At 64.3% G+C, this 230,686-nt stretch carries 188 protein-coding genes, 2 tRNA genes, 1 other RNA gene and 3 pseudogenes (2 of these 194 only partly in view); 98 read left to right on the top strand and 96 right to left on the bottom strand.

Features of this window, described 5'->3' with window-relative positions; translation table 11 throughout:
- From ACEN9O_RS15110 to ACEN9O_RS15090, 5 genes are all read right to left on the bottom strand, one after another.
- Window positions 1-34: the 5' end (the start) of a DesA family fatty acid desaturase gene (locus tag ACEN9O_RS15110; RefSeq protein ID WP_495618331.1), read on the bottom strand. The gene continues 1,169 nt to the left of window position 1, outside the view; only the first 34 of its 1,203 coding nucleotides appear in the window; its start codon is at window positions 32-34; its stop codon lies beyond the left edge, outside the window.
- Window positions 35-145: 111 nt separating this feature from the next.
- Complete coding sequence (locus ACEN9O_RS15105) at window positions 146-1,525, bottom strand: mechanosensitive ion channel family protein (protein WP_495618330.1); 1,380 nt, start codon at window positions 1,523-1,525, stop codon at window positions 146-148.
- An 85-nt stretch (window positions 1,526-1,610) separates the two neighbouring features.
- Complete coding sequence (locus ACEN9O_RS15100) at window positions 1,611-2,915, bottom strand: RsmB/NOP family class I SAM-dependent RNA methyltransferase (RefSeq protein ID WP_495618329.1); 1,305 nt, start codon at window positions 2,913-2,915, stop codon at window positions 1,611-1,613.
- Between the two features lie 18 nt (window positions 2,916-2,933).
- On the bottom strand, window positions 2,934-3,545 hold the full coding sequence (purN, locus tag ACEN9O_RS15095; protein ID WP_020701515.1) for a phosphoribosylglycinamide formyltransferase: 612 nt from the start codon (window positions 3,543-3,545) through the stop codon (window positions 2,934-2,936).
- Window positions 3,546-3,669: 124 nt separating this feature from the next.
- A complete protein-coding gene (locus ACEN9O_RS15090; RefSeq protein WP_495618328.1) occupies window positions 3,670-4,068 on the bottom strand; it encodes a barstar family protein in 399 nt (132 codons plus the stop codon).
- A 437-nt stretch (window positions 4,069-4,505) separates the two neighbouring features.
- Between ACEN9O_RS15090 and ACEN9O_RS15085 the strand changes: the two genes are divergently transcribed.
- The 8 genes from ACEN9O_RS15085 (at window position 4,506) to ACEN9O_RS15050 (ending at window position 12,490) form a co-directional block, all read left to right on the top strand.
- Window positions 4,506-5,024 carry a glycine zipper 2TM domain-containing protein gene (locus tag ACEN9O_RS15085; RefSeq protein ID WP_495618327.1) on the top strand — a complete coding sequence of 173 codons (519 nt, stop codon included), beginning with the start codon at window positions 4,506-4,508 and terminating at the stop codon, window positions 5,022-5,024.
- A gap of 118 nt (window positions 5,025-5,142) precedes the next feature.
- Entirely contained in the window at window positions 5,143-5,931 is a 789-nt protein-coding gene (locus ACEN9O_RS15080) for a spermine/spermidine synthase domain-containing protein (protein ID WP_495618326.1), read from the top strand.
- A gap of 54 nt (window positions 5,932-5,985) precedes the next feature.
- Window positions 5,986-7,800 carry a type IV pilus assembly ATPase TfpB gene (gene tfpB / locus ACEN9O_RS15075; protein WP_495618325.1) on the top strand — a complete coding sequence of 605 codons (1,815 nt, stop codon included), beginning with the start codon at window positions 5,986-5,988 and terminating at the stop codon, window positions 7,798-7,800.
- Window positions 7,801-7,872: 72 nt separating this feature from the next.
- Window positions 7,873-7,948, top strand: a tRNA-Lys gene (locus ACEN9O_RS15070).
- A gap of 248 nt (window positions 7,949-8,196) precedes the next feature.
- Window positions 8,197-8,937: an endonuclease NucS domain-containing protein gene (locus ACEN9O_RS15065; protein ID WP_495618324.1), complete on the top strand. Its 741-nt coding sequence runs from the start codon at window positions 8,197-8,199 to the stop codon at window positions 8,935-8,937.
- A 72-nt stretch (window positions 8,938-9,009) separates the two neighbouring features.
- On the top strand, window positions 9,010-10,017 hold the full coding sequence (locus ACEN9O_RS15060) for a DUF4917 family protein (RefSeq protein WP_495618323.1): 1,008 nt from the start codon (window positions 9,010-9,012) through the stop codon (window positions 10,015-10,017).
- Entirely contained in the window at window positions 10,014-10,952 is a 939-nt protein-coding gene (locus ACEN9O_RS15055; protein WP_495618322.1) for an HNH endonuclease, read from the top strand. Before ACEN9O_RS15060 ends, ACEN9O_RS15055 begins: the two co-directional genes overlap by 4 nt.
- 167 nt (window positions 10,953-11,119) lie before the next feature.
- Window positions 11,120-12,490 (top strand): hypothetical protein, encoded by a 1,371-nt coding sequence (locus tag ACEN9O_RS15050; RefSeq protein WP_495618321.1) that lies wholly within the window; start codon window positions 11,120-11,122, stop codon window positions 12,488-12,490.
- A 444-nt stretch (window positions 12,491-12,934) separates the two neighbouring features.
- Here ACEN9O_RS15050 and ACEN9O_RS15045 read toward each other — a convergent pair whose 3' ends face one another.
- From ACEN9O_RS15045 to ACEN9O_RS15035, 3 genes are all read right to left on the bottom strand, one after another.
- The gene (locus tag ACEN9O_RS15045; RefSeq protein ID WP_495618320.1) at window positions 12,935-13,732 is read right to left on the bottom strand and encodes a substrate-binding periplasmic protein; all 798 of its coding nucleotides are present in this window, start codon (window positions 13,730-13,732) and stop codon (window positions 12,935-12,937) included.
- Window positions 13,733-13,855: 123 nt separating this feature from the next.
- Entirely contained in the window at window positions 13,856-16,909 is a 3,054-nt protein-coding gene (locus tag ACEN9O_RS15040) for a ligand-binding sensor domain-containing protein (RefSeq protein ID WP_495618319.1), read from the bottom strand.
- 218 nt (window positions 16,910-17,127) lie between these two features.
- Window positions 17,128-18,357 carry a citrate synthase family protein gene (locus ACEN9O_RS15035; protein ID WP_495618318.1) on the bottom strand — a complete coding sequence of 410 codons (1,230 nt, stop codon included), beginning with the start codon at window positions 18,355-18,357 and terminating at the stop codon, window positions 17,128-17,130.
- Window positions 18,358-18,427: 70 nt separating this feature from the next.
- On the opposite strand from ACEN9O_RS15035, the gene ACEN9O_RS15030 reads away from it, so the two are divergent.
- From ACEN9O_RS15030 to ACEN9O_RS15015, 4 genes are all read left to right on the top strand, one after another.
- Window positions 18,428-19,636 carry an MFS transporter gene (locus tag ACEN9O_RS15030; RefSeq protein WP_495618317.1) on the top strand — a complete coding sequence of 403 codons (1,209 nt, stop codon included), beginning with the start codon at window positions 18,428-18,430 and terminating at the stop codon, window positions 19,634-19,636.
- Window positions 19,633-20,151, top strand: a complete 519-nt coding sequence (locus ACEN9O_RS15025; protein ID WP_495618316.1) for a GNAT family N-acetyltransferase — start codon at window positions 19,633-19,635, stop codon at window positions 20,149-20,151. The genes ACEN9O_RS15030 and ACEN9O_RS15025 overlap by 4 nt, the downstream gene beginning before the upstream one ends.
- Before the next feature lie 67 nt (window positions 20,152-20,218).
- Window positions 20,219-20,998: a substrate-binding periplasmic protein gene (locus ACEN9O_RS15020; RefSeq protein WP_495618315.1), complete on the top strand. Its 780-nt coding sequence runs from the start codon at window positions 20,219-20,221 to the stop codon at window positions 20,996-20,998.
- 1 nt (window position 20,999) lies between these two features.
- Window positions 21,000-21,554, top strand: coding sequence for a hypothetical protein (locus ACEN9O_RS15015; RefSeq protein ID WP_495618314.1), 555 nt, complete (start codon window positions 21,000-21,002; stop codon window positions 21,552-21,554).
- Here the strand turns inward: ACEN9O_RS15015 and ACEN9O_RS15010 are convergent.
- The 4 genes from ACEN9O_RS15010 to ACEN9O_RS14995 all read right to left on the bottom strand — a co-directional run bounded on the left by ACEN9O_RS15010 (window position 21,492) and on the right by ACEN9O_RS14995 (window position 27,377).
- Window positions 21,492-22,097 carry a hypothetical protein gene (locus tag ACEN9O_RS15010; protein ID WP_495618313.1) on the bottom strand — a complete coding sequence of 202 codons (606 nt, stop codon included), beginning with the start codon at window positions 22,095-22,097 and terminating at the stop codon, window positions 21,492-21,494. The genes ACEN9O_RS15015 and ACEN9O_RS15010 overlap by 63 nt on opposite strands.
- Before the next feature lie 15 nt (window positions 22,098-22,112).
- On the bottom strand, window positions 22,113-24,800 hold the full coding sequence (locus ACEN9O_RS15005) for a hypothetical protein (RefSeq protein WP_495618312.1): 2,688 nt from the start codon (window positions 24,798-24,800) through the stop codon (window positions 22,113-22,115).
- A 161-nt stretch (window positions 24,801-24,961) separates the two neighbouring features.
- On the bottom strand, window positions 24,962-26,497 hold the full coding sequence (locus ACEN9O_RS15000; RefSeq protein ID WP_495618311.1) for a tetratricopeptide repeat protein: 1,536 nt from the start codon (window positions 26,495-26,497) through the stop codon (window positions 24,962-24,964).
- Between the two features lie 34 nt (window positions 26,498-26,531).
- Entirely contained in the window at window positions 26,532-27,377 is an 846-nt protein-coding gene (locus ACEN9O_RS14995) for a PhzF family phenazine biosynthesis protein (protein WP_495618310.1), read from the bottom strand.
- A gap of 99 nt (window positions 27,378-27,476) precedes the next feature.
- Between ACEN9O_RS14995 and ACEN9O_RS14990 the strand changes: the two genes are divergently transcribed.
- Window positions 27,477-29,588: a prolyl oligopeptidase family serine peptidase gene (locus ACEN9O_RS14990; RefSeq protein WP_495618309.1), complete on the top strand. Its 2,112-nt coding sequence runs from the start codon at window positions 27,477-27,479 to the stop codon at window positions 29,586-29,588.
- 93 nt (window positions 29,589-29,681) lie between these two features.
- Here ACEN9O_RS14990 and ACEN9O_RS14985 read toward each other — a convergent pair.
- From ACEN9O_RS14985 to ACEN9O_RS14950, 8 genes and pseudogenes are all read right to left on the bottom strand, one after another.
- A pseudogene (locus ACEN9O_RS14985) lies at window positions 29,682-29,780 on the bottom strand (FxDxF family PEP-CTERM protein); the annotation flags it as partial.
- A 450-nt stretch (window positions 29,781-30,230) separates the two neighbouring features.
- Window positions 30,231-30,683, bottom strand: a pseudogene (locus ACEN9O_RS14980) (trypsin-like serine protease); the annotation flags it as partial.
- A gap of 396 nt (window positions 30,684-31,079) precedes the next feature.
- Entirely contained in the window at window positions 31,080-32,384 is a 1,305-nt protein-coding gene (locus ACEN9O_RS14975; RefSeq protein WP_495618308.1) for an MFS transporter, read from the bottom strand.
- A gap of 136 nt (window positions 32,385-32,520) precedes the next feature.
- A complete protein-coding gene (locus tag ACEN9O_RS14970) occupies window positions 32,521-33,234 on the bottom strand; it encodes a BON domain-containing protein (RefSeq protein ID WP_495618307.1) in 714 nt (237 codons plus the stop codon).
- Between the two features lie 100 nt (window positions 33,235-33,334).
- Window positions 33,335-34,021 (bottom strand): hypothetical protein, encoded by a 687-nt coding sequence (locus ACEN9O_RS14965; protein WP_495618306.1) that lies wholly within the window; start codon window positions 34,019-34,021, stop codon window positions 33,335-33,337.
- A 199-nt stretch (window positions 34,022-34,220) separates the two neighbouring features.
- Window positions 34,221-35,921: a dipeptidyl-peptidase 3 family protein gene (locus tag ACEN9O_RS14960; protein WP_495618305.1), complete on the bottom strand. Its 1,701-nt coding sequence runs from the start codon at window positions 35,919-35,921 to the stop codon at window positions 34,221-34,223.
- A gap of 60 nt (window positions 35,922-35,981) precedes the next feature.
- Window positions 35,982-36,581 carry a short chain dehydrogenase gene (locus ACEN9O_RS14955; RefSeq protein ID WP_495618304.1) on the bottom strand — a complete coding sequence of 200 codons (600 nt, stop codon included), beginning with the start codon at window positions 36,579-36,581 and terminating at the stop codon, window positions 35,982-35,984.
- Window positions 36,578-37,189 carry a short chain dehydrogenase gene (locus ACEN9O_RS14950; RefSeq protein ID WP_495618303.1) on the bottom strand — a complete coding sequence of 204 codons (612 nt, stop codon included), beginning with the start codon at window positions 37,187-37,189 and terminating at the stop codon, window positions 36,578-36,580. Before ACEN9O_RS14950 ends, ACEN9O_RS14955 begins: the two co-directional genes overlap by 4 nt.
- A 100-nt stretch (window positions 37,190-37,289) precedes the next feature.
- Here ACEN9O_RS14950 and ACEN9O_RS14945 point away from each other — a divergent pair, with 100 nt between their 5' ends.
- Entirely contained in the window at window positions 37,290-38,219 is a 930-nt protein-coding gene (locus ACEN9O_RS14945; RefSeq protein ID WP_495618302.1) for a LysR family transcriptional regulator, read from the top strand.
- A gap of 132 nt (window positions 38,220-38,351) precedes the next feature.
- On the opposite strand, the gene ACEN9O_RS14940 is transcribed toward ACEN9O_RS14945, so the two are convergent.
- From ACEN9O_RS14940 to ACEN9O_RS14930, 3 genes are all read right to left on the bottom strand, one after another.
- Window positions 38,352-39,806, bottom strand: coding sequence for an efflux transporter outer membrane subunit (locus ACEN9O_RS14940; protein ID WP_495618301.1), 1,455 nt, complete (start codon window positions 39,804-39,806; stop codon window positions 38,352-38,354).
- Between the two features lie 119 nt (window positions 39,807-39,925).
- Window positions 39,926-41,548, bottom strand: coding sequence for a DHA2 family efflux MFS transporter permease subunit (locus tag ACEN9O_RS14935; protein WP_495618300.1), 1,623 nt, complete (start codon window positions 41,546-41,548; stop codon window positions 39,926-39,928).
- Between the two features lie 11 nt (window positions 41,549-41,559).
- Window positions 41,560-42,705: an HlyD family secretion protein gene (locus ACEN9O_RS14930; protein WP_495618299.1), complete on the bottom strand. Its 1,146-nt coding sequence runs from the start codon at window positions 42,703-42,705 to the stop codon at window positions 41,560-41,562.
- Between the two features lie 130 nt (window positions 42,706-42,835).
- Here ACEN9O_RS14930 and ACEN9O_RS14925 point away from each other — a divergent pair, with 130 nt between their 5' ends.
- Entirely contained in the window at window positions 42,836-43,549 is a 714-nt protein-coding gene (locus tag ACEN9O_RS14925; RefSeq protein WP_495618298.1) for a TetR/AcrR family transcriptional regulator, read from the top strand.
- Between the two features lie 55 nt (window positions 43,550-43,604).
- Window positions 43,605-43,787: a hypothetical protein gene (locus ACEN9O_RS14920; RefSeq protein ID WP_495618297.1), complete on the top strand. Its 183-nt coding sequence runs from the start codon at window positions 43,605-43,607 to the stop codon at window positions 43,785-43,787.
- A 31-nt stretch (window positions 43,788-43,818) separates the two neighbouring features.
- Here ACEN9O_RS14920 and ACEN9O_RS14915 read toward each other — a convergent pair whose 3' ends face one another.
- Window positions 43,819-44,145, bottom strand: coding sequence for a TfoX/Sxy family protein (locus ACEN9O_RS14915; protein WP_495618296.1), 327 nt, complete (start codon window positions 44,143-44,145; stop codon window positions 43,819-43,821).
- Window position 44,146: 1 nt separating this feature from the next.
- On the bottom strand, window positions 44,147-44,803 hold the full coding sequence (locus ACEN9O_RS14910; RefSeq protein ID WP_495618295.1) for a thiol:disulfide interchange protein DsbA/DsbL: 657 nt from the start codon (window positions 44,801-44,803) through the stop codon (window positions 44,147-44,149).
- Between the two features lie 159 nt (window positions 44,804-44,962).
- Here ACEN9O_RS14910 and ACEN9O_RS14905 point away from each other — a divergent pair, with 159 nt between their 5' ends.
- Window positions 44,963-46,261 carry a M20/M25/M40 family metallo-hydrolase gene (locus ACEN9O_RS14905; RefSeq protein WP_495618294.1) on the top strand — a complete coding sequence of 433 codons (1,299 nt, stop codon included), beginning with the start codon at window positions 44,963-44,965 and terminating at the stop codon, window positions 46,259-46,261.
- A gap of 138 nt (window positions 46,262-46,399) precedes the next feature.
- Window positions 46,400-46,741 (top strand): energy transducer TonB, encoded by a 342-nt coding sequence (locus ACEN9O_RS14900; protein WP_495618293.1) that lies wholly within the window; start codon window positions 46,400-46,402, stop codon window positions 46,739-46,741.
- 67 nt (window positions 46,742-46,808) lie between these two features.
- Here the strand turns inward: ACEN9O_RS14900 and ACEN9O_RS14895 are convergent, their stop codons facing one another.
- The 4 genes from ACEN9O_RS14895 to aceE all read right to left on the bottom strand — a co-directional run bounded on the left by ACEN9O_RS14895 (window position 46,809) and on the right by aceE (window position 55,573).
- A complete protein-coding gene (locus ACEN9O_RS14895; RefSeq protein ID WP_495618292.1) occupies window positions 46,809-49,136 on the bottom strand; it encodes a glycoside hydrolase family 31 protein in 2,328 nt (775 codons plus the stop codon).
- 136 nt (window positions 49,137-49,272) lie between these two features.
- Complete coding sequence (lpdA, locus tag ACEN9O_RS14890) at window positions 49,273-51,060, bottom strand: dihydrolipoyl dehydrogenase (protein WP_495618291.1); 1,788 nt, start codon at window positions 51,058-51,060, stop codon at window positions 49,273-49,275.
- Window positions 51,061-51,069: 9 nt separating this feature from the next.
- Window positions 51,070-52,737 carry a dihydrolipoyllysine-residue acetyltransferase gene (gene aceF / locus ACEN9O_RS14885; protein WP_495618290.1) on the bottom strand — a complete coding sequence of 556 codons (1,668 nt, stop codon included), beginning with the start codon at window positions 52,735-52,737 and terminating at the stop codon, window positions 51,070-51,072.
- A 145-nt stretch (window positions 52,738-52,882) separates the two neighbouring features.
- Window positions 52,883-55,573, bottom strand: coding sequence for a pyruvate dehydrogenase (acetyl-transferring), homodimeric type (gene aceE / locus ACEN9O_RS14880; RefSeq protein WP_495618289.1), 2,691 nt, complete (start codon window positions 55,571-55,573; stop codon window positions 52,883-52,885).
- 247 nt (window positions 55,574-55,820) lie between these two features.
- Between aceE and folD the strand changes: the two genes are divergently transcribed.
- The 6 genes from folD (at window position 55,821) to ACEN9O_RS14850 (ending at window position 61,776) form a co-directional block, all read left to right on the top strand.
- Window positions 55,821-56,666 carry a bifunctional methylenetetrahydrofolate dehydrogenase/methenyltetrahydrofolate cyclohydrolase FolD gene (gene folD, locus ACEN9O_RS14875; RefSeq protein WP_070269234.1) on the top strand — a complete coding sequence of 282 codons (846 nt, stop codon included), beginning with the start codon at window positions 55,821-55,823 and terminating at the stop codon, window positions 56,664-56,666.
- Window positions 56,667-56,766: 100 nt separating this feature from the next.
- Window positions 56,767-58,839: a M3 family metallopeptidase gene (locus ACEN9O_RS14870; RefSeq protein WP_495618288.1), complete on the top strand. Its 2,073-nt coding sequence runs from the start codon at window positions 56,767-56,769 to the stop codon at window positions 58,837-58,839.
- Window positions 58,840-58,841: 2 nt separating this feature from the next.
- Window positions 58,842-59,444, top strand: a complete 603-nt coding sequence (locus ACEN9O_RS14865) for a glutaredoxin family protein (RefSeq protein WP_495618287.1) — start codon at window positions 58,842-58,844, stop codon at window positions 59,442-59,444.
- Window positions 59,445-59,559: 115 nt separating this feature from the next.
- Complete coding sequence (locus tag ACEN9O_RS14860; protein WP_495618286.1) at window positions 59,560-59,985, top strand: DNA polymerase III subunit chi; 426 nt, start codon at window positions 59,560-59,562, stop codon at window positions 59,983-59,985.
- Window positions 59,982-60,395 (top strand): DUF2486 family protein, encoded by a 414-nt coding sequence (locus ACEN9O_RS14855; RefSeq protein WP_495618285.1) that lies wholly within the window; start codon window positions 59,982-59,984, stop codon window positions 60,393-60,395. Before ACEN9O_RS14860 ends, ACEN9O_RS14855 begins: the two co-directional genes overlap by 4 nt.
- Before the next feature lie 241 nt (window positions 60,396-60,636).
- Window positions 60,637-61,776: a branched-chain amino acid ABC transporter substrate-binding protein gene (locus tag ACEN9O_RS14850; RefSeq protein ID WP_117011778.1), complete on the top strand. Its 1,140-nt coding sequence runs from the start codon at window positions 60,637-60,639 to the stop codon at window positions 61,774-61,776.
- A gap of 92 nt (window positions 61,777-61,868) precedes the next feature.
- Here ACEN9O_RS14850 and ACEN9O_RS14845 read toward each other — a convergent pair whose 3' ends face one another.
- Entirely contained in the window at window positions 61,869-62,189 is a 321-nt protein-coding gene (locus tag ACEN9O_RS14845) for a c-type cytochrome (protein WP_444845699.1), read from the bottom strand.
- 162 nt (window positions 62,190-62,351) lie between these two features.
- Here ACEN9O_RS14845 and ACEN9O_RS14840 point away from each other — a divergent pair, with 162 nt between their 5' ends.
- A complete protein-coding gene (locus ACEN9O_RS14840) occupies window positions 62,352-62,573 on the top strand; it encodes a TIGR04438 family Trp-rich protein (protein WP_495618284.1) in 222 nt (73 codons plus the stop codon).
- Window positions 62,574-62,665: 92 nt separating this feature from the next.
- Here the strand turns inward: ACEN9O_RS14840 and ilvD are convergent, their stop codons facing one another.
- On the bottom strand, window positions 62,666-64,528 hold the full coding sequence (ilvD, locus tag ACEN9O_RS14835) for a dihydroxy-acid dehydratase (protein WP_495618283.1): 1,863 nt from the start codon (window positions 64,526-64,528) through the stop codon (window positions 62,666-62,668).
- Window positions 64,529-64,671: 143 nt separating this feature from the next.
- Here ilvD and ACEN9O_RS14830 point away from each other — a divergent pair, with 143 nt between their 5' ends.
- The gene (locus ACEN9O_RS14830; protein WP_495618282.1) at window positions 64,672-65,568 is read left to right on the top strand and encodes a LysR family transcriptional regulator; all 897 of its coding nucleotides are present in this window, start codon (window positions 64,672-64,674) and stop codon (window positions 65,566-65,568) included.
- Complete coding sequence (gene lgt / locus ACEN9O_RS14825) at window positions 65,562-66,407, top strand: prolipoprotein diacylglyceryl transferase (RefSeq protein ID WP_495618281.1); 846 nt, start codon at window positions 65,562-65,564, stop codon at window positions 66,405-66,407. Before ACEN9O_RS14830 ends, lgt begins: the two co-directional genes overlap by 7 nt.
- Window positions 66,408-66,482: 75 nt before the next feature.
- On the opposite strand, the gene ACEN9O_RS14820 is transcribed toward lgt, so the two are convergent.
- The 9 genes from ACEN9O_RS14820 to ACEN9O_RS14780 all read right to left on the bottom strand — a co-directional run bounded on the left by ACEN9O_RS14820 (window position 66,483) and on the right by ACEN9O_RS14780 (window position 76,348).
- Window positions 66,483-67,307 (bottom strand): sulfite exporter TauE/SafE family protein, encoded by an 825-nt coding sequence (locus ACEN9O_RS14820; protein WP_495618280.1) that lies wholly within the window; start codon window positions 67,305-67,307, stop codon window positions 66,483-66,485.
- Window positions 67,307-67,774, bottom strand: coding sequence for an EVE domain-containing protein (locus ACEN9O_RS14815; protein ID WP_495618279.1), 468 nt, complete (start codon window positions 67,772-67,774; stop codon window positions 67,307-67,309). Before ACEN9O_RS14815 ends, ACEN9O_RS14820 begins: the two co-directional genes overlap by 1 nt.
- A 75-nt stretch (window positions 67,775-67,849) precedes the next feature.
- Window positions 67,850-68,030, bottom strand: a non-coding RNA gene (gene ssrS / locus ACEN9O_RS14810) — 6S RNA.
- Window positions 68,031-68,076: 46 nt separating this feature from the next.
- Window positions 68,077-68,388, bottom strand: coding sequence for a cell division protein ZapA (locus ACEN9O_RS14805; protein ID WP_495618278.1), 312 nt, complete (start codon window positions 68,386-68,388; stop codon window positions 68,077-68,079).
- The gene (locus ACEN9O_RS14800; protein WP_495618277.1) at window positions 68,385-68,699 is read right to left on the bottom strand and encodes a hypothetical protein; all 315 of its coding nucleotides are present in this window, start codon (window positions 68,697-68,699) and stop codon (window positions 68,385-68,387) included. The genes ACEN9O_RS14805 and ACEN9O_RS14800 overlap by 4 nt, the downstream gene beginning before the upstream one ends.
- 44 nt (window positions 68,700-68,743) lie before the next feature.
- The gene (gene galA, locus ACEN9O_RS14795; RefSeq protein WP_495618276.1) at window positions 68,744-71,587 is read right to left on the bottom strand and encodes a beta-galactosidase GalA; all 2,844 of its coding nucleotides are present in this window, start codon (window positions 71,585-71,587) and stop codon (window positions 68,744-68,746) included.
- Window positions 71,588-71,659: 72 nt separating this feature from the next.
- Window positions 71,660-74,266, bottom strand: coding sequence for a TonB-dependent receptor (locus tag ACEN9O_RS14790; RefSeq protein ID WP_495618275.1), 2,607 nt, complete (start codon window positions 74,264-74,266; stop codon window positions 71,660-71,662).
- Window positions 74,267-74,407: 141 nt separating this feature from the next.
- On the bottom strand, window positions 74,408-75,370 hold the full coding sequence (locus ACEN9O_RS14785) for a LysR substrate-binding domain-containing protein (RefSeq protein WP_495618274.1): 963 nt from the start codon (window positions 75,368-75,370) through the stop codon (window positions 74,408-74,410).
- A gap of 48 nt (window positions 75,371-75,418) precedes the next feature.
- Complete coding sequence (locus ACEN9O_RS14780) at window positions 75,419-76,348, bottom strand: SMP-30/gluconolactonase/LRE family protein (RefSeq protein ID WP_495618273.1); 930 nt, start codon at window positions 76,346-76,348, stop codon at window positions 75,419-75,421.
- Window positions 76,349-76,571: 223 nt separating this feature from the next.
- Here ACEN9O_RS14780 and dgoD point away from each other — a divergent pair, with 223 nt between their 5' ends.
- From dgoD to groL, 5 genes are all read left to right on the top strand, one after another.
- Entirely contained in the window at window positions 76,572-77,720 is a 1,149-nt protein-coding gene (gene dgoD, locus ACEN9O_RS14775) for a galactonate dehydratase (protein WP_495618272.1), read from the top strand.
- Window positions 77,721-77,759: 39 nt separating this feature from the next.
- Window positions 77,760-80,306: a beta-galactosidase gene (locus tag ACEN9O_RS14770; protein ID WP_495618271.1), complete on the top strand. Its 2,547-nt coding sequence runs from the start codon at window positions 77,760-77,762 to the stop codon at window positions 80,304-80,306.
- A gap of 19 nt (window positions 80,307-80,325) precedes the next feature.
- A complete protein-coding gene (locus ACEN9O_RS14765; protein WP_495618270.1) occupies window positions 80,326-80,493 on the top strand; it encodes an ATP-binding protein in 168 nt (55 codons plus the stop codon).
- A 173-nt stretch (window positions 80,494-80,666) separates the two neighbouring features.
- Window positions 80,667-80,957, top strand: coding sequence for a co-chaperone GroES (gene groES, locus ACEN9O_RS14760; RefSeq protein ID WP_008451606.1), 291 nt, complete (start codon window positions 80,667-80,669; stop codon window positions 80,955-80,957).
- A gap of 48 nt (window positions 80,958-81,005) precedes the next feature.
- Complete coding sequence (groL, locus tag ACEN9O_RS14755; RefSeq protein WP_161099843.1) at window positions 81,006-82,652, top strand: chaperonin GroEL; 1,647 nt, start codon at window positions 81,006-81,008, stop codon at window positions 82,650-82,652.
- A 57-nt stretch (window positions 82,653-82,709) separates the two neighbouring features.
- Here groL and ACEN9O_RS14750 read toward each other — a convergent pair whose 3' ends face one another.
- Window positions 82,710-83,354 carry a hypothetical protein gene (locus ACEN9O_RS14750; protein ID WP_495618269.1) on the bottom strand — a complete coding sequence of 215 codons (645 nt, stop codon included), beginning with the start codon at window positions 83,352-83,354 and terminating at the stop codon, window positions 82,710-82,712.
- A 169-nt stretch (window positions 83,355-83,523) separates the two neighbouring features.
- Between ACEN9O_RS14750 and ACEN9O_RS14745 the strand changes: the two genes are divergently transcribed.
- The 3 genes from ACEN9O_RS14745 (at window position 83,524) to ACEN9O_RS14735 (ending at window position 86,402) form a co-directional block, all read left to right on the top strand.
- On the top strand, window positions 83,524-84,522 hold the full coding sequence (locus ACEN9O_RS14745) for an OmpA family protein (RefSeq protein ID WP_495618268.1): 999 nt from the start codon (window positions 83,524-83,526) through the stop codon (window positions 84,520-84,522).
- A 407-nt stretch (window positions 84,523-84,929) separates the two neighbouring features.
- The gene (locus ACEN9O_RS14740; RefSeq protein WP_495618267.1) at window positions 84,930-85,658 is read left to right on the top strand and encodes a hypothetical protein; all 729 of its coding nucleotides are present in this window, start codon (window positions 84,930-84,932) and stop codon (window positions 85,656-85,658) included.
- Window positions 85,659-85,724: 66 nt separating this feature from the next.
- Window positions 85,725-86,402: a hypothetical protein gene (locus tag ACEN9O_RS14735; protein WP_495618266.1), complete on the top strand. Its 678-nt coding sequence runs from the start codon at window positions 85,725-85,727 to the stop codon at window positions 86,400-86,402.
- Between the two features lie 6 nt (window positions 86,403-86,408).
- On the opposite strand, the gene ACEN9O_RS14730 is transcribed toward ACEN9O_RS14735, so the two are convergent.
- The 5 genes from ACEN9O_RS14730 to ACEN9O_RS14710 all read right to left on the bottom strand — a co-directional run bounded on the left by ACEN9O_RS14730 (window position 86,409) and on the right by ACEN9O_RS14710 (window position 89,566).
- Window positions 86,409-86,834 (bottom strand): DUF7684 family protein, encoded by a 426-nt coding sequence (locus tag ACEN9O_RS14730; protein ID WP_495618265.1) that lies wholly within the window; start codon window positions 86,832-86,834, stop codon window positions 86,409-86,411.
- 103 nt (window positions 86,835-86,937) lie between these two features.
- Window positions 86,938-87,105: a glycosyl hydrolase 53 family protein gene (locus tag ACEN9O_RS14725; RefSeq protein ID WP_495618479.1), complete on the bottom strand. Its 168-nt coding sequence runs from the start codon at window positions 87,103-87,105 to the stop codon at window positions 86,938-86,940.
- A gap of 18 nt (window positions 87,106-87,123) precedes the next feature.
- On the bottom strand, window positions 87,124-88,005 hold the full coding sequence (locus ACEN9O_RS14720; RefSeq protein WP_495618264.1) for an SMP-30/gluconolactonase/LRE family protein: 882 nt from the start codon (window positions 88,003-88,005) through the stop codon (window positions 87,124-87,126).
- A 29-nt stretch (window positions 88,006-88,034) separates the two neighbouring features.
- Window positions 88,035-88,655 (bottom strand): 2-dehydro-3-deoxy-6-phosphogalactonate aldolase, encoded by a 621-nt coding sequence (locus ACEN9O_RS14715; protein ID WP_495618263.1) that lies wholly within the window; start codon window positions 88,653-88,655, stop codon window positions 88,035-88,037.
- A gap of 2 nt (window positions 88,656-88,657) precedes the next feature.
- Window positions 88,658-89,566, bottom strand: a complete 909-nt coding sequence (locus ACEN9O_RS14710; protein ID WP_495618262.1) for a 2-dehydro-3-deoxygalactonokinase — start codon at window positions 89,564-89,566, stop codon at window positions 88,658-88,660.
- Window positions 89,567-89,748: 182 nt separating this feature from the next.
- On the opposite strand from ACEN9O_RS14710, the gene ACEN9O_RS14705 reads away from it, so the two are divergent.
- A complete protein-coding gene (locus ACEN9O_RS14705) occupies window positions 89,749-90,324 on the top strand; it encodes a hypothetical protein (RefSeq protein ID WP_495618261.1) in 576 nt (191 codons plus the stop codon).
- Here the strand turns inward: ACEN9O_RS14705 and ACEN9O_RS14700 are convergent.
- Both ACEN9O_RS14700 and ACEN9O_RS14695 read right to left on the bottom strand, forming a co-directional pair.
- A complete protein-coding gene (locus ACEN9O_RS14700) occupies window positions 90,321-91,577 on the bottom strand; it encodes an MFS transporter (protein ID WP_495618260.1) in 1,257 nt (418 codons plus the stop codon). The two genes, ACEN9O_RS14705 and ACEN9O_RS14700, sit on opposite strands and share 4 nt — an antisense overlap.
- A gap of 24 nt (window positions 91,578-91,601) precedes the next feature.
- The gene (locus ACEN9O_RS14695; RefSeq protein WP_495618259.1) at window positions 91,602-92,135 is read right to left on the bottom strand and encodes a PadR family transcriptional regulator; all 534 of its coding nucleotides are present in this window, start codon (window positions 92,133-92,135) and stop codon (window positions 91,602-91,604) included.
- 138 nt (window positions 92,136-92,273) lie between these two features.
- Between ACEN9O_RS14695 and ACEN9O_RS14690 the strand changes: the two genes are divergently transcribed.
- Entirely contained in the window at window positions 92,274-93,017 is a 744-nt protein-coding gene (locus ACEN9O_RS14690; RefSeq protein WP_495618258.1) for a MerR family transcriptional regulator, read from the top strand.
- A 76-nt stretch (window positions 93,018-93,093) separates the two neighbouring features.
- On the opposite strand, the gene ACEN9O_RS14685 is transcribed toward ACEN9O_RS14690, so the two are convergent.
- Both ACEN9O_RS14685 and ACEN9O_RS14680 read right to left on the bottom strand, forming a co-directional pair.
- Entirely contained in the window at window positions 93,094-94,908 is a 1,815-nt protein-coding gene (locus ACEN9O_RS14685) for a glucokinase (RefSeq protein ID WP_495618478.1), read from the bottom strand.
- A gap of 248 nt (window positions 94,909-95,156) precedes the next feature.
- On the bottom strand, window positions 95,157-96,794 hold the full coding sequence (locus tag ACEN9O_RS14680; RefSeq protein ID WP_495618257.1) for an alpha-amylase family glycosyl hydrolase: 1,638 nt from the start codon (window positions 96,792-96,794) through the stop codon (window positions 95,157-95,159).
- 216 nt (window positions 96,795-97,010) lie between these two features.
- On the opposite strand from ACEN9O_RS14680, the gene ACEN9O_RS14675 reads away from it, so the two are divergent.
- From ACEN9O_RS14675 to ACEN9O_RS14655, 5 genes are all read left to right on the top strand, one after another.
- Window positions 97,011-98,570 (top strand): POT-type proton-dependent oligopeptide transporter, encoded by a 1,560-nt coding sequence (locus ACEN9O_RS14675; RefSeq protein WP_495618477.1) that lies wholly within the window; start codon window positions 97,011-97,013, stop codon window positions 98,568-98,570.
- A 2-nt stretch (window positions 98,571-98,572) separates the two neighbouring features.
- Window positions 98,573-99,175 (top strand): ORF6N domain-containing protein, encoded by a 603-nt coding sequence (locus ACEN9O_RS14670; RefSeq protein WP_495618256.1) that lies wholly within the window; start codon window positions 98,573-98,575, stop codon window positions 99,173-99,175.
- Window positions 99,176-99,298: 123 nt separating this feature from the next.
- Window positions 99,299-102,082, top strand: coding sequence for a pullulanase-type alpha-1,6-glucosidase (gene pulA / locus ACEN9O_RS14665; RefSeq protein ID WP_495618255.1), 2,784 nt, complete (start codon window positions 99,299-99,301; stop codon window positions 102,080-102,082).
- Between the two features lie 48 nt (window positions 102,083-102,130).
- Complete coding sequence (locus tag ACEN9O_RS14660; protein ID WP_495618254.1) at window positions 102,131-102,496, top strand: PKD domain-containing protein; 366 nt, start codon at window positions 102,131-102,133, stop codon at window positions 102,494-102,496.
- A 115-nt stretch (window positions 102,497-102,611) separates the two neighbouring features.
- A complete protein-coding gene (locus tag ACEN9O_RS14655; protein WP_495618253.1) occupies window positions 102,612-104,894 on the top strand; it encodes a GH92 family glycosyl hydrolase in 2,283 nt (760 codons plus the stop codon).
- Between the two features lie 73 nt (window positions 104,895-104,967).
- On the opposite strand, the gene ACEN9O_RS14650 is transcribed toward ACEN9O_RS14655, so the two are convergent.
- From ACEN9O_RS14650 to ACEN9O_RS14640, 3 genes are all read right to left on the bottom strand, one after another.
- A complete protein-coding gene (locus ACEN9O_RS14650) occupies window positions 104,968-106,659 on the bottom strand; it encodes an alpha-amylase family glycosyl hydrolase (protein WP_495618252.1) in 1,692 nt (563 codons plus the stop codon).
- Window positions 106,660-106,681: 22 nt separating this feature from the next.
- Complete coding sequence (locus ACEN9O_RS14645) at window positions 106,682-108,313, bottom strand: alpha-D-glucose phosphate-specific phosphoglucomutase (RefSeq protein WP_495618251.1); 1,632 nt, start codon at window positions 108,311-108,313, stop codon at window positions 106,682-106,684.
- Window positions 108,314-108,414: 101 nt separating this feature from the next.
- Window positions 108,415-109,743: an MFS transporter gene (locus tag ACEN9O_RS14640; protein ID WP_495618250.1), complete on the bottom strand. Its 1,329-nt coding sequence runs from the start codon at window positions 109,741-109,743 to the stop codon at window positions 108,415-108,417.
- A gap of 177 nt (window positions 109,744-109,920) precedes the next feature.
- On the opposite strand from ACEN9O_RS14640, the gene ACEN9O_RS14635 reads away from it, so the two are divergent.
- Both ACEN9O_RS14635 and ACEN9O_RS14630 read left to right on the top strand, forming a co-directional pair.
- Window positions 109,921-112,368: a glycoside hydrolase family 31 protein gene (locus ACEN9O_RS14635; protein WP_495618249.1), complete on the top strand. Its 2,448-nt coding sequence runs from the start codon at window positions 109,921-109,923 to the stop codon at window positions 112,366-112,368.
- 70 nt (window positions 112,369-112,438) lie between these two features.
- Window positions 112,439-114,274, top strand: coding sequence for a M2 family metallopeptidase (locus ACEN9O_RS14630; protein ID WP_495618248.1), 1,836 nt, complete (start codon window positions 112,439-112,441; stop codon window positions 114,272-114,274).
- 75 nt (window positions 114,275-114,349) lie between these two features.
- Here the strand turns inward: ACEN9O_RS14630 and ACEN9O_RS14625 are convergent, their stop codons facing one another.
- Both ACEN9O_RS14625 and ACEN9O_RS14620 read right to left on the bottom strand, forming a co-directional pair.
- On the bottom strand, window positions 114,350-115,897 hold the full coding sequence (locus ACEN9O_RS14625; RefSeq protein WP_495618247.1) for a tryptophan halogenase family protein: 1,548 nt from the start codon (window positions 115,895-115,897) through the stop codon (window positions 114,350-114,352).
- Window positions 115,898-116,083: 186 nt separating this feature from the next.
- On the bottom strand, window positions 116,084-118,804 hold the full coding sequence (locus tag ACEN9O_RS14620) for a TonB-dependent receptor (protein ID WP_495618246.1): 2,721 nt from the start codon (window positions 118,802-118,804) through the stop codon (window positions 116,084-116,086).
- A 471-nt stretch (window positions 118,805-119,275) separates the two neighbouring features.
- On the opposite strand from ACEN9O_RS14620, the gene ACEN9O_RS14615 reads away from it, so the two are divergent.
- Both ACEN9O_RS14615 and ACEN9O_RS14610 read left to right on the top strand, forming a co-directional pair.
- A complete protein-coding gene (locus tag ACEN9O_RS14615; protein ID WP_495618245.1) occupies window positions 119,276-121,126 on the top strand; it encodes a glycoside hydrolase family 13 protein in 1,851 nt (616 codons plus the stop codon).
- Window positions 121,123-124,464: an alpha/beta hydrolase-fold protein gene (locus tag ACEN9O_RS14610; protein ID WP_495618244.1), complete on the top strand. Its 3,342-nt coding sequence runs from the start codon at window positions 121,123-121,125 to the stop codon at window positions 124,462-124,464. Before ACEN9O_RS14615 ends, ACEN9O_RS14610 begins: the two co-directional genes overlap by 4 nt.
- Here ACEN9O_RS14610 and ACEN9O_RS14605 read toward each other — a convergent pair.
- The 6 genes from ACEN9O_RS14605 to ACEN9O_RS14580 all read right to left on the bottom strand — a co-directional run bounded on the left by ACEN9O_RS14605 (window position 124,448) and on the right by ACEN9O_RS14580 (window position 130,572).
- The gene (locus ACEN9O_RS14605) at window positions 124,448-125,953 is read right to left on the bottom strand and encodes a putative bifunctional diguanylate cyclase/phosphodiesterase (RefSeq protein WP_495618243.1); all 1,506 of its coding nucleotides are present in this window, start codon (window positions 125,951-125,953) and stop codon (window positions 124,448-124,450) included. The two genes, ACEN9O_RS14610 and ACEN9O_RS14605, sit on opposite strands and share 17 nt — an antisense overlap.
- Window positions 125,954-126,046: 93 nt before the next feature.
- Window positions 126,047-127,693 carry a methyl-accepting chemotaxis protein gene (locus tag ACEN9O_RS14600; protein WP_495618242.1) on the bottom strand — a complete coding sequence of 549 codons (1,647 nt, stop codon included), beginning with the start codon at window positions 127,691-127,693 and terminating at the stop codon, window positions 126,047-126,049.
- Between the two features lie 208 nt (window positions 127,694-127,901).
- Complete coding sequence (locus ACEN9O_RS14595; protein ID WP_495618241.1) at window positions 127,902-128,420, bottom strand: GNAT family N-acetyltransferase; 519 nt, start codon at window positions 128,418-128,420, stop codon at window positions 127,902-127,904.
- Window positions 128,417-128,938, bottom strand: a complete 522-nt coding sequence (locus ACEN9O_RS14590) for a GNAT family N-acetyltransferase (protein WP_495618240.1) — start codon at window positions 128,936-128,938, stop codon at window positions 128,417-128,419. Before ACEN9O_RS14590 ends, ACEN9O_RS14595 begins: the two co-directional genes overlap by 4 nt.
- Window positions 128,939-129,023: 85 nt before the next feature.
- Window positions 129,024-130,298: an amidohydrolase family protein gene (locus ACEN9O_RS14585; protein ID WP_495618476.1), complete on the bottom strand. Its 1,275-nt coding sequence runs from the start codon at window positions 130,296-130,298 to the stop codon at window positions 129,024-129,026.
- A gap of 25 nt (window positions 130,299-130,323) precedes the next feature.
- Window positions 130,324-130,572 (bottom strand): DUF2164 domain-containing protein, encoded by a 249-nt coding sequence (locus tag ACEN9O_RS14580; protein WP_495618239.1) that lies wholly within the window; start codon window positions 130,570-130,572, stop codon window positions 130,324-130,326.
- Window positions 130,573-130,831: 259 nt separating this feature from the next.
- Between ACEN9O_RS14580 and ACEN9O_RS14575 the strand changes: the two genes are divergently transcribed.
- From ACEN9O_RS14575 to ACEN9O_RS14545, 7 genes are all read left to right on the top strand, one after another.
- Entirely contained in the window at window positions 130,832-131,581 is a 750-nt protein-coding gene (locus tag ACEN9O_RS14575) for a phasin family protein (RefSeq protein ID WP_495618238.1), read from the top strand.
- Window positions 131,582-131,736: 155 nt separating this feature from the next.
- Window positions 131,737-133,491 carry an ABC transporter ATP-binding protein gene (locus tag ACEN9O_RS14570; RefSeq protein WP_495618237.1) on the top strand — a complete coding sequence of 585 codons (1,755 nt, stop codon included), beginning with the start codon at window positions 131,737-131,739 and terminating at the stop codon, window positions 133,489-133,491.
- On the top strand, window positions 133,481-135,289 hold the full coding sequence (locus tag ACEN9O_RS14565) for an ABC transporter ATP-binding protein (protein WP_495618236.1): 1,809 nt from the start codon (window positions 133,481-133,483) through the stop codon (window positions 135,287-135,289). Before ACEN9O_RS14570 ends, ACEN9O_RS14565 begins: the two co-directional genes overlap by 11 nt.
- Before the next feature lie 158 nt (window positions 135,290-135,447).
- Entirely contained in the window at window positions 135,448-137,568 is a 2,121-nt protein-coding gene (locus ACEN9O_RS14560; RefSeq protein WP_495618235.1) for a tetratricopeptide repeat-containing diguanylate cyclase, read from the top strand.
- Between the two features lie 493 nt (window positions 137,569-138,061).
- Window positions 138,062-139,924, top strand: a complete 1,863-nt coding sequence (locus tag ACEN9O_RS14555) for a tetratricopeptide repeat-containing diguanylate cyclase (protein WP_495618475.1) — start codon at window positions 138,062-138,064, stop codon at window positions 139,922-139,924.
- Window positions 139,925-139,996: 72 nt separating this feature from the next.
- Complete coding sequence (locus ACEN9O_RS14550) at window positions 139,997-142,126, top strand: GGDEF domain-containing protein (RefSeq protein ID WP_495618234.1); 2,130 nt, start codon at window positions 139,997-139,999, stop codon at window positions 142,124-142,126.
- The gene (locus ACEN9O_RS14545) at window positions 142,126-144,249 is read left to right on the top strand and encodes a tetratricopeptide repeat-containing diguanylate cyclase (protein WP_495618233.1); all 2,124 of its coding nucleotides are present in this window, start codon (window positions 142,126-142,128) and stop codon (window positions 144,247-144,249) included. The genes ACEN9O_RS14550 and ACEN9O_RS14545 overlap by 1 nt, the downstream gene beginning before the upstream one ends.
- A gap of 46 nt (window positions 144,250-144,295) precedes the next feature.
- Here the strand turns inward: ACEN9O_RS14545 and ACEN9O_RS14540 are convergent, their stop codons facing one another.
- Both ACEN9O_RS14540 and ACEN9O_RS14535 read right to left on the bottom strand, forming a co-directional pair.
- Entirely contained in the window at window positions 144,296-144,649 is a 354-nt protein-coding gene (locus tag ACEN9O_RS14540; RefSeq protein ID WP_495618232.1) for a F0F1 ATP synthase subunit B family protein, read from the bottom strand.
- A gap of 79 nt (window positions 144,650-144,728) precedes the next feature.
- A complete protein-coding gene (locus ACEN9O_RS14535; RefSeq protein WP_495618231.1) occupies window positions 144,729-145,175 on the bottom strand; it encodes a hypothetical protein in 447 nt (148 codons plus the stop codon).
- Window positions 145,176-145,337: 162 nt separating this feature from the next.
- Here ACEN9O_RS14535 and ACEN9O_RS14530 point away from each other — a divergent pair, with 162 nt between their 5' ends.
- Window positions 145,338-146,411 carry a M29 family metallopeptidase gene (locus ACEN9O_RS14530; RefSeq protein ID WP_495618230.1) on the top strand — a complete coding sequence of 358 codons (1,074 nt, stop codon included), beginning with the start codon at window positions 145,338-145,340 and terminating at the stop codon, window positions 146,409-146,411.
- Here ACEN9O_RS14530 and ACEN9O_RS14525 read toward each other — a convergent pair.
- A complete protein-coding gene (locus ACEN9O_RS14525; RefSeq protein WP_495618229.1) occupies window positions 146,408-147,352 on the bottom strand; it encodes a LysR family transcriptional regulator in 945 nt (314 codons plus the stop codon). The genes ACEN9O_RS14530 and ACEN9O_RS14525 overlap by 4 nt on opposite strands.
- Before the next feature lie 107 nt (window positions 147,353-147,459).
- Between ACEN9O_RS14525 and ACEN9O_RS14520 the strand changes: the two genes are divergently transcribed.
- On the top strand, window positions 147,460-148,299 hold the full coding sequence (locus ACEN9O_RS14520; protein WP_495618228.1) for a phytanoyl-CoA dioxygenase family protein: 840 nt from the start codon (window positions 147,460-147,462) through the stop codon (window positions 148,297-148,299).
- A 65-nt stretch (window positions 148,300-148,364) separates the two neighbouring features.
- Window positions 148,365-149,180: a sugar phosphate isomerase/epimerase gene (locus tag ACEN9O_RS14515; protein WP_495618227.1), complete on the top strand. Its 816-nt coding sequence runs from the start codon at window positions 148,365-148,367 to the stop codon at window positions 149,178-149,180.
- Between the two features lie 11 nt (window positions 149,181-149,191).
- Here the strand turns inward: ACEN9O_RS14515 and ACEN9O_RS14510 are convergent, their stop codons facing one another.
- Both ACEN9O_RS14510 and ACEN9O_RS14505 read right to left on the bottom strand, forming a co-directional pair.
- Window positions 149,192-151,135: a CHASE domain-containing protein gene (locus tag ACEN9O_RS14510; RefSeq protein ID WP_495618226.1), complete on the bottom strand. Its 1,944-nt coding sequence runs from the start codon at window positions 151,133-151,135 to the stop codon at window positions 149,192-149,194.
- A gap of 12 nt (window positions 151,136-151,147) precedes the next feature.
- A complete protein-coding gene (locus ACEN9O_RS14505; protein ID WP_495618225.1) occupies window positions 151,148-152,269 on the bottom strand; it encodes an HD-GYP domain-containing protein in 1,122 nt (373 codons plus the stop codon).
- A 117-nt stretch (window positions 152,270-152,386) separates the two neighbouring features.
- On the opposite strand from ACEN9O_RS14505, the gene ACEN9O_RS14500 reads away from it, so the two are divergent.
- Genes ACEN9O_RS14500 through ACEN9O_RS14490 form a run of 3 tightly spaced genes read left to right on the top strand, consistent with a single transcriptional unit; the run spans window position 152,387 to window position 155,009 of the window.
- On the top strand, window positions 152,387-152,845 hold the full coding sequence (locus ACEN9O_RS14500) for a MarR family winged helix-turn-helix transcriptional regulator (protein WP_495618224.1): 459 nt from the start codon (window positions 152,387-152,389) through the stop codon (window positions 152,843-152,845).
- Between the two features lie 8 nt (window positions 152,846-152,853).
- Window positions 152,854-153,600 carry a 2OG-Fe dioxygenase family protein gene (locus tag ACEN9O_RS14495; protein WP_495618223.1) on the top strand — a complete coding sequence of 249 codons (747 nt, stop codon included), beginning with the start codon at window positions 152,854-152,856 and terminating at the stop codon, window positions 153,598-153,600.
- A gap of 56 nt (window positions 153,601-153,656) precedes the next feature.
- Window positions 153,657-155,009 (top strand): hybrid sensor histidine kinase/response regulator, encoded by a 1,353-nt coding sequence (locus tag ACEN9O_RS14490; protein ID WP_495618222.1) that lies wholly within the window; start codon window positions 153,657-153,659, stop codon window positions 155,007-155,009.
- Window positions 155,010-155,263: 254 nt separating this feature from the next.
- On the opposite strand, the gene ACEN9O_RS14485 is transcribed toward ACEN9O_RS14490, so the two are convergent.
- Window positions 155,264-156,547, bottom strand: a complete 1,284-nt coding sequence (locus tag ACEN9O_RS14485; protein ID WP_495618221.1) for a DUF1501 domain-containing protein — start codon at window positions 156,545-156,547, stop codon at window positions 155,264-155,266.
- A 19-nt stretch (window positions 156,548-156,566) separates the two neighbouring features.
- On the bottom strand, window positions 156,567-158,024 hold the full coding sequence (locus tag ACEN9O_RS14480; RefSeq protein ID WP_495618220.1) for a DUF1800 domain-containing protein: 1,458 nt from the start codon (window positions 158,022-158,024) through the stop codon (window positions 156,567-156,569).
- Window positions 158,025-158,191: 167 nt separating this feature from the next.
- On the opposite strand from ACEN9O_RS14480, the gene ACEN9O_RS14475 reads away from it, so the two are divergent.
- The 5 genes from ACEN9O_RS14475 to ACEN9O_RS14455 are packed head-to-tail and all read left to right on the top strand — an operon-like array spanning window position 158,192 to window position 165,137.
- Window positions 158,192-158,890 carry a CerR family C-terminal domain-containing protein gene (locus ACEN9O_RS14475; protein WP_495618219.1) on the top strand — a complete coding sequence of 233 codons (699 nt, stop codon included), beginning with the start codon at window positions 158,192-158,194 and terminating at the stop codon, window positions 158,888-158,890.
- Window positions 158,887-160,317, top strand: coding sequence for an efflux transporter outer membrane subunit (locus tag ACEN9O_RS14470; RefSeq protein ID WP_495618218.1), 1,431 nt, complete (start codon window positions 158,887-158,889; stop codon window positions 160,315-160,317). The genes ACEN9O_RS14475 and ACEN9O_RS14470 overlap by 4 nt, the downstream gene beginning before the upstream one ends.
- A 14-nt stretch (window positions 160,318-160,331) precedes the next feature.
- On the top strand, window positions 160,332-161,519 hold the full coding sequence (locus ACEN9O_RS14465; protein ID WP_495618217.1) for an efflux RND transporter periplasmic adaptor subunit: 1,188 nt from the start codon (window positions 160,332-160,334) through the stop codon (window positions 161,517-161,519).
- A 9-nt stretch (window positions 161,520-161,528) separates the two neighbouring features.
- Window positions 161,529-164,663 carry an efflux RND transporter permease subunit gene (locus ACEN9O_RS14460; protein ID WP_495618216.1) on the top strand — a complete coding sequence of 1,045 codons (3,135 nt, stop codon included), beginning with the start codon at window positions 161,529-161,531 and terminating at the stop codon, window positions 164,661-164,663.
- Between the two features lie 15 nt (window positions 164,664-164,678).
- Complete coding sequence (locus ACEN9O_RS14455) at window positions 164,679-165,137, top strand: AraC family transcriptional regulator (RefSeq protein ID WP_495618215.1); 459 nt, start codon at window positions 164,679-164,681, stop codon at window positions 165,135-165,137.
- Window positions 165,138-165,200: 63 nt separating this feature from the next.
- On the opposite strand, the gene ACEN9O_RS14450 is transcribed toward ACEN9O_RS14455, so the two are convergent.
- The 4 genes from ACEN9O_RS14450 to ACEN9O_RS14435 all read right to left on the bottom strand — a co-directional run bounded on the left by ACEN9O_RS14450 (window position 165,201) and on the right by ACEN9O_RS14435 (window position 170,020).
- Window positions 165,201-166,628: an efflux transporter outer membrane subunit gene (locus ACEN9O_RS14450; RefSeq protein ID WP_495618214.1), complete on the bottom strand. Its 1,428-nt coding sequence runs from the start codon at window positions 166,626-166,628 to the stop codon at window positions 165,201-165,203.
- Window positions 166,625-167,824, bottom strand: coding sequence for an HlyD family secretion protein (locus ACEN9O_RS14445; protein ID WP_495618213.1), 1,200 nt, complete (start codon window positions 167,822-167,824; stop codon window positions 166,625-166,627). The genes ACEN9O_RS14450 and ACEN9O_RS14445 overlap by 4 nt, the downstream gene beginning before the upstream one ends.
- Window positions 167,825-167,829: 5 nt before the next feature.
- The gene (locus tag ACEN9O_RS14440) at window positions 167,830-169,443 is read right to left on the bottom strand and encodes an MFS transporter (protein ID WP_495618212.1); all 1,614 of its coding nucleotides are present in this window, start codon (window positions 169,441-169,443) and stop codon (window positions 167,830-167,832) included.
- A gap of 202 nt (window positions 169,444-169,645) precedes the next feature.
- Entirely contained in the window at window positions 169,646-170,020 is a 375-nt protein-coding gene (locus ACEN9O_RS14435; RefSeq protein ID WP_495618211.1) for a hypothetical protein, read from the bottom strand.
- Window positions 170,021-170,218: 198 nt separating this feature from the next.
- Between ACEN9O_RS14435 and ACEN9O_RS14430 the strand changes: the two genes are divergently transcribed.
- The 3 genes from ACEN9O_RS14430 to ACEN9O_RS14420 all read left to right on the top strand — a co-directional run bounded on the left by ACEN9O_RS14430 (window position 170,219) and on the right by ACEN9O_RS14420 (window position 173,707).
- Entirely contained in the window at window positions 170,219-171,592 is a 1,374-nt protein-coding gene (locus tag ACEN9O_RS14430) for a hypothetical protein (protein ID WP_495618210.1), read from the top strand.
- A gap of 83 nt (window positions 171,593-171,675) precedes the next feature.
- Window positions 171,676-172,446: a substrate-binding periplasmic protein gene (locus tag ACEN9O_RS14425; protein WP_495618209.1), complete on the top strand. Its 771-nt coding sequence runs from the start codon at window positions 171,676-171,678 to the stop codon at window positions 172,444-172,446.
- A gap of 133 nt (window positions 172,447-172,579) precedes the next feature.
- Window positions 172,580-173,707: a branched-chain amino acid ABC transporter substrate-binding protein gene (locus tag ACEN9O_RS14420; protein WP_495618208.1), complete on the top strand. Its 1,128-nt coding sequence runs from the start codon at window positions 172,580-172,582 to the stop codon at window positions 173,705-173,707.
- A gap of 19 nt (window positions 173,708-173,726) precedes the next feature.
- Here the strand turns inward: ACEN9O_RS14420 and ACEN9O_RS14415 are convergent, their stop codons facing one another.
- From ACEN9O_RS14415 to msrA, 7 genes are all read right to left on the bottom strand, one after another.
- The gene (locus ACEN9O_RS14415) at window positions 173,727-174,212 is read right to left on the bottom strand and encodes an arsinothricin resistance N-acetyltransferase ArsN1 family B (protein WP_495618207.1); all 486 of its coding nucleotides are present in this window, start codon (window positions 174,210-174,212) and stop codon (window positions 173,727-173,729) included.
- Window positions 174,213-174,217: 5 nt separating this feature from the next.
- Window positions 174,218-174,619: a GFA family protein gene (locus tag ACEN9O_RS14410; RefSeq protein ID WP_495618206.1), complete on the bottom strand. Its 402-nt coding sequence runs from the start codon at window positions 174,617-174,619 to the stop codon at window positions 174,218-174,220.
- Between the two features lie 44 nt (window positions 174,620-174,663).
- On the bottom strand, window positions 174,664-175,398 hold the full coding sequence (locus tag ACEN9O_RS14405) for a YoaK family protein (protein ID WP_495618205.1): 735 nt from the start codon (window positions 175,396-175,398) through the stop codon (window positions 174,664-174,666).
- A 215-nt stretch (window positions 175,399-175,613) separates the two neighbouring features.
- Window positions 175,614-176,432 (bottom strand): glycoside hydrolase family 18 protein, encoded by an 819-nt coding sequence (locus ACEN9O_RS14400; protein ID WP_495618474.1) that lies wholly within the window; start codon window positions 176,430-176,432, stop codon window positions 175,614-175,616.
- Window positions 176,433-176,434: 2 nt separating this feature from the next.
- Entirely contained in the window at window positions 176,435-177,136 is a 702-nt protein-coding gene (locus ACEN9O_RS14395) for a carbohydrate-binding protein (RefSeq protein WP_495618204.1), read from the bottom strand.
- A gap of 293 nt (window positions 177,137-177,429) precedes the next feature.
- On the bottom strand, window positions 177,430-177,837 hold the full coding sequence (locus ACEN9O_RS14390; protein ID WP_495618203.1) for a DUF1842 domain-containing protein: 408 nt from the start codon (window positions 177,835-177,837) through the stop codon (window positions 177,430-177,432).
- Between the two features lie 119 nt (window positions 177,838-177,956).
- The gene (msrA, locus tag ACEN9O_RS14385; protein ID WP_495618202.1) at window positions 177,957-178,457 is read right to left on the bottom strand and encodes a peptide-methionine (S)-S-oxide reductase MsrA; all 501 of its coding nucleotides are present in this window, start codon (window positions 178,455-178,457) and stop codon (window positions 177,957-177,959) included.
- Between the two features lie 133 nt (window positions 178,458-178,590).
- Between msrA and ACEN9O_RS14380 the strand changes: the two genes are divergently transcribed.
- On the top strand, window positions 178,591-178,779 hold the full coding sequence (locus tag ACEN9O_RS14380; protein ID WP_495618201.1) for a hypothetical protein: 189 nt from the start codon (window positions 178,591-178,593) through the stop codon (window positions 178,777-178,779).
- 15 nt (window positions 178,780-178,794) lie between these two features.
- Here ACEN9O_RS14380 and ACEN9O_RS14375 read toward each other — a convergent pair whose 3' ends face one another.
- The 3 genes from ACEN9O_RS14375 to ACEN9O_RS14365 all read right to left on the bottom strand — a co-directional run bounded on the left by ACEN9O_RS14375 (window position 178,795) and on the right by ACEN9O_RS14365 (window position 183,420).
- Window positions 178,795-179,748: a glycoside hydrolase family 6 protein gene (locus ACEN9O_RS14375; RefSeq protein ID WP_495618200.1), complete on the bottom strand. Its 954-nt coding sequence runs from the start codon at window positions 179,746-179,748 to the stop codon at window positions 178,795-178,797.
- 91 nt (window positions 179,749-179,839) lie between these two features.
- Window positions 179,840-182,503 (bottom strand): TonB-dependent receptor, encoded by a 2,664-nt coding sequence (locus ACEN9O_RS14370; protein WP_495618199.1) that lies wholly within the window; start codon window positions 182,501-182,503, stop codon window positions 179,840-179,842.
- A 263-nt stretch (window positions 182,504-182,766) separates the two neighbouring features.
- The gene (locus tag ACEN9O_RS14365; protein ID WP_495618198.1) at window positions 182,767-183,420 is read right to left on the bottom strand and encodes an energy transducer TonB; all 654 of its coding nucleotides are present in this window, start codon (window positions 183,418-183,420) and stop codon (window positions 182,767-182,769) included.
- Between the two features lie 117 nt (window positions 183,421-183,537).
- Here ACEN9O_RS14365 and ACEN9O_RS14360 point away from each other — a divergent pair, with 117 nt between their 5' ends.
- The 6 genes from ACEN9O_RS14360 (at window position 183,538) to ACEN9O_RS14335 (ending at window position 191,487) form a co-directional block, all read left to right on the top strand.
- Window positions 183,538-184,893, top strand: a complete 1,356-nt coding sequence (locus ACEN9O_RS14360; RefSeq protein WP_495618197.1) for an SWIM zinc finger family protein — start codon at window positions 183,538-183,540, stop codon at window positions 184,891-184,893.
- On the top strand, window positions 184,890-186,488 hold the full coding sequence (locus ACEN9O_RS14355) for a DUF5691 domain-containing protein (RefSeq protein WP_495618196.1): 1,599 nt from the start codon (window positions 184,890-184,892) through the stop codon (window positions 186,486-186,488). Before ACEN9O_RS14360 ends, ACEN9O_RS14355 begins: the two co-directional genes overlap by 4 nt.
- On the top strand, window positions 186,485-187,570 hold the full coding sequence (locus ACEN9O_RS14350) for an ATP-binding protein (protein ID WP_495618195.1): 1,086 nt from the start codon (window positions 186,485-186,487) through the stop codon (window positions 187,568-187,570). Before ACEN9O_RS14355 ends, ACEN9O_RS14350 begins: the two co-directional genes overlap by 4 nt.
- Complete coding sequence (locus ACEN9O_RS14345; RefSeq protein ID WP_495618194.1) at window positions 187,531-189,789, top strand: DUF5682 family protein; 2,259 nt, start codon at window positions 187,531-187,533, stop codon at window positions 189,787-189,789. The genes ACEN9O_RS14350 and ACEN9O_RS14345 overlap by 40 nt, the downstream gene beginning before the upstream one ends.
- A complete protein-coding gene (locus tag ACEN9O_RS14340) occupies window positions 189,786-190,934 on the top strand; it encodes a VWA domain-containing protein (RefSeq protein ID WP_495618193.1) in 1,149 nt (382 codons plus the stop codon). Before ACEN9O_RS14345 ends, ACEN9O_RS14340 begins: the two co-directional genes overlap by 4 nt.
- A gap of 175 nt (window positions 190,935-191,109) precedes the next feature.
- Window positions 191,110-191,487 carry a YfeK family protein gene (locus ACEN9O_RS14335; RefSeq protein WP_495618192.1) on the top strand — a complete coding sequence of 126 codons (378 nt, stop codon included), beginning with the start codon at window positions 191,110-191,112 and terminating at the stop codon, window positions 191,485-191,487.
- An 88-nt stretch (window positions 191,488-191,575) separates the two neighbouring features.
- Here the strand turns inward: ACEN9O_RS14335 and ACEN9O_RS14330 are convergent, their stop codons facing one another.
- Both ACEN9O_RS14330 and ACEN9O_RS14325 read right to left on the bottom strand, forming a co-directional pair.
- Window positions 191,576-192,292, bottom strand: coding sequence for a glutathione S-transferase family protein (locus tag ACEN9O_RS14330; protein WP_495618191.1), 717 nt, complete (start codon window positions 192,290-192,292; stop codon window positions 191,576-191,578).
- 110 nt (window positions 192,293-192,402) lie between these two features.
- Window positions 192,403-194,745 carry a hybrid sensor histidine kinase/response regulator gene (locus tag ACEN9O_RS14325; protein WP_495618190.1) on the bottom strand — a complete coding sequence of 781 codons (2,343 nt, stop codon included), beginning with the start codon at window positions 194,743-194,745 and terminating at the stop codon, window positions 192,403-192,405.
- Between the two features lie 244 nt (window positions 194,746-194,989).
- Here ACEN9O_RS14325 and ACEN9O_RS14320 point away from each other — a divergent pair, with 244 nt between their 5' ends.
- From ACEN9O_RS14320 to ACEN9O_RS14275, 10 genes are all read left to right on the top strand, one after another.
- Window positions 194,990-196,321, top strand: a complete 1,332-nt coding sequence (locus ACEN9O_RS14320) for a sensor histidine kinase (protein ID WP_495618189.1) — start codon at window positions 194,990-194,992, stop codon at window positions 196,319-196,321.
- On the top strand, window positions 196,321-197,073 hold the full coding sequence (locus tag ACEN9O_RS14315; RefSeq protein WP_495618188.1) for a LytR/AlgR family response regulator transcription factor: 753 nt from the start codon (window positions 196,321-196,323) through the stop codon (window positions 197,071-197,073). Before ACEN9O_RS14320 ends, ACEN9O_RS14315 begins: the two co-directional genes overlap by 1 nt.
- A gap of 110 nt (window positions 197,074-197,183) precedes the next feature.
- Window positions 197,184-198,254, top strand: a complete 1,071-nt coding sequence (locus ACEN9O_RS14310) for a S41 family peptidase (RefSeq protein WP_495618187.1) — start codon at window positions 197,184-197,186, stop codon at window positions 198,252-198,254.
- 151 nt (window positions 198,255-198,405) lie between these two features.
- Window positions 198,406-199,524, top strand: coding sequence for a sensor histidine kinase (locus tag ACEN9O_RS14305; protein ID WP_495618186.1), 1,119 nt, complete (start codon window positions 198,406-198,408; stop codon window positions 199,522-199,524).
- 5 nt (window positions 199,525-199,529) lie between these two features.
- Window positions 199,530-200,267, top strand: coding sequence for a LytR/AlgR family response regulator transcription factor (locus ACEN9O_RS14300; protein ID WP_495618185.1), 738 nt, complete (start codon window positions 199,530-199,532; stop codon window positions 200,265-200,267).
- A gap of 120 nt (window positions 200,268-200,387) precedes the next feature.
- Window positions 200,388-201,362, top strand: a complete 975-nt coding sequence (locus ACEN9O_RS14295; RefSeq protein WP_495618184.1) for a hypothetical protein — start codon at window positions 200,388-200,390, stop codon at window positions 201,360-201,362.
- A gap of 47 nt (window positions 201,363-201,409) precedes the next feature.
- Entirely contained in the window at window positions 201,410-201,781 is a 372-nt protein-coding gene (locus ACEN9O_RS14290; protein ID WP_495618183.1) for a VOC family protein, read from the top strand.
- 19 nt (window positions 201,782-201,800) lie between these two features.
- Entirely contained in the window at window positions 201,801-202,376 is a 576-nt protein-coding gene (locus ACEN9O_RS14285) for a putative glycolipid-binding domain-containing protein (protein ID WP_495618182.1), read from the top strand.
- Window positions 202,373-203,041, top strand: a complete 669-nt coding sequence (locus ACEN9O_RS14280) for an alpha/beta fold hydrolase (protein ID WP_495618181.1) — start codon at window positions 202,373-202,375, stop codon at window positions 203,039-203,041. The genes ACEN9O_RS14285 and ACEN9O_RS14280 overlap by 4 nt, the downstream gene beginning before the upstream one ends.
- Window positions 203,038-203,379, top strand: coding sequence for a PaaI family thioesterase (locus tag ACEN9O_RS14275; RefSeq protein WP_495618180.1), 342 nt, complete (start codon window positions 203,038-203,040; stop codon window positions 203,377-203,379). The genes ACEN9O_RS14280 and ACEN9O_RS14275 overlap by 4 nt, the downstream gene beginning before the upstream one ends.
- A 5-nt stretch (window positions 203,380-203,384) precedes the next feature.
- On the opposite strand, the pseudogene ACEN9O_RS14270 reads toward ACEN9O_RS14275, so the two are convergent.
- The 5 genes and pseudogenes from ACEN9O_RS14270 to pepN all read right to left on the bottom strand — a co-directional run.
- Window positions 203,385-203,711: pseudogene (locus tag ACEN9O_RS14270) on the bottom strand (helix-turn-helix domain-containing protein); the annotation flags it as partial.
- Between the two features lie 83 nt (window positions 203,712-203,794).
- Entirely contained in the window at window positions 203,795-204,787 is a 993-nt protein-coding gene (locus tag ACEN9O_RS14265) for a tyrosine-type recombinase/integrase (RefSeq protein ID WP_495618179.1), read from the bottom strand.
- A gap of 179 nt (window positions 204,788-204,966) precedes the next feature.
- Window positions 204,967-205,042 (bottom strand) — tRNA-Thr (locus tag ACEN9O_RS14260).
- A gap of 106 nt (window positions 205,043-205,148) precedes the next feature.
- Window positions 205,149-206,150, bottom strand: a complete 1,002-nt coding sequence (locus ACEN9O_RS14255; protein WP_117011885.1) for a class 1 fructose-bisphosphatase — start codon at window positions 206,148-206,150, stop codon at window positions 205,149-205,151.
- A 128-nt stretch (window positions 206,151-206,278) separates the two neighbouring features.
- Window positions 206,279-208,966, bottom strand: coding sequence for an aminopeptidase N (gene pepN, locus ACEN9O_RS14250; RefSeq protein WP_495618178.1), 2,688 nt, complete (start codon window positions 208,964-208,966; stop codon window positions 206,279-206,281).
- A 208-nt stretch (window positions 208,967-209,174) separates the two neighbouring features.
- Between pepN and ACEN9O_RS14245 the strand changes: the two genes are divergently transcribed.
- Window positions 209,175-209,843: a DUF4136 domain-containing protein gene (locus ACEN9O_RS14245; RefSeq protein WP_495618177.1), complete on the top strand. Its 669-nt coding sequence runs from the start codon at window positions 209,175-209,177 to the stop codon at window positions 209,841-209,843.
- A 96-nt stretch (window positions 209,844-209,939) separates the two neighbouring features.
- Here the strand turns inward: ACEN9O_RS14245 and ACEN9O_RS14240 are convergent, their stop codons facing one another.
- The 4 genes from ACEN9O_RS14240 to ACEN9O_RS14225 form a co-directional block, all read right to left on the bottom strand.
- The gene (locus ACEN9O_RS14240; protein ID WP_495618176.1) at window positions 209,940-210,914 is read right to left on the bottom strand and encodes a quinone oxidoreductase family protein; all 975 of its coding nucleotides are present in this window, start codon (window positions 210,912-210,914) and stop codon (window positions 209,940-209,942) included.
- 42 nt (window positions 210,915-210,956) lie between these two features.
- Window positions 210,957-211,343, bottom strand: coding sequence for a methylglyoxal synthase (locus tag ACEN9O_RS14235; protein WP_495618175.1), 387 nt, complete (start codon window positions 211,341-211,343; stop codon window positions 210,957-210,959).
- Window positions 211,344-211,352: 9 nt separating this feature from the next.
- The gene (locus ACEN9O_RS14230) at window positions 211,353-212,261 is read right to left on the bottom strand and encodes a DMT family transporter (protein ID WP_495618174.1); all 909 of its coding nucleotides are present in this window, start codon (window positions 212,259-212,261) and stop codon (window positions 211,353-211,355) included.
- Between the two features lie 134 nt (window positions 212,262-212,395).
- Window positions 212,396-214,924, bottom strand: a complete 2,529-nt coding sequence (locus tag ACEN9O_RS14225; protein WP_495618173.1) for an alkaline phosphatase D family protein — start codon at window positions 214,922-214,924, stop codon at window positions 212,396-212,398.
- Between the two features lie 263 nt (window positions 214,925-215,187).
- Here ACEN9O_RS14225 and ACEN9O_RS14220 point away from each other — a divergent pair, with 263 nt between their 5' ends.
- The 10 genes from ACEN9O_RS14220 (at window position 215,188) to ACEN9O_RS14175 (ending at window position 224,307) form a co-directional block, all read left to right on the top strand.
- The gene (locus tag ACEN9O_RS14220; RefSeq protein WP_495618172.1) at window positions 215,188-216,297 is read left to right on the top strand and encodes a glycosyltransferase family 9 protein; all 1,110 of its coding nucleotides are present in this window, start codon (window positions 215,188-215,190) and stop codon (window positions 216,295-216,297) included.
- 51 nt (window positions 216,298-216,348) lie between these two features.
- On the top strand, window positions 216,349-217,074 hold the full coding sequence (locus ACEN9O_RS14215) for a YebC/PmpR family DNA-binding transcriptional regulator (protein ID WP_116991459.1): 726 nt from the start codon (window positions 216,349-216,351) through the stop codon (window positions 217,072-217,074).
- Window positions 217,075-217,080: 6 nt separating this feature from the next.
- Window positions 217,081-218,349 (top strand): phosphoribosylamine--glycine ligase, encoded by a 1,269-nt coding sequence (purD, locus tag ACEN9O_RS14210; protein WP_495618171.1) that lies wholly within the window; start codon window positions 217,081-217,083, stop codon window positions 218,347-218,349.
- Between the two features lie 143 nt (window positions 218,350-218,492).
- The gene (hemF, locus tag ACEN9O_RS14205) at window positions 218,493-219,407 is read left to right on the top strand and encodes an oxygen-dependent coproporphyrinogen oxidase (RefSeq protein WP_495618170.1); all 915 of its coding nucleotides are present in this window, start codon (window positions 218,493-218,495) and stop codon (window positions 219,405-219,407) included.
- Window positions 219,408-219,409: 2 nt separating this feature from the next.
- Window positions 219,410-220,069 (top strand): nicotinate-nucleotide adenylyltransferase, encoded by a 660-nt coding sequence (locus ACEN9O_RS14200; RefSeq protein ID WP_495618473.1) that lies wholly within the window; start codon window positions 219,410-219,412, stop codon window positions 220,067-220,069.
- Entirely contained in the window at window positions 220,070-220,756 is a 687-nt protein-coding gene (rsfS, locus tag ACEN9O_RS14195; protein ID WP_495618169.1) for a ribosome silencing factor, read from the top strand.
- 6 nt (window positions 220,757-220,762) lie between these two features.
- On the top strand, window positions 220,763-221,233 hold the full coding sequence (gene rlmH, locus ACEN9O_RS14190) for a 23S rRNA (pseudouridine(1915)-N(3))-methyltransferase RlmH (protein WP_008451768.1): 471 nt from the start codon (window positions 220,763-220,765) through the stop codon (window positions 221,231-221,233).
- 11 nt (window positions 221,234-221,244) lie between these two features.
- Window positions 221,245-221,865 carry a Maf family protein gene (locus ACEN9O_RS14185; RefSeq protein WP_495618168.1) on the top strand — a complete coding sequence of 207 codons (621 nt, stop codon included), beginning with the start codon at window positions 221,245-221,247 and terminating at the stop codon, window positions 221,863-221,865.
- A 134-nt stretch (window positions 221,866-221,999) separates the two neighbouring features.
- Window positions 222,000-223,466 (top strand): ribonuclease G, encoded by a 1,467-nt coding sequence (rng, locus tag ACEN9O_RS14180; protein ID WP_495618167.1) that lies wholly within the window; start codon window positions 222,000-222,002, stop codon window positions 223,464-223,466.
- Between the two features lie 67 nt (window positions 223,467-223,533).
- Entirely contained in the window at window positions 223,534-224,307 is a 774-nt protein-coding gene (locus ACEN9O_RS14175; RefSeq protein WP_495618166.1) for a hypothetical protein, read from the top strand.
- 20 nt (window positions 224,308-224,327) lie between these two features.
- On the opposite strand, the gene ACEN9O_RS14170 is transcribed toward ACEN9O_RS14175, so the two are convergent.
- A complete protein-coding gene (locus ACEN9O_RS14170) occupies window positions 224,328-224,810 on the bottom strand; it encodes a hypothetical protein (protein ID WP_495618165.1) in 483 nt (160 codons plus the stop codon).
- 62 nt (window positions 224,811-224,872) lie between these two features.
- On the opposite strand from ACEN9O_RS14170, the gene ACEN9O_RS14165 reads away from it, so the two are divergent.
- Both ACEN9O_RS14165 and ACEN9O_RS14160 read left to right on the top strand, forming a co-directional pair.
- On the top strand, window positions 224,873-225,526 hold the full coding sequence (locus tag ACEN9O_RS14165; protein ID WP_495618164.1) for a hypothetical protein: 654 nt from the start codon (window positions 224,873-224,875) through the stop codon (window positions 225,524-225,526).
- 16 nt (window positions 225,527-225,542) lie between these two features.
- Entirely contained in the window at window positions 225,543-226,253 is a 711-nt protein-coding gene (locus tag ACEN9O_RS14160) for an alpha/beta hydrolase (protein ID WP_495618163.1), read from the top strand.
- On the opposite strand, the gene ACEN9O_RS14155 is transcribed toward ACEN9O_RS14160, so the two are convergent.
- Both ACEN9O_RS14155 and waaF read right to left on the bottom strand, forming a co-directional pair.
- Entirely contained in the window at window positions 226,250-227,830 is a 1,581-nt protein-coding gene (locus tag ACEN9O_RS14155; RefSeq protein ID WP_495618162.1) for a sensor domain-containing diguanylate cyclase, read from the bottom strand. The genes ACEN9O_RS14160 and ACEN9O_RS14155 overlap by 4 nt on opposite strands.
- Before the next feature lie 13 nt (window positions 227,831-227,843).
- A complete protein-coding gene (gene waaF, locus ACEN9O_RS14150; protein ID WP_495618161.1) occupies window positions 227,844-228,923 on the bottom strand; it encodes a lipopolysaccharide heptosyltransferase II in 1,080 nt (359 codons plus the stop codon).
- A gap of 150 nt (window positions 228,924-229,073) precedes the next feature.
- On the opposite strand from waaF, the gene ACEN9O_RS14145 reads away from it, so the two are divergent.
- Window positions 229,074-230,686, top strand: the 5' portion of a protein-coding gene (locus ACEN9O_RS14145; RefSeq protein WP_495618160.1) for a glycosyltransferase family 9 protein. 649 nt of this gene lie beyond the right edge of the window; only the first 1,613 of its 2,262 coding nucleotides appear in the window; the start codon lies at window positions 229,074-229,076; the stop codon falls past the right edge of the window.

Genomic DNA, 230,686 nt, shown 5'->3' with positions numbered 1-230,686 from the left:
AAAAATCCAGTACAGCATTTAAACTAAAAATCATTACTACTCCATAGTGGGCGTGTCTCGCAGTGCGGTCGTTCCGCCAAGATTGCGTTTTTAACAGGCGCAGGAAGTCCGCTAGTCTTACTTTTGGACGTTATTGTACGCTGAATTAAACGTGATTAGCGGAAGGATTTCCTGCAGTCACTGACGAATTCTGTGGCACGGTCGTGCTTTCCTGGGCGGCCAATTGTTCCGGCACGGGGCCGAGGATGCGCATTTCCCGCTGCGGGAACGGCACGGAAATGTTGGCGGCCTTCAGCGCGCGCCAGATCGCGCGGTTGACATCCGAGGTCACGCCGCCGCGGCCGTTTTGCGGATCGTTGATCCAGAAATTCACCTGCAAATCCAGGCCGTCCGCGCCAAAGCTCAGCAACTGCGCCGACGGCAGCTTGTCTTCCTTCTGCACCCGCTCCACCGTCAAGGCGGCCTCTTCCAGCAGCTTGAGCACCATGTCGACATCGGTGTCGTACGCCACCGACACCTTGGTCGAGATGTTCAGCATGCTGCTCGACAGCGAGGAATTCTGCACCGCGCCCGACACCAGCATCTCGTTCGGCACGATGGACTCGACGCCGTCCAGGCCCTGCAGCACGGTGTAACGGGTGTTGATCTGCGTCACACGGCCGCTGTATTTATCGACCGTGATCATGTCGCCGATGGTCAGACTGCGGTCCAGCAGGATCACGAAGCCGGACACGTAGTTGCTGGCGATCTTCTGCAAGCCCAAGCCCAGGCCGACGCCCAGCGCGCCGCCGAACACCGACAGCACAGTCAGGTCGATCCCCACCAGCGACAGGCTCATCAGCACCGCCACCAGGATCAGCAAGGCCCGCGCCGTGCGCGCCACCACCACGCGCAGATTGGTGTGCATGCCCTGCACCTTCATCAGCTGCTCTTCCAGCGCGGCGCCGGCCCACATCGCCAGCATCAGCAGCAGGATCACCGACACGGTCGCCTGCAGAATGTCAGCCAGCGACACCTTGTATTTACCCAGCGGCAGGATGGTGTCGTCCATGAAGTCGAACACCTCCTGGTACAGGCCGGTGATGTACAGCACGAAGGCCAGCCACACCAGCAGCTGGAACACCTTCTCGAACGCCAGCATGGTGGCGCTGATCTGGCCGTGCCGCGCAAACACACGGCGCAGCAGGTAGACCGCGAAGCGGATCACCACCAGCGAACCGAAGATGGGCAGCGCCACCTTGATCAGGTTGACGTGGAATTGATACTTGGACAGCGCCACGCGCGACAGCGCCAGCAGGCAGACCACGGCCAGCGGTGCCATCACGCGGCCGAAACTTTCCACCCCGAAGCCAAGTACGCCGCTATGCACTTCCTGGCGGCCGAAGCGCTTCTTCAGCAGCCGCGCCAGGCCCCAGCCCAGGACCACGGAGCCGACGATGGCGGCAAGCTGCCACAGCCGGCTGGGATCTTGCAGGTCGCCGGTCAGGTCGTCGATCAGATTAAGCAGGGGCGGTTGTTGTGACATGGGTGGAGGGCGTAATGGCTGAGGTGTGTAGATTAACGTAAAAAAGGCCGGAAACCCGGCCTTTTGCGATGAGTCGTGCGGCCGATCACTCGTCGGCGGCTTCCTCTTCATCCTTGACGATGACTTTCTTGGCCATCGGCTTGCGCTCGAACACGGCGGCGAAGAAGCCGTCGGTCTGATGCTTGTGCGGCAGCAGCTTCAGATAGTCGCCCATCTCCAGCTCGATGCGCTGTTCGGCCAGCACCTTGTTCATCGGCACCAGCTCGAAGTCCGGATGCGTCTCCAGGAACTGCTTGGCGATGAAGTCGTTCTCGTCGTCCAGGAAGCTGCACGTGGCGTAGACCAGGCGGCCGCCGCCCTTCAACAGGCGCGCGGCGCCGGCCAGGATGGCGGCCTGCTTGACCTGCAGTTCGCCGATCGCGCTTGGCTGCTGGCGCCATTTGACGTCGGGATTGCGGCGCAGGGTGCCCAGGCCCGAGCAAGGCGCGTCGACCAGCACGCGGTCGATCTTGCCGGCCAGACGCTTGATCTTGGCGTCGCGCTCGTGCGCGATCTGCACCGGATGCACGTTGGACAGGCCGCTGCGCGCCAGGCGCGGCTTCAGCTTGGCCAGGCGCTTCTCGGAGACGTCGAAGGCGTACAGGCGGCCGGTGTTGCGCATGGTCGCGCCCAGTGCCAGCGTCTTGCCGCCGGCGCCGGCGCAGAAGTCCACCACCATCTCGCCACGCTTGGCGCCGACGATGGCCGACAGGATCTGGCTGCCTTCGTCCTGCACTTCGATATGGCCTTCCTTGAACAGCGGCAGGTTTTGCAGCGCAGGCTTTTGCGTCACGCGCAGGCCCAGCGGTGCGAACGGGGTCGGCGTGCTGCGGATCGGCGCTTCCAGCAGCTTGGCGGCGACCTCGTCGCGGGTGGCCTTCATGGCGTTGACGCGCAGGTCCAGCGGCGCGGGCGAGTTCATGCCGTCGGCCAGCGCCAGCGTTTCCTCTTCGCCCATCTGCTCGACCAGTTTGTCGAACAGCCACTTCGGCATGTTCGAGCGGCTCGACTTGTGCATCACCTTGCGGTCGATCTGCAGGATGCGCTCGACCCACGACACTTCCTCCTCGGTCAGGCCGCCCAGCGATTCGACGCCGACCGCGTCCGCCATGCCCAGCAAGGTCAGGCGGCGCATGGTGGCGCCGCCGCCCGCCTCGGAGAAATCGGTATAAAACGATTTGTTGCGCAGCACGTTGTAGATGCACTCGGCGATGGCGCCGCGCTCACGGCCGCCCAGGCGATGGTGGTCTTTGAAATAGCGCGACAGGGTGGTGTCGGCCGGCGCGGCAAAGCGCAAAATCTCGCGCAACACTTCTTCGGCGTTGGCGAGTATCGCTGGTGGCAATCTCATGGAATTCCTTGGTTAGTTTTACTTTGTATGGTCCACGTGGACCGCGCCCTGCGCTATCGTCAGCCTGCCTTCTACGAACCAGCGTATCGCCCGCGGGTAAATCACATGCTCCTGCTGCAGCACGCGGGCGGACAGGGTTTCAACCGTATCGTCGGGCAACACGGGCACGGCGGCTTGCGCCACCATCGGCCCGTGATCGAGTTCGGCTGTCACGAAATGCACCGTCGCGCCATGCTCTGCCACGCCGGCGGCCAGCGCCTGCGCATGGGTCGCCAGGCCGGGGAACAGCGGCAGCAGCGATGGATGGATGTTGAGCATGCGGCCGGCGTAATGCGCGACAAACTGCTCCGTCAAAATCCGCATGAAACCTGCCAGCACCACCAGATCGGGGGCGAAGCCGTCGATCACGGTTTGCAGGGCGGCGTCGAACTCGGCGCGGCTGGCGTAGTCTTTATTAGCAACGATGGCCGTCGGGATTCCATGTTCAGCAGCGAATACCAGCCCGGAGGCGTCGGCGCGGTTGCTGATGACGGCGGCAATCCGGGCGGGCCAGCGCTCGGCTTGCGCCGCGCGGACCACCGCTTCCATATTGCTGCCGCGACCGGAAATCAGGATGACGATGTTTTTCATAGGCCGACATTGTACCTTGTTCAGGCAGTCGGGACTACAACTGAACAAGAATTGTTGCAATGCAGCAGGACGCCACGGGGCGCAGAAGCGCCGCTCCAACGCAGGCGCGGGAGGGGATGCCGGCTTACTCGAAGGAGTAAAATACCCGGAACGGGACTTTCTTGTCGGCCCAGTAATCGGCAGCGTCGCGGAAGACATCCAGCAGGGTTTCCCGTGCTTCCTTGTCAAATTTCTGGGTATTGGGCAATTGCTCCAGCACCACCAGGAAACCACTCTGGGTGCCGGCGCCGGCCATGGTTTCGGTCAATGTCGTCCGCAAACCATCGAAATTCTTGCCTATACCCTTGGGGAACAGGAACGATTCCGCAATGATGCCCAGGACTTGCTGCTTGGTCGCGCCGGCGATGCAATGCGCGTACAGGAAGTGATGTCCCAGGCGGGCCGCTTCTTCCTGCAGTTCGACTACGCGGAAGGCGCGGATCGATTGCACGAGGTTGGGCGGCACGGTCATTAGCAAACTCATGTTTCCCTCAATTTGACCTGGTATGTACGGTGTGTCCACTTTACTGTCGAGCGTGCCTATTTTGTGAATTAAAGAGTAAATAATTTGAGCACCTGTCCACTTTACACGGCGAACTGGTCTGCGTTCGCCATGGCTGATTCAATATGTTTCTCGAATCCCATACGCATATTAGGGTAACGTGTTGTTCCTCTCAGATCAATACGAATGTGATGACCCACGCAATATTTGTTAAAAACAGAACATTTTGCGAGGATTTTAGGGGTCAAATCGGCACAATTCCCTCTTTTGGCCCCACGACGCCGTTTCGTGACCACTGTTACAATTTGTTGCCACAGATACCTGTTTAGCACTAGTTGCTGCCAGCTTACGGGATTACCATACAAACCATGCAATATCAGAATCCCTGATAAGACATCCAAACTGAAACGAGGTACCAAATGAACTTGCAAGCCAAACTGATCGCATCCGTACTTTGCGTAGGCGCCCTGCCCTTCGCCGCCCAAGCTGCCGATTTTGAAGATTTCGGCCGCGTCGTTCGTGTGACCCCGCAAGTGGAACAGATCAACCGTCCGCGCCAGGAATGCCGCACCGAATACGTCCAGGTCCAGCAGCCGGCGCCTCAGCGCGGCGTGGGCGGCGCCATCATCGGCGGCCTGATCGGCGGTCTGGCCGGTAACCAGGTTGGCGGCGGCACCGGCCGCTCGGTGGCGACCGCGGCAGGCGCCATCGCCGGCGCCGTTGCAGGCGACCGCATCGACAACGCCAACACCCCGTCCAGCGGCGGCACCCAGGAACAGCAAGTGAAACAGTGCCGCACCGTCGACCACTGGGAATCGCGCACCTCCGGCTATGAAGTCACCTACGACTATCGCGGCCGCAACTACACCAGCGTGATGTCCTACGATCCGGGCGAGCGCGTGCGCCTGCGCGTGGTCGTGGAACCGATGCAGCGTTAATCTCCCGCCTCTCCCCCAGCACTGCCGGTCCGATGACCGGCAGTGTCGTTTTCAGGCTTGCTTTGCTGCAAGGCATCGCGGGATAATGCTGCTTCACCCCTGTCGCCCGCCCCACGCCATGCTGATCAAACGAAAATCCATCGAACAAGTAGAATCCTCCCGTCCGGCCTCGCCGCCCGCCCGCAAGCCCAAGTACGCACCGGTGACGCTGTCGGAGCAGGACGGCGTGCGCTACCTGCACTTCGGCACGGAATGGGTGCAGGGCGCGATGCGCATCCGCAAGCCGAACTGGCCCGAGCTGGAATACGCGCAGCAGATGATGGCCTGGATGCTGTGGCTGGAAAAGCCGGCGCGGATCGCCCAGCTGGGCCTGGGCACGGCCACGCTGACCAAATACTGCTACACCACCTTCCCCGACGCCGCCGTCACGGCGGTCGAGCTGAACCCCTCGGTGATCGCCATCTGCGCCTCGATGTTCAAGCTGCCGGACAACGACGAGCGCCTGAACGTGGTGGAGATGGACGCCCTCGACTACGTCAACGACCCAGCCAACGCCGGCACGCTGGACGTGCTGCAGGCGGACCTGTACGACGCCACCGCGCGCGGCCCGGTGCTCGACAGCGCCGAGTTCTACCAGTCCGGCAACGCCTGCCTGACCGACGACGGCATCATGACAGTCAACCTGTTCGGCGACCATCCCAGCTATACGCGCAACATCAAGGCCATCAAGTTCGCGTTCGAGCAAGTCATTTGCCTGCCGCAGGTACATGATGGTAACGTGGTGGCGATCGCCTTCAAGCGCAAGCGCGCGATCGACCTGGAGGCGCTGGCCGCGCGTGCCGCGCAGATCACCGCCGACACCAAGCTGCCGGCCAAGACCTGGGTCAAGGGCATCGCAGCGAAGTAAACAGGGCTAATGCGGCAGCGGGCCGTTCCGCTGCCGACTTTTGAAAGTGGCACGATGTCCGCAACGTCCGCACCTAGCATCAGTCCCGCCGGCAAACCGGCGCCGCTCGATCTGCAACAGATCTACACCTGGCTGCTGGCCGACGGCATGATACGCAAGGCCGAAGTCAAGGAGCTCTACGCGCAGAGCCAGGGCATCCTGAAGAACGCCATCGGCCCCATGCATCCGCTGTGCGCGGTGGCGCATGGCAAGCTGCTGTCGGCGCAGCCGCCGCACAAGCTGCTGACCCTGGACGCGCTGTGCGAATGGCTGGCGGCGCGCACCGGCCTGGCCTTCACCCGCATCGATCCGCTGAAGATCGACTTCACCCGCGTGGCCGACGTCATGTCGGCCAGCTACGCGGCGCGCTTCAACATCCTGCCGCTGGAGCTGAACGGCGACACGCTGGTGGTGGCCACCGCCGATCCCTACGCCATCGAGTGGGAAGCGGAGATCGCCAAGATCTCGCGCCGCACGATACGCCGCGTGATCGCCAACCCGCTCGACATCGCGCAATACACCACGCAGTTCTTCAGCCTGGCCAAGTCGATCAAGAAGGCCAACAAGAACAACACCAACGATCTCGCGCTGCGCAACAACTTCGAGCAACTGGTCGAGATGGGCAAGACCAACAAGCAGGTCGACGCCAACGACCAGCACGTGATCAACATCGTCGACTGGCTGTGGCAGTACGCGTTCGAACAGCGCGCCTCGGACATCCACCTGGAACCCAAGCGCGACATGGCGGCGATCCGCTTCCGCATCGACGGCGTGCTGCACCAGGTGTACCAGGTGCCGGCGGTGGTGATGATCGCGATGACCGCGCGCATCAAGCTGCTGGGTCGCATGGACGTGATCGAAAAGCGCCGCCCCCAGGACGGCCGCATCAAGACCCGCACCGCCGGCGGCCAGGAAATCGAACTGCGCCTGTCGACCTTGCCGACCGCCTTCGGCGAAAAACTGGTGATGCGCATCTTCGATCCCGACGTGGTGGTCAAGACCCTGCCGGAGCTGGGCTTCCCCGCCGACGACGCGCAGCGCTGGGATGCGCTGACCGCGCGCCCGCACGGTATCATCCTGGTGACCGGGCCGACCGGCTCCGGCAAGACCACCACCTTGTACACCACGCTGAAGGCGCTGGCGACGTCGGAGGTCAACGTCTGCACGGTGGAAGACCCGATCGAGATGGTGGAGCCGGCCTTCAACCAGATGCAGGTGCAGCCGGGCATCGAGCTGTCGTTCGCCGACGGCGTGCGCGCGCTGATGCGGCAGGACCCGGACATCATCATGGTCGGCGAGATCCGCGACCTGGCCACCGCCGAGATGGCGATCCAGGCCGCGCTGACCGGCCACCTGGTGCTGTCCACGCTGCACACCAACGACGCGCCATCGGCCGTGATGCGCCTGCTGGAGCTGGGCGTGCCCTACTACCTGCTGGAGGCCACCCTGATCGGCATCATGGCGCAGCGCCTGGTGCGCACGCTGTGCACCGAGTGCAAGAAGGACGACGGCGAACTGACCGACGACATCTGGCAAAGCATAGGCGGGGCCTGGGACTTGCCCAAGCCGAGCAAGGTGTATCGGCCGGTGGGCTGTCCCGAATGCCGGCAGACCGGCTATCGCGGCCGCACCGGCATCTACGAGCTGCTGACGGTGACCGAGGGCTTCAGCGACATGGTGCGCGAGCAGACCGACATCCAGGCGCTGCGCCGCCAGAGCGTGGCCGACGGCATGAAGCCGCTGCGCATCGCCGGCGCGATGAAGGTGCAGGAAGGCGTGACCACGGCGGACGAGGTGCTGAAGGTGACGGCGGCGCTGGGGATGAAGTGAGAAGTGAATAAATTGTTTTCACAAAACCCTTTGCAGTTTGCGCAAGGCTGTATATAATACGGCCTCTTTCGGGGGTCGTTAGCTCAGCTGGTAGAGCAGCGGACTTTTAATCCGTTGGTCGCAGGTTCGAATCCCGCACGGCCTACCACGAATTTTAGCAGTACAGAACAGGGTTTCCCGCTTCGGCGCGAAGCCCTTTTTTGTGTCTGCATATGAAAAATATTCCTCAATTGGGGAATATTTTCTCACCCGACTCGTCCCAGCCCACCTCCCGATCAAGTTCAGTCGCTTCACCAGCTCAGGTCACTCAGGTACTAAAAAGTTCTCGGCCATACGCCTTCCCATCCCGAGATTGCGGTACATTGTCCCAACCAAAAATTGCTGAGGAGCTTTTCCATGCAAAAGGAAGTCTACCGCCAATGGCTAGAGGGGCAGAAGTACGAAACCAACACCATTAACGCTCAACTGTACCGTACAGCACGCGTCGAAGAGCACTACGGCAACCTAGACGAGCATTTCGCTATGGATCGCATGGAAAGCCTCCTGGCAGCTATGCGTTACTCGAAAGATGACGAGCGCAACAATCGCCCCAACCCCAGCAAAATTCCCATTGAGGGTGTCATTCTCAAGAACCTATCTTCATATCGAGATGCGATCAAAAGGTATTTGAAGTTCGGGGACTCTCCAGGCCTTCAGAAAGTGGCATCAGCGCTCCCAACTGCAAGAGTTGATAGCCCTTCAATCGCTGACGAAAAAAATGGCCAGCGGATCGGCTTGGAGCGCGATATGCAAGCCGCTTTGAGAGTAGAGATTCATCAGCTTGAGCAGGGTATCTCGATCATTGACGATGGAGCAGAGCGCTCAGTCGACTCTGGTTTCATCGATATCATGGCCCGTGATGCGGCAGGTGTAGCGGTCGTCATCGAACTTAAAGCCGGACGTGCGGGCCGTGAGGCAGTCGGACAGATTCTCAGCTACATGGGAGACATTGCGACAGAAGAGGATAGCGGAAAAGTGCGCGGCATCTTGGTGGCTTCGGACTTCGATGGAAAAGCAAGAGCGGCGGCCCGCATGGTGCCGAATCTCATTCTTCGCAAGTACAGCGTTAGATTTACGTTTTCGGACGGACACAACTAACCGGCACAGGCGGGCAACAAATAGCCGAAGTTGTAGCACCCCATTCTTAATCAAGCAAACGGGAGACGTTTCGTGCCAGATATTGTTCAGTGGGCAGATTTGCAAGCAGATTTTTCGGATGGGCTGCTACTAGGAAACGGGGCGAGCATAGCCGTTCACAATGGATTTCAATATGCGTCACTGTTCGAAGCTGCGCGAACACAAGGCCACCTTACTGCGGATGTTGCCGCAGTATTTGCAGCGTTCAACGAAAACGATTTTGAATTGGTATTGCGTCGCCTCTGGCAAGCCAAGCTTGTCAACCAAGCGCTAGGAATTCCGGGGGGCGAGGTTGAGGCCGCATACAGCCAAGTTCGTACCGCCTTAATTGCAACTGTCCGCAGCGTCCATGTGACCTACGACAACGCCCTGCCGCATCTGCGCCCAATCTTCGAGTTCATGAGCGGGTTTAAGACCGTGGTGTCACTAAACTATGATCTGGTCGTCTATTGGGCAGCGATGTATGGCCGTCACTGGAAACCAAATTGGTTCAAAGACTGCTTCAATGCAGGGTCATTTACAGAGGACTGGAAGCGTTTGCGTGCGCCCTGGGGAGCCGCAGGCGGATCCACACTCTACTTTTATCCGCACGGCAATCTAGCGCTTACAAGAACACGCGGCGAGATTGAGAGCAAGATCACCGCCGGAGGGGCGGCACTGCTAGAGACCATTTTAAATGAATGGGACAGTGGTGATACTGTGCCGCTCTTCGTTTGCGAAGGCACAGCAAGCCACAAGAAGGACGCCATCCAAAGCTCATCCTATCTACAGCGCGTCTATCGTGAAGTTCTACCCGATCTGGGCACTTCATTGGTCATATATGGATGGGGAATTGGCGAACAAGAAAGACATCTGCTGGAACAGATCAGACGCGCACGCTGTCAACGAGTTGCCGTTTCCGTTTGGGGCGCAGATCAAGCATACGCACAAAGGATCGAAGAACAACTTCATGCAATCGACATAGCGGACATCAGATTCTTCGATTCACGCAGCCCAGGATGTTGGAATAACGCCGCATTGCCGGAAGAGGAAATGAAATGAAAATAGATGCTCAGGAGGATTTTGAATTGGATGAGCCAGCCGCTAAGAGTCACACTCCACCAGGTTGGTCGATCCAAAGAATTGAAATTATTCCGGAAGGCAAGGCACCAAAGAAATATGGGCCGATGGTATATCGATTCGGCGCAGCGCTCACGCTTAGTGTCATTCTTCCGAGAAGAGGTTGGACACTTGTAAAGCAAACTAAAAATTACGCGTACCTAATTCCGCCTCCCGATCAAACTACGCAACCATTTCATATTTCCGTCGCAGTTCCGTCAGACCAAGAGTGTTTGGAGATCTCGCGCAGATGTTATGCAAAAGGCAAGTCTTGGATTTATCAATTGGGGGAGTGGCCGGCTGCGTATTTTCACGAACGAAATACTAACATCCGGGAAATGTGGCGAGATCCAGCAACTGGCGAGATGGCATCGCGCCTACATCGTTCCCCACCGAAGTCCACTCTTTCTATTGGCGAATGGGGCGTATGGAATGCCAACGTCACGGGAGTGGCCGGTGAGTTTGTGAATGGCATACTCCCGCCATCTTCGGTAACGCCACAACAAACAATTGGTTCAATAGAAAATATTCCCCTAACTGAGGGAGGCGCAAGGACTGTTGAGCTGACTACATACGAGCGAAATAGTACGGCCCGACGGCTATGCATCGAGCACTACGGGCCTACCTGCAACGCATGCGGTTTAAATTACGAGGACAAGTACGGCGCTATAGGTTCTGATCTTATCCATGTTCATCATATCACGCCACTTTCAACAATTGGCGAGGTATATGAAGTAGATCCACTACACGACTTGATACCATTGTGCGCTAGTTGTCACCATGTCGTTCATAGCAGAATACCCCCCTACTCTGTGGCTGAGATTAGCGGGGCAATCAATGCCCAAGTCGGCGATCTGCCTCCGCAAATCCATCCCTAATGTCCGGGAAACGCCACGCATCTGTCGCGATATAGGCATACCTGACAGGTGTTGTAAAGTTTTATCATAGCTTGCAAATTTAAAAATATTCGCTTGGGTTTTAGGGTTTTTTCGGTTAATATTTCCAGTAGCAAAAATACAATAACCCCACTTAAATGGAGTATCAATTGAAGCCTCTCAATAGTTCTCCCTCTACCCGAGTCATACCAACAACCCTGGCATTTTCCATAATCTTTTCAGCGCCAGTATTTGCTGCTCCTACTGTGCCGCAATTATCCACTTTTGAAAAATTGCTCGTTGAGTCCAAACCCGGTCGATTCGAAGCACAGATAAAATCCGCGTTTATCAACGATGAAGTTATGCCTAATTCTGGCAAAACTCTGCGCCAAGAGATTCAGGCGGTCTTCGCCAACAACGGGTGCCCTCTACCGGAAAAAATTAAGTCAAAGCTCAACAAAGATTATCCCGATGGTTACATACCAGAAGACTTGGACAACCTGCTCTTCCCTGATAAAAAAAATCTACCTACATTCAGAGCGATCAGGGAAACGTCAGCCGCCGCTGTGCTAAACACCGTATCCTTCGCGCACTCTGCCGGAGCCCCTCCGACTGCAGCACGTTTGAAAGGCTCAGCAAGCTACATTGGTACGAATCCTTTGGTGTTGGTTGACCAAGGAATTAACTCTACCGTCTATACGATGGACTGTTCTGGTTACTTTAGCGCAGCGTTGTCTCTAGGTGTGTCGGGGTTTGGCGGCCTCGGAGATTTCAAGGGTTCAGCCAATGAAGCTCTCAAGACTTCCAAAGCCATGCTCATTGCAAAAGCCACAGTTTTTTCTCCCGTAATTGCGGCGTTTTTTCCAAACAACACTTCGCAGGGAAACAAACTGAGCAATCGTGCGCGTCTGGATATTCTCTATTCCATTGCAAACGAGGTGGACATTGCTTATGCAACAGCACCTCTGACGTTGCCTATTATCGTTGCTCAAGAGTATAAATTGCTTTGGGCGTCCAATTCTGGAACATCTTCCATGCAGGGGCAAGCTACGACATCCGCCAACGCGACCGCAGGTCTTGGGGTCGTCACATTCCAAGGGTCAACGTCAGCCACTGGCACGCTTGCGCGTCAACTGACATTTTCTGGTTACAACACGTATGTCCTCGACGAGTCCAATGCTCAAGATAGTCCGGTTCGCTCATATGGGCAGGTTCTGCAGGACAGCATCGACCTGGTCAGAGGCGCTGCCACTAGCGACCCAGCGTCGCTAAATCCTGGCTGGGTTAGAGATCACTTTGAAGCATCATTTGCAGACTTCAACGAAAATATCTGCAACCTTCCATGGACTGCTTCCGTGGTCAACGGAGTAAACCCAGGCGCTGTCTCGGCTAAATGGATCGGAAACATCTGTACCTTCTCTTTTAAACCAACAGTCGGCACCAAGCCGGCTAGCCCTATTGAGGTAAAAGCATTTGGGCTAACGAACGCACCATCCAACCTTCCACTTTCAGTTCTCATGCCGATTCAAGGGCAGCCTTGATTCACGTGTTCTAAGGCATTGGGGGGCCTTTACCAATTTATCGGACTTTCCCTTGGTTTGACGTTGACCGGCGCGAACCGGAACACAGTCAAATCGCACGTCCAAAAGCCGGTGTAGGCAGGCCACCTCGCTCAGAATGGAGTCGGACGCGGAACTTGGCATGCGATCGTCGGACTGCCCTGGCAGGCCGGCCGAAACAACGATTTTTGGGGGAATATTCCGCGGCAACAAATGGAACTGCCGGGCCAAGAAAGAGGAAGAATAGGAGAAAATATTCCCCACGTTTTTTCGGAAATCCAGACTGTATATGGGTTACTTTCCGATAGCATCGAGGACTTTTAATCCGTTGGTCGCAGGTTCGAATCCCGCACGGCCTACCACCGAATTCAGCAGTACCAATTGAGGCTTACCCGCTCCGGCGCGTAGGCCTTTTTTGCGTGCCTTTCAGGGCCGTGCTGCGCCGATGTATTGGGCCATGATCGCATCATACGTACCGTTGGCGCGTATGATCTTCAGGCCGGCATTGAAGGCGTCGCGCACGCGCGCATCGCGAAACACTGCCTTGCGCGGGCTTTCCGGAAAGATCCTGTGGTAGGTCACCGCCTTCGTGCCATCGATCTGCGGATCGAGCTTGTTGCTGAAGTAGTGAAAGATCAAACGGTCCCCCACCACCACATCGACCCTGCCGGTAAAGAGCAGCTTGTTTTGCGTGATCTGGGATGGCACCTCCCGGTAATCCGCATGGCCGTTTACGGCCACGCTGAAACGCTCGCCCAGCACCATGCTGGCGTTCTGGAATGCCACCACCGAATAGCCGGACAAGTCCTCAATCTGCCGAAGCACCAGGTGCCGGCTGGTGAGCGTGGTCGCGACGTTTTGGTAAACAATGTAAGGGTCGGTGAAGAAATCCTGGCCACCGATCCCTTCTGTCGTCGACAGCATGCCGTCGAGCTGGCCGACACGCAGCATTGCCAATGCCCGCGTCTGTGGCAAACTCCGGCCCACCATCTTGTAGCCGCCGGCCTCCATGGCCCGCTTGGCAATGTCGTAATCGAGGCCCGCGGTAGCCGATTCCATGATGTAGGGTGGCTTGGGCAGCCCCATGCCGACAATCACTTCCGGCATTGCCGATGCCTGTGCGCGCGCATCAAAGCCCAGCGCGCCAGCGATGGCTAGCATGATCGGAAAGAACAGCCATTCGCCCAGTTGCGCTCGCAACTGTGGGGCACGATGGCATGACATGTGGCCTCCCCCAAAAAAAAGGACGGTGTAGGAATCAATTACCTTACACCAAGTAAAATGAAATTCATACTCCCCGGCCTGGTTTTGACGAAGCCGCCGCCGGGCTCTGTGATCAAGCCCTCTTCAGAGGCTTGCCGGTGTGCGCCAGGAGCGTTGAACGGCGGCGCCGCCCGACTCGTCCCATGCCGTCAAAGGCTGCTGCAGTAAACGGCGCAGCGCGTCCTCATCCGGGACGTCCAGCTCCATCACCCCGCACCAGCCATTGCGGCCGCTGTGCTTCACCAGATACAGCGCCGCATCCGCCACCTCCCTGACAGCCTGCCAGTCCAGCGCACGGGGGAGCCGGCTGGAGAGCGGGAAACACGCATAACCGACCGAGCAGGTATTCGGCAGCAGGCGGCCGTCCGGCAGCACGAAGGGCTCGTCGGCCACCGCCGCGCGCGCACGCTCCGCCAATTCCGCAGCGCGGTCGCGCCGGGTGCCGCGCGCCACCACCAGGAATTCCTCGCCGCCCCAGCGAATCACATAATCGCTCTCGCGGAAGATGCCGCGCAAGCGGTGGCGCATCTGGCTGAGCACAGCATCGCCCCCGCCGTGCCCGTAGCGGTCATTGACCTGTTTGAAATGATCGATATCGATCAGGAAGAAGATCAGATCGGCCTCCTCGCTTGAGGCCTTGGGCCGGCGCAGGCAGTCCTCATGGTGGCGGACAGACAGCGCGATGTCCGCGTCGATGCGCTCGTCAAGGAAGCGGCGGTTGTGCAAGCCGGTCAGCGGATCGGTCAAGCTCGCCATTTCCAGCGCCTGCGACTTGGCCGCCAGCGCGGCCGCCATTTCCTGCAGCTCCGCGGTGCGCTCGGCGATGCGCGATTCCAGTTCTTCCTTGCCGCGACGCAGGCGCAGCGTGCGCCACTGCACCACGCCCATCATCGCGGCGCCGGCCAGCGCCAGCATGCCCAGCCTGGCCCACCACGTTTCCCACCAGGCCGGCAACACCGTCACCGCCAGCGACGCCTGCGTATCGCTCCATACGCCGTTGCGGTTGCTGCCCTGCACCTGCAGCGTGTATGCGCCCGGCGGCAAGTTGTCGTAGCTGGCCACGCGCAGGTTGGCGTCCGTTTCGCGCCAGACGGGATCATATCCCTGCAGCCGGTAGCGATAGCGGTTGCGCTCGGGGGCGCTGTAGTCAAGCGCGGTGAACTCGGCGCGGAACGACCGCTGCGGCGGTGCCACGGTGATCCCGCCCGACGCGGGAAGCGCCACCTGCCGCGCGCCGACCGACAGCGCGGTCAGCAACACCGGCGGACGATACGACCAGACCGCGTATTTATCCGGCTCCACCACCAGCAAGCCGGACGAGCCGCCGAACAGCATGCGCCCGTCGCGCAGTTGGGCGTACGAGCGGAACCAGCCGGTGCCGATGTCGACCCCGTCGGCAAAGCTCAATTCGTCGTAACGCCCGGAGGCGGGATCGTACATGCCGCGCTGGGTCCATATCCGCCCGGCCCGGTCGCGCAGTAAATTGGCGCCGATGGGATGCCCGCCCGGCCCCTTGCTGTCGATGGCCAGTGTGTAGCGCGCCGTGTCGCCCTCAATCCGGTCGACGCGATAGCGCCCGCCGTCGGAGTCGATCCAGAGCCCGTCGGCGTCGGCCAGCAGGCCTTTCACGGCGTAGTGGCCATCGGCCGGTTGCGGCGCCGCCGCCAGCTGGTGCGCCGTGCCGCTGGCGGCGTCGACGCGGAACACGCCGGCGGCAGTACCGGCCCACACGCGCCCCGCGGGGTCCTGCGCCACGGCGTCGACGATGCCGCGCATGGCGCCGCCGCCCGCCAGCATCACCGGCGCCGGCGCGCTCGCGTCCGCGGCTTTGCGCAGCAATCCATTCGGGGTGGCGATCCATAACACGCCATCGCGGTCGGCCAGCATCCGCCGGATGCCGCCGGCGACGTCGAAACGCCGTATGAAGCGGTGGCCCTCGTCGAATTCGTACACGCCGGTGCCAGTGCCGGTCCAGACATGCCCGTCGCGCCCCTGCGCGAGGCTGAGCACCTGCTCGTCGGGCGCGCTGCCTCTTGCCGGCTGGGCGGGCAGTGTCAGGTTGCCGGTGCGCCGCAAGGTCTGGTCCAGCACGGAAACGCCGAACTCGGCGCGCCCCAGCCAGATTTCGCCGTTGCGCGTTTCAACGATGCCGCGCGTGACGATGCCGTCCGATGGATCGTCGAGCGCAGGCCGGTGCACGGCAATGCCCGGCAGCGGCGGCACATAGCGCTGCACGCCACCGCCGTAGGTGCCGACAAACAGCACACCCGAGCGGTCGCGCACGATGCCCTGCACGATCGGCGCCGCCAGCGCGCCGATCCGTCTGGCGATGTGCCGTATCCGCTGCTGCACCGCGCCGCTGTCGGCCGCCCGGATTTCTATCCCGTTGGTCCGCCCTATCCACATCTGGTTGCCATCGGTTTCCTCGATGGCGTGGACCGCGCTGCCCGGCGCGGCCTCGCCATCGGGCAGCCACGTGGCCCGTCCGGACGCCGGGTCCACAATCAACAGCTCGCCGCTCACGGTGCCGACCCACAGGCGGCCGGCGCGGTCCTCCCGCAGTTTGGACACCACCAGACGCGCCAGCCTTGCCTGATCCTGCGGATCGCGCAGCACCGGCAGGTAGCGGTCGGCCGCGCGCGCCTTGCGCACCAGTCCCTTCTCGCTGCCCACCCACAGGTCGCCGCGGCGGTCGAGCAGCAGGGCCGCGATGTTGTTGCCCGGCTGGGCGTCGTCGTCGGCGCGCACATGCGCGAACCGGCCCGTGGACGGGTCGAAGTGATCCAGCCCGCCGCCCTCGGTGCCGATCCAGAAACCATCGGCGCCGTCGGCAATGATGGTACGGACCGCGCCCTGGGCTAACGATTGCGGGTGCTTCGGATCGTGACGGTAAAACACCGAGCGCCCACTGCGCGGGTCCAGCCCCGCCAGCCCGACCGAGGGCACGCCCAGCCACACTCGTCCGTCGCGCCCGGCCGCGATCGCCGAGACGAAACTGATGAGCTCGGCGTCGCCGACATGCTCCTTGAGCGGGAATCTGACGAATTGATAGGCGTCATAGCGCGCCACGCCGGTTGGGCCGCCGGCCCAGATATACCCCTGGGCGTCCTGCGCCAGCGCGGAGACCACCCCGTCCACAATGCTGTTGTTCGCGAGCGTCTGAACGAACTGCGGTTCGGAGAGATGCTGGGCACCCGCCAGGGAGGCCTGGACACCCAGCAGGAACAGCAGCGGCCGCCGCCAGCGAGATGGCCAGCCCCGGGTTGCGGTCACATGGCGTGACTTGGCAGTGTTCAATTTTTTTCCCACATGGTGGTGCACGTCAGCCATGCGCCCGACGCCATCTGTTTGGTCCGCTACATTGTATCAGAGGCCGTTTTCCCGATACGTGGCGCGGCGCCCTCATCAGGCCGGTAGCTGCCCACATACCGGGCGCGGGGACGGATCATGCTGCCGGTGGCGACCTGCTCGGCAGCGTGCGCGATCCAGCCGGCGGAACGGGCCAGCGCGAACAGGATTTCCCCAGCCGCCGGCGGCCAGCCGCAGACCAGACTCATGGCCGACAGCGCGAAGTCGGCGTTGGCCGGCATGCCCAGCCGCGCGGCGACGCGCTCGCCGATCGCCAGCACGGCGCCGGCCTGCGGCCACGCCGACATGCGGCCCAGCAGGCAGGCGCCGCGCGGATCGCCTTGCGGGTACAGGGGGTGCGAGAAACCGACCATGTCGGGATCGCGTCTGTCGAGCCAGGCGGCGATGCCGGATTCGATGCTGTCCGATGCAAGCGCCGCTTGCAGCATGGCGCGGATCACGGTGCTGCCGCCGCCGTGCTGGGGGCCGGACAAGGCGGCCAGGCCGGCGCCGAGCGTGGCGGGCTGGCCGGCGCCGGTCGACGCCACGCAGCGCACGGTGAAGGCCGAGGCGTTCAATTCATGGTCGGCCAGCAGCACCAGCGCCGCACGTATCCACTCGGCTTGCGCGGCATCGGCCTGCCATGCCTGCGCCACTTGCAGGTGCAGCGGCTGCGTCGATGGCGCGCGCTTCAGCAACAACGCGGCCAGCATGCGCATCAAGGCGGCGCCGGCGACGAAATCGTCGCGCGCGGAGAGCGACTGCGCGCACACGGGCAGCATGCACATGGCCGCTTCCAGCGGCGGCATGGCGCGCGTGCTGTCGATGGCCGCCGCAACGTCCGCGGCGAACCGCGCGTGCGCGGCGTCGGCCGCGGCGAAGTAGTCGATGCCGCCGTCGTCCCATAGCAGGCAAGCCGCCTGCTCCAGCGTGGCGCCGGCGGCCAGCGCCAGCACGTCGTGGCCGCGATAGTGCAGGCGGCCGTCGGCGATGCCGGAGATGCGCGTCTCCAGCACCGGCGTGCCCCAGCTCATCGCGGCGGGCCCCGTGTGGCCGCCGCGCTTGCCGTCGGCCTTGCGCGCGGCCAGCCGCAGCACCTCGTCGTGCGGATAGCGCTTGCGGCGCTCCGACTGCGCGCTGGCGGAGGTCAGCAGCCCCCGGCTGACATACGAGTACAAGGTGGCGAGGCTGACGCCGAGGATGCGCGCCGCCTCGGATGCGGACAGGTCTTGGTTCATGCGCATATTGTAATGTCGATTGCAGGAATCAAGATTGACCCGCCCGCCGGCGCGCTTTTAGACTGCAATCATGCAATCGCCTCCCTACGCCGCCGCCATTTTCCAGCCCTTGCGCCACGCGCGCTTCCGTCAGCTGTGGCTGGCCAATCTGCTGTCCAACCTGGGCAGCCGGATGCAGGCCTTTGCGGCGGCGTGGCAGATCGCCTCGCTGTCGCATTCGCCGCAGCTGACGGCGCTGGTGCAGACCGCGACCTGGGCGCCGATGCTGCTGTTCGCCCTGCCCGCCGGCGCGCTGGCCGACACGCTGCACCGCCCCACGCTGCTGTTCCGCACCAACGCCGTGATGGCGCTGGCCGCCGTCGCGATGGCGCTGCTGTCCCAGGGCGGCAGGCAGCCGGTGCCCGCCTTGCTGCTGCTGACCTTTGCCATGGGCGCCGGCCTGGCGTTCACGATGCCGGCGTGGCAGGCCTCTATGTCCTCGCTGGTGCCGCCGCAGGAAGTGGAAGCGGCCGCCACACTGAACAACCTGAGCTACAACCTGGCGGCGCTGGCCGGGCCGGCCCTGGGCGCCGTGCTGTTCCAGCTGGCGGGCGCCGGTCCGCTGTATTGGTTTAACGCGCTGTCCTTCAGCGCGCTGCTGTGGATCTATCGGCAATGGCGTTCGGCGGAACGGCCGCGCGCGGCGACGCCCGCCGTCCGCCGCCACAGCATGGGCAGCGCGCTGCGCATCAGCGGCGCCTCGCCCCGCTATCGTTCGCTGCTGCTGCATGCGATGGGCATCTTCTTTGTGTCGGCGGCGTTCGCGGCGCTGCTGCCGCTGCTGCATCCCGACGCCGCCACCTACGGATCGTTGATGGGCGCGCTGGGCGCCGGCGCGGTGCTGGCCGCCGGCGTGCTGCCAGCCGTGCGCCGCCGCGTCAGCAGACGGATGGTGCTGGCCGGCGGCCTGGGCGTGTATGGCGCCATGCTGGCCACCATCGGCCAGGCCGCCTCGCAGCCGCTGCGTTTGCTGATGGTGCTGGGCGGCGGCGTGGCGTGGTCGGCCATCGTCACCACGCTCAACGGCGCCGCGCAGAAAGCCTTCCCCGACGCGGTGCGCGCCAGAACGCTGTCGGTGCACATCCTGGCGATCGCCGCCGGCCAGACCGCCGGCAGCGCGGCGTGGGGACTGCTGGCCACGCGCTACGGCATCGTCCCGGCACTGACGGCGGCGGGCATGGCCACGCTGGCCTGCGCGGGACGGGTTGCCAGTTCAACAGATTTTTTGGAGGCCGCATGAACGACATCACCATCAGAAACCTGCAGGCGGAAGACGCCGCGCCGCTGCTGCAATTCGAACTGGAGAACCGCGCATGGTTCGAGCAGCACATCGCGCCGCGCGCGCAGGAGTTCTATACGCCGCAAGGCGTGCGGCGCCATATCGAACAATACCTGGACGGCTACGCCGGCGGCACCTGGCATCCCTGCGTCATCCTGGACGGGCCAGGCCGCATCGTCGGACGCGCCAACCTGAAGGACATCGACCGCCAGGCCGGCAGCGCGGAAGCCGGCTATCGCATCGCCAGCGACCACACGGGACAGGGCCTGGCCACGCGCGCGGTGCGCCACCTGATCGCGCTGGCGGACCAGCAATGGCGTTTGCGCTGCGTGCTGGCCTACGTCGCCGACGACAATCTCGCCTCGGCCCGCGTCCTGAACAAATGCGGCTTTGTCCAGGACGCGCGCCAGACCGGCATGGATGTCATCGCCGGCAGGCCGCGCGACGGCCATCGCTTTGTCCGCACATGCCCATGAGACGACAGGCCGATACTGGTGTAAGCTTGTCATCAAACAGTGCTCAATGCGACATGGGGAGAGACAGATGGCAGGACAGCAAAACGGGTGGAGCCGGCTGCTCGGTGCGGCATGTTGCGTGCTTGCGCTATCGACCAGCCTGCCTGTCCGTGCCGTCGTGCTACGCACCGCCGCGCAGGAAGGGACGGAACCCAAGTTCATCGTCGATGGCAAGGACCGCGTGGTCGGCCTGTGCGTCGACATCATGCGCGCCGTCGAGCAGATAGACCCCACGCTGCAATTCGTCGGCGACCAGCGCTGGAAGCCGCTGATACGCGCCTACTCGGAAATGGAAACCGGCCAGCAGGACGTGCAGTGCGCCATACAGCGCACCGCCGAGCGCGAGCAGCGCTTTCACTTCCTCGGGCCGGCGCTGTACAGCATCGATTACCACTTCCTGGCGCGCGCCCAGGACACGGTCAACATCACGCAGTGGGACGACGTGCGCCGGCTGGCGCCCGACAACATCGTGTTGATCAACCGCGGCTTCGCGGCCAAGGACATCCTGACTGCGATGGGCGGGATCGAAGTCGACGCCAACTCCACCAATCCGCAACTGAATCTGCAAAAGCTGATCGCCGGACGCGGACGCCTGTTCTTCCACCGCGGCCCTGGCCTGCAACGGCTGCTGGCGCGTACCGGCACGGTCGACAAGGTGCGCATCCTGCCGAAGGTGATGTACAGCGCCAAGCTGTATTTCGTGACCAGTAAAAAACTCGCCGCCTTCGTCAGCGAGCGGCTGGAGCGCGCCCTGTTCCAGCTCGAGAAGAACGGCGAACTGGAACGGCTGATCCGCAAATGGGATTGAGATGAAACGCGCCGTCCTGGCCGCGCTGGCATTGCTGCTGTCGGGCACGGTGCGCGCGCAGGATGGCGACCTGACTGTGCACATGGAGCCGCAACAGGCGCAGCAAGCGATCCTGCAAGCGGTGCAGCGCATTCCCCCGCAACGCGAAGAACGCCGGCGCTACCGCATGGCCCTGCCCTACGGCGCGCCGCTGTTCCCGCCCGATGCCGACCTGGCCTTGCCGCCGGCCAGCCCGGCCCTGACGGCGTGGCTGCGTCTGCCGGCGGAGCAGCGCCGCAACGATGTATTGCTGGTCCCCGACGTCGATTACTACTGGAACGCCGAAGGCCGGCTGTACGCCTGCGAGTTCATCGTGCATGTGCGCGCGGCGGGCGATGGCCGGTCGCAACTGACCGTGCTGCAGGTGCGGCCCACCGTCTACGCCGGCAAGTCCTTCAAGCTGCTGGGCCGCACCGGTCCCGGCGCCTACCAGGACGTGCGGCCCGCCACACCGTCAGCCCGGAGCGCGGCCGAACTGCGCGCCTTTCTGGCGACGGCGCTGGGCCAGCCACGATAGCGGCAGGCCCACCACCATCAGCGTCAGGCTGCCCGGCAAGGGCACGGCCGTCACCGCCAGCGTGACCGAGAACGGCGCCAGCTGCACATCCGACACTTGCAGGAAACTGCCACCGGCCAGCGGATCGCCGCTCCACCACTCGCCGGAGAGAGAGAAGCTGCCGCTATCGCTCATGCCCGGCAGGGCGGACGAGAACACTTGCACGCCGTATAAGCCATTGTGCGCAAGCGCATCGAAGCTGGCCGTGATGGCGGAGCTCGGCGCCAGCGCGGGAAAGTCGAAGTAGCCGGCGTCCGGCGTGCCGATGCTGAAGGACGTGGCATTGAGCTGGGTCGGCAGGAACCAGTTCGACGGATCGGTGTTGACCAGCTGGTAGCCCCAGCCTATCGTATCGCCGGGACTGCCGGTGAGCGCGCCGTCGGCCGGCGAGGTGGCGAAGATGAACACGAGCGGCGTCGCCTGCGCGGCGGGCATCCACAAACAAGCACACAAGAGCATATTCCACAGCAGCGCGGCCAGCGCAAACAGGTATCGAGGTTTCATGACGGTTCCTCCGGTTTATTTGGGGATGACGGATTGCGCCTGCGAGTAGGCGTAGACCACACCGCTCAGGTCGCTGACGCTGCCGTTTTCGATCACGCTGAAGCGCTGCACGGTGGCGGGCACCCTGACGGTCAGGTGCACGGTGAAGAAACTGCCGACGTCGACGTTCGGCGTCACCATCGGCAGCGCCGGCGACGAGGCCAGCGTGACGGTACCGGAGCCGGTCAGGGTGCGCAGCGACACCGAGGACAAGGTCATGTCGTGCGCGGTGCCGACGCCGATGTTGGTGAGCCGCACATCGATGCCGACGAGGCCGGGCTCCACGGTTTCCTGGCCGACGATGGCGGCGGTGAAGTCGGGCCGTCCCGGCACCTGCGCCGCGCCGGTGACGAACACCGTCAACGATGCGCTGTTGTGGAGCGTGGCGACGCTGGTGCTCTGCGCCGACACGGTGATGCTGTCGGAACTGCCGATGCGCGCGCCGGCCGGCGGCATCAGCGTGACGGCGACACTGGCGCTCTCGCCGCTGGCCAGCGTCAGCATGGCGGGCGTGACCGAGGTGATGTAGTGCTGGTCGTCGGTGGCACCGATGCTGAAGGTGCCGGCCGGGCCGTCGTTGCGCACCAGGTACAACAGCGTGGTGGCCACGCCGGGGCGCAGGTCCTGGCGCGACGGCGGCGTCACCGACACCGTCTGCGGCTGCACCATCACGCTGACCAGGCGCTGGTACGGGAAGCCGGAACTGTCGGCGCCGGTGGCGTAGGCGAGGAAGGCTTCATTGGGCACGGTCAGCGCGCCGAAGAACTTGCCGCTGTCGGTCTGGTCCTGCTCCAGCGCCAGCGGCGACAGCAGGTCGAAGTTCTTGCGGCGCAGCTGGAACTGCGGCGCGCTGGCGATGCCGGTCAGCGCGGCGATCGCATACAGCGACTGGCCCGGCCCCGGTTCGCCGTCGATGGTCAGCAAGCCCTGGTGCGGCGGCAGCGCGCCAAAGCGGGCCAGCTTGAAGGAGCTGAAGGCCAGGTCGGCCACGCCGTTGACGTTGACATAGGTCTGGTCGGACGAGCCGCTAATGGCCAGCGTCCAGGCGCCGCGCGGCGGGCTGTCGATCGAGATGATGACGCCGCTCGTCAGGCTCAGGTATTTGGTGGCGTTGGCGGCGGTGATCGCCACGCCATCCGGCCGCGTCAGCGTGACCACCGGCTGCACGCCCTGCACCGTGCCGCTGACCGACACCGTCAGCCGGCTCATGCTGCTGTCGACCGGCACCGTGTAGCGCTTGACGCTGGGGTAGGTGTCGACCAGCGACAGCACTTGCACCACGTTGTTGCGCACCACCAGGTCGGCCAGCTGGGTGACGCTGGCGGCCTCGCTGCCGAACAGGAAGAACACCTGGCCGCCGGTCTCGGCCGCGGCCTGCAGGAAGCCCGGCGTCAGCGGCGAGCAGCTGCCGAACAGCAGCGGATAAATCTTGATGTCCTTGCTCTTGGCCAGGCTGATCACGGCGCCGGCCAGGCTGGCGTCCTTGGCGGTGGCGTCGGTGTACATGAACAGGTCGCCGCCGGGATCGGCCAGCGACAGGCCGTTGTACATGCCGGTCATCGCCAGCTCGGGGCAGTCGCCGCCGCCCGATGCGCCCAGGCCGCTGATGGCGCCCTTGAAGATGCCGGCGTCGTTGGTGGCGATGGTGGGGCCGGTGAACGGGTCGTTGAACGGCGCCAGCACGTATTGCAGCGGTTCCTCGTCGGTGCCGAGGCGGGCGTCGACAATGCTGGTGGCCGAGGCGCGCACGCCGGCGATGATGCCGCCCATGCTGCCGGTGGTGTCGATGGCGAAGGCCAGCGTGGGGCCGGCGCCGAGCAATGCCTTCAGCTGGGCCGGCGTGATCTCGGCCTTGATGTCTTCGATGAACTGCTGGGTGCCGGCGATGGCGGCCGCGGCCGCCGTGTTATGGAAACCGCTGTGCGGCGAGATGTCGCAGTACAGCGTGTCCTTGTTGATGCCTTCGCGGAAGTAGCCGAGCGGATCGCTCGATGGCGAGCTCTTGTCGAGCGGACCGCCGTGGCTGCATTTGAAGGGGCCCGGCTTGACGCGGTCCTCGCCGCCGTAATAGCCGCTGGTGAGCAGGCTGCCGATCAGGTTGGACGAGTTGGCGCAGGTCAGGCCGGTGTTGGTGAAGCCGGAGCAGGTCGGCGTCGCGGGACCGGCAAAGGCCAGCGGGCCGGGGCGGCCGACGCCGGGATGGGCGCCGCTGTTGCCCTGCTCGACCCAGTTGCTGTGCGAGTAGAAATCCTGGATGGTGTGCAGCGCGCCGCCAAGGTTGTCGCGCGCGCCGGTGGCGTTGATGGGGTCGCTGCGCAGCGCGTCCAGCACGTTCTGCTTGAGCGTGGCCAGCCGCAGCTGGGCGCCGGCCGCGTTCTCGCCGTCGAAGTGCTTGGCCGAGCTGGTCTGGTCTTCATCGACCTTGGCGTCGGCCTCGATGATCTGGTCCAGCGCCTTCTGCATCGACGCCGTGAGCTTGGGCACGGCGAAGTAGCGCTTGTCGAGCGCCTCGATGCCGCGTTGGGTGATGTCCTGGTGGGTCAGGCTGCCGGCCGACTTGGACGTGATGAAACAGACCAAGCCGTTCTTGGGACAGAAGGCCTGGCCCGGTAGGCTGGCCGCCAGCAGCAACGAGGCCAGTAACAAGGAGGGAGCGATGCGCATACGATATCCTTTCCCATGCGTGGAAACACCAGTCCGCGCCAGGCGGACACGGGGCGGTGTGACGCATATATCGTGCCGTGCTCTGCTCTTCCTTTGTAATCAAGCGACTGGCGTGCGCCGGGCGGCCGGCGCGCATTTCACTGTCAAGTTCGCCGACAGTTTTACAGCGGCGCACCCAGCAATTTCAAGTGCTGGACGGCATTGCCGTTTTTCGGATCGAGTTGCAGCGCGCGCTGGTAATGCTGGATCGCCAGCGGTTTGTCCTGCGCCGCCTCGTAGGCCTCGGCCAGGCTGTCGTGGGCGTTGCCGCTGTCCGGATGCAGCACCGCCGCCAGCTTGAACACGGCGATGGCGCCCGGCTTGTCGCCGGCGCGCAGCAGCTGGTAACCCCAGGCGTTGAAGTCGTCCTCGCTCAACTCAAATTTCGGGTCTTGCTTGCGCAGGTTCTCGTACGCCTGCTGGATGTCGGCGAAGCCGGACTTGGCCGCCTCGTGGGCCAGCGTTTCCATGGTCGGCGGCGAGCCTTTCGACAAATGGGTCGACACCGTCAGCAGATGGTCCGGCACGCCGTTCTGCCTGGGCGGCTTGGCCAGGAAGGCCTTGGCCGGCGCCTGTCCTTTCAGGTAGGCGTCGAGGAACTGCAGCGTGTAGCGCGCCATCCAGCCATGGGACTGGCTGACCTCGGCCGCCGTGTAGTCGTTGTAGGCATCATCGCCAACGAAGCGCAGCGCCTCGGAGGCAAAGGCGAAATGCTCCATCGCCGGCAGCGTGACGGTGTAGACGTCGGAATACTTCAGCTCGTTGAGGAAGCTGACGTTGGGCTTGTTGCGCCTGGCGAGATCCTCCAGCGAGCGGGGCCGCGCGGCCAGGAACAACATCGGCACGGTGATGCGCGCCGGCTGCACGTACTTGGCCTCCTGCACGCGCTCCGGCCAGTAGCGCACCGAGCCGTCCAGATTGACCAGCGCCTTGACGCGGCTGTCGCGCGCGGCGACGAAGACGTTGGAGATGCCGCCCCAGCTGTAGCCGGCGACGGCGATGTGGCCGGTGTCGGCCTGCGGCAGCGTGTGGGCGTAGCCGATCAGGAAGGCGATGTCGGCGGCCTGCGCCTCGATGCCTTCGAGGTCGTCGCTCATGCCGCGCGCGTGGGCGCCCATGCTGGGACTGGCGATGACGATGTAGCCGTGGCTGGCCAGGTACTCGCACAGGTCGGCGTTCTCGTAGGTATGGGCGCTGAAGCTGGGCGCGTAGATCACCACCGGGAATTTGCCGGCGGCCGGCCGAGCGTCGCGCAGCGCCCACATGCGGCGTGTCATTTCTTCGCGCGCCCGCGCGGCGCCGATGGGCAAGCCCTTCAGGCGCACGTCGACATTGGTGGCGATGGCCGCTTCCGTGTTATCGAAGCGCTCGTCGCTGGCGCCAAGACGGTAGTAGTCGCCATAGACGACGGCCTTGCCGGATTTTTGCGCCGGATACCAGATCACGGTCTGCATCGGCCGCGCGGTTTCGCCGCTCACGGGCTTGCCGGTGACCACGTCGTATTGGCCGAGATAGCCGCGCGCATAGTCGTACTGCTCGACCACGCGCAGGCCGACGCTGTGCGGCCCCGGCGTCACATCGAAGCTAAAGTTGGAGGAGGCCTGGCTGAGGCCGGTGGCGAAACACATCATCAAGGTAAACAGGATACGCACTGGCATACTTTCCTAAAGTGGGGTGAAATAAAAAGTGAAACTAGTCGCCCAACATCCGGGCGTTGCCGGAGACGCGGATCGAACTGCCGGCCTGGTCGGGAATCTCCACGCGCAGATGGCAGGGCGCGCCCATGTCCTCGCCCTGGATGATGTCGATGGCGCCGCCGTGCGGCCAGTCGAGATCGCGCAGATAGCCGCCCAGCGCGGCCGCCGCGGCGCCGGTGGCCGGGTCCTCGTAGACGCCGCCTGAGGCGAAGGGATTGCGCGCGTGGAAGCGCTGCAAGGTTTCCGCGTGCACCAGCGAGATCGTCGTCAGGCCATGGTGGCGCATCAGCTTGCGGCCGTCCGCCAGCTGGTAGCGCATCGCCCGCAGCTGCGCGCGGCTGGCCAGCGCCAGCACCAGATGGTTGAGGCCGCCGTGGGCGATGGCCGGCGGGATGCGGTCGTCCAGGTCGGCATGGCTGTAGCCGAACAGCGCCAGCGCGGCCGTCACCAGGGCGGCCGGGGCCGGTGCGCTGGAGGTGGCCGGCGATTGCAGCGCGGCGCTGCCCTGCCCGCCCTTGCTCCGGGCCTCGACGGTGACACGGGCGTGGTTGGTGGTCAGCGGGAAGATGCCGTCGCCGTTCTGCTGCGCCAGCACCGTACCGAGCGCGATGGTGGCGTGGCCGCAGAACGGCACTTCGCCATCCGGCGAGAAATAGCGCACCCGCCAGCCGTCGCCGGTGGGCGCGGCAAACACGGTTTCCGAGTAGCCCATTTCGGCGGCGATGCGCTGCATGGCCGACTCCTCCGGCAAGGCCGAGCGGATCATGACGCCGGCCGGATTGCCGCCCTGCCCGCCCGCGGTGAAGGCGGCGACTTTGTGGATCTTGGTGATGGTCTGCATAGATGGCTACTCCATTGGTTGGATGAATGGACGCTTAATTGACAGCAATGGGAGATTTGGTCACTATCGTCGCTTCACCGACTTTACAGCGACCTCGTCATGACTATACCGCGACTTTCCATTTTTGCCATATTGATTTCGGCAGGCCTGGCCGGCGGCGCCATCGCGGCCGACGCGCCGGCCGCGAAACACGCGATCACCCACGAAGACGTGTGGCTGATGAAACGGGTCGGCGCACCGCTGCCCAGCCCGGACGGCAAGTGGGCCGTGTTCTCCGTCACCGATCCGGCCTACGACAGCAAGGATCAATGGTCGGACCTGTGGATCAAGTCGCTGACCGACGACACGCCGGCGCGCCGCCTGACCTTCAGCAAGGGCGGCGAGAGCGGCGCCAACTGGTCGCCCGACAGCAGGCAACTGGTGTTCGTGGCCAAGCGCGACGGCGACGACGCCGCCCAGCTGTACCGCATCGACGTGGCGGCCGGCGGCGAGGCGCAGCGCCTGACCACGCTGACACTGGGCGCGCGCCAGCCCAAGTTCAGCCCGGACGGCAAGCAGCTGCTGTTCGTCAGCGACGTCTACCCCGGCAATGCCAGCGAGGACGACGTCAAGCAAAGCGCGAAAGAACGCAAGGACCGCAAGTACAGCGCACGCGCCTACGAAACCTTCCCGCCGCGCTTCTTCGACAAATGGCTGGACGATAAAAAAGTGCGGCTGTTCGTGATGGATGCGGAGGTCGGCGCCAAGCCGCGCGACCTGCTGGCCGGCAGCAAGCTGGCGGCGCTGCCGGGCTTTGGCGGCGGCCAGGGCGACGAGGGCCAGTCGCTGGACGCGATCTGGTCGCAGGACGGCAAGGCGGTGGTGTTCGCGGCCTCGACCAACCGCGACGAGGCGGCGCGCGCCTCCGGCTACACGCAGATCTTCAGCGTGGCCATGGCCGGCGGCGAACCGCAGCAGCTGACCCAGGACAAGCACAGCTACCACGGCCTGAAATTCAGCGCCGACGGCAAGACGCTGTTCACGCTGACCGAGGCCGAGGAAGAAGGCAAGGTCTACGACGTGACCCGCCTGGCCAGCTTCGCCTGGCCGTTGAGCAATCCGGCGCCCAAGGTGCTGACGGCCACGCTGGACCGCTCGATCTCGCGCTTCGCGCTGCCGGCCGGCAGCAACCGCATCGTGTTCAGCTACGAGCATGCGGGCCTGGAGCAACTGCACTCGGTCAACTACGTCGGCGGCGACCTGCGCGACGAAGCGTCGCCGCCGACCGGCAGCATCGGCTCGCTGGCGTCCGGCGGCAAGGCTGTGGTGGGCGTGTGGGAATCGTCCATCAATCCGCCCGAGGTGTACGCCTTCGGCAATGGCGCGCCCAGGCGCCTGACCGCGTTCAACACCGAGCGCGCGGCCGGCATCGACTGGCAAGCGCCCGAGCATTTCTGGTTCAAGGCCAGCGACGGCCGCATGATCCACAACATGATCGTCAAGCCGGCCAATTTCGATCCGGCCAAAAAATATCCGCTGTTCGCGGTGATCCACGGCGGCGCGGCCAATATGTGGCGCGACCAGTTCGTGATCCGCTGGAACTACCACCTGCTGGCGCAGCCGGGCTATGTGGTGCTGCTGACCGACTACAAGGGTTCGACCGGCTACGGCGAAGAGTTCGCGCGCGCGATCCAGGGCGATCCGCTCAAGGGCCCGGGCGACGAGGTCAACGAGGCGGTCGACGAAGCGATCAAGAAATACAGCTATGTCGACGGCAGCCGTCTGGCGGCCGGCGGCGCCAGCTACGGCGGCCACCTGGCCAACTGGCTGCAGGCGACCACCACGCGCTACAAGGCGATCGTGTCGCACGCGGGCGAGATGGACCTGGTGATGCAATGGGGCAGCAGCGACAGCATCCACGGCCGCGAAGTCAACAGCGGCGGTCCGGTCTGGGGCGACAAGGCGGTGTGGCGCGAACAGAGCCCGGTGATGCAGGCAGGGAATCACGACAAGGGCACGGGCTTCACCACGCCCATCCTGATTTCGGTGGGCGAGCTGGACTACCGCGTCCCGGCCAACAACGCGCTGATGAACTACGCCACCCAGCACCGCCTGAACGTGCCGGCCAAGCTGCTGGTGTTCCCGGACGAGAACCACTGGATCTTGAAGGGCGATAACAGCCGCTACTTCTACAGCGAGGTGCACGGCTGGCTGGCCAAGTATCTGAAGTAACCGAAGTACGCTGGGCCAAAGAAAAAGCCCCGTCTGCCTGAACGCGATCCAGATCGCGCCCGGCGCAGACGGGGCTTTTTAACGCTGGTAAGATCAGGCCTGCTTGCGGCGGCGTGCCACACCGACCAGCGCCAGGCCGGCCAGCATCATGGCGTAGGTTTCCGGTTCCGGCACGGCAGTCACCGAGTTGATCCAGGCGACGTGCGAGAACGTCGCGGTGGAGCCGGACAGGTCGCCGAAGCTCGATCCGTTCTGGTCGGCGACGTCGCAACCGGCCAAGCCGATGATACCGCACGCGCTATTGCCTTGCCAGCCCCACGAGTGCACGCCCGACAACAGCCATTCCTTGCCGTTCCAGACGAAGTCGCCACCGCCGGAATCGCCACCGGCGATCAGCGCTTCATTCGCCCCCTTTCCGGTACCGCTGCTCCAATGATTCCCCGTAACGTCGGCAATGCGGCCCAGCGTATTTTGATCGGCGGTTCCGTTGTCGAAGTCGCTCATGTAGGTGGTACCCGGAGCGTAGAAATCGGGGTCATAACCCCAATCGGCGACTTTGTCACCGTAGGCCTTGTTGAAGGTCTTGCTGTCGACGTCGAAGGTGTTGTAGCCGTAGTGGCCGAAGTTGCCATCGTTCCAGTTGGTGGCGCTGTTGGTAGTGGCCTTCTGGGTGGTGCCGTAGCCCGCCATCAGGTAATCCTTGCCGACGTCGTTGGTCGTGCTCAGCTTGTAGCCTTTGATGGTGGTGACGGCGGTGTCCAGTTTCAGGATGGCGATGTCGGCACCGGAATCGAGCGAACTATCGCCGTGCCAGGCCTTGTTCACATAGGCGTTGCCGACGGAAACGTTACGGGTCACGGCAGCGGTGCCGCCCTGCCAGCCGAACTGCACGGTCATGCTGCTGAAGTTATCGGCGCAGTGCGCTGCGGTCAGCACATATTGACCACCTGCCAGCAGCGAACCGGAACAAGCCCAGTTACCATCGGCATTGCTGAAAGTCAGACGGGCCACGCCGTCCAACGCGCCAACCACGCCGTTGAAGCTCTGGCCCACGGTGAAGCGCCAGTCGCTCACCGTCGAAGTGTTGCCGGTCATCGGCTCCAGCTTGGCCAGATCGGCGTTCAGGCCGGAGGAAGCCTGGGCTGCGCCGGCGGCCAACAGGGCCGCGGCCACGGCGGCCAGCTTGAATTGTTTGGTGTGGAAGATCATAAAAAAACTATCCTTAGTTTTAGGTTTCTTGTAGAAAGTTATAGAGCCTTGAATAGCAACCACAGCCTTCATCACCGAAGTGCATCCCAGAAAGCTGTAGTCAGAAAAGCAATATAACATTGTTCTTTTATGAAGTATTCTTGTTGTAAGAATATTTATTTTTGCGCGACTTTCTTGATAATTGTTACGGTTTGTGACATGTAATGTAGAGCTTGCCTCAATAAAGTTGACATTTGGCTAGCCCTGTTATCGCAGATCAATATTTGGCGGCAAAAGCCGGCCTCAGGCGGCCTTGGCCGGCGCGGCCGCCGTCACCGCCACGGCCGGCTTGCGGATCAGCAGGATGACGCCGGCCGCCACCAGGCAGGCGGCGCCGGCGGCGAACAGCGCCGGATTGTAGGTCAGCATCAGGGTGCGCACGCGGCCGGCGCCATACGCGGCCACGGCCGCGCCCAGCTGGTGGCCGGCAAACACCCAGCCGAACACCATGCCGGCCTTTTCCTTGCCGAAGGTGGCGCCCGCCAGCCGCACCGTCGGCGGCACCGTGGCAATCCAGTCCAGGCCGTAGAACATGGCGAACAGCGACAGCCCGTACAGCGTGAATTCCGAATACGGCAGCCAGAACAGCGACAGCCCGCGCAAGCCGTAGTACATAAACAGCAGCTTGCGGTTGTCGTAGCGGTCCGACAGCCAGCCGGAGGCGATGGTGCCGACCAGGTCGAAGGCGCCCATCATCGCCAGCACCGAGGCGGCCGGCACCGCCGACAGGCCGGCGTCGCCGCACAGCGAGATGAAGTGCGTCTGGATCAGGCCGTTGGTGCTGAGGCCGCAGATGAAGAAGGTGCCGAACAAGATCCAGAACACGCGGTGATTGGCGACCCCGGCCAGCACCTTGAACGGCGTGGCAAAGGTGACCCGCATCGGCGGCACCGGCGGCGCCACCGGCGTACCGACAGGGGCGCCAAACGGTGCCAGGCCGACTTCGTTGGGACGGTTGCGCATCAGCAGGAACACCAGCACCGCCACCACGGCGCAGGCCAGCAGCACCGGGATCACCGCCATGCGCCAGCCGTGGTGCTCGATCAGCCAGGCGCCGATCGGCAGGAAGATCAGCTGGCCGGTGGCCGAGCTGGCTGTCAGCACGCCGACCACCAGGCCGCGGTGGGTGTCGAACCAGCGGGTCGAGACCACGGCGCTGAGCACCAGCGCCGTCATGCCGGAACCGATGCCGAGCATGATGCCCCAGAACAGCACCAGCTGCCAGAACTGCGTCATCTGCGTGGCCAGCGCCAGGCCGCTGGCGACCAGCGTCAGCGCGGTGACGACGACGTTGCGCAGGCCGAAACGCTCCATCAGGATGGCGGCGAACGGCCCCATCAGGCCGAACAGCATGAAGCGCACCGCCAGCGCCGACGAGATCTGCTCGACGTCCCAGCCGAATTCCTTCGACAGCGGCTGCAGCAGCGCACCCGGCAAGCCCAGCGCGGCGGACGAGCTGAGCGCGGTGAGGAAAGTGAGGGCGACGATCACCCAGGAGAAGTGCAGGCCGCGGCGTTCCAGCCAGCGGGATAACGGTAGTGCGAACATGACGGTCCTCGCGTAGTCGGTGCGCGCAGAAGGCACGCTGACCCCGATCTTAAATTATGATCATAATGAATGCAAGCGAAAAAAAGGGACCGCGGGCCGGCGGTCCCTGCGGCCCGGAGGCCGGCTGGGGGACAACTTACTTGATGCGCAGCGAGCTTTGCACCTTGTTCACACCCTTGACGTTGCGGGCCACGTCGACGGCCTTGTCCACCTCGGCCTGCGACGGCACGAAACCGCTCAGCATGACGGTGCCGTTGGTGGTTTCCACATGCACGTCCAGCGATTTGAGTGCGGGCTCGGCCAGCAGTTCAGATTTGACCTTGGTGGTGATCACGGAATCGGCCACGGTATCCTTGGCCATCTCGCTCTTCTGCTTGGTTTCGCAGGATGCCTTGTCGGTGCCGGTCATGGTGCTGCAATCGATGCCGGTCTGGGCGGCGTCGGCCATTTTCTTGCCGGCCTTGGCGTCGTTGATGGCGGCCACGTGGACCGACTTGGCGGTGTCGAGGCAGCTATCCTTGTCGGCGCCGGTCATCGGCGCGCATTTGGCCTTGGCCAGGTTGTAGTTGGCGTCCGCCAGTTCGGTCTCGGCTTTCTTCACCGACCGCTTGTCGTTCTTGTACTGCATGGTGGCGTTGGCCTCGCTGTTGGCGCGGGCTACCTTGGCCTGCTCGATGCAGATGTCCTTGGCGGTACCCGATTGCCCGCCGCAAGCTGCCTTGGCGCTCTTGTAATCGATCTCGGCCTGCTTGGTCGCGGCCTTGTAGGCCACCGTGTCGTTATTAGGCGTGGTGGCGGCGAAGCTGGCGCTGGCGGCCGTGGCCATGACGAAGAGGAGTATTTTGTTCATGATGTGTCCCTTTGTGGTGGTTGATGGACACATTAAACGCCCGCCTCCCGCCCTGCTCTGTGCGGGAACGTACAGTGTTGCGGAATTGGCCCTGCGGGGTTTATTCGTCGCGCAACAAGCCTTGGCGCCACAGGCTGGCAGCCTGCTCGAACACGGGCTGGCTGGGGTTGAAGGCAGCGCCGGTGGGCGCCATTTGCAGCCAGACCAGCGTGCTGTGCGAGCCGTTAACGGACGCGGCGGCGTCCGCCGGCTGGCGCACCTGGCGCATCCAGGTGGCGACGGCGGCGTATTGCTGCGGATGGCGGTGCTGGGTCCAGGCCAGCGCGACCAGGTCGGCATAGCCTTCCTCGCGGCGGGTCAGGCGCAGCGCCTGGGCTTGCGCCTGCGCCGCTTGTGCGGGCTCCTCAAAGCCGGCCGGCAAGACGTGCCACACGCCCTGCGCATAGCGCCAGCAGTGGCCGATCTCGTGCGCCACCATGGCCTCGATCATCAGCGGCTGCTGCGCAGCGGGCACGCTGGCGAGGATGTCCTCGGCGTTGGGGTTGCCACGCATCGACAGCACCAGCTTGCAGCGCCCATCCTGGAAGCCCAGCGCCAGCGGCACGTCGGTGGCGCGGGCCTGCGGTTGCACGGTGATATCGATGGGCAGCTTGAGTTCCTCCTTGGCATAGGCCAGCACGGCGGAACCGGCGGTGAGCCAGCGGGTTTCCATATCGGTCAGTTGAGCGGCGGAAGCCAGGCCGGCGGAGGACAGGAGCAGCAGAAATAAGGGGCGCTTGATCATCATGACCAAACTGTAGCATGCAGCGGGCAATATTTATTGCCATCAAGCAGGTTCTACAACAGATTAATTCTACGTAGAAAAAGATGAATCATTGAGGTTTTAAAATCGTGGTGGGGTCAAGTCTGACATTCGGACACGGCCTCTGCCGTAGCGTGCGCTACGGCAGAGGCCGTGTCCGAATGTCAGACTTGACCCCCACGGGTTACTTGCCCAGCAGCGTGTTGGCGGTCTTGAATTCAGGACGGATGTCGTTCGGCACCGCCTTCATCTTGTCCAGCGCCTTTTGCACATCGGGACGGATCACCACGTACTTGGCCATCATGTCCTTGGCGCGGGCGTAGTCGCCGGTCGCCTCGATGGTCAGGAACTCGCGGTCGAGGTCGATCACTGCCTGCTTGATCTTCCTGAAGTCCACCGCAAAAGTGCCGTCGCCGTGCGAGATGAAGCCGCCCTTGTCGAGGATGTAGTTCATCTGGATCGCCATGCCGCGCGCGTGCGAGTCGGTCAGGCCGAAGTGCAGCGTGCGGAAGCCCGAGGCCAGGAAGGTGGTATACAGCTTGCGCTCGGCCGCGGCGCCCTGCCCCAGCGTGCCCGCCAGCTGGCCCTTGTCCATCATGTAGGCCAGCGCGTACAGGCCGGTGATGTCGGCCTTGGCTTCTTCGATGGTCGAGTAGGCTTCCTTCAGGTCCTGGCGCGGCGTCGAATTGGCGCCGTTGTTTTTGGTGATGTGCGGACCAAGGCCGTGCGTGATTTCATGCGCCAGGATGTGCGTGAAGAAGGAGTCGAAGTCGATGTCCTTCTGGTCGGCCGGCTTCAGCACCAGCTTGGAGATCGGCGTCAGCGTGGATTTGAATTTGGCTTGCTGCACGTTCTTCAGCATCACGCGCTTGGAGCCGCGCTGGCTGATGATGCGCTCGTCGTTCGGCAGGTTGTAGGCGGCGGTCTGCACACCCATGTTGCCGTCGCCGGCGCCGTACACCTGGTTGACCACCACCATCGGCGCCAGCGCGCCAACTTTCGGGTTGCGGTACTGCGCGTCCAGCGGCAGGTTGTCCTCCAGCTCCTGCATGTGCTTGGCGAAGAAGTCCAGCTTCTGCGTTTCCTTCTGGTCGCGGATGTTGACGTAGGCTTCGAACGCGGCCTTGTAGCCGAACAGTTCGTCGTTGTAGGTCTCGTACGGGCCGATGGTGATGTCGACCGGCGCATCCAAGTCCATCCACGCGAAGTCGGAGGCCAGGTAGTCGTTGCTCAGGAAGGCGTCCGCGCGCAGTTGCAGGAACTTCTTCAGCGAGGCGTTATCGGTATCGGCGGCGGCCTGCTTCAACAGCGCGGCGGCCTTCTCCAGCTCCGGCTTGTACTCGTCCGAGTATTTGACGATGGTGAACTGGCCGGCCGCGTTCTTGCGGATGGTGGTGAAGAACCATTGCGCCTGCTCCTTGTCTTTCGCAGACAGCGTGTTCATCCAGCTTTCCAGCGCCTGCTTGGTCGCGCCTTCGGGATAGAAGTTGCCGCCCTCAGGCTTCTTGGCCGGGATCGCGATGCCGTACAGCTCAGCAGGCAGGAAGCTTTGATGATCGTCCAGGATCGACCACGGACCTTTGTTGAGCCAGAAGTAGTTCAGGCGCGCCTTGCCCAGCGGCGTCTGATCCTTTTGCAGCGCGGACCACAATGCTTCGTTGCCGGACCAGCGCTGGCGCAGTTGCAGCACGTCGATGATCTTGGCCGCTTCGATCAGCTTGGCGATGGCTTGCTTGTCGCCGGCCGAGAGCTGGCTGGTGTCGGCGGTCAGGGCGACCGGCGCGAAGCGCTTGGTCATCTTTTCCAGGTCGGTCACGCTGGCCGGCGCGGCATAGGCGGAGGCGCAGGCAACCGCCAGGGCCAGAGGGAGCAGTATTTTTTTCATTCGAACCTCAGGGTGGAGTGAGATCCGCATTGTAGTACAACGGATACCACTCCCTCACCTCTACCAGGCCCGATATACCCGTCCAGTTTCAGCGCCATCGACGCTGCGGGCGTAGGACAAGGCGGCGCGGCTGCCCTTGATCGGCTCGAAGCCGGTGAACAGGTCGCCGAACAAATGCATCGACTCCTGCAACACCGTCGGGCTGACGGCGTTGATGCGCAAACCGCGCGGCAGCTCGATCGCGGCGGCCCGCACAAAGCCCTGCACCGCCGCATTGGCCGTCGACGCCGCCACCGCTCCGCGTATCGGATGCTCGGTATCGACGCCGCTGGTCAGCGTGATCGAACCGCCGTCGCTGAGGAACTCCTGCGCCACCAGCGCCACGTTGACCTGCCCCATCAACTTGCCATTCAGGCCCACGTGGAAATGCTCCGGCGTCAGCTCGGCCAAGGGCCCCACATGCAGCGCGCCCGCAGCCACCACCACCGCGTCGACGCGCCCCACCTTCGCGAACAAAGCCCGTACCTGCGCGATGTCCTCGATATCAACCTGCTGCTGCCCGCCGCGCGCGCCGACCACCACCATCTCATGCCGCTGCCCCAGCTGCTCGACCACGGCGCTGCCGATGGTGCCGGTCCCGCCGATCACCATCACCCTCATGCCGAGGCTCCCCAGGCGCGGTAGACCTGCCCGGTCTGCGCGCCATCGACGCTGCGCGCGTACGCCAGCGCCACGCGGCGTGCAGGCAGCGGCTCGAAGCCGATGAAGAACGGACCGAAGCTGCCCATCGATTCCTCCAGCACGGTCGGGCTGACGGCATTGATGCGCAAGCCGCGCGGCAGCTCGATCGCCGCTGCCCGCGCAAATCCCTCGACGGCGGAATTGACCATGGTGGCGCTGATGCCGTTGCGGATCGGCTCATCGGCCACGATGCCGCTGGTGAGCGTGATCGAGCCGCCGTCGTTCAGGTACTCCTGCGCCACCAGCGCCACATTGACCTGCCCCATCAACTTGCTGTTCAGGCCCACATGAAACTGCTCCGGCGTAAAGCCTTCCAGCGGCGCGAAGTGCAGCGAACCCGCTGCCACCACCACCGCGTCCACGCGGCCGATCTGGGCGAACAAGGCGCGCACCTGCGCGATGTCGGCGATGTCCGCCTGATACTGCCCGCTGGAGGCGCCAACCGTGACGATCTCGTGCCGCTGGCCCAGTTGCTCGACCACTGCCTTGCCGACCGTGCCGGCCGCACCGATGACGACTACTTTCATGCTGTTCTCCCTGTGAGTGAAAACACCAGTATCGGCCACAACCTCAAAGGAATAAATGCGCTAATATGACGATCATTACTAACCCAGAATTAGCAATCGCATGGACAAGCTGCGCAGCATGGAGATCTTCGTGGCGGTGGTCGACGCCGGCAATTTCACGGCCGCCGCCAGCGCCTTCCAGCTATCGCCGGTCATGGTCGGCAAGCACATTGCCCACCTGGAGGCCACGCTGGGCGCGCGCCTGCTGACGCGCACCACGCGTCGCCAGAGCCTGACGGAAATCGGCGCCCAGTACGTTGAACAGTGCCGCGCCATCCTGGCGCAGATCGCCGCCGCCGAAACCGGCGCCGAAGCGATGCGCAGCGTGCCGCGCGGAAGGCTGCGCATCACCGCGCCGGTCTCCTTCGGCAGCGAATGGCTGTCACCCGCGATCAGCGACTACCTGCGCCTGCATCCCGAAGTCGGCGTGGACCTGAACCTCAACGACCGCATGGTCGACATGGTGGAGGAAGGCTACGACGCCGCCGTGCGCATCGGCCCACTGGACGATTCCGGCATGATCGCGCGCCCGCTGTTCAACTACGCGATGTCGATCTGTGCCTCGCCGGCCTACCTGAAAAAACACGGCACGCCGCAAACGCCGGACGATCTGGCGCGGCACGAGTGCCTGGACTTCATGGTGGGGACGGTGGGCGTGAACTGGCGCCTGCAATCGGTGCACCAGATGCGACAAGGACGCGGCAAGCACGAGCTGCCGGCCAGCCGCTTCCGCACCAACAGCGGCCAGGCGCTGCGCATGGCCGCGCTCAAGGATTTCGGGATCGTGATGCAGGCCGAGGTGCTGCTGGCGCAGGACATCGCCGCCGGGCGGCTGGTGCCGGTGCTGTGCGACTATCTGCCGCCGGCACGGCCGATGCATCTGATCTACCAGCGCGACCGCAGGGCCACGCCCAAACTGACCACCTTCATCGACTTCATCGTGGAACGCTTCGGGCCAGCGGCAGCGCTGCCGCTGGCCTCTTCCGCGTAAATCGCAACTCGAAGCCGTCGTCCTCGCGCAAGCGGGGACCCATGCTACGTATTCAAGCACGGCTCAGCATGGAGGGAATTCAGGCAATGCCTGGATTCCCGCTTGCGCGGGAATGACGGGGTTGCGGTCGTCTTACTGCGCCACTGCGGCCAGTTGCGCCGACGGCTGCCAGCCCGCGCCCAAGGCACGCGCCACCGACACCGCGGCCAGCAGGCGCTGGGTGTTGATCTGTACCGCCGCACGATCGGCCGCCAGCGCGCTGCGCTGCGCATCGGTCACGTCCAGGTAGGTCGACACGCCGCGCTCGTAGCGCGCACGCGCCACCAGGTAGCCGCGCGCCGCCGCCACCTGCGAGGCCGACTGCGCCTCGCCCTGCAGCTGACGCTCCTGCACATCCGACAGCGCGTCTTCCACTTCACGCAAGGCCGTCAGCAGCTTGGTCTCGTGATTGGCGATCGCCTCTTCATAGCGCGCCTTGGAGATGGCCAGGTTGGCCTTGTTGCGGCCACCGTCGAAGATCGGTAGCGACAGCGCCAGAGGTCCGATGCTGAACTGGCGCGAACCGCCCTTGCCCAGTTCCTTCAAGCTCTCCGACGCGTAGCCGAAATTGCTGGTCAACGTCAGCGAAGGATAGAACGCGCCTTCGGCCACGCCGATCTGCGCGTTGGCCGAACGCAGGTTGGCCACGCTGCCCGCCAGGTCCGGACGCTGCGCCAGCAGGCTGGCAGGCAGGCCGACCGGGATCGCCGGCGGTTGCGGCAGCACGGCGGCATTGGCGTTCGGCGCCGTCAGCAGCGCCGATGGCGAAGCGCCGACCAGCGTCGCCAGGCTGTGCTCCAGCAGGTTGCGCTGGCGCTGCACCTCATGCAGGTCGGCCTGCGCGTTGGCGCGCTCGATGCGGGCGCGCGATACGTCCAGCTCATTCGACAGGCCGGCGTTGAAGCGCGCCGTCACCAGCTCTTCAGTCTCGCGGCGGGTGTCCAGCGCGCCGTTCAGGATCGCCATCTCGGCGTCCAGGCCGCGCAGCTGCCAATAGGTGGTGGCCAGCTGCGACGACAGCAGCAACAGCACGCCGTCGCGGTCGGCCTCGGCCGCCAATGCCTGCGCGTCGGACGCTTCGACCAGGCGGCGCACGCGGCCCAGCAGGTCGACTTCATATGACAGCGAAGCGCCCACCGCGTAGTTGTTACCCTTGATCGAACGGCCGCCCAGCGCCAGGCCTTGCGAGGTCTCGGCCGAGGTGCGCGAGTTCGACACCGAGGTGCTCACGCTCAGCGAAGGCTGCTGGCTGGAGCGCGACACGCCGGCCTGCTCCAGCGCGATCACCAGGCGCTGGGCGGCGGCCTTGATGCTGGGGTTGTCGCGCAGCGCGGTTTGTTCCAGGCGGTTCAGGGTATCGTCGTTGAACACGGTCCACCACTGCGCCGGCAGATGCGCCTCGCTGGCGCCGGCTTGCGGCAGGTGGCGGAACGAAGCGTCGGCGACGTTCTTCGGCGCGGAGAAATCGCTGCCGACGGTGGCGCAGCCGGTCACTGCCAGCGTTACGGAAACAGCGAGCGTCAGGCGCTTCAAAGCTGAATTCAACATGGTGTTACCTCATAATTAAAATTAATCACTCCGTCGTTCCCGCGAAAGCGGGAACCCATACACAGCATCCCGGCTGGCGTTCCATGGATTCCCGCCTGCGCGGGAATGACAGTTGGCGCTTAGTGCGCGCCGCCGCCACCGCCACCCGAAGGGGCTTTGACTTTGTCTGAGAACCACAGCACGCCGATGCAGCCGAACAGCACCGCCGCCACCAGGAAGAAGCCGTCGTTATAAGCCATCACATACGCCTCGCGCCGCACGATGCCGTCGATCGCTTTCAAGGCCATGTCGCCGGCGCTGGTGGCATCGAAACCCTTGCTCATGAACGACTGCGTCAACGCGGCCAGGCGATCCTGCGTGGCGGCCGCGAAACCGGTCACCGATTCGCCGATGCGCTGCGAGTGGAAATGCTCGCGCGAAGTCAGCGCGGTAGCCAGCAGCGCGATGCCGATCGAACCGCCCAGGTTGCGGGTCATGTTGATCAGGCTCGATGCCGACGGCATGTCCTTCGGCGAGATGCCGTTCATCGCAAAGTTCGACAAGGTCAGCATCACGAACGGCTGGCCCAGCGCCCGCACCACCTGCGACAGCAGCAGCTGGTCGTAGCCGGTGCTGGCATCCATGTAGGCGTTCATCAGGCAGGAGCCGCCGAACAGCAGCAGGCCGAAGGAGCACAGGATGCGGTTGTCGATCTTCGACGACAGCTTGGCCACGAACGGCATGATGAACAGCTGCGGCAGGCCGGCCCACATGATGACTTCACCGATCTGCATCGGCGAGTAGCCGGCGATCTGGCCCAGGTACAGCGGCAGCAGGAACGAGGAACCGTACAGGCCCATGCCCATCGCCATCGACAGCGCGGTGGCCGCGAAGAAGTTGCGCTGACCGTACAAGCCCAGGTTGACAAAGGGCTGCTTGCGCGTGGCGCCCGTCACTGCCCAGCCCAGCAGGCCGATGATGGCCATCGCCGCGAAGGTGATGATGAAGGACGAATCGAACCAGTCCTTGCTGTTGCCCTCTTCCAGGAAGATGGTCAGGCTGCCCAGGCCCAGGGCCATGAAGCCGATGCCCAGCCAGTCGGCGTTGAACAACAGGCCGGGTTGCGCCTTCTCCTTGTCCAGGCCGAGGGCGATACCGCCGATCAGCAGCAGGCCAGGCACCCAGTTGATGTAGAAGATCGACGGCCAGCCATACAGCTCGCTCAGGTAACCGCCGAAGGTCGGGCCCATCGACGGCGCCAGGGTCGCGGTCAGGCCGAAGATGGCCATACCGGTGGCGCGCTTGGACGGCGGCAGCTTGGCCATCACCAGCGTCATCGCCATCGGGATCAGCGCGCCGCCGGTAAAGCCCTGCAGCATGCGGAACACGATCATGCTTGGCAGGTTCCAGGCGAAGCCGCACAGCGTGGAGAAGCCGAGGAACAGCGCGGTGGTGCCCATCATGTAGGCGCGCATGCCGAACACGCGCGTCAGCAAGCCGGTCATCGGGATGATGATGATCTCGGCCACCAGGTAGGCGGTGGCGATCCACGAGCCCTCTTCCTGCGTGGCGGACAAGGTGCCGAGGATGTCCTTCAGCGACGAGTTGGTGATCTGGATGTCGAGCACCGCCATGAAGGCGCCCAGCATGCCGGCGGCCACCGCCATCCAGGTGCGGCCGGAGACCTTCTCGCCCGGCATGATCGGCGCGAGCGCGGGTTTCCCCACGCCGCCGGCCGGCGTATCGATTGTGGTGCTAGCCATGACAGGGCTCCTTAGTGCGCCGCTTTGTCGCCGGACTGGCGGATCGCCACTTCGGCGATCGCCGACATGCCCGGTACCAGACGGCCGCTCAGGGCCTTGACGTCTTCTGGCTTGAAGGTGATCTTGACCGGCACGCGCTGGACGATCTTGGTGAAGTTACCGGTGGCGTTATCGGCCGGCAGCAGCGCGAACTGGGCACCGGAGGCTGGCGCGAAGCTGTCGACTTTGCCGATCAGCTCACGGCCCGGAATCGCGTCGATCGACACTTTGACTTCCTGGCCCGGCTTCAGGTCGGCCAGCTGGGTTTCCTTGAAGTTGGCGGTCAGCCAGACGTTTTCCTGCACGATGGCGGTCAGCTGCTGGCCGGCCGTCACGCGCTGGCCCACTTCGATGCTGCGCTTGCCGATGCGGCCGCCGACCGGCGCCAGGATGCGGTTGTAGGCCAGCTGCTGCTGGGCGTCCTTCAACTGCACGCGCAGCACGTTGACCTGCGCCTTGAGCACGTCGCGCGCCGCGTGGGCGGCGCTGATCTGGGCCTTGGCGGCGGCGGCGTTGTCCTTGCGGGCGGCCAGGTCGGCCACGGCACTGGCGCGGCCGGCGACGGCGCTGTCCAGTTCCGCTTTCGAGACGGCCTTCATCTGGCTGTTATACAGCTGGCCGTAACGTTCGGCGTCCTGCTTGGCGCGCACCAATTGCGCTTCCGACTGCGCCACCTGGGCGGCGGCGGCGCTGGCCTGGGCCTGGGTCTGGGCGATCTGCGCGTCCGACTGCGCCACCTGCTGCTCGGCGCTGGCGATCTGCGCCTGGATCTGCTCGACCTTCACGTGCTGGTCGAACGGGTCCAGCTCGGCAATGACATCGCCTTCCTTGACGATCTGGTTATCGTCGATCAGCACCTTGGTGACCACGCCGGCGATGCGGGCCGAGACCGGATGCACGTGGCCGGCCACATAGGCGTTTTCCGTCTCGACGAAATAATGGCTGCGGTACCACATGCGGCCGCCGGCGGCCAGCGCGGCCAGCGCGACGATGGCGGCGATCACCAGCACGCGGGTATTGGACTTGGCCGGACCGGCCGGCGCGGCGGCGGGCGCCGCAGGCTGGGCGGCGGGTACGGCGCTGAGCACTTTCTGTTCTTGGTTGTGCTGAGTGGACATGTGCAGCTCCAAATAAATGAAATGGGAGAAGTGCATTATTAGCCCGTTTTTTGGCAAAGTCAAGAAATGAAACGATTGCATTTCATTTTATTTTGGACTACGATGTCCGCATCCATTAACATGTCAGCCCATGAAGATCACCGCCAACGCCGCCGCCCTGGACGACCCGGATTGCCCGGAAGACGCCGCCAATGACTCCCCCGACTCGCCCTGCTACGGCAAGGCGGCCGGCCGCCCGCGCGCGGCCGACAAGGAAGCCCGCCTGCAGGCGCTGCTGCACACGGCGGCCAAACTATTCCTGGAAAAGGGCTACAGCAAGGTCAGCCTGGAAATGATCGCCCGCGAAGCGCACGTCGCCGTGCGTACCATCTATGTCAAGTTTGGCGGCAAGGCCGGGCTGCTGAACGCCGTCATCACCAACGGCCGCGCGCATTTCTTCGCCGGCATGGCGGATATGGAAGCGGATATGCGGCCGTTCCGGGAAGTGATGGAAGACTTCGCGCTGCGCTTCCTGGAGCTGGTGTCGGCGCCCCCGTTCGTCAGCCTGCACCGCATGGTGGTGGCCGAGGCCAGGACCACGCCGGAGCTGGCCGAAACCTTTTACCAGGCCGGCCCGCTGCGCACCCGCCAGGAACTGATGCGCTTTTTCGGCCGTCCCGACATCCGCGCCCAGCTGCGTCCGGAAGTGCCGCTGGAGACGGTGGCGGTGCACCTGATCACCTGCATCATGGGCGACACCATGGTGCGCATGCTGTTCCCGATCGACCATCCGCCCACCACCGACGAGCTGCGCGCCCGCGCCGCCCAAGGGCTGGACCTATTCTTCCACGCCGTGCTGCGTTAGAAGCTGTGCATTTTTATCATTTGCTCTATACTGTTTTTTTACCCACGGAGCAGACATGAGCAAAACGAATCGACTGGACTGGAGCAGGCAGGTAACGCTCATGAACGAGCGCATCAAAATGTTCCAGGCCAACCCTGGCCAGGAACAGCTCGACGCCGTCATCCAGGAAATGCAAGCCTACGCCGAAGCCGCGCGCAACGGCGGCATCGAAATCCCGACCCGCTTCACCGTCAACTAAAACGCCTGAAACGCCGGCGCCGCGCGGCGCTCTACTCCGCTGCGTCGATCGCCTTGCGGGCCCACACCAGCATCTGCTCGGGATCGTCCAGCAGGAACTCCGGCGCCGAATAGAATTTGCGGACCAGCACCGTGCCCTTCCTGGTCTGGTAGGAAAACGGCGCCGCGCCTTCGGCCTCGAACTCGGCGCGGGTGGCGTCGCTCACGCGCAGGTACAGCGTGCTGCCGATCACCCACGCGAACTGCCGGCTGTGATACTTGAAAGCGCGGCCGCCGAAGAACGCGCCGTCCGACAGGGCGGCACCGAGAGGCGCGAACTGCTCGCGCATCCAGCCGACAAATTCAGCGCTGGCGGCCACCTTATTTGCGCGACATCGCGACCAGCGCGTCCAGCACCTGCAAGGTGGCCTGGTCCAGCTGCTGGCGCGGAATGCCTGGGTTGCTGGCGTCCACCAGCGAAGGATTGGTCAGGTAACGGCCATTGACGATCAGCGTAGGCGTGCTGTTGACTTCATACGTGCTGGCCACGCGGCCGGCGCTTTTCAGCCGGGTGATGACCGAGAACGAGTTGTACGCGGCCAGGTATTTATCCTTGTCGATGCCGTTCTTGACGGCCCAATCGAGGTTGTCCGCATCGCTCTTCAGGCGGCGGCGCTCGACGTGCCAGGTGGTCAGCAGCTTGGCGTGCAGCGACTCTTCCAGCTTCATCGCCTCCAGCGTCAGGAACATATGCGCTTCGGGATCGTTCTCGCCGGTCAGCGGCAGGTGAATGCGGCGGAACACGATGCCATCGCCCTGCTTCTTCACCCACGCCAGCATGGCCGGCTCCAGCGCGTAGCACGCCGGGCAGTGATACATGAAGAACTCGATCACTTCGACCTTCTTGCCTTCGGCCTGTACCGGCTGCGGCGTTTTCAGGGTGGTGTACTCGGCGCCGTTCTTCGGCGCGGTGGGCGATGCGAAGGCGGAACCGGCCAGCAAGGCGGCGACGGCGACAGCGAGTTTCAGGCGAAGCATGGTTATCCTTTATGAAAAAATCTGCACAGCGAATATACCAGCTTCCCCTGCGCCGCGGCGGGCCGATTAAGGCGGCATTAAGTCTATGAGCCTTTTGTGCCGGGCTTGCGGCAGGTGTTATTCTTTACGCTCTATTTTCTTCAAACTCACGGAGTCCACATGGCATTGAAACCGTTCACGTTCGCAGCACTGGTGCTGGCAATGGGGAGCGCAGCCGCCGCCGCGCTGTCGCCGGTCGAGCAAAAGATCGTGGCCGAGGTCAAGGCGCATTCTGAGCAGGGCTTGCAGTTGCTGGAGCGCTCGGTCAACATCAACAGCGGCACCATGAACCACGAGGGCGTGCGCGAAGTCGGCAAGCTGTTCCGCGAGCAGTTCGACCAGCTGGGGTTCACCACCCGCTGGATCGACATGCCGCCCGCCGTCAAGCGCGCCGGCCACCTGCTCGCCACGCGCGAGGGCAAGCAGGGCAAGCGCCTGCTGCTGATCGGCCATCTGGATACCGTGTTTGAGAAGGACAGCCCGGTGCAGCTGTGGAAGCGCGACGGCGCCCGCGTGCGCGGCCAGGGCGTCAACGACATGAAGGGCGGCGACGTGATCATCGTCGAAGCGCTGCGCGCCTTGCAGCGCGTGGGCGCGCTCGATAACACCACGATCACCGTCATGTTCAGCGGCGACGAGGAGAACGCCGGAGACCCGGTCGAGATCTCGCGCGCCGACATGGTCGCCGCCGCCAAGCGCAGCGACCTCGCGCTGGCCTTCGAAGCCACCATGCGCAACAAGAACGGCGAGGACACCGGCACCATCGGCCGCCGCGCCTCGTCGTCGTGGGATCTGGAAGTAAAAGGCAAGCAGGGCCACTCCGGCGGCATCTTCAGCGAGAGTGCCGGCTATGGCGCCGTGTACGAGGCGGCGCGCATCGTCGACGGCTTCCGCCAGCAGGTGATCGAGCCCGACCTGACCTTCAGCCCCGGCCTGATTTTGGGCGGCACCGAGGTCAGCCTCGACGCCACCGGCTCAAAAGGCCAGGCCGCCGGCAAGGGCAATGTGATCGCGCGCACCGCCACCGTGCACGGCGACTTGCGCTACCTGAGCTACGCGCAGCGCGACCGCGCGCACGCGAAGATGAGGGCCATCGTCGCGCAAAACCTGCCGGGCACCAGCGCCAGCATCAGCTTCCACGAATCGTATCCGCCGATGTCGCCGACCGACGGCAACCTGGCCATCCTGAAGACCTACTCGCAAGCCAGCAGCGACGCCGGCCTCGGCGAGATCCCCGCCCTGCCGCCGGGCCTGCGCGGCGCCGGCGACGTGCAGTTTGTCGCCCCGCTGCTCGACAGCCTCGATGGCCTGGGCGCCACCGGCAACGGCGCCCACTCGCCCGACGAAGACCTGGAAATCGCCTCCATCGAACGCGCCACCATCCGCACGGCGATCCTGCTCTATCGATTGACGCGCTAGGAATTGCTCAGGCCCCTGAAGTGATATACAGAAATAGAATGACTCATATTCCAACAATAAATTTTCAATATATGCTGCAGCGCATTATATTGAGGGCGTACCAATCATTCTTTTTGAACTTTCCTTCAGGAGCCCCTCATGATCGCCAAAGTCCGAAGCATCGCCATCGCCATCGCCCTGGGCACGTCCGCCCTGGCCGCCAACGCCACCGAATCGGCCACCCGCCTGGAAGCGGCCGACTGCGCCGTCCCATCCTACCGCAGCGCCTGGGATGATGAAGTCACGGGCACCGTACGTCTTGCCGTGTTGATCGGCACCGACGGATCGGTGCGCGAAGCCAAAGTGGTCGAATCGAGCGGCGACCGCCTGCGTGACCGTGCCTCGCTGCGCGCCAGCACCAGCTGCAAGTTCGCCCCCCTGTCGAAAACCAACGGCGCCCCGGTCTGGGCTGTCGTGCAATACAAGTGGGTCTTGAACTGATGTCGGCCTGCCCGGCTGCCTGGCACCACGGTGCCGGCAGCCCGAGCCTGGATACCGCCTCTCCCGGTCAGCGGCCGATGACTTTCAACAGCGATGGCGCGGTCTTGGCCAATTCGGCGTCGCCGCTGACGCTCAGCTTGCCGCTGGCCTCATCCCAATTCAGATGACGCGTGGTGCCCTTGCCTTTCTCGTAGTCGTACGACACGCCGTCATCGTCATATAGCGCGAAGCTGGTGTTCTTGCCCGGGTAGACCACGATGCTGGAGATGGCCTGCTGCGTCGCGGTGGACTGGATGTCGGCGCCCATCGGCACGATGGAACCGGCCTTCACGAACACGGGAATCTGCTCGATCGGCGCAGCCACCCTGACCCACTGGCCGCCGGCCAGCTTTTCATTGGTCCAGTAGTTGTACCAGTCGCTGCCTGCCGGCAGATAAACGTCCTTCTGCGTCTGGCCCTGTTCCGTCACCGGCGCCACCAGGAAGGCCGGGCCGAACATGTATTCGGTGCCCAGGTTGGCCACATTCGGATCGTTCGGGAAGTCCATCCACAACGCGCGCATGAACGGCGCGCCGGTGTCGTAGGTCTTGCGCGCCTGGCTGTAGATGTAGGGAATCAGGCTGTAGCGCAGGCGGTCGTAGCGCGCCAGGATGGCTTCGGCCTGCGGGCCGTATTCCCAGATCTCGGTGTGCTTGCGGTCGCCGTGCAGGCGCAGGGTCGGCAGGAAGGTACCGTACTGGAACCAGCGCGTCAGCAGTTCAGGATAGTCGTGGTTCTGGCCCACGGTGTCGCGCGCGCCTGTCGGATCGACCAGCGGTGTCTTGGTCGCGCTGGTGGTCTGCGCCAGCCACGGCCAGCCGCCGATGTCGTTGCCCCAATAGGCGATGCCCGATGCGGTCATGTTCAGGCCAGTAGGGATCTGGCGCGACAGCGCCTCCCAGGTGGTGCCGACGTCCGAGGACCAGAACAGCGCGCCGGTGCGCTGCGAGCCGAGATAGGCCGCGCGCGACAGGATCAGCACGCGTTTGTTGGGCTTCCAGGCGCGCATGCCTTCGGCCGCGCCTTCCACGTGCAGCAGCGGGAACAGGTTGCGATAGCGGTCGCCCGAGCCGATCGAATAGAAGAAGCCGTCCGGTACCAGATCCGGCTCGGTCTCGTCCAGCCATGGGTAGTCGAAGCCGTGCGACAGGATATTGTCGCGGGTGTGTTCCCAATACCACTTGCGGGCGGCCGGATTGGTGGAGTCGATCAAGCCGCCGGTGCGGTCGGCGCGGAACGGCAGGCCGTCGACGCTCTTGCCATCCTTGTCCTTCAGCAGATAGCCCTTGGTATCGAGCTCGTTGAAATAACGGCCCGAGGTTTCAAAGCGCGGCCAGACCGAGACGATGGACTGCATGCCCATGTCGTGCAGCTGTTTGTTCATACCATCCGGGTCGGGGAACTGCGCCGGATCGATATCCATCTGGCCCATGCGGGTCCAGTAGAACCAGTCGATCACCATCACGTCGAGCGGATATTTTTTCTGGCGGTAGGTGTTCGCCACGCGCAGCACTTCGCCCTGGCTCTCGTAGCGGGCCTTGGACTGGATCAGGCCAAAGGCGGCCTTCGGCGGGATCGGGGTCTTGCCGGTCACGCGCGCGTAGCCGGAGTAGATCTGTTCCGGAGTGCTGCCGGTGATGACGAAGAAGCTGACGCGATCGCCCACATTGGACTGGAACACCGTGTGGCCGTTGACGCCGGCCGTGAAGCGGGTGGCCGACGGATTGTCCCAGACAATGCCATAGCCCTTGGACGACACCATGAACGGCACGCACACGGTCTCGCCGGCCGGCGCATCGTACCAATGCTTGCAATCGAGGGTGCGGCCGCGCAGATCCAGCGGGCCGGTCGACTCCTGGTTCTGGCCCATGCCGTAGTAATGCTCGTCGGCGGGCGCCGCGAACGAGGCGCCGACCTGGTAGGTTTTCTCGCCGCTGACGGTTTGCGGCGACATCTCCCAGCTGCCCATGTCCAGGATGACCTGGCCCTGGGCGTTCTTGATCTTCAGCGCGACCGGCGCCAGCGACGGTGCAAAATATTTTTCACTGGAGGACGGTGTGTGCGGCGCCGGCGCTGCGGCGATATGCAGGCTCATGGCCGCCGAGGTGAAGACGTCGCCATCCTTGCCGCTCTGCTGGCGGAAACCGGCCGGGTCCGACGCTTTCGGCAGGATGCCGTAGCCCGGCCCTTTCAAGGCCTCCGCTTTGTCGGCGGCGATGGTGATGTGGACGATGTTGGGACCGTAGGCCTCAACGGAAACCCAGGCGCCGTCGCGGTCCAGGGTGGCAATAGGGGAAGCTTGTGCGGCGCCGGCCAGGAAGGCGGCCGGGATCAGCGCACGGAGGGAGGTGCTCATGTAATGTGTCTCTTTTGGCAGTGGTTATCAAGCCATTCTGCAGACGATCCCCCAATATGGCAATTATGAAAATCCCCAATCGGCCTAACAAAAAAACCGGGAACAAGTCCCGGTTTCGTGTGATGCAGACTGTCGCTTAGCGCTTGCGCGGCGGCGGCAGGTCGGTGCAGACGCCTTCGTACACTTCGGCGGCCATGCCGATCGACTCGCCCAAGGTCGGGTGCGGGTGGATCGTCTTGCCGATGTCGGTGCCGTCGCAGCCCATCTCGATCGCCAGCGCGATCTCGCCGATCATGTCGCCGGCGTGCGTGCCGACCATGGTGCCGCCGATGATGCGGTGCGTTTCAGCGTCGAACAGCAGCTTGGTGAAGCCTTCGGCGCGGCCGTTGGCCACGGCGCGGCCGCTCGCTGCCCAAGGGAAGTGGCCCTTCTCGACCTTGATGCCCTTGGCTTTCGCTTCGTCTTCGGTGATGCCGGCCCATGCCACTTCCGGATCGGTGTAGGCCACCGATGGAATCACCTTCACATCGAAGTGCGACTTCTGGCCCGCTGCGGCTTCCGCCGCCACGTGGCCTTCGTGCACCGCCTTGTGCGCCAGCATAGGCTGACCCACCAGGTCGCCGATGGCGAAGATGTTCGGCACGTTGGTGCGCATCTGGCTGTCGACCGGGATGAAGCCGCGATCGGACACGATCACGCCAGCCTTGTCGGCGGCGATCTTCTTGCCGTTCGGGCTGCGGCCCACCGCAACCAGCACCAGATCGTAGACCTGCGGCGCTGGCGCTGCGGCGCCGGCTTCCGCCGCTTCGAAGGTGACTTTGATCCCTTCCGGCAGCGCTTCAACGCCTACCGTTTTGGTCTTGGTCATGATGTTGTCGAAGCGCTTCTCGTTGAACTTCTGCCAGACTTTGACCGCATCGCGGTCGGCGCCTTGCATCAGGCCGTCCATCATTTCGACCACGTCGATGCGCGCGCCGAAGGTCGAGTACACGGTGGCCATTTCCAGGCCGATGATGCCGCCGCCGATAACCAGCATGCGTTTCGGGATCTGGCGCAGTTCCAGAGCGCCGGTCGAATCGACGATGCGCGGATCTTCAGGCACGAACGGCAGCTTCACCACAGCCGAACCGGCAGCGATGATGGCCTGCTTGAACTGCACCACTTTCTTGGTGCCGTCGGCGGCCGTGACTTCGATATGGTTCGCGCTCAGGAACTGGCCGACACCGGTGACGACTTGCGTCTTGCGTGCCTTGGCCATGCCGGCCAGACCGCCGGTCATGTTCTTGATGACGCCTTCCTTGTACTTGCGTACCTGGTCGATATCGATGGTCGGCTTGGCGAAAGTGACGCCGGTGTTGGACATGTGAGCGGTTTCGTCGATCACGGATGCCACGTGCAGCAGCGCTTTCGACGGGATGCAACCGACGTTCAGGCACACGCCGCCCAGCGTTTCGTAACGCTCGACGATGACCGTGTTCAGGCCCAGGTCCGCAGCGCGGAACGCGGCGGAGTAACCGCCAGGACCGCCGCCCAATACCATCATGTCGCAGTCGATGTCGACCTGGCCGGCGTAGCTGCTACCGGCTGGTGCGGCGACCGGCGCGGCTGGCGCGGCGGCTGGCGCAGCAGCAGGTGCTGCAGCAGCTGGAGCCGGGGCCGCAGCAGGCGCCGGTGCGGCGGCCGCGCCAGCGACAGCTTCCACCACCAGCATCAGCGAGCCTTCCTTGACCTTGTCGCCAACCTTGACCTTCACTTCTTTCACCACGCCGGCGTGCGACGATGGGACTTCCATGCTGGCCTTGTCCGATTCAACGGTGATCAGCGATTGGTCTACCTTGATGGTATCGCCAACCTTGACCATCACCTCGATCACTTCAACTTCTGCAAAGTCGCCGATGTTCGGCACTTTCACTTCTGTGCTCATAGTCGCTCCTTACAGCAGAATTTTGCGCATGTCGCCGAGCACTTCGCTCAGGTACACGGAGAAGCGAGCACCCATCGCGCCGTCGACCACGCGGTGGTCGTAGGACAGCGAGGTACCCATCATCAGGCGAGGCTGGAATGCCTTGCCGTCCCACACCGGCTTGATCGATGCCTTGGACAAGCCCAGGATCGCCACTTCTGGCGCGTTGACGATAGGCGTGAAGTGCGTACCGCCGATGCCGCCCAGCGACGAGATGGTGAAGCTGGCGCCCTGCATGTCGGTCGGTTTCAGCTTGCCTTCGCGTGCTTGCAGCGACAGCTCGGTCATCTCGCGAGCGATCTGCGAGACCGATTTCTGGTCGGCGTTTTTGATCACCGGTACAACCAGGCCGTTCGGCGTATCGGCCGCGAAGCCGATGTTGTAGTACTGCTTGAGGATCAGGTTTTCACCCTTCTCATCCAGCGACGCGTTAAACGACGGGAACTTCTTCAGCGCGGCGACCGATGCCTTGATGACGAAGGCCAGCATGGTCAGCTTGGCCGCGTCCTTGTTCTTGGCGTTGGCGTTGTTGGTCTCGACACGGAACGCTTCCAGGTCGGTGATGTCGGCATCGTCGAACTGCGTGACGTGCGGGATCATGACCCAGTTGCGATGCAGGTTAGGACCGCTGATTTTCTTGATGCGCGACAGCGGCAGCAGTTCGGTCGGACCGAATTTGCTGAAGTCGACCACTGGCCATGGCAGCACGCTCATGCCGCCGCCGGAACCGGCTGGCGCCGATGCGCCGGCAGGTGCAGCGGTGGTACCGGCCATCACGCCCTTGACGTAGTTCTGCACATCCAGCTGGGTGATGCGGCCTTTAGGACCGGTGCCTGGCACCTTGCCCAGATCCACGCCCAGTTCGCGGGCGAACTTGCGGATCGACGGCGATGCGTGCGCCAGCTTGCCGGTTTGGACCGAGCCTTGCGAAGGCGACGGCACTGCCGTCGCGGTGCTTGCAGCAGCAGGCGCCGGCGAAGGCGCGGCAGCGGCTGGAGCAGCAGCGGCTGGAGCAGGTGCAGCAGCGGCTGGAGCAGGTGCAGCAGCGCCGCCCGTAGCCTCGACCACCAGCACCACGGTGCCCATGGCAACCTTGTCGCCAACCTTGATCTTCACTTCCTTCACCACACCAGCGTGCGACGAAGGGATTTCCATGCTGGCCTTGTCCGATTCAACGGTCAGCAGCGACTGATCGACCTTGATCGTGTCACCAACCTTGACCATCACTTCGATGACTTCAACTTCCTTGAAGTCGCCAATGTCCGGAACCTTCACTTCGACCGGACCGGCCGATGCAGCAGGTGCAGGAGCCGGCGCTGGTGCGGCAGCAGCGGCAGGCGCCGGTGCTGGGGCCGCAGCGGCTGGTGCAGGTGCGGCAGCTGCAGGAGCAGCGGCGGCGCCATCGGCTTCCAGCAACAGCAGCAGCGAACCCTCGGCCACCTTGTCGCCGACCTTGACCTTGATTTCCTTGACCACACCAGCGGCGGACGAAGGAATCTCCATGCTGGCCTTATCCGATTCAACAGTAATCAGCGACTGGTCTACCTTAATCGTATCGCCTACTTTGATCATCAGCTCGATGATTTCAACTTCCTTGAAATCACCGATATCCGGGACTTTAACTTCCACAATGCTCATAGCGTTTGCTCCGTGTTCTATTTATAACAGCCTCAAATCCGTCATCCCCGCGCAGGCGGGGATCCATACTTTGCAAGCAGTCAGGCTGCGTATGGATTCCCGCTTTCGCGGGAATGACGGTGTGGCGACGGTATCGAGTTTGACCTTATTGGGTCACCGGATTTGGCTTGTTGGCGTTCAGGCCGTACTTGACGACTGCCTGCTCCACCACCTTCGCGTCGATCTTGCCTTCTTCCGCCAGCGATTTCAGCGCAGCGACCGTGATGTAGTAACGGTTCACTTCGAAGAATTCACGCAGCGCGGCACGGGTGTCCGAACGGCCGAAACCATCGGTACCCAGCACGCGGTAGGTGCGATCTTTAGGAATGAAGGCGCGGATCTGTTCAGCAAACGCACGCATGTAATCGGTCGTCGCGACGATAGGGCCGCTGGTATTGTTCATCAGCTGCGTCACGTACGGCACGCGTTGTTCCTTGGTCGGGTTGACCAGGTTCCAGCGCTCTGCGTCCTGGCCATCGCGGGCCACCAGCGTCAGCGACGGAGCGGACCACACGTCGGCGGCGATGTTCCAGTCGTTCTTCAGCAGTTCGGCAGCGAAGATCGATTCGCGCAGAATGGTGCCGGAGCCGATCAGCTGCACGCGCTGCTTGGCCTTCTTATCACCTTCCTGGAGCAGGTACATACCCTTCAGGATGCCCTCTTCCTGGCCCGGCTTGATGCCAGGGTGCGGGTAGTTCTCGTTCATGATGGTGATGTAGTAGAACACGTCTTCCTGTTCTTCCACCATGCGGCGCATACCGTCCTGGATGATCACGGCCAGTTCGTGGCCGAAGGTCGGATCGTAAGGCATGCAGTTCGGTACAGCCGCTGCGAACAGGTGGCTATGGCCGTCTTCGTGCTGCAGGCCTTCGCCGTTCAGCGTGGTGCGGCCGGCGGTGCCGCCCATCAGGAAGCCACGGGCGCGCATGTCGGCGGCGGCCCATACCAGGTCGCCGATACGCTGCATGCCGAACATCGAGTAGTACGTGTAGAACGGGATCATCACGCGGTTGTTGGTCGAGTACGACGTCGCCGCAGCGATCCACGAGCTCATACCACCGGCTTCGTTGATACCCTCTTGCAGGATCTGGCCGGCCTTGTCTTCGCGGTAGTACATCACCTGGTCTTTATCGACCGGCTCATACAACTGGCCTTGCTGGTTGAAGATACCAACCTGGCGGAACAGGCCTTCCATACCGAAGGTACGCGATTCATCGACCAGCACCGGCACGATGCGTGGACCGACGCTGGCGTCTTTCAGCAGCGTGGTCAGGATACGCACGTAGGTCTGGGTGCTCGAAACTTCACGGCCTTCGGCGGTCGCGTCCAGCACGTTCTGGAATGCGGACAGCGGCGGCACGGTCAGCTTCTCGTCGGCTTGCATGCGGCGGGCCGGCAGGTAGCCGCCCAGCGCTGCGCGGCGCTCGTGCAGGTACTTGATTTCCGGAGCGTCGTCGGCAGGCTTGTAGAACGGGATGTCGGCCAGTTGGTCGTCCGGGATAGGGATCGAGTAGCGGTCGCGCATTTCGCGCACGGCTTCGTCGGTCAGCTTCTTGGTGTTGTGCGCGGTGTTGCGCGCTTCGCCGTGCTTGCCCATGCCGAAGCCCTTGATGGTTTTCACCAGCAGCACGGTCGGTTGGCCTTTGTGTTCCTGCGCGACCTTGAAGGCGGCGTAGATCTTGTGCGGATCGTGGCCACCACGCGTCAGGCGCCAGATGTCGTCGTCGGTCATGTTGGCGACCATTTCCAGCAGCTTCGGATGCTTGCCGAAGAAGTGCTTGCGCACGTAGGCGCCGTCCTTGGCCTTGTAGTTCTGGTATTCGCCGTCCAGGGTATCCATCATCACTTTGCGCAGGATGCCGTCCTTGTCCTGCTTCAGCAGCGCGTCCCAACCCGGGCCCCAGATGACTTTGACGACGTTCCAGCCGGCGCCGCGGAAATCCGCTTCCAGCTCTTGAATGATCTTGCCGTTGCCGCGCACAGGGCCGTCCAGGCGCTGCAGGTTGCAGTTGACGACGATGACCAGATTGTCCAGCTTCTCGCGCGCGGCCATGCCGATCGCGCCCAGCGATTCTGGTTCGTCCATCTCGCCGTCGCCGCAGAATGCCCAGACTTTACGGTCGGTGGTGTCGGCGATCGAGCGCGCGTGCAGGTACTTCAGGAAGCGCGCCTGATAGATCGCCATCAACGGGCCCAGGCCCATCGACACGGTCGGGAACTGCCAGAAGTTCGGCATCAGTTTCGGGTGCGGATACGAGGACAGGCCCTTGCCGTCGACTTCGCGACGGTAATGGGTCAGCTGCTCTTCGGTCAGGCGGCCTTCGAGGAAGGCGCGGGCGTACACGCCCGGGGACGAGTGGCCCTGGATGTACAGCAGGTCGCCGCCGTGGCTTTCGCTAGGCGCTTTCCAGAAGTGGTTGAAGCCGATGCCCAGCATGTTGGCCAGCGAGGCGAACGAGGACAGGTGGCCACCGAGGTCACCGTCGACGCGGTTGGCCTTGACGACCATCGCCATGGCGTTCCAGCGCATCCACGAGCGCAGCTTCTCTTCGTATTCCAGGTTGCCTGGGCAGTGGACTTCGAGGTGGGAAGGGATGGTGTTGACGTATGCGGTATTGGCGGAGAACGGGATATCCGAGCCGCTTTGGCGGGCCAGGTCGATCAGGCGTTCCATCAGGTAGTGAGCACGTTCAGGGCCCTCTTGCTCCAGCACTGCGGCTAGAGCGTCCAGCCATTCTTTGGTTTCTTGCGAATCAGGGTCGGTGTTTGCCGTTACCTGGTCAAGTTGAGCTGACATGTATTAAGTCTCCTGAGTTGAGTGCGGATGGAACGCTGCTTAGCTGCTAATTATTTACCAATACTTTAATGCCGTGTGCGATTCTAACAGCAGTTTTCTGCTTTTTCAAATTACGATATGTCATTTCGTATTATGAAATCACGCTATGAAAATCTTTTGCGTCGCAACATGACTAAACCGCTGGAAACGCGGCGCAGTGCGCGCGGCGGCTTTATAATCCTGCTTTCCTCTCCAACCTGGTTAAATCATGCCTGCTCAACTGATCGACGGAATCGCCCTCTCCCAAAAACTGCGCGCGGAAATTGCTGCACGTGCTGCCGCCCTCACCGCCCAAGGCAAACAGCCCGGTCTGGCCGTGATCATCGTCGGCGACGACCCGGCCAGCCACGTGTACGTGCGCAACAAGGTCAAGGCCTGCGAAGACGCCGGTTTCTATTCGTTGAAGGATCAGTACCCTGCCGACCTGAGCGAAGCCGCCCTGCTCGAGCGTATCGCCGCGCTGAACGCCGATCCGGCCATCCACGGCATCCTGGTGCAAATGCCGCTGCCCAAGCACATCGACCCGCACAAGGTCATCGAAGCGATCTCCACCAAGAAGGACGTCGACGGCTACTCGGTGCTGAGCGCCGGCGAGCTGATGGCCGGCCTGGACGGTTTCCGTCCGTGCACGCCGTACGGCTGCATGAAGCTGATCGAAAGCACCGGCGTCAACCTGCGCGGCAAGCACGCGGTGGTTATCGGCCGCAGCAACACCGTCGGCAAGCCGATGGCGCTGCTGCTCTTGCAAGCCAACGCCACCGTCACCATCTGTCATAGTGCGACGCCGGACCTGGGCCTGTACACCCGCCAAGCCGACGTTGTTGTGGCCGCAACCGGCCGCCGCAATACGCTGACCGCTGATATGGTGAAGCCGGGCGCGATCGTGATCGACGTCGGCATCAACCGTGACGACGCGGGCAAGCTGTGCGGCGACGTCGATTTCGCCGGCATCAAGGAAGTGGCATCGCACATCACGCCGGTACCTGGCGGCGTGGGTCCGATGACCATCACCATGCTGCTGATGAACACCGTCGAGGCGGCCGAGCGTACTTAACCCGACAAGTCGGGGTCTGCCCCCATGGGGTCAGACCCCCATCGCCGCCGTGCGGGGTGAACGGTTCCCGCGAGCGTACGTAACCAATATTGGAACTGATATGACTACAGATAATCCCCTCCTCGACTTTAGCGGCCTGCCGCGTTTCGATGCGATCAAGCCCGAACACGTCACCCCGGCGATTGACGAGCTGCTGGCCAAGAGCCGCGCCGTGGTCGCGCAACTGGAAGCGCCGTCCGAGCAAGTGACCTGGGATAACTTCGTCACCCCGCTGGAAAACGCCACCGAGCTGCTGGGCCGCGCGTGGGGCATCGTCAGCCATCTGAACAATGTGGTCGATACGCCCGAACTGCGCGCCACGTACAACGACAACCAGCCGAAGGTCACCGAGTTCTGGACCGCGCTGGCCCAGAACGAGGCGCTGTTCGGCAAGTACAAGGCGCTGCGCGCGTCGGCCGGCTTCGACAGCCTGTCGCCGGCCCGCAAGCGCATCATCGACAACGCCGTGCGCGATTTCCGCATGGGCGGCGCCGAACTGCCGGCCGATAAGAAAGAACGCTTTGCCGAGATCCAGGAAGAGCACGCGTCGGTGTCGACCCGCTTCTCCGAAAACGTGCTTGACGCCACCAACGACTACAAGCTGCTGGTGACCGACGAAGCCGACCTGGACGGCCTGCCTGCGGACGTCAAGGCCGCCGCGCGCGCCGCCGCAGAAAAGGAAAACAAGCAAGGCTACGAATTCTCGCTGCACTTCCCGTCCTACTTCCCGATCCTGCAATTCGCCGACAAGCGCGAACTGCGCGAGACCATCTACCGCGCCAACGCCACCAAGGCCTCCGAGCAGGGCGATGTGTTCAGCAAGAAGGAAGACTGGGACAACACGCAAAACATCGTCACGCTGCTGAAACTGCGCGACGAGGAAGCCAAGCTGCTGGGCTACAAGAACTTCGCCGAAGTGTCGCTGGTGCCGAAGATGGCGCAGTCGCCGGACCAGGTGATTGCCTTCCTCGAAGACCTGGCCAAGCGCGCCCGTCCGTTCGCCGAGCAGGACTTGGCCGAACTGAAAAAATTCGCGCAGGACGAGCTGGGCATCGCCGAGCTCAAAGCCTGGGACATCCCCTACGCTTCCGAAAAACTGCAGGAGCGCCGCTACGCCTTCTCGGCGCAGGAAGTGAAGCAGTACTTCCCCGAACACAAAGTGGTCGACGGCCTGTTCCGCCTGATCCAGAACCTGTTCAACGTCGAGATCAAGCCCGACGACGCGCCCGTATGGCACAAGGACGTGCGCTTCTTCCGCATCGAGCGCAACGGCAAGCTGATCGGCCAGTTCTACCTCGACCTGTACGCGCGCGCCGGCAAGAGCGGCGGCGCCTGGATGGACGACGCCCGCGGCCGCCGCGCCGAGGAAGAAAAAGTCCAGACCCCGGTCGCCTACCTGACCTGCAACTTCACCGAGCCTGCGGTGGTGGACGGCGTCGCGCAACCATCGCTGTTCACCCACGATGAAGTGATCACGCTGTTCCACGAATTCGGCCACGGCCTGCACCACATGCTGACGCAGGTGGACGAGCTGGGCGTGTCCGGCATCTCCGGCGTCGAGTGGGATGCGGTGGAACTGCCGTCGCAGTTCATGGAGAACTTCTGCTGGGAATGGGAAGTGCTGGAGCACATGACCTCGCACGTGAACACCGGCGAGCCGCTGCCGCGCGCGCTGTATGACAAGATGCTGGCCGCGAAGAATTTCCAGTCCGGCCTGCAGACCTTGCGCCAGGTGGAGTTCTCGCTGCTCGACATGCACCTGCACTACGACTACGACGCCAGCACCGGCAAGACCGTGCAGCAGCTGATCGACGAAGTGCGCGCCAAATTCGCGCTGATCATTCCGCCGGCATTCAACCGTTTCCAGAACTCCTTCGGCCACATCTTCGCCGGCGGCTACGCGGCCGGCTACTACAGCTACAAGTGGGCCGAGGTGCTGTCCGCCGACGCCTACGCCGCGTTCGAGGAAGCCAAGGCGCTGGGCCCGGACGCCACCACGGCAACCGGCAAGCGCTACCTGCAGGAGATCCTGTCGGTGGGCGGTTCGCGCCCTGCGCTGGAATCGTTCACGGCCTTCCGCGGCCGCGAGCCCAGCATCGACGCGCTGCTGCGTCACAGCGGCATGGCGGCCTGATCATGAAGCGGCTGGCCATGCTCACTGCCGCGCTGCTGTGCCTCGGCACGGCCAGCGCCCAGGTGTACAAGTGGGTCGACGACAAGGGCGTGACCCACTACAGCGACCAGCCGCCACCGCCGTCGACGCCGGCCAAAACAAAAGTCGAAGTAAAATCGTTTTCCGCCGGTGGCGCTTCGGTGGAGCTGCCGCCGGAACTGGCCGAGGCCGTGCGCAATCGGCCGGTCACCTTGTACACCACCGCGCAGTGCGATGGTTGCAGCAACGGCCGCGCCATGCTGATGGCGCGCGGCATACCCTTCATTGAAAAAACCGTTGCCACTGTGGACGACCAGTTGGCGTTGAAGAAGGCCGGCGGCAACGGCCAGTTTCCGCTGTTGCTGGTCGGCCGCAGCAAGCTCACCGGCTTCGAACAAAATAGCTGGGACGTGTTGTTAAGCGACGCCGGCTATCCTTTGGAAAAACACTTGCCGCCGAATTATCAATATCCGGCGCCGGTTTCCGCCGCGCCGCCGCCACCGCCTGCGCCCGAACCAGTGCGCGCCGTGGAGGAGCTTCCCAAGCCCCTGCCGCCGGTCAACGCGCCACCCGGTTTCCAGTTCTAGACATTGCGTTCGGTAGCAACATCGATGCCAGCGCCAAAAATTTTTTTCGCATAAACTGGAATCACGCAGCGCCCCGCTGCATGCACTTCCCCTCTACAGAACAGATCAAACAGCTATGACACGCATCGATTTCCACACCAACGTGCCGGACAAAATCGCCTATGCCTGCCGCCTCGTGCGCAAGGCTTACGCGGCCAACACGCGCGTGGTACTGATGGCAGACGATGAGGCGCAACTGGCAGAACTTAACGCGGCGATGTGGACATTTTCCGCCACCGACTTCCTGCCCCACATGCTTGCAGGCGACGCACTCGCCGCGCACACGCCAATCATTCTTACGGACAACGATGAGGCAGAATTACCACACAAAGATTTATTGGTAAATTTGTCGCGCCGCGCGCCTTCCGGGGTCGCGCAATTCGAGCGCATGATCGAAGTGATTTCCTCCGATGAGGATGATGCGGCTGCAGGCCGCAAGCGCTATGTCGCATACAAGCAGCAAGACTACCCACTTACCCACTTTGTCACAGGAAAATCATGAGCCAAGCCCAATCGTTTGACGCCAGTATCCCTGTATTGACGGAAGTCCTGAAAGCCGAGCCACTGGGCGATGACCTGCTGCCCGGCGAGGATGCTTCCGCTACCCGTTCCACCCTGTCCAAGCGCGCCGAAATGGCGGCTGGCCTGGAAGCCGACGCCATCGACAACTGGAGCGATGCCGAGTGGGCGATGATGGAGCATCGCCTGTCCGAACGCATCATGCACCAACTGCAATCGCGCGTGGACTTCGTGCTGGAGCAGCGCATCAAGGACTGCATGGCCGAAGTCCTGACCCACGCCCTGCACGGCCTGACCAACGAAATCCGCATCGGCCTGCATGACACCATCGAGAAGATCGTCGCCCGCGCCGTCTCGCAAGAGCTGACGCATCTGCAAGCCCAAAAGAAATAAGCCCCTCCCCCGGTCCGCGCCCACATGGTGCGCGGACCGCACTCTTCCAGCGCGCCGCCGCACCAAAAGTTGGAAAATTCCACGCCTCGCCACATCAAAATCTGGAAAAGCAGTTAAAACTGCACCGCCCTGCGATTCTCCCTTTGCGCGTAGAATAATTTGTTGTACCTTTTGGCCTTGCAGAAAAAATTCTGCGGCGTCCAAGAAGTACCGTCGCTTATTCAACCACTGGAGAATGCATATGCTGTTCAAGACCAAATTCATTCCACTCGCCATCGCCCTGGCTTTTGCTGGCAGCGCCGGCGCGCAAGAAGTGATCAAGATCGGCCACGTCGCGCCGGTCTCCGGTCCGTCCGCGCACCTGGGCAAGGACAATGAAAACGGCGCCAAGATGGCCGTCGAAGAATTGAACGCCAAAGGCATCAAGATCGGCGGCAAGCCGGTCAAGTTCGTGCTCGTGCTGGAAGACGACGGCGGTGATCCGAAACAGGGCACGGCGGTCGCGCAGAAGCTGGTCGACGCCAAGGTCAACGGCGTGATCGGCCACCTGAACTCGGGCACCACCATCCCTGCCTCGAAGATTTACTTCGACGCCGGCATTCCGGAAATTTCGCCAGCCACCACCCAGACCAAATATACGCAGCAAGGCTTCAATTCGGTGTTCCGCGTGGTCGCCAACGACGCCAAGCTGGGCGGCACGCTGGGCAGCTATGCGGTCGGCAAGATGGGCGTGAAGAAGATCGCCGTGATCGACGACCGCACCGCCTACGGCCAGGGCGTGGCGGAAGAGTTCATCAAGGGCGCCAAGAAGGCGCTGCCGGGCGTGCAAATCGTCGGCAAGGAATTCACCACCGACAAGGCCACCGACTTCAACGCCATCCTGACCACCATCAAGGGCAAGAATCCCGACCTGATCTTCTTCGGCGGCATGGACTCGGTAGGCGGCCCGCTGCTGCGCCAGATGAAGGCACTGGGCATCCAGGCCAAGTACATGGGCGGCGACGGCTTGTGCACCGAATCGCTGCCTAAGCTGGCCGGCGCCGACGCGGTCAAGGTCGTCACCTGCGCCGAAGCCGGCGGCGTGCCGCCTGAGCTGCAAAAGAACATGGACGACTTCCACGCCCGCTACAAGAAGAAGTACAACATGGACGTGCAACTGTACGCGCCGTATGTGTACGACTCGGTCATGACGATGGCGGCCGCGATGCAGGCGGCCAATTCGGCTGAGCCTGCCAAGTACCTGCCGTTCCTGCAGAAGATCAAGTATCAGGGCGTGACCGGCCTGATCGAGTTCGATCCTAAGGGCGACATCAAGGACGGTTCGCTGACGCTGTACAACTACAACAACGGCACCAAGACCATCACCTCAGTCATCAAGTAATACAAGCCGCATAAAAAAGCCCCGTCGGCCTGAACGCGTTCAAGATCGCGCTCAGTGCAGATGGGGCTTTTTTTATTCTAGCTCGGTGCTGATTACTTCTGCGCCAGCACCCATTTCACCAGGGTCTTCGCTTCAGCTTCGCTCACTTGCGGATTGGCTGGCATCGGGATCGCGCCCCAGGTGCCGGAGCCGCCCTTCATCACTTTGGTGACCAGCTTGGCTTCAGCGTCTTTCTGACCGGCGTATTTGGCGGCGACATCCTTGTAGGCAGGACCGACCAGCTTAGTGCTCACAGCGTGGCAAGCCAGGCAGTTCTTGGCCTTCGCCAGGTCCATGCCCGCATCCGCCATAGCGGCTTGCGATGCGAATGCCGAAGCGACCACCATACCAACCATCATCAAATTACGTTTCATTGCTTTCTCCAGGTAAGTGCTACTCAATTCTGCCAACAATTCTACCGTGTTTTCCCCGTGAGCATTAAACGCCATACAGGATATGCCCGTTGACGAATAATAGAATATTGCTGCCCGTAAAGCCGTTTTCTTTGTAAGATGACGTAACTGGAGGAGCCCATCATGCCTATTATTCTGGTGATCGTCGCCCTGTGCGGGCTGCGCTATTTTGAAGTGTGGAAGTTCGCCCAGCTGTCCTGGTGGTGGATTATCGGGCTGATGGTGTTCGCCTTCGTGTGGTTCGAGTTCCTGGAACCGATGCTGGGCCTGGACAAGCGCAAGGCGCACGACGAAGACGAAAAGCGCCGCAAGGCGCGCGTGAAGCAGAATTTCGACAAGAAATAGTACCCTGTCGTTCCCGCGAAAGCGGGAATCCATACTGAGCCTCTGATTCGGCGTCCTATGGATTCCCGCCTGCGCGGGAATGACGTGAGATCTTAGCGCTTGATCTGCGACAGATCGCGCACGGCGCCGCGGTCGGCCGACGTGGTCAGCGCCGCATAAGCCTGCAGCGCCTGCGACACATAGCGCTCGCGGTTGACCGGCTTCCACGCCGCATCGCCCTTGGCCTCCATGGCCGCACGGCGCGCCGCCAGATCGGCATCGCTGATGCGCAGGTTGATGGTGCGGTTCGGGATATCGATATCGATCATATCGCCCTCTTCCACCAGGCCGATCGCGCCGCCTTCCGCAGCTTCCGGCGAGGCATGGCCGATCACCAGTCCCGACGAACCGCCCGAGAAGCGGCCATCCGTCAGCAGCGCGCAAACCTTGCCCAGGCCCTTGGACTTGATATACGAAGTCGGATACAGCATCTCCTGCATGCCAGGGCCGCCCTTCGGACCTTCGTAGCGGATGATAACCACATCGCCCTCATGCACCGTATCGCCGAGGATGCCCTCAACCGCAGCGTCCTGGCTCTCGAACACGCGTGCCTTGCCGCTGAATTTCAGGATGCTCTCGTCGACGCCAGCCGTCTTCACGATGCAGCCGTTCGCTGCCAGGTTGCCGTACAAGACCGCCAGGCCGCCGTCCTGCGAATAGGCGTGCGCCTTATCGCGGATGCAGCCGGTGCTGCGGTCCGTATCCAGCGCGCCGTAGCGCTCCGATTGCGAGAACGCCACCTGCGTCGGCACGCCGCCAGGCGCGGCGCGGAACAGCTGGTGCACGGCCGGATCGTCGCTGCGCTTGATGTCGTTGCGTTCGATCGCATCGCCCAGCGTCGGCGCGTGGATGGTCGGCAGCGAGGTGTCGAGCAAACCGGCGCGCGCCAGTTCGCCCAGGATGGCCACGATGCCGCCGGCGCGGTGCACGTCTTCGATGTGGAACTTGTCGGTCATCGGCGCGACCTTGCACAGGCACGGCACCTTGCGCGAGATGCGGTCGATGTCCTTCATGTCGAAGTCCACGCCCGCCTCGTGCGCGGCGGCCAGCAGGTGCAGCACGGTGTTGGTGGAACCGCCCATCGACACATCCAACGCCATGGCGTTTTCAAACGCGGCCTTGGTGGCGATGGAGCGCGGCAGCACCGAGTAGTCGTCCTGCTCGTAGTGGCGCTTGGCCAGTTCGACGATCAGACGGCCGGCGCGCAGGAACAGCTGCTCGCGGTCGGAGTGCGTGGCGACGATGGTGCCGTTGCCCGGCAGCGCCAGACCCAGCGCCTCGGTCAGGCAGTTCATCGAGTTCGCGGTGAACATGCCGGAGCATGAACCGCAGGTAGGGCAGGCGGAGCGCTCGATCTCGGCCACGTCGGCGTCGCTGACGGTCTGGTCGCCGGCCTTGATCATGGCATCGACCAGATCGAGCTTGATGATCTTCTGTTTGCCGTCGACCACCTTCAGCACCTTGCCCGCTTCCATCGGACCGCCGGAGATGAACACCACCGGAATGTTGATGCGCATCGCGGCCATCAGCATGCCCGGCGTGATCTTGTCACAGTTGGAGATGCAGACCATCGCATCGGCGCAATGGGCGTTGACCATGTACTCGACCGAGTCGGCGATCAGGTCGCGCGACGGCAGCGAGTACAGCATGCCGCCGTGGCCCATGGCGATGCCGTCATCGACCGCGATGGTGTTGAATTCCTTGGCCACGCCGCCGGCCTTCTCGATCTCGCGCGCCACCAGCTGGCCCAGGTCCTTCAGGTGCACGTGGCCGGGCACGAACTGGGTGAACGAGTTCACCACGGCGACGATAGGCTTGTCGAAGTCGCCATCCTTCATGCCGGTCGCGCGCCACAGGGCGCGGGCGCCGGCCATGTTGCGGCCGTGGGTGGTGGTGCGGGAACGATATTGCGGCATGATGTTTCTCCTGGTAAGGCGGCCTTAAGGCCTGCGACGTAGCATGACAGATTGCCTTTCCCCTGCGCCGGTGTCAAATATAGTATTTACGATCCTGTGAGTCGTATAAAATATCACTGGATAGAATTTCAACAGTAACCAATATGAACATCGAACTGCGGCAACTGCGTTATTTCGTCACCGTCGCCGAAGAGCTCCACTTCGGCAAGGCGGCGCTGCGCCTGCACATGACGCAGCCACCGCTGTCGCAAACGATACTGGCGCTGGAGGAGCTGCTGGGCGCCCCGCTGTTCGAGCGCAACCGCCGCGGCGTGGCGCTGACGCCGGCCGGCCTGGCGCTGCTGCCGGAAGCGCGGCGCATGCTGGCGCAATCGCAGGAGCTGCCGCAGCTGGTGCAGCGCGCCGCCGCCGGCGAAGTGGGCAGGCTGACGCTGGCCTTCATCTCGTCGGCCGACTACAGCGTGCTGCCGCCCTTCCTGCGCGCCTACCGCGCGGCCTATCCGCAGGTGCAGATCACGCTGCAGGAGGCCACGTCGGACCTGCAGCTGGACGACCTGCTGCACAACCGCATCGACGCCGGCCTGCTGATCCCGCCGCTGCCGGATAAAGCGAAGCTGGAGCTGGACTACCTGCCGGTGCTGAGCGAGCCGCTGGTGCTGGCCCTGCCGGCCGGCCTGCTGAAGAAGCAAGGCAGGCTGGCATTGGCCTCGCTGCCGCAGCTACCGCTGATCATCTTCCCGCGCGCGATCTCGCCGGCCCTGTACGACGCCATCCTGTCGGTGTTCCGCGACGCCGGCATCACACCGGAGATAGGCCAGCAGGCGATCCAGATGCAGACCATCGTCAGCCTGGTATCGGCCGGCATGGGGATGGCGCTGGTGCCGCAGTCCGTGTCCAACCTGATGCGGACCGGGGTAGAATACCGGGCGCTGCGCGACGCCACGCCGCTGGTCGAAACCGGCCTGGCCTGGCGGCGCGACAATGCCTCGCCGGTGCTGCGCGGCTTTTTGGAATTATTAAGAAAGAACACCCCATGCTGATACACCCGATGCCCGATCCGATCGCCCTGCAACTGGGGCCGGTGGCGATCCACTGGTACGGATTGATGTACGTGCTCGCCTTCGCCCTGTTCATCACGCTGGGCCGCGTGCGCATCAAGCAGCCGCACATCGCCGCGCAGGGCTGGCGCAAAGAGGACCTCGACGACATGCTGTTCTACGGCATGCTGGGCGTGGTGATCGGCGGCCGCATGGGCGAGGTGCTGTTCTACCGCCCCGGCTTTTTCTTCGCCAATCCGATCGAGATCTTCAAGGTCTGGCATGGCGGCATGTCCTTCCACGGCGGCTTCCTCGGCGTGTTGATCGCGATGGCCGTGTGGGCGCGCAGGAGCGGCCGCAATCTGCTGGACGTGTACGACTTCATCGCGCCGCTGGTGCCGCTAGGTTATGCCGCCGGCCGCCTGGGTAACTTCATCAACGCCGAACTGCCGGGCCGCGTGGTCAGCGATCAATCGCTGCCGTGGGCGATGCTGTGGCCGGACACGAACTATCCGTTGTCGCCGAATCCCGTGTTCCTGCAAGGCCTGCGCCATCCATCACCGCTGTACCAGCTGCTGATCGATGGCCTGGTGGTATTCGTCATCCTGTGGCTGTATGCGCGCAAGGAACGCCCGCGCCTGGCGGTCGGCGCGATGTACACGCTGCTGTATGGCTGCGCGCGATTCTTCACCGAATACTTCCGCACGCCGGACTGGGAAACCACCATCCTGGGCATGCCGATCACCTCGGGCCAGGTGCTGTCGCTGCCGATGATCGTCGGCGCGCTGGCGATGCTGGCTTGGGCCTACACCGTCAAACAAAAAGGCCGCGCGCCGATCTAATTCTGGGGTCAAGTCTGACATTCGGACACGGCCTCTGCCGTAGCGAGCCGCTACGGCAGAGGCCGTGTCCGAATGTCAGACTTGACCCCATGCCTTGCGCAACATGTAGGCGGCGAGGCAGTACAGCACCACCGCGAAGATTTTCTTGAGGGTCTGCACCGGCAGCTTGTGGGCGGTGCGCGCGCCCAGCGGCGCCAGTGTCACGCTGGCCGCCGCGATCACCAGCAACGCCGGCAGGTAGATGAAGCCCAGCGAGTACTCGGGCAGGCCGGGCGTGCCCCAGCCATAGTAGATATTCGACAGCGTGCCCGCCAGCGCGATCGGAAAGCCCAGCGCGGCGCTGGTCGCCACCGCGTTCTGTATCCTGACGTTACGCCAGGTCATGAACGGTATCGACAGGAAGCCGCCGCCCGCCCCCAGCAAGCCGGCCACCAGGCCGATCACACCACCGGCGCCGAACATGGCGGCATTTCCCGGCAGGCCGCGCTGCGCATGGCCCTCCGCCACCACCGCCTTTTTAGCGAACAGTATCTGCGTCGCGGAGAAGGACAAAAACACGCAGAACAAAATCGCCTGCCCGGCAGGACTCATTTGCTTGGCGATCCACGGCCCGCACCAGGCGCCGAGCAATATCCCCGGCGACAGCAGCAACGCCACCCGCCACAGCACGGCGCCGTGCAGATGATGCGCGCGCACCGACGACATCGACGTGAACAGGATCACGCCCAGCGATGTCGCCACCGCCATATGAATGTTCACGCTATCGGAAAAACCCTTGGCGCTGAAGATCATCGTGATGAACGGCACCAGTATCATGCCGCCGCCGATGCCGAGCAAGCCAGCCAGGAAGCCGCCCACGGCGCCCATCATCAGCAGCACCAGCACCAGGCCGATATCCATCAAGCGCCTTTCTTGAGCAGCTTGACGATGGTGTTCCACTGCGCCGCCGTCACCGGCGTGATCGACAGGCGGCTGCCTTTTTGCAGCACCACCATATCCTCCAGCGCCGGTATGGTGCGCATCTCGGCCAGCGACAGCAGCCGCGTTTTCTGCGTGCCCTGCACATCGACCGAAATCCAGCGCGGCTGCTCCGGCGTGGCCTTGGGATCGTAGTACTTGCTGTCCTTGTCGAATTGCGTGGCGTCGGGATAGGGACCGCCCACCACCTTCGCCAGGCCGGCGATGCCGGGTTCCGGGCAGCTGGAGTGATAGAACAGCACACCGTCGCCATCGTGCATGCCATCGCGCATGAAGTTGCGCGCCTGGTAGTTGCGCACGCCGAACCACGGCGTGGTCTGCGCGGGCGACGCCATCACGTCGTCGATGCTCACTTCATCAGGCTCGGATTTCATCAACCAATATTGCATGGGCGACTCCCAATAAAAACGTCCAGACGAAAAAAAGCAGCTGCGCACTCACATGCTTGCAACCGCTTCTTGGTATGAGGCCCCGCCTGTGCCGTCTTTGCCGGCATCCCGAACCAAACGGTTCAAGGTGGTCACAGTTAGTTCAATTTCGGGTTCATCGGACTAGCGACGCTCACGCCCATCGAACAAAATTCCGCAACCGGTGCACATAAATGGTTCAAGGAATATATGGCAATCGCGAACACCGCAGGGTGAAACGAAGTTTACTCTTTTGTCCGCCGCAAAGGAAGGAGTTTAGCGAATTAAAACAGGGTTTCTTGCGGCGTCAGCGCGCTATCGAGCACTTTATGCATGGCGCTGATCTTCGTCTGCACTTCCAGTATAGACATGTCCGACAACGGTCCAACCGGCGACTTCACCGACAGGAACTCCGCCGCCATGCCCAGCGCCGCCATCACGGCGATGCGGTCATTGCCCTTGATTTTGCCGCCGTCGCGTATCGCCGTCATCTTCTTGTCCAGGAAGGACGCGGCCTCGCGCAGCGCGCGCTCCTCGCCCTCCTTGACGACCAGCCGGTACGGCGAACCCATGATGGTGACATCCAGCTGTATCATCGTGCGTCCTCGTTTTCAGGCTGTTGTTCCTCTTCGGCGTCGCCGTCGAGCGCGGGGATTTTTTCCAGCAAGGCCTCGACGCGGCCGGCCGCCTCGCTCAACTTGCGCTGGTAGCCCATGTTCTCCACCACCAGGGCGGCATTGGCCTGACGCAGTTGTGCATTTTCCCGGCGCAGCGCCTGGGTCATCTCGGCCAACTGGTCGATTTTGTCGGATAGTTCTTGGAAATCTGAAATCATCCCGCCACTATAGGCAGCGCGCGGAACGCCGTCAACCGAATCGCGCCGCCAGCCCGCATATTTGGCGGGCAAGCGCGCGATTTATTTCCTCACTGTCAACGTGGCGACAAAAATTGTTACTTTGCCAGCGGGCGTGGCGTAATACTCACAAAGCCCTCAATGCCGCTGGCCTGGCCCGGCTCGGCCTCGACGATGACGTTGATCTCGCGCCAGCCGCCGCCGGCCGGCAGCGGCAGCTCGAATGCTTCCAGCGCATAACTGTCCTTCTTGCCGACCAACTGGCCGTCCAGCCACACCTCCGCCTTGCCGCGCACACCGGCGAAGTGGATCATGCCGCTGCCGTCGGACAGGTTCTTGCGCGGCGCGAAGCCGGCACGGTACAGGTGATACTTCGCGGCGGCCGGCGCGATCATCGGCGGCGAACCCCAGCCCCAGGTGTTCATGTCGAAGCTGGCCAGCTTCTGGTTCGGGTCGGGACGCTGGTCGCTGTCCGGCGCGATGCGCCAGCCGCGCACAAAGGTCAGCGGCGCGTCGGCCTGCGCCACGTAGGGCTGCGCGGGCGTGGCCTTGACCGGGATGCTGATGTGCGCGGGCGCCAGGCCGGGCGCGGTGGCGGTCACGCTGATCGCGTCCGTGCTGGCGTAGTTGGTCTGCACGATCAGCTGCGCCAGACCGTTGAACAGGCGGCGCGTCGCGCCCTTCTCGTCCTCGTGCGAATTCGGATCGCCGTTGCCGTGGCCGATGGAGCGGCCGCCGCCCGTTACCGCGAACGTCACCTGCGCATCGGCCAGCGGCACGGCGCGGCCTTGCGCATCCAGCGCGCGCACGGTGATCGGCATCGCATCGCGGCCGTCGCCGGCCAGCTGCGCGCGGTCCGGCACCAGCTCCAGCGCGACGGCGGAACCGGTGGTCTCGACCGAGGTACGCACGACTTCCTTGCCGCCGTTGTAGCCGATCGCCTCCAGCTTGCCGGGCGCGTAGGCGACATTGAAGCTGTTCATGCGGTACTGGTCCACCTTCTGCTCGCCCAGCAGGCGGCCGTTCAGTAGCAACTGTACGCGCTCCACGTTGGCCATCACCATCACGCGGATGTCCTTACCTTCGCTGCCGCTCCAGTTCCAGTGCGGCGCGATGTGGATCAGCGGACGGTCCTTGATCCACTGTACCTGGTGCATATAGTAGGCTTCCTTGGGGAAGCCGTTCAGGTCCATGATGCCGAACACCGAGCTGACCGATGGCCATTCATTCGGCGTCGGCTCGCCGCGGTAATCGAAACCGGTCCAGACGAAACCTCCCGCCACATACGGCCGCGTGGCAATCGCCTGCCAGGCGTCGCGATGGGTGTTGCCCCACTCGGCCGCGTCGTCGTCATAGCTGGCGATCAGGTTCTTCTCGCGGACGGTCTTGAACTCGCCGCGCGTCATGTAGGCCGAGGTGTCCTCGGAGCTGGTGAAGGGCTTGTTCGGATATGCCTTGTGATAGCGGTCGTAGTCGGGCACCTGGTAGTTGGAGCCCACCACGTCCACCGCATGCGAAACGTTCAGCTCCGTCAGGAAGCCGCCGTTCATCGCCGCCGTGACGGGACGGGTATCGTCCAGCGCCTTCACCGTGGCCGACATGCGGCGCACCATTTCATAGCCTACCTCGGTAGCCTGCTCCGGCTCTTCGTTAAACACCGACCACAGGACCACGCCCGGATGATGGCGGTCGCGCTTGACCATCCACTCCAGCTGCTTCATGTAGTCCGGCGATGGATTGAAGTTGCGGTTCTCGTCCATGACCACAAAGCCCATGCGGTCCACCAGGTCCAGCACCTCGGCCGCCGGCGCGTTGTGCGAGAAGCGGATCGCGTTCACGCCCAGCTCTTTCAGCCGGCGCAGGCGATACTCCCACACCGAGTCCGGCACGGCCACGCCGACGCCAGCGTGATCCTGGTGGATGCACACACCCTGCAATTTCACATGCACGCCGTTGAGGAAGAAGCCCTGCGCCGCATCGAAACGGATGGTGCGGAAGCCGGTATGCAGCGATACCTCATCGAGCGCCTTGCCATCCTGAAGCACGCGCGTCGTCACGCGATACAGATTGGTTTTCTCCAGCGACCACAAGGCCGGGTTGGCGACGGCCAGCGGCACCTGCACCGTATCCGTACCCAATGCCGCCACGCGCGCGGAAGCGCTCTGGCGGGCCACCTGCTTGCCGGCGGGGTCGAACACAGACACTTCCACCGTCACGCCGCTGGCCTGCTTGCCGCTGTTGTTCAGCGTGACCTCGACCGGCAACGTCCACTGATTTCCTTTACCCGGACGCGGCGTCGCGTGCACGCCGTCGGTGACCACATGCACCGGATCGCGCTTGACCAGCCACGCATGGCGGTACATGCCCGCGCCCTCGTACCACCAGCCTTCCATGGCCTCCGCGTCGGCGCGGATGGCGATGGTGTTCATGGCGTCGCCGTAGCGCAGGTAAGGCGTGATATCGATATAGCTGGAGTTGTAGCCGGACCAGTTGCGGTTCACGACATTACCGTTCACCCAAACGGTGGCGTGGGTGGCGATGGCGTCGAACTGTAATTCGAAGTGGCGGCCGCGATCGGCCGCATCCACGCGCAGATAGCGCCGGTACCAGCCGATGCCGCGCGGACGATAGCCCTGCGAGATATTCGCGTTGGGGTCGAATGGCCCTTCGACCGCCCAGTCGTGCGGCAGGTCCAGGTGGCGCCAGTCGGAATCGTCGTATTCGGTGCCGGCCGCGCCGCGGGCATTGCCGGCCTTGGCACTGCCGTAGGATTCGCCATGCCCCTTGATCGGCGGCTGGACGATATCGCCCAGGTGGAACAGCCAGCCGCGATCCAGCGACAGGCGCTCACGCCCCGGCGTCGCGGCCTGCGCAGCCACGCAGGCCGACAGCAGAAGGATGGCGGACCAAAGCCGCCGCCAGTTGAATGTGTACGATTTCAATTCGCGCCCCCTTAACAAAAAAACGGAGCAGCACCATCACGCACCGCTCCGCTAAAACCACGATAAAACAGATTACAGCTTAAACGACAGCCCCAGGTTGAAGCGGCGGCCAAACTCGGTCACCTCCTGCTGCACCGGGATGTTCGCGCTGGTATAGACGGCCTTCTGGTTGGTCAGGTTGTCGACCCCGAAGCGCAGCTGGACGTTCGGCGTCAGTTGCTTGGCCAGGTTCAGCGTCACATAGGTTTCCGCTTCGTTCTCGATCAGCTGGCCGGCGCCCCAGGTTGGATTACGCACGAAAGCACTGTGGTAGTTGGCCGACACGCGCGCCTCGTAGCCGGCCTTCTCGTACCACAGCGTCACGCCGCCGTTGCTCTTCATCAGACCTTCGATCGGATAAGGATTCACGCTCGGCGTTTTCTCGCGGATGTTACTGGTCGTGTAGGCGTAGTTGCTGGCGATACCCAGGCCGTCGAACGGCGCAGGCAGCGAAGTAAAGGCCTGCTGGTACACCAGCTCCAGGCCACGGATGTCGCCGCCGTCGCCGTTGACCGAACGGGTAATGGTGGCTGGACGGCCGTTGACGGTGGTGGTGTCGCTGGTGATGGCGACGTAGCGCGATACCTTTTTGTAGAACGCGCCGGCCGACATCAGAGCGCCTTTGCCGAAGTACCACTGGTAGGCCAGGTCGACCTGGTTGGCCATCATCGGCTTCAGCTCAGGATTACCGGCGCTGCCGGTGACCGGCTGCGTGGAATCCGATACCACGTTCAGGTTGCGCGATGCGCGCATCTCGTCCAGCGGCGCCCGCGACATGGCGCGCGCCACGCTGAAACGCACCTGGCGTTCCTGCGCCTCGTCCATGTTGAAGATCAGGTTCAGGCTAGGCAGGATCTCGTTGTACGAGGTGCCGCCTTCCACTGCGGTCGGCGCCGCGCCGTTCAGCGACTGCGCGCCGTAGCCGGTCTGCGTGGTGTGCACCAGGCGCACGCCGACGTTGCCGCGATAGGTCTTGCCGAAGGCTTCGCCGTCCAGGTCACCCTGCACGAAGGCCGAGGTGCTGCGCTCCTTGACCTTCCAACCCGACAATGCATCGTTCCGGATTTGCCAATCCTGCCGCATCTGACCCTCGGGATTAAAGGCGTTGGAGCCAAAGGCAGCGGCGGTCGACGCACCGAAGTCCTTCAACGCGATATACGAAGGGAAGCCGCTGACGTTGACGGTCTCGTAGGCCGAGTCGGGAATCGCCGCCGTCGGACTCAGCTGCCAAGTGGTCTGGCGATAGCTCTTCTCGCGGTCGGTGGCGCGCACGCCGACCTTCAGGCGGCTGACGATGCTGTTCTCGATCGGGCGCGAGGCGCTCAACGACACGGCGTTCAGCAGATCCTTGACATGGCCGTCGGTGTCGACATACAGCGTGGGCGTGCCGAAGTTGGCCGGGTTGCCGGTGTCCAGGCCACCGAAGTCGTAGCTCTGGCGCTCGTCGCCCGTGAAGGACCAGTTGATGGTGGTACTGTTTTTCGACGTCTGGCGCAGGTCGCGCCACTGGCTGGCGCGCATCGCGTGCGAGGACGACAGGTCCGACTCCACCTTCCAGTCGCCGATGTCGAACTTGGCGTTCAAGCCGCTGGCGGCGACGCTGTTATCCTGGATCCAGCGGGCGTCGTTGTTGATGACGTTGACCCAGTTGACGGTGCCGCCGGCCACATAGCCGTTGCGGATATCGAGGTTGCTGAAGTTGCCGGAGTTGCCGCCATCCCAGTTACCCATGTCCCCGGTCCAGTGCTGCAGTTGCGCCTCGTCGATCGCGGTCTTGGCGTAGTAGCTGTCGGCGGTGATCAGCACGTCCTTGTTCGGCTTCCACTCGGCCTTGGCCAGCACGCTGGTGCGCTTGTCCTTGCCGTGACGGACGTCGTCCTGGAAGCCCCACGGCGTCTTGTCCACCTTGCCGTCGCCGTTCAGGTCAGCCGAGTGGTCCTCGTTGAAGCCCCAGTGACGGATGTTCTTCTGCATCGACGGCTGGTCCTGGTAGCTGAAGGCCAACGCCACGCCCAGCGTCTTGTTGTTGAACTGGTCGATGTAGACGCCACCCAGGCGCGGCGCGGTCTTGTCGGCGCCGCCGATGTCCTTGGCCAGCGCGTAGTACAACGCATCCGCCTTCAGCGAAACCTGGCGGCCCGAATACTTCAGCGGCGAGACGGTTTGCAGGTCGATGGTGGTGGCGATGCCGCCTTCGGCCAGTTCGGCGTTCTGCGTCTTGTAGATGGTGGCGCCGCTCAGCGACTCCGACGGGAACTGCTCGAAACGCACCGCGCGGTTAGGCTCCGACGAAGCCAGTTCACGGCCGTTCAACGTGGCGCCGATGAAGCGCGGGCCCATGCCGCGCGCGATGATCTGGCTGGCGTTGCCGCGATCCAGGCCGGACGCCATGCCAGGCAGGCGCGCCAGCGATTCGGCGATGGTGGTATCCGGCAGCTTGCCGATGTCTTCCGACGAAATCACTTCCACGATGCTGTTCGAAGCGTCCTTCGCCGCCAGCGCGTTGCGCACCGAGGCACGGATGCCGGTGACGTTTACTTGTTGGGGTTCGGCTGCGGCTTCCTGGGCAAGCGCTTGTTGGACCAGCAAAGGGGAAGTGAAGAGCGTGGCAATGAGCCAGCTCATTTTTTTGTGCTTCATGTGCATCTCCGGTGTTGTTTTGGTTTCGTCTCTGATTGACGACCTGGACGAATAACTGGATGCTAACGAAACGAAAGAAGCACTTCCAATAGCTTATTGCGTGCGTGCCATACGAAGTTCGTATATCACGCTTGAGTACGCTTACTCTGGACGTTGATAGTGGGGATAGATGCTTGCCGCGGCATCGCGCAGCGCCAGCAGCATCGCATCGGCGCCAGGCGAGAGCTGGTGCCGTTTGCGCGTCACAATGCCGAACGAATCCATGCTCACGCCCAGATCGAACGGCAGTATCGTCATCAGGCCGGCCTCCAGATACGGCTGCACGGCGTCCGACGGCAGCGCGACGATCATGTCGTTGCTCATGATGAGACTGGCCACCACCGGCAGGTCGAGGGTCTCGACGGTTTCCGCCGGCTGCTCCAGGCCGTGCGAGAGGAACAGCGCGGTCAGGCGGTCGCGCAGGATGCTGCCGGCCGGCGGCAGTATCCAGCACTGCGCCATCAGGTCCTCCAGCCGCAGGTCGGTGCGCGCGGCCAGCGGATGGCCGGCGCGCGCAATCAGCAGATGCGGCTCGTCCGTCAGCGGTTCGAAATTGAGTTCGTCGGCGGCCGCCGTGTCGAGGATGCGGCCCACCACCAGATCGAGCTCGCCGCTGCGCAGGCGCTCCACCAGCGCTTTACTGGTCGACATGCTGACCGAGACATGCACCCGCGAGTGGCGCGATTTCAGCAGGTTGATCGCCTTCGGCACCAGGCCGGTGGCCGGCGCCAGCACGGTGCCGATGCCCACGCGTCCGCGCAGGCCGGACAACAGCTCCATCACCTCCTGGTGCGCCGCGTCCATTTCCGCCAGCGCGGCGCCGGCGCGCCGTATCAGCACCTTGCCGTACCAAGTCGGCGCGACCCCGCGCGACAGGCGTTCGAACAACTGAACGCCAAGGGCGTGTTCAAGCTCGCCCAATAATTTGGACGCGCCGGGCTGGGTCAGGTTGGCGGCTTGCGCGGCATGCGCAATCGATCCGTGCCGGCCCAATTCGACCAGCAATACCAGATGGCGGGTTTTCAGGTGGGAGCGGACGAAGCGGTCGGAGCTTGAGTCGGTCATAAGGGTGATTTTCTGGATCGCCCATCATAAGGGCGCGCCGATGCAGCGTCAATCACCCTGGCCTGCAAGTTGGGAAGCGGCGACGTCCGCCGGTGCGTCATCGAACGGGGTGTCGGCCACGCCGGGCGCCAAGCCCCCGGCCACGCCGGCCGGCAATCCATACAGGCCGCCGCACGCGCCCAGAAGCAGCAACTGCTGCAATCCAGCGCCGCCGAAGGCCATGCCGGCCACCGGCTCGCGCGCCAGTTCGATGTACTGGCGCACCTGGCCGTCGTCGCCGTACTGCGCCAGCGCCCCGCCCTGCACGCTCCACAGCGTGTCCGCGCTGTCGACGGTGGCGGCGCCGCGCTCCCGCCCCGGCGCCGACGCGAACACGCGCACATCGCTTACCTTGGCGCGCTCCGCATCGTAGGCGCATTGCATGATGTCGCCCCTGGCGGCGTCGGCGAAGTACATGCGCGCGCCGTCCACGCTGAAGGCGATGCTGCGCGCCGTGACCACCACCGGCAAGGCCAGGCGGCGCAGCCCATGCTGGGTCGAATACTGGTAAAAGCTGCCGATAGGCCGCTGGTCGGCGCCGGTGTTAGCGGTACCAAAGACAAAATTCCCGTGCCGGTCGGTGCTGCCGTCGCTGATAACGGTGCGCGCCTCGGCGGCGTCGATGGTCGCCAGCACCTGCGTCAGGAGCGGGCGGCCGGACTGGCCGGCGGTCAGCAGCTCCGCCATGCCCAGGCGCTTGCCTTGCCCTAGCAGCATGCGCCCGGAACGGCAGCACGCGATCACGCCGGCGCTCTCCATCAGGCGCACGCCGCTCGGCATGCCGTCCTGGGCGGGCCAGGCATACAGCTGGCCGCCGCGCGGGTCCGGCCAGCGCCAGCGGGCCGCCTGGGCGTCCCAGCGCAGCGCGCATCCGGCCTGGCCGGCGCGCACCAGCATGATGCCGGGCGTGGAGGCGAGGGGCGTACTCGGTTGACTCATGCTGCGGGCGCTCCAGGTAGATGACGTGACCGCGCCAGTCTAAGCGGACCTTCCCTTTCGCAGATATGAATAATTCGCCCGCTGGCATGCCGATATCGCATAGGTAGGCGCCGCCGCCTAATGCTATGCGATATTGATATGCCTACTTACGAATTAATCATATTTCCAGCCTAGCTGGCAGGCTTAGACTGGACGCTGTTCCTGAACTTACTTTTCCACTCCTATGAAAATCATCAAACTGACGACCTACCGTGTTCCACCGCGCTGGATGCTGCTCAAGATCGAAACCGATGAAGGCGTCGTCGGCTGGGGCGAACCGGTCATCGAAGGCCGCGCACGCACCGTGGAGACGGCGGTGCAGGAAATGGAATCGTACCTGATCGGCCAGGACCCGGCCCGCATCAACGACCTGTGGCAAACCATGTACCGCGCCGGCTTCTACCGCGGCGGCCCGATCACGATGAGCGCCATCGCCGGCATCGACCAGGCGCTGTGGGACATCAAGGGCAAGGTCATGGGCAAGCCGGTGTATGAGCTGCTGGGCGGCCTGGTACGCGACCGCATGAAGATGTACAGCTGGGTGGGCGGCGACCGTCCTTCCGACATCATTGACCACATCCGCAAGCTGCGCGAAGGCGGCTTCAATACGTTCAAGATGAACGCCACCGAGGAACTGGCGATGCTCGACACCGCCGCCGCCGTCGACAAGGCGGTCGAGCGCGTGGCCGAGATCCGCGCGGCCTTCGGCAACAGCATCGAATTCGGCCTGGACTTCCACGGCCGCGTGGCCGCGCCGATGGCCAAGGTGCTGCTGCGTGAGCTGGAGCCGTATCGCCCGCTGTTCGTCGAGGAGCCAGTGCTGGCCGAGCAGGCCGAATACTATCCGCGCCTGGCCGAGACCACGTCGATTCCGCTGGCGGCCGGTGAGCGCATGTACTCGCGCTTCGAATTCAAGAACGTGTTCCATGCCGGCGGCCTGTCCATCGCGCAGCCGGACCTGTCGCACGCAGGCGGCATCACCGAGTGCATGAAGATCGCCTCGATGGCGGAAGCCTACGACATCACGCTGGCGCCGCACTGCCCGCTCGGCCCTATCGCGCTGGCGGCCTGCCTGAGCGTGGACTTCGTGTCGTACAACGCCGTGCTGCAGGAACAGAGCATGGGCATCCACTACAACAAGGGCGGCGAACTGCTGGACTACGTCGTCAACAAGGAAGACTTCCTCATCACCGACGGCTACATGAAGCCGCTGACCAAGCCTGGCCTGGGCGTGGTGGTCGACGAGGAGCGCGTGATCGCAGCCAGCAAAAACGCGCCGGACTGGCGCAATCCGGTGTGGCGCCACGCGGACGGCAGCGTCGCCGAGTGGTAGGCACGGCGGCAAGCCGATAAAAAAAATAACGGAGACTACATGCCATTTTTGTTGCGCCGCCATTCGGGCGCCGCGCTGATCGCGGGCGCCCTGGCGGCCAGCACCGCCAGCGCCGATACCATTCTGTCCATCGACGCCAGCGCAGCGACTCCCGTACCGAAAGCGGCGGCGCTGCGCATGGGCAGTTCCGTCGCGCCCAACGGCGACAGGCTGGGCGCCAACGCCCGCTACCTGACACGCAACGGCGCGCCGTGGCTGCCGGTGATGGGCGAGTTCCACTACAGCCGCACGCCCGCCTCGCAATGGGAAGCGGAGCTGCGCAAGATGAAGGCCGCCGGCATCGACATCGTCACCAGCTACGTGATGTGGAACCACCACGAAGAGGTGGCCGGCAAATTCGACTGGCAGGGCAACCGCGACCTGCGCCGCTATGTGCAGCTGGCCGCCAGGGCCGGGCTGGACGTGGTGGTGCGCGTCGGCCCGTGGGCGCATGCGGAAGTGCGTTACGGAGGCATTCCGGATTGGGTGGTCAACGCCATGCCGACCCGCTCCAACGATCCGCAGTACATGGCGCTGGTGGAGAAGCTGTACGCGCAGATCGGCGCCCAGCTCAAGGGCCAGTTGTGGAAGGACGGCGGCCACGTCATCGGCATCCAGCTGGAAAACGAATACAACATCGATGGTCCCGGCCAGGGCGCGGCGCACATCGCCGCGCTGAAGAAGCTGGCGCTGAAGGCGGGGATGGACGTGCCCTACTACACCGTCACCGGCTGGGACGGCACCATCTATCCGGACGGCGAAGTGACGCCGGTGTTCGGCGGCTATCCCGACGAGCCCTGGGGCACCAGCACCAGGGAGCTGCCGCCAAAAGAGACTTACGCATTCCGCTTCGACACCCGCGTCAGCGGCGACCTGGGTGCGCAGACCGCCGCCCACGCGCCCGGCACGGCGGAGACGGACAAGGATGTGACGCCCTTCCTCGGCGCCGAATATGGCGCGGGCCTGCCCTTCATGTACCGCCGCCGCACGGTGGTGTCGGCGGACGATATCGCGTCGATGCTGCCGGTGCAGCTGGGTTCCGGCGTGAACCTGATGGGCTACTACATGTTCCACGGCGGCCGCAATCCGACTGGCCTGGGTGGCACCTCGATGGAAGAGAGTACCCTCAGCGGCGGCTACAACGACACCACCATGATCAGCTACGACTTCCAGGCCCCGCTTGGGCCGGATGGCCAGCAGCGCAAGGTGCTGGAGAAGCTGCGGCCCTTCCATCTGTTCCTGCACGATTTCGGCTCGCGCCTGGCGCCGATGACGGTGCGTAAGCCGGAAGCGTCGCCCGCCACGCCGGACGATCTGAAGACGGCGCGCTTCGCCGTCCGCAGCGAGGGTGATCGCGGCTTCCTGTTCGTGAACAACCACGTGCGCCAGTACCCGATGGCGGCGCAGCAGGCCACGCAGTTCTCGGTCAAGCTGCCGGGCCAGACCATCACCCTGCCAAGCACGCCGGTCGATATCGCCGACGGCGCTTATTTCATCTGGCCGCTGAACCTTGATCTCGACGGCGTCAACCTCGCCTATGCGACGGCACAGCCATTGGCCTTGCTCGACCAGGGCAAGGCCGGCGTGGTGGCGGTGTTTGGCGCCAGCGCTGGCGTGCCGGTGGAGCTGGCGTTCGACGCCGCGCTCGCACCGCAGATCCATGCCAACGGCGCGCAGGCTTCCGTGGCTGGCGGGCGCGCGCTGGTGCGCGGCGTGCAGCCCGGCGCCGGCGCGGCGCTGACTGTGCAGCGTGAAGGCAAGCGTCCGTTGACCATCGTCGTGCTGACGGCGGAACAATCGCAGCAACTGAGCGTGGCGGAGCTGGGCGGCCAGCGCCGCCTGATCCTGAGCGGCCAGCAGACCTACGTCGCCGACGGCGCGCTGCAAATGCGTTCGGCGGGCAGCAACAAGTTCCGCTTCGCCGTCTACCCTGCGTTGAGCGGTCAGCCAAAGGCAAGCACCGCCAGCCCTGCATGGACGGCTGCGGGCAAGAGCGCCACGGACAATCAGAGCAAGCCCACAGCCGTGGAGCGCGTCGCCCTGCGCGCCGCCGGCAACGACGGCATCTTCCAGGCCTTCGAAGCGGAGCTGCCTGTGCGCGATGTGAAGGCCATCGTTACGCCGACGCGTGCGGCGCAAGAGGCGGCGCCCATCGTCATCGGCGGCGGCGCGAAAGCCGCGCTGCAGCCGCTGCCGGAAAACTTCAAGGCCGCGGGCGCGTGGCAGATCAACGTCCCGCGCGAACAGCTGCGCGGGCTGGACGACGCGCTGCTGCAAATCGACTTCGTCGGCGACATCGGCCGCCTGTACTCGGGCACGCACATGCTGGACGACTGGTACTACAGCGGCTACCAATGGCAATTCGGCCTGCGCCAGGCCAGCGCCCTGCTCGACCAGCCGTTGACCGTGTCCGTCCTGCCGCTGCGCGCCGATGCGCCCATCTACCTGCCGAAAGAGGCGCGCCCCGACTTTGCTGGCCAGCCTCAAATCGCCACCCTGCGCAGCGTCAGCGTGATACCCGTGTATCGACTGCGCGTGTCGCCTTAAATAAAACTTCAGCACGGAAGTGGCCGCGTTTCACCGGCCCGACCAGTCCCACCGACGCCGCGCAGCCGGCGTGGGACTGGCTTTGTCGCGGGCGCGCGACATCGCCGCGGCCCACGGCGGCAACCTGACGCTGGCCGACGCGGAGCCGGGCCAGGTGCGTTTCCGGCTGACCCTGCCCGCCGCCTGAGCCGGCCCAATCACATCAATTCAGCAAGTATGTCTTGAAATAGCCCAATACCGTCCCTATAATTAGCACTCGTTCCAAGGGAGTGCTAACAGCGCTCTCGGCCAAACTTTCCGCCACAGCAAGCTTATTGGTGTGGCAACAAACTGTACCATTGTTAATTTAAGGAGTTTTGAATGAACCTTCGCCCTTTGAACGATCGCGTAATCGTCAAACGCCTCGACCAGGAAACCAAAACTGCGTCCGGCCTGATCATCCCTGATGCGGCTGCTGAAAAACCGGATCAAGGCGAAGTCCTCGCCGTCGGCAATGGCAAGATTCTGGAAGATGGCAAAGTCCGTCCGCTGGATGTCAAAGTAGGCGACCGCGTCCTGTTCGGCAAATACGCCGGTCAAACCGTCAAAGTCGACGGCCAGGAACTGATGGTCATGCGCGAAGAAGACATCATGGCAATCGTCGTCAAGTAATTGACCCGCACGTTTGCACTAGTACTCACCTAATTCTGGAGAAACAACATGGCAGCTAAAGAAGTAATTTTCGGCGACGCAGCGCGCGCCAAAATGGTTGAAGGCGTCAACGTCCTGGCCAACGCAGTCAAAGTCACCCTGGGCCCTAAAGGCCGCAACGTTGTGCTGGAACGCTCGTTCGGCGCCCCTACCGTCACCAAGGACGGCGTGTCGGTCGCCAAGGAAGTCGAACTGAAAGACAAGCTGCAGAACATGGGCGCGCAAATGGTCAAGGAAGTTGCTTCCCGCACCAGCGACAACGCCGGCGACGGCACCACCACCGCGACCGTGCTGGCACAAGCCATCGTGCGCGAAGGCATGAAGTTCGTGGCCGCCGGCATGAACCCGATGGACCTGAAGCGCGGCATCGACAAGGCCGTTGCCGCCACCGTCGAGCAGATCGCCATCATCGCCCGTCCATGCACCACCACCAAGGAAATCGCCCAGGTTGGCTCGATCTCCGCCAACTCGGATTCGTCGATCGGCGACCGCATCGCTGAAGCGATGGAAAAAGTCGGCAAGGAAGGCGTCATCACCGTGGAAGACGGCAAGTCGCTGAACGACGAGCTGGACATCGTTGAAGGTATGCAGTTCGACCGCGGCTACCTGTCGCCATACTTCATCAACAACCAGGAAAAGCAAGTCGCGATCCTGGACAATCCGTTCGTCCTGCTGTGCGACAAGAAGATCTCCAACATCCGTGACCTGCTGCCGGTACTGGAACAAGTCGCTAAAGCCGGCCGTCCACTGCTGATCATCGCCGAAGACATCGAAGGCGAAGCACTGGCAACCCTGGTTGTGAACAACATCCGCGGCATCCTGAAAACCTGCGCAGTCAAGGCCCCAGGCTTCGGCGACCGTCGCAAGGCCATGCTGGAAGACATCGCGATCCTGACCGGCGGTCAAGTGGTTGCTGAAGAAGTCGGCATGACCCTGGAAAAAATCACCCTGGAAGAACTGGGCCAGGCCAAGCGTATCGAAGTCGGCAAGGAAAACACCATCGTCATCGACGGTGCTGGCCGTGCTGAAGGCATCGAAGGCCGCGTCAAGCAGATCCGCGTGCAGATCGAAGAAGCGACCTCGGACTACGACCGTGAAAAACTGCAAGAGCGCGTGGCCAAGCTGGCCGGCGGCGTTGCCGTGATCAAAGTCGGTGCAGCCACCGAAGTTGAAATGAAAGAAAAGAAAGCCCGCGTTGAAGATGCACTGCACGCAACCCGCGCTGCCGTGGAAGAAGGCATCGTGCCAGGCGGCGGCGTAGCCCTGCTGCGCGCTCGTGCCGCACTGAACGTCAAAGGCGACAATCCTGACCAGGAAGCTGGCATCAAGATCGTTCTGCGCGCGATGGAAGAGCCACTGCGCATGATCGTGCAAAACGCCGGCGAAGAAGCGTCGGTGGTGGTTGCTGCGGTTCTGGCCGGCAAAGGTAACTACGGTTACAACGCTGCCAACGGCACCTACGGCGACATGGTTGAAATGGGCGTTCTGGACCCAGCGAAAGTCACCCGTTCGGCACTGCAAAACGCAGCATCGATCGCTGGCCTGATGCTGACCACCGACTGCATGATCGCTGAAGTCACCGAAGACAAGCCAGCCGGCGGCATGGGCGGTATGGGTGGCATGGGCGGCATGGGTGGTATGGACGGCATGATGTAATTGCCGGCATAAGCCTCGCTGTACAGAAAAGCCAGCTTCTTCGGAAGCTGGCTTTTTTTATTTGCAGACCGCGGTGACGTTGATGAAATCGACGAAACTGACGCCGCTGCTATTCGTGCCCGCGTTGTTGGTCAAGGTGCAGGTCTGGCCGGTCGGATTGCTCGAGACCGTCACGTTATAACTCGCGCCATTGCCGACCAGCGGCGAATACGACTGCGCAAACACGCTCAGTCCGTTGGCGCTGGCTTTCAGGATATTGCCGTTGGCGTCGGAGAAACTGACGGAATTGCCGGCCGACAGACCCGACACCGTCACCCCCACGTAGTATTTCACCAGCCCGACCGCCGCAACCTGGCACGTCACGGCGACATTGCTGATATCGCCCCCATCTGCCGCGACCGTGCCCGTCCCATTGGCGACGGTGCAGACGTTGCCGTTCGGGTTAGCAAACAGCGTGACACTGTAGGCCGCGCCGGACGCCACCGGATTGGCAAATTTAAAGCCGCCGTTCGCGCCGACGGCGATGGTCTCCGCGTTGTTATTGACCAGCAGCGCGGTGCTGTTGGACGCCAGGCCACTGACGCTGCCCGATATGGTGGCCGTTTTAGCTGCCAGCGGTACCGACGGCGCGCTATAACCTCCGCCACCGCAACCGGCCACGGACAATGCCCCCACAAGGGCGAGCACCTTGAGTTTGCTCATACATCCTCCAAAAAATTTAACAAATGCGCGAGAAGGATATCATTTAATTAAAGTAGGAAATACAACAATTATCACCGCCGGGGCCGATTCGATTGAAAAGTTAAGATTGATTTAAAGACAATCCCTGCCTACAATCGACGTTCCTCCACTTTCCTCAGACGGGACCGCCATGCGTGCTTATCGCCTTCTTCCATTGCTGCTGTGCGCCGGCCTCGCCCATGCCCAGAAGATGCCGGCGCAGGACACCGTCAAGGGCGGCAAGGATCATCCGCTGCTGTCTCGCTTTGAAGGGTCGAAGATGGTCGGCTACGGCCTCAAGGAATTCGACGAGGTGATGCTGCCATCGGGCAAACGCGTCGATAACCGGGGTGGCCAGATGGCGTTCGACAGCACGCTGCTGTTGGAAGGAAAATACACCCGCATGGCCTACAACTTCCCGCCCGAACGCTCGGCGCTGGAGGTCATGCGCAACTACCAGGCGGCGCTGGAAAAGGCCGGACTGAAAACCGTGTTCGCCTGCGCCAAGGATACTTGCGGCAAGAACTTCGGCGAATTCTTCCTCGAAAAACGCGTCGGCGATCATTTCATCCAGGGCGCCGAAGCCAGCTGGGACCCGTTCAACTACGGCCGCAACGACGAACGCTACCTGCTGGCCAAAGGCACGCGGCCGGACGGCTCGCTGGTCCATGTAGCCGTGTACTCGGTGGCGCCGGTACAGGACAAGCTGGGCGGCATCTATGTCGAGATCGTCGAAGCCAAGGCGATGGAAGGCGGCAAGGTATCAGCCAACCTGAACGCGGCCGACATGGCCAAGGGCATCGCGGCCGACGGCAAGGTGGCGGTGTACGGCGTCTTCTTCGACACCGACAAGACCGACGTCAAGCCGGAGTCCAAGGATGCGCTGGCCGAGATGGCCAAACTATTGCAGCAGGACGCCAAGCTGAAGCTGTACGTGGTCGGCCACACCGACAACCAGGGCGCGCTGGCGCACAACCTGGAGCTGTCGCAGAAGCGGGCGGAGTCGGTGATCAAGGTGCTGGCGGCCGATTACAAGGTCGACGCCAAGCGGCTGAGCGCCAAGGGCGTGGCCTCGTATGCGCCGGCGGCCTCGAACGATGCCGAGGCCGGACGCGAAAAGAATCGCCGGGTCGAGCTGGTCAAGCAGTAAACAAGTCGGCAGCGGGGGCTACAGCGCGATCAGCGACGCGGCCTCCATTTTCAGCAATAATTCTTTGCACCTGTCCTCGTCGTATCCTTCCACATCCCCCTAACGCTCATCCGCCCCATGGTAACGAGGTGGCCCTCGGCCGCTCATTTTGCGAAACATGGTTATCGCAATTGGTGATTTTGCATGATTTTTTTGCAATATAATAATTCTTCAATGTCTTTTCCAACTAGGCCAGCAATGCAGTGACCTTCTTGACTTTGATCAGGATCACCTCAGTGAAAATTTTCCATAAGACACCTACCCAAGCGTTTGCCGCCACTGCGGAGGCGGGGGCGGAACTTGCCAGCCTTGATTCAATATCGCCGCTGCAAGCCGAATTTCAATAATTTCACTAGTGGAAAAAAACAATGTGGCAAATCATTCGTTTTAAGAGGGCACTCCGAACTCTGGCCGTGCCCTTCATATTATTTGCCGGCGTGAGCAACGCTCATGCGGCGGACTTTACAACTCCGAAAATGAAGTGGCAAGGCGGTCAGGCCGCTGCCATCTGCGATGATCCTGCGGGCATTTGCTATACCGTCGAGATGCCGAAGAACATGGCGAATATAGAGGGTATCTATCCGGCACCGATTATCAGCAATGCCCGCGCCAGCTGGGTGGCGCGGTCGAAATATGAGCTGTTTGTGTGCGCCGTTGTGCTCAACTCCCCGAGAGTCGCGTGCACCACGATTAACGTCCGTCCGTTCCCGGCAGAATATGCCGACCTACGCATGAAATATTCATCATCGGGAAAAACGCGAATTGCGGTGGCTGGCAGAGGCGCCGCGGCCGGCCATGCATTTCTTGTTATCGATGAAAAGGACATCAACCTGGCATACGCCGTTGCAGTGGTCAAGCTGCAGGGCACGATTGATGCGATGACGCAGGTTGACGCGCCATATACCGGCCGCATGACTGTCTATGATCCGCGCACGCCCGGTGCTCCCCCCGAGGAGGAGTGCAAATGGCAAAACGGCGGCTGGACGTGCTCGGGGCCGAAGCCGTACGACGATTGTATTCAGGTCGCAGGCCCCAAGTGGTTCTGCAGGATTGCCAGCGAAATACCCGAACCAGAGCTTGATGCTTGCACCGAATAGGTAGCAGTGCGTTAAGCGGCTGAAGGTCTGCCAAGTACTCTCACTTGCCAAGAAATGGATTGAATTATGCTTCAGAGAAAAACGTTAATCGCTGCGCTGTTGGTGGTGGCAGCCACCTCGGTGATGGCAGCCAATTCGGGTTTGACCGTTGATGACAAGGATCGAGAGAAGGGAGTGGAGTTCTATCCCAAGCACCAGAATCATACACTGGTCGATATCGAAAGCAGACTTCCCGACGGCGTGCGGGGGTTAACCTCGTTCGAACATCCAGAGCCGGTGAGGATGGGCGACCGCCCATCATATCTACGTTCCTACGCCTGCCGCTTTTCCATATTCGGCGTGGCTGATCTCCAGGATTCCAAATCGTTCGTTGCAAAGGATGACAAGGGAATTCTCACCAAGTTGCGTTTCAAGATGGTGGATAGCTGGAGGGTAGGTTCGAGCCCGAAGGACCAAATCTTCGACCTGATCGTTCCAGGGGGAGAGGTCGAGTATAAGGGGGAAAGGTTCCGAATAAACAATCCTCTGGCCAGCTATGTCAAAGGCCGTCGGTACCTGATGGTCATTCAAGGCGACGATACGGAGAAGGCCGACAAAACCTTTGTCGGGGTTCCACGTCTGCGTGAGGTTTCAAATGGAATCATCTATGCACCGTTCAGCGCGCCGCCATTCGAGTCCGGAATGAGTCTGGTCAGTGCAAAGGCATCGGTTCAAGAAGCCTTAGAACAAAAGGGCTGCGAATAAAACCGTTCAGGCGTCGCGATACTCCGCTTCCAGCTCCTCGCGGCGCGGGGTGTCGGCGATGTGCAGGATCAGCGTCTCGCGCAGTTCGTGCGCGGGATGCGCGGCGCGGTGTCTGGCGTACCAGAAAGCTTCGCCCAGCTCTTCGTCCTCGTGCGCTGTGACGATCAGCTTTTGTTCGTCCGGCACGTCTTCGTAGTTGACCGCTTCCAGGCTGGCGTCTTCGATCGCTTCGCGCCAGGCCTCGCACTGCCTGCCCCACGTGAGCGCCAGCGCGCAGCCGGACTCCACCAGCCAACGGCAGGTTTCCCACATCATCATCTCCGCCACATCGGCCTCGACGACCAGCACGGCTTTGAATGTCGACAGGCCTTCCAGCGCGGGAAGATCGCTGTCCGGGGTCAGGTGTAAATAACGGATGACTGGCTTCTGCATGATGGGACCATAAATATCGAATCCCGGATTTTAACAGGGAGGAGCCCGCCCCTCCTTGGCATCAGGATAGACCGCCTTGGTGGCGTCGTAGCCGCTGTTGATCTCATTGCCGACCTGTACCCATTCGCGCCAGCGTGTGGTTGGCCCAGGCCGCCGGCTTGGTCTGCAGGCCGGGATCGGCCCAGCTGTCACTGTAATGGAAGTCGACTGGCGAAAGTGGCGGACTGTGCGGCCAGGCTGAACGCCAGGCCGCACAACGCCCACAGCAAATTCCTGAACTTCATGAGTCCTAGCCGAAGCGCGCTGCAGGCACGCCGGCCACCTCCAGCCGCACAGCGAACACGCCGCCGGTCAGCGGGAACTCGCGCAACTGCTCGGGCGTGTTGTCCTCGCGGGCGGTGGTGATGTACAGCGTCTTGAGGTCGGCGCCGCCAAAGGTGCACGAGGCGGGATTGCGTACCGGCACATGGATGGTGTCCAGCAGTTCGCCGTCCGCCGAGTAGCGGCAGACGCGGCTGCCTCCCCACTGCGCGATCCAGACGCAGCCTTCGCTGTCGACCGTCATGCCGTCCGGCGAACCTTCGCCGTCGCCGAACTGGCGCCACAGGCGGCGCGCGCCCAGCGTGCCGTCGGCCGCCAGCGGATAGGCGTAGGTACGGCCTTCATAGCTGTCGGTGTGGTACATGGTGGTGCCGTCCAGGCTGAAGGCCGGGCCGTTGCAGATGTGATAGCCCTGGTCCGCCACCGTCAGCGACAGGTCGGTATCGAGCCGGAACAGCTGGCCGATGGTCTGCGCGTAGTCGGTGTTGTGCATGGAACCGGCCCAGATGCGGCCGGCGTTGTCGACCTTGGCGTCGTTCATGCGCTGGGCGCTGCCGGCCGGGAATGGACGCGCCAGGTATTCGACGCGCAGTTCCGGCTCCAGCCACACGCGGGCGATGCCGTCGCGCAGGCCGGCCATGAAACCGTCGCCGTCGCGGCGCGCGATCAGCCAGCAGATGTAGTCGGGCATGGCCCAGCTGCGGCGCTGGCCGCTGGTGGCGTCCAGCGAATGGAGCATCTGGTTTTTCAGGTCGACGAAATACAGGCGATTTTGCTCCGCCACCCACAGCGGGCCTTCGCCCAGCTCAGCGCCGGCTTCCCAGATACATTGCACGTCATGCTTGCTCATCAGTTTCACTCCAAGTATCGAATTCGCCATCATACGGATAAAGCGCGCCACTTGCCGACATAGGCGGCGGCGCGCTGGCCCAGTTCGTCCAGGCTCACGCCCGGCGTGTACAGCTGGCCGCCGATGCCGAAGCCGGTGGCGCCGGCGCGTACCCAGCCTTCCATATTGTCCGGGGTGATGCCGCCGACCGGCCACATCGGCGTACCGGCCGGCACCACGCTGTTGAACGCCTTCAGGCCGTTGTGGCCGACCATATCGGCCGGGAACAGCTTCAGCGCATGGGCGCCGGCGTCCAGCGCGGCGAAGGCCTCGGTCGGCGTGGCGACGCCGGGCGCGCAGTACATGCCCAGGTCGGCCGCGCGACGGATCGCGGCCGGATTGCAGTTCGGCGAAACCAGCAGCCGCCCGCCCGCCTCATACACGGCCTCGACGTGGCCGACGTTGAGCATGGTGCCGCCGCCGACCAGCGTGTCGGGCAACTGCTGGTTGACCAGCGCGGCGATGCATTCGAGGGCGCCGGGACGGTTGAGCGGCACTTCCAGCGCGCGGAAGCCGGCCTGGTGCAGCACCCTGCCGACCGCGACCGCCTCCGCGGGTTGCAGGCCGCGCAGGATGGCGACCAGGGGAATGGTGGGATGGGAAGGAGTCATGATCAAGCCTGTTGGATGAATTGGGAGATCGCGGTGCAGTACACGCGATGCGGATCGAGTACCTCGCAGCGCAGGCCGAAGTGCCCGGCGGCCACGGCGTAGCGGGCGGCCAGCGCCGGCGAGCCGATGACGGTGATGCCGGCCGCGCCGCCGGTCCCGGTCAGCGCGCGGGTGGCGGCGGCAAACTCGGCGCCGATCAGCAGGCCGCTGACCACGGCCGGCGCCAGCGCCTGCGGCGCGCTGCGCGAGACCACGCCGGCGCGCACCCGGAACAAGGTGTTCGACAAGGGTTCGTTCAGGACGGCCTGGTCCAGGCCGATGGCGTAACCCTCGGCATCGGAGGCGTCGCCGCCCATCATGGACGACAAGGTGCCGCGCGCCGACAGCATGGCGAACAGCTCGCCGGTCATGTAGGTGGACAGCGACTGGATCAAGCCGTCGCGCAGCAGCACCCATTTGCTGTGGGTGCCGGGCAGCACCAGCCAGCCGTCGCGATGGCCCAGCGCCACCGCGCCCAGCAGCTGGGTCTCCTCGCCGCGCATGACGTCGACGGCGGCGCCGTTGCGATAGCAATAGCCGGGAACGATGCGGCAGCGGCCGGCCCAGTCGGCGTCGGTCACCGGCGCCAGGTGTTGCGGCAGGCGCTGCAAGGGCACCGAGCTGTCGAGGTAATCGACCTCCTGCCAGCCGGAGGCGCTGCCGACCATGCCGGACATGATCACCGGCACCCGGCCGTCCACGCCCATGGCGTCCAGCAGGCCGGCCAGCGAGGCGCCGAAACGCTCGCGCCCGCCGACCGCCAGCATACCCTGGTCATCCTCACGTTCGGCCAGGCAAGCGCCGTGTTGATCGACCAGATAGGCGCGGCGGTTGCTTGTGCCCCAGTCCACCGCCAGTATATTTTTGTCCACTATGCAATCCCATTTACGACGCTGCCGTCATGGTACGAAAAAGGCCGCCTGGACTCCAATGAATTATCTCGCGGAAGTAATACCAAAATGGTATAGCCAAGGGCTGCTGAGGCCGGTAAAAGTTGCCCCTCGGATGCCTTTGGTTTAGTATGACCGCAACCAACAATCCAGGCATCCCGTTTATGGCATCTCGCACTCCGTCCACCCGAAATCTGTTCATTGCAGGCGCCTTCGCCGGTGCGCTGTTGTTGGGCGGGGGTGTTTATTTTGCCGCCATGAAGCCGGCCGAATCCCAGGTCCTGCCGGCCCATGCCAAGCCGCCGGCCAGCGCCAGCGGTTCGGCCTCGGCTTCGGCGTCCGCCAGCGCGACGGTGGCGCCGCGCGCGGCCGCCAATGTGACGCCGTCGGCCCCGGCCGAAGTCCAGCATGTGCGCACCAAGGAACAGGCCGCCGCCGCGCTGATGGCGTTGCCGGAACTGCAAGCCTGGTCGGCCATCGTGGAGAAGAACTCCGGCGGAAAATCGCACGGCGCCCTGATCGAGTACGACCCGGCCCCGCGCAAGCTGAACGGCAAGAGCTACTGGCAGTTCAGCTTTGTGGAAAACAGCAGCGATGCGGCGCAGCGCTGGGAAAGCTTCCTGGTCTCGTCGAGCGACGAGGAAATCCTGGTGGAAGACGCCAGCACGGACGAGGTCATCAGCCTGGCGCGCTGGCGCCGTGAAAAACACCCGGCCAAGCGCACCGGCATCGACGGTTAAGCGAGCTTCTGCTCCGCCAGCGGCGCGGCCTTCGCGGCCGCACCCACCTGCCCTATCCACAACACCGAGAACAAGGTCAGACCGGCTGCGATCCAGCCGTTCAGGCCGTAGCCGACGATATGTCCGGCCGCGTCGGTATGCAGCATCAAACCTCCCAACAGCGCGCCCACGCCGCTGCCCAATTGCTGGATCGCCGAGTTGGAGCTGAGGAAGGCGCCACGCCTGGCCGGCTCCGGCACCGTCGTCATCAGCGCTTGCAGCGGGATGTTACGGCCCGACAGCGCCATCATGAAGAACGGGAAGAACAGGATCACCGCCACCAGCGGGATCACCGGCATATGCGTCATGAACATGATGGGCAGGATGGAGAACAGCGCGATATAGCGGTACACCCGCTGGGCGCCGACGCGATCCGACCATTTGCCTATCCTGCGCGCGCTGAACAGCGTGGCCACGCCGCCGGCCAGGTAGACAAAGGTGATCTCTGCCGGCTGCACGCCGATATTCTCCACCAGCACCGGCGAGATGAAGGGGATCACCAGCATGCCCGTCAACATGTTCACGCCTGACAGCAGGAAGGCCTTCAGATGGCCGCGCACGCGGTACAGGCCGATCAGATTGGGCAGCACTTCGGACAGCGGCACGCGCCGCGTCAAATGGCCGTTGAGCGACGGCAGCACACGCCAGGCCGCGCCCCAGATCAGCAGCGAAAACACCACCAGCAGATAGAACGGCGAGGCCCAGCCGTAGTTCGCGGCCAGCATCACGCCGGTCGGCACGCCGGCCACGGCGGCCAGGCTGAACGAGGTCAACACGATGCCGGTGGCGGCGCCGCGGCGCTCGGCCGGAATCAGGTCGCCGATGATGGCCATGATGATGGAGGCCAGCACGCCGCCGGTCAGGCCGGCAAAGGCGCGCGACAGCACCAGGATGTGGAAGTTGGGCGCCAGCGCGCAGGCTAGGTTCGACAAGGTGAACAGCGCGAACATCGTCAGCAGCAAACGCTTGCGGTCGAAGCGGTCGATATACATGGAGGCCAGCAGGCCGGACAGGCCGGCGCACCAGGCGTAGGCCGACACCGCGCCGGACACGGCGGCCGGTTCGATGGAAAAGGCGCGCATCAGCTGCGGCGCCAGCGGCATCATCACCATGAAATCCATGATGACGGTGAACTGCGTCAGCGCCAGCAGCCACAGCACCAGGCGTTCGCGCGCCGCCGGCAGCGGCAAGGTCAAGGGGGAATTTGCTTGCATATTGTTGTGCTCCCTTCAGCGGGCTTATTCCAGCGCCAGGATGTCAGCGGTGGTGCGGCGCAGGATGGCGCGTATCAGCTCCAGCTTGGCGGCGCTGGGATGGTTCTCCTGGCCCTGGGCGATCACCGCGTGCTTGAGTTCATGCATGATGGTGCGCAGGTCGTCGCGCGACTCGGCCGGATCGCTCATGCGGGCGACGATGGCATCGACGAACTGGCGGTTCTCGGCCAGGAAGGCCTCGCCTTCCGGCGTAATGGTGTGCAGCTTCTTGTTGCCGTCGGCGGTGGCCACGACATGGCCCATGTCGAGCAGCATCGACAGCAGCGGATAGATAGCGCCGGGACTGGGCGTGTAGCCGCCACCGGAACGCTGCTCCAGCTCCTTGATGATTTCATAGCCGTGGCGCGGCTTTTCCGCGATCAGCTGCAACACGATGTAGCGCATGGCGCCGGCGTCGAACATCTTCGGACCCCGGCCACGACCGCCGCCGCCGCGATGGTGGTGATGGTCGCCATGCATGGCGTGATGGCGATGTTGATGATGTAAAAATCTAAACATTTTGGCTTTCCTTCCGATATAACAAGTTAAGATATAACTTATTGAGATATATCTTAACCTCTTTACGGAAGAGTTCAAGGACTTTTTTATATAATTTGCGCTTGACCTTCACGCCACGTCAGAGTTCACGATGCTGCCATGCTCACAGTAAAACAACTGTCCAAACTGACCGGCGTCACCGCCCGGACGCTGCACTACTACGACGAGATCGGCTTGCTGAAGCCATCGCGCGTCGGCGACAACGGTTATCGCTATTACGGCGAGGCGGCGCAGCTGCGCCTGCAGCAGATCCTGTTCTACCGGGAGCTGGACGTGCCGCTGGCGGAGATCCGCAAGCTGATGGACCGCGACGATTTCGACGTCATGGCCGCGCTGCTCAGTCACAAGGAAGCGCTGCGCAACCAGGCCGAACGACTGCAAGGCCTGATCGCGACTGTGGACAACACCATCCTCCACTTACAAGGAAAGCAGATCATGAGCAGCGAAGGTTTATTCTCCGGCTTGAACGAGCCGCAGCAGCAGGCGTATGCACAGGAAGCGGAGCAGCGCTACGACGCCGCCACGGTACGGGCATCGACCAAGCAATGGGGCGCCTACAGCAAGGCCAGGCAGGACGCCATCATGGCGGAAGGGAATACTGTTTATACCGATATGGTCGCGGCCATGCCGCAGGGAGCGGACAGCGCGGCGGTGCAGGCGATCGTGCAGCGCTGGCGCGACCATCTGGAATACTTCTGGGTGCCGCAGGTGGAGCAGCTGACCAGCCTGGCCGCCACCTACTCCGAAGACCCGCGCTTCAAAGCCAACTTCGACAAGCTCCACCCGGAGCTGGCGACGTTCATGCTGCACGCGGTGCAACACTACGTCGGGGGTCAAGTCTGACATTCGGACACGGGCTCTGCCGTAGCGGCCGCTACGGCAGAGCCCGTGTCCGAATGTCAGACTTGACCCCGGTGTTTTAGCTGTCGAGGTGGGAGATCAGCAGGCGGCGGTTGTCGTCGCCGCCGCTGGCGGTCTTGTGTTCGACCACCAGGCGCGAGTTCTGCGCGTCCAGCGATATGCCCACCGACAGGATGTCGATCAGCAGCAGCTGCAGGATGCGCGAGATCATCGACAGGAAGGTCGTGCTGTCTTCGCTGTGGTCGACCGCCAGGCACACGCTGGCTTTCTTGGCCAGCGGCGAGTTGCTCGACGTGATGGCGATGACGTCCGCCCCCGCCGCCCGCGCCGCGTCGACCGCCGCCAGCAGGTCCGGCAGCTTGCCGGAATTGGAGATGGCGATCACCACATCGCCCGGATTCAACAGCTCGGCCGCCAGGGTCAGCAGGTGCGAGTCGCCATAGGCCGAGGTCGGAATACGGAAACGGAAGAACTTGTGCTGGCCATCCAGCGCCACCACGCGCGAATTGCCCATCGCGTAGAACTCGACCCGCTTGGCCTTGGCCACCAGCGCGATCGCCTTGTCCAGCGAACGCACATCCAGCTGGTCGCGGAATTTCAGGATCGCGGAAACAGTATTGTCGATGACCTTGGCGCTCAGGTCGTGCGTGCTGTCGCTGACGCGCACCTGGCTGTGACGCACAGGAATCGCGCCGGTCAGGCTGCTGGCGAACTTCAATTTGAAATCGGCCAGGCCCAGGAAGCCCAGCGAACGGCAGAAACGAATCACGGTCGGCTGGCTCACTTCGGCCAGGCGCGCGATGTCGGCGATCGGTTCGTTCAGCACCAGGCGCGGCTGCTCCAGCACCAGCTGCGCCACGCGCTGCTCGGCCGGCGTCAGCTCGTGCTGCAAGTGCTGCACGCGCTCCATCAGCGTGTTGGCGCCGCTGCGTCCGCGCAGGTGCTCGGACAAAATCGTCGCCACGCCGTAGAACGCCGGGTTGGGCGTGGTGATCACATAGGTCGGAATCTCCGACAGGTAGCTGGTGAAACGGCCCTTGGCCTCGAAGCGCGTGCGGAACGGCGACGAGGCGAACCACTCGCCCATGCGCGGCACGATGCCGCCGCCGATGAACATGCCGCCGAACGCGCCCAGGGTCACGGCCAGGTTGGCGGTGGCGCCGCCCAGCATGGCGCAGAAGCATTCCAGCACTTCCAGGCACAGCGGGTCTTTGTCGGTCAGCGCGCCGGCCATGATCTCCTGCGACGTCAGGTCGCGCACCTGGCGTCCATTGCGCTTGGCGATGGCGCGGTAGATGATCTCCATGCCGGGGCCGGAGATCAGGCGCTCGGTCGATACGTGCGACCAGGTCTGCCAGGCGTACTGCAAAATCGAATATTCGCGCTCGTCGGCCGGCGCGAAGTTGGTGTGGCCGCCTTCCGAACCCAGCGTGACGAAACCGTCCACGGTCGGGATCACGCCCGACACGCCCAGGCCGGTACCCGGCCCCAGCACGCCGATGACGGAATTGGAGGCCGGCTTGCCGCCGCCCACCTGCATCAAATCGGCCGGCTTCAGGCCCGGCAGCGACATCGCCAGCGCGGTGAAGTCGTTCACCACCAGCAGCGTGTGCAGGCCCAGCGCGCGGCGCACCTCGTCGGTGGAGAATTCCCAGTCGCGGTTGGTCATGCGTACATGATCGCCGCTGACCGGATTGGCCACCGCCAGCGCCGCGTGGTTCAAGGTGACATCGGAGTGGTCCGCCAGGTAGGAGCGCAGCATCGCCACGATGTCGGTGTAGTCGTCGCACTTGAGCACGCGCACCGCGCGGAACTCGCCGGGCGCGGTCTGCAAGGCGAAGCGGGCGTGGGTCGCGCCGATGTCGGCCAGCAGGCGCGGGCCGTCGGCGAAGGCGGTGCGGTGCGGTTCAGTTTTTGATCTACTTCAGCTTGTTTCATCGTCAATTCAGTCAAAACAGTTGGCGGAAGCATACCCGAAATACGTAATGTTAAGAAGGAAATTCCCGCGCCCGTCACTCCCGCGTTCCTACCACCGTCACTCCCGCGCAGGCGGGAGTCCATGCTGAGTATGGAGGGAATTCAGGCAATGCCTGGATTCCCGCCTGCGCGGGAATGAACCTGTCAGCGGGCGTAACCGAACCAGGCACCGAAGGCCGGCAGCTGCACCTGGCCATCCACCACCGTGCCCGGCAGGCCGTAGCCGTCCATCTGCTCGGCGCCCACCGCCTGCGGCAGCGCGCAGCTGACCGGCTCCGCACCCAGGTTGAACACGGCGATGATGCCACGCTCCCCTTCTGCATCGCGGCGCAGCGCCAGCACCGGTTCCGGCGTATCGAAGAACTGGATCGCGCCGCGCGTCAGCTGCGGCAGCTTGCGGCGCCAGGCGATGAACTTGCGGGTGAACTCCAGCGACGACGCCGCATCGCCCTCCTGCACCGAGGCCGCCTTGGCCAGGTGGTCCGGCGATACCGGCAGCCATGGCTTGCCTTCGGTGAAGCCACCGTTGGCGTCGCTGGTCCAGGCCATCGGCGTGCGGCAGCCGTCGCGGCCCTTGAACTCCGGCCAGAAGGTGATGCCGTACGGGTCCTGCAGCAGCTCGAACGGCACGTCCGCCTCGGCGAAGGCCAGCTCGTCGCCCTGGTACAGGCACGGCGTGCCCTTCAGCGACAGCTGCATCGCCAGGATCATCTTGGCGAAGGCCACCGGCGCGTCCGGGCCGCCCCAGCGGGTCGCCACGCGCTGCACGTCGTGATTGCCGACCGACCAGGAAGCCCAGCCGCCCTTGACGCGCGCTTCGAAATTCTCCACCTGCTTGCGGATGTAGTGCGACGAGCAGGTCGGCACCAGCAGGTTGAAGCTGTAGGCCATCTGCAGCTTGTCGCCGTCTGCGGTGTACTCGGCCATCACGGCCAGCGAATCGTCGGCGCCCACTTCGCCGATGGCGACCGCCTTGTATTCATTCAGCAGCGCGCGCAGCTTCTGCAGGAAGGCCAGGTTCTCCGGGCGGCTCTTGTCGTAGATGTGCGCCTGCATGCCGTAGGGGTTGACGTCCGAGACGGTGGCGGTGTCGCGGTTGACGGCCGGCGGGTTGCTGCGCAGCTCCTGGTCGTGGAAGTGGAAATTGCAGGCGTCCAGGCGGATGCCGTCGACGCCGCGCTCCAGCCAGAAACGCAGCGCGTCCAGGTGCGCCTGCTGCACTTGCGGGTTGTGGAAATTGACCTGCGGCTGGCTGACCAGGAAATTATGTAAATAGTATTGACGACGGCGCGTGTCCCACTGCCACGACGAGCCGCCGAACACCGACATCCAGTTGTTCGGTGGATTGCCGTCCGGTGCCGGATCGGACCAGACGTACCAGTCGGCCTTGGGATTGTCGCGGCTGGAGCGGCTCTCCTTGAACCACGCATGCTCCTCGGCCGTGTGGGCCATCACCTGGTCGATCATGATCTTCAGGCCCAGGCTGTGCGCCTTGGCGATCATCACGTCGAAGTCGGCCAGCGTGCCGAACATCGGATCGACATCGCAGTAATCGGAGATGTCGTAGCCGAAGTCCTTCATCGGCGACTTGAAATAAGGCGAGATCCAGACGATGTCCACGCCCAGCGATGCGATATAGTCCAGCTTTGCCGTAATACCAGGTATATCGCCGATGCCGTCACCGTTGGTGTCGTTGAAGCTGCGCGGGTAGACCTGGTAGATGATCGCCTCGCGGTACCAGTCCTGGGAGTGCGGGGAAACTTGTGTAAGTTGCTTAGTCATAAGAAAATCCGGGGTTGGCAAAGCTGGATATGAGTTTGTAGACAATATACATCACGAATATGGTTTTTTCAATCCATGAGGCACTTGCGGATTAATACAATTAATCCATAAAAATCAATATCTTACGAATAAACACAAGAATTCGTCGGATAAAAATAGTAGTCAAACTACACAAAATCAGGAGAGAAAATAGTGAGCAATACCGGCAACGGGCCGATGCCCCGGCAAATTCCCTACATCATCGCCAACGAAGGCTGCGAACGTTTCAGCTTCTACGGCATGCGCAACATCCTGACGCCGTTCCTGCTCAGCACCTTGCTGCTGTTCGTGCCGATGGCCGACCGCGCCAGCGAGGCCAAGCACGTATTCCACACCTTCGTCATCGGCGTGTACTTCTTCCCGCTGCTGGGCGGCTGGCTGGCCGACCGCTGGTTCGGCAAGTACAACACGGTGTTCTGGTTCAGTCTGATCTACGTGGCCGGCCACGCCTGCCTGGCGATCTTCGACGACAACCTCAAGGGCTTCTACTTCGGCCTGTTCCTGATCGCGTTCGGATCGGGCGGCATCAAGCCGCTGGTGGCGGCCTTTGTCGGCGACCAGTTCGACCAGACCAACAAGAACCGCGCCAAGCTGGTGTACGACGCCTTCTACTGGATCATCAACTTCGGCTCCTTCTTCGCCTCGCTGCTGATGCCGCTGTTCCTGCGCGACTACGGCCCGGCCGTCGCCTTCGGCATCCCCGGCATCCTGATGGCAATCGCCACGCTGGTGTTCTGGCTCGGCAAGCGCAAATACATCCACGTGCCGCCGGCCGCGCCGAATCCCAATTCCTTCAGCAGCGTGGCCCGCACCGCGCTGATGAGCAAGCAGCCCGGCCAATCGCGCCCCGGCCTGGTGGTGGCCGGCGTCGGCGCGCTGGGCGCGGTGGCGTCGCTGTGCATGACGCCGCAATGGGGCTTCGTCATCGCCGCCTGCCTGGCGCTGGTGCTGGTGCTGGCGTTTGGCGGCATCGGCGTGTCGATGCAGCTGGACCGCGCGCGCGGCCTGCACAGCGATGAGGCGGTGGAAGGCGTGCGCTCGGTGCTGCGTGTCCTGATCGTGTTCGCGATGGTGACGCCGTTCTGGTCGCTGTTCGACCAGAAGGCATCGACCTGGATCGTGCAGGCCAACTCGATGAACAGCCCGCTGCTGAACATCTTCGGCTGGGAATTCACGCTACTGCCGGCGCAGATGCAGGCGGTCAATCCCATCCTGGTCATGCTGCTGATCCCGTTCAACAACCTCGCGCTATTCCCCATCATGCGCGCGATCGGCATCACGCCGACGCCGCTGCGCCGCATGGGCATGGGCATCGCGCTGTCGGCCGCCGCGTGGGTGGTGATCGGCATGATCCAGCTGCGGATGGATGGTGGCGACAAGGTGTCCATCCTGTGGCAGCTGCTGCCGTATGCGCTGCTGACGCTGGGCGAGGTGCTGGTGTCGGCGACGGGGCTGGAGTTCGCCTACAGCCAGGCGCCGGCGCCGATGAAGGGCATCATCCTGAGCTTCTGGTACCTGGCGGTCACCATCGGCAACCTGTGGGTATTGATCGTCAATGCGGGCGTGAAGAACGACGCCGTCAGCGCCTACATCGCCACCAGCGGCTTGAGCGTGATCGCATTCCAGATGTTCTTCTTCGCCGCCTTCGCCCTGCTGGTCGCGGCGGTGTTCGCGCTGTACGCGCTGCGCTACAAGATGGTTGACAATTATCGAATGGATGCTCCAAAGGTCGCGTAAGCTTGGCAGTCATCTCAAAAGAAGAATCGACAGGGATGGCTGCCCAACGCGACCCATTTGCGCCCGTAATTGCCGGGAAAATCCAAATCGTAAGAGAGCAAAAAATATTGCTCGATAGCGACTTGCCGGACTTGTATAACGTTCCTACAAAAGTTCTGATGCAAGCCATCAAACGAAATAGCGAACGCTTCCCATTAAACTTTATGTTTCAGCTGGCCGATTCGGAGTGGATGGCTTTGAGGTCACAATTTGTGACCTCAAAGACCGGACGCGGCGGACGGCGCTACGCCCCCTACGCGTTCACCGAACAAGGCGTCGCCATGCTCTCATCAGTGCTTGGCAGTGCCACAGCAATTGCGGTAAATATCGAAATCATGAGAACGTTCGTTCGCATGCGTGAGGCATCTATATCGAGCAAAGAACTCGCGTTGCGGCTAGACCAGCTAGAAAGCAGAACCTCTTTGCTTTCTATACAAAATGACGACCTTAGACAATACACACACGCCCATATCAAACAGATATTTGAGGTCCTACGCCAACTGACAATCAAACCCGAGCCCGCGCCTAAACGGCCGATAGGTTTTATTGTTCCGGAAGAAAAATAACGTCGCAGTACAGAAAGTATCAAAACTACAGATTTTGGATTACCATAACCGGCAAATACAGGGGTATTTGCCGGTTTTTTGTAGCCGCACTACCTAAATCTATAGTTTTTGGGAGGCGGCGATATGGGTGGTAAGCATTTGGGGACGTGGCGATGGGTCGCCGGGGTTTCTGTTGGCGGCGCGCTGGCGTTGACCTGTATGGCGGCTGCGGCGGCCGATGCGACGCTCGCTGCTTGCGATGGGCCGTTCGCCACCGTCCTGCAGCCAGCCGTCGTCGCCGATGCGCGGGCTTACTGGCTCGATCACCAGCTGATCAAGTGGCCCGGCGCCGATGCTTCCGGCGGCGCTTTCAAACTCTATTACTCCGCTTCCGCTGCGCTGCATACGGCGCCTGGTGCGCGCGTGTCCGGCGCGGATGGCTCGCTGGCCTTGGCGCGCTTTGACGGCAGCTTGCCGTCCGATGTCGCGCAGCGCTTTAAATTCGTCGGCAACGGCGCGGCGCTGACGCTGGCCGCCACGGATGCGGCGCGCCTCGGCGGCGTGCTGACGCAGCAGGTCATGCTGGTGCAGGAGGCCGATGACGGCACCGTGCGCGACGCCACCGCACTGCAAATCGCCGGCGCGCTCGATGACTTGTATGCGGGCGCCGCCAACGCGCGCGATCTGGGCGTCAGTGTCGGTGGCTCGGGCGCGCAATCGCGCAAGCAAACCGGCTTCAAACTCTGGGCGCCGACCGCGCAACACGTTGCGCTGTGCACCTACGCCAGCGGCTCCGGCAAAGCCTCCGCCATCACCACCATGCAGCGCGACGCTGCCACCGGCATCTGGTCCGCGCACCTTGATGGCAACCGCTCCGGCCAGTACTACCAATACCTGGTGGACGTGGTGGCACCATCGACAGGCCTGGTACGCAACCTCGTCACCGATCCCTACTCGATCAGCCTGACCACCGACTCCAAACGCAGCTACATCGCCAACCTGAACGCCCCCAATCTGAAGCCCGCCGGCTGGGACAAAACCCCCGCCCCGAAAAAGGTCGCAGCCCAATCCGACATGACGGTCTACGAACTGCATGTGCGCGACTTCTCGATCAACGACGGCACCGTCAGTGCCGCCAACCGCGGCAAGTACACCGCCTTCACCGAAGCCGGCTCCAACGGCATGAAGCATCTGGCAGCGCTCAGCAAGGCCGGCATGACCGACATCCACCTGCTGCCGGTATTCGACATCGGCAGCGTGCCGGAAAAAGGCTGCGTCACGCCGGCCATCCCGGCCGGTCTGGAGCCGGACAGCGACGTGCCGCAAGCGCTGGTCGCCAGGACCCAGGCCACCGACTGCTACAACTGGGGCTACGACCCATACCACTACAACGCGCCCGAAGGCAGCTACGCCACCAATCCGGCCGATGGCGCCAGGCGCATCATCGAGTTCCGCCAGATGGTGCAGGCCCTGCACAAGACCGGCCTGCGCGTCGGCATGGACGTGGTGTACAACCACACCTTCATCGCTGGCCAGAACGAGAAGTCGGTGCTGGACCGCGTGGTACCCGGCTACTACCACCGCCTGAACGCCAACGGCGCGATCGAGCGCTCCACCTGCTGCGACAACACCGCCACCGAAAACCTGATGATGGCCAAGCTGATGATCGACTCCGTCGAGCAGTGGGCCGTGCAGTACAAGATCGACTCGTTCCGCTTCGACCTGATGGGCCACCAGCCGCGTGCAGCGATGGAGCAGTTGCAAGCCCGCGCCAACCGCGCCACCGGCCGACAGATCAACCTGATCGGCGAAGGCTGGAACTTCGGCGAAGTGGCCGACGGCGCGCGCTTCGTGCAGGCGTCGCAGCTGTCATTGAACGGCAGCGGCATCGGCACCTTCAGCGACCGCGCGCGCGATGCGGTGCGCGGCGGTGGTGCCGGCGACAGCGGCGTGCAGATAATCACGCAACAAGGCTACATCAATGGCCTGGTGTACGACGCCAACGCGCAAGCGGGCGCACGCCCTGCCAGCGACCTGCTGCAAGCGTCGGACCTGGTCAAGGTCGGCCTGGCCGGTTCGATCCGCAGCTACCCGCTGCAAACCTGGGACGGCAAGACGCAGCAGCTGCAGGACATCGTCTACGGCGGCAACCAGCCCGCAGGCTACGCCAGCGAACCGGGTGAAGTGGTCAACTACGTCGAGAACCACGACAACCAGACGCTGTACGACATCAACGCCTTCAAGCTGCCTCGCACAGCCACCAGCGCCGAACGCGCGCAGGTGCAGATGCTGGGCGCCGCCATCAACGCCTTCAGCCAGGGTGTGGCCTACTTCCACGCCGGCTTCGATATCCTGCGATCCAAATCGCTGGACCGCAACAGCTTCGAATCGGGCGACTGGTTCAATCGCCTGGACTGGAGCTACCAGGACAACTACTACGGCACCGGCGTCCCGCGCGCGGAAGACAACGGCAAGGACTATGACCTGATCAAGCCACTGCTGCGCGACGCCGCCATCAAGCCGTCGCCGAAAGACATCGCCTACGCGCGCGACGCCTTCCGCGATCTGCTAGCGATCCGCTCCAGCAGCACCCTGTTCCGCCTGCGCACGGCCGCCGACATCAAGCAGCGGCTGCGTTTCCGCAACACCGGCAGCGGCCAGGTGCCGACCGTGATCGTCGCCCACCTGGACGGCGCCGGCTACGCAGGCGCCAACTTCAAGTCCATCACCTACCTGATCAATGTCGACAAAGTAGCGCAACGCGTGACAGTCGAAGAAGAAAAGAATCGCCGCTACCAACTGCATCCGGTGCACACCAACATGGCCGCAGCGGACAAACGCGTGGCCCTGGAAGCCAAGTACGACGCCACTTCCGGCACGTTTGCAATTCCGCCACGCAGTGCCGTGGTATTCGTAGAAAAGAAGTAAACACCGTGCTATCTTTTCGGCTCCCTGTCGAGCCGGAAAGAGCACATAATGAGACACAACCATATCGCAGCGCTGTTTACGCTGACCTTTACGCTTACCCTCGGCGCATGCGGCGGCGGCGACTACACCGCGCAGGCAAACCGCGCACCGGTCGCCGCTGCAGGCCCCGCACAAGGCGTGGCGGCGGGCACCTCGGTCAAGCTGGCGGGCAGCGGCACCGACGCGGACCAGGACATCCTCAGCTATTCATGGACGCTGACCAAACCCGCAGGCAGCACGGCCGTCCTGCTGAACTACCACGTCGCCACACCGACCTTCTTTGCCGACCTGCCGGGCGTCTACGTCGCCACGCTGACCGTCAACGACGGCAAACTCGATAGCGCGCCATCGTCCGTCATCATCACCGCGCAGTAGCCGACACACCTTGTTTAGTAATCGGCCAATAAACACGGCGGCCGCCCGGGGCGGTTGGTTTCCGGCGATGGCATAACTGCTACACTGGTTTTCGCCAGTCACCACCGCCAAAAATATGAAACCGTACACGCTCGCGCTGCCCCTTTTCCTGTTTGCGCTGACCGCTTCCGCCGCGCCCATCGCCGATCCCGTCGAATGGATCAATCCCCTGATGGGCACCGCCAGCAAGCCCGAACTCTCGAACGGCAATACCTATCCGACCATCGCGCTGCCGTGGGGGATGAACTTCTGGACGCCGCAGACAGGCAAGATGGGCAACGGCTGGGCCTACACCTATGACGCCGACAAGATCCGCGGCTTCAAGCAAACGCACCAGCCGTCGCCGTGGATGAACGACTACGGCCAGTTCGCCATCATGCCGGTCACCGGCAAGCTCAGATTCACGCAGGACGACCGCGCCAGCTGGTTCTCCCACAAGGCGGAAGTGGCCAAGCCCTACTACTACAGCGTCTATCTCGCCGACGCCGACGTGACCACCGAAATCGCGCCGACCGAACGCGCCGCGCAGTTCCGCTTCACCTTCCCCAAGACCGACGAGGCCTACGTGGTGGTGGACGCCTACGACAAGGGTTCTTACATCAAGGTGCTGTCGGCGGAACGCAAGATTGTCGGCTACAGCACGCGCTACGCGCGCGGTCCGCTGCCGAAGAACTTCAAGAACTACTTCGTCATCTACTTCGACAAGCCATTCGCCTCCACCCACATCTGGAGCGGCGACAAAATGGTGAGCGATGTCATGGAGCTGGCCAGCGAACATAGCGGCGCGGTGGTCGGATTCAAGACCGAAAAAGGCGAGAAGGTCGGCATGCGCGTGGCCTCGTCCTTCATCAGCGAAGAACAGGCGGAGCTGAACCTGAAGCGCGAACTGGCCGCCGACAGCTTCGACGCCACCGCGCAAAAAGGCAAGGACGTGTGGAACAAGACGCTGAGCCGCGTCAGCGTGGAAGGCGGCAGCGATGCCCAGACGCGCACCTTCTATTCCAGCCTGTATCGCATGCTGTTCTTCCCGAACAAACTGTATGAGATCGACGCCAACAACCAGATCGTCCACTGGAGCCCTTACAACGGCAAGGTACTGCCGGGCTATATGTTCGCCGGCACCGGCTTCTGGGACACCTTCCGGGCGCTGTATCCCTTCCTGAACCTGATGTACCCGTCGATCAACCGCGAGATGCAGGCCGGCCTGGTCAACGACTACAAGGAAGGCGGCTGGCTGCCCGAATGGTCCAGCCCAGGCCTGGCCGACGTCATGATCGGGAATAACTCGGCATCGGTGGTGGCGGAGGCCTACGTCAAAGGCCTGCGCGGCTACGACATCGACACGCTGTGGCAGGCGTTGAAACACGGCGCCGACAACGAAGGGCCGATGAGCGCCGTCGGCCGCGCCGGCGTCAAGTACTACAACGAACTTGGCTACGTGCCGTACGACGTCAAGATCAACGAGAACGCCGCCCGCACGCTGGAATATGCGTACGACGATTTCGCCATCTACCAGCTGGGCAAGGCGCTCGGCAAGCCGCAGTCGGAGATCGGCATCTACGCGCAGCGGGCCATGAACTACAAGAAGCTGTTCGACCCGGAGACGGGCCTCATGCGCGGCAAGAACCAGGACGGCAGCTTCCAGTCGCCCTTCAATCCGTTCAAATGGGGCGACGCCTTCACCGAGGGGAACAGCTGGCACTACACCTGGTCCGTGTTCCAGGACGTGGCCGGGCTGGTGGACCTGATGGGCGGCCGCGAGAAGTTCGTCGCCAAGCTGGATCAGGTGTTCACGCTGCCGCCGACCTTCGACGAAAGCTATTACGGCGATGTGATACACGAGATCCGCGAAATGCAGATCGCGAACATGGGCCAGTACGCGCACGGCAACCAGCCTATCCAGCACATGATCTACCTGTACGGCTACGCCGGCGCACCGTGGAAGACGCAGTACTGGGCGCGCGAAACCATGAACCGCCTGTACAAGGCCACGCCGGACGGCTACTGCGGCGACGAGGACAACGGCCAGACCTCGGCCTGGTATGTGTTCTCGGCGCTGGGCTTCTACCCGGTCACGCCGGCGGTGCCGCAGTACGTGGTCGGCGCGCCGCTGTTCAAGAAGGTCACGCTGCGGCTGGAGAACGGCAGGACTGTGGTCATCAACGCACCGGCCAACAGCGACAGCAAGCGCTATGTCAACGCGCTCCAGGTCAACGGCAAGCCGTATTCGAAGAACTGGCTGAGCCACGCGGGCCTGATGCAGGGCGCGGTGCTGGACTTCGATATGTCGGACAAGCCAAACACGCAGCGCGCCACCGCACCGGCCGATGCGCCCTACTCGCTTTCGACGGACCGCTGAAGTAACCCCGCAAGCCCAGGGTCAGACCCCGAGGGGTCTGACCCTTGTGTATCGCAGTGCGGGGTGAAGGCATCTACTCCTGGCCGACCAGAATCACGGCGTTCTTCGTGCCGAAGTTGACGCTGCCACCTTTGACGACGGCAGTTTTGCCGGAGTAGTAGTCCTTGACCTTCTGGCCGTTGGCAAACACGCCGTGCAGATTGATGCTGGCGGGTTTGTCGGTCGGCAGGTCCAGCGCGACGACGACCTTGTCGTGCAGCGCGCCCTGGTCGTAGGTGCGCTTGAAAACGTAGGGCTTCGCTTGCAGCTGCTGGTGCACGCCCGCGCCCACCGCCACGTGATCCTTGCGGAACAGGCCGATCTTGGCCCAGTGCGCGCGCACGTCGGCGACCTTGTAGCCATCGCGCTGCGCGTTCTGCGCCAGCTCGTCCCAGTTCATGAAGGAGCGCAGCTTGGCGTCGCCCACCGCATCGGCCACGTCCAGCTTGCGCGCGGTCTCGTCGCCGTAATAGATCTGCGCGGCGCCGGGCGCCAGCAGCAGCTTGTTGGCGCTTTCGAACGGCTTCTTGCGCGACGCATCGAACGGCTTGTCGTAGTCGTGCGAGTCGATGTAGTTCAGCACCGAGTAGCCATCGAGCGCGCCGCCATGCAGCATGCTCGAATAGCTGCTGAACAGCGATTCGTAATCCTTCTCGGCGTCGTACACCAGCCCGAAATTGATCAGGCTATTGAAGCCGCTCTGGTAGTAGTTGGCGGTCTGGCCGCCACCAAGGTCGAACACCTGGCCCTGCGCGATGTTGTAGTTAAAGACTTCCGCCGTCGAATAAAACTTGTCGTCGCCGAGCTTCTTGTCGGGATTTGCGCGCTTCCAGTCTTCGAAGGCCGCAGCGGCCACGGTGTTCAGTTCCTTCCATACCTTGGCCTCGACGTGCTTGACGGTGTCGGCGCGGAAGCCGTCGACGCCGTACTTGCGCACCCAGTCCGAATGCCATTTCATCAGGTAGTAGCGCGGTGCACGCGGATAGCCGGTGCGGGCGAAGAACTCATTCAACTCCTTCACTTCGCGCTCGAAGCGCCCTTCGCGCTGCCACTTGGCCGCCAGGTTCTCCGGCAGTTCGACCGGCGTATCGCTGTCGGTGCGGAAGTCTGGCAGGTTCTTCACCAGCGTGCATTCGATGGTGGTCTTGGCGTCCTTGTAGGTGCACTGCGGACCGGTGCGCACCCAGTCGTCCGGCCAGACATAGTCGGTCTCGGTGACCGGGCCGGTCTGGTTCATCACCACGTCCAGCAGCACGCGAATGCCGTGCGCGTGCGCGGCATCGACCAGATTGCGGAAGTCGTTTTCCGTCCCCAGGTTGGCGTCGACGGCGGTGAAGTCGGCGGCCCAGTAGCCGTGGAAGCCGTAGGACTTGCCGGTGCCTTCATCGGTGCCTTCGTGGATCTGCTCCACCGGCGGCGACACCCAGATGGCGCTCACGCCAAGGCTGTCGAAATAACCTTCATTGATCTTGCTGGTGATGCCGGCCAGGTCGCCGCCCATATAGCCGCGCAGCGGGGCGGCGTCCGCCTTGCGGCCGTAGGCCAGATCGTTGCCGACATAGGCGTTATTGAAACGGTCGGTCAGCATGAAATAGATGGTGGCATTCTCCCACAGGAATGGCTTGCGCGCGGCCTGCCTGGCGGCCGGCTGGGCGCTGGCAGCCGGTCCAGCTGCGGCTACGCCTAATGCCAGCGCCAAAGTCATTGCAAGGGGAGTCAATTTCATGCTGTCGTCCTTTATCGAAGTTTTATGTGGTGACGGTCGGGCGCGCGCGCCCGGTCCATCCGGCGATGCCGCCAACCTGCTCGGCGATGAGTATCAATGCGGACAAGGCCTGCTGGGTGGGCAGATGATGGTAGGCTGGATCGCTTTCGTAGCGCTCCAGGTAGACGCGCAGGGTCGCGCCCTCGGTGCCGGTGCCGGACAGGCGGAACACGATGCGCGAGCCGTTGGTCATGACGATGCGTATGCCCTGCTGCGTGGCCACCGAGCCGTCGACCGGATCGGTATAGGAAAAGTCATCGGCGAAATCGACGACGTAATGGCCCAGGTCCTGCCCCGCCAGCGTAGCCAGCTTGATGCGCAGGGAAGCCATGAGTTCATTGGCGGCCTCGGTTTCAACCGCCTCGTAGTCATGGCGCGAATAATAGTTTCGGCCGAAGCGCGCCCAGTGCTCGCCCACCAGCTGTTCCACCGATTTGCCGCTGGCGGCCAGCAGGTTAAGCCAGAACAGCACGGCCCATAAGCCGTCCTTCTCGCGGATGTGGTCCGAGCCGGTGCCGTAGCTCTCTTCGCCGCACAAGGTGGCCTTGCCCGCATCCAGCAGCGTGCCGAAGAACTTCCAGCCGGTCGGCGTTTCGTAGCACGGGATGCCCAGCGCATCGGCCACGCGGTCGGCCGCACGCGAGGTCGGCATCGAGCGGGCGATGCCTTTCAGGCCGGCGCGGTAGCCCGGCGCCACGCTCGCATTCGCGGCCAGCACGGCCAGGCTGTCGGACGGCGTGACATCGAACCTGCGGCCGACGATCATATTGCGGTCGCCGTCGCCGTCGGAGGCGGCGCCGAAGTCGGGCGCATCGTCCGCCGCCATGATGGCGATCAGCTGCGCGGCGTTGACGGGGTTGGGGTCCGGGTGATGGCCGCCGAAATCCTCCAGCGGCACGCCATTGATGACGGTGCCCGCCGGCGCCCCCAGCATGCCTTCGAGGATGGCCTTGGCGTAAGGGCCGGACACCGCGTGCATGCCGTCGAAGCACATGCGGAAGCCGCGGCCGAACAAGGCCTTGATGGCGTCGAAGTCGAACAGGCGCTGCATCAATTCCGCATAATCGGCCACCGGGTCGATCACCTCCACATCCATCTGCTCGATGCGCGAGGCGCCGGGGCGGTCGATGTCGATGGCAGGCGCGTCGCTGATGCGGTACTGCGTAATGCTTTCGGTGCGCTGGTAGATCGCCTCGGTCACGCTCTCCGGCGCGGGGCCGCCGGCGGCGATGTTGTACTTGATGCCGAAGTCGCCATCCGGCCCGCCCGGATTGTGGCTGGCCGACAGCACGATGCCGCCCAGCGCACCGTGCTTGCGGATCACACAGCTGACGGCGGGCGTCGACAGGATGCCGCCCTGCCCCACCAGCACCCTGGCGAAACCGTGGGCGGCCGCCATGTGCAGGATGGTCTGCACCGCTTCGCGGTTGTGGAAGCGGCCGTCGCCGCCCAGCACCAGCGTTCTGCCGGCGCAGTCGCCCAGCGTGTCGAACACGCTTTGCACGAAGTTTTCGAGATAGGCAGGCTGCCGGAAGGTGGTGACTTTTTTCCGCAAGCCCGAGGTGCCCGGCCGCTGGCCAGAAAACGCCTTGGTCGCTACGATTTGTATGCTCATGTTCGCTCCGCACAGGTAAAGGATAGTATTCGCAGCCTCTGTTGTACCTGTTCCGGCAAACGGGCGGCGCGCGAATACGTGATCAAGCGAACAATCTTACATCAGTGTCCGGCCGGTTCGGCGTTGTCCCGCACGGCCAGCGTCAGCACGCCCGCCACCACCATGCATACGCCGCCCAGCATCAGGGTCTTGACGGTATGGCCGGCGAACCAGTGCCTGGTGACGAAACCCAGCAGCAGGCCGCTGACGATCTGCGGGATGGTGATGAAGAAGTTGAACACACCCATGTAGTAGCCCATGCGCTTGGCGGGCAGCGCGCCGGCCAGGATCGCGTACGGCATGGTCAGGATGCTGGCCCAGGCGATGCCGACGCCGATCATCGGCACGAACAACAGGTTCAGGTCATGGATGGAGTAGATGCTGAACAGGCTGATGCCGCCTATCGTCAGGCAGCTCATGTGCACGAACTTGCGGCTGGTCTTGCGCGCGAAAATCGGCAGGATGAAGGCCGCCAGCGCGGAGACGCCGCTGTAGACCGCAAACATCACGCCGACCCGGTTGCCCGCTTCCTGGAACGCCACCGATTGCGCGTCGGTGGTGCCGAACACGTTTTCGCCGATGGCGGAGGTGGTGTAGATCCACATCGCGAACAATGCGATCCAGGAGAAGAACTGCACGGCGGCCAGCTGCACCATGGTCTTCGGCATCTTGGTGAAGCCGCCCATGATCTCCTTGAGCGCATGGCCCAGGCCCTTGGTGCGGCGCTGCTCGGCGCGGAACGCTTCCATGTCCTCGGGCGGCGTTTCCTTGACGGTGAGGACGGTCCACAACACGGCCAGGAAGTAGATGGCGCCGCCGGCGTAGAACGAGTAACGCACCGTGTCGGGGATCGCGCCGTTGACCGGCACGTTGCTCACGCCGAGGAAGTCGGCGAAGATGGTCGGCAGCAGCGAGGCGATCACCGCGCCCCAGCCGATGAAAAAGGTCTGCATCGCGTAGCCGGCGGTCTGCTGCGATGAACCCAGCTTGTCGCCGACGAAGGCGCGGAACGGTTCCATCGACACGTTGATGGCGCCATCCATCAGCCACAGGACCACGACGGCCATCCACAGCGCGGTGGAATTGGGCATCAGGAACAGCGCGATCGACGCCAGCATGGCGCCGACGAAGAAGAACGGGCGGCGGCGGCCCCAGGTCGGATGCCAGGTGTTGTCGCTCAGGTAGCCGATAATCGGCTGTACCAGCAGGCCGGTGACCGGCGCCGCCAGCCAGAACAGGGAGAGGTCGTCGGGATTGGCGCCCAGCGTGGAGAAAATCCGGCTGGTGTTGGCATTTTGCAGCGCAAAGCCGAACTGGATGCCCAAAAAGCCGAAGCTCATGTTCCATAACTGCCAAAACGACAGTATGGGCTTGCTGCTGGAAGATTGCATGCTGCGTGTCCCCGACTATTTCTGAAATTTGTAGCAAAATAACACGCAGCCTGATACGTGTCAATTGAAAGAGTTTCCCAGTAAAATAAAGGAAACAAGCCATCCCAAGGGCAGAATTTTGTAGTCAAATGTAGCCAAACAACAAAATCATAACAACCTGAGAGACCACGAACTTACATGAAAAGCAACTCCATCGCCAAACTTACGGCCGTGCTGCCGCTGCTGGTCGTCAGCCAGGCCGGGCAGGCGCAGAACGCCGACCGCAAATTCGACAGCGCCACCCGCAACGGCGGCCAGCTGGAAGTCCGCACCAGCGACGGCGGCTATGTCATCAAACCCTACTCCGCCGGCATCGTCGAAACCACCTTCGTGCCGAACGGCGAGCAGCTGGACCCGGCATCGCACGCGGTGGTGCTGGCGCCGGCCGCCGTCCGGACCACGCTGACGACTAAACCCAACAGCATCGAATATGCCACACCCGGCATCGTCGTCACGATTACCAAGTCGCCGTTCCAGATTTCGTATGCCTACAAGGGCAAGCGCCTGGTCGCGGAGAAGCATGGCTACGTGAAGATCCAGGACGACCCGGCCACCGGCAGCAAGGATATCAACAAGGGCGAAGCGCGCACATTGGAAGGCATCGAGTTCGCGCTGGATAAGGACGAAGCCTTGTACGGTGCCGGCGAGCGCGCGGTCGGCATGAACCGCCGCGGCCATCGCTTCACCTTGTACAACAAGGCGCACTACGGCTACGACGACAAGTCCGAACAGATGGGCTACGCGATGCCGGTCGCACTGTCGTCGAAAATGTACGCGCTCCATTTCGACAATCCGCAAACCGGCTACCTCGATTTCGACAGCGCGAAGAACGACAGCCTGACCTACGAAACCATCGGCGGCCGCAAGACCTATCAGGTGATCGCCGGCGACAGCTGGGAAGACGTGGTGGGCAACTACACCAGCCTGACCGGCAAACAACCGCTGCCGCCGCGCTGGGCCTTCGGCAATTTCGCGATGCGCTTCGGCTACCGCAACGAGGCCGCGGCGCGCGACACCGTCAACAAGTTCATCGCCGACGACATCCCGCTCGACGCCATCGTGTTCGACCTGTTCTGGTTCGGCAAAACGATCAAGGGCACGATGGGCAACCTGGCCTGGGACAAGGACAGCTTCCCCAACGCCACCGGCATGATCGCCGACTTCCAGAAGAAAGGCGTGCAGACGGTGGTGATCACCGAGCCGTTCGTCCTCGATACCTCCGCCAAGTGGCAGGAGGCGGTCGACAAGAAGGTGCTGGGCATGGACGCCAACGGCGCGCCGCTGACCTATGACTTCTACTTCGGCCACACGGGGCTGATCGACATCTTCGGCAAGCCGGGCAAGGACTGGTTCTGGAATATCTACAAGGGCCTGCGCGAGCAGGGCGTGACCGGCGTCTGGGGCGACCTGGGCGAACCCGAACTGCATCCGGCCGGCATGCGCCACGCCACCGGCAGCGCCGACCAGCTGCACAACATCTACGGCCATCAATGGGCACGGCTGGTGGCGGAAGGCTACCGGCAGGACTTCCCCACCGAGCGCCCCTTCATCCTGATGCGCGCCGGGTACTCCGGCACGCAGCGCTACGGCATCATCCCCTGGTCCGGCGACGTGGACCGGAGCTGGGGCGGTTTGCAGGCGCAGCCTGAAATCTCGCTGCAGATGGGGATGCAGGGCGTGGGCTATATGCACTCGGACCTGGGCGGCTTCGCCAATCCGGTGCTGGACAATGAGCTCTACACGCGCTGGCTGCAGTACGGCGTGTTCCAGCCGATCTTCCGCCCGCACGCGCAGGACGAGGTGCCGTCGGAGCCGGTCTACCGCGAAGACCGCACCAAGGCGCTGGCGCGCGAGGCCATCCGCCTGCGTTACCGCCTGCTGCCGTATAACTACACGCTGGGCTTCGACAACAACCAGAAAGGCCTGCCGCTGATGCGCCCCATGCTGTACGAGGAGCCGGGCAACGCCAAGGTGCGCGCGATGTCGTCGACCTACTTGTGGGGCAAGGACTTCCTGGTCACGCCGGTGCTCAAGCAGGGCGCGACCACGGCGGACGTCTACTTCCCTGCCCGTAGCGCGTGGTTCGATTTCTACAGCGGCGAGAAGCACGCCGGCGGCGCCACCGAGTCCGTCAAGCTGAGCGAGGACCACGTGCCGGTCTACGTACGCGCCGGCGCCTTCATCCCGATGGCCAAGGTGGTGCAGACCACGCGCGATTATTCGACCAAGCATATCGACCTGCACTACTACCACGACGCCTCGGTCAGCGCCGGCACCGGCAAGCTGTATGACGACGACGGCACGACCGCGCAAGCCTACGAACAGGGCAAGTACGAACTGCTGCGCTTCTCCAGCAAGCTGCAAGGCCGCAGCCTGGCCCTGCGCATCGAATCGGAAGTAGGCCAGCAGTACCAGCGCCCCGAGCGCAGCATCGCGCTGCAGGTGCATAACGTGACGGCCCACCCGTCGCTGGTGCGCGTTGATGGCAAGACGGTCATCTTCGTCTGGGACGAGGCGGCCAAGGTGCTGAACGTCTCGCTGCCGGCCAGCAGCCAGGCCGCGCGGAGCGTCGCCATCACCCTGTAAGCGTGTATGATTGTTGGCCATCGAATCGAACGGTTCGATGGCCAACAAGACCATATACGGAGATAGGGAGATGCCAGTGTCACCAAAAATCATCAGCACGCTGTTCGCGCTCAGCGCCATGACAGCCGCCAGCACTACCGTGCTGGCTGCCCCCGCAAAAAAACCAACCGTCGCAGAAGCCGAGCGCTTCCTGACCGACACCGAAGAACGCCTCAATAAGCTGAACAACGAACAGTCCCGGGGCGCCTGGGTCGGTTCCAACTTCATCACCGACGACACGGAAGCCATCGCCGCCTTCTTCGCCGAACGCTATCTGACGGCCGCCGGCGAAGCAGCGATCGCGGCGCGCCGCTTCAACGGCTTGAAGCTGCCGGCCGAATCGGCCCGCAAGCTGATGCTGCTGCAGCAGACGCTGGTCTTCGCCGATGCCAAGGAGCGCGAACAATACGCGCAGCTGCAGGCGGCCATGACCGGCGCCTACGGCAAAGCCAAATACTGCCCGAAGAAGCCTGACGGTACGGCCGATGCCTGCATGGCGCTGGGCGAAATGGAAAAGGTCCTGGCCAAGAGCCACGACGAGGCCAAGCTGAAGGAAATGTGGCTGGGCTGGCACGCGCAATCGCCGTCCTACAAACAGAAGTACGCGGACTACGTCGCGCTGTCGAACAAGGGCGCCAAGCAGATGGGCTTCGTCGACACGGGCGCCATGTGGCGCGCGCAGTACGACATGCCGCCGGAAGCCTTCTCCGCCGAGATGGAGCGCCTGTGGCAGCAGGTCAAGCCGCTGTACGATGCGCTGCACACCTACACGCGCTACAAGCTGCGCCAGACCTATGGCCCGGATGTGGTACCGCTGACCGGCCCTATTCCTTCCCACCTGTTCGGGAATATGTGGAGCCAGAGCTGGACCAATCTGTATCCGCTGCTGAAGCCGGCGACTGGGGCAAGCAGCTTTGACCTGAGCAAGGTGCTGGAAGACCGCAAGACCGACGCCAGGCAGATGACGCAATACGCCGAGCGCTTCTACACCTCGCTGGGCATGCAGAAGCTGCCGCAGTCGTTCTGGGAACGCTCGCTGCTGACCAAGCCGCGCGACCGCGACGTGGTGTGCCACGCCTCCGCCTGGCCGCTGAACGAGAAGGACGACGTCCGCATCAAGATGTGCATCACGCCGACGGCTGAGGACTTCACCACGATCCATCACGAGCTGGGTCACATCTACTACTTCCTCAACTACACCAAGCAGCCCTACCTGTTCCGCAACGGCGCCAACGATGGCTTCCATGAAGCCATCGGCGACACCATCGCGCTGTCGATCACGCCGAGCTATCTGCAAAAGGTCGGCCTGATGGACCAGGCGCCGGATGCCGACGCCGACATCGGCCAGCTGCTGGAGCGCGCGCTGAGCAAGGTCGCGATCCTGCCGTTCGCCTACTCGGTCGACAAGTGGCGCTGGGACGTCTACTCGGGCAAGACCAAGCCGGCCGACTACGACAAGAGCTGGTGGCAGCTGCGCGAGCAGTATATGGGCATGAAGCGCCCTGCGGCCATCGACGCCAGCGGCGCGGGCTTCGACGCCGGCGCCAAGTACCATGTGGCGGCGGACGTGCCGTATGCGCGCTACTTCCTGGCCGATATGCTGCAGTTCCAGTTCCATCGCGCGCTGTGCCGCGAAGCCGGTTATACCGGCCCGCTGCACCGCTGCTCGGTGTACGACAACGCCAAGGCCGGCGCCAAGCTGCAGCAGATGCTGGCGATGGGCGCGAGCAAGCCGTGGCCGGAAGCGCTGAAGGCGATTTCGGGCGAGGATAAGATCGACGGCGGCGCGCTGCTCGACTACTTCGCGCCGCTGAAGACCTGGCTCGATACGCAGAACGCCGCCTTCGCTGCGGCTGAGAAGAAGTAACGCCACCCCGCACGGCGACGCAAGGGTCAGACCCCGTACGGGGTCTGACCCTGAGCGCAAGCCTCGGGGTTCGCGCTAGCGCGCGCCGTAGTTAGGGCGCTTCACATTCATCGCCGCCTGGCAGTGGGCGGCGATGAAGTCTTCGTGGTTCGGCATCTTGCCGGCGCAGTTCTCCACCACGGTCTTGATGGTGCGCAGGTGCGCCTCGATCTGCTCCTGCGGGAACAAATCCACCAACGGATGATAGGACTGCGGCCGCATGCCCTGCCCCAGCATCACCTGCAACCAGCTCACCGACGCGAACATCTCGTCCTTCTCGCGGTAGAAGCGGCCGTGCTGCTTGAACAGGTCCATCTTCTGCCTCAGGCTTTCCGGCACCTCCATCGTGCGGCAGTAGTTCCAGAACGGCGTGTCGTCGCGCTCCGTCGCGTGGTAGTGCAGCACCAGGAAGTCGCGGATCTTATCGACCTCGAAATGCGCCTGGCGATTGAACTCGTCGATATTGTCCTGGTTGAAATCGCGGTCCGGGAAAAAGCTCATCAGCCGCGCGATGCTCGACTGGATCAGGTGGATGCTGGTCGATTCCAGCGGCTCCATGAAACCGCTGGCCAGGCCGATCGCCACCACGTTCTTGTTCCAGAATTGCTTGCGCTTGCCGGTGACGAAGCGCAGCGGCTTCGGTTCTGCCAGCGGCGCGCCGTCCAGGTTCGCCATCAGCTGTGCGGTGGCCTCGTCGTCGCTGATGTATTTGCTCGAATAGACATGGCCATTGCCGATGCGGTGTTGCAGCGGGATGCGCCACTGCCAGCCGGCCGTGCGCGCGGTGGCGCGCGTGTACGGCGTGATCGGGCCGGTCGATACACACGGCACCGCCAGCGCGCGGTCGCACGGCAGCCAGTGGGTCCAGTCCTCGTAGCCGGTGTTCAAAGCGCCCTCGATCAGCAGGCCGCGGAAGCCCGAGCAATCGATGAACAGATCGGCTTCGATACGCTCGCCGTTTTCCATCATGATCGCCGCCACATGGCCATCGCCTTCGCGCACGACGACGTCAGCCACCTTGCCCTCGGTGCGCACCACGCCGCGCGCCTCGGCGAACTTGCGCAGGTATTTGGCATACAGGCCGGCGTCGAACTGGAAGGCGTGGGCGAGGTGCGACACCGGCGAATTGCCTGCCTCGACGGCGCGCATGAATTTGTTCTGCGGCGCGGCCACCGCCGCCAGCGAATACGCGCCGAAGTCCGGCGCCAGCCCGGCCTGATACAGCTTGAGCCAGTAGTGGTGGAACTCGACCAGCCCCATGTCCACGCCGATGCTGCCGAAGGTGTGGATGTAGTTCTCCCCCAGCCTGCCCCAGTCGACGAACTGGATGCCCAGCTTGAAGGTGCCCTGCGTCTCGCGCAGGAAGTCGTCTTCGTCGATGCCGAGCGCCTGGTTGAACAGTTTGATCTGCGGGATGGTGGCCTCGCCCACACCGACGGTGGAGATCTCGTCCGATTCGACCAGGCGCACCTGGTAGTGGCCGCCCAGCAGTTTGGACATGGCCGCCGCCGTCATCCAGCCGGCTGTGCCGCCGCCGACGATCAGGATTTGCCTGATGCGGCGATCCATTTGGTTTTGCTGCATGTCTGTCTCCAGCTTTTTATGTTGTCCGGTATTGTGCACGAAAAACCCCTCGCACCTGTGCGGCAGGCCCGCGCCAGCACTTAGGGGTCGGACCCCGCGGGGTCCGACCCCGCATGGCTGTGCGGGTTAAAAAAAAACACCCCCTGCCGGCTGCTGCTGACAGGGGGTGCTTTGGAGCGGACCGGATTACATCTTGTAGTTCAGGCCCAGCAGCATGGTGCGGCCGTACTTGGTGTACTCGCCCGGCACTTTCAGGGTGCCGTTGCTCAGGGTGGTCTGGTACGCGGTATCGTTCGCGTTGATCACCTGGAACAGCAGCGACAGGCCTTTGTACTGGCCTTCCTTGAACTCGTAACCGAGCTGGAAGTCCACTTGCGCCGCGCCCTTGATGTCGGTGAAGGTACGGTCGGCGCCGAAGCCGGTCACTTCGCCACGGAAGTTGGAGCGCTCGCTGCGGGTCACACGTGCCGAGTAACCGGACTTCTCGTAGAACACCTGCACGTTCGACACGGTGCGCGACAGGCCTGGCAGTGCGCCGGTGGTGCCGGGACCGTCAGGGGCGATCTCGCTCTTGGTGCGGGAAATCGAACCGGTGGCGCCGAAGCCGTCCAGGCCAGTCCACAGGACCTTGCCGTCGATGGAACCGGACAGCTCCACACCCTTGATCGAACCGCCCGTGCCGTTGGCTGGCTGGGTCAGCGTGCCGATATTGGTTTTCGGCGTCACGCCATCGTTAGGATAGCTGGTGAAGTCGAACGGCACGATCTGGTCGTAGATGTAGGTCTTGAGCTTCTTGTAGAAGGTCGCGGCGCTGAAGTAGGTGCTCTTGTCGAAGTACTTCTCGTACGTCAAGTCGAGCGCGTTGGCGCGCCATGGCTTCAGGCCAGGATTGCCGCCGCTGCCGGTCCACAGCAGCTTGGTGGTGTCCACCGAAGCGCTCGACGATGCGCGCAGCTGGTCCAGGCGCGGACGGGCCATGGTCTTGCCGAGGCCGAAGCGCACGTGCTGCTCGCTGCCCAGGTCGAAGTTCAGGTTCAGGCTAGGCAGGAAGTCGTTGTACGAGGTGCCTTCTTCCGTGGTCTGCGGCGTGTTCAGGTTCTTGGTGTCGACGTTGAACGCGCTGGAGCTCTGGTTGGTGTGGATCATCTGCACACCGAAGTTGCCCTTCACCGGAACACCCCAGGTGTCGTCGATGCCGAGCTTGGCGTAGGCGGTCGAGACTTTCTCGCTGACCAGCCAGTCCTTGTTGTAGATGTCCTGGTGAATCTTAGGCGTCAGCGTGTACAGGCTGTTGACGGCGCCCATGATGTCGTAGGACATGATGCCAGGGATGCCGGCGAAGCCCAGCGAGGTCGGATCCTGGATCAGGTTGGCAGGCACGGCGATCGGTGCGCGGCCGTTCTTCAGGTTAACCAGCATCTCGGCCGATTGACGGGTCTTGTCGCGCTTGGTGAAGTTGACGCCCACGTCCAGGTTGCTGAACATGCCGTCCAGGCTGCGCTTGGCCGTGAAGCGGGCCGATTTCAGCTTGTCGGTCACTTGCGGGTACTTGACGTAGCCGTCCTGGCCCCAGCCGCCCGAATCGCTCAGCTTGACGACCGATGGGTCGGCGTAGTTCAGGCCGGTGGTCACTTGCGGCAGGCCGGTGTTGTTGTCGCGGACGATCTTGGCGGTGTCGGTGGTGGCTGCGCCGGCGTAGGTTTCCAGGATCATGTCCTGACGGTCCGCCTTCGAGTAGCTGAAGTCGGCGATGGCGGTCCAGTCTTCGTTCACGCGCAGCTTGTTGTTCCAGCCGATCGCGAACAGCTTGTCGCGGTTGGTGTTCAGGTCGTTACGCAGCACAGGCTTGATGCCGCCGACGGTCGCGCTTTGCAGCACCTGGGTGCCGCCGTAGCTGGCGAACACGGGATTCGCGTAGGTCAGGTCGCCCATCCAGTTGCCGGTGCCGAACTGCATGCCGCGGATGGTGGTGTCGGAATCGAATTTCGAGTAGTAGGTGTCGACCATCGACTGGAAGTCGCGGGTCGGTTTCCACTGCAGCACTGCCATCAGGCCGTCGCGGGTCTGCTTGGTCGAGCCGGCGTCGATTTCGTTGCCGGAGTTGGCCAGGCCGGTGGTGCTGCCGGTCTTAGGGTCGAAGCCGTAGCCCCAGCTGCTCCACTTCTGGTACTGGCCCGGGGAGTCCAGACGAGCGTAGCCCAGCGCCACACCCAGGGTGCGGTTGTTGAACTGGTCGATGTAGATGCCGCTCAGGCGGTAGCCCTTGTCCTTGTAGCCGGCGTTTTGCTTGCCCAGCGAGTTCTTCTCGCCGCGCACGTTGATCGCCATGGTGCGGCCCGGGAATTCCAGCGGACGCACGGTTTGCAGATCGACGGTGCCCGACAGGCCCTGGCCGACCAGCGATGCGTCCGGGGTCTTGTAGACCACGGCGCCGTTGATCAGTTCCGATGGATACTGGTCGTATTCAACGCTACGGTTGTCGCCGGTGGACGCCTGCTCACGACCATTGAGGGTGGTGGTCGAGAAGTCTGGCGCCAGGCCGCGGATGCTCAGCACCTGGGCGCGGCCCGCGACGCGTTGCGCGGCCACCCCTGGCAGGCGCGACAGCGATTCGGCGATCGACACGTCCGGCAGTTTGCCGATGTCTTCGGCGGAGATCGCTTCAACGATGGATTCGGAATTCTTTTTGACGGAGATAGCGTCTTCGATACCGCGACGGATACCGGACACTTTCACCGTTTGCGTAACAGGCGCGTCGGCGGACTGGCCGGCGGTCGCGTCTTGCGCGTAGGACGAGCCGGAAATGGCGGACAGCAGCAACGCACAGCCGGCTGCTACCGGGCTCAACTTAAATGCAACACTGGTCGGAGCCGAGTTGGCGCCGCGCTGGTTGGCGGAATTCATCATCAAATGTCCCCTCACTCATCTAAAAATATACCCGCGACAACTACAGCCTGCTCTCGCACCATCGACTACACGGGTTCCAAGGATTGCAAACGTTCTAAAAGACGTTCTATAAAGAATTTTGTACTAAAACTAGATTCTGTGTCAATCAAACTTCAGTCGAGCTACGCCACCAGAGGGGCGCTTGCCCGTGAGCGCCCAGCGAAAATGCCATGCGCGTTGTATTTCGGCTACAGCACTCCACGGTCAATAGTGTAGTGGAACTACATTTTTTGACCTCATACCACTTCACTTTGCAGCATTTCCGACATCTGCCGCAGGCCAGAATTATCCTTACAACAATATTTACCGCAACGGCATCGGGAATTGTATTAAAACTAGAATCATCGATTTGATGCCCACCCTCTTTCATAGTATTCTCGACGATAAGCCCATAAAAATGCACCTGTAGTCCGACTACTTAACGGAGACTCAATGAACAAAACCCTCGCCGCCGCGCTGTTGTCCGCGCTGCCGTTCATCGCCCACGCCGATACCTACCGCATCGAACACATGGATCCGCCGCTGTGGTGGACCGGCATGCACAACAGCACGCTGCAACTGATGGTGCATGGGCCGCATATCGCCGACCTGGAGCCGGCGCTGGCCTACCCCGGCGTGCGCATCGCCTCGGTGGCGCGGGTCGCCAACCAGAACTACCTGTTCATCAATCTGGATATCGCGCCCGACGCGGCGCCCGGCGCGATGGACCTGGTGTTCAAGCGCGGCAGCCAATCGGTGCACTACAACTACCAGTTGCTGGCCCGGATCGCCGGCTCGGCCCAGCGCATCGGCTTCAACAGCAGCGACGCCATCTATCAGGTGATGCCGGACCGTTTTGCCAACGGCGATCCGTCCAACGACAATGCGGCCGGCATGACCGAGCGTGCCAACCGCGCCGACGCCTCCGGCCGCCACGGCGGCGACATCCGCGGCATGGCCGACCATCTGGACTACATCGCCGCCATGGGCTTCACCACCGTCTGGCCGACGCCGTTGCTGGAATCGAACTCGCCGGCCTACTCCTATCACGGCTACGCCACCACCGATCACTACCGCATCGACCCGCGCTATGGCAGCAACCAGGAGTACCGCAACTTTGTCGCGCAGGCGCGCGCCAAGGGCCTGGGCGTGATCCAGGATGTGGTGCTCAACCACATCGGCAGCAAACACTGGTGGATGCAGGACATGCCGACGCCGGACTGGCTGACCTATCAGGGCAAGTTCGTGCCGACCGAGCATCACCGCGTGGCGCTGCAAGATCCCTACGCGTCGGACGAGGACAAGCGCAACTTCACCGAGGGCTGGTTCGTCGAAGGCATGCCGGACCTGAACCAGGCCAACCCGTACGTGGCGACCTACCTGATCCAGAACGACATCTGGTGGATCGAGTATGCGGGCCTGTCGGGCCTGCGGGTCGATACCTATGGCTACTCCAACACCGAGTTCCTCAGCCGCTGGTCCGGCAGCGTGATGGCAGAGTATCCAAAGCTGAACCTAGTGGGCGAGGAATGGACGCCGCTGATACCGGTGGTCGCGCACTGGCAGGAGGGCAAGCAGAATTTCAACGGCTATCAGTCGCACATGCCAAGCATGATGGACTTCCCGCTGACCGACACCATGCGTCGCGCCCTCGCCGCGCCGGACGGCGCCGAACATGGCCTGACGAACCTGTACGAGACGCTGTCGCAGGATTACCTGTATCCGAACGCCGGCAACCTGGTGCTGTTCGAAGGTAATCACGACATGTCGCGCATCTACAGCGAGCTCAATGCGGACGACAACTTGTTCCGCATGGCGATGGCCTTCGTGGCGACCGCGCCGCGCATCCCGCAGTTCTACGCCGGCACCGAGATCCAGATGACCAGCACCACCAAGGGCCGCGACGACGCGTCCTACCGCCGCGACTTCCCCGGCGGCTGGCGCGGCGATGCCGTCAACGCCTTCACCGGCGCCGGCCTGACGGCGCAGCAGGCGGCCGCGCAGGCGTACGTGAAGAAGCTGTTCAACTGGCGCAAGGGCGCGTCCGTGATCCACCACGGGAAGATGATGCACTATGGCCCCGAGCACAATACCTACGTCTACTTCCGCTACGACGGCGCCAAAAAAGTCATGGTAGCCTTGAACAAGAACAGCACCGACACCGTGCTGAAGACCGCGCGCTTCCACGAGATGCTGAGCGGCGCGCATGCAGGTGTGGACGTCATCAGCGGCAAGCGCGTTGCGCTGGATGGCGAGGTCACGCTGCCCGCACGCTCGGCGCTGATACTGGAGATCGAACAATGAGTTTCGCCCGTCGCCGCCTTGGCGCCTTATCGCTGCTGGCCATGCCCGCCATGGCGGCTGCCGCCACCACGCTGAGCACCAGCTATCCAAGCTGGGACGGCAAGCAGGAGACCGTGCGCTACACCACACCGGACGCCAACGCGGCGCTGCGCAGCTACACGCAATCGACCACAATGCGCGTGCGCGACGGCGGCAAGCAGGAGATCAGCTATGCCGAAGCACAGGGACAGCCGTCCGTCCGCAGCGGCAACCTGGCCTTCGACGCCTTGTTCACGCTGGCCGGCCTGGAGATGAAGCAGGACTCGGTGGGCGAGATCCGCGACGGCAGCTACAACGGCGGCAACGCCATCTCCTGCAACTGCTTCGAAACCGGCGAGCTGTGGCACTACGTGTGGACGCGCGACCTGTCCTACGCGGCCTCGCTGGGACTGGGCATGCTGGACCCGCGCCGCGTGCGCAATTCGCTGGAGTTCAAGCTGTCCGGCTACCGCGACGGCGTGCGGCCTGGCGCGCATGCCGCCGGCAGCGCTGACGGGTTGCAGATCATCCAGGACACCGGCAGCGGCGGCAGCTGGCCGGTCAGCACGGACCGCGTCAGCTGGGCCTTCGGCGCCGAGGAAGCCTTGAAGGCGTTGGCGCCGGACGAGCGCAAGGCCTTCGCGGCGACCGCGTTGCGCGCCCTGTCGAACACGCTGGAGAACGACCGGCTGGCCGTCTACGACGCCGCCGACGGCTTGTACAACGGCGAGGAATCCTTCCTCGACTGGCGCGAACAAAGCTACGCGGGCTGGATCGCAAGCGACCTGGCGAGCATGGCGACGTCCAAGGCCTTGTCCACCAACGCCGGCCACTACAAGGCGCTGACACTGGCCGCACAGCTGGCGCAGGAACAAGGCAACGCGGCGCTGGCCGACAAATACGCGGCCTGGGCGGCGGACCTGAAGCGCGCCATCAACCAGCGCCTGTGGCAGGCCGACGCCGGCATGTACAGTAGTCTGACCGCCGGCCACTTCGACGGCGCGGCGATGTACAAGTACGACTGGCTGGGACAATCGCTGGCGATCGTCACCGGCATCGCCGACCGCCAGCAGGCCGAGAGCATCCTGGCACATTATCCGCATGGCCCGCTGGGCGCGCCGGTGATCTATCCGCAGCAGCCTGGCGTGGCGATCTATCACAACCGCGCCATCTGGCCGTTCGTGACGGCCTACGGTTTGAAGGCGGCGGCGCAGACCGGCAACGTCGCCGTCGCCGACGCGGCCTACGCTACGCTGATGCGCGGCGCGGCGCTCAACCTGTCGAACATGGAAAACCTGGAATGGCTGTCCGGCCAGCCGCTGTTGAAGGACAAGCAGGCGCAGGGCGACTTGAGCGGGCCGGTGGTGGATTCGCGGCGGCAGCTGTGGTCCGTCGGCGCTTATCTGGGCATGGTGGTGGGCGACGTGTTCGGCGTGCACACCACCAATGACGGTATCGCGCTGCGTCCTTTCGTGACAGCGAAGTTGCGGCGCGAGGCGTTTGCCGGCAGCGATACGATCACGCTGAACAATCTCGCGCTGCGCGGCAAGCGCTTGCAGGTGCGCCTGTCGCTGCCGCCCGCCGCGCACGGCGACGGCTACTACGAAGTCGATGCGGTGGCGCTGAACGGCAAGCCGGCCGCGGCCACGCTGGCCTGGCCGGAGCTGGCTGCGGAGAATATCATCGAGATCCGCCTCGGCAAGCTGATCGCCGGACAGCAGGTCAAGCGCAGCGTCAACGCGCAGCCGCTGGCGCTTGATCCTGCGGTGTATTCGCCGCCGGAGCCGCGCATCGTCAAGCTGGAACGCGGCACTTACGATTTCCCGACGCTGTACCTCGAAGGCGCCGGCAAGGGTGTGGTCTACAACATCTACCGCAACGGCAAGCTGGCCACGCAGCGCGTCACCGCCAAGACCTGGGCCGACCGCCGCGCCCCGCTGCTGGGCAAGGGCGAGAGCGATAACCTGTGCTATGCGGTGGAGGCGATGTATACCAGCTCAGGCAACCGCAGCCACCACAGCGCGCCGATGTGCCTGAACAGCGGCGTGGAGATCGCCGCCGGCGACGCGCGCGTACAGTCCAGCGTGGCCGTCACCGATGGCCGCATTGCCGGCTGGGGCGCGCCGTCCGATACCTTCGCGGTGCAGGACATCAAGGTCGGGCGCGACGGCAGCTACGCCTTGCAGCTCAAGTACCGCAACACCGCGCACCAGGTCAACCTGGGCATCAGTGGTGGCGTGAAATGGATGACGCTCAAGGATGGCAGCGGCGACATCGCAGCGCAGGGGGTGGTGCAGTTGCCGCATACGCCAGCCAGCGCGGGGCCGTCGTGGTCGACTCCTTTGAAAGCCGTGCTCAAGCCAGGCAGCTACCGCATGGAGCTCAGCGATTTCTACAACATGAGCTACCTGAAAAGTAATTCCAGCTATGTCGACGCGGGCGGCGTCAAGGGGCCGTCGAACCGCTTCGATATCCACGGCATCCGCATCATGCCGCTGGCGCGCGGCATGGCGGCGGCCACCTCGGCGATCTCGGCAGCATCGCCCATCCCGGCTCCGCCGCCGGCCGGCACGCTCCGCATTGTCGAGCAGTTCGTTTCACCGCAGCTGGGCAACAGCCGCAGCCTGCGCATCTATCTGCCGCCCGGATACGACGCCCATCCGCAACAGCGCTATCCGGTGCTCTATATGCACGACGGCCAGAACCTGTTTGACGCCGCCACCGCAGCCTACGGCGCCGCCTGGGAAATCGGCAGCACCATGGACCGCCTGATCGCCGATGGCGTCGTCGCGCCGGCCATCGTAGTCGGCATCGACAACACCAGGGACCGCATCGCCGAATACACACCCTGCTGCGATCCGCGGTATGGCGGCGGCAAGCTCGATGCCTACATGGCCTTCATCGTCGACACCGTCAAGCCCTGGGCCGACGCCAATCTGCGCACGCTGCCGGACCGCGCACACACCGCCATCATGGGCTCCTCGCTGGGCGGCATCGCCTCGGTCTACATCGCCCAGCGCCGGCCGGACGTGTTCTCCGCGGCGGCGGGCGTGTCGAGTTCGTTCTGGTGGAATAACGAAGAGATGATCGCCAAGGCGCCGGCGCGCCAGCCGGTCAAGTTCTACCTCGACGCCGGCACCGACCAGGATGGCCTGGAACAAACGCTGAAAATGCGCGACGCCATGCTGGCCCGGGGCTACCGCCTGGATGAGGACCTGCTGTTCTATGCCGCCGACGCGGCCATCCACAACGAGCGCTCGTGGGCGGCTCGCGTGCAACGGCCGCTGGCCTGGTTCTTCCCCGCTAGCCGGGAGCACTGACCGGCGCCGCCAGCCGCCAGCGGTTGGCGAGCAGCGCCTCCAGGTCCTCCGACGACACGGCCGCGCTCAGGCAGAAACCAAAGGCCTCGTCGCAGCCCATCGCGGCCAGCTGGCTCAGCTGGTCGCCGGTTTCCACGCCGCCGGCGATGACCTGCATGTTCAGGGTATGCGCCATCGCGATGATGGCGCGCACCATCGCCCCCTCGTCCGCCACCCGGCCGTCGCTGAGGCGGTCGGTCGGCTGCTGGACCGCGCGGCGCAGGTCGTCGATGAAGGACTTGTTGATCTTCACCAGGTCCACCGGGAAGCGCCGCAGGTAATTCAACGACGCATAGCCGGTGCCGAAATCGCTGATCGAGATGCGCATGCCCAGCTGCTTGAACTGGCGCAGCACGGCCTCGCAATTCTGGTTCTTATCGATCAGCATGTCCTCGGTGATTTCCAGTTCAATATAGCGGCCCGGCACGCCGGACTGATGCAGGATCTCGGCAAAGCAGCGGACGATATCCTTCTGGTAGAACTGGCGTGGCGACAAATGCACCGACACCGTCAGCGGATGGCCCAATTCCATCCAGCGCCGCGCCTGCGCGGCGGCGGTCGCCATCACCCACGCGCCCACCGGCAGCATCAACGCGCTGTCCTCCAGCACCGGCAGGAAATCCGGCGGCATCACCAGGCCCAGCTCCGGGTGACGCCAGCGCAGCAGCGCCTTGACGCCGGTGATCTTCTCCTCATGCAGGTTGAGCTTGGGCTGGTAGTTCAGTTCGAACTCGCCGTGCTCCAGCGCGTGGCGCAGCGCGGTCTCCAGCACCACCCGCGAATAGGCTTTGGCCTGCATGCTGGGCGCGAAGCGCAGCCCGGCGCCCTTGCCGCGCTGCTTGGCCGCGTACATCGCCAGGTCGGCCTTCTCGAGCAGCGCTTCGATCTCGACATCATCGTCGGGATAGATGGCAATGCCGATGCTGGCCGCCACCGCCAGCGTTTCGCCATGCACCAGGAAGGGCGCGGCGATCGCGGCGTTGATCTTGTCGGCCACCTGCTGCGCATCGGGGGCGCTGCGCAATTCGGTCAGCAGCACGATGAACTCGTCGCCGCCCTGGCGCGCCACCGTGTCCACCTCGCGCACGCACTGGCGCAGGCGCTGCGCAAACTGCACCAGCACCTGGTCGCCGGCGTCGTGGCCGAGATTGTCGTTGATGGCCTTGAAGTGGTCGATGTCCACAAACAGCACCGCCAGCAGGTTGCCGTGGCGGCGCGCGTAGGCGATGCCGTGTTCCAGTTGCAGCTGGCACTGCAGGCGGTTGGGCAGGCCGGTCAGGCTGTCATGGTGGGCGATGTAGTCCAGCCGCATTTCCGCGTCGCGATGGGCTTCCAGCGCCGATTGCAGTTGCGCGCAACGGGCACGCAGGGCGCGCACCCGCAGTTCGCCGTACCCCAGCGCCAACAAGCTGAGCGCGATGCCGGCCAGTACTGCCAATAGGCTGTTCATGCTGTCCCTCTCCGTCCGGTGTACCGGGGAAAAGTGAAGCATAATCAATCACTGAGCAGTTCCCAGACCTTTCTCGCTCACACTTGAGCGACATCAAACGGCGCCATGACCGGCCACTTGCAGAAGGCGCCGCGGCCGGCCCTCCGAGGTGGGGTGCGAAGCCTGGGGCTGGCCCTGCAACTTGAACACGCTGACCGCCGCCGCCAGGCCGGCCGCCTGCTGTTCCAGCGCGTCGGCCGCGGCGGCGGCCTGCTCCACCAGCGCCGCGTTCTGCTGGGTCACGCTGTCCATCTGGCTGATGGCGATGCTGATCTGTTCGATGCCGTCGCGCTGCTCGCCGCTGGCGACCGAGATCTCGCCGATGATGGCGGTCACGCGCTGCACGCTGGCCACCACCTCGCCCATGGTCTCGCCGGCCTGGCCGACCAGCCGGCTGCCCGCCTCCACCCGGCCCACCGAATCGCCGATCAGTTCCTTGATTTCCTTAGCCGCCGCCGCCGAACGTTGCGCCAGGTTGCGCACCTCGGAAGCGACCACCGCGAAGCCGCGCCCTTGTTCGCCGGCGCGCGCCGCTTCCACCGCCGCGTTCAAGGCCAGGATATTGGTCTGGAAGGCGATGCCGTCGATCACGCCGATGATGTCGACGATCTTGCGCGACGATTCGTTGATCGAGCCCATCGTGCGCACCATCTGCTCGACCGCGTCGCCGCCCCTGGCCGCCACGCTGGAGGCGGTGTCGGCCAGCTTGCAGGCCTCGGCCGCGTTGACATTGTTCTGCTGCACGGTGGTGGTCAGCTGCACCATCGCGGCCGCGGTTTCCTCCAGCGAGCTGGCCTGCTCCTCGGTGCGGCCCGACAGGTCCAGGTTGCCGGCGGCGATCTCCACCGCCGCGCCGTGGATGGCCTCGGTGCCGACGCGCACCTTGCCGACGATGTTGCTCAGGTTGCCCTGCATGCGCTTGAGCGCGCCCAGCAAGGCGCCGATCTCGTCGGTGCTGTTGATGCGCACCTCGCTGCTCAAGTCGCCGGCCGCCACTGTCTCCGCCATGCCGACCGCCTCATTCAACGGCACGGTGATGCTTTTGATCAGCCACAGCACCGTGACGCAGCCGACCACCAGCGTGACCAGCAGCGTGACGCCCATGACCAGCATCGCGCGTGCATGCTCCGCCTTGTTCTCTTCCTCCATCTCGACGATCATGCGCTGCGTTTCCTTGCCGATGAAGGCGACGATGTCGTCGATTTTCTTGGTCGGCTCGCGGTCCATGCCCTTGACCAGCGCGTCGACCACGTGGGCGCTGTCCTGGCTGGCGGGATCGTATTTTTGCAGGGCCGCCATGTAGCGCTTCACCAGTTCGTTCTGGGTGACGATCGCCTCTTCCACCAGCGGCGTCTTCAGGTTCAGCTTGGTCAACAACGCGTCCAGCTTTTGCAATTCGCCGCGTGTGGTTTCGCCGCCTCTGACGAAGGCCTTGCTGTATTTGTCGAAATTGGCGGGATCGTTGCCACGCAACAGAGTGTTCTTCCACTCCTGGACCTGGATCTTGAATTCGACCTGGGCGCTGCGCGCCATGTCGATGGCCTGCGTCAGCGCCTTCATGCGCTGCATGGCCACGGCGTTGCCTGCGTTGCTGGAATCCAGCGCGCGCCAGCCGCCGGTGGCAACGATCAGCAGCGCGACGAAAAAGAAAGCGCCCAGCAAGCCCAGTCGCACGCCTATCTTGAGATTGGCGAGTTTCATATCTTCCCCCTGGTAAAAATTCAATTCGTACAAGATTTACTATCGCGGGTTGCCACCGCGCGGTCGTCTAACTTATATTTTTGAATTGCTTCCGTTTTTTAGGGAATAAGCAACTTCTAATTCTTGCTTCCATGATGCGCCCACGCATCGGAAAAACCAAGCGAAGGCGGCGAAAATTCTATCGAATTCCCACCGTTGCAACGTCCGTTCATTCGTTGCGGAACTCGATGCAATAAATGTTGGTAGGACGATTATCGGGCGGCAGGTGTTTGAGCTCGACAAAGCCCATGCCCAGCTTGTGCAGCAGGCCGATGGACTTGGCATTGGCTGGCGCGGTCAGCCCCAGCAGGCGCTTCATGCGCAGCTGGTCGCGCGCATAGGCCACCACGGCGACGGCCGCCTCGTAGGTGTAGCCCTGGCCAAAGTGAGCGGGCCGGATCGCATAGCCGATATCGACGTCGTCCAGGCTGTCGCGCTTGATCAGGCCGCACATGCCCAGCGCCAGGCCATCGCTCTTGCGCTCCATCACGTACAGCGAATGGCCCAGCCGCTGCTGCATCGCGCGCGGCCCTTCGAGGATGGCGTCGCGCGCGCCCTCGATGCTGCGGACGCCCTTGTCGCCGATGTATTCCAGCCAGGTCGGGTCGTTGACCAGTTCGTAGTAAAACGCTGCGTCGTCGGCTTCGATGGTGCGCAGGGTGAGGCGTTCGGTGTCGAGTATTTTCATGCGTCGGGCCAATGCGAGGGATCGTCCAGCAACTGGTACATGACGTAGACGTCGACATACCCGAGGTGGGCGTGATAATAGGCACGCGGCAAGGTGCCGACAATGGCGAAGCCGAGCTTCTTCCACAGCAGCACGGCCGCGACGTTGGAGCTAACCACATAATTGAACTGCATCGCCAGGAAGCCCTGCGCGCGGGCGCGGTCCAGGCAGTCGCCGCCCAGCAGCTTGCCCACGCCCACGCCCTGCGCCGCCGGGCTGACCATGAACGAGGCATTGGCCACGTGCGCGCCACGGTCGCGCTGGTTGGCGATCAGGCGGTACATGCCGACCAGCCGGTCGCCGTTCAGGATGGCCACGTACGATTGCACGCCGGGACCAAACCAGTAGGCATGGCAATCTTCGCGGCTGGTGTCGGCGGCGAAGTAATAGGTATCGCCGCTGGCGATGAGTTCCTGGAAAATCTCCCACATGGCGCCGAAGTCGGCTTCCGATGCGGGACGGATGGCGATTTCTTTCAAGGCGGCTCCAGGCGGAATAAACAATGTTCAATTGTCATGGATTTCACGCGACAAGTCCAGCCCGCGCCGGTGCGTGCGCCGTCGCTCAGCGGCCCAGCCGGAAGTCGACCGCCTGCGGCCGGCCCGGCAGGTTCAGGCGCGCCTGCGCGCGCGGCGATTCGGCGATCACCTGCCCGCGCCGCATCACCATGCGCCGCGCCGCGCGCAGGCGGATCGCCTCCACCGGATCGGCCGCGTCCAGCAGCACCAGGTCGGCATGGCAGCCGACCGCCACGCCGTAGTCGCGCAGGCCGAGGATGCGCGCCGGCGTGGCCGTCACCGCCTGGTAGCAGGCGCGCATGGCGTCCTGCCCCGTCATCTGCGCCACGTGCAGGCCCATGTGCGCGACCTCCAGCATGTCACCCGAGCCCAGGCTGTACCACGGGTCCATCACGCAGTCGTGGCCGAACGCCACCTCGATGCCGGCCGCCAGCATCTCCGGCACCCGCGTCATGCCGCGCCGCTTCGGATAGCTGTCGTGCCGGCCCTGCAGCGTGATGTTGATCAGCGGGTTGGCGATCGCCGCCACGCCCGCCTCGCGGATCAGCGGCAGCAGCTTGCTGACGTAGTAGTTGTCCATCGAATGCATGGAGGTCAGGTGCGAGCCGGCCACGCGGCCGTGCAGGCCGAGGCGGTGGCTGTGGTAGGCCAGCGTTTCGATGTGGCGCGACAGCGGATCGTCCGACTCGTCGCAATGCATGTCCACCATCAGGCCGCGCTCGGCGGCGAACTCGCACAGGATGCGCACCGATTCGGCGCCGTCGGCCATGGTGCGCTCGAAGTGCGGAATGCCGCCCACCACGTCGACGCCCATGCCGATGGCGCGCTTCAGGTTGGCCAGCGCGGTCGGACTGCGCAGCACGCCGTCCTGCGGGAAGGCCACCAGTTGCAGGTCCAGGTAGGGCGCGACCTGCCGCCTCACTTCCAGCAGCGCCTCCACCGCCAGCAGGCGGTCGTCGCAGATGTCGACGTGCGAGCGGATCGCCAGCAGGCCGCGCGCGGCCGCCCAGTCGCAGTACTGCAAGGCGCGCTCGACCAGCGCCTGCTGGGTCAGGTCGGGCTTGAGCTCGCCCCACAGCGCTATGCCTTCGAGCAAAGTGCCGGAGGCGTTGACGCGCGGCAGGCCGTAGCTCAGCGTGGCGTCCATGTGAAAATGGGCGTCGACAAACGGCGCGCTGAGCAGGTCGCCGCCGGCGTCGATCTCCTGCGCGCCCCTGAGCGGCAGCGCCGGCCCGATGGCGGTGATGCGGCCGCGGTCGATGGCGACGTCGACGCCACGTTGTCCGTCGGCCAGGTTGGCGTTTCTGATTACCGTCTCGATCACCGCATCCATCCGCGCTCCCGGCTTATTTCTTCCAGTATGAAAATTCCGATTCGTAGCAGACCGTTTCGATCTCCGCGATCTTGTCCTGCATCGCCGCCTGGGCGTCGAGGATGGCCTGATTGTAGACAGACGGGCCGATTTCACGCAAACAATAATCGAGCAGCAGACGCGCCTTCAGTTCGCCGACCTCCTCGTCCATGTTTTCGGCGCAGTAGCGCTGGATGGATCCCAGCAGGCGCTGCTCGACTTCCTTGTTCAGTTTGATGGCCATGCATTTCCTTTTTTATTGAATCCGACAACTTGTTGCGGCGCACTAATTCAGACTTTTTTTCCCAGGCGCATTGCGATATATCAAGATCCATTCAAATTGTGTCCATGCAGCATGTTTCCTTGTTGCGGGCTTTGCGACATAGCACAAAAAATAACTTTCCAAGCCCCACGTTCGCCGCTAGAATGGGTATATTGCAATGCATCATAATGCGCGCAGCGTGCACAGCGACACCGACATTTTAATCGTCTCAGGAGAAACCATGTCTTCGATCACCGAACAGTTTTCCGCAGCTACGAAGTCCCAGTTGGAAGCCCAATTCAAGATCTTCAACACGTTTGCCAGCACCGCCGTCGACAGCGCGGAAAAGGTCATCGCACTGAACATCAGCACCACCAAGGCTTCGGTGGAAAAATCGTCGGCTGCGGCCAAGAAGCTGCTCGAAGCCAAGGACCCGCGTGAATTCTTCAGCCTGAGCTCCGCCGAACCGGCCAGCTTCGACAAGCTGCTGGCCTATGGCCGCGAGCTGTACAGCATTGCCTCAGGCGCCCAGAACGAGCTGATCCAAAGCGCACAAAACACCCTCAAGCAAGTCACCGACCTGGCCGCCGCGCCGGTGACCGCGCTCAAGGCCAGCGTCAAGCCAGCCCCTGCGCCTGCTGCACCCGCCCCTGCCGCAGTGGCGCCGGTTGCCGTGGCGCCGGTCGCCAAACCGGTCGTGGCGGAGCCGCTAGTGGCCGTCGCCGAAGCCGCGACGCCGGCGGCCCACCAGACGGCCGCCGTGCCGAACGCCAAGGCCATGCCCAAACCGAAAGCCGCGCCGGTCGAAGAAGCTGCTGCACCGGTCGAAGTGAAGGTTGCCGCCGCCAAGCCCTCGTTCCCGGCGCCGCCTGCAAAGCCGGTGGTCGCCGCCGCCGACAGCAAACCGGAATTGAAGTCCGTGCCGTCCGCCAAAGCCAAGCCGACCGGCAAGCAGCTCGACATGCTGAGCAGCACCAAAGCCAAAAAATAAGCACCACCACCGTCATTCCCGCGCAGGCGGGAATCCATAGGCCGCGTGCGTGGCAAACTCCGTATGGATTCCCGCCTGCGCGGGAATGACGAGGTGCCGGGCACGTCCGGCTAGCATGTTGTATCCTAGCGCCCTACGCGCTATTTCGAGGCAACATGTCTACACTTTCCAGGCTGATCGGCGGCTTCGTCCGCCAGCACAGTCGCGCCTACGCCGTCTCCGGCGCCATGCTGGCCGGCGTGGCCATCCTCACCGTCTGGGTGCCGCGCAAGGTCGGCGCCATGATCGACGGCCTGGCCGCCCACACCTTGAGCGGCAACGCCCTGCTGATGCAAATCGGCTGGCTGCTGCTGACCGGCGCCGGCATCTACTTCCTGCGCGTCGGCTGGCGCCAGATCCTGTACGGCGCCGCCTACCAGCTGGGCGTGTCGCTGCGCACCCGCCTGTACACCCGCCTCACGGTGCAAGGCCCGGCCTTCTACCAGCGCCAGCGCACCGGCGACCTGATGGCGCTGGCCACCAACGATATCGACGCCATCGAAATGGCCGCCGGCGAAGCCATGTTGGCCGGCTTCGACGGCGCGCTGACGCTGGTGATGGTGCTGGGCGTGATGCTGCTCGGCGTCGACTGGCGCCTGGCCTGCATCGCGCTGCTGCCCTTCCCCTTGATGGGCTGGGCGTTCTGGTACATCTCCGGCCACATCCACACCGCCTCCACCGATTCGCTCAAGCGCTTCAGCGCCCTCAACGACCATGTGCAGGAAACCCTGTCCGGCGTGCGCACCCTGCGCGCGCTGGGACTGGAACAACGCAGCGCCCGGCAGTTCGGCGAGCTGGCGCAGCAGGCGTCCAACGCCAGCCTGCGCGCCCAGGTGTGGGAGGCGGCCTATGAACCGGCCGTCGGCCTGACCCTGACCGCCGCCGGCGGCCTGACCCTGGGCCTGGGCGGCTACCTGGTCTGGCAGCACCAGCTGACCATCGGCGCGCTGACCAGCTTCACCATGTACCTGGGCCAGCTGATCTGGCCGATGTTCGCCGCCGGCTGGGTGCTGTCGCTGATCGAACGCGGCCGCGCCGCCTGGCAGCGCCTGCAGCCGATGCTGGACGCGCCGCTGGCGATCGATGACCACGGCACGCTGGCCGCCGTGGCGCCGGGCCCGCTGTCGCTGCGCGACGTCAGCTACGCCTACCCGGGCCAGGGCGCGCCCGCGCTGAGCGGCATCACGCTGGAACTCAAGCCGGGCCAGACGCTGGGTCTGGTCGGCCCCACCGGCTGCGGCAAGTCGACCTTGCTGCGCGTGCTGCTGCGCCAGCTGACGCCGCAGTCGGGCAGCGTGCGCTGGAGCGGCCACGCGCTCGACGCCTACAAGCTGCACGCGCTGCGCGCCGCCATCAGCTGGGTGCCGCAGGAGTCCTTCCTGTTCTCCGCCTCGATCGCCGACAACATCGCGCTGGCGCGTCCCGGCGCCAGCCGCGCGCAGGTCGAGCACGCGGCCACGCTGGCCGCCATCCACGACGACATCCTGCAATTCGCGCAAGGCTACGACACCGAGGTCGGCGAGAAAGGCATCACCCTGTCCGGCGGCCAGCGCCAGCGCGTCGCCATCGCCCGCGCGCTGCTGGCCGATAACGACTTGCTGCTGCTGGACGATGCCCTCTCCGCCGTCGACACCGGCACCGAAACGCGCATCCTGCAGCACCTCGAGGAACTGCGCCAGGCCCGCAACGGCCGCAGCGCCGTCATCGCCAGCCACCGCCTGAGCGCGGTGGTCAACGCCGACCTGATCGTGGTGCTGCGCGACGGCCGCATCAGCGAAACCGGCAGCCACGAACAACTGCTGGAGCAGGACGGCTGGTATGCCAGCCAGTGGCGCTATCAACAATTGGAAGCCAGTCTCGATGCCCTCTAAGCCCGAACAGATCTCCGCGCGCCGCCAGACCTGGCAGGCGTTCTCCCTGCTGCGCCGGGCCGCCCTGCCCGACCAGCGCCACCTGGGCTGGGCCGTGCTGTGGCTGGTGCTGGCCGCGCTGCTGGAAGTGTCGGGCCCCATCATGGGCAAGGCGCTGATCGACGAGCATCTGCTGCCGCACCACCTGGACTGGCCGCGCATGGCCGGCCTGCTGGCCGGCGTGGTGGTCACCGGCTGGATCGCCAGCGGCCTGCGCTACCTGCAGCTGGTGCGCCTGTCCGGCCTGGCGATGCGCTCGGTGATGCGCCTGCGCGAGATGGTCTACACCCACGTGCTGCTGCTGCCGATGGCCTTCTTCGACCGCGCCATCACCGGCCAGCTGGTCTCGCGCGTGACCAACGACACCGAGGCCGTCAAGACCCTGTACATCCAGGTGCTGTTCGTGATGCTCGACTCCACCATCGTGCTGGTCGGCACGGTGGCGGCGATGGCCTGGCTGGACTGGCACCTGATGCTGATCGTGCTGGCGCTGCTGCCGGCGGTGCTGCTGATCGTCTGGCTGTACCAGCGCTGGAGCGCGCCGGCCGTGACGCGCGCCCGCGCGCTACGCAGCGACATCAACGGCCAGATGGCCGAGTCGATCGGCGGCATGAGCGTGCTGCAGGCGAACAACGCCGAGGCCCGCTTCGGCCAGCGCTTCGCCGCCACCAACCAGGACCACTACACAGCGCGCCTGGCCGAGCTGCGCGCCAACGCCTGGCTGCTGCGGCCGGCGCTGGACATGTTCAACATCATCCTGCTGGCGGCGGTGATCTACCTGTTCGGCCAGCGCGCGATGACGGCCGCCGAAGTGGGCATCCTGTACGCCTTCATCAGCTACCTGGCGCGCGTGATCGAGCCGCTGATCCAGATCACCATGCAGTTCAGCCAGCTGCAGCAATCGGTGGTGGCCACCGCGCGCGTGGCCACGCTGCTGGACGAGGCCACCGCCAGCGAGCACGCCGCCCGGGACCAGGAACACGACCACGGCCTGGCCACCGCGCGCGCCGCCGCCAACGACTCCGGCGCGCCGGCGGTCGCCATCCGCCACCTCAGCTTTGCCTACAACCAAGGCCAGGGCGTGCTGCACGACCTGTCGCTGGAGATCCCGCAGGGCGCTTTCGTGGGCATCGTCGGCCACACCGGCAGCGGCAAGTCCACCCTGCTGTCGCTGCTGCTGCGCTTTTATCCGGTGCGCCACGGCAGCATCGCCATCCACGGCATGCCGCTGGACGCCATCGCCAACGAGCGCTTCCGCGCCGAGGTGGGCCTGGTGCCGCAAGACCCCTTCCTGCTGGCCGCCTCGGCGCGCGAGAACATCGACATGGGGCGCGGCCTGACGCAGGCGCAGATCGAGGCGGCCGCCCGCGCCGCCCACGCGCACGACTTCATCGCCGCGCTGGAGCAAGGCTACGACACCGCGCTGGGCGAAGGCGGCTCGCGCCTGTCGGTGGGCCAGAAGCAGCTGATCGCCATCGCCCGCGCGCTGGCCGGCCGGCCGCGCATCCTGCTGCTGGACGAGGCCACCTCGCACATCGATTCGCAGACCGAGCAGGTCGTGCAGACCGCGCTGGACGAGCTGCGCGGCACGGTGACGGTGATCGCCATCGCCCACCGGCTGTCGACCATCCGCGACGCCGACCGCATCATCGTGCTCAACCACGGCCGCATCGCCGAGACCGGCCCGCACGAGCAGCTGATGCAGATAGACGGCGGCCTGTACCAGCGCCTCTACCTGCTGCAGCAACTGGCCGCCTAGCCTGCCGGTTCTGACAACATTGCCATACACTGCTATCTCATAGGAAACACTGTGTTCCCGAATGGAAAATTTTTCAGCGTTGCGGGCTTTCTCGCCTGCAACAGGAATATAATTGTCCAGACACTCTGCACGTGCAGTGGAACAACCGGGAGCGTCAGTTGGAAGGGATCAGAAATGGCAGGCGGCTAGTCCGCGCGGCACCGTGTGCCATCGCCGCCGCCGCGGCATTCGCCCTGGCGCCGGCTGTGGCCGACGACGGCCCGCCCACCCTGCATGCCCGCCTCCTCGACCTGCGCGAGCAAAGCCGCTTCGTCTCGTACAAGGCGCTGCCGCAGCTGCTCAAGCTGCAGGCGGAATCGGCCGGCGCGCCGCCAGCCGACCAGGCCGAGCTGCTCGACCAGCTGGCCCTGGCGAATACGCGCACCGGCCACAACGACGCCGCGCTGGCCGCCGCCGACCAGCTGATCGCCTACGGCAAATCGCTGCGCGACAACGCCATCGTCGCCAGGGGCCAGATGGCCAAGAGCTACGTGCTGTTCGACCTCGCCGACGTCAAGGCCGCGCACCAGCTGTCCTTCGACGCCGAACAATCCGCCGCCGCCAGCAGCGACCTGGCCGTGCGCTCGCAGGCCGCAGTCACCATCGGTCAGACCTACGCCATACTGGGCAACTTCCCCGCCGCGCTGGTCAAGCTGCAGAACGGCGTCGACCTGGCGCGCCAGGTGAACGGCGATCCGGTGATCCTGTTCGCCGCGCTCAACGTGCTGGTCGGGCTATACACGCAGATGAAGGAATACGACAAGGCCTCCGCCGCGCTGGAAGAGCTGCTGTCCTATACCGAGAAACTGCACTTGCCGGGCCGCATGGCGACCGCCAGGAATGCCGAATACATCCTGGCCATCAACGCCGGCCAGAACAAGCGCGCCCTGCGCGCGCTGCTGCAAAGCCTGGACCTGGCGCGCAAACTGGGCGCCGAGCGCATGATGGGCAGGGCCCTGGTCAACCTGTCCGACTGCTACCTCAAGGAGCACGACTATCCGCACGCGGTCCAGTATGCGAACGAATCGCTGCGCTACACCCAGCTGAGCAACAACAAAACGGTGGAAGCGATCGCGCGCGTCAACCTGGGCCAGGCCTACCTGGGCCTGGGCCGCGTCGCCGAGGGCAAGCAGCAATACGAAGTCGGCATGGCGCGCTACGAGCAGGAGAACAACAAACCCGACCTGCAGGCCACGCTGCGCGAATACGGCGAAGCGCTGGAGCGGGCGGGCGACCTGACCGGCGCAGTGTCGGCCTACCACCGCGAGCGCGCGCTGTCGAACGAGCTGTTTGAGAAACAGCGCCGCAAGGCGGTGCTGGAACTGCAAGAAAAATACGACACCGACAAGCGGCAGCGCCAGATCCAGCTGCTGAGCCAGGAGAACCAGGTCAAGGGCGTCGAGATCGAGAACCGCCGCCTGCAGCAGCGCGTGTGGTGGCTGCTGGCCCTGGTGTTCGGATTGGCGTCGATGGTGGTCGGGCTGTTGTACCGCAAGGTGCGCCGCGCCAACGCCCAGCTGGAGGTGAAGAACCTGGAGCTGAAGGCGCAGTCCACGCTCGATCCGCTCACCTGCCTGTACAACCGCCGCCACTTCCAGGACTACATGCGCGATCGGCTCCAGACTGGCCAGCCGCCGGTGGAGCAGCGCGCGCCGCACGGCGACGACGTCGTCGGCGCCCTGTTCCTGCTGGATGTCGACCACTTCAAGCACATCAACGATACCCACGGCCACGCCGCCGGCGACGCCGTGCTCAAGATGATCGCCGAGAACCTGCGCGTGGTGCTGCGCGAGACCGACATGATCGTGCGCTGGGGCGGCGAGGAGTTCCTGGCCTTCCTGCCGGCGCTGCCGCGCCACGGCGTCGACGAGGTCGCGCGCCGCATCCTGGCCGGCATCTCGGCGCAGGCCATCCGCTACCAGGAACAGGACATTTCGGTCAACGTCTCGATCGGCTTCGCGCCGTTCCCGCTGGCGCCGGCCGGCGCGCCGCTGCCGTGGGAGCGCGCGGTCAACCTGGTCGACATGGCGCTGTACCTGGCCAAGGCCAACGGCCGCAACCGTGCCTATGGCGTGCGCGGCTTCAACAACTTCCAGCACACCTCGATGGAACAGGTCGAGCAGGATCTGGAGGGCGCCTGGCGCGCCGGCTTCGTCGACCTGAGCGTGGTGCTCGGCGACGGGCAAGAGGCGCAGCCGGCCGGGTACGCCAACGTCGTCCGGCTCCAGCGCCAGTTGTAGGCGGCCGCCCGGCCTGCATCTTTCAACAACATTGCAAAACATTGCTATTCAAGTGGCAATATCGACCAGTTTATTGCCATTTCCGCTACGGATAGTGTGCATTTTTGTGTGAAAAATCGCGGTTTCACGGGCTTTCTCGTCTGCAACAAGAATATAATTGTCTAGACACTTTGCACGTGCAGTGGACAACCGGGAGCGTCAGTTGGCAGGGATCAGAAATGGCTGGTGGCTAGTCCGCGCGGGACCGCGTGTCATCGCGGCCGCCGTGGCACTCGCCGTGACGCCGGCGCCGGCCGCAGCCGACGCCGGCCCGTCCACCCTGCACGCCCGCATCCTCGACATCCGCGAACAAAGCCGCTTCGTGCCGGACAAGGCGCTGACCCAGCTGCTCAAGCTGCAGGCCGAAGCGGTCGGCGCGCCGCCGGCCGACCAGGCCGAGCTGCTCAACCAGCTGAGCGTGGCGAACCGGCGCGCCGGCCACAGCGACGCCGCCATGGCCGCCGCCGGCCAGCTGATCGCCTACGGTCTATCGCTGCACGACAACGCCATCGTCGCCAAAGGCCAGGTGGCCAAGAGCCGTGCGCTGTTCGACCGCGCCGACCTCGGCGCCGCGCACCAGCTGGCGTTCGACGCCGAAAAAGCCGCCGCCACCAGCAGCGACCTGGCCCTGCGCTCGCAGATCGCCGTCATCGTCGGCGAGACCTACGCCGAACAGGGCAACTTCCCGGCGGCGCTGATCAAGCTGCAGAACGCGGTCGACCTGGCGCGCCAGGTCAACGACGATCCGGTGATGCTGCCCACCGCGCTCAACGCGCTGGTCACGCTGTACACGCAGATGAAGGAATACGACAAGGCCACCGCCGCGCTGGAGGAGCTGCTGACCGAGAGCGAGAAGCTGCGCTCGCCGGGCCAGATGGCGGTCGCCAAGATCACCGAGTACGGCCTGGCCATCGATTCCGGCCAGCCCAAGCGCGCCCTGCGCGCGCTGCTGCAAAGCCTGGACCTGGAGCGCAAGCTGGGCGCCGAGCGCATGATCGGCATCACCCTGGTCAACCTGTCCGACAGCTATCTGAAGGAACACGACTATCCGCGCGCGGCCCAGTATGCCAACGAGTCGCTGCGCTCGACCCAGCTGACCAACGACAAGTCGACCGAGGCCACCGCGCGCGTCAACCTGGGCCAGGCCTACCTGGGCATGGGCCGCATCGCCGAGGGCAAGAAGCAGTACGAAGCCGGCATGGCGCGCTACGAGCAGGAGAACAACAAGCCCGACCTGCAGTCGGCCCTGCGCGAATACGGCGAGGCGCTGGAGCGCTCGGGCGACCTGGCCGGCGCGGTGTCGGCCTACCACCGCGAGCGCGCGCTGTCGAACGAGCTGTTTGAAAAGCAGCGCCGCCAGGCGGTGCTGGAGCTGCAGGAAAAATACGACACCGAGAAGAAGCAGCGCCAGATCCAGCTGCTGAGCCAGGAGAACCAGGTCAAGGGCGCCGAGATCGAGAACCGCCGCCTGCAGCAGCGCGTGTGGTGGCTGCTGGCCCTGGTGTTCGGGCTGGCGTCGATGGTGGTCGGCCTGCTGTACCGCAAGGTGCGCCACGCCAACGCCCAGCTGGAGGTGAAGAACCTGGAGCTGAAGGCGCAGTCCACGCTCGATCCGCTCACCTGCCTGTACAACCGCCGCCACTTCCAGGACTTCATGCGCGACTGCCTGCACACCGGCCTGCCGGTGCTGGACAAGCGCACCCTGCACGGCGACGACATCGTCGGCGCCCTGTTCCTGCTGGACGTCGACCACTTCAAGCACATCAACGACCGCTACGGCCACGCCGCCGGCGACGCCGTGCTCAAGATGATCGCCGAGAACCTGCGCGTGGTGCTGCGCGAGACCGACATGATCGTGCGCTGGGGCGGCGAGGAATTCCTGGCCTTCCTGCCGGCGCTGCCGCGCCACGGCGTCGACGAGGTGGCGCGCCGCATCCTGGCCGGCATCTCGGCGCAGGCCATCCGCTACCAGGAGCACGAGATTTCGGTGAATGTGTCGGTGGGCTTCTCGCCGTTCCCGCTGGCGCCGGCCGGCGCGCCGCTGCCGTGGGAGCGCGCGGTCAACCTGGTCGACATGGCGCTGTACCTGGCCAAGGCCCACGGCCGCAACCGCGCCTACGGCGTGCGCGGCTTCAACAACTTCCAGCACACCTCGATGGAACAGATCGAGCAGGATCTGGAGGGCGCCTGGCGGGCCGGCTTCGTCGACCTGAGCGTGGTGCTTGGCGGCGAGCAGGAACAGCGCCCGGCCGAACACAACAACGTGGTCCCGCTCAAGCGCCCGCCGCAGGAGACAGCGAAAGTCACACCTCAATAACTTTCCTAATTGCAACTGAAATATAATAAGCTGGGTTTTGGGGAATTTTCAAATCGTGGGGGCTAGTTGGCGGTGACGAAGCAAAAAAATCAATGGACACGGGCGCGCGCGCGGATGCGGCTGGCCGCCCTCCTGCTGGCGCTGGCGCCGGGGCCGGCGCTGGCGCTGTCCGAGCTCGACCAGCGTATCGCGGACCTGCGCGAGCAAAGCCGTCTCGATCCCGACAAGGCCCTGACCCAGCTGCTCGAACTGCAGCCGCGGATGGCCGCCGCGCCGCCCCAGACCCGCGCCGGGCGGCTGGTCCAGATCAGCACCACCCAGAGCTTCCTGCGCCGCTATGACGCGGCGCTGGCGACCGCCGACGAGCTCATCGCCGATGGCCGCGCGCAGCACGACGACGTCATCGTCGCCCAGGGCATGCGGGCCAAGGCGATCGCGCTGGCCGGCAGCGAGAAGGCCAACGAGGCCTACACGCTGGCGCTGCAGGCGGAAAAGCTGGCCTACACCACCAGCAGCAAGAGCGTGCAGGCGCAGGCCGCCACGACCGCCGGCTCGTTGAGCACGGCCCAGGGCAACTTCCTGACCGCGCTGGACCAGCTGCAGGCGGCGGTCCAGCTGGCGCGCCAGGAGACCGAGGACCCGGCCCTGCTGGCCGACGCGCTCGAGCAGCTGATCCTGCTCCACGTGCACACCCGCGAGCGCGACAAGGCCTACGCCGCGCTGGGCGAGCTGGAGAAGACAAGCGCGGCGCGGCCGACGCCGTCGCTGTCGGTCGACGCCAAATTCATGGAATACGTGGTGGAGCAGCGCTTCGGCCAGCCGCAGCGCGCGATGCAGGCGCTGCTGGAGAACCTGACGCTGCTGCGCAAGCTGGGCGCGCGGCGCCAGCTGGTCGCCATGCTGGTCAATATCTCCGACCTCTATCTGCGCCAGCACGACTACGCGCAGGCCGAGCGCTACGCGGCCGAGGGTTTGCAGGAGGCGATCGCCAACCAGGCCGTGCTGGGCGCGGCCAAGGCGCGCATGAACCTCGGCCACGCCTACCTGGGCCAGGGGCGCATCGCCGAAGGCAAGAAGACCTATGAGGCCGGCCTGTCCGCGCTCGACCAGAGCGGCCGCACCACCGATCTGCAGGAGGCGCTGATGGAATACGGCCAGGCGCTGGAACAGGCGGGCGAGATGGCGGCGGCGGTGCAGGCCTATCACCGCGAGCGCAAGCTGTCGGACGACATGGCCGAGACGCAGCGCCGCAAGTCCATACAGGAACTGCAGCAGAAGTACGAGACCGAGAAGAAGCAGCGCCAGATCGAGCTGCTGCGGCGCGAAAGCCAGGTCAAGGGCGCGGAGCTGGAGAACCGCCGCCTGCAGCAGCGCGTGTGGTGGCTGCTGGCCCTGGCATTCGCGCTGGCGTCGGGGGTGGTCGGCCTGCTGTACCGCAAGGTGCGCCACGCCAACGCCCGGCTGGAAGTGAAAAACATCGAGCTCAAGGCGCAGTCCACGCTCGATCCGCTCACCTGCCTGTACAACCGCCGCCACTTCCAGGACTATATGCGCGAACGCCTGCACGCCCAGGCGCCGGCGGACAAGCGCACGCCGCACGGCGACGACATCGTCGGCGCCCTGTTCCTGCTGGACGTCGACCACTTCAAGCACATCAACGACAGCTACGGCCACGCCGCCGGCGACGCCGTGCTCAAGATGATTGCCGAGAACCTGCGCGAGCTGCTGCGCGAGACCGACATGATCGTGCGCTGGGGCGGCGAGGAATTCCTGGCCTTCCTGCCGGCGGTCCCGCGCCACGGCGTGGACGAGGTCGCGCGCCGCATCCTGACCGGCATCTCGTCGCAGACCATCCGCTGCCAGGAGCAGGACATCTCGGTCAATGTCTCGGTCGGCTTCGCGCCCTTCCCGCTGGCGCCGGCCGGCGTGCCGCTGCCGTGGGAGCGCGCGGTCAACCTGGTCGACATGGCGCTGTACCTGGCCAAGTCGCACGGCCGCAACCGCGCCTACGGCGTGCGCGGTTTCGAGCACTTCCACCAGACCTCGATGGAGGCCATCGAGCAGGACCTGGAACGCGCCTGGCGCGCCGGCTTCGTCGACCTGAGCGTGGTGCTTGGCGGCGCGCCGGACCCGCAGCCCCCCGCCCCCTCCGAACACAGCAAAGGCGTGGTGCCCGGCACCACGGCGAAAGCGGGGCACTGATGGCCACGCGGACCGGCAGCCACGCCCGGCGGCCGACGCCGGCATGGTCGGGCGTGGCCGCCGCGCTGGTCGCCGCGTGCGTGGGCCTGGCGCCGGCGCCGGCGCTGGCCCGGTCGGCGACGGACCAGCGCCTGATCGAACTGCGCGACCAGCTGCGCATCTTCCCCGACACGGCGCTGGCGCGGCTGCTTGAACTGCAGCCCGGGATCGGCGCCGAACCGCCGCACACCCAGGCCGAACTGCTGGCCCAGATCAGCGCCGCGCGCGCCCGCCTGAACCAGCACGACGCGGCGGCGGCCATCGCCGCCCAGATCATCGCCAACGGGCGTACGCTGAACGACAACGCCATCGTCGTCACGGGACTGCTGGCGCAGGTGGCGGTGGCCAAGGAGCGCGACGACAGCAAGGCGATCCACCGCTATAGCTTCGAGGCGGAAAAGCTGGCGCTGCGCGCCGGCGACAAATCCCTGCTGGCCCAGGCCGAGCTGCAGGCCGGCGTCGCGCGCGCCGAACAGGGCGACTTCCCGGCGGCGCTGGCCACGGTGCAAGCGGCGATCAGCGCCGCGCGCGAGGTGGAAGGCGATCCCATGCCGCTGTTTCACGCGCTCAGGGCGCTGGCGCGCCTGCACGTCCAGACCAAGGACCGCGCCAAGGCCTACGCCACGCTGGACGAACTGACGGCGATGGCGGAAAAACAGCGGCTGCCGGTCCAGATGGTGCTGCTGAAAACCAGCGCCTACATCGTCAACGCCAACTTCGGCCAGCCCGAAAGCGCCCGCCGCGCGCTGCAGGAATGCCTGGCGATCGAACGCAGGCTGGGGGCCCGCTACTGGCTCCCCGCCACGCTCAACAACCTGGCCGACAGCTATCTGAAAGCGCACGACTACCCGCGCGCGGCGCAGTACGCGTCCGAGGCGCTGCGGGCGGCGAAAGGACTCAACTTCACCTCCAGCGACGCCACCGCGCACTCCAACCTGGGCCAGGCCTATCTGGGCATGGGGCGCCTCGCCGAAGGCAAAAAACAATTCGAGGCCAGCCTGGCGTGGTTCGAGCAGATCCAAAGCAAGCCCGACACCCAGAACCTGCTGCTGGAATACGGCCAGGCGCTGGAAGACGCCGGCGACATGACCGCGGCGATCCAGGCCTATCACCGCGAACGCGCCATCTCGAACGAGTTGTTCGAGTCCAAGCGGCGGCAGGCCGTGCTGGAGCTGGAGGAACAATACGCGGCCGACGAGAAGCTGCGCCAGATCGCGCTGCTGAGCCGCGATAACCGCATCAAGGATGTCGAACTCGACAACCGGCGCCTGGAACAGCGCCTGTGGTGGCTGCTGGCCCTGGTGTTCGGGCTGGCGTTGGCGGCCAGCGCCCTGCTGTACCGCAAGGTACGCCAGGCCAACGGGCGGCTGGAGACCAAGAACCGCAAGCTCAAGGCGCTGTCGATGCTCGATCCCCTGACGGCGCTGTACAACCGCCGCTACTTCCACGACACCATGCGCGGCCTGAACGCCGAAAGCCAGGCCAGCGCCGACAGCGTCGGCGCGCTGTTCCTGCTCGACGTCGACCACTTCAAGCAGATCAACGACCGCCACGGCCACGCCGCCGGCGACGCCGCGCTGAAGATGGTGGCCGAGAGCCTGCGCGTGGCGCTGCGCGAAACCGACATGATCGTGCGCTGGGGCGGCGAGGAATTCCTGGCCTTCCTGCCGGCCGTGCCGCGCGGGCGCGTCGATGAGGTGGCGCACCGCATTTTGCTGGGCGTCTCGTCGTCCACCATGCGCTATCAGGAGCAAGATATTTCGGTCAGCGTCTCGGTCGGCTTCGCGCCGTTCCCGCTGGCGCCGGCCGGCGTGCCGCTGACCTGGGAACGCGTGGTCAACCTGGCCGACAAGGCGCTGTACCTGGCCAAGACGAACGGCCGCAACCGCGCCTACGGCGTGCGCGCCTTCAACAACGTCGGGGCCGCCTCGCTGCAGGCGGTCGAGCAGGATCTGGAACGCGCCTGGCGCGACGGCCTGGTCGATCTGAGCGTGGTGGTGGGCGAGGCGCCGGCCTCCCGGCCGCCCTCGCCGAAGGAGCATGGCGCCGAGGCGCCGGTCCGGCAGGGCGGCGCCGGCCGCTGACGCGATGCCCTGGGCGGCGCGGCGGCGGGTCCCGGCCAGTCCCGGCCTATTTGGCCGGCGCGCTGGACTCGCGTTCGCGGGCTTTTTCCTGCATCTTTTCGCCGGCCTGCTCCAGCTTCTTGCCGGCTGCCTCGGTGGCCTCGTTCAGCTTGTCGCCGGCGGCCTCGGTGGCCTTGTTGATTTGCTGGCTGGTTTCCTTGGCGGCGTCGGTGATCTGCTGGTTGGCCTGCTGCGCGGCCTCGGTCAGCTGGCGGCCGGCCTTGTCGGTGGCCTGGTCGAGCTTGCGGCCCGCCGTCTCGGCCGGACCGGGAGTGGATTCATCCTTCTTCTGGCAGCCGCCCAGCAGCGCCAGCGCCACCAAAGCGGCGGCCGCGCCGCGTACTGTCGTCATCGTCGTCATTACCGTCTCCTCAGGGAAGCAAATATTGCCGACAGCATACAACGCCCCGCCTCCGCGCAGCGCACGGCAGGCGGCTCTGTCAGGTAATTTTCTTGGGCGGGGGCGGCGGCGCGAAGACGATGTTTTCCGATTCCGGCGCGCCATCGAGCGCGTCGGACACCTCCAGCCACTTCATCAGCTTTTCCATGCGGCGGATCAGGATGCCCTTGCTGCTGATGTAGCCCACCTGCTCGAAGTTCTCGGGCCGGCTCACCATCTTGGAGACGGTGGGCAGGTTCTCCGCCAGGCGCTCGAAGGCCTTGCGCGCCTTCTGCTCCCATTTGGCCAGGTTGGCCTCGTTGAAGCGGTTGCTCTCGTAGTAGATGGTCAGCGTGCGGTCGTGGTTGCCGAAGCCGACAATGGCCGCACCCTTGCGCACCGTCTCCAGCACGTCGTCCTTGATGTTCGCGGTAGGCACGAACAACGCCGCGCGGCCGGTGGCATCCGGTCGTTCCAGCGGCAAATCCTGTCCCATTATTACGCTCATCACGCTTCCCGTTGTCTCTGCCGGAGTTGCTGCTAGGCTATATTTGTGATTCTATATCGCGTCCCAGCCCAATACAAGGAGAAACCGCGCCGGCGTGGCGCCACGGATAATAGGCGGCTTCTGCCTTTATAATGCGGGCTGATCCCTTTTTACCGCCGCGCCATGACGTTGTCCCCCAAGCCCGCCCCAGAAATCTCCCGCTTCGGCGCCATCCCCGAGCACGCGGTCGATACGGCAGAGCGCAATGTGCGCGACACGCTGGCCGTGGCCATCGGCCACGCCGCCCCGCAGGCGGCGCTGATCGTCTACGACACCCGCAGCGACCTCAATCGCGCCCTGACCGAAGCCTACCGCCGCGTGGTGCCGGACGCCGGCTTCGTCGATTTCGACAGCACCACGCCGGAGCAGGTGCTGGCCGCCTTCGCCCGCATGCACGCCGGCGACCTGGTGGTGCTGATCCAGTCGACCAGCTTCCGGCTGGAAGCCTTCCGCATCCGCATCGAATTGTTCAAGCGCGGCCTGAAGGTGATCGAGCACGTGCACCTGTCGCGCATGCCGGGCGAACAGGGGCTGCACTACATCGCCTCGCTGGCCTACGACCCGGCCTACTACCGCGGCGTCGGCCACGCGCTCAAGGCGCGCATCGACAGCGCGCGGCACGGCGCGGTCGACAGCGGCAACGGCGAGCGCCTGGTGTTCGGCTCGCCGTTCGAATCGGCCAAGCTCAATATCGGCGACTACAGCGGCATGAACAACATCGGCGGCCAGTTCCCGCTGGGCGAGGTGTTCACCGAGGCGCGCGACCTGGAGGCGGTCAACGGCCGCGTGCGGATTTTCGTGTTCGGCGACACCTCGTTCATGGTCAACAAGCCCGAGACGCCGGTCACGCTGATCGTCGAAAAGGGCCGCGTGGTGGGCGCCGACAACGCCACGCCGGAATTCGACAACATGCTGGCCATCATCCGCGCGCACGAGGGCGAGGTGTGGCTGCGCGAACTGGGCTTCGGCATGAACCGCGCCTTCTCGCGCGACCGCATGGTCAACGACATCGGCACCTTCGAGCGCATGTGCGGCATCCACCTGTCGCTGGGCGCCAAGCACGGCGTGTACGCCAAGCCGCAATTCAAGCGCAAGGAGGCGCGCTACCACGTCGACGTGTTCGCGCTGACCGAGGCGGTCTACCTCGACGACGAGCTGGTCTACCGCGACGGCGCCTGGCAGGTGGCCGCGGCCTAGAAAGCCAGCAAACCGGCGGCGACCAGCTCCCGGTCCCACGGCGGCACCGGCTGGTATTCGGCCACCAGGAAATCGATCAGCGCCCGCACCTTGGCCGACGGTTGCCGGCTGGCCGGATACAGCGCGCTCAGATGGTTGAGCGGCAGCTCCCAGTCGGCCAGCACCGGCACCAGCGAGCCCTCCATCAGCGCGCGCCACGCCAGGAAGGTGGTGTTGTAGACGATGCCCAGCCCGCGCTGCGCCGCCTGCTGCAACACCAGTCCGTTGTTGGCCGTGAACGCCGCCTGCACCCGCACCGACTGCCGCTCCTCGCCGCGCGCGAAGTGCCACTGCGTGCCGTCGGTCAGATGGCTGAAATGCAGGCAGCGGTGCTGATGCAGATCCTGCGGCGCCTGCGGCACGCCGTAACGCGCCAGATACGCCGGCGACGCGCACAGCACGCCGCGGCAAGGCGCCAGCGTGCGCATGGCCAGCGCATGCACGTCCGGGATGCCGCCCACCCGTATCGTCAAATCGAAGCCGTGCTCGATCGGATCGAGCAGCGCGTCGTCCACGTACAGCAAGGGAGAGAGCTGCGGATGCGGCAGGCTGAATCGCGCCACCGCGTCGGCCAGCCACTCGCTGCCGAAACTGGACGGCGCCTGGATCCGCAAGGGCCCCGCCAGTTCGGCGCCGGCCTGGGTGGCCTGGCTGAGCGCCCGCGCCGCCTCCTGCGACTGCACCACCGTCGCCATGCACGGCGCCAGATAGGCCTGGCCGGCGTCGGTCAAGCTCACCTCGCGGGTCGAGCGGTGCAGCAGGCGCGCCTGCAGCTTGTCCTCCAGCTGCAGGATATGCTTGCTGACCATGGCGCGCGTCAGCCCCAGGCGGCGGCCCGCCTCGCTGAAGCTGCGCAGCCGCGCCACCTCGATAAAAATCTCCATCGCGCGTAATTGATCCATATCACATTGTCTTCATTTTGGAGACAATGTGTCAACCCTTTGCGGATTGTCCGGCGCCGGGGCGCACCCTACAATGGCACATCGATTCCCGCCCTATGGAGCCCGCCATGCTGACAGACGCACAGAAACAACAATATCAACGCGATGGCTACATCATCCTGCCCAACTTCAAGACGCCGCAGGAGATCGCCGCGCTGCGCGCACGGGCGGCGCAGATTGTCAATGAATTCGACCCGAACGCCAAAAGCGGCATCTTCAGCACCATCGAGCAGGAAAAGACCACCGACGACTACTTCCTCGGCTCCGACAACACGGTGCGCTGCTTCTTCGAGGAAGAGGCCTTCGGTCCGGACGGCCAGCTGAAACAGGACAAGTCGCTGTCGATCAACAAGATCGGCCACGCCATGCACGACCGCGACCCGGTGTTCCGCGCCTTCTCCACCGACGTGCGGCTGGCCGCCGTGGCGCGCGACCTGGGCCTGGCGGACGCCCAGGTGTGGCAGTCGATGTACATCTTCAAGCAGCCCGGCATCGGCGGCGAGGTGCGCTGGCACCAGGACGCCACCTACTTCGACACCGACCCGATCAGCGTCACCACCTTCTGGTTCGCGCTGGAAGACGCCACGCTGCAAAACGGCTGCATGTGGGCCGAGCCGGGCGGCCATCGCGGCCCGATGCGCGAGCGCTTCCTGCGCAACGGCGACGAGGTGCACATGGAAAAGCTGAGCGACCTGCCCTGGCCCGACGACAGCACCGCCGTGCCGCTCGAATGCAAGGCCGGTAGCCTGGTATGCTTCCACGGCCTGCTGCCGCACTACAGCGCGCCGAACCGCTCGACCGTCTCGCGCCACGCCTACACGCTGCACGTGACCGACGGCGCCACCGAATACTCGCCGCAGAACTGGATCCAGCGCGACGCCGCCTTCCCGGTACGCGGCTTCCTTTAACGTCGTTCCCGCGCACGCGGGAACCCATACAGAGCTTGAACGCACGCGGCAGGCTGACCATCCCTATGCAAATTCAGATTTTCGCCGCCCACTGGGGCAACAACGAACTGGCGCCGCAGGTCTTCATCGACCGCGTCAGGCAGGCCGGCTTCGACGGCATCGAAATGTCGCTGCCGCTGGACGCCGCCGCCCGCGAGGACTGGACCGGCCGCATCGCCGCCGCCGGCCTGGGGCTGATCGCCGCCCAGTGGGAGACGGTGTTCCACCCGACCTTCGAGCCGCACCGCGCGGCGCTGGCCGAACTGCTGCACAACGCCTGCGCCGCCAGGCCGCTGCACGTCAACTCGCACACCGGCAAGGACTACTTCACGCCGGCGCAGAACCGCGAACTGCTGGAACTGGCGGCCGCCATCTCGCGCCAGCACGGCGTGCCCATCGTGCATGAGATCCACCGCAGCCGTTTCAGCGGCCACCCGATGCTGCTGCTGCCCTACCTGCAGCAGATGCCGGAGCTGCAACTGACGGCCGACCTGTCGCACTGGTGCTGCGCCTGCGAATCGCTGCTGGAGGACCAGCCGCACACGCTGGCCGCGACGCTGCCGCACGTGCGCCACATCCACGCCCGCGTCGGTCACCAGCAAGGGCCGCAGGTGGCCGACTTCCGCGCGCCGGAATCGCAGCCCGCGCTGGAGGCGCACCTGTCGTGGTGGGATGAAGTGATACGGCTGCGGCGCGCCGCCGGCGCCCCGCGCATGACGCTGACGCCGGAATTCGGCCCGGTGCCGTACACGCAAACGCTGCCCTACACGCAGAAGGAAATCTCCAACGCCTGGGAGCTGAACGTGGCCATGCTGGAACTGCTGCGCCGCCGCTACCGCTGAGACCTGCAGCGCTAAGCCAGCGGCAGCCCCGGCTCCGGCGGCGCGCCTTCGGGCGCCCGCATCGGCAGCACCAGCGTGACGGTGGTGCCCTGGCCGGGTTCGGATTCGACCCGTATCGTCCCGCGCAGCATGCCGGTGACAATGTTATAAACGATATTCATCCCCAGCCCCGAACCGCCCTGCCCCAGCTTGGTGGTGAAGAAGGGATCGAAGACCTTGTGCAGCGTGCCGGCCGACATGCCGACGCCGTTGTCGGCAAAGGTCAGCCTGACCGTGTCCACCGCCTCGCGCCGCGCCTCGATCACGATGGTGCCGCCATCGCGGCCGTCGAAGCCGTGCAGCAGCGCATTGCCGATCAAATTGCTCAGCACCTGGCTCAAGCTGCCCGGATAGGAATCGAACTCCAGCCCAGGCGGCACGTCGACATGCACCTCGCAGCTGCTGCGCCGCAGCTGCGCCGCGTAGGTGGCCAGCGTGTCGTGCACCACCTCGTCGAGCCGGAAGCGGCGCCGCTGGCCGCTGGCCTGGTCCACCGCCACCTGCTTGAAGGAGGTGATCAGGTCGGCCGCCCGCGTCAGCGAGCTGCCCATGATGTCGCAGGCCTTGCGGGCGTCGCTCAGGTGCGCCTCCAGCACCGAGCGTTTCAGGCCGCCGTCGGCGGCCAGCCGCCGCTCGAAGTCGCGCACCATGTCGCTCAAGGCGCTGGCGGTCAGCAGGCTGTTGCCGATCGGCGTATTCAGTTCGTGCGCCACGCCGGCCACCAGCGCGCCCAGCGACGCCATCTTCTCCGACGTCAGCAGATTGGTCTGCGCCTGCTTCAGCGTTTCCGCCACCCGCGACAGATCGCTGCGCGCCTGCTCCACATTGCTCTTCTGCCGTTCCAGTTCGGCCAGGCTGTATTCCAGTCCGTGCTTGGCGTCGATCACGCGCCGGGTCGACACCAGCAAGGCCGCGATCAGCGCGCTGATGATGACGCCGGCCACGCTGATCAACAGCACCGGCAGCGGCGAACTGCTGTAGCGCGCGCCGCCATAGCCCTCGATGCGCAACTGCCAGCGGCGCTGCCCCACCACCAGCGTCTTCTGCGACGTCAACCCTTCCAGCTGGGCGCCGTGCGGCTGGCGGCCCGCGGCCTGGCCGGCGCTGTCGTAGAGCAGCGAGTCGGCGCTGGATGGCTGGGGGTCCTGGATGTCGTAGTAACCGTCATCGTCGATGCGCACGCGCAGATGCTCCAGCAGCGACGCGTCGATCACTTCGCGCATCAGCGTGTTGACGCGGAAAACGATGGCGACAAAACCGAACAGCGCGTCCTGCCGCTGCGCCGCCGTCTGCAAAGGCAGGCCGGCGCGGTAGAGCGGCGCGCGCGCCACGAAACCCGGCTGGCCGCTGGCGTCCTGCACCAGCGTGATGCGCTCGGTGACGACGATCTCGCCGGTGTCGCGGCCCAGCTCCAGCGCCTTCAGGTGCGGCGGCAGCGCGCCCAGGTCCAGGCCGAAGGCGCTCTCGTTGCCCTTCAGCGGTTCGGTGTATTCGATGATGTAGTGCGGGCTGCGGGCGCTGGCCGGATGCACCTGGAAATCCGGATAGCCGCCGGCCGCGATGGCGGTGTCGCCCCTGACGGCGGCGCTGAACGCGGCCAGCTGCGCCTCCGGCACCACCCGCACGAACTGGATCGCCTGGAAGCCGGGATAGCGCCGGTCCAGCTTGAGCTCCGCCACGAAGCGGTGAAAACGCCCGCGGTCGATGCGGTCCTCCATCGCGTACATGCCCTTGATACCAAGCAGCACGTCGAAATACGTTTGCAGCCGCACCTCGGCGTCGCGCGCCACCTTCTCGGCATCGCGCTGGAAGTTCGCCTGCACCTGCTGGCGCTGCGTCACGATCACCACATAGCAGATCGCGGCCGTGAAAAAAACGCCAAGTATGAACGCCAGGTAGCCGCGCGATCGTTTCATAGGGCGTTGTGTCTAGGTCGGGATATCCGGCGCCGCGCCGCCGGCCGCCGCGTGATCGTGATCGCTGTACCGCTCGGCGATGGCCATGAACTCTTCCTCGATGGTCAGCATGGCGTCGACCACGTCGGGATCGAAATGCTCGCCGCTGCCCTGCCGTATCATCTCCATCGCCGTCTCGTGGGTGAAGGCCGGCTTGTAGACCCGCTTGGAGATGAGCGCGTCGTAGACGTCGGCCACCGCCATCAGCCGCGCCGACATCGGGATGGCGTCGCCGGCCAGGCCTTGCGGATAGCCCGAGCCGTCGTACTTCTCCTGGTGCGAATAGGCGATCTCGCGCGCGTAGCGCAGGAAGGTGTTGGTGTAGCCCAGGTGGTGCTCGACGTTGACGATGGCGTCGCGCCCGTACACGGTGTGCAGCTTCATGACGGCGAATTCCTCGTCCGTCAGGCGGTCCGGCTTGAGCAGGATGGCGTCCGGGATCGACACCTTGCCGATGTCGTGCAGCGGCGCGGCCTTGAACAGCGCCTTGATATTGGCCTCGCTCAGCTCCTCCTGAAAGCGCTTGTGCGATTGCAGCTGGCGGCCCAGCGCGGCCATGTAGTGCTGCACGCGGCGCAGGTGGTTGGCGGTTTCATACTCGCGCGTTTCGGCCAGCGAGGCCAGCGCCCAGATCATCGCGTCGAGCATCTGGCTCAGTTCCGCCGTGACTTCCTCGACCACGTGCTCCAGCAGGTTGCGCTGCTGCTTGAGCAGTTCGCGCGAGTGGCGCAGTTGCAGATGGGTGTCGACCCGCGCCCGCAGCACCTCGGCGACGATGGGCTTGAGCATCACGTCGGCGCCGCCCGCCAGCATGGCGCGCGCCTCGTCGGCCTGCTGCTGCAGGAAGATGACGGGAATGTCGGCCGTGTCCGGGCTGGACTTGAGCTGCTGGCACACGCTGTAGCCGTCCGTCTCCGGCAGCGCCGCGTCCAGCACCACCAGGTGGGGCCGCGGCACCTGCTGCATGATCGCCAGCGCGGCGTTGCCATTGTTGGCCAGCTTGACCTCATACTGGTCTTGCAGCAGCCCGTGCATCAGGATCAGGTTATCCGGCGCCTCATCGACGACCAGCACGATGGCCTTTTTGATGTTCATCCGCCACTACTCCTGAGAATGTTCTCTATCGCTAGCATGATAACCGAGGGAATTTGCCCGCAAAACATTTTTCTCGGCTAGCTTGCAATTGTATAGTGCACTATCTATACTGTATGCATGGATACCAAAACACCCCCCGCCCCTTCCGCCGTGCCGCAGCTGGACGGCCAGCTATGCTTCGCGCTGTATTCCACCTCGCTGGCGATGAGCAAGCTGTATCGCAAACTGTTGCGCGGCCTCGGCCTGACCTATTCGCAGTACCTGGTGATGATGGTGCTGTGGGAGAAAAACGAGCTGACCGTGTCGGAGGTGGGCGAGCGCCTGTTCCTCGACTCGGCCACCCTGACGCCGCTGCTCAAGCGCATGGAGGCGGCCGAGCTGCTGACCCGCACCCGCGCCGCCAGCGACGAGCGCCAGGTCATCATCACGCTGACGCCGCACGGCGACGCGCTGCGCCACGAGGCGGCCAAGCTGCCGCCGTCCATCCTGCAAGCGACCAAATGCACGCTGGATGAAGTGGTCGGCATGAAGCAGCAACTGGACGCGCTGCGTTCCAGCCTGATGTCCGCCAGCTGAGAGAATCGATGACGACTTCCAATCCGATCTACACCCATCCGCTGCACGTGGCCGAGGCGCTGCGCAAGGACGGCTACGCGGTCATGCCGCCGCAGGACGTGGCGGCGCTGGCCGGCGTGCCGCTGGCCGCGCTGAACGCGCTGATCCCCAGCTGGGACGCGCTGGAGCTGGACAACTACCTCAAGGACGGCGGCCGCTACCGGCGCCGCCGCCACTCCTGCTTCATCCAGGATGGCGCCGGGCTGACCCAGACCGCGCACCGCGCCCACTGGCAGCCGCTGGAATACAACGCCCTGCACGGCGGCATGAACCGCCTGTTCGAGCCGATGCAGCCGGCCACCGTGGCGCTGCCCGCGTGGCAGGCGCTGGTGCGCGGCATCGGCCAGTTGTGCAGCACGGCGCGCCGCAGCGACCATCCTTGGTATGTCGAGGCGCACCAGTTCCGCATCGACACCACCGACGGCATCGGCCGGCCGACGCCGGAGGGCGCGCACCGCGACGGCGTCGATTTCGTCGCCGTGCTGCTGATCGGCCGCGAACAGATCAAGGGCGGGGAGACTCGCATTTTTGAAGCCGATGGGCCGAACGGCAAGCGCTTCACCATGACCGAGCCGTGGACCATGCTGCTGCTCGACGATGCGAGCGTGATCCACGAATCGACGCCGATCCAGCCGCTGGGCGAGCATGGCCACCGCGACACGCTGGTGCTGACCTGGCGCGCCGGCGGTTTCCAAGGGCAGGAAAGTCACCCCTGAAGGATTAAATCCGATATAGTCACAACAGCCGATCTATGCATCCAGGAGGGTGGTCAGTGGACACCAGCTACGAAATTCAGCCCGACGAAATCGAAATCCTCATCGTCGAAGACAGCCCGACCCAGGCCGAACGTCTGCGCCGGCTGATCCAGTCGATGCGGTACGGCGCGCGCGTGGCGGGCAACGGCCAGCTGGCCCTGGATGCGATCCGCGAGCGCAAGCCGCACCTGGTGTTGTCCGATATCGTGATGCCGGAGATGGACGGTTACGCGCTGTGCCGCGCCATCAAGACCGACCCCGGACTGCGCGAAATCCCGGTGATCCTGGTGACGTCGCTGATGGACCCGAAGGACATCATCCGCGGCATCGAATGCGGCGCCGACAACTTCATCCGCAAACCCTACGCCGAAGACTACCTGCTCAACCGCATCGGCCACATGCTGATGAACCAGAAGCTGCGCAAGAACCAGAACATGGAGATCGGCATCGCCCTGTACCTGGGCGACCAGAAGCACTTCATCAACGCCGAGCGCCAGCAGATCCTCGACCTGCTGATCTCGACCTACGAACAGGCGGTGCAGGTCAACAGCGAACTGCAGGCGCGCGAACGGCAGGTGATCGAACTGAATATGCGGCTGGCGCACCATGCCGGCGAGCTGGAAACCATCAACCGCGAAATCGCGCTGAAGAACCTGGAGCTGGCAGAGGCGAGCAGGATGAAATCGGCCTTCATCGCCAACATGTCGCACGAGCTGCGCACGCCGCTCAACGCCATCATCGGCTTCACCGGCGCGCTGCTGATGAAGCTCCCCGGCCCGCTGACGCCGGAGCAGGACAAGCAGCTCAACACCATCCGCACCAGCGCGCGCCACCTGCTCTCGCTGATCAACGACATCCTGGACGTGGCCAAGATCGAAGCGGGCAAGGTCACGCTGGAGCTGGAGACCGTGCAGTGCCAGCACCTGGTCAACGACGTGGTCGACACGCTGCGCCCGCTGGCGCTGCAAAAGGGTCTGGAACTGGAAGTGGAGCTGGTCGACGAATCCATCGTGCTGGAGACCGACCGCCGCGCGCTGACGCAGATCCTGCTCAACCTGGCCAACAACGCGATCAAGTTCACCGAGGCCGGCAAGGTCAGGGTGACGCTGTCGAAGCGGCCGGGCGAAGGCCGCAGCATCATCGAATTCACCGTGGCCGACAGCGGCGCCGGCATCCGCGAGGAAGACCAGGCCAAGTTGTTCCAGGCGTTCTCGCAGCTGGACTCCACCTCGACCCGCCACGCGGAAGGCGCGGGCCTGGGCCTGTACCTGTGCCAGAACCTGGCCAACCTGATCGGCGGCTCGCTGTTCTTCAAGAGCGACTTCGGCCAGGGCAGCACGTTCACGCTGGCGCTGCCGCATAAAGTTTGACTTTTTTATACTGTAGAAGCTTCGTCACCGTAGTTCTACGGTATTGCACCGCAACATAAATCGGCATATAGTTGGAACTGTCTCCTCCAACCGTTCGCTGAACATTGGAATTCCGCCCGCACCGTCAAGGTAGCGGGCGTTTTTTTTACCCCGCACGGCCATGCGGGGTCGGACCCACAGGGACTCGGCGTCCCCGTCCGCCCCCTAAGCGGCAGGCAAGCGTATCGCTAAAAGCATGCGGGTTGCACGCCGGATCAGGCGCGCAACAAATCAAGGCCACCGCCGCGCGGCAGCGACGGGAACACCTGCACCAGCTGCTTGTCGCTCAAGCGCAGGTGACGCTCGGCGATGGTCGCCAGTACGGTGCGGAAATCGGTCGTCACCGGCAGGTCGCGGCCTTCGTTCAAGTCCGCGTCGCCGACGCCGCGCCAGTCGCCCAGCACCTTGCCGCCGTTGACACCGCCGCCCAGCACCCACATCACATTGCCATGACCATGGTCGGTGCCGCCGTTGCCGTTCTCGCGCGCAGTGCGGCCGAACTCCGACATCACCACGATGGTGGTCTGGTCGAACAGCGGCCCCAGTCGCTGCGCCAGCACCGCCAGGCCCTGCCCCAGCGGCTGCAGGCGGTTGGCCAGCTGGCCGCGCGCCGCGCCCTGGCTGGCGTGCGTGTCCCAACCGCCCAGCGCGACGAAGGCCAGCTGGATATTCGGATCGTTGCGCATCAGCGCCGCCAGCCGCGCCGCGTCGTCGGGGAAGCCGTTGGGCAAAGGCGCGCCGCCGTTTGCCGCCTGCATCTCGGCGGACATCATCGCGCCGCCGCCCATGCCGCCGCCGACCATCTTGCCGGCCGCCGCGTCCATCACTTCCTTGTGCGCGTCCTGGCCCTGCCGGTAGGCGGCGCCGAAGCGCGCGTTGTCCGCATACAGCTGGTCGAAGGCCTTGCTCACCGCCGGCCGGTCCAGCACATTGGCCTTGGTGCCGGCCGCGCCGTTGGCCAGGTTGACCGCCGCCGCATGGCCCGACAGGATGCGCGGCATGGTCGGGCCTATGCTCAGCGCGCGCGTCGGCGTGGCGGTGCCGGGCAGCGCCGCCACCAGCCGGTTCATCCAGCCGTCCGCCGTGCTCTTGACGCCGGGCGTGGCAGACTCCATGTAGTCCTGCGCGTCGAAGTGCGAGCGGGTGGCGTCCGGCGATCCGCTGGCGTGGACAAAGGCCAGCTTCTTCTGCTCCCACAACGGCAGCAGCGGCGCCAGCGCCGGATGCAGGCCGAAGTAGCCGTCCAGATTCAGCGCGCCGTTGTCGTCGCCCGGCCGCGCCAGCGCGATGGTCGGACGCAGGCGCGCGTAGTTGGCGTCGGCCACCGGCGCCACCACGTTCAAGCCGTCCACCGCGCCGCGCAGCATGACCACGATCAGCTTGCGGCCGGTGGCGTCGGCGCCCGGCGCGGCGGCCGTGGCGGCCCAGGCGTGGCGGCCCAGCGGTATCATCAGGCCGGCGCCGGCGGCCAGCGTGTTGAGGAAGTCTCTGCGTTGCATGATGGTCTCCGTCGGATGATTAGCGCTGCATGAAATCGGGACTACCCAGCAGCATGGCCGCGCGCAGCGGCGGCGGACTGCCGGCGATCGCGCCCTGCGTCCTGGCCGAGATCGACCCGGCCAGCGTCGCCTGCAAGGCCTGCACGTCCAGCGCCGGCGCCAGTTGCGTGGCGAAGGCGATGCGCCGGCTCAGCGCATCGGGATTGAGCCACGCGTCCTGCGTGTTCTTGTAGCCGTCCGGCGTCTGGCAGCCGTACAGCGGCATGCCGAGGCGGTTCAGCACGCCCAGCGTCTGCTTGATGTCCGACGGCGCCGTGTCGCTGGCGCGTGCCGCCGAGATCACGTATTGATACGGCGTCTTGAACTTCGCGCCCACCGCTTCCGGTGCCATGAACTCGGCGCTGGCGAACAGGGTGCGCAGCACGCTGCGGATGTCGCCCCTGCTGTCGATGTAGCTCTTGGCCATGCGGTCCACCAGCGCCGGCGGCGGCTGGTCCTGCACGAAGTACTGCGCCAGCTGGAAGCTCAGGTGATGCGCGGTGGCCGGCAGCATCGCCAGCACGTCCAGCGCGTACTCGCCCTCCTCCTGGCCACCGGCCCTGATGCGGCGGCCCAGCCAGACCTTGTCGTCATGGTCGTGGCGCGCGGCGTCGAAGGCGAAGGTGCGGTTGCGCGTGACCAGCTCGCGGTTGTCGTAGGTCCAGCCGGTCAGCATGCGCGCCAGTTCGGTCACGTCCTTCTGCGTGTAGCCGCTGTCCACGCCCATGGTGTGCAGCTCCATCAGCTCGCGCGCATAGTTTTCATTCAGGCCGCTGCTCTTGGCTTTCTGGCCGCCCTGCTTTCTGCCGCGTGGGACGTAGCCGTTGGCGGTGGAGACCCAGTTATCCAGGTAGTACAGCATGGCCGGATGGTGCGCGGTGGCGCCCAGCAGATCACGGAAGTTCCCCAGCGCGTAGGGACGGATCGCGTCGCGCTCGTAGCTGGCGATCAGCGCGCGGTCGACGCCCTTGCCGGCGAAGACGTTGAAGTGATTGAACCAGAAATCGACCATTACCTCTTCCAGCTGGTTCGGGCTGTCGACCGCGCGGGCGATGCGCGCCTCCGCCGTCTGCTGCGCGATGGCGGTGACCACCTCGCGGCGCCTGGCCTTGTCGCCGTCCGACTCGTCCTTCGCCATCGCGCGCACTTCGAGGAAGCGCCGCATCACCACGCCGGCCGGTTCCTGCACCGCGCCCAGGCTGGCCAGGCGCGCGCTCAACGCCGGCGGCAGCGGCGCGCCGGCGTTCAACTGCGCATCGATGTAGCGCTGCACGCCCATCTGCGTCACCCGCTCGATGTCGCCCGGCTTGGGGCCGTAGCCAATGCGATTCAGCACATGGGCGGCGGCCTGCTCCGGCGTCAGCGGCTCGGCCGCCATGACGGAAGCGGCGGAGGCGGCCAAGGCGGCGGCCGTGGCGATCCAGCGGTAGAAGTTCATGACGACGCTCCAGTTGAAAAATATATTTACTTTATAACGCAATATTGCCGGGTCCCAAACGACTGCCATGTATCGGTTGTAAGCGGCTGTTAGCATTGCTTCAGAAATAAATTAAACAACTGATTTAGTTATATCAATTGTTTAAATTATGTGTTGTAATGCGGCCCATGAACGCTAAACCCACTTCCATCGATACCAGCCAGCCCGCCGACGACGGCCGCAAGCCACGTTCGGACGGCGAGCAATCGCGCGAGCGCCTGTTGCAGGCGGCCATGCGCCTGTTCGCCGCGCAGGGCTTTTCCAAAACCTCGACCCGCGAGATCGCCCAGGCGGCCAGCGCCAACGTCGCCGCGATCAGCTACTACTTCGGCGACAAGGCGGGGCTGTACCAGGCCTGCTTCAGCTTCATGTGCCAGCCGGAGCCTGAAAACATCGCGATGTTCGCGCAGCCGCACTTCACGCTGCGGCAAACGCTGGAGGGCTTCTACCGGCAGATGCTGTTGCCGCTGATGATGGACGGCGATGCGCAGCTGATGCTGCGTTTGTTTTACCGGGAGATGCTGGAACCGACCGGCTTGTGGCAGCAGGAGATCGACAACAACATCAAGCCGGAACACCTGGCGATGGTGGGTGCCTTGAGCCGTCACCTGGGCCTGGAGCAGCCCAACGACGACGTGCACCGGCTGGCCTATGCCCTGGTCGGCATGGCGGTGCAGCTGATGGTGGGCCGCGACATCATCGCCACGATCACGCCGCACCTGCTGGCCGCGCCGGGGGCGATAGAGACATGGTTGCAGTACCTGGTGGGCTTTGCCGAAGCCGTGGTGCTGGCCGAGAAATCCAAACTTCAACAAGGAAAAGCATGAAGATATTCCTGAGGGCGGCGGCACTGGCCGTCGCCGCGTCGCTGAGCGCCTGTGCCACGCAGGCGCCCGCGCCGCATGTGGCCGCGCAAGCGCCGCAGCAGTGGCAAGCGCCGCTGCCGCACAACGGCAGCCAGGCCGACCTGGCCAGCTGGTGGAGCCGCCAGAGCGACGCGCTGCTGGTGCAGCTGATCGAATCGGCGCAAGCCGTCAGCCCGTCCATCGCCACGGCCGGCTCGCGCATCGCGCAATCGCGCGCCGAGCGCGTGGCGGCGGGCGCCGCGCTGGCGCCGTCGCTGGACGCGTCGGCCAGCATCAGCCGCTCCAACCAGCAATCGGCGCTGCCGACGGGGACCACCTCGCAGGCGGCCCTGCAGGCCTCGTGGGAGATCGACCTGTTCGGAGGCCGCAGCGCCGCGCGCGACGCCGCGCAAGCGCGCCTGGACAGCGCCCACGCAGGCTGGCACGACGCCCGCGTCTCGGTGGCGGCCGAAGTGGCCAACCAATACTACGGCCTGCGCGCCTGCGAGCAGCTGCTGGCCGTGGCCAAGCAGGACGCCGCCTCGCGCGCCGACACCGCGCGCCTGACGGAGCTGAGCGCCAAGGCAGGCTTCCAGTCGCCGGCCAACCTGGCGCTGGCACGCGCCAGCGCGGCCGACGGCAACAACCGCTACCTGGCCCAGCGCGCCGCCTGCGACGTCAACGTGAAGGCGCTGGTGGCGCTGACCGCCATCGCCGAACCTGAGCTGCGCGGCAAGCTGGCCGCCGGCGCATCGGCAGCGGCCGGCGCCGCCGCCAGCGCGCCGGCCATCGCCATCGCCGAACTGCCGGCGCGCACGCTGAGCCAGCGGCCCGACGTCTTCACCGCCGAACGCGAAGTGACCGCCGCCAGCGCCGATGTCGGCAGCGCGCAGGCGCAGCGCTATCCGCGCCTGGCCTTGTCCGGCTCCATCGGCTACGGCAATTTCCGTTCCGGTGGCGTCAACACCGGCACCGACACCTGGACCATCGGCCCGGTCTCGCTGTCGCTGCCGATCTTCGACGCCGGCAAGCGCCGCGCCAACGTCGACGCGGCCAGCGCCCGCTACGAGGCCGCCGTCTCCAGCTACCGCGCCACCGTGCGCCAGGCCGTGAGCGAAGTGGAACAGGCGCTGGTCAACCTGGACGCCACCGGCGCCCGCGCCACCGACGCCCAGGCCGCGCTGGACGGCTACCGCGTCAACTACACCGCCGTGGAAGACCGCTACAAGAACGGCCTGGCCAGCCTGTTCGAACTGGAAGACGCGCGCCGCACCCGCCTGGCCGCCGAACAAACCGTCATCAACCTGCAGCGCGAGCGCAGCGCGGCCTGGGTAGCGCTGTACCGCGCCGCCGGCGGCGGCTGGACAGCCCCGGCCGACGGCGCCGCCGCCGTCGTCAGCGCCAACTAACCACAAGACCGATCATGAAAAACCTGAAAACCAATCTGAAGCCTGTCGCCTGCGCACTGCTGGCCGTATTCGTCATCGGTGGCGCCGGCATGGCGTTCTACCCGTCCGCCACCCAGGCCGCCGACGACAAGAAAGCGGAAACCGCCAAGCCGGCATTGACCGTCACCACCACCAAGCCGTCGGCCGCGCGCCTGCCCATCAAGCTGGCCGCCAACGGCAACGTCGCCGCCTGGCAGGAAGCGAGCGTCAGCAGCGAATCGAACGGTTTGCGCCTGACCGAAGTGCGCGTCAACGTCGGCGACGTGGTCAAGGCCGGCGACGTGCTGGCCGTGTTCTCGGCCGATACCATCAACGCCGACCTGGCGCAGGCCAGGGCCGCCGTGCAGGAGGCCGAAGCCAACGCCGCCGACGCCGTCGCCAACGCCGCCCGCGCGCGCACGCTGCAAAACACCGGCGCCCTGAGCGCGCAGCAAATCAGCCAGTACACCACGGCCGAGCAGACCGCCAACGCCCGCATTGCCTCGGCCAAGGCGGCGCTGGCCAGCCAGCAGCTGCGCCTCAAATACACCAGGGTCGTGGCGCCGGACAGCGGCATCATCTCGGCCCGGACCAACAACGCCACGGTGGGCGCGGTCTCCGGCCCCGGCACGGAGCTGTTCCGAATGATCCGCCAGGGCCGCCTGGAGTGGCGCGCCGAAGTGGTGGCCGCCGATCTGCGCAACCTGAAGACCGGCACCAGCGCCGTCATCAAGGCCGCCAACGGCAGCGAGGCGACCGGCAAGGTGCGCATGATCGCGCCGACCGTCGACGCGCAGACCCGCTCCGCGCTGGTCTACGTCGACCTGCCGGCCGGCGCCGGCGTCAAGGACGCGCCGTTCAAGGCCGGCATGTTCGCCAGCGGCCAGTTCGAGCTGGGCACGTCGGAGGCGATGACGGTGCCGCAGCAATCCATCGTCGTGCGCGACGGCTTCAGCTTCGTGTTCCGCCTCAACGCCGACCAGCATGTCAGCCAGATCAAGGTGCAGCCGGGCCGCCGCCTGGGCGACCGCATCGAAGTGCTGGGCGGCCTGACCGCCGACACGCCGGTGGTGGTGCGCGGCGCCGGCTTCCTGAACGACGGCGACCTGGTACACAACGTCGCCGAGACCGCGCCGGTCGCAAAACTGGCAACCAAGCTGGCAACTAAGCTGGCCGCCAAGTAAGGACACGCCATGAATTTTTCCTCCCTGTCGATCAAGAACCCCATCCCGGCGATCATGCTGTTCGCGCTGCTGACGCTGGCCGGGATGATGGCCTTCAAGGCCAATCCGGTGCAGGACTTCCCGGACATCGAACTGCCCATCGTGACCGTCACCGCCACGCTGGACGGCAGCGCGCCGGCCCAGCTGGAAACCGAAGTGGCGCGCAAGATCGAGGACTCGGTCGCCACGCTGCAAGGCATCAAGAACATCTACACCACGGTGCTGGACGGCGTCTCCACCACCACCGTCGAGTTCATACTTGAGAAGCCGATCTCCGACGCTGTCAACGAGGTGCGCGACGCCGTGGCCCGCGTCAAGGCCGACATGCCGGCCGAGCTGCGCGACCCGACCGTGACCAAGGCCTCCACCGCCGGCCGCGTGATCATGACCTTCACCGCGGCAGCCGCCAAAACGTCCGGCGAGAAGATGGACAACCAGGAACTGAGCTGGTTCGTCGACAACGCCGTCTCCAAGCGCCTGCTGGCGGTGCCCGGCGTGGGCGCGGTCAAGCGCGTCGGCGGCGTGAAGCGCGAGATCCGCGTGGAGCTCGACGACGCCCGCATGGCGGCGCTGCGCGTGTCCGCGCTGGACGTGTCGCGCCAACTGCGCCTGGTGCAGAAGGAAGCGCCGGGCGGACGCGGTGACGTCAGCGGCGCCGAGCAATCGGTGCGCACCATCGCCACCGTGCAGAGCGCGGCCGCGCTGGCCGCCATTGAGCTGCCGCTGACCGACGGCCGCCGCGTGCGCCTCGACCAGGTGGCCACCGTGACCGACACCGTCTCCGAACCGCGCGCCATCGCCCTGCAGGACGGCGTGCCGGTGATCGGCTTTGAAGTCTTCCGCACCAAGGGCGCCAGCGAACTGGCCGTTGCCAAGGGCGCGCGCGCCGCCATCGAGGAACTGAGCCGCGCCAACCCGCGCGTCGAACTGAAGCCGGTGATCGACAACGCCTTCCCGGTCGAGGAAAACTTCAAGGGCTCGATGGAGCTGCTGTACGAAGGCGCCATCCTGGCGGTGCTGGTGGTGTGGTGGTTCCTGCGCGACTGGCGCGCCACGCTGGTGGCCGCCGCCGCGCTGCCGCTGTCGGTGATGCCGGCCTTCCTCGGTCTGTACCTGTTCGGCTACACCCTCAACACCGTGACGCTGCTGTCGATGGCGCTGGTGGTGGGCGTGCTGGTGGACGACGCCATCGTTGAAATCGAAAACATCGCGCGCCACCTGCGCATGGGTAAAACCCCGATGGAGGCGGCGATGGAAGCGGCCGACGAAATCGGCATGGCGGTGATCGCCACCACCTTCGCGCTGGTCGCCGTATTCCTGCCGACCGCCTTCATGGGCGGCGTGCCCGGCCTGTTCTTCAAGCAGTTCGGCTGGACCGCTGTGGTGGCGGTGCTGGCCTCGCTGGTGGTGGCCCGTCTGCTAACGCCGATGATGGCGGCCTACATCCTCAAGCCGGTGGTCCACGCCGAAGAAAAAGACGGCTGGCTGATGACGCGCTACATCCGCGTGATGCGCTGGTGCCTGACGCACCGGCTGGTGACGGCGATCGCCTCGGCCGCCTTCTTCGTCGGCTCGATCATGCTGGTGGGCCTGCTGCCGACCGGCTTCGTGCCGGCCGCCGACCGCGCGCAGACCCAGATCAACCTGGAACTGCCACCCGGCTCCACGCTGGCCGAAACCCGTGTAGTCGCCGAGCGCGCCCGCCTGGCCGCGATGGAAGTCAAAGGCATCAAGGCGGTGTTCAGCTCCATCGGCGGCGGCTCCAGCGGCGACGCCTTCGCGCCCGGCACTCCGGCCGAAGCGCGCAACGCCGTGCTGACGCTGACCACCGCCCACCGCAACGACCGCAAGGAATCGATGGCCGACCTGGAGGGCGAAATCCGCCAGAAGCTCAGCGCCATTCCCGGCGCCCGCTTCAAGGTGGGCCCGCCGGACAACGGCGTCAAGATGCAGCTGGTGCTGCGCAGCGAAGACCCGGTCGCGCTGAAGGAGACGGCGCAAAAGGTCGAGCGCGAAATGCGCACGCTCAAAGGCGTCGGCAACGTGCGCTCCAGCGCCTCGCTGGTGCGTCCGGAGATCATCGTCACGCCGGACTTCGCCAAGGCCGCCGACCTGGGTGTGACCGCCGCGTCCATCGGCCAGACCGTGCGCGTGGCCACCGCCGGCGACTACGACACCGACCTGACCAAGATGAACCTGCCGGAACGCCAGGTGCCGATCCGCGTCAAGCTGCCGGACGCCGTGCGCGCCGACCTGGACGCCATCGGCCGCCTGACGGTGCCGGGCAAGAACGGCCCGGTCCTGCTGGCCACCGTCGCCACCATCACCATGGAGAGCGGCCCGGCGCAGATCAATCGCCTCAACCGCAGCCGCAACGTCACGCTGGAAGTGGAACTGGGCAAGCGCTCGCTGGGCGAGGTGAACACCGAAGCGCGCGCGCTGCCGACCATGCGCAACCTGCCGCCGGCGGTGAAGATCGCGGAGCTGGGCGACACCCAGGAGATGGCCGCGCTGTTCGCCAGCTTCGGCATCGCCATGCTGATCGGCGTGTTGTGCATCTACTGCGTGCTGGTGCTGCTGTTCAAGGACTTCATGCAGCCGACCACGATTCTGGCGGCGCTGCCGCTGTCGATCGGCGGCGCCTTCGTGGCGCTGCTGATCACCGGCCGCGCGCTGTCGATGCCGTCGATGATCGGGCTGATTATGCTGATGGGGATCGTTACAAAGAACTCAATCTTATTGGTTGATTATGCTATTCTGGCGCGTCAGGCAGGCATGAGCCGTTTCGAAGCCCTGGTCGACGCTTGCCACAAGCGCAGCCGTCCGATCCTGATGACCACCATCGCGATGGGCGCCGGCATGATGCCGCTGGCGCTGGGCTGGGGCGCCGATCCGAGCTTCCGTTCGCCGATGGCGATCACCGTGATCGGTGGCCTGATCACGTCGACCTTACTGAGCCTGCTGGTGGTGCCGGCCGTGTTCACCTACATCGACGACCTGGAACACCTGCTGCAACGCCTGATGGCCAGGCTGCGCCGCACGCCGGCGCCGGCCCCTGAAGAAACCGCGACGCCGCTGCGCAAGATCGCCGGCGGCGGACACTAACACGAGGAGATCATCATGGAATATGAAGTCAAGGATTTACCGGCAGTACGCGTAGCCTACCTGCGCTACAAGGGCCCGTTCGGCGCGCCGATCGGCGAGTTCTGGAAGGAAGTGTTCACGCCGTGGCAGAAGGCCTTCGGGCTGGTGAACAAAGTCACCTACGGCGTGGCGCAGGACGATCCGTCCACCACGCCGCCGGCCGAGTGCCGCTACGACGCCTGCGTTGAAGTGTCGGACGCCTATCCGATCAAGGAACCGGCGAGGGAAGCCTTCCTCCCTGCCGGCCGCTACGCCGTCGCCAAGTTCAAGGGCACTGGCGAGCAGGTGCCGGCGGCATGGGGAGAGTTCTTCGGCCAGCTGCACGCCGAGGGCAAGGTCGACGCCGGCCCGTGCTTCGAGCGCTATCCGGCCGACTATGCGATGGACCCGGCCACCGGTGTGTTCGAATCGGAGCTGTGCATTCCGGTGAAATAACCACCGTCATTCCCGCGAAAGCGGGAATCTATAGACAGCATGCGTCACTGGCGAGCGCGCCGCCTATGGATTCCCGCCTTCGCGGGAATGACCGGCGGCCGCCCAGCCGCCACCCATCGCGCGATACAAATCCACCGACGCCACCAGCATGCGCGTCTTCAGCTGCAAGCGGCCGACGTCGGCGTTGTACAGCGTGCGCTGGGCATCCAGTTCCTCCAGATACGAAGCGTAGCCGTTGCGGTAGCGGTTGTGCGCGATGCGCAGCGTTTCGGCCGCCGTGGCGCGGCGCGCGTCGTTCTGCACCGCCTGCTCCTTCAGACGCGCCAGCGCCCCCAGGCTGTTGTCGGTTTCGGCGAAGGCTGTGCGCACCGCGTTTTCATAAGCGTAAATCGATTGGTCGCGCTGCGCCGCCGCTGCCTCGGTCTGGTACTGCACGCGGTCACCCTCGAACACCGGCGCGGCGACGGCGCCGGTCAAGCGCCACAGCGCGGTCGGCGCGTTGATGAAATCGTGCCACTTCAAATTCTGCACCCCACCCACCATCGTCAGCTTGAACGACGGCAGCAGCTGGTCGCGCGTGGCGGCCAGGTTGGCGTTGACGGCGACCAGGTTGAATTCGGCGCGCGCGATATCCGGCCTGCGCCGCAGCAGTTCGGACGGCAGCCCGGCCGGCACCGCCGGCGCCGACAAGGCCGCCAGCTCCAGCCCGCGCGCGACCGGGCCGGGATTGCCGCCGGCCAGGATGGACAGCGCATTCTCCTGCTCGAAAATCGCGCGCTTCAGCTGCGGCACCTGCTCGGCGGTGGTCTGGTATTCGGCCTGCGCCTGCAGCCACTCCAGCCGCGAGCTGTAGCCCACGTCAAACTGGCGCTTGGCCAGGTCGCGCGATTCTTCGCGCAGCTTCAGCGTAGCTTCGGTCAGCGCCAATTGGGCGTCCAGGCCGCGCAGGTTCAGATAACCCGACGCCACGGTGGCGGCGATCGACAACGCCGCCGCATCGGCGTTGGCCTGCTCCGCCTGATAGGTGGCGGTGGCGGCGTCGGTCAGCGCGGCCAGGCGGCCCCACACATCGACCTCATAGCTGGCCTGGAACTCGGCCTGGTAGACATTGGTAACGTAAGGCACGCCGTTGTAGGCCAGCTGGCGCGTGCGGGTCGGCGCGGTGTCGACGAAGACGTTGGCCTTCTGGCCGGCGGCGGCCACGCCCACCAGCGCGCGGTACTGCGCCACGCGCGCGCGGGCGATGCGCAGGTCGCCGTTGTGTTCCAGCGCGGCGGCCACCAGCGCGCTCAATGCGGGATCGCCGAAGGCCTGCCACCATTGCGCCTGCACGGCCGCGCCCTGCGCCGTCCCGGCGAGGGTGCGCCAGGCGGACGGCGTCTGCAAGCTCGATGCGGGCGGCGGCGGCGCCTTGGCGGCGCAGCCGGCCAGCGCCAGCACCAACGCCGACACCAGCGCCACCGGCGACGCGGCTACAACGCCCTGTCTCATGGCTTGACTCCGGCGGTCTTGACCGGCACAGCGTTCGCATCGTTGAGCACCGCCGACGTGTCGATGCTGACCACCACCGACATCCCCGGCGCCAGCCGGCGCGCCTTGGCCTGGCCCGGATCGATGCGGATGCGCACCGGTATGCGCTGCGCGATCTTGACGTAATTGCCGGTCGCGTTATCGGCCGGCAGCACGCTGAACTCCGAACCGGTGGCCGGCGAAATCCGCTCCACCTGGCCGGTCAGCTGCGCGCCGTCCAGCGCATCGACCTTGAAGGTGGCGCTCTGGCCGACCTGCACGCCGTTCATCTGCGTCTCCTTCAGGTTGGCGATCACCCACAGCTGGCGCGGCACCAATCCCATCAACTGCGCGCCGGTGTTGACGTAGGCGCCCTTGCGCACCGTGACCTGGCCCAGCTGGCCGTCCTCCGGCGCGGTGATGCGCGTGTTATCCAGATCCACCCTGGCCGCCTTCAGCGCCGCCGTCGCATTGGCCACCGCCGCCTCCAGCGACAGCTTGTTCACCACCACCGTCTGGACCTGCTGTTTGGCGATCTCCAGGCTGGCGCGCGCCTGCGCCACCGCCGCCGCGGTCTGCACCTTGGCTGCCTTGGACGAATCCTGTTCGCGCAGGGACAGCGAGCCGTCCGCCGCCAGCGAATTCACGCGGCTCAAATCGGCCACCGACTTGGCGGCCTGCGCTTCCGCGTTGGCCAGCGTGGCCTGGTTCAGCGCCACGCCGGCTTCCGCCGTGCGGCGCGCCTGCTCCCAGTTGGCCAGCGCCGCCTTCTGCGCCGCCAGCTGCGCCTGCGCCTGGTCGTAGCGCTGCTGGTAGACGCGGTCGTCGATCAGCACCAGCAAATCGCCCTGCTTGACCTGCTGGAAATCCTGCACCCGCACGTCGACTACGTAGCCGGGCAGCTGGGTGCCGATCAGCGTGACCTGCCCGCGCACCAGCGCGTTCTCGGTGGAGACGATGGCGGTGCTGAATGGCGGCAGCCGCCACGCATACAGCACGATCAGCACACCGACCAGCGCCACGAACGAAAACGCAATCGCCGAAATGATCTGCGCGCGCCGGTCCGGCGCCGGCGCGGTGGGCGCGGCCGCGGCGACGGCGGCCGCCGCAGCCGCCGCAGCCACCGCCGCGACGCGGGTTTCGGAGGAAGAGGAATTGTCGGGAGTATTGTTAGCCATGTAGGTCAGCGCGATCCGGAGTTATTGAGAGAGACATTGGCCATGCCGGTCTGCGCGTTGTGCGCCGGACTGCCCGGGCACACCACGCACACCGACCACAGGTGGCGGCCCAGCATCCAGGCCAGTGTCAGCAACGCCACCAGGGTAATCATCAGGAAGACATCGTTATAGGCCAGGATGTTGGCTTCGCGCGTGGCGGCCGCGCCCAGCGCTGCCACGCCGGTGGCGCTGCGGGTGGCGGGATCGGCCAACGCCGCGCCGCCGCTCTGGATGCGCGCCGCCACCTGCGGATCGAGCAGGGTCAGATGCTCGACCAGTATGCTGGAGTGGAATTTTTCGCGCACCACCTGGAAAGTGCCGACCAAGGCCGTGCCAAGCAGGCTGCCCAGCGTCTGCGTGATGCTGAACATGACCGAAAAGCTGACCAGGTTATTCGGCGCCGCGATCACGGCGCCGAAGCCCGACACAAACGTCGGCCCGATGAAGAAGGCGCCGCCGAAGGCCAGCAGGAACTGGCTCACATACAGGTCTTCGGGCCGGGTCAGGTTGGTGGCGTCGGAATCCATGTAGGCGCCGGCCGCCATCACCGCCAGCGAGAACATCAGCTGCAAGGGGATGCGCGCCGGCGTGATGGTCAGCGCGCTGGCCACCAGCCCGGCCACGGTGCCGATCATGACGATGACCCATAACATCTGCATCTGGTCGTTGTTCAGGCCCAGCGCCTGCAGGAAGCCCACGGTGCCGTTGGCCTCCGACTGCACCACGCGGATCAGCAGCACCGACATGGCCAGCCGCGCGATATTGCCGGTGCTGAGCCAGCGCGTGTTGATCAGCGGGCGCGCGCGGTTATGCTCGACCAGCAGCGCGGCGGCGATCAGCACGATGGCGCCGGCCAGGCTCAAACCCAGCCAGCGCGATTCGAACCACCACACGGTGCGGCCCAGCGCCAGCACCGCCGACAGCAAGGCCACGCCGGGCGCGAACAGGCCGAAGGTGAGGAAGTCCATCTTCTCGAAGGCCTTGACGCGGTCCCCCGGCGGCAGCTTGAGCGCCATCACGCAGGCCAGCGACAGCAGGGCCAGGCCCAGCTCGAAGAAGTACAGGCCGCGCCATTCGCCGAACTCCATCAGCTCCGACGAGAACAGCCGCGCCATCGGCAGCGCCAGCTGCGAGAAGCCGATGCCGAACACCACCGCCTTGAGCCGGTGCTGCGCCGGGAAGGCTTGCAAGGTGTAATACAGTCCAAGGGTAGTCAGCGCCGCGCCGCTCATGCCGTGCGCCGCCCGCACCGCGATGGCCGAGGCCAGGCCGTGCACGAACAGGTGGGCCACGGTGGCCAGCGCGTACAGCACCAGGAATAACTCGGTGAACAGGCGCAGGCCGTACTGCTGGCGGAATTTCACCAGCAGCAGGTTCATCGACACATTGGCCATCACATAGGCGGCCGGCAGCCACTGGATCTCCGCCGAATAAACGCCCAGCGAGCCTTGCAGGTAAGGCAGGTTGACCGACACCAGCGCGTTCCCCAGGCCGCCGGTGACGGCGACGATGAAGCCGATCACCAGGAAGGCCAGCCGGCGCTCGGCCGTGTGCAGCGGTGTCGAAGGCGATCCCGGCAAGGAGGGACGCTCATGCGGAAGCCATACTTGTGGAGCGTACACGTCCATGCTCAGCTGATCCTGATCTGTTTGGGGGGCCTGATCTGCGCAATCTGCGTAGTGCCGAGCATATCACTCTGCACGCCATTGTTGCGTGATTTACAGTTTGGCCAAAAGGGATAGGCTGGATGGAGGGGAAGAGCCGGCCGGCGCCGGCCCGGTGTTACTTGGCGCTGCGCGAACTCAGCAGCTTGGACAGGCCATAGCCGGCGGCGGCGGCCAGCAGGACGGAAATGGCGGGATTGGCGCGCACGCGGCCGCGGCCCGATTCCGCCAGCGCCTTGTAGCTCTGACCCATCTGCTTGCCGCGCGCGATCAGGCGGCCGGACGTGCTGTCCACGGTGTCGGCCACCTTGTTGACACCATCGGCCACCTTGTCGACGCCGCTGTGGACGCTGTTGGCCAGGCGGTCGGTGGCGGGCGGGACCTTGTCGGCGATCTTGTCGATGGCCGCGTGCGCATCGGCGCGCAGGTTGTTGCCGATCTGGGTGACGCCGTCGCGGGTGGAACTGGTTTTGCTCTCGATACTGTTTTCCATGATGCTTTCCTTTTCGGGTGAATGTTGGAACTGCAAGGACAACGATAAACGCCTCGCCGGGACTTAACCGTGCGGAAACTAACAGAGAGCTGCGCCCCGCGCCGCATGGCGGCGATCGGTCCGCTATGTGAACTGGCACACGGACGACTGCGCCTGAATAGCGCATGCTGGCTGGTACACTCAGCCCAGGAGAGCGGCATGTTTCCTATCCCATCAGCGTCGACGGCGGCGCCAGGCAGCGTCACTCCGCTGTCGGAGGTGCAGCCCAACCAGGTGGCCGCCGCCGGCTCGGCCACCGACGCGCCGCCAGCGGCCTCGGTGACCATCGATTTATCGCCGGTAGCCAACTTCCTGCTGACGGTCTCGCAGTCCCGGGAACAGCTGACCCGGCTTCAAGACGCCCTCGCCCAGGGCGCCGCTCCGGACCATGGCGCGACGACCTTGAACGACGCCACGCAAAATGTGGTGAACGCGTTCAATTTGCTGCCCTCGGTTGACTTCAACCAGGCTCAGCCGCAAGGACCGTCGCTGCTCAACAACCTGGTGCAAAGCCTTCAGCAACAGTCGGCAGTCCAGGGCTTGGCGCAGATCGGCGTCACCCTGCAGGCGCCGCTGCTGTCGGACGCCAGTGGCGGGCTGTCGCTGGACAACCAGGTATTGCGGACCGCCTTCGATACCAACCAGCAGGCCACCACCCAGATTTTGCAAAATACGTTCAGCACTTTCAGCGCACAGGCCACGCGTTTTGCCGACCAGCTGAGCGCCGCCGGCACCAACGCATTGGAAACGCTGGCCGCCAGGGAGCAGGCCGCGCTGACGCCGGCCGCCGTGCAAGGCAGCACTCCGGCCACGACCCAAGCGGCCGCCGCTCAAGCCAGCCCGCAGGCCGGCGCCCAAACGGCCGAGGCCAACGCCGCCGCGCAGGCGGCCAGCCAGCGCTCATCAGCTGAACTGAACGCAGCGACAGCGGCCAACAATCAAGCCGTCGTGCAGGCGGCGATCGCACGCAATGCCGCCGACGAGGCGGCGGCGGCAGGCGCCGTCAACGCCGCCAACGCCACCGCGGCCCAGCAGGCAACGGCGGTGCAAAGTGCCGCAGCGAACCTGGCCGCCGCCAACGCGGCCGCCGCGTCGGCCGCCGCTGCCGCGCAAGCGGCCCGGAACGCCGCCGACGCGCTGGCGGCCCAGAATGCCGCCGCCAACGCCGCAGCCCAGCAAGCGGGCGCCGCACAGACCAGCGCCACCACCGCCACGGACGCCGCCAACCTGGCGGCAGCCAACGCGGCAGCCCTCGCTGCCGAGCAGCAGGCCAGCGCCGCGCAAAACGCCGTGACACAGGCCCAAGCCGCCCAGAGCGCCGCCGCGCAAGTGGCGGCAGCGCAGGCCAGCGCGCAGCAGAACGACCCGCTGCGCGCCAATCCTGCGCTGGCTTCCGCCATCGCCGCCTACAACATTAACGACACCGGCGCCCACGCCAACATCCGCGCCGCCCAGGCGGCAAACGGCGCGATACCACGCGTACCGGCGGTGGAACCGGCCTCCCGTTCACGCGCCTTGGGCAACGCTCCATAAACCGGGGGCGCTTGCGGGAAGCATGTAATAATCGGCCGATGCTCACTGCTCCATTGCCGATGAAACGATTGCCGATACCGGGTATGCTGCTTGCCGCCGTGCTGTCCTGCGCTCCGCTGGTGCCAGCCGTGGCGGCGGCGACGGTGGTGCCGCTGCTGATCGGCGACACGCTCGACGAGCAAGGCAAGCCGCGCCCCATGCCGGCCGTCAAACGCAAGGTGCTCGATGCGGTGGCGCAGGAGCTGGGCGTCACCTTCGAGCCGCGCACCTATCCATGGGCGCGCGCCGAGCGCTACGCCCTCAACGGCGTCGGCCTGATCTACGGCCTGCCGAAAACCGCCGACCGCCTGCGCACGCTGCATTACTCCGACGCCGCCACCCACAACAGCCTGTGGCTGGTCACGCGCAGCGACGCCACCTTCCCCTTCAACCGCCTCGAAGACCTGCGCGGCAAGACCGTCGACACGGTGCGCGGCTACAGCTACGGCCGGGAATTCGACGCTGCGCGCGGCACGCTGTTCCGCACCGACGACGACATCTCCTCGCGCGGCACCCGCCTGACCCGCCTGATGCTCAAGCGGGTGGACGTGGTGCTGCTGTTCCAGCCCGACGGCTTGAGCGCGAAAGACCTGGAGGACAACATCCGCGCCTTCATGGCCCCGCGCCTGCCGGCCATCGGTACCGCGGCCAACGCCGGCTTCAGCGTGCTGCCCAAGCCACTGACCACCGACAGCGGCCAGTTTTTCGCCATCGCCCGCGACAAGGACGACGGCATCATCGACCGCATCAACGCCGCGCTGGCGCGCATCCGCAAGCGCGAGGAGGACGCCAGGCACCCGCGCGGACCGAATTAAATTTTGAACGCAGCCCCTTTGAAAGGCGATATAGTACAAAACAGGCCAATCGAAAGCGTAAGTCACGCGATAATATTTTGCGTTTTTGGCGATAATCTTGCTATCAACTTATAATAAACCCTCAGGAGATCGCATGAAATTGAAGCATATTGCCGCTACCCTCAGCCTCGCTCTGCTGGGCACAACCGGCGCCCACGCGCAGGACACCGTGGTCAAGATCGGCCACAGCGGCCCGCTGTCCGGCGCCCAGGCGTTTTCGGGCAAGGACAACGAGAACGGCGCGCGCCTGGCGGTCGAGGAACTCAACGCCAAGCCGATCACCGTAGCCGGCAAGAAGCTCAAGTTCGAACTGCAATCGGAAGACGACCAGGGCGACCCGAAAGCCGGCGTGGCGGCGGCCCAGAAGCTGATCGACCAGGGCGTCAAGTACGTGGTCGGCCCGTACAATTCGGGCGTGGCCATCCCCGCTTCGCGCGCCTACAACGACGCCGGCGTATTGATCGCGACCGTCGCCACCAATCCGAAAGTCACGCAGCAAGGCTACAAGGGCCTGTTCCGCGTGAACGCCAGCGACTCCCAGCTGGGCTCCAAGATGGCGCTGTACGCGGCCAATGAACTGAAGCTCAAGACCGTGGCCGTGATCGACGACCGCACCGCCTTCGGCCAGGGCCTGGCCGAGGAATTCAAGAAGCAGGCCAAGGCCGCCGGCATGACCGTGGCCGGCCACGAGTTCACCACCGACAAGTCGTTCGACTTCAGCGCCATTTTGACCAAGCTGAAAACCAAGAAGGTCGAAGCGATCTTCTTCGGCGGCTACGCGCCGCAGGGCGCACCGATGGCGCGCCAGATGAAACAGCTGGGCATCAACGCCAAGCTGCTGGGCGGCGACACCATCTGCACCGCGGAGATGGGCAAGCTCGGTGGCGACGCCGTCGGCGAGAACGTCCTGTGCCCGCAGGGCGGCGCCAGCCTCGACAAACTTGCCAGCGGTCCGGCCTTCAAGGCCAGGTACAAGGCGCGCTTCAAGCAGGAGCCGGACGTCTACGCGGCGGCCTACTACGATGCGACCATGATGTACGCGCAGACGATGCAGAAGGTGAACTCGATCGATCCGCAGAAAGTGGCAGCGGCCATCAGCGCCGGTTCGTACAAGGGCGTGGCGGGCACCTACTCGTTCGACGAGCATGGCGACATGAAGCAGTCGCCGGTCACCATCTTCAACTTCAAGGGCGGCCAGCCGGTTCCGCTGACCACTTACTGAGCACCGGGGCGCAGCTGGCTCAGGCCAGCTGCAACTCCCAGTAGCCGACGTCGATCCAGCGATCGAACTTGCGGCCGACCTGCTTGAAGTGGGCGACCTTCTCGAAGCCCAGGCTTTCGTGCAGCGCCACGCTGGCTTCGTTGGGCTGGGCGATGCCGCCTATCGCCATGTGGATCTCGCGGGCGCGCAGCTCCTCCAGCAGCACCTTGTACAGTGCCGATCCAATACCCTTGCCGCCCTGCCCGAACGCAACGTAGACGCTGGTCTCGGCGGCGAAGCGGTAGGCGCTGCGGGCGCGCCACTTGGTGGCATAGGCGTAGCCAAGCACCTCGCCGCCCTGTTCATGCACCAGCCATGGGAGGGTGGCCGTAACGTCGCGGATGCGGCCAGCCATGTCCTCCGGCGTGACCGCTTGCTCCTCGAAGCTAATGGTGGTGGTGGCGATGTAGTGGTTGTAGATGGCGACGATGGCTGCGGCATCGTCCGGCGTGGCGGGTCTGATCATCGGATTCAAAGATAGCGGGTTTCGGTGGGTGGCGAGATCCAGTTGTCGGCGCGGCCGTCGACGTAGGTGATGGGCGTGCCGGCCAGGTCCTCGTCGCTGACGCCATCGAGGCTGGCGACGTTCACGCCGTAGAATACACCGTAGCGCGGCGAGTTGCCGATGCCGTAGGGACGCACGCCGCAATGCTTGCAGAAGTAATGATGCTCGTTCTTCGCGCCGAACTGGTAGACGTTCATCTCGCCCTCCCCGCTCAGCAGGCGGAAGGCCTCCGGCTTGGCCATCACGGCCCAGCAGCGTATCTTCAAACAGAACGAGCAATTGCAGCGCAGGCTGCCCTGGCTCAAATCGACGTCCGCCTCAAAGCGCACCGCGGCGCAATGGCAGCTTCCGTGGTAAGTCCTCATCATCTGGTGTGTTCTCCTTATGATAAGTATAGACGAAGGCGCCGGCCTCAGCTCCTGACGCGGAAAAAGTCATCGAACACGGGGATGATCGCCAGCGACAGCAACGCAACCGCCAGCGGCACGGTGACGATGAAGCCCAGGTATTTGAAGCCGAAGGCGCCGGCCAGGCCGCCCAGCAGGAACATCGCCAGCAGGGAGCTCAACAGCCGCAGTTTCCCGCGGTCCGCCAGCACTCGTTCCGTCGAGGCGCTGTCGTTCCAGTAAAACAGTTTACCCAGTTCGATGCCGATGTCGGTCACCAGGCCGGTGACGTGCGTCGTGCGGATCTCGGCGCGCGATACCTTGGTGACGATGGCGTTTTGCAGTCCCATCACAAAGCACAGCAAGGCGACGATGGCAAATACCTGGCCGGAGGCGTCCAGCCGTGCGCCCATCAGGCCGAAACACAGCAGCAGCCCGGCCTCCACGATCAGCGGCAGCGCGTACTGGCTTTGCGCGCCGCGCCGCCGGCCCCAATTGATCAGCACCGCGGACGTCGCCGCGCCAAGCAGGAACGCCAACAGCGACATGATCGCGGCGGCGCACAGGCGCACCTCGCCCAGCGCGGCGTTGTCCGCCAGGGCCGAAACGATGCCGGTCATGTGCGATGTGTATTGTCCAACTGCGAAAAAGCCGCCGGCATTGACCGCGCCGGCCACAAAGGCCAGCGAACGGCCAAGACGGCGGTTGCTGATATCGGTGCGTTGCGGGCTGGTCAAGGCCCGCAGGTAGTGCATAGGCATGGTTGGCCTCCTTGTTGCTCGGCCAGACCATTGTATGCCATAGCATTACTTGAGCGTTACTCCCTCGCCCAAGTATTCCAGCGTCCACTTGCTGCGGGCGGCGACCTCTCGACCAGCGTATCCGGCCGGACGCCGAGAATCAGATTCTCGGCGATCCAGCTGCGCCATGCATCGCTGACGCCGATGGTTTGGACAACGGCATGGCGCTTCATCGCTTAGCGTCCCTTCCAGACGGCACTGGTCAGGGCGCCGCTGGCGTCGCCGTCCAGCTCCCACGAGAAGGCGCCGCGCAGGCTCTGGTCGCGCACATACTGCATCTTGGTGGCGATGACGGTCGGATCGTCGTAGCTCCACCATTCGCCGGCGCCGGTGTACAGGAACAGCTGCCTGGTCTGCGAATGGTACCAGCGCGTGCCGGCCTTGTTGACCAGGACCTTGTAGTCGTCAATGCCGGTTTCGTAGGTGCCGGCCGCGCCGCCGGTGGCGGTTTGATACAGGCCGTTGGCGTTCGGGCCGGCGGCTACGCCTTTCCATCCGCGCCCGTAGAACGGCACGCCGAGCAGGATCTTATTGCGCGGCATACCGGCGGCCACCAGCGCCGTCACGGCGTCGTTGGTGTTGTACTTGGCGAGGACGCCGGTCGATGGATCGGCAGGATCGTGGTACAGCGGCGAGTGGAAGTTGGTGGTGCTTTCCCATGCGCCGTGGAAGTCGTAGCTCATCAGGTTGACCCAGTCCATGTATTGCGAATACAGGTTGGGTTCCGTCTGGGCGATCTTCTCGGTGCCGGCGCCGATGGCGGCGGTCAGCGCATAGCGCTTGCCGTCGATGGCGCCTTGCGCGTCGAGCTGCGCGCGGAACTCGGCCATCAGCAGCGTGAAGTTATGCTTGTCGTTGACCGCGTCGAAGGTGTTGTACGGCTGGCCGCCGCCGCCCGGATATTCCCAGTCGATGTCGATGCCGTCAAATACGCCCTTGGCGGAACCGGGGCCGCCGCGTCCATCCTGCACCGGCAGGTCGCCGGCGATGAACATCTTCACGCAGGACTTGGCCAGCTGGTTGGCGTGTCGTTACCCACTTCGGCGCTGGTGACCATGTCGCATTCGTAGCCGCCGTTCTTGGCGTAGGTGTTGCCGAAGGCGTAGTTGATGAAGGTGAGCTGGTCGGCGATGCTGGTCTGCACGCCGTCGACCGGAGTCTTGGTGGTGTGGATGTCGGCCACTTCGTAGCCACGGCCGTACACGCCCCATTGCGCAAAGTAGGAGCCGATTTCGCGGCCGCCGACCGGCGTCGGCGTCGGCGTTGGCGTTGGCGTTGGCGTTGGCGTTGGCGTTGGCGTTGGCGTTGGCGTTGGCGTTGGCGTTGGCGTTGGCGTCGGTGTCGGTGTCGGTGTCGGTGTCGGTGTCGGGGTAGGCGTCGGCGTTGGGGTAGGCGTTGGAGTCGGCGTCACGGCTTGCAGCGCCCAAGGTCCCCACTCCTCTGTGCCTGGCACGTTATTTTGCGTCCACCACTTGGCCGTGTAGGTGGAGCCGTTGTAAGTCACGCACATGCCGACGGTGTAGATCGCGCTGGACGACCAAGCCGGACAATCGGCGGCTGCGGCGGCGGTTTGCAAGCCGCCCAGCAGTTTCATTTGTGACGTAGTGGTGGCGGGGCTGTCGCTGCCCCCGCCGCAAGCCGCCAACATACTGGCGATCAGACCGAGTACGGCCGCGTTTCCCTTGACTGCACGTTCCATGCTTTCTCCTCCTTGGGTGGGTGAATCTATGCTCTTGTTATTTTTTCAGGATGGAGCGCAAAAAAGTGGTAGTCAAGTGGTTTTGTTTTATTGCATCCAATCAAATACCAATTTCAGATAAGGAAGAGTTATTACGGAAAGAATCGCTGTCCAACCTGAAGTGAATGTGAGCACTCACCAACTATTTTCAGCAAGAGAAAGGGCGCAATAGCGCCCTGATTTTCGAATGTCTCAAATTGAACATTATGTTAATTGGCGAGTACCAATTTTGTGCACTCTGGAAGTGGTACTGGCTAGGTGCCGGTAGCCAATTGCGGCAGTACCGCGTGCGCGACGCCGTCACGCACCTCGACGATGCGCGGTTGTTGCGAATCGCCAAAACTCATCTTGTAGCAGACCTGACCGTTCCTGACTGCGGTGGGCAGCACCATCAGCAACTGGAACGCTGTCGGCGCTTCCTCCACCGTGGGGAAGATCGCCGGCAAGCCGGCCAGCACCACCGCCTCCAAAGGGTGCTCGCCTTCGATCCGGGTGAGATGTCCGCGAACCGAAATACCAGCCCTTTCGCCGCCCGCAAACGCCACCCGCGCGTGGCCGATCACGCTGTCGTTTTGCGCATTCACGACCAGGTTCAACCACAAAGTGGGCGAGCCTGCGGCGCTGCTGGTGACTTCATATACTGCTGTAAATAATTGGCTCATGGTGCTTCCTAACGAAGAGAGATAGAACATGAGCCAACTGTAGCGGCGGTGCGAAAACTTTGCCTTCTGAATACCTTCCGGTTTATAAGTAATTGATTACAATGATGATTTAATTCATCTTAGCGCTTGGGTAACTGCCAGTCCGGACGGATGAAATGGCAGGTGTAACCGTTGGGAATGCGCTCCAAATAGTCCTGGTGCTCGGGTTCGGCCTCCCAAAACGGACCGGCCGGCGCCACTTCGGTGACGACTTTCCCCGGCCACAAGCCGGATGCGTTGACGTCGGCAATGGTGTCCTCCGCCATCGCCTTCTGTTGCTCATTGACATAGTAAATTGCGGAACGATAACTCGGGCCGATGTCATTGCCCTGCCGGTTCCGTGTGGTCGGATCATGTATCTGGAAGAAGAATTCCAGTATTTTGCGGTAGCTGATGACAGCCGGATCGAAGACGATTTCAAGCGCCTCGGCATGGGTGCCGTGATTGCGATAGGTCGCGTTGGGCACATCGCCGCCCGTGTAGCCGACGCGCGTTGCCAGCACGCCAGGGTATTTGCGCACCAGGTCCTGCACGCCCCAGAAGCATCCGCCGGCCAGGATGGCGGTTTCAGTTGTTGTCATGTTCTATCCTTTGTGAGTAGCTCAGTTCAATTTAGTGACGTTTGCCGTGACTTCAAGGTGAGGCTGAGCCCACAACAATTGCTCTTGTGCTAAGCTTGAGCGTTGATATTTACCAAAAAAACGGGAGTCACCCATGCAAATAGAACGACGTTCGCGCCCGGACCGGGTCAAAGCCATCGCCGTCAACGCCGGTCTGGCCATGCTTGCAACCGCCGGCCGCGAAGCCGCAGCTACCTTCCTTGAGGACGCAGGCGTACCGTTGCCGGTCATCGCCCGCGTGCTGTCGGAACCGGACAAGCGCCGCGCCGAAGACCTGCGCTAACGTCGCAACTCCTGCTCAATAGCCGTGAATTAATTTATAGGCGACTTCGGGTACGAAGCTGCCCGCCGGACCGGCACAGCCATCCGCCTCACCCGGCGCTTTGATCCACAAGGTCATTTCAGGCTGGCTACCTGCGCCATTGATGCGCGGCAGCAGCCCCAGCTTACGCCCCGCCGCATCGCACCACTGCTTGCCATTCGGCCCGGCGCCATTGCGGCTGGTGTCGATCACAAAGGGCTTACTCCAGCCCACCATCGCTTGCAGCGCCTCACCCACGGCGATGCCGTAAGCCCTGCTCTCGCTATCGCCGCGATAATTGGAAACATTGAGCGAAAAGCCCTGTGCGCTGGTGATACCGGCAAGCAGCAGGCGCTTGGCCGCTTCGGCCGGTTTCAGCCAGTCGCTATTGCCGATATCGATGTACAGCAGGGTATGCGGCGCCAGATCGTAAAACTGCTGCACAGCATATTGGAGCAACTGCATGCGCTCGGCTTTACGCTGCGCATCGAGACAATCGAGCTGCGGCAGCGCATCCGGTTCAAGGATGACGATTGCGGCGCGGTCACCTACAGCCTGGGCAAAGGCGCGCACCCAGTTCTGGTAGGCGCTCGCGGATTGCTCGCCACCGGCGCTATGCTGGCCGCAATCGCGGTCGGGAATATTGTAGGCCACCATCACCGGTGTGCGGTGCGCCTGCGTCGCGTTGTTCATGTGCTGCCCGACGGCTTGGGCGATGTCGCCGCTCCAGCCGCCGAACCAGCGCGCCGCAGGCTGGCTGGCAATGTACTGGCCTATCTCCGCGGCCCGGCCATCAGCCGGGTTGTTGCGCACCCAAAACGCCGCGCTCGATTGCGGGTCCACATACAGGCCGGGGAAGGCGGCCGTGGTCGGGCTGGCGGCCGGCGCATCCTCGGCATGGGCGTACTGGCTGGTCAGCACCCAGAGGGCAGCCGCCAGCCACTTGGTCATATTATTCAAGCGAATCTCCATCAATTCCAATGACAGCAGGCCGGCCCGGGAATACCGGACCGGCCTGCGCGGACACGATCAAGCCGGTGGCTTAATCGAAGTTGTAGCGCACACGCATGCCATAGGCACGTGCGTCGTTAAGGAAACGGATGTTCTCGCTAGGACCCACCAGTGCTTTCTGCGAGGCTTCAACATTGCCGACGTTGGACGCCCACAGTTCGAAGCGGTAGCGATTCAGCGTGTAGCCCAGGCCCAGATTGACGGTGGCGAAACCGCGCTGCTTGTCCGGGAAACCAGCTTGCTGCGCCGTCTGACGTTTGCCATCGAGGAATACGATGTCTTGCTCATTGAACTGGGTCAGGTAGAACGACGAGCGATAGCTCACCAGCGCCTGCCAATCCAGCGTACCTGGCCCCACGTCGATCGACTGGGTGATGCGGCTGACCAGATTGAAGTTGGAAGCCAGCGGCAGACGGTTGCCGGCCAGATTGATCAGCGGCGATTTGCCACCGTTGCTGTAATCCACGGCGCGGGAATCGGCCACGGTGCCGGACGAAATCTTGGTGTTCAGCAGGGTCAGGTTCAGATCCAGGCGGAAGCGGTAAGGCAGCACGAACTTGGCTTCCGTTTCCAGACCATCGATGCGCGATTTGCCGATGTTGCGGTTGGCCAGCGAGTAGCCCTTGCACTGCGCCGGGGTCTGGGTGGTGTCCATGTTAATGCAGGTCAGATCCTGGAATACCTGATTATCGTAGGAGTAGTGGAAAGCCGTGGCGTTCAGGATCGCATGGCGGCCGAACAGGGTGAAGGCGTTGCGGCTACCCAGTTCATAGCTGACCAGTTTTTCCGGACGATAGGTTTCAGGAATGGTGCTGCCGTTGAAGCTATCGTTGAAGCCGCCCGATTTGTGGCCGGTCGCGATTTTGCCGTACAGCAGATGGTCGCGGTCCAGGCTGTATTCGCTACCGAGACGCATATCCGGGAAGGAATCCTTGCTGCTGCCGATCTGCTGGCTTGGGATCGTGAGATTGGCGTAGCTGAAGCCACCATTGGTGTTGTTCGGATTATTTTTCGGGCAGGTCTGATTGCCGTTGTTGATATCCGGACGGGTGAAGCAAGTCCCCTTGGGATTGCTGCCATTCGCGATGGCCTGGATCTGCGCCACCAGCGTATCGCGCTCACCCGGCGTCTTGGTGCCGTCGATCAGGAACTGCGCGATCTGGGCCGGCGTGGTCACGTCCGTCAGGTTGAAGTTGGGACGACCCAGCAGCGCCGGCACAAAGCCCGGCGTACCCAGACGAGTAGCGATGCAGCAGTTGTAGTCTTCACCGCCGAGTGTCAGTGCCCAGTTGCCGCCGATACCATAGCGATACTTCTTCTCTTCCGAATATCGTGCGCCACCGAATACGCGCAGCTTGTCGGAGAAGTCATAGGAAGCGTCGCCATACACCGCGCTGGACGAACCCTGCACGATAGGCATGGTGAATTCCGTACCGGAGAAGCAGCAGTAGCCGCGATCCGAAGTGGACAGGTAGCCTACAGACTGATCTTCCGTGAAATGGAAGGCGCCCGTGCTCCATTTGAGTTTGCCCTGGTCATTCGAGGCCAGGCGCAATTCATAGATCTTGCTCTTGGATTTGGTTTGCCAGTAGACGGTCGAGTAGTTATCGTAGTTCACCGTGGCAGGATTCAGGCCCGGATAGGCCAGGCCTTCCGAGGCGGCGTTACGCTGCAGGAAGTCCACCTTGCGCTGGCTGGCGCTGAACTCCAGGGTCACGGGACCGAAGTCGTAGTTGAGCTTACCCTGCAAGCCGTTCAACTTGTTGTTCAGCTCGCCCGCTTCGCCACGGTACAGCAAATTGCGCAGTTCGAGGTTTTCGGGACGCAGTCCCGTGGTCACCACGGCATTGTAGATATTCGCGCCGGGATAGCCGGTGCCGCCCTCTTTGCCGGTGTCGCCGATCAGGGAAAAATTGAAGGCATTGGTCGGTTTGACCAGCAGCGAAATACGCGCCGCGTGATTGTTTTCCGAACCGGCGGCCGGCAGCTTGCTGGCCTGGGCATCGGTCGACATATTCTTGAAGCCCGCATCCTTCTTGGATTCGTAGCCCGCCACCCGCATCGCAACGGTGGACGAAATCGGAATATTGAACGCGCCTTCCATGCCATGCGATTTGCGGTTACCGATTTCGCCCTGCAGGTAGCCGCCGGTCTCGCCGATCACGGGTTTCTGGGTGATGATGTTGAGCGTGCCGGCCATGGCGTTACGGCCATACAGCGTGCCCTGCGGGCCTTTATTGACTTCCACCCGTTCCAGGTCGTAGAACATCGCGCCCAGACCGCGCGGACGAGGAATATAGGTACCGTTCAGGTGCGGCGCGGCGCCTGGATCGCCAAGTTCGGTATTGTTACTGGAACCCACACCACGGATGTAGATTTCCAGATTGCCTTCCTGATTGGCCATGCTGAGGCCCGGTACGGCGACCTGCAACTGGCGCAGGTCGGAAATACCGTCCTTGCGCAATTGCTCGGCCGTGATGGACTGCACCACGCCGGCCACTTTCTGGCTGCCCTCCGGACGGCGGTTGGTGACCACCACGGTCTGCAGCCCATCGGCTTCCGGGTTCGCCACGGCGGCATTGGCGGCAGGGTTGCTGGTGCTGGCGTTCTGTGCCGAAGCAGACAGAATCCCGCAAGTGAACAGAAGCGCGCCGAGGACGCCTCTCCTGAATGAGTTGCGCGTAAATGAATTCATATTTCTCCACTTTGTTGTTATAAACGCACCGACGGTGCGCCAGATGTGAAAACGTTATCTCGATAATCAGCAAAAACCGGTGTGCATCACCAATTATCATGAAACCGTTTTCATATTTTTTCAGTAAGTTACATGCTGTCAATATTTAATGTCAACGGATGCGGGACGAAACCTGAAGAAAGTTTCTTTTTTGTTGCATTTTTGCTCCTGACAAACCACGAGTAATTCGAAGTTTGTGGCCGTGCAGCCTGGAGACTCGCGGATCAGGGTTTGAGGAGCACGCGGCCGAAAGCCGTGTCCGTATGTTGGCCGGCCAGCTGGGGATCGATCGCAAAGCGGCAGGTCTGCAGGTAGGCGCTTGCCTGCTGCACCACCTCCGGCGCCTGGCCATTAGGCTCGGCGATCACACGGACCGGCGCGCCGTCGCTGCCGACCAGGAAGCGCAGCAGGATGCCGTCGCTGCCGCTCGGGCGGCGGTCGAATTCCTTGAACGCCTGGAAGCGCTCGGACGGCTGGCAGCTGTCGGCCACCAGCAAGGGGCGGACGGCCGGGCCGTCGCTGAACTGCCAGACAAATTGCATCGGGAAGGAGGCGCCGCTGCTGGCCGCTTCCAGGTGAGGCTGGAACACGCACTGGGAAATGCCGCGGATGGCGGCATCGTCGAGGATCCGCCAACCACTGCTCTGCGATACTTCCGGATGCACGACCTTGCCATCGTCGCCGATCCGGAAACGGATCGTTGTCACGCCTTCGATCTCGTAGCGCCGCGCCTCGTTCGGCCACTGCGGCTGCGCGCAGGTGGCCGGAGTGAGCAGCGCATTGAACGGCGCCTGGCCGCGCTGTTCGGCGTGGCTCATCAGGTTGAGCAAACCCAGCAGGCCTGCGGCGACGCCGACGAAAATCAGTTTCTTGTTCATCGGGCGATGATATCAGACGCCAGCCGCGAAACAGCGCGCGCCGACGCCGCAAAGTTTTGCTGCATGTTTATCTTTCTGCAATGTTAGAATTTGCCAATCTTCATTCCCTCTCTTCCGATGACACTGACGGCAGATCAAATACTGGCACTTGCACCGGACTCCGCATCGGCCAAGGCGGGGAGCGCTCAAGCCAGTCCGGCCAAGTGGTCGGGCCTTGGCGGCCACGCGCAAGCGCTGTGGGGACTGTGCCAGGGCAGCGGCAAAGACCCCTATCGCGCCCAGATCGAGTTGGCCGGCCCGGCCTTCAAATGCACCTGCCCCAGCCGCAAGTTCCCCTGCAAGCATGGGCTCGGACTGTACCTGCTGTACGCGCGCGACGCGGCCGCCTTTGCCGACACCAACGCCCCCGCATGGGTGAGCGACTGGCTGCAAAGCCGCGAACAGCGCAGCGAAAAAAAGGCCGCCAAGCTGGCCGACGCCGAAGCACAAACACCGGAAGAGATCGAGGCCAGGGAGCAGCGCCAGCAAAAGCGCCAGGAGAAACGCGAAGGCAACGTCGAAGGCGGCCTGGCTGTGCTCGACATTTGGCTGGCCGACCTGGCGCGCGATGGCCTCGCAGGCCTGCGCAGCAAACCGGCCAAGGATTGGGAGGCCATCGCCGCGCGCCTGGTCGACACCCAGGCAGGCGGACTGGCCGCCCGCCTGCGCCGCGCCGGCATGCTGATCTATGCCTCCAGCACCGCCGGCTGGGAAATCCCGGTAGCGCGCGAGCTGGCGCAACTGGCCTTGCTCAGCCAAAGCTACCGCCGCCTGGCCAGCTTGCCGCCGGCGCTGCAACATGATGTGAAGAGCGCCATCGGTTGGGTGATAAGCCAGGACGAGATCCTGGCGGAAGCCGGCCACACCGACCACTGGCTGGTATGCGGCAACCATACCCAGGACGACGAACGCATCAGCCGGCGCGCCTGCTACCTGCGCGGGCGCGACAGCGGGCGCTGGGCGATGCTGCTGCAATTCTCCGCCGGTGCCCAGCCGCTGCCGCCGCCTCTGCTGCCCGGCACCTGGCAGCGGGGCACGCTGCATTACTACCCCAGCGCGTGGCCGCTGCGCGCCGCCTTCGCTGCCGACATGCACATGACAACGGACTCTGCGCCGACAGCCGCCCCATCCCGCTTCGATGCACTGCTGACCGGTTACGCCGAAGCGTTGGCAGTCCATCCTTTTATCGAGCACTATCCGATGCAGCTGGAGCAGGTCGTGCCACAGATGGAAGATGGCCACCTGGTGTTGCGCGCCATCGATGGCGCCGCGCTGCCGGTCTCCGGCGCCTTCCGCCACGCCTGGCAACTGCTCGCGCTGGCCGGCGGCGCCGCGGCCAGCGTGTTCGGCGTGTGGAACGGCTACGCCTTCACGCCGTTGGCCGTCACCTGCGGCACGCGCCTGCATGCGTTCGATGGAGACTCCCCGGCATGAATATTTCTCCCGCCCTGCACAAGGCCCTGCTGGCAGGCGTGGCTCGGGCGCCGCTCGATCCGCACAGCGTTGATGCGGACCTGCAACGCGTGCTCGCGGGCGTGCCGGAGCAGCTGCGCCTGTGGCATGCGGTCGCCGCCGGCGATCTGTGGCAGCGCGCCGGCTTCCTGCCCAGCTCGGCCGCGCAGCAACAGCCCTGCGCCGACGCGCCGACCTGTCCGCGCGCTGCCGAACAAATCCTGCTGCGCATCCTGCGCGGCATCCACCCTGAACAGCTGGACAGCTGGCTGGCCCTGGCGCGCAGTCACGGCATGGCCTTGCCGCACGCGGCGCTGGCCCCCTTGCTGGATCTGGGCATGCAAAAGCCCACGCTGCGCGCTGCGCTGACGCCGCTGCTCGGCCAGCGCGGCCGCTGGCTGGTGGCACAGCACCCGCTCTGGACAGAGAAGTATGGCATGGCCGCCGCCGCCGACACGCCGCAGATGCTGTGGCAACTGGGCAGCCTGCCCCAGCGCTGCGAGGCGCTGCAGGCGATGCGGCGTCAAGATCCGGCCGCCGCGCTCGCCGCGCTGGAAGCCGACTGGACGCAGGAACCCGTTGAAAACCGTACCGCGTTGTTGCCCTGTCTGGTCATCGGACTGAGCCTGCAAGATGAAGCCTTCCTCGAACGCGCGCTCGACGACAAGCGCAAGGAAGTGCGCCTGCTGGCGCAACAGCTGCTGGCGACGCTGCCCGGTTCACAACTGACCGGGCGTTGCAAGACGCGCCTGGAGGCGCTGTTCACCATCGAGCGCAAGTCCGGCCTGGCTGCGCGGCTCGGCTCCATGATCGGCGCCGCCGCGCTGCCGGAACTGAAACTGAGCTTGCCGTCCGCCTGCGACCTGTCCATGAAGCGTGACGGCATCGGCAGCGAAACCTACCGCGGCCTGGGTGAAAAAGCCGGCTGGCTGCTGGACCTGATGCGCTGCGTCCCGCCGGCATATTGGAGCAGTTCCTGGCAACTGACGCCAGCCGAGGTACTCGCCGTCCTTGGCAAGCAGGAATTCAACACCGCGCTGATTACCGGCCTGGTGCTGGCATCCGCGCGCGCACTCGCCGTCGACCCGCAAGCCGCCGCCATCGACTGGTTCGTGTTCCTGATCACCGAGGGTGCGCAGGCAATCACCGGCATGAACATCCTCGCCATGCTGCTGCCCGATGTCGGCCGCTTGCCTCCGCCGGAACAGGAGCGCATTGCGCTGCGCTGGCTGGAACAGTCGGCCGCCGCGCCGCTCACCTACGGCTACGTCGTGGGTTGGGCGGAGCAGCGTTTCAACGACTCCGGCGAGACCGTATCCGCAGCGCTGTCACAACGCATGCTGGCCAGCGCGCAACGCCAGATGCGGACCGCATCGCACCCCAACTACCAGGACCGCCGCAACTTCGCCGTGCTGGCCAGGGTGCTGGACCCGAGCGACCTCGAAGCGGCGCAGGCCGGCTGGCCCGCGAGCGGCTGGGAACACTGGCCGCTATGGCGCCAGCTGGTCGACGACCTGATGGACACATTGCAATTTCGAAACACAATGCAAGCCAGTTTTTTGGAGACCGACGCATGAGCACTACCAATGTCATGAGACAGCACGCCGAGCAGCAATACGCGCACGAACTGAGCACGCTGAAGGAGCTCGACCAGCGCCAGCGCCCGCCGAACTGGGAACTGTCGCCATGGGCGGTGGCCACCTACCTGCTGGGCGGCACGCTCGACAACGGCGTCGAGATTACCCCTAAATACATCGGCAAGCGCCGCATCATCGAAATCGCCGTGGCCACGCTGGCGACCGACCGCGCCTTGCTGCTGCTGGGCGTACCCGGCACCGCCAAGTCGTGGGTGTCGGAACACCTGGCGGCCGCCATCAGCGGCAACTCCACGCTGGTGGTGCAAGGCACCGCCGGCACCGCCGAGGAGACCATCCGCTACGGCTGGAATTACGCGCAGCTGCTGGCCAAGGGACCGAGCCTGGATGCGGTGGTGCCGAGCCCGGTGATGCGCGCCATGCGCACCGGCAAAATCGCCCGCATCGAGGAGCTGACGCGGATTCCGGCCGAGGTGCAGGACAGCTTCATCAGCCTGCTGTCGGAAAAAATCCTGCCGATCCCGGAGCTGGACCAGTACGTGCAGGCCGCCAAGGGCTTCAACGTGATCGCCACCGCCAACGACCGCGACCGCGGCGTCAATGAATTGTCGAGCGCGCTCAAGCGGCGCTTCAACACCGTGGTGCTGCCGCTGCCCGACAGCGCCGACGAGGAAGTGAACATTGTCGAAACCCGCGTCGCCAGCCTGGGACGGGCGCTGGAGCTGCCGATCGAAAAACCCGCGCTGCAGGAAATCCGCCGCATCGTCACCATCTTCCGCGAACTGCGCGCCGGCCAGACCGACGACGGCAAGATCAAGCTGAAGTCGCCGTCGGCCAGCATGAGCACGGCCGAGGCGATCTCGGTGGTCACCAACGGCATGTCGCTGGCGGCCCACTTCGGCGACGGCACCCTGCGCGGCGCCGACATGGCCTCCTCGGTGATCGGCGCGGTCGTCAAGGACCCGGTGCAGGACCGCCTGGTCATGCTGGAGTACCTGGAGACCGTGGTCAAGGAGCGTGACGGGTGGAAGGACCTGTACCGCGCCTGCCACGCCGTGCTGTGACGGTCCATTTTTTCGGCATCCGGCATCACGGTCCGGGTTGCGCGCGCAGCGTGGCGCAAGCCCTGCAGCAGCTGCAACCCGACCTGATCCTGATCGAAGGCCCGCCCGAGGCCGACGAACTGCTGTCGCTGGCCGCGCGCGCCGACATGCGGCCGCCGGTGGCGCTGCTGATCTACGCGCCGGCGATGCCGCGGCATGCGGTCTACTATCCGTTCGCCGAGTTCTCGCCGGAATGGCAGGCCATCCTGCACGGCCAGGCGCACGCGGTGCCGACCCGCTTCATCGACCTGCCGCTGGCCCATGTGCTGGCCGCCGACATGACCGTCGCGGCCGAGGCCGCGCCCGATGCTGCCGCCGATGCCGATGCCGAGCCCGCGCCGGTACGGCCCGCCGACGTGCTGGCCAGCCTGGCGCAGGCGGCCGGTTTCTCCGACTCGGAAACCTGGTGGGACCATCTGGTCGAACAGCGCCACGACAGCCTGGAACTGTTTGCCGCGATCGAAGAAATGATGACGACCGCGCGCCAGGAGCTGGCGCAGCCGCTCGACGCGCACGAAGCCAGGCGCGAAGCGCACATGCGCCAGATGATACGGCTCGGCATCAAGCAGGGCCACCAGAACATCGCCGTGATCTGCGGCGCATGGCACGTGCCGGCGCTGCGCGTCATGCCGACCGCCAAGCACGACAAGGATCTGCTGAGCGACCTGCCCAAGGCCAAGGTGGCCGCCACCTGGACCCCATGGAGCTACGGCCGCCTGAGTTTCAACAGCGGCTACGGCGCGGGCGTGCAAGCGCCCGGCTGGTATCACCACCTGTGGCATACGCCGCACAAGGCACCGGTGTACTGGCTGACCGACGCCGTACGGCTGCTGCGCAAGCACGGGCTGGACGCCTCGTCGGCCCACGTGATCGAAGCGCTGCGCCTGGCCGACACGCTGTCGAGCCTGCGCGAACGTTCGCGCGCCGGGCTGGGCGAACTGCTCGAAGCGCTGCAAAGCGTGCTGTTTGGCGACAGCGACGCGCCGCTGCGCCTGATCGAACGCGAACTGCTGGTCAACGACCGCCTCGGCCACGTGCCCGACGACACGCCGGCCCTGCCGCTGCCGCAGGACGTGCGGCAACTGCAGAAGCGCTACCGCATGGCGCCGCGCGCCGACCAGCAGGAGCTGGACCTCGACCTGCGCCAGCCGCTGCATCTTGAAAAGAGCGTCTTCCTGCACCGCCTGAACTTGCTCGGCATCCGCTGGGGCAAGCAGCGCACCGTGCGCGGCAAGAGCGGCAGCTTCCACGAGCAATGGCATCTGGCGTGGGAACCCGAATTCGAACTGAAACTGATCGAAGCCAACGTCTGGGGCGCGACGCTGGAACCGGCATGCCACGCCAGCCTGTGCCACCAGGCGCAGCAACTGCAGCACTTGCCCGACCTGACCATGCTGGTCGAGCACATGCTCCTGGCCGACGTGCGCGAAGCGGTGCCGGTGCTGATGGCGCGCATGCAGGCGCTGGCCGCCGGCACGCACGACGCCGGGCTGCTGCTGGCGGCGCTGGCGCCACTGGCCAACGTTCTACGCTACGGCAATGTGCGCGGCACCGACACCACCAGCGTGGGCGCGGTGCTGGACGGACTGGTGCAGCGGGCCTGCATCGCCCTGCCGGTGGCGGCGCGCGGCATCAACGAGGAAGCGGCGCAGGTGCTGCTGGGACAACTGATCCAGGCCGACCAGGCGATCACGCTGCTGCAGAACGATGAACACCAGGCGGCCTGGCATGCGGCGCTGGCGCAATGCGCGCATTCGCAGGCGCACCCGCTGATCGCCGGCCGCGCCGTGCGCATCCTGTTCGAGCAACACCATTGGGACATAGAGCAAAGCGCGACCGCGCTGTCGCTCGCCTGCAGCAACCCCATCAATCCGCTGGCCACCGCCGAGTGGCTGGAAGGCTTCCTGCGCGGCAGCGGTCTGCTGCTGGTGGTGAACGATCCCTTGTGGCAGATCCTGAATGGCTGGGTGGCCACGCTGCCCGAGCAGGCCTTTACCGAACTGCTGCCGCTGCTGCGCCGCACCTTTGCCACCTTCGAAGCGCCCGAGCGGCGTCAGCTCGGCGAACGCGTCGCGAATGGCAGCGTGACACTGGCGCCGGCAGCCTCGAACGCCACCGACCGCACGCGCGCCGCACTGGTATTGCCTGTGCTCGCATTACTCATGGGAGAAGTGGCATGACCGCTGAAAAAATCAGCCAGGAAGCGCTGGAACGACGCTGGCGTCTGATGCTGGGCAGCGATGCCGGGAACCTGACCTTGCCGCAAGCCGACGCCACGCTGGAGCGCACGCTGGGCGCGCTGTATGACAAGCAGGAGGGACGCGGCGGCTTGCAGGGATCGGCGCCGAACGTGGCGCGCTGGCTGGGCGACATCCGCGAATACTTCCCGGCCAGCGTGGTGCAGGTCATGCAGAAGGACGCGATGGAACGCCTGGGACTGCAGCAGATGCTGCTGGAACCGGAGATGCTGCGCAGCGTGCAGCCCGACGTACACCTGGTCGCCACCCTGCTCTCGCTGAACCGCCTGATGCCGAGCAAGACCAAGGACACCGCGCGCCAGGTGGTGCGCACGGTCGTCGAACAACTGGAACGCAAGCTGGCTAATCCCTTGCGGCAGGCGGTCAGCGGCAGCTTGAACCGGGCCGCGCGCAACCACAGGCCGCGTCACAACGAGATCGACTGGCTGCGCACCATCCGCGCCAATCTGCGGCACTACCAGGCCGACTACCAGACCATCATTCCCGAGCGCCGCGTGGGCTTCGCACGCAAGAGCCAGAGCCTGCGCGACATCGTGCTGTGCGTGGACCAGAGCGGATCGATGGCGCCGTCGGTGGTGTATGCCAGCGTGTTCGCGGCGGTGCTGGCCAGCATCAAGGCGGTCAGCACCCAGGTGGTGGTGTTCGACACCGCCGTGGTCGACCTGACGCCGATGCTGGCCGATCCGGTGGACGTGCTGTTCGGCACGCAACTGGGCGGCGGCACCGACATCGACCGCGCGCTGGCGTACTGCCAGGGTCTGGTCAAGCGGCCGCAGGAGACCATCTTCGTTCTGATCAGCGATCTGTACGAAGGCGGTAACGCCGCGCAGATGCTGGCGCGCGCCGCCGCGCTGGTGGAAAGCGGCGTGCAGATGATCGCCCTGCTCGCGCTGGACGACAACGGCGCGCCAGGCTACGACCATCGCCACGCCGCGCACTTTGCGAGCCTGGGTATCCCCTGCTTTGCCTGCACGCCGGACAAGTTCCCCGACCTGATGGCGGCAGCGATCAAGAAGCAGGACATGACTGCCTGGGCGGCTCAGCACGACATTGCCATCGCCGGCTAGAAGTTGGCCGTATTAATCCGGTGGCAGTTCGCGGATCTCCACGCCGCCGCCGGCTTCGTAGTGCGGATGGCCGGTCAGGAAGCGCGCCGCATCGTTCATGGTCGCTCGCGGAGTGGGCCCGATTCCGTATTTTATCAGCGTATTATTGGGGTGTTTTTAAAGCTCAGGAGTAGATGTGAAATTACGTTTCGTCTTGCCGCTGTTGATATTTGCAATTTCATCGAGTTCGGCCGCCGAGTTGTCGGCAGCATCGCACGCGGAAATTGAAGCGCTGCTGAATCGGCTGGGGAGTTCGGGATGCCAGTTCAACCGCAACGGCGACTGGTATAACTCGACCGAAGCCAAGGCGCATCTGACCACCAAGCTGAACTACCTGATCGACAAGAAGAAGGTCGAAGGAACGGAGCAGTTCATTGCCCTGGCAGCCAGCACCAGCAGCATGTCTGGCAAAGATTACCTGGTCAGATGCGGCACAGCGCAGCCGGTGCCCAGCAGTGCGTGGCTCAAGGCCGAGTTGCAAACCATCCGCGCAAAGCAGACGCCAGGGAAATAAACGGCCTAAGCGTCGACGCTGGATACAACAAAAACCTGGCAGCCCGGCGAGAGTCATGCCGCCTGCCCTGGCGCGCGAATGTGTCCGGTTATACCGGGGCTAGATCGCCGGCGGCGAAATACCGCGCGCGCATGGTCGCGACGTAGCGGAGAACATTCGGATGCGACTGCACGATCGCTGTGTACGCATCGTCAAAATAGACCGACGTCATCGATTCCATGAAGGGATAGACCGCCGCGTCCACCGCGCTGGGGTGCGCGCCCAGCATGAACGGCTGATCGCCGAGGATGGCCGCGATGGAGGCCACCGTACTGCGCACGAGCGCCAGTTGTTCGTCCCGCGTATGCCGTCCCATCCCCTGCGCCCGAAGATTCTTGCCCGCCTGGCGACACGCAAGATAACTCACCAACGGACGCAGCGGCCACGGCAATTTCTTGAAAAAAACCGCGGTGGTTCTAGGGGAGTTCAACGGATCACGCCATACCCGATGCACCAGGGCCCAGTACAGATGGTCTTCAACCAGTTTTTCCACTGCCCATGCCACACCGCGCTGCTGGGGGGACAGGCCGGCGTCCAGGTCGATCGCGTATTCCCGTTCCAGATGCCAGCGTATGAAGGTGGAGTCCGACAAGATCACGCCCTGGTCTTCGATATAGGGCAGCTTCCCTTTGGGCGCCCGCCATAGTTTGCCGATTTGTTTTTGATACGGCAGATTTGCCAGTTTCAATAAGGTTTCGGTCTTTCTCACAAACGGACTGGCGTCAGAAAGACCGAACGCCGGTCCGAAACCGTAGATCGTAATCATCGTGTTTCATCCCAAACTAAGAAGAAACCTTAACTGTAGCGATAGCTTAACTTGGAATATTGAACGAAAACGACAAGGCGCCGTGCACGCCGCCGCCAGCTTCGTAAGATTTACGAAGCTGGCGGCGGCAATTGCAGCACCGTCCGCAACGCAGCCAGGGTGAACGGCTTGCAGAGAAAACTTCCCCCAAGCTGGCGCACTTCTCCTCCTACCCGACTGTCACCGGAAACGAAGACCAGCTTCAAATCAGGCTGCTGCCGACGCAGCCGATGAGCGAGCGCCAGGCCATCCATGCCAGGCAAGTGTATGTCCGTCAATAAGACATCGAATGTGCCCTCCGCCAGCAGCGGCACGGCCGCTTCCGCGCTCCCGATGGCGCAGACGTCGCAGCCCAACATTTCAAGGCAGTCGACAGTCACCTGCAAGGCATCGGCATTGTCTTCGATGAGCAGGATGCGCTTGGCAGCAGCCGGCACCTGCACTGCAGGTGCAATCGAAGTGGGATTTGCCTCACCCAGCAGTTGGCGTATCTTCTGCGCCAGCTGCTCGCGCCGGTAGGGTTTGGATAGCAGATGAACCCCCGGATCCAGCCTGCCGTCATGAATGATGCCGCTCTGTGTATAACCCGAAGTAAACAGTATTTTCAGGTCCGGCAGCAAGACCTTGGCCTGCTGCGCCAGTTCGGTGCTCTTGATCGTGCCCGGCATCACGATGTCGGTGAACAGCAGATCGCAGCGCACGCCGGCACGCAACACCGCCAGCGCGGCATCCGGATTGTCGGCCTTGAGCACGTGATAACCGAAACTGCGCAGGACATCGACCACGACACGTTGCACCTCCGGATCATCTTCCACGACCAGAACGGTCTCGCTGCCACCCTGCACGTCCGTACCTGCAACCTCCGGCGCGACCGCTACTTGCGCATGAGACCGGGCGAAATACATGCGCACCGTGGTGCCATGCCCGACCTCGCTGTACAGGCGGAAGTGCCCGCCGCTTTGTTTGATGAATCCGAACACCATACTCAGGCCGAGTCCGGTACCCCGACCTTCCGCCTTCGTGGTGAAGAAGGGTTCGACAGCGCGTTCCAGCACATCCGCCGTCATGCCGCAGCCGGTATCGTTGACGCTGATGACGACGTACTGGTCGGCAGGAATGTCCGGTGTCGCCGCGACACAGGGATCATCCGGCATGGCGTTGGCGGCCTCGATGGTCAGCTTGCCGCCATCGGGCATCGCATCGCGGGCATTGATCGCCAAATTCAACAAAACATTTTCCAACTGGTGCGGATCCAGCACCGCATTCCACAGGCCGTCAGCGACAATCGTTTCGACGGCAATCGCTTCGCCCAAAGTGCGTTGCAGCAGCTCCTCGCTCTCGGACAAGGTGCGGCCAACGTTGAGCACAACCGGCTGCAGCGGCTGGCGGCGGGCGAACGCCAGCAACTGCGAAGACAGCTTGGCGCCACGTTTCACCGCCTGCAAGGCAGCCTCCAGATGGCGCAGCGCCACCGGTCGCCCGGCTACGTCGGCCATCAGCAATTCCAGATTGCCGCCGACAACTTGCAGGATATTGTTGAAATCATGGGCCACGCCGCCGGTGAGCTTGCCGACTGATTCCAGCCGCTGCGAATGCTGCAGCGCCGCTTGCACGGCTTCCAGTTCGATACGCTGCGTAATATCGCGGGTGACCTTGGCAAAACCGATCAACTGTCCCTGATCGTCGCGAATGGCGTCAATAATGACGTGGGCGCGGAACCTCGTCCCATCCTTGCGAATGCGCCAGCCTTCCGCCTCGAAACGGCCGTGTTGGCTAGCGGTGTCGAGTGCATGCTTAGGCACATCGAGTGCCTGGTCCTCGGGCGAATAGAAGCGCGAAAAATGTGTGCCTATCACTTCGGTGGCGGCATAGCCTTTGATACGCTCCGCGCCGGAATTCCAGTTGGTGATGACGCCGTCTGGAGAGAGCATGTAGATCGCATAGTCGGTCACGCCTTGCACCAGCAAGCGGAAACGGTTTTCGCTCTCCTGCAGGGCCGCTCTCGCCGCCCGCTTGTCATCGATATCGCGGGTGATCTTGGCAAAGCCCACCAGTTCGCCATTGTCGTCGCGTAGCGCGTCGATGACGACCGACGCCCAGAATCTGGTGCCGTCTTTTCGCACGCGCCAGCCTTCGTCTTCGAAGCTGCCGTGATCGCGGGCGGTCTGCAGGGCACGCGCCGGAAGTCCCGAGCGTTGGTCGTGGTCGCTGTAGAAGCGCGAGAAATGCTGTCCGATAATCTCGTGATCGAGGTAGCCCTTGAAGCGGCGAGCGCCAGCGTTCCAGGTGGCGATGGTCCCATCGACGTTGAGCATGTAAATGGCGTAGTCAGCCACTTTCTCAACCAGGAACTTTGTGCGGCGAAGAATCTCAAGCTCTTGCGGGGTGATGGAGCTGGTCTCGTTTTTTTTCATGAGGGGCCGTTTCTTTGAAACAATGCGCTGAATCTGTACGCAGCAGCCGACCATCATATCGCCTTTAACTCATGAACCACGGGCGCACAATACGATAGCTGTTGCGGGCAGCTGACACGGCGGCATTCGTCACGCCGGCACCGGTTTCCTCCCCGATTTGCGGGCATTCGTCGCATAGGCGAAAACTCGCTTACCCGAGCCGCTAGAATAGCGGGACAAGTTCAACACGAACACGAGGCATTTAATGAGTTCTCCCGCATTTCCGGCTTTCAACGCTCCTCCCGTACCGGAAGTCAGGCACGACCGCCGCCTGGTGCGCCGCTACCTGCTGCAATCGGCGCTGCGCTTCAACGCCGGTTCGCTGCTGTTCCTGTCGCTGGCGGTCGCGCTGCTGCCGCTCTGGCTGAATTCCGGCACGGCTGCGCCGGGCGGATTCGAGGCCCGCAAGCTGAATCCCTACATGGTCGGCAGCGGCGTGCTGGCGGTGGTGGCCTGGTTCGCGCTGGTGTCGACCGGAATCGCCCGCAGCTTTCTTGCCCGGCTGAGCGAGGAAGGCAAGGCGCTGTGCGCCGAGGGGATGGCTTCCTCGGTGACGCGCCGCATCGATGCGCCGTTCAATCCCTACACCACCTTTGACCTGTGCACCGAGTCCTTGTCGGGTCTCGCGCTCGGCACGGCGCTCGGCTACTCCGGCCCGCCGGCGTTCTTCCACGACCCTTTCAAGGGCCGGATCGTGCTGGCCCGCTGGCTCCCGCTGAGGCTGGGGCGCCATGTCGAGGTGAGGGTATCGTCCGATTTGGGTCCCAGCTGCCATATCGAGCTGCGCAGCCGCGCCGGCCTGGCCTGGTTCGCGATCCAGCAGGGCGAGTCGCTGAAGGCCGCCGAGATGGTGTGCGCCCAACTGCGCCAGCACCTCGAGCGCCATGCCAACGCACTGAATGCGGCCCGGCGTGAACGCGAGCTGGAACGCACCTCGCTGCAGGCGCGCCTCTCGGCCTTGCAGGCCCAGGTCGAGCCGCACTTCCTGTTCAATACCCTGGCAAATCTGAAGTACCTGATCCGCACCGACCAGCACGCCGCGCAGGACATGCTCGACCACCTGGTCGGCTACCTGCAGAACGCGCTGCCGGATATGCGCTCGGTATCCTCGACCCTGGGACGGGAAATGGATCTTGTCAGCGACTACCTGGCGGTGATGCGCATCCGCATGGGCGTGCGCCTGCGCTTCGCGGTCGACGTGGACGACGAATTGCGCAGCCTGCCCTTCCCGCCGGCGATGCTGATCTCGCTGGTGGAAAACGCCGTCAAACACGGCTTGGAGCGGGCCAGCCGACCGGGCCTGATCACCGTCAGCGCAAGGTGCGAGAGCAAGGCGGCGAGCGAGCTGCTGAGCGTGTATGTGGTCGACGACGGCGTCGGTTTGACCGAACAGGCCGGGCAAGGCACGGGACTGGCGAATATCGCAGAGCGCCTGCAGCTGCTGTACGGACGCGAGGCCAGCCTGTTCGTGGGCCCCGGCGACGCACAAGGAGTGCGCGCCGTGCTGACGGTGCCTGTGGCAGGAGGCCACGCCTGATGCCCAGCGCCCTGATCGTCGAAGACGAGCCCCTGCTGCGGGCGGAACTGACGGACCAGCTGCGCGTGCTGTGGCCCGAGCTGCAGATCGCCGGCCAAGTCGCAAACGGCATCGACGCGGTGGCGGCGATCGATACACTGAGACCGGACATCGTGTTCCTGGACATCCAGATGCCCGGCCTGAACGGCATGGAAGTGGCGCGCCATATTCCCGAGTCCTGCCAGGTGGTGTTCGTTACGGCCTACGCGGACTATGCCTTGGCCGCTTTCGACGCCGGCGCGTCCGACTACCTGGTCAAGCCTTTGACGACCGCGCGCCTGCTGCAGACGATCCGCCGCCTGAAGTCGCGCGCGACCGCAAGCCCGCCGCCGGCCGTGTGGGAAAAGCTGTTCGAGCAGGAGAGCGCGCCGGTGTACCTCAAGTGGATCAAGGCTTCGAGCGGCAATACGGTGCGGCTGGTGATGGTGAGCGAAGTGCTGTACTTCCAGTCGGATGAAAAGTACACACGGGTGGTGACGGAGAAAGGCGATGCGCTGATACGGCTGCCGCTCAAGTCCCTGCTGGAGCAGCTGGACCCGCAGCTGTTCGCGCAAATCCACCGCAGCGCCATCGTCAACCTGCAGGCTGTCGACCGGATCGAACGCAGTGAACTCGGAGGGCGCGGCGGCGCCGGCCTGGAGGTGATCCTGAAGGGCCGATCCGAGCGGTTGACCGTTAGCGAAGCATTTACCCGGCAGTTCCGCCAGATGTAGTTGAGCACCTTTATCAACCACGACGTCATCAGGCATCGCAAAAGCAGTACTTATTTTACTTTTTTATGGAGCCAAATCCTATTATGCGACACCTCCTTCCAGCAGCAATCATGATCCTCTCCGCCATCACCGCCACCACCGTAAGCGCACAAGAACAGCGGCCTGCCGCAGCAATGCAACAGTCCCAGCCGTTGACCGCCTCAGACAAGGCCGCTGCCGTCGACCTGTTGGCCCAACGCCTCTCCGCCAAATACATTTACGCGGACGAAGGCAACAAGATGGCCGCCGCCGTCCGCGATCATTTGCTCAAGGGCGACTACGAGAAGGCTGCGACGGATGCGGAATTCGCAGAATTGCTGACGACGCATATCCAAGCTTCCCACCCGGACAAACACCTGAGCATCCGCTACGTCCCAAATGCGCAACCTGATCGTCCTCGTCCCTCGCTCAACCAGGCCCCGCCTCCCGAGGTTCGACAGCGTATGACCGAAGTGGGGCAATACATGAACTTCGCCTTTGAAAAGGTAGAACGCCTGCCCGGCAATATCATGTACCTCAAGTTAAACGGGTTCTTTGAAGCGGGAACTGGCAAGGCAGCCGCCACAGCCGCCATGAATTTGGCAGCCAATGGCTACGCGATGATCATAGACCTGCGCGACAACCGTGGCGGCGACCCGCACATGGTGGCGCATGTGGCCAGTTACCTGCTTGGCGATCAGAAGGTCCATCTGTCGGACATATACTTCCGGGCCGATAATGAAACCCATTCTTTCTGGAGCGATCCCGCCGTTCCAGGAGCGCGCTTTGGCGCAGACAAGCCTGTCTATGTGTTGACCAGCGGCGAAACCTTCTCCGCAGCCGAAGATTTCACGTACAACCTCCAGGCTATCAAGCGCATCACAGTGGTTGGTGAAACAACCGGAGGCGGTGCACATCCGATCCAACCGTTCCGTATCGATCCGAACCTGGTCGCCGTGATACCGGTAGGACGCTCGATCAACCTGATCACAAAAGGCGATTGGGAAGGGACGGGAGTTAAACCTGAGTTTGCCATCGCCGCGGACAAGGCCCTGACTAAAGCAAATGCGCTGGCCCTGCGTCAGGTCATGCCGAAAATTAAAAATCCCGGAGAGCGCACAACGCTTGAAAAGAAACTCGCCGAGTTAGAGACGGCTTTGTAATAATCTACGGAAAGGGTACTACCCGCAGGAAAAATTGTCTTTCTCATAGCGACGCAATACGCTACGATCTAGTCGGTCAACTGCGGCCCGTCGGTTCGAGTCCGTTGACCGACCCCGCATCCTTGTCTAAACCTACTTGGTAGCCTTTGCAGTGTCCAAGCAAATTGTCGATTCCGCCGTAGCAGATGCACACGCGCCGCCCCTTCCGCGGCGCTCAGTTGCCGCAGCCCTTGCGCTGTTCTGGCTGGCTTTCGTCACCATGTACACCTTGCGGGCGGCACTGCTCGGGGTCGACCATCAAGCCGAGTCGTTGATGCGTCGTGCGGCGGTGGCGATGGTTGGCATTTCGCTGTCCTGGATAATGTATCGGGTGCTCGAGCGGACCGCAAAGGCCTCGTTGCGCCGGAAAATCCTGCTGACCATGATCATGAGCTTGCCCGCCGGAACGGGTTTTGCCACCGTGAACGTTCTGGTGTTTTATGTCATCGCGCCGATGCCCGGTTCGGATTGCAACGTGGACGCGTCATGCGTCAACCGCCAGGTCGTTGTCGCCATTTCAGACTTGTTGATCAGCTGGACCTTTGTTTTCCTCGCGTGGGGCATGTTGTGCCTGTCCCTGGCGTCGGCCGCCGCGACCAGGCTCGCCGATGCGCGTGCCAATGCCCACCGCGCCGCAGCCCGCGTCGCCGAAATCCGTACCTTGCGCTACCAGATCAACCCGCACTTTCTCTTCAACGTCCTCAACTCGCTGATGACGCTCGTCCGGCGCCATGACATGGCCGAAGTGGAAGTGATGATTGGGCAGATCGCGCGTTTCATGCGCTACAGCCTGACAGCCGATCCCTTGGCCGACGCCGCCCTGGCCGACGAAATCGATATACAGGTCGGTTATCTCGAACTTGAACGCCGGCGGTTTCCACAACGGCTGCAGGTGCGGGTGGACGTCACCGCCCAGGCCGCAGCCGCGCTGATACCAAGCTTGCTGTTGCAGCCGCTTATCGAGAACGCCGTCAAGCATGGGCTGGGCTGTTCAGTCGCACCTGTGCTGATCCAGATCCTGGCCCGCGTCCTGCCCGATGGCCAGCTTCAGATTGTGATCGAAGACGATGCGGTTCGTGTCGGCACGGCCCCAAAAGGCATGGGCATCGGCCTGAAAAACGTCGCCGAACGTCTTGCCCTCCAATATGACGGCATGGCGACGTGCGCGGCCGGGCCTGTGTCGCCGAGTGGCTTTCGGGTGGAGTTGTTGCTGCCACCGTTCAGGCGCTAGCAGCAATGTCGATCCACGCATTCATCATCGACGACGAGCCGCTCGCGATCGACGCGGTATACCAGATGTGCCAGAAAGCCGGCACGGTGGACGTGATCGGCCATGCCAGCGATGGCGCAGCGGGCCTGATCGCGCTCGCATCGCACAGGCCCGAGCTTGTTTTTCTCGACATTGGCATGCCCGGTATGGATGGTCTTGCGCTTGCCGTGGCGATTCAGGCCTGGAACCCCGCGCCGCTCGTCATTCTGGTGACCGCGTTCGATCACTACGCCACGCAGGCATTCGATCTGGCCGTCGTCGACTACCTTCTCAAGCCCTTGGAATCGCACCGTTTCATGCGGGCCGTGAAAAGAGCGGAGCAGATCCTCGCGGCACGAAGGGCCACTACAGATCACGCGCCGCCGATGCAGGATTTCTGGGTTCCCCACGCGGGCAGCATCATGCGCGTGGCCGCCGATTCGGTGCTGCGCATCGACGCCGAGCGAGACTATGTCCGGCTCAGCGTCGAAACGCGCTCCTACTTGATGCGCGCCGTGCTGTCGACGCTTGTTGGCCGCCTCGACCCGACGCTGTTTGTGCAAGTGCACCGCTCCACGGTCGTGCGTATTGACTGCGTCGCGCATCTCAGGCACGTAGGCGCGGGTGTCTGGGAAATCATCGACCGCAACGGCCGACCTGCCAGAGTCGGCCGCAGCTATCTCACGGAAGTCAGGGCGCGGCTCGGATTGCCGCTACCGGACTGACCGTGGGCGCGTGCAGTTCGTCGCGCTAAAACGTCATTCGTCGATTATCCATCGTCTTCGCCTTGCCTCCCAATTACAGTGCAGCGCAAGCCCGGAAACCACCACTTCTATCGAGAACGCATGAATGCCACCAAACCCAATCATGTAGCTATCTGCGCCGGCATGCTCGGCGCGTTGCTGATCCTGGCGCAGCCAGTTAGCGTCGCAGCCGACACGCCGCCGACCGGTGCGCCGAAAATTTTCGCGGCGGGGGTTATTTCCGGCCCCGCCAATGATGCCGATGCCACCTTTACGCCCGACGGGAACACGGTCTATTTCTCCCGCAATAGCACGATCATGCAATCAGAGCGAGCCGGCGACCGTTGGAGTCCGCCGCAGATCGCCCCGTTTTCGGGGCAATGGATGGACCAGCAACCGAGCATGGCCCCGGACGGCTCCTTCCTGGTGTTTGTCTCCAACCGGCCCGTCAAGCAAGGCGACCTGAAGGGCCCCGCAGGCAACCTGTGGCGCGTCGACCGCCTCGGCGCCGGCTGGGGTGCGCCAGTGCACCTGCCCGCCACCGTCAACCGCGGCAACAGCACCTGGGCGCCCAGCGTGACCGGCGACGGCAGCCTGTACTTTATCGAGCGGGTCAGTGCCGAAGCGCCGTTTCGTCTGTGGCGCTCGCAATATCGAAACGGTGCATACTTGTCGCCAGTAGCGCAATCGTTCGGCGACCCACGCACGCAGGATGTCGACCCAGCCGTCGCGCCGGACGAATCGTTCATCGTGTTCGGCTCGATGCTGCCTGGGCCAAACGCGTCCGAACGCTTGATGATTGCGTTTCGGCGCGGCGAAGGCTGGGGCACGCCGATTGATCTGGGAGAGCTGGTCAATGGCAGCGCCGTCGATACCAACGAGGCGCGGCTCGGGCCCGATGGCCGCACCCTGTATTTCAGCACTAGCCGAACCGAAGCTGTCCGTTTCCCGCGTACACTCGCACAGGCGCGGGAGGATCTGGCCAGGAGCGAGCAATGGGACAATGGCAGCCAGAACATCTGGAGCGTATCGCTTGCGCCGTGGCTCGATGCGCGCGCGGCGGAAGCGGGCCGTTGACCTGCCTTGGCTTGAACGGTCATCTATGTTTTGCCACCGGAGATTTTATGCAACTGAATCACCTTCATTTGTCGGTAACCGACGTCGCTGCCGCAGCCTCTTTTTTTTCGAACCACTTCGACTTCACCGTGGGTGAAACGCGCGGCAATAACGGCATGGCCGTCCTCAAGGGGGCAGCGGGCATGCTGATCGTTCTGATGCGGCATTCGAGCAAGGTCGATCCGGCAACAGCCTATCCGGACACGTTCCACATCGGCTTCCTGGTGCCCAGTGAAGACGACGTCGACGCGAAGCACGCCGAACTTAGCGCAGGCGGCTTCGCGCCTGGCGACGTCGAATTGACACGGGGAGCACGCCGCTTTTACTGCCGCGCTCCAGGCGGGATCACCATCGAGGTCGGACACGAACCGAATCTATAACGCGGAATCGAGGTGTCAAATGCCTGCCATTGTTCACTGGTGCGACTGGAACGGCGAAGGACTGGAACGGTGTCATTTTTCCGAAACCGATGAAGGATTCGTCCTCGAAGGAGTGCTCATCGGCACTCGCGAAGGACATTACGGCGCCCATTATCTTGTTCGTACCGACGCGCACTTTCACACGCGACAGGTGCGTGTCGCGTATGTGGGCGGCCCTTGCCTGGAGGTGGAAGCCGACGGTCAAGGGCATTGGTGGAACCGGCTCAGCGGCGAGCCGCTTCCCTCTCTTGACGGTTGTCTGGACGTCGACATTGGCGTTACGCCGGCAACCAACACCCTGCCGATCAGGCGGCTGAAACTGACGGCGCAGGCGAGCGCGGAGATCGATGTCGCCTACATTCCTTTGCCAAGCGAGGTCGCAGCGCAGTTCCTGCCCCATCGCGATCGACAACGCTATACCTGCCTGGTCGCCGGTTCGCGTTACCGCTACGACGGAGTTTTTCGCGAATTTTCCGCCAAACTGGACGTGGATCAGCACGGGCTCGTGCTCGACTATCCGCCCATGTTCCGCAGGCTGCAGGGAGATTTTCGATGAGTACTTTTGTTCTGGTCCATGGTGGCTGGCGTGGCGGCTGGACCTACGCTTCAGTAGCGCGAACACTACGCGGTCTCGGGCATGACGTCTACACACCCACGTTGACCGGCCTCGGTGAACGCGTGCATCTCGCGCACGCCCGTCCGAACATGGACACGCACATCATGGATGTAGCGAACGTTCTCAACTTCGAAAATCTTAGCGACGTCATTCTTTGCGGTCACAGTTATGCCGGGATGGTCATCACCGGAGTCGCAGACAGGTTGCCGGACAAGATCGCTGCACTGGTGTATGTGGACGCCTTTGTCCCGGAAGATGGCGATGCCTGGTGGACGCTGGCGGGCGACTATTTCCGAAAGCTTGCGATAGATGGATCGGCGGCGGATGGCTTCGGCGTGACTCCCCCGCCCGGCCCCGATCCGAGGCGCGTTCCCCATCCGCTTGCAGCGTTTCGTCAGACGATACATCTCAGCGGTCGATGGAAAGAGATTCCGAAAAAGATATTCATCTATGCGAGCGGATGGGATCACACGCCCTTCACCTCCACCTACGAGCGCTTGAAGGTTGATCCGGGCTGGATAGTGAAATCGTTGCCAACCGGGCATAGCATCATCGATGAGGCGCCAGGGGATTTTCTAGATTTCGTTCAAGAGCTCACTACATGAAAACAAGTCAAATGATGGCCTCCCTCGACGAGTTGAATGCGGTACTCGCGGCATCGGCATTCCTCGAACCGTATAAACTGTTTGTATCCAGCTGCGGGGTAGGACAATGCACTGTGACTGTGCCATTTAGCCGCAGCCTCGAACGGCCCGGCGGAATTGTCAGCGGGATGACGATCATGGGAGCTGCCGACGTGGCCATGTGGCTTGCCATCATGACCGAGCGTGGCACAAGCGAGCAATGGGTAACGACCGATATCAAGACAGCGTTCCTCCGCAGCGCGAAAGAACAGGACATCCTGTGTGTTTGTTTGCTTGCCGAATTGACCCGCTCAGTTTGACCCGCCCGCCATACCCTCGCAAACGCTGCGACCCTGTCGTAAGAACCTTCAAAACCCAACTGCTTTAGGTCCTCGTGGATCTGCTTTAACGTACGTCGCTGCTTGCGAGACTTTGCTGCTTCGTCCGTTAGCATCCCCGATAGTTGGAACGCATACTTGTCGATCGCACTCGGCGTTCGCCGATCTGCATAGGAAGGCTCAGTCATCTCCGCGCGCAGGTAGCGTCGGACGGTGTTGCGAGAGATGCCCAATCGCCTGGCGATTTCTCTCAAGGGGATCTGGTCACGAATGTGCCAGCGTCTAATAATTCCAAGTAGTGCCACGTCGATCACTCCAATCCCCTACTCATCATCATAAGTAGGATTGTGGTCTAAACGTGGGTCAGATTCTGATGCAAATTACGGGGTAAGATGGGTCAGTTTTCGGTGCAAATCAACAATCCAAGGCCGCGCAACGCCGCGTTGACCGTGTTCTCGCTCATGTATTCACGCGGCGTGCGCAGGCTTGGGAAGACATACCGGCCGTCTCCCGTTACCGGATATAGCTTGCGTAGGATCGCCACAGCTTGCCGCGCCAACGGGACGATGTGCTCGACATGCATTTTCATTTTCGCGGCCGGGATGCGCCACTCTGCCCCATCCAGATCGATTTCCGCCCATTCTGCGGCCCGCAATTCGCCCGGACGGACAAACACCAGCGGCGCCAGTTTCAACGCCGCCTTGGCCACCGGATAGCCGTCGTAGCCGTGGATCGCCCGCATCAGTGCCGCCACATCCTTCGGCTCCGTCAGCGCCGCGTGGTGGGAACGCGGGATCACCGCCAGCGCGCCGCGCAGATCCGCCGTCACGTCCCGTTGCACCAGGTCGAGGGCGACGGCGTATCGAAAGATCTGCCCGCACATCTGCTTGATGCGGTGCGCAGAATCATAGGCCTCGCGGGCCTCCACTTTCTGCGCCACGGCCAATACGTCGCGTGGCTTGATCGCGGAGATCGGCCGCTTGCCTATGAGAGGAAACACATCGTGCTGCAGCCAGGCCAGCACTTTGTTCTGAGTGCTGGCGGAGCGCATCTTCCCTTGCATCTCCAGCCACTTGAGGGCGACCGATTCGAAGGTGTGGCTGGCGGCGATCAGCTTCGCCTCGCGCTCCTCGCGGCGGGCCTCGGCCGGATCGATGCCATCGGCCAGCAGCACGCGCGCGTCGTCGCGCCGCTGTCGCGCCTTGACGAGGGCGACCTCGGGATAGGTGCCCAGAGCCATCGTCTTGCGCTTGTTGAGGTATCGGTAATCCAGCCGCCAGTACCTGCCTTGGGGCTTGATGTGAATGTAGAGGCCGCCGCCATCGTAATGCTTGTCGCCGCTCGGCTTGCTTGCCTTGGCGAAACGAACAAAGGTGTCGGTGAGTGCCATGGGAGCCTCCCTCTGTCGGTATACGAAATCGAGCTCAGCAACGAGATACCGTCAAAAGTGTCGGTATGTGTCCTTGATTTTATGTTAACCCCTCGGATTTTCAAGGACAACAAAAAACCCGCTTCTCCTATGAGGAGAGCGGGTTTTGAGACTTCTTAATACTTTTTACTGCTGTGTTCTGGTGCCGCTTGCCGGAATCGAACTGGCGACCTTTTCATTACGAATGAACTGCTCTACCAACTGAGCTAAAGCGGCGAAGTCGCACATTCTAACAAATATTTCTTGCTACACGCTAGTCCCAACGCGATAAATTTTAGCCATGCTGCAAAAATGTCATTGCTTTGCGCGATTTTGAGGCTTCTCAGCCTGCGTGGTAGCCCGTCACCACCGCCACTTCGTCCCGCGAACCTAGGAACACCGGCACGCGCTGGTGCAGCTTGTGCGGCTGGATCTCCATGATGCGGTTCTGGCCGTCGGTGGCCGCGCCGCCCGCCTGCTCGACGATGAAGGCCATCGGATTCGCCTCATACATCAAACGCAGCTTGCCTGGCATCGACGTGTCGCGCGTGTCGGCCGGGTACATGAAGATGCCGCCACGGTTCAGGATGCGGTGCACGTCGGCCACCATCGAGGCGATCCAGCGCATGTTGAAGTTGGTGCCGCGCGGGCCGGTGTCGCCGGCCAGCAGTTCGCTGACGTAGCGCTGCACCGGCGCGTGCCAGTGGCGCTGGTTCGACATATTGATCGCGAATTCCTTGGTCTTGGCAGGGATCTGCATGTCGCGCTGCGTGAGCACCCACGAACCCATCTCGCGGTCCAGGGTGAAGCAGTTGACGCCATTGCCGGTGGTGAGCACCAGCATGGTCTGCGGGCCGTACACGGCGTAGCCTGCGGCTACTTGCTTGGTGCCGGCTTGCATGAAGTCCGCTTCGGTCGGCTGGCCCATGCCTTCAGGCGCCTTCAGCACCGAGAAGATGGTGCCGATCGAGACGTTGACGTCGATGTTCGACGAGCCGTCCAGTGGGTCGAACAGCAGCATGTATTCGCCTTTTGGATAGCGGTTCGGGATCGGGTGGATCGATTCCATTTCTTCCGATGCCATCGCCGCCAGGTGGCCGCCCCATTCGTTCGCTTCCAGCAGGATTTCGTTGGAGATGATGTCCAGCTTCTTCTGCACTTCGCCCTGGATGTTTTCGGTGTCGGCGGTGCCGAGCACTTCACCCAGCGCGCCTTTGCCTACCGAGTGGCTGATGGTCTTGCAGGCGCGCGCTACCACTTCGATCAGCAGGCGCAGTTCGGCCGGGATCGAGTTGTTCTGGCGCTGTTCTTCCACCAGATATTGTGTGAGGCTGATGCGTTTCATGGTTTCCCTTGAGGTGAATATAAACTGTTTAGATTGTTATTGCCGGCTGACGGAGGCTCAGCATGGATCCCCGCTTTCGCGGGGATGACGCTAGTTGTCGTGGATGACGCTAGCTGTCGTGGACGACGCTAGTTGGCTAATGCTTTGGTGACCACTTCCAGCACGTCGTTCGATAGCTTGGCGCGGCCGGCGACTTTCTCCAGCGCGCGCTTCATCTTCGCTTGCAGCGCCGGCGCGTAACGGCGCCAGCGGTCCATGCCGCGCGCCAGGCGTGCCGCTACCTGCGGGTTGATCGCGTCCAGCTTGATCACGAACTCCGCCCAGAATTCATACGCGCTGCCATCAGCCGCATGGAACTGCGACGGGTTGGCGCTGGTGAAGTTGAAGATCAGGCTGCGCGCGCGATTCGGGTTCTTCAGCGTGAAGGCCGGATGCTGCATCAGCTTGCGCACAGCGGCGACGTTGGTGGTCGGCGCGGCGGCCTGCATAGCAAACCATTTGTCGATCACCAGCGCCTCGTTTTCGAAGTCCTGGTAGAACGCCTTCAGGTACGGGCCTGCTTCGGCGCCGCTGTGGATCATAGACACCAGCGCGGCCGAACGGTCGGTCATGTTGCCGGCCTTTTCGAACTGCTGCTGCGCGAGCTTCAGTTCCGCCATGTCCGGCGCCACCATCAGGTAGGACAGGCACAGGTTCTTCAGCGCGCGCTTGCCGGCCGAGAGCGCGTCCGGGCTGTAGGCGCCGGGCGTCTGGTTGGCGTGGTATTGCGCCAGCAGCTCGGGCTTCAGCGCCGCGCCGATGGTGCGGCGCATGAACTGGCGCGCCACGTGGATCGCCTGCGGGTCGACCACGTCCATCTGCTCGGCGATGATGATTTCCGACGGCAGGATCAGCGCCAACTCGCGGAAGGCCGGGTCGAGCGATTCGTCGGTCAGCACGGCGCGCTGGGCGTTGATGAAGGTGGCGTCCAGTTTCAGGTTGGCGTCGCTGCCGCCGGCCGCCGCCACTTGCGCGGTCAGCTTCAGCAGGCGTTCCATCGCCAGCCGCTGGCCCGCTTCCCAGCGGTTGACCGGGTCGCTGTCGTGGCTGAACAGGTGCAGCAGCTCGTCGTCGGTGTAGTCGTATTCGAGGATCACCGGCGCCGAGAAGTCGCGCAGGATCGATGGCGTCGGCCGTTCGTCGACGTGGCGGAAGCGGAAGATCTGCTCCTGCTCGGTCAACTCCAGCACCACGGTGGTGGCGCCCTTGGCGTGCTTGCCGCCTTCCAGCGTCAATGGCAGGTCCTTGCCGCTGGCGCTCAGCAGGCCCACCGCCACGGGAATGTGGAACGGCAGCTTGTCGCCCTGGCCGGCGGAGGCCGACGAGGACGCGGGAGCACGCTGGCTGAGGATGATGTCGAAGTTGCGCTTGACCGCGTCGTAGCGGGTGCGCGCGGTGACGATGGGCGTGCCGGCCTGCGAGTACCAGCGCTCGAACTGGCGCAGGTCGCGGCCGTTGGCGTCTGCCATGGCGGCGCGGAAGTCGTCGCATTCGACGGCCTGGCCGTCGTGGCGCTTGAAGTACAGGTCCATGCCTTTGCGGAAGCCGTCGCGGCCCAGCAAGGTCTGGTACATGCGCACCACTTCGGCGCCCTTTTCATACACGGTGACGGTGTAGAAGTTGTTGATCTCGACGAAGGAGTCCGGGCGCACCGGGTGCGACATCGGGCCGGCGTCCTCCGGGAACTGCGCCTGGCGCAGGGTGCGCACCTGGTCGATGCGGGTGACGGCGCGGCCGCTGTCGGTGCCTATCATGTCGGCGCTGAACTCCTGGTCGCGGAACACGGTCAGGCCTTCCTTCAGCGACAGCTGGAACCAGTCGCGGCAGGTCACGCGGTTGCCGGTCCAGTTGTGGAAGTATTCGTGGCCAACCACCGCCTCGATGCCGGCGTAGTCGATGTCGGTCGCCACGCGCGGGTTGGCCAGCACGAACTTGGTGTTGAAGATGTTCAGGCCCTTGTTCTCCATCGCGCCCATGTTGAAGTCGCCCACGGCGACGATCATGAAGCGGTCCAGGTCCAGCTCCAGGCCGAAGCGTTCCTCGTCCCAGCGGATCGAGTTCTTCAGCGACTGCATGGCGTAGTCGGTCTTGTCGAGGTTGCCCTCTTCCACCCACACCTGCAGCAGCACCTCGCGGCCCGACTTCAGCGTGTATTTTTCTTCCTGGCAGACCAGGCGCGCGGCCACCAGCGCGAACAGGTAGGACGGCTTCTTGAACGGGTCTTCCCATTTGGCGTAGTGGCGGCCGTCGCCGAGCTCGCCCTCCTCGATCAGGTTACCGTTCGACAGCAGCACCGGATAGGCGGCCTTGTCGGCGCGCAGCATCACGGTGTACTTGGCCATCACGTCCGGACGGTCGGGGAAATAGGTGATGCGGCGGAAGCCTTCGGCCTCGCACTGCGTGAAGAAATTGCCGTTCGAGACGTACAGGCCGGACAGGCTGGTGTTCTGCACCGGCGCGCACAGCGTTTCGATTTCCAGCACCACCTTGGCCGGGGCCTTGCGGATGGTCAGCGTGCTGCCGTCGAGGCGGTATTCGGTCGGCGCCAGCGGCTTGCCGTTCATGCGCAGCGCCACCAGTTCGATCTCCTCGCCGTGCAATACGATATCGTGGCTCGCCCGCCCCTTGGCGGCCGGGTTCTGTCGCATCGTGATGCGGTTGGCGACCACGGTGCGGTCGGGATCGAGGTCGAAGCCGAGTTCAACGGTATCAACCAGGTAGGCGGGAGGGGTGTAATCTTTGCGGAATATCGTCTGTGGACTGCTGTCTGTGCGCATTGGAGGACTCTGGTGACGTAAGCAAAAGCCTATTTTACCAATACCAGCCGCAGGAGGACGGGCGAATTGCCCGAGCCGCCCGGATAGTTTGCTGATAGTTGCTGGTTTCCACCTTGCCGTAACATTCTGTAATAATCATGCAGGGACGGAGCCGCCGTCGTAAACTTAGTATGGAAAAGAACCGTCTGAAACCGAGAGGGGCAATATCATGAAATATCTCGCCTTGCTGGCCACCGCCGCAGTCATGCTGCTGAGCGGCTGCGCCACCACCATCCGCAGCGACGTCACGGCCTTCAACGCCTGGCCAGCCGACCTGCAGGATAAATCCTATGCGTTCGAGGCCCCGCAGGGCGCGGACGACACGCTGGAATACCGCAACTATCAGGTGCTGGTAAGCAATGAACTGGGCAAGCTGGGCTTCCACCAGGCCAGCGACGGCCAGCAGCCGAAGTTGCTCGTCAGCATGAAATTCAACACCATCGACCATCCGGTGCGGGTGCTGGAGCTGGAAGATCCGTTCATGGGGCCGTATTGGGGTTCGGGCTGGGTCCGTTACGGCTGGGGTTATCCGCGCTGGGGCTATCGTCCGTTCTTCTACGATCCTTACCGCTTCGGTCCGACCTACGTGGAAGAGCGCGTCAAGCATGAGTACCAGCGCCAGCTGCGCATCACGATCAACGGGCTCGACGGCCGCAAGCTGTATGACGTCACCGTGCAGAACACCAGCCGCGTGCAGGCCACGCCGCACGTGATGCCGGCGCTGGTGCAAAGCGCCTTCACCGGCTTCCCCGGCGTGAACGGCGTGCCGCGCAAGGTCGACCTGACCATCGAGCCGAAAACCGAAACCGTGCAAGCGGCCGCCGCCAAGGCTGGTTAATCAATCACGGTCGTCGTTCCCGCGCAGGCGGGAACCCATGCTGAGCGTCCGCCGCAAGCTCAGTATGGATTCCCGCCTGCGCGGGAATGACGGCTATCAAGGCAGCAGGATCGACGAGCCGGTGGTCTTGCGCCCTTCCAGTTCGATGTGGGCCTGGACGACGTCCGCCAGGGCGTAGCGCTGGCGGATGTCGATCTTGACCTCGCCGCTGGCGACCACGCCGAACAGCGATTTGGCCGCCGCTTCCAGATCCTCCCGGCTGGCCATGTAGGACATCAGCGAGGGCCGCGTGATGAACAGCGAGCCGCGGCTGGCCAGTTCGTTCAGGCTGAACGGCGGCACCGGTCCCGACGCGCTGCCGAAGCTGACCATCGTGCCCAGCGGCCGCAGGCAGTCCAGCGAGCCGAGGAAGGTGTCCTTGCCGATCGAGTCGTACACCGCCGCCACACCATTGCCGCCGGTGATCTCCTTGACCCGCTCGGTGAAGTTTTCCTTGTTGTAGTTGATGACGTGGTGCGCGCCGTTCTCGGTGGCCAGCGCCGCCTTCTCTTCCGAGCCCACCGTGCCGATCAGCGTCACCCCCATCACCCTGGCCCACTGGCAGGCGATCAGCCCGACGCCGCCGGCCGCCGCGTGGAACAGGATGGTGTCGCCAGCCTTCAGCGGCACCGTGCGGTGGAACAGGTACTGCACCGTCAAGCCTTGCAGCATCATCGCGGCCGCCGTGTCGAAGCCGATCTTTTCCGGCAGCACCAGCAGCTGCGAGGCCGGCATGTTGCGCGCCTCGGCATAGGCGCCGATCGGCCGGCCGGCGTAGGCCACCAGGTCGCCCACCTGCACCTCGGTCACGCCCTCGCCCACCGCCTCGACCACGCCGGCGCCCTCCATGCCCAGGCCGCCCGGCATCGGCTGCGGATACAGGCCGGTGCGGTGATAGACATCGATGAAGTTCAGGCCGATCGCCTCATGGCGTACCTGCGCTTCGCCAGGGCCGGGCGGGCCCAGCTCGACGTCCACCAGTTCCATTACTTCCGGGCCGCCGACGCGGTTGATGCGGATTACCTTGGTCATGTCCTGCTCCGTTGTGGGGGATTGCGAAAAGTGTAGCGCCGGTCAGGCCGTGGCGGCGCGCTGCTGCAACTGCGACAGCACCAGGTGGGCCGACGAGAGGTTGGTGGCGCACGGCGTGTTGTGCACGTCGCAGGCGCGCACCAGCGCGTTGATGTCCGGTTCATGCGGCTGCGGCGTCATCGGATCGCGCAGGAAGATCACGCAGTCGATCTCGCCCTCGACCAGCATCGAGCCGATCTGCAAGTCGCCGCCGAACGGGCCCGAATGCTTGCGGTCCACCGTCAGCCCCAGCTCGTTGATCAGGCGGCCGCCGGTGGTGCCGGTGGCGGTCAGCGTGCAGGTGGCGAGGAAGGCTTTGTACTCGCCGGCCAGCGCGATCATGTCGTCTTTTTTCTTGTCGTGGGCAATCAGGGCAATACGGGTTTTCATGTCTTGATCCTATTTTTTTGACAGCAGATAAATCCCGGCCAGCACCAGCGCGGTGCCTCCCAACTGCCAGGACGTGACAGGCTCGCCCAGCAGCAGCGCGCCCAGGAACAACGTTGAAACGGGGCCGATCATACCAGCCTGCGAAGCGGTGCCGGCGCCGATGCGCTGGACCGCGGCCATGGTCATAAACACCGGCATCACCGTGCACAGGATGCCGTTGACCAGCGAGAGGCCGTACACCGGCAGCGGCTGGATCAGCCCGGAGGCCGGCCGCAGCAGGAAGAACTGGCCGATGCAGGCCACGCTGGCGACGCACATCGCATACGACACCAGCCGCAGCGAGCCCAGCCGCCGCACCATCTCGCCCGACAGCAGCAGGTACACCGAATACGCCGCGGCCGAGCCGGTGACCAGCGTGGCGCCAAGCGCGACGTTCTTGCTGCCGCTGTTGAGGTCGTGCAGGAAGACGAAGACGATGCCACAGTAGGAGCTCAGCAGCGCCAGCCACTGCTTGCGGCTGATGTGCTGCTTGAGCACGGTGGAGGAGATCAGCAGCACGAAGGTCGGCGTCAGGAACAGGATCAGCCGTTCGAGGCCGACCGAGATGTATTGCAGGCCGAGGAAGTCGAGAAAACTGGAGAGGTAGTAGCCGACCAGGCCGAGGCCGACAATGCGCCAGCGGTCGGCGTTGGACAGCGGCGCTTCGGTGCGCATCTTCCACAGCGCGACGGCGGCGAACACCGGCAGCGAGAACAGCATGCGGAAGGCGATCAGTGTGACGGCGTCGATCTGATAGCGGTACAGCAGCTTGGCCACCACCGCCTTGGTCGAGAAAAGAACCGCCCCGCCGATGGCGATACCCAAGCCGCCCAGATAGGCGGCACGCGCCGGCGCGCTGTCCGTGATGCTTTTTTCCATACCGGAATTGTACGGGCAAACGGACGAAGCTGCTGGCCGCCCCGTCATTCCCGCGCAGGCGGGAATCCATAGAACATCTGCTATTCGACTCAGCATGGATTCCCGCGTACGCGGGAATGACGGGAGGACGCGGCTTAACTGATGGCGACAGCGGCCGAACCGGCCGTCACGGTGGCGGTGGTCACGCGGGCCACCACGCTGGTCGGCGCGTTGCCGCCCACCAGCTTGTTGACCTGCTTGAACTGCGTCACCATCTTGCCCGGCGTGAGCGTGACCAGCGTGTAGCCCTGCGCATCGGTGTTCAGATGCTTGATCCATGGGTTATTGCCCAGGCCGGACAACTGCTGCGCCAGCGCCAGCAACGATACGCTGAAGTCGCTGCTGGCCTGCAGGCCAGCCAGCACCGCGCTGGTGGTCGCGTCCAGCTGCGCCTCGGGCAAGCCCTTGGCGCCCAGCGCGCCGCGCACCTGCACGCGGATCTGCTCCAGCAGGCTGGCTACGGTCGGCACGGCCTTGCCCATGGTGTAGTCCAGCATGTTGATCGAGATGCTCAAGGTGCCCAGGCCAGTGACCGGTATCGCCAGCGGGTATGACACCAGCGCGGCGATGTCGCCCAGCGCCGTCGCCGCGTCGCGCAGGTAGCTGAAGAAGGAATCCGAGCTGATACCGGCCGACACCAGGTCCACCATCACCGGCGTGCCGCCGCCGGTGGCGTCGAAGTCGTCGCTGACGGTGCCGGCGAAGAAGGCGTGGATGTCGCCGGTGATCGCCACCACGTTGCTGATGCTGTTGGTCTTCAGGTGCGCCATCAGCGCCTTGCGCTCGCTGTTATAGCCGTCCCACTGGTCGCAGTTGAGCAGGAAGCGCGTGAAGAACGGCGCCAGCGCCGCCCCCTTGCCCGACGCCACCACGAACGGCGACTCGGCCTTCCTGGCCTGAACGTCCGGCTTGATGTAGCCGAAGGCGATGGTCTGCGCGCCTACCGCGATCTGCTGGGCAGCGGTGGCCGGCACCACGCCGCGATTGCTGTCGATGACCGCGTTCATGGTGGCGACCGTAATCGCCGCCTGCGCCGCGCTCAAGCCCGCCGCCACTGCCGCCGCGCCCTGCGCCGCAGCCGTGCCGCCGGTGGCGAAGCTGGTGTAGGCCGCAGTCCCGCCGGCCTGCGCCAACGCAGCCGACGCGCCGGCCGTGGCCGCGGCGACGATGGCGGCCGCCAGCGGGAGCTTGCCGCCCACCGCCGCCGTCGTGCTGCCGATCGATGCCGCGATGGTCGGCACCGCGTTCAGCGCCAGCAGCGCCGCGACCGCGTCCACACCGTTCAGGCCCATGCGCATCAGCGACACTTCATTGCCCCACAATTTCCAGGTCGCCGTGGCGGCCTTCATCTTGTCCATCCACCACTGGCGCTGGGTGGTGCCCAGCATGGTCACGGTGGCCAGCGGCTCCAGGCCGATGGTGGTGGAACCGGCCATCTTCTGCGCCTCGACCGTGTTGTACACGTCCTGCGACACCAGGTAGCGCGAGCCGATACGGCCCAGCGGCAGGCCGGTGGCCGGATTGACCGCCGATTCCGGGATCACGTGGTCGGCGCGGTACAGGCGCTCGTCGGTCATCACCAGCTGCATCAGCTTACCGAACTGGAAGTCGCGGTAAATCTTGATGTTCTGGAAGCTGGTGGTGGCGGTGTCGAGGTTGACGTCGGCCGGCATGTATTCGAACCAGGCCTGGTTGGCGTTGCGGCGGCGGCCCGTCTGGTGCAGGTCCGAGCCGTCGGCGTTGAAGCTGCCGTCGTAGGTCTGGGCGTCGCCCCACGAGTCGTCCGAGAATTCGTGGTCGTCCCAGATGGCGATGAAGGCGAAGCGCTCGTGCAGCGCCTGCAGGCGCGCGTCGGTGCGGTACTTCTTGTACAGGTAGCGGTAGTCGGCCAGCGTGGTGGCGTATTTGGCGCCCGAGGTGCCGCTCTTGAAGGCGCCGTCCGGCAGCGCGAGCGCGTCATGGCGCGCTTCGACCGCAGCCTGCTGGAAGCTGTCGCCCACGGTTTCGTAGATATAATCGCCGAGGTGGACGATGAAGTCGAGGTTCTCGCCGGCGATGCTGGTCATCGCGCCCCAGTGGTTGACGCTCCAGTCCTGGCAGGTCATGTAGGCGAATTGCAGCTGCGAGACGTCGGCGTCGGCGGCCGGCGCGGTCTTGCAGCGGCCGACGTTGGAACGCGTGTCGCCGGCCACGAACTGGTAGTAGTACACGGTGTTGGGATTCAGGCCCGTCACCTTGTGGCGCACGGTGTTGTCGTATTGCGACTGCAACGGCAGTTTGACGTCGACCACGGTGGCGCCGCTGAGCGCCGTGCTGCCGCCCAGGGCCGCGCTGTTGTCGGCGGCGGTCATCACCAGGCGGATCGCGCTGTCCGACGCGGTCGGCGCGGCGGCTACGCTGTCGGCCGATGCCGGCACGGCGCGGGTCCACAGCATGATGCTGTCGCTGTGCGGGTCGCCGGAGGCTACGCTCTGCGGGAACTTCCAGGCGCCGCTGGCCAGCGGCAAGTCGGTGGTGCCATCGGCGGGCGCGGAGCTGCTACCGCCGCAGGCAACCAGGCCGGCGCCAGAGGCGACCGAAACCGTGATAAAGCTGCCGTATTTAAGAAACTGCCTTCTGTCCATGTCTTCTCCGCTTTTTTTATAATGTGAAAAAAATAAATAGTAGCAACAGGATATGACAGCGTCTCTACAAAAAAGTGGAGGACCGCCTCTAGAAGCTCGCAAATTTGTCATTCCCGCGCACGCGGGAATCCATACAGTGTCTCTGGCCATGCGGCCTATGGAGGGAATTCAAGCAATGCATGGATTCCCGCTTGCGCGGGAACGACAGGTCCTCCTTATTCTTACACCTATACACCGCCGTTAAATACTGGCAAGCTCTATAAATGAAACAACTGATTCCCCCAACACTGCTTGCCCAGGCAAAAAAAATCCTGATCGTCACCCACATGGCGATCGGCGACTTCACCTACATGCAAATGTGCTTCCGCGCGTTGAAGCGCGCCCATCCGCATCTGGAAATCCACTTGTGGGTGGACGAGCGCCGGCGCTCGGCCAACCCCGAGGACTGGCCGCACCTGAAAAACTACTCGCTGTACGACTGGCTGGCCGCCAGCCCCTACATCGACAAGACCTACGACCAGAACTACAGCCCCGCCCTGCATGCGCAATCGATCGCCGAAGCGCGGCGCGAGGACTACCCTATCGTGGCGTCGCTGACCCACATGGCCTGCCACCGCTATGCGCGGCTGACGCGGGAAATCAGCCCGCGCGGCTTCATCCTGGGCCTGATAAAGCAGAAATACCGCTTCTTCGAACTGTCCAAAAAGCTCAGCATCCTGAAATTCAACGCCACCATTCCGCTCTACGAGTCGCAGGAGCGCGACGTGCCGCACGTGAGCGACATCTATGCGCACTGGTTCTCGAAGGCCTTCGGCGTCGACATCCCCAAGCCGGACCGTTTCCCGGTCATCCACATCCCCGACGAATGGATGCGCTATGCGCGCGATCAATTTGCCACCTGGGGGCTGTCGCCGCAGGCGGTCTTCATCAACACCTATTCCAAGGGCCCGGAACGCTGCTGGCCGCTGGAGCGCGCCTTCGAGCTGATCCGGGAAATGCGCAGCCATCCCCAGTGGCGCGAAGCCGGCTTCGTGGTCAACGTGGTGCCGGAAGACTTGCCGGCCGCGCGCGAGATTTACAAAAATGCAGCCTTGCCCGATACGCATCTTTTCTCGGCGGAAGACAACTTCTTCCAGCTGCCCGCCATCCTCAGCCTGTGCAGCCTGATCGTCACGGTGGAAACCGCCGTGATGCACCTGGCAAACGCGGTGCACGTGCCGGTGATCGCCCTGATGCGTCAAAACAATCCGGAATGGGTGCCGATCGACCAGGAAAACAGCGCCGTCATCCTGGTCAAGGAGATGGATGCGTGGGTGACGAAAATCGAGTTGTCAGAGGTGATGGAAAAGGTTTTGAGTTGGCCCCTATGCTAGAATACCGCCCTCACCGCACACCAATGACATACCGCCGAAGGAAGACCGAACATGGCTGGACACAGCAAATGGGCCAATATCAAGCACAAAAAAGCAGCAACCGACGCTAAACGTGGCAAGATCTGGACCCGTCTCATCAAGGAAATCACCGTTGCTGCGCGCATGGGCGGCGGCGACCTGACCTCCAACCCGCGCCTGCGCCTGGCCATCGACAAGGCGGCCGACGCCAATATGCCCAAGGATAACGTGCAGCGCGCGATCACCCGCGGCACCGGCGGCGAGGACGGCGCGGCCTACGAAGAGGTCCGCTACGAAGGCTACGGCATCGGCGGCGCGGCCGTCATCGTCGACTGCATGACCGACAACCGCGTACGCACCGTGGCTGAAGTGCGCAACGCCTTCAACAAAAACGGCGGCAACATGGGCAACGAAGGCTCGGTGGCCTTCATGTTCAAGCATTGCGGCCAGTTCCTGTTCGCCCCCGGCACCAATGAGGACGCGCTGATGGAAGTGGCGCTGGAAGCCGGCGCCGAAGACGTGGTGGCCGACGACGAAGGCGGCTTCGAAGTGCTGTGCGGCCCGCACGACTTCGCGGCCGTCAAGGACGCGCTGGAAGCGGCGGGCTTCAAGGCCGAAGTGGCCGAGATCATCATGAAGCCGGCCACCGAAACCGTGTTCACCGGCGATAACGCCGTCAAGATGCAAAAACTGCTGGACGCGTTGGAAGCGCTGGACGATGTCCAGGAAGTCTATTCCAACACGCTGATCGAAGACTGAGGATTTATGAAAATATTGGTAGTCGGCTCCGGCGGCCGTGAACATGCGCTGGCTTGGAAATTGGCGCAATCGGAACGTATCCAGATGGTGTATGTCGCTCCGGGCAACGGCGGCACCGCGCGCGATTCGCGCCTGGTCAACGTCAACATCACGGACCTGCATGAACTGGCGACCTTCGTCGAGCAGGAGCACATCGGCCTGACCGTGGTCGGCCCGGAGACCCCGCTGGCCGGCGGCATCGTCAACCTGTTCCGCGCGCGCGGCCTGAAGGTGTTCGGCCCGACCAAGGAAGCGGCCCAGCTGGAGTCCTCGAAGGACTTCGCCAAGGCCTTCATGCAGCGCCACGGCATCCCGACCGCCAAGTACCAGACCTTCTCGGACGTGGCGCAAGCGCACGCCTACATCGACGCCAACGGCGCGCCCATCGTCATCAAGGCCGACGGCCTGGCCGCCGGCAAAGGCGTGGTGGTGGCGATGTCGCTGGAAGAAGCCCACCGCGCGGTGGACGACATGCTGGCCGATAACCGCTTCGGCGACGCCGGCGCCCGCATCGTCATCGAGGAATTCCTGGCCGGCGAGGAAGCGAGCTTTATCGTCATGTGCGACGGCAAAAACATCCTGCCGCTGGCCACCAGCCAAGACCACAAGCGCCTCAAGGACAACGACGAAGGCCCGAACACCGGCGGCATGGGCGCGTACTCCCCTGCCCCCATCGTCACGCCGGCCATGCACGCCCGCGTGATGCGCGAGATTATCAACCCGACCATCGCCGGCATGGCGAAGGACGGCATCGTCTTCACCGGCTTCCTGTACGCCGGCCTGATGATCGACGCCCAGGGCAACCCGCGCACGCTGGAATTCAACTGCCGCATGGGCGATCCTGAGACGCAACCGATCATGTCGCGCCTGAAGACCGACCTGGTGGCGGTGATGGAACACGCCGTCAACGGCACGCTGGACCAGGTCGAACTGGAATGGGACCGCCGCACCGCCGTTGGCGTGGTGCTGGCAGCGGCCGGCTATCCGGACGCGCCGCTGAAAGGCGCCGTGATCGACGGCATCCCGGCCGAGACGCCGGAATCGGTGACCTTCCACGCCGGCACCACCGAAGTGGGCGGCCAGCTGCAGGTGAGCGGCGGCCGCGTGCTGTGCGTGGTCGGCCTGGGCGACAGCATCAAGATCGCCCAGAAGCAGGCCTACGAAGTGGTCGACCAGATTTCGTTCGACGGCATGCAGTGCCGCCGCGATATCGGCTGGCGCGGCCTGAAGCACTAAGTACCACCCCGCACGGCGGCACACCGGGGTCGGACCCCGTACGGGGTCCGACCCCTTCAGGTTTGGGGTTGCCTCCCAATCGGAGAGTGCCGGGGCGGGCGCTTTTGAGGTACAATCGACCCTCGAAAATTTTATCTCGCCCCATGTTGTCACCTCCCCAGCCTGCCGCCGTCAAAGCCTACCTGCTCGATCTGCAAAACCGCATCGTGCAGGCGCTGGAGGCCGTCGACGGCAAGCCTTTCCTGCGCGACGCGTGGGACCGGCCCGAAGGTGGCGGCGGCATCTCGCGCCTGATCGAGGAAGGCAACGTCATCGAACGCGGCGGCGTCAACTTCTCGCACGTGATGGGCGCCAAGCTGCCGCCATCGGCGTCGGCGCACCGCCCCGACCTCGGCGGCCAGCCGTGGGAAGCGATGGGCGTGTCGCTGGTGATCCATCCGCGCAATCCGTATGCGCCGACGGTGCACATGAACGTGCGCTTCTTCACCACGACCACCGCCGACGGCGAACCGGCGTGGTGGTTCGGCGGCGGCATGGACCTGACGCCCTACTACGGCGACAAGGAAGACGTTAAACACTTCCACCAGGCCTGCGCCGATGCGCTGCAACCGTTTGGCGCGGCGCTGCACCCGCGCTTCAAGAAATGGTGCGACGAGTATTTTTACCTGAAACACCGCCAGGAAGCGCGCGGCGTCGGCGGCATCTTCTTCGATGACTACAACGAAGCGGGCTTCGAGCAAAGCTACGCCATGATGCAAAGCGTCGGCGACGCCTTCCTCAAGGCCTACCAGCCCATCCTGGAACGCCGCAAGGACACGCCGTACGGCGAGCGCGAACGCGACTTCCAGGCCTATCGCCGCGGACGCTACGTCGAGTTCAACCTGGTGTTCGACCGCGGCACGCTGTTCGGCCTGCAGTCGGGCGGCCGCACCGAGGCGATTTTGATGTCGATGCCGCCCATCGTCAAATGGCGCTACCGCTGGGAGCCCGAAGCGGGCAGTCCGGAGGCGGCGCTGTACAGCGACTTCCTGCCGCATCGCGACTGGCTCGCCGCGTGACGATGGCTTACCGCGTCGCACTGCTGGGAGGCAGCTACGATCCGGTGCATCATGGTCACGTCGCACTGGGCGCGCACTTTGCGCAGCTGCTGCAAGTAGACCAGTTGCGCGTGATCCCCGCCGGCCTGCCCTGGCAGAAGTCCACCCTGAAGGCGACGCCCCGTCAGCGCGCCGAGATGGTGGCGCTGGCCTTTGCCGGTGCGGCATACAACGTCGTGGTCGACCTGCAGGAAATCGAACGCGGCGAACAGGGACTGGCCACCTACACGATCGACACGCTGCGCCAGGTGCGCGCCGAACTGGGCGCGTCGGCCTCCATCGCTTTTTTGATGGGCGCCGACCAGCTGCAGCGGCTCGACACCTGGCATGAATGGCAGGCGCTGTTCGACTACGCCCACATCTGCGTAGCGGCCCGCCCCGGCTTTAACCTGGCCACCGCCGGCCTTCCGCCGGCAGTGGCCGAGGCGTTTTCCCGCCGTCTGGGAACGCCTGAACAAATCCGCAACACGCCGCACGGTCTGACTTATCTGGCACAGGACTTCGCGGTGGATATCTCCGCCACCGAAATACGTGCGGCATTACAACGGGGGGATAGCGCAAACTCGCTTATCCCGCCGCTAGTGCTAGACTATATTGAACAACATAATCTATACAAAAGCTAAATGGACATCAAAAAACTGCAATCCCTCGTCGTTGACGCCCTCGAAGACGTCAAGGCCCAAGATATCGCCCTGTTCGACACGACTCACCTGACCAGCCTGTTCGACCGCATCGCCATCGCCTCCGGTACCTCCAACCGCCAGACCAAGGCGCTGGCCGCCTCGGTGCGCGACAAGGTCAAGGCCGCCGGCGGCGACGTCTACGGCATGGAAGGCGAGGACACCGGCGAATGGGTGCTGGTCGACCTGGGCGACATGATCGTCCACATCATGCAGGCGCCGATCCGCGCCTACTACCGCCTGGAAGAAATCTGGGGCGACAAGCCGGTCAAGCTGGGCGCCGCCAAGCGCAAGTCGACCAAGGAAGGCGAGGAAGCCGACGCACCGAAGAAAGTCAGCAGCCACCTGGCCGCCGGCAAAAAAGCCGTCGACGCGTCGCCTGTCATCGAAAAGAAAACCCCGGCACGCAAAGCCGCCGCCGCCAAACCGGCCGCCGAGAAGAAGCCGGCCGCCAAGAAGGCAGCCGCTGTGCCAGCCGGTAAGACCATCAAGGTCGGCAAGACCAAGTCCGCCGTCGCCGCCGCCGAGGCGCTGAAGGCCCTGCCGCCTAAGCGTAAAGTGGCCAAGCCCAAGGCTGACGAAGCGCCGGTCAAGACCGTTATCAAGCGCATCAAAAAAGTCGAGGCGTAATCAGGCATGCAGCTGATCATCGCTGCGGTCGGCCACAAGATGCCGGCCTGGATAGAGACAGGCTTCGCCGAATACGCGAAGCGCATGCCGCCGGAACTGAAGATCGTGCTGAAGGAAATCAAGCCGGTCGACCGTTCCGGCAGCAAGACCGCCGCCACCGCGATGGCGCTCGAACGCGAGCGCATCGAGGCGGCGCTGCCGAAATCGGTCCGCATCATCGCGCTGGACGAACGCGGCAAGGACCTGACCTCGGTCGGCCTGTCGCAGCAGCTGGAAGCCTGGCAGCAGGACGGCCGCGACACGGCCTTCCTGATCGGCGGCGCCGACGGCCTCGATCCCGAGCTCAAGGCCCGCGCCGAAGGCTTGATACGTATTTCCAGCATGACGCTGCCGCATGGTATGGTGCGGGTGATGCTGGCGGAACAGCTGTATCGTGCATGGTCCATCACACAGAACCACCCTTATCACCGCGTTTAAAACATAATTATATGAAGCCGGTCGACAAAAAGATTTACCTCGCGTCCAAGAGCCCGCGACGCCGTGAACTGCTGCGTCAGGTGGGCATCGATTTCGAACTGCTGCTGCTGCGCAGCGACGGCCCGCGCGGCCCCGACGTCACCGAAGAAGTCCATCCCGGCGAAGCGCCGATGGATTACGTGACCCGCGTGGCGCGCGAAAAAGCCGCGTTCGCGGCCGACCTGGTGGTCAAGCGCCGCATGGCGCCGCGCGTGGTGCTGGCGGCCGACACCACCGTCACCATCGACGGCGCCATCCTCGGCAAGCCGGCCACGCCCAACGAAGCCATCGCCATGCTGCAGCAGCTGTCCGGCCGCACCCACCAAGTGCTGACCGCGATCGCCGTGCACTCGGCAGATTTCGCCGGCCAGATCACGCAGGTGTCGGACGTGCGCTTCGGCGTGCTGACGCCGGCCGCCATCAACGCCTACTGCGCCACCCAGGAACCCTACGACAAGGCCGGCGGCTACGGCATCCAGGGCCCGGCCGCGCAGTTCATCGAACACATCACCGGCAGCCATTCCGGCATCATGGGCCTGCCGCTGTACGAGACCGCACAGCTGCTGCGGCAGGCGGGTTTGCCGCTACCCTGAACCCCGCAACCCGGACGCCGGGGTCTGACCCCGTACGGGGGTCAGACCCCGGTCTGCGCACTGCGGGTTGATTGCCGCTCCTCCAAGCGGCGTGTATGATCGTCGTTCAGCCACATCCCTCACAGAAGCCGCGCATGAACGAAGACATCCTGATCAACATCACCCCGCAGGAAACCCGGGTCGCCCTCATCCTGCAGGGCGCCGTGCAGGAGCTGCACATCGAGCGCACGCTCACGCGCGGCCTGGCCGGCAATGTCTATTCGGGCAAGGTGGTGCGGGTGCTGCCCGGCATGCAGTCGGCCTTCATCGACATCGGCCTCGAACGCGCGGCCTTCCTGCACGTGGCCGACATCTGGGAAGCCCGTCCGCATGACGGCGGCCAGAACGCGGCGCCGACCCCGATCGAAAAAATCCTGTTCGACGGCCAGGTGCTGACGGTGCAGGTGATCAAGGACCCGATCGGCACCAAGGGCGCGCGCCTGTCGACCCAGATCTCGATCGCAGGCCGCATGCTGGTCTACCTGCCGCAGGATGCCCACATCGGCATCTCGCAGAAAATCGAAAAGGAATCGGAGCGCGAAGCGCTGCGCGCGCGGCTGCAAAGCCTACTGCCGCCTGAGGAAAAAGGCGGCTACATCGTGCGCACCCAGGCGGAGGAGGCGTCCGACTCGGACATCGCGGCCGACGTCGAATACCTGCGCAAGACCTGGGGTGCGATCCTGCTCGGCGCCAAGACCAAGCCGGCCACCACCCTGCTGCACCAGGACTTGAGCCTGGCCCAGCGCGTGCTGCGCGACTTCGTGCATGACGACACCGCCACCATCCAGGTCGACTCACGCGAGAACTACCTGAACCTGGTCGAATTCGGCCAGGCCTACACGCCGGGCGTGCTGCCGCGCCTGCAGCACTACACCGGCGAGCGGCCGCTGTTCGACCTGTACGGCGTGGAGGAAGAGATCCTGCGCGCGCTGGGCCGGCGCGTGGACCTCAAGTCCGGCGGCTACCTGATCGTCGACCAGACCGAGGCCATGACCACCATCGACGTCAACACCGGCGGCTTCGTCGGCGGCCGCAATTTTGCCGACACCATCTTCAAGACCAACCTGGAAGCGGCGCACGCGATCGCGCGCCAGCTGCGGCTGCGCAACCTGGGCGGCATCATCATCCTCGACTTCATCGACATGGAAAACACCGAGCACCGCAACGCCGTGCTGCTGGAGTTGAAGAAGACCTTGTCGCGCGACCGCACCAAGGTGTCGGTGTCGGGCTTCTCGGCGCTGGGGCTGGTGGAGATGACGCGCAAGCGCACCCGCGAATCGCTGGCGCACATCCTGTGCGAACCGTGCCCGGCGTGCGCCGGCAAGGGCCAGGTGAAAACCTCGCGCACCATCTGCTACGAGATCCTGCGCGAGCTGCTGCGCGAAGCCAAGCAGTTCAACCCGCGCGAATTCCGCATCCTCGCCTCGCAGGAGGTGGTGGACATGTTCCTGGAAGAGGAATCGCAGCACCTGGCGATGCTGGGCGACTTCATCGGCAAGAAGATCTCGCTGCAGGTGGAGACGGCGTATCACCAGGAGCAGTACGACGTCATCCTGATGTAGCTTTTAGTTGCCAAATACAAAACCATGCCGTTACACTTAGTTTCCTTAAAAAAACTAAGAGGATGGCATGACCAACAAGCAATTGACCTGCGCGCCGCTGGCGGCGCTTCTTCTTACTCTCGCCGGATGTGGCGGTGGTGGCGGCGGTAGCAGCGCCGCTACCAGTCCACCCGCGCCGACGCCAAGCGCACAAGGCGCCTACTCGGGCACCTACGCCAACGGCAACCAGCACTTCACCGTGGTGCTGGAGAACGATCAGTTCTATACGCTGTACGGCACTACCACCGGCGGCGTGTTCGCGCTGGGTGGCTTCGTACAGGGCAACGGCAGCTCCAATAACGGCAGCTTCACCGCCAGCGACGTCAGGGACGCGACCTCCTCCGGCCAGTTGCTGTCCGGCTCGCTCAGCGCTTCCTATGTCGCCGGCACCAGCTTCAATGGCACGCTGACCGAAGGCGCGAACGTGGCCGCGTTCAGCGGTGCGCCGCTGTCGACCTCGGTGTACAACTACAACACCGCGGCGAACCTGGCCGACATCGCCGGCGTCTGGAACCTGACCTCGCTGCGCGGCTTCGCCAACACCTTCACCATTTCGGCCACGGGCAGCTTCACCGCCGTGTCGGGCGGCTGCTCCTTCAGCGGCAACTTCACGCCGCGCAGCTCCGGCAAGAACGCGTTCGACGTTGCCCTCACCTTCGGCCCCGCGCCCTGCGTCCTGCCCGGGCAGTCGCTCAGCGGCCTGGCGGTCGACTACCCCATCACCAGCGGCCAGCGGCAGCTGGTCATCGCGCTGCTGAACTCGGCGCGCACCAGTTCCGCGGCCTTCGTCGGCGTCCGCTGAGCCAGGCGGCTGGCGCCGCGCTAATGCGTCGGCGCCACGCTGATGACGGTGCGGCTCAGGTCGATGCCGTGGATCTGCACCGAGCCGAAATTGCTGTTGTCGTTGACGCCGGTGCGGATGTTTTGCAGATCGAGTTCGCCGATCGAGGCTGGCAGCGCCAGGTTGAGCGAGCCGTCCGTGTTCAGGCGCGGCACGTTGCCGCTGGGGCCGTAGACCACGTCCCTGGCGGTGACATCGGCGTTCAGCACGCCCAGCAGCGGAAACAGGGCCATCCCCATCCCGGCGGTCTTGCCGTCGGCCGCGCCGCCGAACAGCCAGTGCAGGGGAAACAGGCTGCGGTTCAGGGAGCGCGCCGGCAGGCGCGCCACCGGCGCCGGGATCGGCGTCGACACGCCGCGCAGCTCGGCGTCGTTCAGCACGTGCAGGGTGGCGCCGGTTTCGGCGGCCGTGATGGCGGTAGCGCCGAACAGCGCGATACCGGCAAGAATTTTAAGAATAGCCATACATGACCTCTGCTTGGTGTGATGGCATAATTATAATATTAATCACACTGATAGGAGACTATATGACGATACGCCACACCCTGGCCCTGCTCGGCCTGGCGCTGGCGGCGCCGTTCGCACTGGCGGCTGATCACGCCCCGCTGGCGGCGCCCACGCCCGCCGTCGGCGACTCCTGGACCTACCAGTACACCGACGTCTGGAAGGGCGTGAAGGGTGCCGTCAACCGCCTCGAAGTGACCGGCGTCGACGCCGCCGGCGTGCACGTGGACATCAAGCGCGCCGCCAGCGGCGCCCTGGTGATCCGGCAGCTGTTCAGCGCCGAAATGAATCCCATCGACCGCGGCGCCATGCACTTCGCGCCCTCGTTCGCGCGCTACGCCTTCCCGCTGGAACCCGGCAAGGAGTGGGCCGCCGAAGCCACCGGCGACAATCCCAAGTCCGGCAAGCACTGGCGCTACCACATCAAGGGCAAGGTGCTAAACTGGGAAAAGATCACCGTGCCGGCCGGCGAGTTCGAGGCGCTGAAGCTCGAGGTGGAGGCGCTGTACAACGGCGAGGAACCCAACAGCCCCGGCGGCAGCGGCCAGCTGCACGAGACGCTGTGGTTCGCGCCCGAGGTCAACAACTTCGTCAAGCTCGACTACCGCGACACCGACTGGAATGGCCGCATCTTCAACCGCGACAGCTGGGAGCTGACCACCTATGTGCGCAAATAGGCACTTGTGAGACCGCATGACCGGCGCCGACACCCCGCCCGCGCCCTACAGTGACGGGCGGCTGCACGCCCGTCCCGCCCTGCTGCGCCAGCCATCCGCCACCCCGCCCCTGCCGCTGCCGCCCGGCAGCCACCGGCTGGCCTTCCCCAACCACCGCCACGCGCGCCTGCACGTGCCGCCGCACGACGGCGCCACGCCGCTGCCGCTGCTGGTGCTGCTGCACGGCGCCGGCGGCCAGCACGGCGGCGGCGACGCCATCGCGCTGGCGCACGCGGCCCGCCACGGCTCGCTGCTGCTGATGCCGGAGGCGCTGTCGACCAGCTGGGATGTGCTGCGCGGCGGCTACGGCCCGGACCTGGCCTTCATCGACCGCCTGCTGGTGTGGACCATGCAGCGCTACGACGTCGATGCCGGCGCCGTGACCATTGGCGGTTTTTCCGACGGCGCCTCGTACGCGCTGTCGGTCGGCCTGATGAACGGCGAACTGTTTTCCGACATCCTGGCCTTCTCGCCCGGCTTCATGGCGCCGCTGCGGCGCAGCGGTATGCCGCGCGTGTTCGTCGCCCACGGCAGCGGCGACCAGGTGTTGTCGGTGGAACGGGGCAAGGCCATCGCGGTGCGCCTGGCCAGCGAGGGCTACGACGTGCGGTACGCGGAATTCGACGGCGCCCACGTGGTGTCGGCGCCGGTCGCCCACGCCGCGCTGCGCCAGCTGGGCGGGCGCTAGGAATCCGCGCGGTCGGGCTGCGGCGACGGCGATAGCGATGGCGATGGCGATGGCGACACTACCGCCAGATCGGCCACGCTGACCTGGTTGCGGCCGGCCGACTTGGCCGCGTACAGCGCCTTGTCGGCCGCCGCCACCAGCTGGCCGGGGATGTCGCCGCGCCGCGGCGCCATGGCCGCCACGCCGGCGCTGACGGTCACCATGCCGAACGGGCTGCCGCCGTGCACGGTCGGCATGGCCGCGATCGCCTGCCGGATACGCTCGGCCACCGCCTGTGCGCCATCGAGCTCGGTGTTGGGCATCAGGATGGCGATCTCCTCGCCGCCGTAGCGCGCCACCACGTCGCCGGCGCGCTTGGGCGTCAGCGCGCGGATCAGCTTGCTCACGGCGCGCAGGCAGTCGTCGCCGGCGCCGTGGCCGTACAGGTCGTTGTACTGCTTGAAGTAGTCGACGTCGATCATCACGAAGGCCAGCGTGTCGGCGTGGCGCATGGCGCGGCTGAACTCGTTGCCGAGCGTGACGTCGAGCTGGCGGCGGTTGGCCAGCCCGGTCAGCCCGTCCTGCATCGCCTGCCGCTCCAGGGTGCGGTTGGCGCCCTCCAGCGCGTCGCGCGCCTGCAACAGCTCGGCCTGGGCCTGCACCCGCAAATTGATCTGGTCCACTAATCGCTTGCCGAAAAAGCCCAGCAGCGCGGCCAGCACGATCACGCCGATCGAGCGCATGAAGCTGTCGTGCCGCCAGTGCTCCAGCATCTCTTCCTGCGACAGCGCGGCCGTCACGAACAGCGGATAGTGCTCCAGCGCGCGGTAGTTGTTGTAGCGGACCTCGGCGTCGTTGGACGAGGCGAACAGGCCCTTGCCGTTGGGCCGGGCGAGGTAGGCCTGGAACAGCGGGGTGTCGCGCAGGCTGAGGCCGACCCGGCGCTCGTCGAACGGCTGGCGCAGCATCAGCGCGCCCTGGCTGGAGATCAGCGCCACCGCGCCGCGCGCGCCGACGTCGAAGCTCTGGTAGAAGCGGCGGAAGTAGTCGATATCCAGCGTGGCCAGCGCCACGCCGGCGAAGCTGCCGTCGGCATGGTTCAGGCGGCGCGAGACGGGGATCACCCACTTGCCGCTGCTGCGGCTGATCACCGGCGCGCCGACATACGGGCCGCGCCCGGCGTGGGTGCGGTGGTACACGAAGTATTCGCGGTCGGCATTGTTGAGCGAGGGGCCGACCATGGCCGGCGAATTGACCAGCCACTGGCCGGATTCGCCGTAGATGAACAGGCCGGCCAGCTGCGGCAGGTTGGTCACGTGTGCCAGCATCTGCCGGCGCACCCGCGCCAGCTGCGGCGCGGCCACGCCGTCGGTCTCGACGCGCTCGGCCAGGTCGGCCAGCGCGGTGTCGGCGGCCTTGATGGTGTCGTCGGCGTGCTGCGCCATGGCGCGCGCCACGTTCGAGGTCAGGCGCTCCATCTCCAGCACCTGGGCGTCGCGCGCGATCAGGCTGCGCCAGACGTCGACCGCCACCAGCGACAGGCAGACCACACCGACAAACAGCGTGGCCCAGAACGTGATCGTGTAGCGTTTAAACATGGTGCGGCATGGTTCAGCCCGCCGGCAGCATGGGGCGCAGGCTGTGCCACACCAGCTCCGGCGTCAGCTTGACCATGCAGTCCTGGTGGCCCAGCGGGCATTCGCGCTGCTTGCACGGCGCGCAGGCCAGCCGCAGCGACAGCGCCGCCGCCACGTCGGAAAACGGTGGCGCGTGGTCGGGATCGGTGGGCCCGTACAACGCCACCACCGGCCGGTTCAGCGCCGAGGCAATGTGCAGCAGGCCGGAATCGTTGGCGACCACGGCGGCGCTGGCGGCGATCAGGGCGATGGCCTCGGCCAGGCTGGTGGCGCCGGCCAGGTTGAGCACCGCGCCGCCCGCCACGGCGGCCGCCACCTCGGCGCACGCCGGCTGGTCCTTGGGCGAACCCAGCAGGATGATCTGGCTGGCGCCGTCGCGCGCCAGGATGGCTTGCGCCAGGCCGGCGAAGTGGGCCGCCGGCCAGCGCTTGGCGCCGCCGAACTCGGCGCCCGGCGCGAACGCCACCATCGGCCGCGCCGGGTCCAGCCCGAGGCGCTGCAGCACGGCGGCGCGCTGCTGCGCATCCACCACCATGCGCGGCCTGGGCAGGGCGGCGCGCCGGGCCGCGTCCTGCACCACCTGCGGCGCCGTCGCCAGCGCGGCGTAGAACGCCACCATCGGCCGCGGCGGGGTTTCGTCGTGGTGCATCACATTGATCAGGCCATGCCGGCTCTCGCCCTTGTAGCCGACCCGGCGCGCAATGCCGGCCAGCCAGGGGATCAGCGCGTACTTGATGGTGTTGGGCAGCACGTAGGCGTCGGCGTAGCCGCGCTGGCGCAGCAGGCGCGCATACTTCCAGCGCTCGCGCAATTGCAGCGCGCCGTGGCGGAACGGGGTTTCCAGCACCTCGTCGACCTCGGCCATCTGGCGCCACACGGGCGACACCGCCGGCGGCGCCAGCACGTCGATCGGCCGCTCGGGATGGGCCGCGCGCAGCAGTTGCAGCAGGGGCTGGGCCATGACGGCGTCGCCGATCCAGTTGGGGGAAATGACCAGGGTGCGCGGGGCGGTCCCGGCGGTGACGTTTTTATCTGGTAACACGGAGTCTTTCATGGTCAGGCCGGTGGCCCATGCCGGCTCGATTATCGCCCATCGCGGGCCCAGCCACAAGCCGGCCACGGCCCGGAATCCCGCCGCCGAACTGCTATAATCGGGCTTTTTTGCGCCGGCCTCCGCCGCCTCCACCGCCCTCACCGTGTGACCATGACTCCAGCCAGCTCCTCGACGCCGCAAACCGAATATGGCGGTCCGCTTTCCTCCACGATGATCTTCCTGCTGCCGGCGCTGGCGCTGTCGAGCAAGGTCGGCCTCGGCCTGGTCCAGTTGCTGATCCTGGTGCTGCTGTTCCGCCGCGCCCCGCTGATGCTGGCGCTGTACCGCCGCCACTGGAGCGACATCGGCGGCGTGGTGATGGCCTTCGGCGGCTATTTCCTGGTGTCGCTGCTGCGCCTGCTGCTGGACCATCAGAGCCTGCACACCCTGGACGGGCCGTCGCGCCTGCTGTTCGGCCTCAGCTGCATCGGCGTGATGGTCTACCTGCGCCCGCGCGCCCGCCATTTCTGGCTGGGCCTGGGCTTTGCCGCCGTGCTGTCGGCGCTGGTCGCGCTGTACCAGGTGACGATCGGCGGCATGGACCGGGCGATCGGCTTCACCCACCACGAAATCACCTTCGGCGACCTGGCGCTGGCCTGCGGCCTGATGTCGCTGTGCGGCCTGACCGACCTGCGCCACACCCGCTTCTCGTGGCTGCCCGTGGCCGGCCTGCTGTGCGGCCTGCTGGCCTCGATCCTGTCGGCCTCGCGCGGCGGCTGGCTGGCGCTGCCGCTGGTGCTGATCCCGGTGGTGCGCCACGGTTCGCGGCTGTACGGCCGCCGCCTGCTGGTGGCGGGCGCGGTGCTGCTGGCGCTGGTGGTGCTGGCGTTCGCCGTGCCGGCCACCGGGGTGGCGGTGCGGATCGCCCAGGCCTTCGCCGACATCAACAACTACCTGGCGCTGGGCGACGCCAACACCTCGGTCGGCATCCGCCTGGAGCTGTGGAAGGCGTCGTGGATGATGTTTAGCGAACACCCGTGGCTGGGCGTGGGGCGCGAACAGTTCGACGTCGCGCTGCACACGCTGGCGGCCCAGGGCCGCCTGCAGCAGTCCGCGGCGCTGCTCTACAGCAGCAGCCACAACGACATGCTGAACTGCCTGGCCACCGGCGGCCTGCTCGACTTCAGCCTGCTGCTGACGATGTATATCGCGCCCCTGCTCTTCTTCGGCGCCCAGCTGCGCCGTCCGGACCAGGGCCAGCACCCGCTGGCGCTGGCCGGCGTGGTGGTGGTGGTGGCCTTCTTCGCCTTCGGCCTGACCGACGTGATGTTCTGGCTGATGATGCCGAAGGTGTTTTACGTGATGATGGTGTGCAGCCTGGTCGGCATGTGCCTGGCCGCGCAGTACCCGGCGCCGGTGCCGCGCCGCATCCTGATCGCCCGCACCGACAATATCGGCGACGTGGTGCTGACCCTGCCGCTGGCCGGCTACCTGAAGCAGCTGTATCCGCAGGTCGAGGTGGTGCTGCTGTGCCGCCGCTACGCCGCCGCCGTGGTGGCGCAGTGCCGCCACGTCGACCGCGTGCTGACGCTGGAGGAGCTGGGCGACGACTGGGCGCACGGCCTGGCGCAGACCGGCTGCGACACCATGATCTTCACCTTCCCGCAGCGCACGCTGGCGGCGGCCGCGCGCCGCTCCGGCATCGAGCGCCGCATCGGCAGCAGCCACCGCATCCACCACTGGTACCACTGCAACCGCCTGGCCACCTTCAGCCGCGCCAATTC

It is taken from the genome of Duganella sp. Dugasp78, from assembly GCF_059491455.1.
Note: the sequence above shows the minus strand (reverse complement) of the source record. Positions and strands in the feature narration are given on the sequence as shown.

Excerpts from the sequence above, each read along its gene's own strand:
- ACEN9O_RS15105 (WP_495618330.1), bottom strand. The coding sequence starts at position 1,525 with ATGTCACAACAACCGCCCCTGCTTAATCTGATCGACGACCTGACCGGC.
- ACEN9O_RS15100 (WP_495618329.1), bottom strand. The coding sequence starts at position 2,915 with ATGAGATTGCCACCAGCGATACTCGCCAACGCCGAAGAAGTGTTGCGC.
- purN (WP_020701515.1), bottom strand. The coding sequence starts at position 3,545 with ATGAAAAACATCGTCATCCTGATTTCCGGTCGCGGCAGCAATATGGAA.
- ACEN9O_RS15090 (WP_495618328.1), bottom strand. The coding sequence starts at position 4,068 with ATGAGTTTGCTAATGACCGTGCCGCCCAACCTCGTGCAATCGATCCGC.
- ACEN9O_RS15085 (WP_495618327.1), top strand. The coding sequence starts at position 4,506 with ATGAACTTGCAAGCCAAACTGATCGCATCCGTACTTTGCGTAGGCGCC.
- ACEN9O_RS15080 (WP_495618326.1), top strand. The coding sequence starts at position 5,143 with ATGCTGATCAAACGAAAATCCATCGAACAAGTAGAATCCTCCCGTCCG.
- tfpB (WP_495618325.1), top strand. The coding sequence starts at position 5,986 with ATGTCCGCAACGTCCGCACCTAGCATCAGTCCCGCCGGCAAACCGGCG.
- ACEN9O_RS15065 (WP_495618324.1), top strand. The coding sequence starts at position 8,197 with ATGCAAAAGGAAGTCTACCGCCAATGGCTAGAGGGGCAGAAGTACGAA.
- ACEN9O_RS15055 (WP_495618322.1), top strand. The coding sequence starts at position 10,014 with ATGAAAATAGATGCTCAGGAGGATTTTGAATTGGATGAGCCAGCCGCT.
- ACEN9O_RS15045 (WP_495618320.1), bottom strand. The coding sequence starts at position 13,732 with ATGTCATGCCATCGTGCCCCACAGTTGCGAGCGCAACTGGGCGAATGG.
- ACEN9O_RS15035 (WP_495618318.1), bottom strand. The coding sequence starts at position 18,357 with ATGAACCAAGACCTGTCCGCATCCGAGGCGGCGCGCATCCTCGGCGTC.
- ACEN9O_RS15030 (WP_495618317.1), top strand. The coding sequence starts at position 18,428 with ATGCAATCGCCTCCCTACGCCGCCGCCATTTTCCAGCCCTTGCGCCAC.
- ACEN9O_RS15025 (WP_495618316.1), top strand. The coding sequence starts at position 19,633 with ATGAACGACATCACCATCAGAAACCTGCAGGCGGAAGACGCCGCGCCG.
- ACEN9O_RS15020 (WP_495618315.1), top strand. The coding sequence starts at position 20,219 with ATGGCAGGACAGCAAAACGGGTGGAGCCGGCTGCTCGGTGCGGCATGT.
- ACEN9O_RS15015 (WP_495618314.1), top strand. The coding sequence starts at position 21,000 with ATGAAACGCGCCGTCCTGGCCGCGCTGGCATTGCTGCTGTCGGGCACG.
- ACEN9O_RS15010 (WP_495618313.1), bottom strand. The coding sequence starts at position 22,097 with ATGAAACCTCGATACCTGTTTGCGCTGGCCGCGCTGCTGTGGAATATG.
- ACEN9O_RS15005 (WP_495618312.1), bottom strand. The coding sequence starts at position 24,800 with ATGCGCATCGCTCCCTCCTTGTTACTGGCCTCGTTGCTGCTGGCGGCC.
- ACEN9O_RS15000 (WP_495618311.1), bottom strand. The coding sequence starts at position 26,497 with ATGCCAGTGCGTATCCTGTTTACCTTGATGATGTGTTTCGCCACCGGC.
- ACEN9O_RS14995 (WP_495618310.1), bottom strand. The coding sequence starts at position 27,377 with ATGCAGACCATCACCAAGATCCACAAAGTCGCCGCCTTCACCGCGGGC.
- ACEN9O_RS14990 (WP_495618309.1), top strand. The coding sequence starts at position 27,477 with ATGACTATACCGCGACTTTCCATTTTTGCCATATTGATTTCGGCAGGC.
- ACEN9O_RS14975 (WP_495618308.1), bottom strand. The coding sequence starts at position 32,384 with ATGTTCGCACTACCGTTATCCCGCTGGCTGGAACGCCGCGGCCTGCAC.
- ACEN9O_RS14970 (WP_495618307.1), bottom strand. The coding sequence starts at position 33,234 with ATGAACAAAATACTCCTCTTCGTCATGGCCACGGCCGCCAGCGCCAGC.
- ACEN9O_RS14965 (WP_495618306.1), bottom strand. The coding sequence starts at position 34,021 with ATGATGATCAAGCGCCCCTTATTTCTGCTGCTCCTGTCCTCCGCCGGC.
- ACEN9O_RS14960 (WP_495618305.1), bottom strand. The coding sequence starts at position 35,921 with ATGAAAAAAATACTGCTCCCTCTGGCCCTGGCGGTTGCCTGCGCCTCC.
- ACEN9O_RS14955 (WP_495618304.1), bottom strand. The coding sequence starts at position 36,581 with ATGAGGGTGATGGTGATCGGCGGGACCGGCACCATCGGCAGCGCCGTG.
- ACEN9O_RS14950 (WP_495618303.1), bottom strand. The coding sequence starts at position 37,189 with ATGAAAGTAGTCGTCATCGGTGCGGCCGGCACGGTCGGCAAGGCAGTG.
- ACEN9O_RS14945 (WP_495618302.1), top strand. The coding sequence starts at position 37,290 with ATGGACAAGCTGCGCAGCATGGAGATCTTCGTGGCGGTGGTCGACGCC.
- ACEN9O_RS14940 (WP_495618301.1), bottom strand. The coding sequence starts at position 39,806 with ATGTTGAATTCAGCTTTGAAGCGCCTGACGCTCGCTGTTTCCGTAACG.
- ACEN9O_RS14935 (WP_495618300.1), bottom strand. The coding sequence starts at position 41,548 with ATGGCTAGCACCACAATCGATACGCCGGCCGGCGGCGTGGGGAAACCC.
- ACEN9O_RS14930 (WP_495618299.1), bottom strand. The coding sequence starts at position 42,705 with ATGTCCACTCAGCACAACCAAGAACAGAAAGTGCTCAGCGCCGTACCC.
- ACEN9O_RS14925 (WP_495618298.1), top strand. The coding sequence starts at position 42,836 with ATGAAGATCACCGCCAACGCCGCCGCCCTGGACGACCCGGATTGCCCG.
- ACEN9O_RS14920 (WP_495618297.1), top strand. The coding sequence starts at position 43,605 with ATGAGCAAAACGAATCGACTGGACTGGAGCAGGCAGGTAACGCTCATG.
- ACEN9O_RS14910 (WP_495618295.1), bottom strand. The coding sequence starts at position 44,803 with ATGCTTCGCCTGAAACTCGCTGTCGCCGTCGCCGCCTTGCTGGCCGGT.
- ACEN9O_RS14905 (WP_495618294.1), top strand. The coding sequence starts at position 44,963 with ATGGCATTGAAACCGTTCACGTTCGCAGCACTGGTGCTGGCAATGGGG.
- ACEN9O_RS14900 (WP_495618293.1), top strand. The coding sequence starts at position 46,400 with ATGATCGCCAAAGTCCGAAGCATCGCCATCGCCATCGCCCTGGGCACG.
- ACEN9O_RS14895 (WP_495618292.1), bottom strand. The coding sequence starts at position 49,136 with ATGAGCACCTCCCTCCGTGCGCTGATCCCGGCCGCCTTCCTGGCCGGC.
- lpdA (WP_495618291.1), bottom strand. The coding sequence starts at position 51,060 with ATGAGCACAGAAGTGAAAGTGCCGAACATCGGCGACTTTGCAGAAGTT.
- aceF (WP_495618290.1), bottom strand. The coding sequence starts at position 52,737 with ATGAGCATTGTGGAAGTTAAAGTCCCGGATATCGGTGATTTCAAGGAA.
- aceE (WP_495618289.1), bottom strand. The coding sequence starts at position 55,573 with ATGTCAGCTCAACTTGACCAGGTAACGGCAAACACCGACCCTGATTCG.
- folD (WP_070269234.1), top strand. The coding sequence starts at position 55,821 with ATGCCTGCTCAACTGATCGACGGAATCGCCCTCTCCCAAAAACTGCGC.
- ACEN9O_RS14870 (WP_495618288.1), top strand. The coding sequence starts at position 56,767 with ATGACTACAGATAATCCCCTCCTCGACTTTAGCGGCCTGCCGCGTTTC.
- ACEN9O_RS14865 (WP_495618287.1), top strand. The coding sequence starts at position 58,842 with ATGAAGCGGCTGGCCATGCTCACTGCCGCGCTGCTGTGCCTCGGCACG.
- ACEN9O_RS14860 (WP_495618286.1), top strand. The coding sequence starts at position 59,560 with ATGACACGCATCGATTTCCACACCAACGTGCCGGACAAAATCGCCTAT.
- ACEN9O_RS14855 (WP_495618285.1), top strand. The coding sequence starts at position 59,982 with ATGAGCCAAGCCCAATCGTTTGACGCCAGTATCCCTGTATTGACGGAA.
- ACEN9O_RS14850 (WP_117011778.1), top strand. The coding sequence starts at position 60,637 with ATGCTGTTCAAGACCAAATTCATTCCACTCGCCATCGCCCTGGCTTTT.
- ACEN9O_RS14845 (WP_444845699.1), bottom strand. The coding sequence starts at position 62,189 with ATGAAACGTAATTTGATGATGGTTGGTATGGTGGTCGCTTCGGCATTC.
- ACEN9O_RS14840 (WP_495618284.1), top strand. The coding sequence starts at position 62,352 with ATGCCTATTATTCTGGTGATCGTCGCCCTGTGCGGGCTGCGCTATTTT.
- ilvD (WP_495618283.1), bottom strand. The coding sequence starts at position 64,528 with ATGCCGCAATATCGTTCCCGCACCACCACCCACGGCCGCAACATGGCC.
- ACEN9O_RS14830 (WP_495618282.1), top strand. The coding sequence starts at position 64,672 with ATGAACATCGAACTGCGGCAACTGCGTTATTTCGTCACCGTCGCCGAA.
- lgt (WP_495618281.1), top strand. The coding sequence starts at position 65,562 with ATGCTGATACACCCGATGCCCGATCCGATCGCCCTGCAACTGGGGCCG.
- ACEN9O_RS14820 (WP_495618280.1), bottom strand. The coding sequence starts at position 67,307 with ATGGATATCGGCCTGGTGCTGGTGCTGCTGATGATGGGCGCCGTGGGC.
- ACEN9O_RS14815 (WP_495618279.1), bottom strand. The coding sequence starts at position 67,774 with ATGCAATATTGGTTGATGAAATCCGAGCCTGATGAAGTGAGCATCGAC.
- ACEN9O_RS14805 (WP_495618278.1), bottom strand. The coding sequence starts at position 68,388 with ATGATACAGCTGGATGTCACCATCATGGGTTCGCCGTACCGGCTGGTC.
- ACEN9O_RS14790 (WP_495618275.1), bottom strand. The coding sequence starts at position 74,266 with ATGAAGCACAAAAAAATGAGCTGGCTCATTGCCACGCTCTTCACTTCC.
- ACEN9O_RS14785 (WP_495618274.1), bottom strand. The coding sequence starts at position 75,370 with ATGACCGACTCAAGCTCCGACCGCTTCGTCCGCTCCCACCTGAAAACC.
- ACEN9O_RS14780 (WP_495618273.1), bottom strand. The coding sequence starts at position 76,348 with ATGAGTCAACCGAGTACGCCCCTCGCCTCCACGCCCGGCATCATGCTG.
- dgoD (WP_495618272.1), top strand. The coding sequence starts at position 76,572 with ATGAAAATCATCAAACTGACGACCTACCGTGTTCCACCGCGCTGGATG.
- ACEN9O_RS14770 (WP_495618271.1), top strand. The coding sequence starts at position 77,760 with ATGCCATTTTTGTTGCGCCGCCATTCGGGCGCCGCGCTGATCGCGGGC.
- groES (WP_008451606.1), top strand. The coding sequence starts at position 80,667 with ATGAACCTTCGCCCTTTGAACGATCGCGTAATCGTCAAACGCCTCGAC.
- groL (WP_161099843.1), top strand. The coding sequence starts at position 81,006 with ATGGCAGCTAAAGAAGTAATTTTCGGCGACGCAGCGCGCGCCAAAATG.
- ACEN9O_RS14750 (WP_495618269.1), bottom strand. The coding sequence starts at position 83,354 with ATGAGCAAACTCAAGGTGCTCGCCCTTGTGGGGGCATTGTCCGTGGCC.
- ACEN9O_RS14745 (WP_495618268.1), top strand. The coding sequence starts at position 83,524 with ATGCGTGCTTATCGCCTTCTTCCATTGCTGCTGTGCGCCGGCCTCGCC.
- ACEN9O_RS14740 (WP_495618267.1), top strand. The coding sequence starts at position 84,930 with ATGTGGCAAATCATTCGTTTTAAGAGGGCACTCCGAACTCTGGCCGTG.
- ACEN9O_RS14735 (WP_495618266.1), top strand. The coding sequence starts at position 85,725 with ATGCTTCAGAGAAAAACGTTAATCGCTGCGCTGTTGGTGGTGGCAGCC.
- ACEN9O_RS14730 (WP_495618265.1), bottom strand. The coding sequence starts at position 86,834 with ATGCAGAAGCCAGTCATCCGTTATTTACACCTGACCCCGGACAGCGAT.
- ACEN9O_RS14720 (WP_495618264.1), bottom strand. The coding sequence starts at position 88,005 with ATGAGCAAGCATGACGTGCAATGTATCTGGGAAGCCGGCGCTGAGCTG.
- ACEN9O_RS14715 (WP_495618263.1), bottom strand. The coding sequence starts at position 88,655 with ATGACTCCTTCCCATCCCACCATTCCCCTGGTCGCCATCCTGCGCGGC.
- ACEN9O_RS14705 (WP_495618261.1), top strand. The coding sequence starts at position 89,749 with ATGGCATCTCGCACTCCGTCCACCCGAAATCTGTTCATTGCAGGCGCC.
- ACEN9O_RS14700 (WP_495618260.1), bottom strand. The coding sequence starts at position 91,577 with ATGCAAGCAAATTCCCCCTTGACCTTGCCGCTGCCGGCGGCGCGCGAA.
- ACEN9O_RS14695 (WP_495618259.1), bottom strand. The coding sequence starts at position 92,135 with ATGTTTAGATTTTTACATCATCAACATCGCCATCACGCCATGCATGGC.
- ACEN9O_RS14690 (WP_495618258.1), top strand. The coding sequence starts at position 92,274 with ATGCTCACAGTAAAACAACTGTCCAAACTGACCGGCGTCACCGCCCGG.
- ACEN9O_RS14680 (WP_495618257.1), bottom strand. The coding sequence starts at position 96,794 with ATGACTAAGCAACTTACACAAGTTTCCCCGCACTCCCAGGACTGGTAC.
- ACEN9O_RS14675 (WP_495618477.1), top strand. The coding sequence starts at position 97,011 with ATGCCCCGGCAAATTCCCTACATCATCGCCAACGAAGGCTGCGAACGT.
- pulA (WP_495618255.1), top strand. The coding sequence starts at position 99,299 with ATGGGTGGTAAGCATTTGGGGACGTGGCGATGGGTCGCCGGGGTTTCT.
- ACEN9O_RS14660 (WP_495618254.1), top strand. The coding sequence starts at position 102,131 with ATGAGACACAACCATATCGCAGCGCTGTTTACGCTGACCTTTACGCTT.
- ACEN9O_RS14655 (WP_495618253.1), top strand. The coding sequence starts at position 102,612 with ATGAAACCGTACACGCTCGCGCTGCCCCTTTTCCTGTTTGCGCTGACC.
- ACEN9O_RS14650 (WP_495618252.1), bottom strand. The coding sequence starts at position 106,659 with ATGAAATTGACTCCCCTTGCAATGACTTTGGCGCTGGCATTAGGCGTA.
- ACEN9O_RS14645 (WP_495618251.1), bottom strand. The coding sequence starts at position 108,313 with ATGAGCATACAAATCGTAGCGACCAAGGCGTTTTCTGGCCAGCGGCCG.
- ACEN9O_RS14640 (WP_495618250.1), bottom strand. The coding sequence starts at position 109,743 with ATGCAATCTTCCAGCAGCAAGCCCATACTGTCGTTTTGGCAGTTATGG.
- ACEN9O_RS14635 (WP_495618249.1), top strand. The coding sequence starts at position 109,921 with ATGAAAAGCAACTCCATCGCCAAACTTACGGCCGTGCTGCCGCTGCTG.
- ACEN9O_RS14630 (WP_495618248.1), top strand. The coding sequence starts at position 112,439 with ATGCCAGTGTCACCAAAAATCATCAGCACGCTGTTCGCGCTCAGCGCC.
- ACEN9O_RS14625 (WP_495618247.1), bottom strand. The coding sequence starts at position 115,897 with ATGCAGCAAAACCAAATGGATCGCCGCATCAGGCAAATCCTGATCGTC.
- ACEN9O_RS14620 (WP_495618246.1), bottom strand. The coding sequence starts at position 118,804 with ATGATGAATTCCGCCAACCAGCGCGGCGCCAACTCGGCTCCGACCAGT.
- ACEN9O_RS14615 (WP_495618245.1), top strand. The coding sequence starts at position 119,276 with ATGAACAAAACCCTCGCCGCCGCGCTGTTGTCCGCGCTGCCGTTCATC.
- ACEN9O_RS14610 (WP_495618244.1), top strand. The coding sequence starts at position 121,123 with ATGAGTTTCGCCCGTCGCCGCCTTGGCGCCTTATCGCTGCTGGCCATG.
- ACEN9O_RS14605 (WP_495618243.1), bottom strand. The coding sequence starts at position 125,953 with ATGAACAGCCTATTGGCAGTACTGGCCGGCATCGCGCTCAGCTTGTTG.
- ACEN9O_RS14600 (WP_495618242.1), bottom strand. The coding sequence starts at position 127,693 with ATGAAACTCGCCAATCTCAAGATAGGCGTGCGACTGGGCTTGCTGGGC.
- ACEN9O_RS14595 (WP_495618241.1), bottom strand. The coding sequence starts at position 128,420 with ATGAAAATACTCGACACCGAACGCCTCACCCTGCGCACCATCGAAGCC.
- ACEN9O_RS14580 (WP_495618239.1), bottom strand. The coding sequence starts at position 130,572 with ATGGCCATCAAACTGAACAAGGAAGTCGAGCAGCGCCTGCTGGGATCC.
- ACEN9O_RS14575 (WP_495618238.1), top strand. The coding sequence starts at position 130,832 with ATGTCTTCGATCACCGAACAGTTTTCCGCAGCTACGAAGTCCCAGTTG.
- ACEN9O_RS14570 (WP_495618237.1), top strand. The coding sequence starts at position 131,737 with ATGTCTACACTTTCCAGGCTGATCGGCGGCTTCGTCCGCCAGCACAGT.
- ACEN9O_RS14565 (WP_495618236.1), top strand. The coding sequence starts at position 133,481 with ATGCCCTCTAAGCCCGAACAGATCTCCGCGCGCCGCCAGACCTGGCAG.
- ACEN9O_RS14555 (WP_495618475.1), top strand. The coding sequence starts at position 138,062 with ATGGCCGCCGCCGGCCAGCTGATCGCCTACGGTCTATCGCTGCACGAC.
- ACEN9O_RS14545 (WP_495618233.1), top strand. The coding sequence starts at position 142,126 with ATGGCCACGCGGACCGGCAGCCACGCCCGGCGGCCGACGCCGGCATGG.
- ACEN9O_RS14540 (WP_495618232.1), bottom strand. The coding sequence starts at position 144,649 with ATGACGACGATGACGACAGTACGCGGCGCGGCCGCCGCTTTGGTGGCG.
- ACEN9O_RS14535 (WP_495618231.1), bottom strand. The coding sequence starts at position 145,175 with ATGAGCGTAATAATGGGACAGGATTTGCCGCTGGAACGACCGGATGCC.
- ACEN9O_RS14530 (WP_495618230.1), top strand. The coding sequence starts at position 145,338 with ATGACGTTGTCCCCCAAGCCCGCCCCAGAAATCTCCCGCTTCGGCGCC.
- ACEN9O_RS14525 (WP_495618229.1), bottom strand. The coding sequence starts at position 147,352 with ATGGATCAATTACGCGCGATGGAGATTTTTATCGAGGTGGCGCGGCTG.
- ACEN9O_RS14520 (WP_495618228.1), top strand. The coding sequence starts at position 147,460 with ATGCTGACAGACGCACAGAAACAACAATATCAACGCGATGGCTACATC.
- ACEN9O_RS14515 (WP_495618227.1), top strand. The coding sequence starts at position 148,365 with ATGCAAATTCAGATTTTCGCCGCCCACTGGGGCAACAACGAACTGGCG.
- ACEN9O_RS14510 (WP_495618226.1), bottom strand. The coding sequence starts at position 151,135 with ATGAAACGATCGCGCGGCTACCTGGCGTTCATACTTGGCGTTTTTTTC.
- ACEN9O_RS14505 (WP_495618225.1), bottom strand. The coding sequence starts at position 152,269 with ATGAACATCAAAAAGGCCATCGTGCTGGTCGTCGATGAGGCGCCGGAT.
- ACEN9O_RS14500 (WP_495618224.1), top strand. The coding sequence starts at position 152,387 with ATGGATACCAAAACACCCCCCGCCCCTTCCGCCGTGCCGCAGCTGGAC.
- ACEN9O_RS14495 (WP_495618223.1), top strand. The coding sequence starts at position 152,854 with ATGACGACTTCCAATCCGATCTACACCCATCCGCTGCACGTGGCCGAG.
- ACEN9O_RS14485 (WP_495618221.1), bottom strand. The coding sequence starts at position 156,547 with ATGCAACGCAGAGACTTCCTCAACACGCTGGCCGCCGGCGCCGGCCTG.
- ACEN9O_RS14480 (WP_495618220.1), bottom strand. The coding sequence starts at position 158,024 with ATGAACTTCTACCGCTGGATCGCCACGGCCGCCGCCTTGGCCGCCTCC.
- ACEN9O_RS14475 (WP_495618219.1), top strand. The coding sequence starts at position 158,192 with ATGAACGCTAAACCCACTTCCATCGATACCAGCCAGCCCGCCGACGAC.
- ACEN9O_RS14470 (WP_495618218.1), top strand. The coding sequence starts at position 158,887 with ATGAAGATATTCCTGAGGGCGGCGGCACTGGCCGTCGCCGCGTCGCTG.
- ACEN9O_RS14465 (WP_495618217.1), top strand. The coding sequence starts at position 160,332 with ATGAAAAACCTGAAAACCAATCTGAAGCCTGTCGCCTGCGCACTGCTG.
- ACEN9O_RS14460 (WP_495618216.1), top strand. The coding sequence starts at position 161,529 with ATGAATTTTTCCTCCCTGTCGATCAAGAACCCCATCCCGGCGATCATG.
- ACEN9O_RS14455 (WP_495618215.1), top strand. The coding sequence starts at position 164,679 with ATGGAATATGAAGTCAAGGATTTACCGGCAGTACGCGTAGCCTACCTG.
- ACEN9O_RS14450 (WP_495618214.1), bottom strand. The coding sequence starts at position 166,628 with ATGAGACAGGGCGTTGTAGCCGCGTCGCCGGTGGCGCTGGTGTCGGCG.
- ACEN9O_RS14445 (WP_495618213.1), bottom strand. The coding sequence starts at position 167,824 with ATGGCTAACAATACTCCCGACAATTCCTCTTCCTCCGAAACCCGCGTC.
- ACEN9O_RS14435 (WP_495618211.1), bottom strand. The coding sequence starts at position 170,020 with ATGGAAAACAGTATCGAGAGCAAAACCAGTTCCACCCGCGACGGCGTC.
- ACEN9O_RS14430 (WP_495618210.1), top strand. The coding sequence starts at position 170,219 with ATGTTTCCTATCCCATCAGCGTCGACGGCGGCGCCAGGCAGCGTCACT.
- ACEN9O_RS14425 (WP_495618209.1), top strand. The coding sequence starts at position 171,676 with ATGCTGCTTGCCGCCGTGCTGTCCTGCGCTCCGCTGGTGCCAGCCGTG.
- ACEN9O_RS14420 (WP_495618208.1), top strand. The coding sequence starts at position 172,580 with ATGAAATTGAAGCATATTGCCGCTACCCTCAGCCTCGCTCTGCTGGGC.
- ACEN9O_RS14415 (WP_495618207.1), bottom strand. The coding sequence starts at position 174,212 with ATGATCAGACCCGCCACGCCGGACGATGCCGCAGCCATCGTCGCCATC.
- ACEN9O_RS14410 (WP_495618206.1), bottom strand. The coding sequence starts at position 174,619 with ATGATGAGGACTTACCACGGAAGCTGCCATTGCGCCGCGGTGCGCTTT.
- ACEN9O_RS14405 (WP_495618205.1), bottom strand. The coding sequence starts at position 175,398 with ATGCCTATGCACTACCTGCGGGCCTTGACCAGCCCGCAACGCACCGAT.
- ACEN9O_RS14400 (WP_495618474.1), bottom strand. The coding sequence starts at position 176,432 with ATGTTCATCGCCGGCGACCTGCCGGTGCAGGATGGACGCGGCGGCCCC.
- ACEN9O_RS14395 (WP_495618204.1), bottom strand. The coding sequence starts at position 177,136 with ATGGAACGTGCAGTCAAGGGAAACGCGGCCGTACTCGGTCTGATCGCC.
- ACEN9O_RS14390 (WP_495618203.1), bottom strand. The coding sequence starts at position 177,837 with ATGAGCCAATTATTTACAGCAGTATATGAAGTCACCAGCAGCGCCGCA.
- msrA (WP_495618202.1), bottom strand. The coding sequence starts at position 178,457 with ATGACAACAACTGAAACCGCCATCCTGGCCGGCGGATGCTTCTGGGGC.
- ACEN9O_RS14380 (WP_495618201.1), top strand. The coding sequence starts at position 178,591 with ATGCAAATAGAACGACGTTCGCGCCCGGACCGGGTCAAAGCCATCGCC.
- ACEN9O_RS14375 (WP_495618200.1), bottom strand. The coding sequence starts at position 179,748 with ATGACCAAGTGGCTGGCGGCTGCCCTCTGGGTGCTGACCAGCCAGTAC.
- ACEN9O_RS14370 (WP_495618199.1), bottom strand. The coding sequence starts at position 182,503 with ATGAATTCATTTACGCGCAACTCATTCAGGAGAGGCGTCCTCGGCGCG.
- ACEN9O_RS14365 (WP_495618198.1), bottom strand. The coding sequence starts at position 183,420 with ATGAACAAGAAACTGATTTTCGTCGGCGTCGCCGCAGGCCTGCTGGGT.
- ACEN9O_RS14360 (WP_495618197.1), top strand. The coding sequence starts at position 183,538 with ATGACACTGACGGCAGATCAAATACTGGCACTTGCACCGGACTCCGCA.
- ACEN9O_RS14355 (WP_495618196.1), top strand. The coding sequence starts at position 184,890 with ATGAATATTTCTCCCGCCCTGCACAAGGCCCTGCTGGCAGGCGTGGCT.
- ACEN9O_RS14350 (WP_495618195.1), top strand. The coding sequence starts at position 186,485 with ATGAGCACTACCAATGTCATGAGACAGCACGCCGAGCAGCAATACGCG.
- ACEN9O_RS14340 (WP_495618193.1), top strand. The coding sequence starts at position 189,786 with ATGACCGCTGAAAAAATCAGCCAGGAAGCGCTGGAACGACGCTGGCGT.
- ACEN9O_RS14330 (WP_495618191.1), bottom strand. The coding sequence starts at position 192,292 with ATGATTACGATCTACGGTTTCGGACCGGCGTTCGGTCTTTCTGACGCC.
- ACEN9O_RS14325 (WP_495618190.1), bottom strand. The coding sequence starts at position 194,745 with ATGAAAAAAAACGAGACCAGCTCCATCACCCCGCAAGAGCTTGAGATT.
- ACEN9O_RS14320 (WP_495618189.1), top strand. The coding sequence starts at position 194,990 with ATGAGTTCTCCCGCATTTCCGGCTTTCAACGCTCCTCCCGTACCGGAA.
- ACEN9O_RS14315 (WP_495618188.1), top strand. The coding sequence starts at position 196,321 with ATGCCCAGCGCCCTGATCGTCGAAGACGAGCCCCTGCTGCGGGCGGAA.
- ACEN9O_RS14310 (WP_495618187.1), top strand. The coding sequence starts at position 197,184 with ATGATCCTCTCCGCCATCACCGCCACCACCGTAAGCGCACAAGAACAG.
- ACEN9O_RS14300 (WP_495618185.1), top strand. The coding sequence starts at position 199,530 with ATGTCGATCCACGCATTCATCATCGACGACGAGCCGCTCGCGATCGAC.
- ACEN9O_RS14295 (WP_495618184.1), top strand. The coding sequence starts at position 200,388 with ATGAATGCCACCAAACCCAATCATGTAGCTATCTGCGCCGGCATGCTC.
- ACEN9O_RS14290 (WP_495618183.1), top strand. The coding sequence starts at position 201,410 with ATGCAACTGAATCACCTTCATTTGTCGGTAACCGACGTCGCTGCCGCA.
- ACEN9O_RS14285 (WP_495618182.1), top strand. The coding sequence starts at position 201,801 with ATGCCTGCCATTGTTCACTGGTGCGACTGGAACGGCGAAGGACTGGAA.
- ACEN9O_RS14280 (WP_495618181.1), top strand. The coding sequence starts at position 202,373 with ATGAGTACTTTTGTTCTGGTCCATGGTGGCTGGCGTGGCGGCTGGACC.
- ACEN9O_RS14275 (WP_495618180.1), top strand. The coding sequence starts at position 203,038 with ATGAAAACAAGTCAAATGATGGCCTCCCTCGACGAGTTGAATGCGGTA.
- ACEN9O_RS14265 (WP_495618179.1), bottom strand. The coding sequence starts at position 204,787 with ATGGCACTCACCGACACCTTTGTTCGTTTCGCCAAGGCAAGCAAGCCG.
- ACEN9O_RS14255 (WP_117011885.1), bottom strand. The coding sequence starts at position 206,150 with ATGAAACGCATCAGCCTCACACAATATCTGGTGGAAGAACAGCGCCAG.
- pepN (WP_495618178.1), bottom strand. The coding sequence starts at position 208,966 with ATGCGCACAGACAGCAGTCCACAGACGATATTCCGCAAAGATTACACC.
- ACEN9O_RS14245 (WP_495618177.1), top strand. The coding sequence starts at position 209,175 with ATGAAATATCTCGCCTTGCTGGCCACCGCCGCAGTCATGCTGCTGAGC.
- ACEN9O_RS14240 (WP_495618176.1), bottom strand. The coding sequence starts at position 210,914 with ATGACCAAGGTAATCCGCATCAACCGCGTCGGCGGCCCGGAAGTAATG.
- ACEN9O_RS14235 (WP_495618175.1), bottom strand. The coding sequence starts at position 211,343 with ATGAAAACCCGTATTGCCCTGATTGCCCACGACAAGAAAAAAGACGAC.
- ACEN9O_RS14230 (WP_495618174.1), bottom strand. The coding sequence starts at position 212,261 with ATGGAAAAAAGCATCACGGACAGCGCGCCGGCGCGTGCCGCCTATCTG.
- ACEN9O_RS14225 (WP_495618173.1), bottom strand. The coding sequence starts at position 214,924 with ATGGACAGAAGGCAGTTTCTTAAATACGGCAGCTTTATCACGGTTTCG.
- ACEN9O_RS14220 (WP_495618172.1), top strand. The coding sequence starts at position 215,188 with ATGAAACAACTGATTCCCCCAACACTGCTTGCCCAGGCAAAAAAAATC.
- ACEN9O_RS14215 (WP_116991459.1), top strand. The coding sequence starts at position 216,349 with ATGGCTGGACACAGCAAATGGGCCAATATCAAGCACAAAAAAGCAGCA.
- purD (WP_495618171.1), top strand. The coding sequence starts at position 217,081 with ATGAAAATATTGGTAGTCGGCTCCGGCGGCCGTGAACATGCGCTGGCT.
- hemF (WP_495618170.1), top strand. The coding sequence starts at position 218,493 with ATGTTGTCACCTCCCCAGCCTGCCGCCGTCAAAGCCTACCTGCTCGAT.
- ACEN9O_RS14200 (WP_495618473.1), top strand. The coding sequence starts at position 219,410 with ATGGCTTACCGCGTCGCACTGCTGGGAGGCAGCTACGATCCGGTGCAT.
- rsfS (WP_495618169.1), top strand. The coding sequence starts at position 220,070 with ATGGACATCAAAAAACTGCAATCCCTCGTCGTTGACGCCCTCGAAGAC.
- rlmH (WP_008451768.1), top strand. The coding sequence starts at position 220,763 with ATGCAGCTGATCATCGCTGCGGTCGGCCACAAGATGCCGGCCTGGATA.
- ACEN9O_RS14185 (WP_495618168.1), top strand. The coding sequence starts at position 221,245 with ATGAAGCCGGTCGACAAAAAGATTTACCTCGCGTCCAAGAGCCCGCGA.
- rng (WP_495618167.1), top strand. The coding sequence starts at position 222,000 with ATGAACGAAGACATCCTGATCAACATCACCCCGCAGGAAACCCGGGTC.
- ACEN9O_RS14175 (WP_495618166.1), top strand. The coding sequence starts at position 223,534 with ATGACCAACAAGCAATTGACCTGCGCGCCGCTGGCGGCGCTTCTTCTT.
- ACEN9O_RS14170 (WP_495618165.1), bottom strand. The coding sequence starts at position 224,810 with ATGGCTATTCTTAAAATTCTTGCCGGTATCGCGCTGTTCGGCGCTACC.
- ACEN9O_RS14165 (WP_495618164.1), top strand. The coding sequence starts at position 224,873 with ATGACGATACGCCACACCCTGGCCCTGCTCGGCCTGGCGCTGGCGGCG.
- ACEN9O_RS14160 (WP_495618163.1), top strand. The coding sequence starts at position 225,543 with ATGACCGGCGCCGACACCCCGCCCGCGCCCTACAGTGACGGGCGGCTG.
- ACEN9O_RS14155 (WP_495618162.1), bottom strand. The coding sequence starts at position 227,830 with ATGTTTAAACGCTACACGATCACGTTCTGGGCCACGCTGTTTGTCGGT.
- waaF (WP_495618161.1), bottom strand. The coding sequence starts at position 228,923 with ATGAAAGACTCCGTGTTACCAGATAAAAACGTCACCGCCGGGACCGCC.